Below are 224,350 nucleotides of genomic sequence, written 5' to 3'. Positions count from 1 at the left end.
CGCGTTGCGAAGTTGCCTGCGCCGACAGCCTTGCCGATCACAATCGGTTACCGGCGCGTTACGCGCCGATGGCTTCAAGGCCTTCCTCCAGCCAGTCGGCAAGCATCGGCAGGCCAAGCAGGTATTTGGCCGTGCGCTTCCTGGGGCGCTCCCTGGCGGCGGCCACCGCATCGGCCCATTCGGATGCGTCATAGTCGCCGCGCCCGACCCAGGCGAGCGCGATCAGCTCGGCCGCTTCGTCGATGTTGAGATCGTTGATCAGCTCGCGGAATTCCTCCTCGGTGAGATCTTCCGAGGCTTCCTCGACAAGGCCGTCATGATGGTGGCTGTCATGCGTGTCGCCGTCGAACTCGACCTCGTGCTCAGCGCCGTCGTCATAGTCCTCGTTGACGGCAGCACTCAGCGCCTTCGCCTTGAGGATGAACAGGCGCACCGTGTCCGGATCGATCGAAAGTTCCCACTCCTTCTCGAGGCGCTGCTGCACGGTCCTTCTCCACGTGATGCGCTTGGCCCGATGATAGCGGAATTAAAGCGCGCGTCACGTCCGCAGCTATCGGCTTCTGTCCGGCCCGTTCAAAATAGTTCGGTAGTCGCCCGCATTTCGGGATGAAACCCCGCCAAGTCGGCGTTAATCTGGCATTGTCACACTCACGGAGGCTTCGATGCGCAGACGTTTGCTTGTTCAGGTCATGGCTATTGCGGCGCTGCCGCTGTTCGTTGCGCCGGCTTTTGCGGCTGGTGAAGGCGGCAGTAGCGGTGGCCAGACGACCACCACCTGCAAGAAGGGCGAGGTCTGGGACAAGAAGAAGAACAAATGCGTAAAGCCGCAATATGGCATGCTGGACGACGACAGCATCTACGAGGCCGGTCACGATCTGGCGATGGCCGGACGCTATGACGAAGCGATCTCGGTGCTGACGCTCGCCGCCAACAAGCAGGATCCGCGCATCCTCAACTATCTCGGCTATTCGCATCGCCATTCGGGCCGCGTCACGGTCGGCCTCGGCTATTACGAGGAAGCGCTGCGGATCGACCCGAATTACACGCTGGTGCGCGAATATCTCGGCGAGGCGCATCTGCAGATCGGCGATCTCGCCGGCGCGCAGCAGCAGCTCCAGGAAATCGAAAAGCGGACCGGCAAGGGCTCGCGCGAATATGGCATGCTGTCCGAGCAGATCGATCATTTCCTGAGGAGCTGAACAGGGCTCCAAGCCTCTCGAGCCGGCTGCGGGCAATCGCAGCCGGTTTTTTATTGCTCGCCGTCAGCCCGGACCCGCGAAAGCGGTGATCATTTTGCCGAACTTCAATTTTTGGGCGTGAAAATCGCGCAAAGATCGCTATATTCAGGGAAATTGTGGTGAGACGGTTCCGTTAGCCCGAGGCTGCCGGACCGTTTTCTTTTTGTACCTATTGACAAGGTCCCTCCCGAAAACGGGGGTGGCGGCAGAAAGGTCAGGCTATGATCAAGGTCCCGATGACAGGCGAGGGGTTCGCGTCATTGAAGGAAGAACTTCGCTGGCGCCAGCAGGAGGAGCGTCCTCGCATCATCGAGGCGATTTCCGAAGCGCGCTCGCATGGCGACCTGTCCGAAAATGCCGAGTATCACGCGGCGAAAGAGTCGCAGAGCCTCAATGAAGGCCGCATCAACGAGCTCGAGGATCTGATCGCGCGCGCCGAGGTCATCGACGTCTCCAAGCTCAGCGGCGACAAGGTCAAGTTCGGCGCGACCGTCGTGCTCGTCGACGAGGACACCGAGGAAAAGAAGACCTATCAGATCGTCGGCGACCAGGAAGCGGACGTGAAGTCCGGCCGCATCTCGATTTCATCGCCGATCGCGCGTGCGCTGATCGGCAAGGAAGTCGGCGACGCCATCGAGGTCAATGCTCCGGGCGGCGCCCGAGGGTACGAGATCGTCCAGGTGCAGTTTATCTGAGGACCTTCTGATAATTCTACTCTGGCGGCCGACTAGCGTAGTTTTCTGCGCTTCCGGTGCTCACGTACTTTAAGTACGCTCCGCTCCGGTTCTCGAAAACTACGCCATTCGACTCGCCAGAGCGAATTCTGAAAAGGTCCTCACGCTGGCGCCTTTGAACTGAGCGCCAGCAGCCGCTCAGCCTCCATCATCACCTCAGCCGGCGTGACCCTGCCGCCCGCAGGCGCAAGCAAGGTCGATGCGAAAGGCCCGCGCGGGCCGGTGAGACCGGGTTCCGTCGCCAGGAAGACGGCGACCGTCGGCCGGCCGAAGGCGCTGGCGAGGTGGGTGAGGCCGGTATCGGCGCCGATGACGAGCGTCGAATGGCCCAGGATCGCGGCGATCTCGGCGAGCGGCGATTTCGCAACCACCACCGTCCCTGGCACCGCAGTGGCAACGGCTTCCGCCACATTCTTTTCCGCCTCATTCGACCAAGTGACCACTGGTGTGAACTGCCGGTCGGCCAGTCGGCGCGCGGTTTCGATCCAGTCCTCGACCGGCCATTTCTTGTCCTCGCGGCTGGTGCCGTGCAGCAGGAAGGCGGTCTGCCCGTCGATGCCAGGCAGGTTGCCCGCCGGCGGCACGATACCTGAGCGAAGCGTCGACAGGTCGGGCTGATAGCCAAGCGCCAGCCCGAACAGCCGTCTGGTGCGCTCGATGGCGTGCAGGTCGCGCGGCACGGCGTATCGGTGTCGATAAAACAGCGTCGCCGACGGCTCGCGGGCGCTCGCCCGATCGAAGCCGGCAATCGGCGCGCCGGCCTGGATCGCGACCAGGGCCGATTTCAATAAGCCCTGCGCATCGATGACCAGATCGTAGCGGGAGGCGCGGAGCGCTCCGCGCAGTCCGGCCATCTCGCGCCACGTGGCTCCGTCGAGAAGCCGCTTGCGCCAGCGCCGGACCGCCACCTTGTGAATGGTGCCGATCGCCGGATGCAGAGCCACGATGCCGGCAAACGGCTCCTCCACGCACCAATCGAAATCTATATCGGGGCGATTGCGCACCGCGTCCTCGAGCGCGGGAAACGTGTGGATGACATCGCCCATCGACGATGTCTTGACGATCAGCACCTTCATGCCGCTGCCGGAACCTTCAGCAAGCGGTCGGCCGCGGCGGTGACGCGCGCGACGTCGAGCGTGTTCAGGCAGTTGAGATGGCCAAGCGGGCAGACCTTCTTGTGGCAGGGCGAGCAGGACAGATGCAGCCAGATCAGCTCGGAGCGCTCGCTGAGAGGCGGCGTGTTATCCGGCGAGGTCGAACCGTAGACGGCAACGATCGGCGTGCCGACGGCGGCGGCGACATGCATCAGCCCGCTGTCGTTCGAGACCGCAAGCTTCGCCGCGGCGATCAGGTCGATGGCGTCCTCGAGGCGTGTCTTGCCGGCAAGGTCGACGGCGCCCGGCGCAAGGGCTGCAATCTCGCCGGTCACGTCGGCATCGTTCTTCGAGCCGAGCAGCGCGACGCCCAAGCCCTTGGCCATCATGTCTCGGGCCAGCCCGGCATAGCGATCGCTCGGCCAGCGTTTTGCCGGGCCGAATTCGGCGCCGGGCATGAGCGCCACAAATTTCTTCCCGGTCAGCCCGAAGCGCACCAGCAGATCGGCCTGGTTGGCCTTGTCGACGGTAAGACGCGGCGCGCGAAAAGTGCCGCCGCGCGCGAGGCCGAAATAGGCGCGTGCGGTGCGCCGTTTCAGCGCTTCGGGCAGGGGTACGACATCCGTCAGCAGGCCGTAGCGCATCTCACGCAGATTGCCGACGCGATGTGGGATGCGGGCGAAGAACGGGATCAGCGCCGATTTCCAGCTCCCCGGCAGCACATAGGCCATGTCGTAGCGGCCGCGCAGCAGGCGGCCGAAGCGCCTGCGGCTGCGGAACTCGAGCGCTCCCGGCATCAACGGAAAGTCGATCTGGCTGCGTATCTCGGGCATGCGCTTGACCAGCGGGGCCGCCCATGCCGGCGCCAGCACGTCGATGGCCGCGTTCGGATGTTTTTCCTTCAGCGCCGCAAACAGGCACTGCGCCATGACCATGTCGCCCACCCAGCGTGGGCCGATCACTAGGATCGTTGGGCCTTCAGCCATTCGACATAGTCCCTGACGCCGGTTTCGACTGTGCGGAATTGGCCATTGTAGCCGGCCGCGCGCAAGCGGGACATATCAGCCTGCGTGAAACTCTGGTAGCTGCCCTTGAGATGGTCGGGGAAGGGGATGAATTCAATCTCGCCCTTGCCCAGGGTGTCGATCACCGTCTCGGCAATCGCCCGGAACGGCTGGGCGCGGCCGGTGCCGCAATTGAAGATGCCGCTCGCGGCGCGCTTCCACAGCCACAGATTGACGTCGGCCACATCGCCGACATGAATGAAGTCGCGGCTCTGCTCGCCGGGTCCGAAGTCGCCATAGGCGCCGAACAGCTTCGGGTTTTCGCCACGCTCGACCTGGTTGAACAGATGGAAGGCGACCGAGGCCATGGCGCCCTTATGCGCCTCGCGCGGCCCATAGACATTGAAATAGCGCAGGCCCGCCACTTGCGAATGATCGGTATCGAAGACGTTGCGGCGGACGTAGTCGTCGAACAACTTCTTCGAATAGGCATAGACGTTGAGGGGACGCTCGAACTCGGGCTCCTCGCGAAACTCGCTGCCGCCGCCATAGACCGAAGCCGACGAGGCGTAGAGGAAGGGCACGCGCAGCTTCAGGCAGGCATGCAGCAGCCGTTTCGAATAGGCGTAGTTCACCTCCATCATGAACTTGCCGTTCCACTCTGTGGTGGTCGAGCAGGCGCCTTGATGGAAGACGGCTTCGATGCGACCGAGCGCGCCGTCCTCGAGCCGGGCGAGAAAATCGTCCTTGTCGAAATAGTCGGCGATGCGAAGGTCGGCAAGGTTGGCGATCTTGTGGCCGTCGGTGAGATCGTCGACGACGACGATGTCGTCATGGCCCTCGGCATTGAGAGCGGCGACGATGTTGGAGCCGATCATGCCGGCGCCGCCCGTGACGATGATCATGATGGCCTCTGCTGCTTGCGATTCCGGCTCTTATAGGGGAGGCCAGTCGGGCTGTCGACAAAGCAGGCATCGTCCCGTCTTAGGTCGTTGAGCTTGTCTATTTCGTCTGTTTTGCCTATTTTGTACAAGATGGAGGACTTCATGAAGCAATACCCGTCTACTGATCTGAAACAAAATCTCGGTGATGTGCTTGCGGCCGCGAGCCAGCAGCCTGTCTCCATTACCCGTCACAACAAGCCGAGATATGTCCTAATGAGCATCGAGGCCTACGAGGCTCGCTTTGCCAACGACAGCCGTCGCGCTTACGCTGCCAAGGATGCTCCGTCAGACCATGTCGAGATGCTTGAGGAGTACGCTGCGGAGTTGGATCGTGATTAAGCCGGTTGCCGCCGACGTCTGGCGATATCCATATCTTTGGTATCGGCAGCATGGAGACGGCGAGACCGAAGGCCGCAAGAGACGGCCCGTTGCCTTCGTGGCCGTCCTTCCCGGGAAAGCCGGCGGCACGAACCTCTTCATCCTCGCAATCACCTCTACGCAACCGGGTCGCGATCGTGTTGCCGTTTCCGTTCCGGAAATCGAACGCCGCCGCGCCGGCCTTGACCCTATTCCTCTTTGGGTCATAGTCGACGAATACAATCACGATATCCTGGAATCGTCAGCCTATTTCGAGCCGGGCGCGCGCATCGGCGCGTTCAGTCCGTCATTCCACAAGAAAGTCATGGCTGCTTTCATTGCGGTTGTCCGCAAAGGTCAATCCAAAGCCATCCCGCGTGCGGACTGAACAGGCTGCGACCGGATCATGAGGGACAAGATGCCGTCGACCGAACTGCTCATCGCTTTTTTCGCCACCACCGCGGTCTTCGCCTATATCCCTGGCCCCGCCATGCTCTACGCCGCTGCGCAGACAATGGCGCGCGGGCGCTGGTCTGGGCTGACGGCGGCACTCGGCATCCATCTCGGCGGCTATGTGCATGTCTTCGCGGCCGCTGCCGGCCTGTCCGTCCTGTTTCACGCCGTGCCGCCGCTGTACCTGGCGGTCAAGCTGATCGGCGCGCTTTATCTGGTCTGGCTCGGCGTTGCCATGTTCCGCAAACGGACGGACGGCGATATGGCTCTGCCCGCCATCGAGCGGAAATCGGCCCGGCGCGCCTTTTTCGAAAGCATCACCGTCGAGGTGCTCAATCCGAAGACGGCGATCTTCTTCATGGCGTTCCTGCCGCAATTCATCGATGCTTCGGCGGCGTTTCCGGTCTGGCTGCAGTTCGTCGTGCTTGGAACCATCGTCAACCTGATGTTCTCCTCCGCCGACGTCATGTGCGTATTCCTTGCCGGCGCGATGATAGCGCGGCTGCGGCGTTCGGGACGCGCGCAGCGCCTGATGCAGCGAGCGGGCGGCGCCGTGCTGGTCGGCCTCGGCGTCCACGTCGCCCTGCAGAGGAGCTGATTGCCAACCCGGCTCCGGCTAAGGTCCGCGCCGGGCTGCCGTTGCGCTCGCCCGAATTGCGGTATATCGGCATCGCTTTGAACAGCCCGCGCCACAATTCCGGCGCTGAAACCTAATCAAGTCCGGCCGTCTTCAGGCATAGCTCGAGCGAGATGATCAAGCACCATCTGCCTTCTCCGGAACCTTTGCATCGCACCATCGCCCGGTTCGGCGACGTCACCGTACTGGTGGTGGGCGATTTCATCCTGGACCGTTTCGTCAGCGGGGTGATCGAGCGCATCTCGCCGGAAGCTCCCATTCCCGTGCTGCATGGAAAGGGCGAGGCGTTGAACATCGGCGGCGCCGGCAATGTCGTCTCCAACATCGTTTCGTTGGGCGCGGCCGCCATTCCCGTCTCGGTGATCGGTGCCGACCAGGCCGGCGACAATCTGATGCGCATGCTCAGCGAGATCGGCGTCGATACCGACGGGCTCCTGCAGCGCCAGGACCGCATGACCTCGTCGAAAAGCCGCTTCAGCGCGCTCAACCAGCAGGTGCTGCGGTTCGACGAGGAAGAGATCAAGCCGCTCACCGGGGCCGAGCGGGCGAAGCTCATCGATCATTTCCAGGCGGCGCTTGGCCGCGCCGACATCGTCATCCTCTCCGATTACGGCAAGGGCATCCTGCTCGACGGCGTCGCCGGCGAGCTGATCGCGATCTGCCGAGATGCCGGCAAGCCGGTGCTGGTCGATCCGAAGGGACGCGACTATGCGCGCTACGCCGGCGCCACGGCTGTGACGCCGAACCGCAAGGAGCTTGGCGAGGCGGTCGGGCGCAAGGTCTTCGGCAATGACGAGATCGTGGCGGCGGCGCGCGACCTGATCGCCACGCATGATTTCGAGTTCATCGTCGCCACGCGCAGCGAGAAGGGCATGAGCGTGGTCTCCGCCGAGGACGCCCGCCACATTTCCACCCAGGCGCGCGAAGTCTTCGACGTCTCCGGTGCCGGCGATACAGTCATCGCGAGTTTCGCGCTGTCGCTCGCCGCCGGCGCCGACCGGGTGCATGCCGCGGTCATCGCCAACGCGGCCGGCGGCGTGGTGGTCGGCAAGCGCGGCACGGCGCGGCTCAACGTCGAGGAGCTATCCGGCGCGCTGTTCCGCTCGCACGGGCCGACCGGCCATCAGGACGCCATCCTCGATTTCAATGCCGCGGCCAGGATGGTCGCTGCCTGGAAGGAAGAGGGGCTGACCGTGGGCTTCACCAATGGCTGCTTCGACATCCTGCATGCCGGCCATGTCAGCCTGCTGCATGCCGCGCGCAGCCAGTGCGACCGGCTGGTGCTCGGTCTCAACAGCGACGCCTCGGTGCACCGGCTGAAAGGGCCGGGGCGCCCGGTCAACAACCAGCATGACCGCGCCTGCGTGCTGGCAGCACTTGCCTCTGTCGATGCGGTCGTCGTCTTCGAGGAGGACACGCCGCTGAAGCTGATCGAGGCGCTTCTGCCGGACATTCTGGTCAAGGGCGCGGATTACACGGTCGAGACCGTGGTCGGCGCCGATGTCGTGCAGAAGGCGGGCGGGCGCGTGGTGCTGGTCGATCTCGTCGCCGGCAAGAGCACGACGAACACGATCGGCAAGCTGCGTGCCGCAAACTGAGGATCTCATGTCCGATTTGAACGACTACCTGGTCCGCTCCGCGGCGGCTATCTCGGCGATGGTCGAGCGCGACCTCACCGATGAGATGGAGCGCGCGGTGAGCACCGTGGTGACGGCGCTGTCGCAAGGCAAGGCGCTGCTGATCTGCGGCAATGGCGGCTCGGCGAGCGACGCCATCCACATCGCCGGCGAACTGGTCGGCCGCTTCCTGAAGGAGCGCAAGGCCTACAACGTCATCGCGCTGCCGGCCAACGCCGCGGTGCTGACCGCCTGGGGCAATGATTACGGCTTCGACACCGTGTTCTCGCGCCAGGTCGAGGCGCATGGATCGGAAGGCGCGGTGCTGCTCGCCATTTCCACCAGCGGCAATTCGCCAAGCATCCTTGCCGCCGCCGAGCAGGCGCGGGCGATGGGCATGACGGTGATCAGCCTGACCGGCGAGACCGGCGGCAAGCTCAAGCCGCTGACCGATATCCTGCTCAACGTGCCGTCGACCTCGACGCCGATCATCCAACAGGGGCATTTGTGCCTCTATCACCATCTGTGCGAGGCTGTCGAAGCGCGTCTCAGCAATGGCTGAGAGCGAAGGCTTTCCGCTGGCCGAGCCGGGCCTTTGGGTCGAGCGGCTCGGTGACAGGACGTTTCCGGCCGGCCGGCCGGCGCTGTTCCTCGATCGTGACGGCACCATCAATGTCGATACCGGCTATCCAGACGATCCGGCGACCATGGTGCTGCGCGATGGCATCGCGCCAGTCATCGAGGCCGCGAACGTGCACGGTATTCCGGCCATTGTCGTCAGCAACCAGTCCGGCATCGCGCGCGGCTATTTCGGCTGGGACGCGTTCGCGCGGGTCAATGGGCGCGTGCTCGAGCTGCTGGCCGAGCAAAACGCGTTTGTCGACATGGTGCTGGCTTGCGCCTATCACGAAGCCGGTTCAGGTCCTCTCGCCATTACCGATCACCCGATGCGCAAGCCCAATCCGGGCATGCTGCTGGAGGCGGGCCGCCGCCTCGGCCTCGACCTAAAGCGATCGCTGATCGTCGGCGACAAGCCGGCCGACATGGAAGCTGGTCGGCGCGCCGGCCTCATACGTGGCTGGCTCGTCGACGGCGAAGCCTCGATGATAAGCGGGCTTTCGGTTTCGCGGTTCGCCACGGACCTTGAGGGACTGCTTGCCGCGATACGGTCGCTCTGATCGCGGATTGATTCAAAACCCGGTGCTAAGGCCTAGTTCGCGCGGGCGAATTTCTGGAAGCCGGCACATTAAGTTGGAAAAGCGACAAGCCCTTCGTCTTTGACCCGGCGGATCGTCAAAGCGGTGCGTACCGTGTCCACATTCGGGGCCGAGGCCAGTTCCTCGATGACGAAGGTCTGGAAGGTGCCGAGGTCGCTCGCCACGCAGTGCAGCAGGAAATCGGATTCGCCCGAAACCATCCAGGCATCGCGCACGATCGGCCAGCCGCGCGTGCGTTCGGCGAAGGTCTTCAGCTCGGCATCGGCCTGATGATGCAGGCCGATCAGGCAGAAGGCGACGACATCCATGCCGAGCGCCGGCGCGTTCAGCAGCGCGCGGTAACCGCGGATGATGCCGGCCTCTTCCAGCCGCCTGACACGGCGCAGGCAGGGCGGCGCCGAAATGCCGACCCGGTTGGACAATTCGACATTGGTCATGCGGCCGTCGCCCTGCAGTTCGCGCAGGATCTTCCAGTCGATGGCATCGAGGTCGGCTTTGAGCGGCATGGACGGCTTTCGCGCAAGAATCTTTCGCGATTTTGTAATTTGGTTTCGCCTGGGAGGCCATCCCTTTACGATGATTTTCTCCTTCTTTTGATGCATGCGGTGATGCCAGAGCCGCGCGTACCTCCGGACGACATGCATCGGTGAGGGGCGGCGATATGCCCGATATGCGAGGAACGAAGCTTTCCGGGGACGAAAGCCAACTTGCCTTGCTGGTCTCACGGGCAACACTTACATTACCCGCGACAAACCACGGCTTCGCGCCGCAGGGGACTTTTTCATGAACACCAAACACGCGCCCGTTCTTATCATCGGTTCCGGCCCGGCCGGCTACACGGCGGCGGTCTATGCCGCGCGCGCCATGCTGAAGCCGATGCTGGTCGCCGGCCTGCAGCAGGGCGGCCAATTGATGATCACCACCGACGTGGAAAACTATCCGGGCTTCGCCGATCCGATCCAGGGTCCGTGGCTGATGGAGCAGATGCTCAAGCAGGCCGAGCATGTCGGCACCGACATCATCAACGACATCATCACCGAGGTCGATCTCAATGTGCGGCCATTCCGCGCCACAGGCGATTCCGGCACCGTCTACACCGCGGACGCGCTGATCATTGCCACGGGCGCGCAGGCGAAGTGGCTGGGCATCCCGTCGGAGCAGACCTTCATGGGGTTCGGCGTTTCGGCCTGCGCGACCTGCGACGGCTTCTTCTATCGCGGCAAGGACGTCGCGGTGGTGGGCGGCGGCAATTCGGCGGTCGAGGAGGCGCTCTATCTGTCGAACCTCGCCAAGAGCGTCACCGTCATCCACCGGCGCGGCGATTTCCGCGCCGAGCGCATCCTGCGCGAGCGACTGCTCAAGAGGGACAATGTCCGCGTCATCTGGGACACGGTCGTCGACGAGATCACCGGACGGCCGGGCAAGGCGCCGCTGCCGCCCTCGGTCGAGGGCCTGACGCTGCGCAATGTCGTGACCGGCCAGGAATCGAAGCTGCCGGTCGACGGCGTGTTCGTCGCCATCGGCCATGCGCCGGCGGTCGAGCTCTTCGCGGGCAAGCTGAAGCAGAAGCCGAACGGCTATCTGTGGACGGCGCCCGATTCCACCCGCACCGACGTGCCCGGCGTGTTCGCCGCCGGCGACGTCACCGACGACGTCTACCGCCAGGCGGTGACGGCGGCCGGGCTTGGCTGCATGGCGGCGCTCGAGGCGGAAAAATATCTGGCGGGCATCGAGGTTCACCGCGAAGCGGCGGAATGACAATCGGCTGAAAAGAGCCGTTTAAAAGCCTGATTTTTCATTCAGACGCCAAAGGCAACGCGAGGGGAATCATGGCGCTGGACTGGGACAAGCTACGCGTATTTCACGCAGCGGCGGAGGCTGGGTCGTTCACCCATGCCGCCGAGACGCTGCATCTGTCGCAATCGGCCATTTCGCGGCAGGTCAGCGCGCTTGAGCACGACGTCGGCGTTGCACTGTTCCACCGCCATGCGCGCGGCCTGGTGCTGACCGAGCAAGGCGAGATGCTGTTCCGCACGGCGCATGACGTGCTGATGAAGCTGGAAACCATCAAGACGCGGCTGACCGAAACCAAGGATCGGCCGTCGGGCGTGCTCAGGGTGACGACCACGGTCGGCCTGGGCGCCGGCTGGCTGACCGAGCGCGTGCAGGAATTCATTGAGCTCTATCCCGAGATCAGCCTGCAGCTGATCCTGGCCAATGAGGAGCTCGATCTCACCATGCGCCAGGCCGATTGCGCGATCCGGCTGCGCCAGCCACAGCAGCCCGACCTTATCCAGCGCCGGCTGTTCACGGTGCATTTCCACCTCTATGCGGCGCCGTCCTATATCGCCAAGTTCGGCAGGCCGGCCTCGATCGCCGAGCTCAGGAACCACCGCATCGTCACTTTCGGCCTGCCGGTGCCCTCGCATCTGTCGGAGCTGAACTGGCTGGAGACGGTCGGCGATTTCGAGGGCGGGCAGCGGGTGCCGACGCTGCAGATCAACGACATCCTGTCGATCAAGCGGGCAGTGCAGGGCGGCGCCGGCATCGCCATGCTGCCGGACTACGTGATCAACAAGGACACGAATCTGGTGCAGCTGCTGCCGGAGACCGAGGTGCCGTCCTTCGACACCTATTTCGCCTATCCCGACGCGATGAAGAACCAGGCGAAGCTGCATGTGTTTCGCGACTTTATCATCGCCAAGGCGCGCAGCTGGTCTTACTGAATATTCAGGTGAGGCCGGCCTGCGAACGGCAGGCTCCTGCGCTTCCGGTACTCACGTACTGAAGTACGCTCCGTTCCGGTTCTCGGAGCCTACCGTTCTCGACTCGGCCTGACCTGAATATCGGCACCCCTCTCGGAAAGGGCGGCTTATCCGCGCCAGGGTTTCAGGCGCGGCAGCCAGCCGGGCACGGCGCGGCGGTAGACCTCGTATTCTTCGCCATAGCGGTTGGCGAGCGTCGGCTCTTCATAGAGCTTGACGAAGGAGATCATCGCCGCCGCGGCGATGAGGCCGTAGACCAGCACCGCCCAACTCGAAAAGATCAGCGCCTGGCCGAGGATGATCGACAACACCGCCACATACATGGGATTGCGCACATAGCGGTAGACGCCGCCGACGACCAGTTTCTCGGTCGGCGCCACGGGAGCGGGCGTGCCCAGGCCCTCGAGGGCAAAGCGGGCGAAGGCATGAAGGAGGATGGCGGCCGCTCCGATCACAAGAATCGAGCCCACAGCCACGAAGCCAGGCAGGGCCGACAGAGGTTTGCGATAATGGTCGGTCAGCAGCCACGGCGCCAAGCCGGCGACGACGCCCGGCGCTGCGACCAGGAACAGCGCGCTGCCGGCGATTGCTGAAAAAGTTCGCATCATCGGTCTCCTGCCGTAAAAATAAACTCGGCCTGCCGAAATCGACATCATTTCGCCGACTCGCATATTTCTGAGCAAAATCGGCTCGGTTTGCTTTTAAGCAGTCGCTTTAGCGCCGGAAACGCGTCGGAATCGGCGACTTTTCTGGTCCTATGGCTTCGAGGAACAGGTTGGACCACAGCCTGCGTCTTTTTGCATGCGTGTGTTGCAAAATAGATGCTTGTTTCTTGGGCATGATGAGCACATATATAGTCGCATCTCCGGGGCGCGTTCTCCTCCCATTAGCGCCCTCGAGTGTTCCCCTCTGGAGGTTAGCCTTAATCGGCACTTCCAATCAAACTCAGCCGGATCTTTATTGATCCGGCTTTTTTGTTGCCCGCATGCCTTCGAGCCGGCAAGAAAACGACTGAATCCACCGCGTAACAGTGACATGTAACATCGGGTAACATGTCGCAGACCCACTCTATCGTTTAAGTAGACGATAGGACGCGGTTGGTCGGTTCGGGAGATGGGGGCATCACTCGAAAGACCGGGCTCAGGCAAGCACCGCGTCCGAACCTTTTTACGGATGCGGCGGACCAGCCGTTGCCTCCCAGGAACGGTCCGCAATAGGAACGGCGTCCGGATCATCCGGACGCCGCTTTCATATCTCCAGCTTTCATATCTCCAACAGAAGCCTGCCAGCAGGCCGACCTGCTCGTGCGTTTCACCGTTTCACGGAAACGGCGAACCGCACTATCTCCTTGTTCTTTCGCAATTCCGGACGGAAAACCGCTCACACTTTTCCCGGAATTGCTCTAGGCCGCTTTGCCGTTGGCGTTCATCGCTTCGTCGGCCAGCCGGCCGGTGAGCTCGGCCATGTGATCGAAAGTGGCCTTGTAGCTGGCGACGCCGGCGGTCGCCGAGCGCAGCTCGATGATCAGATCGCCGATTTCGGCCTGCGGCATGGTCGCCTCGACGACGTCCCAGCCGGGCCAGTCGGGCCTTGCGTCATAGCCGAGGATCTGGCCGCGCCGCTGCGGGATCAGCGCGATGATCTTGGAGGTCGCGTCGGAGGGCGTGACGATCTCGACCTTCATGATCGGCTCAAGCAAGACCGGCGAACAGGCGGCCATGCCTTCCTTCATCGCGAGCTTCGCCGCCATCTGGAAGGCCATGTCGGAGGAATCGACCGCGTGGTAGGAACCATCCGACAGATTGACGGCGACATCGACGACCGGAAAGCCGAGCGGGCCTGTCTTCAGATAGTCGCGAATGCCGGTCTCCACCGATTGGATATAGGTTTTCGGCACCACGCCGCCGGTGATGGTGTCGGAGAACTGGAAGCCGGACCCGCGCGGCAGCGGCTTGATCTCGATCACCACGTCGCCGAACTGGCCGTGGCCGCCGGACTGCTTCTTGTGGCGGCCACGCTGTTGCGCCGATTTGCGGATCGTCTCCCGGTAAGGCACCGCCGGGGTATGGCCCTCGATCGGGATCTGGTTCTTGCCTTCGAGGCGCTCGCGCACCACGCGCAGATGCATCTCGCCGTGCCCAGACAGGACGGTCTCGGCGGAATCCTGGTTGTGGCGCAGGCTGAGCGATGGATCTTCCTCGGCAAGCCGCTGGATCGCCGCCGACATCTTGACCTCGTCCTTGCGCTCCTTGGGGCGAAGCGCGAAGGCAAAGACCGGCTGCGGCGGCTCCAGCGTGACCAATGGCCGGATGCCGCCCTTGGCCGAGCTCAGCGTCTGGCCGGTCTTGACGTTGTCGAGCTTGCCGAGCGCAACCGTGTCGCCCGCCTTGGCGGATGTCAGCTTCGACTGGTCCTTGCCGAGCATCCTGTAGATGCCGGAAACCTTCGCCGTGTCGCCGTTGGAAAGGAAGAGCTCGGCTGCGTCAGCCAATTGGCCCGAGAGCACACGCGAGACCGAAAGCTTGCCGCCATGCGCGGTGTGAATGGTCTTCATCACCTGCACCACCGTCTGGCCGTCCGGCGCGCCAAGGCGCTTCCTCGTCGCCTCGACATCCGGCGCGTCATGGCGGATGGCTTTCAACAGGCGCAGCACGCCGTTGCCCTTCTCGGCCGTGCCGATCAGCACCGGCGTCACCGCGCCGGCGCGCAGGTCGGCCGAGAGATCGTCGAAGATCGCGTCCTTCGGCGGCTCGATCTCCTCCAGCAACTGCTCCATCAGGTGATCGTCATGGTCGGCGAGCGTCTCCAGCATGGAGAAACGGGCTTCCAGCTCGCGCGCCTTGTCGTCGTTCGGGATCTCGGCAACCTGGCTCTCGGCATATTCGCGATAGATGTAGGCGCGTTCCAGCGCCAGATCGATCGAGCCGATGACGATGCCGTCCTTGCGCACCGGAATCTGGCGCAGCAGCAGCGGCACCGAGCTTGCCGGCTGCAGCATCTTCAGCGTCTCGCGCACGCCCGCGACCGCCTTGTCGACCTTGTTGAGGAACAGGATGCGCGGAATGGCGAGATCGTCGAGCTTGCGCATGATGAGCTGCAGCGCCGGGATCTTCTTCTCATCGGCCTCGGCGACGACGACCGCGAGGTCGCAAGCGGCAAGCACGGGTTCGGCCTCGAAGGCGAATTCGATGGAGCCGGGACAGTCGACGAAAGTGATCTGCTCGCCCATGAAATCGGTGGTGGCGAAGGTCGCCTCGACGCTCATGGCGTGGGCGCGTGCCTCCGGCGAATGGTCGGAAACGGTGTTGCCCGATGAAACTGGTGACTGGCGGGGAATGGCGCCCGTGCGGGCGAGGATGGCTTCGAGAAGTGTCGTTTTACCGCTTGCGAAGGGACCGACTATGGCAATGCATTTCGGTCCCGTGCGTCGTCCTCCGGCGCGAGTACCCATGGCTGAACCTCCACTCAGGCGTTTCCCAAGGAGCGATCAGCAAAAGTGGAAACCGGTTTGCGTCCGATCGCACCCTGTGCAGAGCGGCGGCCGGCCTGTTCGGCCGTCGCGGGCGGGTTTTCACCTCTTCCCAAAGCCATCGTCACACGGGTTCGACGGGAGGGCAAGGAAAATAGAATGTTCGCCGGCTTGGTTTAGGCAGGCTGCCATCTCCTGTTCGTCAGGCCGTGAGGGCAAGACCGCAGCCGCTAAAAGCCAAGCCGGCACCTGCCAATTGGGCCGTCCGCGAGAAGCCGGAATCGGAAGATGTCAATAAAGGCTCAGCCGGCCTCGGTTCGGCGCACCGGCATGGCTGCGCTCTGCTTCACTACCCTCTCCGCAAAGCGTGACAGCAGCGGATTGAACAGGTCCGGCTTTTCCCAGAAAGGTGCATGGCCGGCGCCGGATATGACATGGCACCGTTCCCACAGCGAGGCGTAGGCCACTGTCTCGAAGTAGCTCAGCCGCACAAGCGGGTCATGCTCTCCATTGATCACCGCGACCGGGAAGGGGGCATTCTCGACCACCTGCTTCTGGTCGGCGCCCTTGCCGGCAAACATGCCGAACGCCACGCCCGAGCGCAGCCTGCCGTCGGTGCGCCTTATGGCCTCGCGGAAAGACGGACTTGCGCTGCCGCCGAAGCAAAACGCCTCAAAGCGCTCGATGTCGCGTTCGGAGTAAACTTTCTTGGAGGTGAGCAGCATGTCCCAGTTGGCATGAAAGCCACGCAGCATGCCGAGCGGCCCCCTCGACACCGGCGGCGCCCCGGTCAACACCAGACCGTTCACCGCGTGATGGAAGCTGGCAAGTTCAATCGCTACATGGCCGCCAAGCGACCAGCCGAAGATGATGGCGTGGCCGATGTTGAGGGCATCGAGAAGGCGGGCTGTGATCTGGGCGAGGCCGGTGATCGTATAGGTTGCGGCCGGGTCGCGAGCATCGGAGGAGTCGCCATGGCCGGGAAGGTCGAAAGCGATCAGCCGGTGGGCATCGGCGAGCGGACTGTCAAACTGACGCGCAAAGACGGCGCGCGAACTGCCCGAGCCGTGGATCATGACGATGGGCATGCCGGAACCAGACGACTGGCTGAGGCGCAAATCAGCCTGCGGCGTACGGATTGTGCGGTCAGTGACGCTCATGCTGGATTAGATCCTCGGATGTGGCTGGTGGCCAACATCGCATCCGGGGCTCTATATCTTCTTTAAGCATGTGGTTAAGAGAGGGTTCCTGGAAATAAGCGGCCGGCGTAGCTACCGGCTGGATGGCAGCACCGGCGGAAACCCCCACGATGGAACCACTCCTCGATCTTCTTGTCTCGGTTTGCAGCATCGCGACCATTGGCCAATATGTCTGGTCGATGCGGGCGCATTTCCAATTGCAGGCCATGTTTCCAGGCGCCATGGTGATTTCGGCAGCGGTGATTGCCACGACTTTTTTCTTTCTCGCCATCCTGTGGATCCAATCGCAGCCGGTTCCGGCAAAGCTCGCCGGGCTCGCCGTCGAACTGGCAAGCTCTGCCCTCTTCTGGTGGGCGATCGTCACCTCGCGGAAGGCGCGGCTGCACTTCGCCTTCGCGCCCGATAATCCGCACAGCCTGCTGACCGGTGGCCCCTATCGCTACATCCGCCACCCTTTCTACTCGTCATACATCATCTTCTGGATTGGATGGGGGATCGCGACCTGGTCGATCTGGGCGGTGGTGCCGGTCGCCGGGATCGCCGTACTCTATGTGGTTGCGGCGCTGGGCGAAGAAAAGAAATTTTCGCGGACGCCATTGGCGGGCGATTACCAGGCCTATCGCGGTCGAGCCGGCCTGTTCTGGCCGCGGCTGGGGTGGTAGCCGACAAGTGATGCCGGAGACCGGCGGGTATTTCGTCTCGCCGCGGCGGATCGCCTCGATCGCCGCGTTCTTGATGTTGTCGGGCGTATCGAAGTCCGGCTCGCCGGCGCCGAGGCCGATCGCGTCACGACCGGCATTTTTCAGGGTTTCACCTCTTCCCAAAACCATCGTCACACAGGTTTGTCGGAGGGCAAGAAAAATAGGACGTTCGCCGGCTTGGGTTCAGCAGGCCGCCATTTTTGCTTGTCAGGCTGTGAGGGCGAGCGGTTCGCGGGCGGCGGCACATGACGCGCTTGCCTTGTCGCGCGGCGCCGGCCTGCCGAAGAAGTAGCCCTGGAAGCGGCTGCAGCCGGCCGTCCGGGCAAGCGCGAATTCCTCCGCGGTTTCGACGCCTTCCGCGACGATGGCGATGTCCTGGATGCGGGCGATCTGCGCAAGCGCAGACACGAAGATCTGCGCCACCTGGTCGTGGGCGAGGCTGCGGATGTAGGAGCGATCGATCTTGACGCTGTCGATGGGCAGCGACTTCAGGTAGTTGAAGCCGCAATGGCCGGTGCCGAAGTCGTCGAGGGCGATGTGGAAGCCGAGGCCGCGCAGTGCCTCGAGGCGCCTGAGAACCTCGGGCGTCGCGGCCGTCGCCACCGTCTCGGTGATCTCGATGATGAACTGCGACGCGGACCGGCCGGTCTCGCGCAGGACCCGGTCGCACATCGTCACGATCTCGTCGCGCTTCAGCTGCTCGCCGGAGACGTTGATCGAGATGCGCCGTCCGGGAAAATGCCCGATATCTGCGCAGGCGCGCTTGAAGACCCATTCGCCGATCATGTCGATCAGCGTCGAGCGCTCGGCGATCGGGATGAATTCCGACGGCGAGATCAAGCTGCGCACGGGATGACGCCAGCGGATCAATCCTTCCAGCGCGTCGACCGAGCCGTCGGGATCGACGATCGGCTGGTAGTGCAGTTCCAATTCGCCGAGATAGATCGCAGCGCGCAGCTCGCGTTCGACCAGCCGGCGATAGCGTTTGTCAGACAGCATCTCCTCGTCGAAAACGGTGACGCGGCCGCGGCCGCCCGCCTTGCTCTCGTAGAGCGCGAGATCGGCCAGCAGCATCAATTCAGTGCCGTTCGAAGCGTGCAACGGCGCGAGCGCGACGCCCACCGAGATCGACAGGGGAATGATCTTGCCTTCATGTCTCTTGCCGGCCCGCATCGCATGCAGCAGCCGGCGGGCGTCGTTGCCGATACTGGCGACGTCGCCATGCGGAACCATGATGCCGAACTCGTCGCCGCCGAGCCGGCCGATGACGCCGTCCTCGAAGATGCGCTGCGCTTCCGCGACCAGATGCGCCAGCGCCAGATCGCCGAACTGATGGCCGAACGTGTCGTTGAGCTGCTTGAAATGATCGAGGTCGATCAAAAGCAGGCTTGCCTGGCGGCGATTGCGCGAGCCGCTCAGCCAATCGCCCAACGCTTCGATGAAATAGCGCCGGGTCATCGCGCCTGTCATGGCATCGACAGTGAGAAAGCGATGCTTCTCGGCCTCGGCGTCCGCCGCCGATTGCAGGCGCTGGACGACGTTCGAGCGCATATACATCAACACCAAAAGCGCCATTAAGGTCGAAGTCACCGACACCGCGAGCGCGCCGGCGCGGGAGGCGTTCTCCGTCAGCGCGAAAGCCGCAAGCCCGGTGGCGGCGATGCTCATCACGAGCAACGCCTGGATGCCGCGATAGATACGGCCGCTGTGATCTTTGATTGTCGCCAAGATACTCATGTCCGCGCCCCCACAGCACGCGACATGGCTAGGACCTTAGCCGTTAAGAAACGCTGAGCTTGGCCGCTGCCTGGATCTATTCCTTTGCCGCTGAGTGGAGATCGCGATTTTATGGTTAAAAAGCAACTATTTGTGACAGTTCTCTGACATTCTAATGCTGCAATCCGCCCGCTGCGCGAATGAGAAATCGAGGTTGCCGCCCGGCAACGGCTCAAAGCCAGTTGCAACGGTCTCCCGACGAGGTGAAACTACCGCGTGAGACGCCGGGCGGGGCGCTTTGTTCGAGAGGATCTGAACGATGAAGCTCATTGCGTGCGGCAGCGTGCCGACGATCATCGCGCCGGAGACATATTTCACCGGGCGGGTGCTGCAGACGCCGATCATCGAGAAAGAGGTGCCGGCGCGGCTCAGGGCGACGCTGGTCAGCTTCGAGCCCGGCGCGCGCACCCATTGGCACACGCATCCGCTTGGACAGACGCTCTATGTCACCGCCGGCGCCGGCCTGGCGCAAAGCTGGGGCGGCCCCGTGCAGGAGATCAGGGCAGGGGATGTCGTTTCCTTCGCGCCGGGCGAAAAACACTGGCATGGCGCCGGCCGGAAAACCGCCATGACACACATCGCCATGCAGGAGGCGCTGGACGGCGTCCACGCCGACTGGCTCGAGCAGGTTTCCGACGAGCAATATGGCAGCTGAGCGGCGTCCAAGAAAAACCCGGCGCGGCGCCAGGTTTTTCTTGCTGGCCGGCCGGATGGCCGATCAGGCCAGCGACGCGGTGAAGCGCTGGATGCGCGTGCAGGCTTCTTCCAGCAAGGCGTCCGACGTGGCGTAGGAGATGCGGAAGTTTGGTCCGAGGCCGAAGGCCGAGCCGAACACCACCGCGACACCTTCGGCCTCCAGCAGTTCGGAGCAGAAGGCCTCGTCATTGTCGATCACCTTGCCCGTCTTGGTCTTCTTGCCGATCAGCTGGGCGCAGGACGGATAGACATAGAAGGCGCCTTCCGGCGACGGGCAGGAGATGCCCCGCGCCTGGTTGAGCATCGAGACCACGAGGTCTCGCCGGCCCTGGAAGATCGCCTTGTTCCTGGCGATGAAATCCTGCGGCCCGTTCAGCGCCTCGACCGAAGCCCATTGCGCGATGGTGCAGGCGCCCGAGGTCTGCTGGCCCTGGATCATGTCCATCGCCTTGATCAGCGGCACCGGGCCGGCTGCATAGCCGATGCGCCAGCCGGTCATGGCATAGGCTTTCGACACGCCGTTCATGGTCAGCGTGCGCTCATAGAGGTTCGGCTCGACCTCGGCGATGGTCTTGAAGACGAAATCGCCATAGGTCAGGTGCTCATACATGTCGTCGGTCAAGGTCCAGACATGCGGATGCTTGAGCAGCACGTCGGCCAGCGCCCGCAGCTCGGCCTCCGTGTAGGCGGCGCCCGACGGGTTCGACGGCGAGTTCATCAGCAGCCATTTGGTCTTCGGCGTGATCGCCTTTTCCAGCACTTGCGGCGTGAGCTTGAAGCCGTTGTCAATCGAGGTGTCGGCGAACACCGACGTGCCGCCGCAGATCGCCACCATTTCGGGATAGCTCACCCAATAGGGGCGCGGGATGACGACTTCGTCGCCCGGGTTCAGCGTCGCCATGAAGGCGTTGAACAGGATCTGCTTGCCGCCGGTGCCGACGATGGTCTGCTCCGGCCGGTAGTCGAGATTGTTCTCGCGCTTGAATTTTTTCGCGATCGCCTCGCGCAGCGGCACGATGCCGGAAACCGGCGGATATTTGGTCTCGCCGCGGCGGATCGCCTCGATCGCCGCATTCTTGATGTTGTCGGGCGTATCGAAGTCCGGCTCGCCGGCGCCGAGGCCGATCACGTCACGGCCGGCATTTTTCAGCTCGCGCGCTTTCTGCGTCACCGCGATGGTCGCGGAAGGCTTAACGCGGGAAAGGGCGTCGGCGAGAAAGGCCATGACGAAATGTCTCCTAGGAAAAGCGGCCAGGACCAGCCGCGGCGCCTCTCATGTCGCATCATGGCGCGGAGCGCAAGCATTGTGCGATGAGCCAGAGGTCAAGGAGGCGTGACCAAAGTCAGCCTGCGTGAGCGGCAACGCTAAATTCATCAACGGCCGGTAAACCCTTGGCTGGCAGGATCGCAGATCGGATTGCGACTATTCGCGGAGCGAGAAACCTTGTCGCGCAGCATCGGGCTCGCCCACATCATCCGTCATGATGACGGCACCTCGACCGGTGTCTGGGGCATCTATACGTTGCAGAGCGCGTTCCAGCCGATCTTCGCCTTCAAGGAGGGCAAGCTTTCGGTCGTCGCTTTCGAAGGGCTGATCCGGCCGTTCCGCGATGGCGAGCCGCAGTCGCCGGGGACATTTTTCGGCACCTGCCCGGCAGCCGACCGGTTGCATATCGAGGCGCTGACGCGCACGCTGCATCTTCTGAACGCCGGCGCCTGCCTACCGCAAGAGGCCTACATCTTCGTCAATTTCGACCCGTCGGTCTTCACCGATCGTCACATCGCCGACAAGGCCCTGCGCGACATGCGGCTGGTGCTGCACGAAGCCGGCATCGATCCGCGCCGCATCGTCTGCGAGGTCACCGAGCAGAAATCGGCTTCGCAGGAAGCGCTCTACGGTTTTGTCGAGGCGCTGAGGGCCAATGGCTTCAGCATCGCGGTGGACGACTATGGCGCCGATGATTCCGACATCAATCGGATCAAGGAACTCAAGCCAGACATCGTCAAATTCGATGCGAATTGGATCACCCATCTGATGGAGTCCGGCGCCGGCTTCGCCTTGCTGACGGCGATGGTGCAAAGTTTCGAGAACCAGGGCATCCGCACCGTCTTCGAAGGTATCGAGGAAGGCTGGCAGTTGGAACTCGCCGAGAGGTCCGGCGCCTCCATGGTACAGGGCTACGTGCTTGCCCGGCCGGAACTTGCCCCCACCAGCTTTCGCGTTTTCGGCAAGGGCGCGCAGCAGCCTTCGAGCGAAGACAGCAAGGCACCGGCCGCCGCAAGCCCGGCGGCCCCAACGCTGCACGGACGGCCGGCAAGAGTGTTCGGGCGCAAGGTCGCGCCATGAGCGGACAACCAGACAGGCGGCGCAACGTCGCCGAGGCGATCTTCACTGACGAGATCGGCCTCCAGTTCGGCGTCTATGGCGAGTACCGGCTGTGGAGCGCCTATCAGCCGATCTTCGCGCCGGAGGGCAGGGTGCTCAGAGCCGTCGCCGTCGAGGGGCTGATCGAGCCGCGCCGCGTCGCGCAGCCGGTAGCCGCTTCGGTCTTCTTCGGCAGCATTCCCGCGCCCGACCTTCTGTTTGTCGAAACGATGTGCCGGATGCTGCATCTCGGCAATTACCGCAACATCGGCGTCGAGGGATTGACGCTGTTCTTTAACTATAATCCGACCATTAACGATCATCTCGGACGTGCGCTCGCCGAGATCCGGCTGATGACCAGGCATCTCGGCGATCTGGAGCTCGAGCCCAGCCTGCTGGTCTGCGAGATCACCGAACAGGCAGCCGACGACCAGGTTCTTGCCAGCCTGGTGCGCGAAATGCGGCGCGACGGCATCCGCATCGCCATCGACGACTTCGGCACGGGGCATTCGACCGAAGCGCGCATCGATCTGCTTGCACCCGACATCGTCAAGATCGATGGCGCCTGGTTTGGCGAGCTCTGCCGCCATGCCGCCGCCGAACGCTTCTTCCGGCCGTTGGTGGCGATGCTGCACGAGCGCGGCGCCAAAGTGCTGGTCGAGGGCATCGAGAATGCACAGCACTTGCGCGTCGCGCTTGAGGGCGGCGTCGACCTGCTGCAAGGCTTCCATCTCGCCCGCCCGGCGCTCGCCGGCACGGTCTTCAAGGAAGAACCGCTTTCCATCGACGCTCTCATCGACGCCGGCAACAAAGTCGTGCCCCTGCATCAGCATCGCTGATGCTCGATCCAAAAGACGCATCAGCATCGCTGATGCTCGATCCAAAAGGCGCATCAGCATCGCTGATGAAGCGAAAAAATATCAGCGCCGCTGATGGTTCTTCTTGAAAACAAATCACTGGATGGTCTCGCCTGGGCGCGTTAGAGCCGTGCTGAAATGGGCTTCAGGCGACGCGCGAGGTATGTGCGATGATCCTTTACGACATGGCCGACAGTGGCAATTGCTACAAGCCGCGGCTGTTGATGGCCAAGCTCGGCATTCCTTTCACCCGGGTCGAGGTGAGCTCGCATACCGGCGAGACGCGCAAACCAAATTACGTCGCCAAGAATCCGAACGCGATGGTGCCGATGCTCGAGCTCGACGACGGCAGGCGCATCACCGAGAGCAACGCCATCCTGCTCTATCTTGCCGAAGGCGCGCGCTTCCTGCCGACTGACAAGTATGAACGCGCGCTGGCTTACCAATGGCTGTTCTTCGAGCAATACAGCCACGAGCCCTATATCGCGGTGCGCAAGGCGCTTTTGACTTTTCCGGAACGGGCGAAGGACGCCACGCCGGAACGGCTGGCGCAGACGCTGGAGCGCGGCAACAAGGCGCTCGGCGTGATGAACCAGCATCTGGAGCGGAACGAATTTTTCGCCGGCAACGCCTATAGCGTCGCCGACATCGCCTTATATGCCTACACCCACACCGCCGGGATGGGCGGCTTCCAGCTCGACGCCTATCCGGCGGTCGCCGCCTGGCTGAAGCGCGTCGAGGCGGACAAGGGACATGTGCCGATCGAGTGGGTACCTTAAGGCAGCGCCGGCGATTGGCGAAAGGCTGGGGACAGCCTCCTTCTCCCGTTCACGGGGAGAAGATGGCGGCAGCCAGATGAGGGGCTGCGCCGGCCTTACTAAGTCAGCCAAAATGACAGCCCTGAAACGTTGGCGCTGCCCCCTCATCGCCCTGCCGAGCACTTCTCCCCGTGAACGGGGAGAAGGAGGCAACTCGCCAAAATCCAGACAACAAAAAAGGCGGGCAATGCCCGCCTTCCTCTGCCGGTAGCCTGATCGGGAGCGTCTGGTCCGGGCCGGCAGCTATCTGCTGTTCCAGCTTGTCGGGTCTTTTCGCTCCGGCGCGCTTCTCGCGCGACCGTCAGTACATCCGTGACTTGCCGCGCGCCCCGAACCTTCGCCCGGTGCGCGCCTTACTTAGTCGCATTTTGCGCCGCTGGCCGTAAAGCCTGCCGCAAAATGCTTAAGCCAAATCAGGCTGCCTTGCTAAGAGAGCCAGCAGCGGACTTGCCGGTGCGGCGGTCCTGCTCGATCTCGAAGTTGATTTTCTGGCCTTCAGCCAGGCTCGTCATGCCAGCGCGCTCGACAGCGGAGATGTGGACGAAAACGTCCGCGCCGCCATTGTCAGGCTGGATGAAGCCGTAGCCCTTGGTGGCGTTGAACCACTTGACCGTACCAGTTGCCATATAGAATGCCCTTCACATTTGCTTTTGTTTGACCGGACCAACGTCCGGCCGGCGGTATCGAAATTTTGGAGATAGACGTCAGCAAACGCGAAGATCGCGGCCCGATCGATCGGCCAAATTCAATGCTGCGGATATAGGATAGTTTGAGCAAGAAAACAAGACGGGTTGCCTGGACGCTGCCCCGGATCCCGGATCGAGCGGAAGACAAGCATGGAAGTTTTGACAGCGGTGCCGCGTTGTGAAGGGATGGGATGCTTGCCCTTCCGAGGAGAGAAGCCATGAAGACCATTCTGCTTGCCGCCTGCTTCCTGCTGCTGGCCGCGGAAGCGCAGGCGGTGACGCGCTACGATCCGACGCGCATGAGCTGCGACCGGGTGCAGGCGACGATCGCCAGACAGGGCGCCGTCATCCTGCGCTACCAGTCGACGCGCGTGCCGGGGCTGCCGCTCTACGACCGCTATGTGCGCGACGAGCGTTTCTGCAACGCGGGCGAAGTGAGGGCACGCGCCTACGTGCCGAGCGCCGACACCCGGTCCTGCATGGTCTATGTCTGCAAGCGTCCGGATTTCGAGCGGCGTTTCCGCCGCCGGTTCCTGCAGGACTGATACGCAGCGCCTTAGAACCCGAACGAAGCCTGCGCCGCCGGCGGCGGGCCGACGCGAACGCCTTCCATGGCCAGCATCCTTTCCTTGGTGGCCGAGCCGCCGGGCGCGGAGAAGCCGCCGATCTTGCCGCCGGCCGCCAGGATGCGATGGCACGGAATGACCAGCGGCACCGGATTGGCGCCTAGCGCCGCGCCCGTTTCGCGCGGAAGGCCCGCATGGCCGGCGCGCTTGGCCAGTTCGCCATAGGTGGTGGTCTCGCCGAAGCCGAGCTTGCGAGCCGCGTCGTAGATGGCGAGGCGGAAATCGTCGACGCCGTCGAGATCGACCGGCACGCTCGAGAAGTCGACGTCCTCGCCGGCCGCATAGGCCTTGATCTTGGCGATCAGATCGACCACCCAGGACGGCTGGTCTGTCGAGGCTGAGACGCCGGGGTGGCGAAGCAGCCGGCGCTCGACCGCTTCGCGGCTGCGCTCCGGCAGGCAAAGCCGGATCAGGCCCTTCTCGCTCCAGGCAATGCCCATGAAGCCGATCACTGTTTCTAACACTGCGTGGCCGGCCGTGATCTGGGATGTGGGTTTCATGGCGTATTCCTTCGGCAAAACAGCGAAAAACGAGTACATATCCAGAACAATATGGCACTTCGGCCCTGTTGTCGCCACCCGAAAACCGCCGGGTGGCCCCGATTGCCGGGTGTGAATCGCTGGTGTAAGGACTCCTTAACAACCGACAAACCGGACCCGCACGGCTTGCCAGCTAAAATCATATTCACCGCGCTCAGCGTGCTCGTAGCCGCTGCTGGTCTCAGCGGCTGTACCTCGACCTCGCAGATGAAGGCCGCGCCCGCGCTCGCGGAAGCCTCGACGCCGGCCGTCGCGGATGATACGCCGACGCTCGCGCTGCCCGAAACGGTGGCCGTGCTGCCGGAGCCTTCTGGCCTCGCGCAGGTGCAGACTGCCGCGCTGGCTGGCGATGCCGTCGCCATGGCGACCACGCCAGGGGCGCCCGCGACGCAAAGCGCATTGGCGATGCAAGGCGCGCCCGCGACGCAAGGCGCGCCTGCGACGCAAAGCGCGCTGTTGCCGCCGCCTGTCCAACCTGGCGCGCCCGCCGCGGCGTTGGCTCAGCCTGCGGCTTTCGCGGGAGCGACGCCGATGGCCGGCCAGTTTCCGCCGCCGCCGGTGCTGACGGCCGGCGGCTCGCCGACCGGCCCTGGATCCATCAGCCGAGCGGCATCCATCAAGCAGGCAGTCTATACAACCGCAGGCGTTGCCATGCCGGTCACCGGCCAGTCGGCCAAAGTCGCCCCGATGCCCGGCGTCCAACAGGTCGCTTATGTGGCGCCGGACAACCCGGCGCTGCTTGCGGCACCCGGCCAACCCGAGCAGCACGCCAGCGGCCCGCGCGGCGAGATCGAACGGCTGATCGAGAAATATTCGGCGATCTATGAAGTGCCGGTCGAGCTGGTGCGCCATGTCGTCAACCGCGAGAGCACCTTCAACCCGAAAGCCTACAATCATGGCCATTGGGGGCTTATGCAGATCAAGCACGCGACGGCGCGCGGCATGGGCTATGACGGACCGGCGACCGGCCTGTTCGACGCCGAGACCAACCTCAAATACGCGGTGAAATATCTGCGCGGCGCCTGGCTGGTTTCGGGCGGCAACGCTAAGCGGGCCGACACGCTCTACCAGACCGGTTACTACTACGACGCCAAGCGCAAGGGCCTGCTCGAGGCGACGGGGCTTGGCTCCGACCGCAAGCGGCACCGCCTGCCACCCGACGCCTGAGCGGACGGTCCCGCGCGGCGTTTCGAGACAGCGCCATGCATGAAAACACAATTCCCCGTCCGCCGGCTGCCAACGACATCCGCCTGCGCAAGCTGCTCGACGACACGCTCACCGCGCCGCACTGGCCGCAGGGCTTCGTCATGCGCGCGTTCGAGCACCGGGACGCGCCAGCCTTGCACGCGCTGCTGGAAGAGGTGTTCGATGACGGCGCCGACGGGCCGTTCGACGAGTGGTGGCCGCGCATTGCCGGCGATGCGGAGTTCAATCCCGCTCTCTGTTTCCTGGCGATCGACGGCAAGGGGCTGCTGGCGGGCGCGGCGCTCTGCTGGACATCCGGTTTCGTCAAGGATCTCGCCGTCCATCCGGAATCGAGACGGCAGGGCCTCGGCGAGGCGCTGATGCGGCAGGTGTTCCTGACCTTTCGCGAGCGCGGGGCGACCCATGTCGATCTCAAGACCAATATTGTGAAGAACACCGCGGCCTTCAGGCTCTACGAGCGGCTCGGCATGATCCCGGTCGACTGGGAAGGCTGACGCCCAAAGCGCGGCGGGCCGGATCGGAGGCTCCCGGCGCGGCGTTGCAATCGCCTGCGCCCGGACATTGTGAACTCCTTCACATAGGCTGACGTTAGGGCATGCTAATTCGTCGTCGTGCCGGGCGGCCGATCGGCGGATCGACGCGGGCAAGGCGTCGGAGGAGGCTGTGCCGGCATGCGTCAGCCACTCCCAGGCGGGCTCCGGGGCGGGGGTTTCGGAGCCCGTCCGCTTTGCGTGAAGCGAGGCGGACGGAACGGGCCGCCGACGCGGCGAGCCACCGAGATCGGCTTCACCGACCTGCTGGCCCGGTCGGCCACGCACAACGCGGGAACCCTAAGCGGCGTCGCGCATTCAACGCAGGGGCCTTGATGAGCCGCGACCTATGCGTCGCCGGTCGCGCAGGGAGGTCCGCAATCCCGTGAAGTTCGTTTCAGCATTCCTGGCCGCCGGCATCCTGCTCGGCGCTGTTCAAGCGCGAGCCGTGGAACTGTCGATCGTGTCGGGCGATACCGGCAACGGCATCAAGGTGCTGCGCGAGATACTCGATCGTTACGAGAAGAAGAGCGGCAACAAGGTCGATATCGTCGTCATTCCGCCTTCGACCACCGACCAGTTCGGCCAGTACCGGCTCTGGCTCGCCGCCGGCAGCAGCGATATCGACATCTACCAGACCGACGTGATCTGGGCGCCGCAGCTTGCCAGCCAGCTGGTCGACCTGACCAAGGCGACAAGGGATGTGGTGGGAGAGCATTTCCCGTCGATCATTCAATCGCAGACGGTCAACGGCAGGCTGGTCGCGCTGCCGATCTTCACCGACGCGCCGGCGCTCTATTACCGCAAGGATCTGCTCGACAAATATGGCGCCAAGGTGCCGGCCACCTGGAAGGAACTGGCCGATACCGCGAAGCTCGTGATGAACAAGGAGCGACAGGCCGGCAACAAGGACATCTGGGGCTTCGTCTTCCAGGGCAACGCCTATGAGGGTCTGACCTGCAATGCGCTCGAATGGGTGATGTCGAATGGCGGCGGTCGGATCATCGAACCGGACGGTGAAATCTCCATCGACAATCCAAAGGCGGCCGCGGCGCTCGACATGGTCAAGGGCTGGATCGGCACGATAGCGCCGCCGGGCGTGCTCGCCTATCAGGAGGAAGAAACGCGCGGCGTCTGGCAGACCGGCAATGCCGTCTTCATGCGCAACTGGCCATACGCCTATGCGCTGGGCAACAGCGAGAATTCGCCGATCAAGGGCAAGTTCGACGTGGCGCCGCTGCCGGCCGGCGAAGGCGGGCGGCCGGTCGCCACGCTGGGCGGCTGGAACCTTGCGGTGTCCAGATATTCGAAACATCCAGACGAGGCGATCGAGCTGGTAAAGTTCATCGCGTCGCGCGAGATGCAGAAATACCGGACGCTGAGAACGTCCAACCTGCCGACCATCCCGGCGCTCTATGACGACCCCGACATCGCCCGGCAGCAGCCGATCGTGCCGCGCTGGAAAGAGATTTTTCTCAACGCGCAGCCAAGGCCGTCGGCAACCGCCAGGATCAAGTACAACGAGGCATCCAGCCAGTTCTGGACTGCCGTGCACGACACGATCTCCGGCCAGGGCGCCGCCGCCGAGAATCTGGCCGATCTCGGCGCGAGGCTGACCAGGCTGAAAGGCAAGGGCTGGTGAGCGCGGCAAGGCGATCGCCGCTGATGCGCCGACGCGTGCGCACGGCCTGGCTGTTCCTCGCGCCGATGCTTCTCGTGCTCGCCGCCGTCGCCGGCTGGCCGTTCCTGCGCACGGTCTATTACGGTTTCACCGATGCTTCGCTGGCGGACCTCGACGCAAGGCAATGGGTGGGCTTCGACAATTACTTCTCGGTGTTGCGCCTGCCGAGCGGCCGCCTGCTCTATGACGGGTTGCTCGTCGATCCGGTCTGGTGGCGCGCGGTGTGGAACACGGTGCGCTTTGCCGTGGTTTCGGTGGCCTGCGAGACGGTGCTGGGCATGATCGTGGCGCTTGCGCTCAACACGGAATTCCCCGGACGCGGCATCGTGCGGGCCGCCATCCTCATTCCCTGGGCGATCCCGACCATCGTCTCGGCCAAGATGTGGCAGTGGATGCTCAACGACCAGTTCGGCATCATCAATGTCGCGCTTCTCAATCTCGGCCTGATCGACACCAAGATCGCCTGGACCGCCAATGCCGACACCGCAATGATCGCCGTGCTGATCGTCGACATCTGGAAGACGACGCCGTTCATGGCGCTGCTGATCCTGGCGGCCCTGCAGATGCTGCCGCGCGAGATCCTCGAGGTGGCGAAGCTCGACGGCGCCAACCCGTGGCAGATCTTCTGGCGGGTGACCTTGCCGCTGATCCGTCCGGCGGTAATGGTGGCGGTGATCTTCCGCGCGCTCGATGCGCTACGCATCTTCGACCTGATCTATGTGCTGACGCCCAACAACGTGCAGACCAAGTCGATGTCGATCTTCGCGCGCGAGAACCTGTTCGAGTTCGACAAGTTCGCCTATGGCTCGGCCGCCTCGACGCTGCTTTTCCTGATCATCGGCCTGCTCACCATCGCCTATATCCGCATCGGCCGGCTGAGTTTCGAGGGAGGGCGCTGACATGAAAATGCTGAAGCGCGCCGGCTTCTACCTGCTGCTCCTGGCGATCGTTTTCGTCGCGGTGTTTCCGTTCTACTACGCCATCGTCACCAGCCTGAAATCGGGAACAGAGCTGTTCCAGGCAGGCCTCTGGCCGCAATCGTTCAGCCTTGCCAATTACCGCAACGTGCTGACCGAAGGTCCCTTCCTGCGCAATCTCGTCAATTCGCTGATCGTCTCCGGCGCGGTCGTCGCGGTCTCGCTGCTGCTCGGCGTCACCGCGGCCTATGCGCTGGCGCGCATTCGTTTCCGCGGGCGCTCGGCGCTGATGCTGGCCATCCTGTCGGTGTCGATGTTTCCGCAGGTCGCGGCACTTGCCGGGCTGTTCGAGATCATCCGGGCGCTGCATCTCTACAATTCGCTCTTGGCGCTGATCCTGTCCTACATGATCTTCACGCTGCCGTTCACGGTCTGGGTGCTCACCACTTTCGTGCGCGACCTGCCGGTCGAGATCGAGGAGGCGGCGATCATCGACGGCGCCGGGCCCTGGACCATCCTCACGCGCATCTTCCTGCCGTTGATGTGGCCGGCGCTCGCCACCACCGGGCTGCTTGCCTTCATCAGCGCCTGGAACGAGTTCCTCTTCGCGCTCACCTTCACCTCCACCAACACGCAGCGCACCGTGCCGGTGGCGATCGCGCTTCTGTCAGGCAATTCGCAGTTCGAGATCCCGTGGGGCAACATCATGGCCGCCTCGGTGATCGTCACCGTGCCGCTGGTGGTGCTGGTGCTCGTCTTCCAGCGCAGGATCGTGTCGGGTCTCACGGCTGGCGGCGTCAAAGGCTAGATGCGACGCGAAAAATGAAGGGAAAGCGTGTGCCGAAATGTCGGATCAGGTCGCGGCGAGCCGTCCTTGGATCGTAGAGCAACCCGCGCCGGGACGCCGGCGCCAGGAGACGATCATGATCACCTTTCCCAATGAATCCGCCAAATATCGCACCGCGCGCGAAAAATTGCTGCGCAAGGAAATCGAGCTGCGCCGCGCCATGGAAGCGGTGGCGGAGGCAAGGCGCGCTTTGCCGCCGGGTGGTTTGGTACCGCAGGACTATGTGTTCGACGCCCTGGACGACCAGGGCCAGCCGGCGAAGGTGCGGCTGTCGGACCTGTTCGCGCCGGGCAAGGATACGCTGATCCTCTATCAGATGATGTTCCCGCGCCACCCGCAGGAGACGCGCGAGGTGGCGAAAGGCGGCGAGACGGCGAAGCTTGCCCGGCAGGACCAGCCATGCCCCTCCTGCACGGCGCTGCTCGACCAGTTCGACGGCGCGATCGGCCATCTCGAAGCGGCGGGCTTCAACTTCGCCGTGGTGGCGAAGACCGCGCTCGACAATCTGACGGCGCTCGGCCGCGACCGCGGCTGGAAAAACATGCGGCTCGTCTCGTCGGCCGGCAACGCTTTCAAGCGCGACTACAACTCCGAAACGGCCGAGGGCGCGCAGATACCGCTGCTTTCGGTGTTCCACCGTAATAGTGACGGCATCCGGCATTTCTGGTCGTCGGAGCTAGACTTCGCGCCATCAGACCCGGGACAGGACCCGCGCGGCATCGGCACCTGCGAGATCCTGTGGAACCTGATGGATTTCACGCCCGAAGGCCGGCCGAACTGGCATGAGCAGCTGCAATATGCCGGGCACGCCCCCGGCGCGCACTGCCATTGATGGCGACGCGGGCCCCCGGCCCGTGCGCTTCCTTTCGAGGCAACCTCTTAGGCAACCCTGGGGCCGGTGCCGCGTTGGGGAAGGCGGAGGGGCTGTTTCGGATCGGAGATCGAGATGAAAACGCTGCTGCCCCTGGTCGCCGTCGCGCTTCTTGCCGGCGCGCCCGCCGCGTTCGCCCAGTCGGACAATTCAGACGCCGTGGGACCGATGGTGACCGAGAACAAGGTCGACACCCAGACCTTCGTCACGACGGTGCCGAATGCCAACATGTTCGAGATCGAGTCGAGCAAGCTGGCGCAAGAGAAGTCGGCGTCGGCCGACGTCAAGGCCTTCGCCGCGCAGATGATCAAGGATCACAGCAAGGCGGCCGAGGATTTCAAGACGGCGCTCAGCCAGGGCCAGACCACGGCGTCGATCAAGCCGGCCGGCCCGGCGCTGCAGCCGAAGGAGCAGCAGCTGATCGACGACTTGAAGGCTACGAGCGGCAAGGAATTCGACGCCAAATACATCAAGATGCAGGCCGACGCGCATAAGGATGCGGTGGCGCTGTTTTCCACCTATGCCAATTCAGGCGACGACCCGGCGATGAAGGAATTTGCCAAGAAGACGCTGCCGGTGCTGAAGATGCACGAGAAGCATGTGAAGGAACTGGCGGTGGCGCATCAGTGAGGGGGCGCCCTTGCTTTCTCCCCCTGTGGGAAAAGGTGGCCGCGAAGCGGCCGGATGAGGGGTGCTCCAGGGAATGCCGACGCCTCATTTCGCTGGAACACCCCTCATCCGTCTCGGCGCTGTCGCGCCGATCCACCTTCCCCCACAAGGGGGGAAGGGAGAACCAGCGCTGGCGTTCCCCCGCTGCCCCGATAAGCTCCCGCCAAAACAAAGGGAGGACCGCCATGGACAAGGAAGTCATCGAAGTACCCGTGATGTCGGCGAAGGTGCGCTCGCTTGGCCTGCCGTGCTCGACGGCGGTGCGGGCCAACGGCTTCGTCTTCATCTCGGCGACGCCGCCGGTCGACATGGCGACCGGCGAGATGGTGCGCGGCGACATCGAGACCCAGACCGAGGCGTCGCTGAAGGCGCTGAAACACTGCCTGGAAGCGGGCGGCAGCTTTAGCGTGAACCCGCCGGCGCGCAGTTTCGTGCCTGGCCGATGGAGTTCGATATTGAGATCGAGTGCGTGGTGGCGTGATTGCGATAACGATCGGGCACCATGCGTCAGATTTACGGCCTCCATCACTGGATTTCTGACAAGCATCTCGGCAACTATCTTTCCGAGATGACGTGGCGCTACAATCGCTGTGATCTCAAAGACGGAACGCGCATGAACGCACTACTCGCGCAGAGTGAAGGCCGCCTCACCTACAGGGAGCTAATTGCATGAGCAAAAAGCTGAAACGCGCCGTGGGATTGAAGGGTATGCCTTTTGGTAAGGCCCTTGAGAGATTGTTCCGTGTTGACCCGAAGGAAATAGAGTCGGAGATTGAAAAGACAAAGCGTAAAGAGGGGGAAAACGAGCGCTATGTCGAAGAACGTCATGAAAGTATCCGACGAGGGGCAAGGCGAGCACCACGAAAATTTCGTCCTTGATTTCCTCTATAATGACGCTCGCCGGATTGGATCATTCCTCGCGCAATTCGAGGACTCTGGAACTCTACAGCAAGTAACCCAGCATGAGAGCGTAGCGAAAGGTAACAAGCGGGGCTGGCGGATTGGGCTTGGCGGCGGGGCTAATATTGCTGGCACAGGCGGCACAGGTGAAATCAGTTTCGAGCGTAGTCCGGCCGAAGTTGGTTCTGAGGCATCGGAACTCGTATTTGACCCCTTGTGGGCTAATGCACTGACGCTCCTCGACTATCTCGCTGGTCGCGATCTGATCGAGCCAAACATTGCCAAAGCAGGCATCGGCCAGTTTGTAAAAGTGACGGGAAATCTGCGGATACACGATTTAGGAATATTGAAGCTGCTTTGGGATATCCCAGCCGTTCGGCGGCAGATGGGCGGCGTCGGCTCCATGAGCAAAAACCAGGCGAAGCGGCTCGATCCCGCAACCAAAGCCGCCGCCGACGGTTTGGAGCTAGGAATAGAAGTTATGAAAGTGTTGCCGCACGGAATTAGCGCACGATTGACGGCAAGCGGCGGCGTAGAAGTTTGGGCGTCTCTCCATTCGGATTCTATCACCGGATCGACAGCGGACTTGTTTCTAAAGCATGGTGATCAGATCGCTGGACAGTGGAGCATGCTGGGAGTGCTCGACGCGGAACCGACTGACATTCAGCCAACCAACTTCACCAACGAGGAATCCGGCCTGCGAATATTCACAAATGGGTTCAGCCATATCCTTGATGTCTTAGGGCCGCTTACGCGGATGTTCCTGGGGCGTCCATCTGGTGCTTATGGAATGACGCCCTTGGTGATTTACCGCGAGGTAGCGCGCCGTTAATGACCTCACCGGGTCAGATCCGTTTTGTATGAGGTCCGAGTATGCAACCCAGACGTTCGCATCCCTCGCTACGATATCGAGTTGGTGAACTCGCGGTAGCTCGAACAAGCTCTTGCGCAAGGGTGATGCGCCATAATTCGAGGTATGGAAGGCGGCAATCTCCGCCTCGTATCCTGGTCATATGACGACGGATTGCGTGGTATGCCTAAAGATTTCTATTGAATTTGTCCGATTCTGGTCCAAGTTATGGTCATTGTTGGCATCGAGCATTGTTTCGTTGTGTAAAAGCACAATAGACGCACAACTGAGGCGCGGGAGGGTGATCGAGAGTGCTGGGTACGGCATCATTCGGTCCTTCATGGGGGGAATGTCATGATAAGTGACTTGATACAATTTGTTGTTGAATCCATAAATAGAGATCGGCGACTGAGAATTATACTCGGAACAATAATACTAGCTGTATCAGTAATTTTTATTTACTCCATATATATCTATAAACTTAGACCTACTGACTTTCTTGATACAATAGGCCCGGCGCTGGTTGCGATATTGTTTTCTTTTGTTGGCATTAGTCTGGCAGTAACCGATCAGAAAGTTAGAAGAAATAAGGCGAATGGCAAGCCGGGTGGCAAGAAGGACTTCGGTGACGATAGCTTAACAAAAAATAAATCTACAGAGCTCACTGACGTTTTTCATGAATTTCGAGTTCGCATGATCTACGATTCCGACAGGTTGAAATTCAATAGCTTCAAGAATTTGGCTATAGGTATCATATTTTCATTTTCCGCTCTGTCCTTGCTCGCTTTTTTTGTGTTGTGGCAGGATATAGACAGATTAAATTACGACTATGTCAAATATTTTATGCAATGGCTGGTTCCAAGGATAGCAATAGTCCTTCTTCTGCAATTTGTCGGTTTCTTTTTCTTGCGGCTATACGTTGCGAGCGAGCTTGATATAAAGCATAATAAGAATGAGATTACCAATATAGAGGCGCAAGTCATGGCGTATGCCATGTCAAAAGAATTTGGGGCTGACTTGGTTAAGTTTGTTATTGAAAAGCTTGCTATGACAGAAAGAAATTTTATTATAAAGCAAGGAGAAAAGACAATATCTATCGAGAATGAGTCGCAATTTAACGACCTAAAAGATATTATTGGCAAGTTGGTAGATAGGATACCTACGGAAGTGAAATAATTTACGTCAATATATAATCGACACTGCTTCTTATCCGCGTTGGATCAAGTTATCCAAAATACTCCTGCAGCGGCCTCACCTCCAGGTTCCCCGCCCGCAGCGCCGCAATCGCCTCGGCCACCGCTGCCGCACCCGACAACGTCGTGTAATACGGCACTTTCTGCATCAGCGTTGCCCGCCGCAGCGACTTCGAGTCCGACACCGCTTTCTGGCCATCCGTCGTGTTGAACACGATCTGGACCTGGCGGTTGCGGATGGCGTCCTCGATGTGGGGGCGGCCTTCGAGCACCTTGTTGATCTTTTCGGCCGTCACGCCGTTCTCGGCAAGGAAGCGGGCAGTGCCGGAGGTGGCGAGCACTTTAAAACCCTGGCCGGCGAGGCGCTTGACGGCCGGCAGGATGCCCTTCTTGTCCTCGTCGCGCACGGAGACGAACAGCGTGCCGGAGCGTGGCAGGTCGACACCCGCTCCGAGCTGGCTCTTGGCGAAGGCCAGCGCAAAGTCGCGGTCGAGGCCCATGACCTCGCCGGTCGAGCGCATCTCCGGGCCGAGCAGGATGTCGACGCCGGGGAAGCGGGCGAAGGGGAAGACGGCCTCCTTGACCGCGATGTGACCCGGGTTGCGCGCATCGGGCATGGCGCCGTAATGGGCGAAGGCGTTTTCAAGCGTCTCGCCGGCCATGATGCGGGCGGCGATCTTGGCGATCGGACGCCCGATGGTCTTGGCGACGAAGGGCACGGTGCGCGAGGCGCGGGGGTTCACCTCCAGCACATAGACCGTGCCGTCCTTGATCGCATATTGCACGTTCATCAGGCCGCCGACATTGAGCGCGCGGGCCAAGGCCGCCGTCTGCCGCTCCAGCTCGTCGACAAGGTCGGAGGGCAGCGAGTGAACGGGGAGCGAGCAGGCGCTATCGCCCGAATGGATACCGGCTTCCTCGATATGCTCCAGAATGCCGGAGACGAAGGTATCCTTGCCGTCGCACAGGCAATCGACATCGACTTCGATGGCGCCTGAGAGATAGGTGTCGAACAGCAGCGGGTTCTTGCCTAGCAGCGTGTTGATCTGGCCGGTCTTGTCGTTGGGGTATTTCTGCTTGATGTCCTCCGGCACAAGGCCGGGCACGGTGTCGAGCAGATAGGTCTGCAGCATGCCTTCGTCATGGATGATCTGCATGGCGCGGCCGCCGAGCACATAGGACGGGCGCACCACCAGCGGGAAGCCGAGCTCGCCGGCGACGAGGCGCGCCTGCTCGACCGAATAGGCGATGCCGTTCTTCGGCTGGCTGAGGTTCAGCTTGTGCAAGAGCTTCTGGAAGCGGTCGCGGTCCTCCGCCAGGTCGATCATGTCGGGCGAGGTGCCGAGGATCGGAATGCCAGCCTTCTCCAGCGCGTCGGCCAGCTTCAGCGGCGTCTGGCCGCCGAACTGGACGATGACGCCGACCAGCTCGCCCGAGGCCTGCTCGGCGCGCAGGATCTCCAGCACGTCCTCCGCCGTTAGCGGATCGAAATAAAGGCGGTCCGACGTGTCATAGTCGGTCGAGACCGTCTCCGGGTTGCAGTTGACCATGATCGCTTCATAGCCGGCGTCGCGCAGGGCGAAGGCTGCATGGCAGCAGCAATAGTCGAACTCGATGCCCTGGCCGATGCGGTTCGGGCCGCCGCCGAGGATGACGACCTTCTTGCGGGACGAGACGCGCGCCTCGTTGGCGGCCTCGCCGACGAAGGGCACTTCATAGGTCGAGTACATATAGGCGGTCGGCGAGGCGAACTCGGCGGCGCAGGTGTCGATGCGCTTGTAAACCGGATGGACATCGAGCTTTTCGCGAAGCTTTTGAACGACTTCGGCATCGGTCCTCGTCAGCGAGGCGAGGCGGGCGTCGGAAAAGCCCATCGCCTTCAGCATGCGCAGATTGACGGCGTCCTGCGGCAGGCCATGCTCGCGGACGCGTTCCTCCATGGCGATGATGCCGGCGATCTGCTCGAGGAACCACGGGTCGATCTTGCACATGGCGTGCACGTCTTCCAGCGAGGTGCCCATACGGATCGCCTGCGCCACCATGCGCAGCCGGTCCGGCGTCGGCGTGCCGAGTGCGGCGCGGATGGCGTTGCGGTCGTCGGTGTGGCTGGCGGCGGTGCTCCCGTGGCCAAGGCCCGGAATCTCGATCTCATCCAATCCGGTGAGACCGGTTTCCAGTCCGCGCAAAGCCTTCTGCAGCGATTCCTGAAAAGTGCGGCCGATGGCCATCACTTCGCCCACCGACTTCATGGCGGTGGTCAGCACCGGCTCGGCGCCGGGGAATTTTTCGAAGGCGAAGCGCGGGATCTTCGTCACCACGTAATCGATGGTGGGCTCGAACGAGGCCGGCGTCGCGCCGCCGGTGATATCGTTCTCCAGCTCGTCCAGCGTGTAGCCGACGGCAAGCTTGGCCGCGACCTTGGCGATCGGGAAGCCGGTGGCCTTCGAGGCAAGCGCCGACGAGCGCGAGACGCGCGGGTTCATCTCGATGACCACCAGGCGGCCGTCGGCCGGGTTGACGGCGAACTGCACGTTGGAGCCGCCGGTCTCGACGCCGATCTCGCGCAGCACCGCGATCGAGGCGTTGCGCATCATCTGGTATTCCTTGTCGGTCAAGGTCAGCGCCGGCGCGACGGTGATGGAATCGCCGGTGTGCACGCCCATCGGATCGAGGTTCTCGATCGAGCAGATGATGATGCAATTGTCCGCCTTGTCGCGGACGACCTCCATCTCATACTCCTTCCAGCCGAGCACGCTCTCCTCGATCAGCACCTCGGTGGTGGGCGAGGCATCGAGGCCGGACTGGACGATGTCGTAGAATTCGGCGCGGTTGTAGGCGATGCCGCCGCCGGTGCCGCCCATGGTGAAGGAGGGGCGGATGATGGCCGGCAGGCCGACATGGTCGAGCGCCTGGGCGGCGATCGCCATGGCGTGGCTGATATAGCGCTGCTTGCGGTCGCCTTCGCCGAGGTTCCAGCGGGTTTCCAGCGCATCGAGGGCGGCGTCGAGGTTTTCGGGATGTTCGGCCTTCAGCGCGGCGCGCTCGGCCTCATGCGTCTTGCGGTCGGCGTTCTTGACGTCGGTGGCGTTGGCCAGCATCGATTTCGGCGTCTCCAGCCCGATCTTGCTCATCGCCTCGCGGAACAGCGCGCGGTCCTCGGCCTTGTCGATGGCTGCCGCATCGGCGCCGATCATCTCTACCTGATAGCGCTCGAGCACGCCCATGCGACGCAGCGACAACGCGGTGTTGAGCGCGGTCTGGCCGCCCATGGTCGGCAGCAGCGCGTCCGGCCGCTCCTTGGCGATGATCTTGGCCACCACTTCGGGCGTGATCGGCTCGATATAGGTGGCGTCGGCCAGCTCCGGATCGGTCATGATGGTGGCCGGATTGGAGTTGACCAGGATGACGCGGAAGCCCTCTTCCTTCAGCGCCTTGCAGGCCTGGGTGCCGGAATAGTCGAACTCGCAAGCCTGGCCGATGACGATGGGGCCGGCCCCGATGATCAGGATCGACTTGATGTCGGTGCGTCTTGGCATGTCTACGGGTTCCGTTCGGCGAGCAGCTTGCACGAAAAACCGGGCGGGAAGGACCCGGCCGGTTGTGCTTGCGATTCTGGTATCAGGCTAGGAGGGCCTTATAGGGAAGAGTTTTGGCGGATGTAACCCCGAAAATGAGGGGAGTAGGGGAGTAGGGCAATAGGCAGTAGGGAGTAGGGAGTAGGGAGTAGGGAAAAGGTTCGCAACATGCAGAACCAGTTGGGGAATGCTCCCTGCGGCTGCAGCCTACCCCTACTGCGCTACTGCCCTACTGCCTTACTCCCTTACTCCCTTACTCCCTTACTCCCCTACTGCCACCTGATCCGTGATCTCGAAGCGTTCGGAGACGCCGATGCGGATCATGTTGAGGCTGCCTTCGCGGGTGAAGCGGAATTCGTCGGAGGAGTCGGAGCCGGCGGGCTTGCCGTCGTGGAAATTGATGAGGCGCGTGCCGCCGTCCGGCCAGGTCACGGTCACGACGCTGTCGCCGCCCTCATGCGCGACACTGATTTCGCAGCGGGTCATCGGCTGGCCGACATGGCGGGCGCAGGGGATGCCGGCGTCCGGGGTGTCGGACCCGGCGCTGGCCGAGGCCGCGAAGGCGAGAGCATACGCGTCCTGCATCGCGGTCCTGCCGATCTCGGCCGCAGATGGCGGCTCGGCCGGCTCCCCGCCGCCCAGGCGCGCCGCTATATCAGGCTGCGGCTCCTCGGAAGGTTGAGGCGCAATTGCCGCGGCCGCCGGCGCGGCGGCATCTTCAGGCGCCGGGGCAGGGTTGTTGGGGCTGAGATAGCGGGCGGGCGCCCAACCGACGATATGCGCATCCTGCGTATCCTCGACCTTGCACCATGGATAGCCATTGACCACGTTGCAGCCGAAATTCTTGACGGCCGTGCCGTTCGGCAGCCGCGCCGCCACCTTTCCACTCGGCGAAGCGGTGACGCGGATATTGAGGAGATCGTCCGGCGCCAGGCCGCCGATAATCGAAACGATCGGTCCCGGCGCATCCTGGGCCATGGCCGGCAGGGCCGCCGCCAGCAATGGAGCGACGAAGAACAGCGTCGATGGGAGCCTAACCTTGCGCTTCATGCATAGGCTCCGCTCGATCGGGATATGAACTCCGCTCAATCCTCATAAATCCGGTCCGCAGCGCGTGTGCCCATTCCGGCCGTCCCGCCTGTTCGGCCTGCTTTGCGGCGGCTTCATGGTCGTAGTCCACAGCGATCGCCGCGAAGCGGTCGGCGCGGCCGGGCCCGTCCAGCTCGACGATGCCGTAGCGGGCGTGCGGCGAGCCTTGCTCGGAGACATGCGCCGGCGGCGTGTCATCGTCATAGGCGGGGCAGCCGACGCTGCCGGGGTTGAAGATGACCGGACCGTCGGGGGTGCGGATCAGCTCGTTGCGATGGCTGTGGCCGCACAGCACCAGGCGGCAGGCCGGATCGAGCGACTTCAGCCGGCGCCTGATCGCGGCGAGCGGCGCGCGCACCAACTGGCCGTCGACAATGGCGTCGGAAAGATATTTTTCGTCATGGTCCGGCCGGGCGTGGAAGGCTATGACGCCGGGCACGATCTCCAATGTGAGCGGCAGGGCGAGCAACGCCTCGCGCTGCGGCGCGGTCAACCGCTCCTGGGCGTAGCGGTCGGACGGCCACATGGCTTCACCGGCCACGTCCTGGGCGACGCGCCGGTCGTGATTGCCGCGCACCGTCGGCAGATTGAGCGCCTGCAGCCGTTCCATCGTCTGGCGCGGCCAGAGCGGGCCAGACACGCAGTCGCCGAGATTGACGATGATGTCGGCGCCGCCTCGCTGGTTCAGATCGTCGAGCACAGCGTCCAAGGCGAGCACGTTGCCGTGGATGTCGGCCACTACGGCGATGCGCATGAGAGCTCCATGACAGGCAATTTCGTCAGCGCCGCAATCAGGCCTCGAGTTCCATCTCGGAGGTGCCGACCGCCGGCAGATCCTTGTCGCCGTCAGCCGCGGCGATCACGCTGTCGAGCAGGCCGGGAAAGCGCTTGTCGAGGTCGTCGCGGCGCAGCGTGATAAGCCGGCTGGTGCCGGCAGCCTCGCTGCGGGTGACGCCCGCCTCGCGCAGCTTGGCGAGGTGGTAGCTGAGATTGGTCTTGGAGGCGAGGTCGAGGAACTTGCTGCAGTTCATCGGCACGCCTTCCTTGCGAGCCAGATAGCGGACAATGGCAAGCCGGGTCGGGTCGCCGAGCACGGCGAGCACGATCGGCAGGCTGATCTGGTCGGCGGTTGGATGGGGCAGGCTCATGGCCCAGAATTAAGCACAAACGGCACGAACTTCAACGCGGCTTCCTTTTTTGCCGACAGACATAGCCTCTTCCTTTCGGCCCCGTCCTGACACAGGGCTGTCAGCAGGGTTCAGCTATTTTCTCCCGGCTCGGTTGACATCATGCCCCGCTATGTCCAATTGTTCAATAACCTTTGAACTAAGGACAGTTTCCATGGACAAGCGGATCTTCTGGCTTGCGCTCGGATCGTTCGCGATCTCGACCGAAGGCTTCGTCATCTCCAGCCTTCTTCCCGACATCGCCACTGACGCTGGCATCTCCGTGCCGCTCGCCGGCTCGCTGATCACCGCCTTCGCGCTCGCCTATGCGTTCGGCGCGCCGGTGCTGGCGACGCTGACGGGGGAATGGGACCGGCGGCGCGTCATCTTGTGGACGCTGGTGTTCTTCGTCCTTGGCAATGTTGCTGCCGCGCTCAGTTCGTCCTTCGAGGTGCTTTTGATCGCCCGCATCGTCATGGCGCTGTCGTCCGGCCTGTTCGCGGCGACCGCGCAAGGTACCGCCGTTGCGCTGGTCGACGACCACCACCGGGCGCGCGCCATCGCCGTCGTCGTCGGCGGCACCACTGTGGCGGTTGCCGTCGGCGCGCCGCTCGGCGCGCTGGTCGCGGCGATTGCCGGCTGGCGCGGCACTTTCTTCGCCATTGCCGGGCTCGGCGCGCTGGCCGGTGCGATCCTCTGGTACCGGTTGCCGCGCGGCATCGTCGGCACCAAGCTGCCGCTGAGGGCGCGGCTGGCGGCGGCAGTGCGGCCCGGCGTGATGCCGATCCTGCTGACCACGGTGCTGGCGCTGATCGGAGCCTTCACGGTCTTTGCCTTCATCGCGCCCTTGGCCATAGAAGGCGGCGGGCTCTCTCCGATCGCGCTGCCGGGCATGCTGCTCGCCTTCGGCGTCGGCGCCGTCATCGGCAACATCGCCGGCGGGCAGGCCGCCGACCGCTTCGGCGCCACCCGAACCGTCGCCTGGTCGTTGGCGCTCTCCGCGGCGATGCTCGCCACCTTCTCGGTGATCCCGACCTTCTTGCCGCATCATATCGCCGGGCCGGCCTTGATGGCCATGATGGTGCCTTGGGGCATTGTCGGCTGGGCTTTTCCGCCGGCGCAGGCGAGCCGCATCATCAAGCTGGCGCCGGATGCCGCGCCCATCGTGCTGTCGCTCAACGCCTCGGCGCTCTATCTGGGCGTCGCGCTGGGCGCGGTGGTTGGCGCCGCAGTGCTGCGCTTCGGCGCGCCGGCCGATCTCGGCCTGATTGCGGCGGTGTTCCCGATCGTCGGGCTGGGCGTCGTGCTTGCCGGCCGGATGTTGGCCCGCCCCGTGGCGATGCCGGCCGAGTAACTGTTCAAAGCCTGATCGGCGGCTGCTTCTTCAGAGCGAAGGAGCGACCGTCGGCATTTCCAGATCGAGATCGGCCACCGCGTCCAGCGCCGCGCGCAGCTTTGCCGCCTGCTCCGCGCCAACCTTTTTCTCGAAGTGCCGCTGCGCGACGCTCCACAGCTTGAGCGCCTCGTCGAGCTTGGCCTGTCCTGGCGGCGTCAGCCGCACGCGCTTGACGCGGCGGTCGTCCTTGTCGGGGAAGGTCTGGACATAGCCGTCGCGGATCAGCGGCTTCAGCGTATGGCCGAGCGCGGACAGATCCATGATCAGCGCTTCGGCGATGGTGCCCATCGCCGGCTCGTCGCTGATGTGGATCTGAAAGAGCAGCCCGAACTGCGTGCTCTTCAGGCCCGAAGGCGCCAGCGCGTGGTCGTAGAAGCGGCCGAGACTGCGCGCGGCACGGCGCAGCGTGGCGTTGTTGCAGTTGCTGAATCCTGGCTTGTGAGCTTCGGTCATGATCACTCCTCGCCGGCGCGTCGACGCGCCAGCCTGCCGCAGAAATAGTTTTCACCGCCGCCGTTGACAAGATAGTGGCATATACCTACTTCGCCGAAAGTGGCATATGCCACTAAGTTGGATCAGAAGCCCGGCAGATGATCGGATGGTCGGCGCTGGGCCAAGCGAAGCGAACAAAGGAACAGGACAATGAGCACGGACAATAAAGGCACAGCCGTCATCACTGGCGCCTCGTCGGGCATAGGCGCGGTCTATGCAGACCGGCTGGCAGGGCAGGGATACGATCTGGTGCTGGTGGCGCGGCGCGCCGACCGGCTGCGGGAGTTGGCGGACAAGCTGGCCTATGCCTATGGCCGCAAGGTCGAGACGATCATCGCCGACCTTGCGGTCGATGCCGATTTGCGCCGCGTCGAGCAGGCGGTGGCGGCGGATGACAGCGTGACGCTGTTGGTCAACAATGCCGGCGTGGGTGGCCTGGAGACGATCGCCGACGCCGACGCCGACGCGGCCGAGCGCATGATCAAGGTCAATGTCGTGGCGCTGACCCGGCTGACCCGCGCGGTGCTGCCCGGCCTGCTTGCGCGCAATCGCGGCGGGATCATCAACATCGCCTCGGTCGTTGCCTATGGCATCGCCGTCGGCGGTATCTACAGCGGCACCAAGGCCTATGTCGCCAACTTCACGGAAGCGCTGCAGAAGGAAGTCGCCGGCACCAATGTGAAAGTCCAGTCCGTCGTGCCCGGACCGGTCCGCACCGAGTTGTGGGACGTCTCCGGAATCAGCCTTGACGGGATCAATCCGGACTGGATCATGAGCGCCGACGATCTGGTCGACGCCGCGCTTGCCGGGTTCGCTCAGGGCGAGACCGTCACCGCGCCCGGCCTTGCCGATGCGGCTGGGCTGGCCACCTATCTCGGTGCCCGGGACCAGTTCTTCGGGAGTCTGTTCTCCGGCAAGCCGGCGGCGCGCTACGCCGTCTGAGGCTGGTTCCTCGCCCCCCGGGAGGGGGGGAGAGGTGGCCGCGACGCGGCCGGAGAGGGGGCTTTCATAGGGCGAGTTCGTCGCCGGATCCTTGGTCAGGGCGGCGCCAGTCCCCCTCTCCGTCTCGGCTTCGCCGAGCCACCTCTCCCCCACCTTCGTGGGGGCGAGGAACAGCACTACACCGGCCGCCACATCTGCAGGATCGAGGCGGCCAGCAACAGGCCGAGCACAATATTGAGCGCGCGCCACTGGCGCTCTGTCTTGAGCAGACGGGCAAGCAGGGTTCCCGCCACGCACCACAGCGACAGCGAAAAGGCTGCGGTCAACCCGAACACGGCGCCCAGCAGCAGCGCAAGCTGCAACGGACCATCCGCCAGTGCCGCGAAGGATGCGGCGGCGCCGAGCCCCATCGCCCAGCCTTTCGGATTCATCCACTGGATGCCGGCGCCGCCGAAAAAGCTGTTCGGCCTGGCCATGCTGATGTCGAGGTTGGGCGGGCCGCTGCGGCCGATCTTGATCGCCAGCCAGATCAGATAGAGAGAGCCTGCAATTTTCATGGCAAGCTGCAGGGATGGAATGGCGGCCAGAAGTCCAGCCATGCCTGCCGCGCCCGCGGCGGCCACGGTAGCCAGCCCCGCGGCGCTGCCGGCCATCAGCGGCACCGAACGGCGGAAGCCGAATTGTGCGCCCGACGCGGTCGACAACGTCGTGGCGATGCCGGGCGTCGAGGTCGAGATCAGCGCGAACAGGACCAGGGGGATGATGGTGTCTGACATGCGGGCCTCCCAATCGGGGAGCAGACATACTTAGGCGCTTGGCAGCATCAGTAAATGCAATGTTTGGTATGGTTTGCATTAGCGATTATAATACCGGGCATGATCCGCGATCTCGACACGACCCTTATCCGCACCTTCGTCACCACCGCCGACAAGGCCAGCATGACGGCGGCCGCCAATGCGCTTCACCTGACGCAAGGCGCCGTCAGCCAGCAGGTCAAGCGGCTGGAGGAGGTGCTCGGCCAGAGCCTGTTCGAGCGCGACCGCCGCGGCCTGAGGCTGACGCGGGTGGGCGAGCGGCTGCTCGACAAAGCCCGCCACCTGCTGCAGCTCAATGACGAGATCCTTGCCGAGATCAGGGGAAGGGCGGTTGCCGGACAGGTGCGGATCGGCGTACCTTACGACCTTGTCGGCACGCTGCTCGCGCCCGTGCTGAAGGCCTATGCGGAAGCCTATCCGCAGGTGGAGATTTCGCTGATCTGCGCGTCCTCGCCGGAACTCGCGGCGGCCCTGGCGGCGGGCACCATCGACCTTGCCGTCATCGAGGAGCGTGTCGGCCCGACCCTTGGCGAATGCCTGCTCGTCGACCGGCTGGTCTGGGTCGGCGCCAGAGGCGGGACGGCACGCCTGAAGCGGCCGCTGCCGGTTTCGATCGTCGCCGACACCTGCGCCTTCCGACCGGCGGTGCTGGCCGCACTTGGCGAACACGGGCTCGACTGGCGCACAGTATTCGAGAACGGCAACATCGATGCGACCACCGCGACAGTGCGCTCGGACCTTGCCGTGACCGCATGGCTTGCCTCGACGGTTCCGGCCGATCTCGACATATTGTCAGACGCCGGCCTTCCGGCGCTGCCGAATTTCTCCGTCAACCTGCATCTGCCGAAACATGCCGCCGCGCCGGCCGCAAAGGCTTTTGCCAGCCATATCCGCGAAGGTCTTTCCCGCTATCGGCAGGCGGCGTGACGCGGCGTCAGCCTTTCGCTGCCATGGCGACCGCCAATTGCGCGTCGAAAGCGCGCTTGAAGGCCGGCCGCGCCTCGCCGCGGGCGACATAGGCGGCAACGTTCGGGAATTCGTTCAGCAGTCCCGATCTTTGCAGCCGGCGCAGCACGCCCACCATGACAAGGTCACCGACGCTGAAGGCGCCATCGAGCCAGTCGCTGTCGCCGAGATGGTGGGAGAGCTGGGCCAGCCGCTTGCGGATGCGGTCGTCGACCAGGGGCAGACGCTCGTCGTGCCACCTCGCGTCGCGCTCCATGATCACGGCCGTCGCGCGGTCGAGGATCGGCGGCTCCACTGTGCTGTACGCGGCGAATATCCAGGCGACCGCGCGCGCCCGGGCGTTCGCATCATCGGGCAACAGGCCTGCGTGACGCACCGCGATGTGAAGGACGATCGCGCCTGACTCGAACAGGGTGAGATCGCCTTCTTCATAGGTCGGGATACTGCCGAAGGGATTGATCGCAAGGTGCGCGGGTTGCTTCATCGCATCGAACGAAACGAGGCGAATATCATAGGGCTGGCCGACTTCCTCGAGCGCCCAGCGCACGTGCATGTCGCGCGCGAGCCCCCTGCCGCCATCGGGTGATCGTTCAAAGGCGGTGATCGTGGGCATCATTGGCGGCTCCTGACCGTTCAATCGTCGTTCAAAAGAGAGGCAATGCGCGGCGGGTCCGCCCGCCGCGCGACAGCCTTGTGCTACTTCCAATTTTTGCGCCGTTCGAGCTCGGCTTCCGAAGGCTCCTGCTGGGCAAACGAGCCCGTACGGATTTCGCCTCCGCGCTCATAGGTCGCCATGATGACGCCGGTGGTGGAAGCCTGCGATTTGACGAGCTTGAAGGCCGCCGGCATCGCGTCGTCGCCGAACAGCCGCTTGCCCTTGCCCAGCAGCAGCGGGAAGGTCATCAGCCGGATCTCGTCGATCAGCCCGTTGGCGAGCAGGGTCTGGATCAGATTGCCCGATCCCTGGATGAGCAGGTCGGGTCCATCTTCCTGCTTGAGCTCCTTGAGCCTTGCAACGACATCCGGTCCGAGCGACTGCGTGTTCTGCCAGGTCAGCGTATCCGGCCGGTGCGTCGCCACATATTTGACCGCGGGGTTGAAGACAGCCGCGATCGGATCGTTCTGATACGGCCAGTATGCGGCGAAGATATCGTAGGTTCTGCGGCCGAGCAGCAGGTCGAACGGCTTGGAGAACATCTCCTCCATGGCGGCGCCTGCCACCTCGTCAAAATAGTGGAAGGTCCAGCCGCCGAATTTGAAGCCGCCGACCGGATCCTCTTCCGGCCCGCCCGGTGCCTGCATGACGCCGTCGAGGCTAACGAATGTGGCGGCGATGATCTTGCGCATCTGTCTTCTCCCTTTCACGATCCGCGCCGTCGCGGCCGGATTTCTGCCTAAAGCATTCGACGCAATTCCTGACGGAAAACCGCTTCGCACTTTTCCTGGAATTGCTCCAAGGACGAACGGCAAGGCTGCTCTCCGACACGGCCCCGCGAATTTCTAGCGCGTGTCGTCGACGCGAATGGCGCGTGACGAGAACCAGACCTCGCCGAAGACGGCGGTGGCAGTGCGGTCGGGCGCCTTGTCTTTCCTCAGCCAGATCGAGCGCGTGCGCGCGGCGCGCTCACGTGTCGGTATTTTCGCGCCCGGCTCGGCAGTGGAGGCGCCGACGCAAGGGATGAACCAGGAGCCCATGAAGGGCCGACAGGCAAAGCCGTTTTCCAGGCGCATTACGAGCACCGCGAGGCCGACGGTTTCGGAGGGACGCCACGGAAAGATCATGCGCCCGCCGGGCTTCAGCGCTTTCAGCCAGGCGGCGGGCGGCGCGACGACGCCGGCATTGACATAGACGATGTCGGAGGGCGGCAAAGGGTTGGCAACGGCGTCGCCGTGGATCACCTCGATGTTGCGGTACCGGGCGAGGTTCGCCTTGGCGCGCGCGGCAAGATCGGTCTCGATCTCGAAGGCGGTGACGCCGCCCCCCGGCTCGACCAGCCTCGCCAGCAGCGCCGTGTAATAGCCTGGGCCGGCGCCGATATGGGTGACGTGCTCGCCAGGCTTCGGCTCGACCTTGCCGAGCCACATCGCGTGCAGCATCGGCTCGCCATTGTTGATGCCCTTGTCGGCATCGAGCACGACGAGGACATTCTGGTAAATGTAACCAGGATCGGCGCTCGGCGTCTGGAACCGGCCTTCGCCGGCAAAAACAGTCCATGGTCCAGGACCCAGGAAGGCCTCGCGCGGCACTGCGGCGAACGCCTCCTCGATGCGTGGATCGGCCGACCGGGCGTGCGCAGCCATCAGCCTGGCGTAGAATCTGCGGGCTTCGTCCGGTTTGGCCATGGCGCGAAGATAGCGCGGCCGGCGCCAATGTCGCGGTCAGCCGGCGAAGGTGTCGTAGAGGAGCTTGAAGTTGAGAACGAGGATCACGGCGGCAACCACCCAGGCCAAAGCCGCAACGCCGCGCGGTATGGCGAAATTGCCCATCTTCTTCTTGTCCGACACGAACTGCACCAGCGGCACCACCGCGAAAGGCAGCTGCATCGACAGGATCACCTGGCTGAAGACGAGCAGCTGGCCGGTTCCCTTCTCGCCATAGAGTGCCGTGACGACCACCACGGGGACGATGGCAATGCCGCGCGTTACCAGGCGCCGCGCCCATTGCGGGATGCGCAGGCGCAGGAAGCCTTCCATCACGATCTGGCCGGCGAGCGTCGCGGTGACAGTCGAGTTGAGGCCGGAGGCAAGCAGCGCGACGGCGAACAGGATCGAGGCGATGCCCAGGCCGAGCAGCGGCGAGAGCAGCTCGAAGGCCTGGCCGATCTCGGCGACGTGGTGATGGCCGGTATCGTGGAAGGCGACCGCCGCGACGATCAGGATCGACGCATTGACGAACAGCGCCAGGATCAGCGCGATGGTCGAATCCGTCGTCGCCCATTTGATGGCGTCGCGCTTGCCGGCATCGGTTCGCTCATAGGCGCGGGTCTGCACGATCGAGGAATGCAGATAGAGATTATGCGGCATGACTGTCGCGCCGATGATGCCGATGGCGATATAGAGCATCGCCGGATTGGTGACGATCTCCGGCGATGGCACGAACATCGAATGCAGGATCGTGCCGGCCGGCGGCGCGGCGACGAAGATCTGGATGGCAAAGCAGCCGAAGATGATGATCAGCAGCGCGACGACGAAGGCCTCGAGATAGCGGAAGCCCTTGTTCATCAGCAGCAGCACAAGGAAAGCATCGAGCGCGGTCAGCATGGCGCCGCCGATCAGCGGGATGCCGAACAGAAGCTGCAGCGCGATCGCCGTGCCGATCACCTCGGCGAGGTCGCAGGCGATGATGGCCAGCTCGCAGGCGATCCAGAGCAGCAGATTGACCGGGCGCGGATAATAGGCGCGGCAGGCCTGGGCGAGGTCGCGGCCGGTGGCGATGCCGAGACGCGCGGCAAGCGCCTGCAGCAGGATCGCCATCAGATTCGACAGCATGATGATGAAAAGCAGCGTGTAGCCGAACTGGGCGCCGCCGGCGAGGTCTGTCGCCCAGTTGCCGGGGTCCATGTAGCCGACCGAGACCATGTAGCCCGGCCCCATGAAGGCGAACAGGCGGCGGAACCAGACGCCGGTCCGCGGCACCGCGATCGAGGCGTTCACCTCGCGCAGGCTCGGCTGCTCTTCGTCGGGCCTGTCGAATCGCCATGCGGGTCGGGCTACGGTTGCTGCATCGGCATCGGACATGGGATTTCCGCTGGAATTGTCGAACGTGCCTCTTATCTACGCCATGGCTCAACATTATGCAATATGCTATATTTCATTGATCATGCTTTCGTGATGAGCCGAGACAAGGCTGGCGGCGGGCTGCCGCAAACGCCGGTTGCGCATGAGCGGGAATGCAAATAAACGGCCGGACCATCAGGGGTTCGTGCTATGGATGCGGTCCCGATTCAAGGAGGAGCGCGGATTGGCGCTGAGGAACAAACCGGTTCGACGCGAAGAGCCGCTTCCCGATGCCGAAATCCATTCGGCGGGTTTCCGGCAGACGCGCGAGGCGCGCCGTAGCGCGCTGGTCGAGGACTATGTCGAGCTGATCGCCGACCTGATCGAGGACGGCAATGAAGCGCGGCAGGTGGATATCGCGGCAAGGCTCGGCGTCGCGCAGCCGACGGTGGCAAAGATGCTGACCAGGCTGTGCGCCGACGGGCTGGTGTCGCGAAAGCCCTATCGGGGCGTGTTCCTGACCGAGGCCGGCCGCAGGGTCGCCGAGGAAAGCCGCATCCGCCACCAGACGGTCGAGGCGTTCCTGCGCTCTCTCGGCGTCAGCGCCGAGACGGCGCGCATCGACGCCGAGGGCATCGAGCACCATGTCAGCGCCGAAACGCTGGAAGCTTTCCGCCGGGCGATGACCTCCGCTCGTTGAGCTCGGGCTCGACACGAGAATAGCGCTGCAGGACGCAAAGTGTCGGTACCGACCTCGCGAAAAATACTGACTTGACGTATTCGTTGCGATAATTGTCTGCAGGGGGCGGCGGCATGCCGGTCCCTCCAGGACGTTCGTGTCGCGAGGAGTTGCCATGCTTTGGAGAGGCCGTCGTCAGAGCGACAACATCGAAGACGAACGCAGCGACAGCGGCGGCGGGCCTGGCGGCGGATTGGGCGGCGGTGGCCAGTTCCGCATCCCCATCGGCGGCCGTACCGGTGGCGGCGGCAGCATCATCCTGGTTATCCTTGTCGTGCTCGCAGGATGGTATTTCGGCTTCGATCCATCGCAGATCCTGGGTGACGGCAGCGGGGGCCTGGTGCCGGGAGACGGCGGCCAGATCTCCGACACACAGGACAATGGCAACGCCCCCGCCAATGACGAGATGAAGCAGTTCGTCGCGACCGTGCTTGCCGATACCGAGGACACCTGGACCGGCATTTTCAAGTCCGAAGGGCTGACCTACCAGGATCCCAAGCTGGTGCTGTTCAGTGGCCAGGTCCGTTCGGCCTGCGGCTTCGCCTCGGCGGCGGCCGGGCCGTTCTACTGCCCGGGCGATCGCAAGGTCTATCTCGACATGACCTTCTTCCAGCAGCTCGATCAGCAGTTCGGCGCGTCCGGCGAATTCGCCCGTGCCTATGTGGTGGCGCATGAGGTCGGCCACCATGTGCAGAACCTCACCGGCATCATGGGCAAGTTCAACCAGATGCGGCAAGGCATGAGCGAGGCCGACGCCAACCAGCTGTCGGTGCGCATCGAGCTTCAGGCCGATTGCTTTGCTGGTGTCTGGGCACATTACACGCAGCAGAAGGGCATCCTGGAGCAGGGCGATATCGAAAGCGCGCTGAACGCGGCCAAGCAGATCGGCGACGACACGCTGCAGAAGAAGATGCAGGGCTATGTCGTGCCGGAAAGCTTCAACCACGGCACCTCGCAGCAGCGGCAGACGTGGCTGGCGCGCGGCATCAAGAGCGGCAAGCTGTCCGACTGCAACACGATGGGCGGTCCGATCTGACGCGGCCCTGCCGCTTCTTTGGCGGCGAGGATCGGCGATCAACGCGGCTGGCAAGTGATGTCAGGATGAGGCAATTGCCTTCGTTCGCGTATTGTTCCTGTCGGCGACGTCGCCTATAAGGTGCGTCCCGTCTTTGCCCCGGGCGGCCTGAGGAGATTATCATCATGATCGACCCCAAAACCGCCAGGCGGGGCCTTGCGCTCGTTTTCACCACGCTGCTGCTCGACATCATCGGCTTCGGCATCATCATGCCGGTGCTGCCGGCCTATCTGGAGGAACTGAGCGGCGTCAGCGTCAGCCAGGCCGCGATCGAGGGCGGCTGGCTGTTCTTCGTCTATGCGGCGATGCAGTTCGTCTTCGCGCCGATCATGGGCGGCTTGAGCGACCGCTTCGGCCGGCGGCCGATCCTGCTTGCCTCGGTGCTAACCTTTTCCATCGACAACCTGATCTGCGCCATCGCCTGGTCCTATCCGATGCTGTTCATCGGCCGCGTGCTCGCCGGTGTTTCCGGCGCCAGCTATTCGACGACATCCGCCTTCATCGCCGACATCTCGAACGACGAGAACCGGGCGAAGAATTTCGGCCTGCTCGGCATCGCCTTCGGCGTCGGCTTCGTCATCGGCCCGGTGCTGGGCGGTCTGCTCGGCACGTTCGGGCCGCGCGTGCCGTTCTATTTCGCCGCAGCACTTGCCTTCGTGAATTTCCTGATCGCGATGTTCCTGCTGCCGGAGACGCTGGACGAGAAGCATCGTCGCCGTTTCGAATGGAAGCGCGCCAATCCGGTCGGCACGCTCATGCAGATGCGCAATTACCCCGGCATCGGCTGGATCGGGCTGGTGTTCTTCCTGATGACGCTCGGCCATATGATGTATCCGGCGGTGTGGGCGTTCGTCTCCAACTACCGCTATGGCTGGAACCAGCAGCAGATCGGCTTCTCGCTCGGCGCCTTCGGCCTGTGCGGGGCGATCATCATGGCGACGGTGCTGCCGCGGATCATTCCCAAGCTCGGCGAGTGGAGGACGGCGGCGATCGGCCTGACCTTCACCGCGCTCAGCGCCTTCGGCTATGCGTTTTCGACGCAAGGCTGGATGATCTATGCGGTGATCGTGGCCGGCTGCCTGGAGGCGCTGGCCGACCCGCCGCTCAGAAGCCTCGCCGCCGCCAAGGTGCCGCCCTCGGCGCAGGGCGAATTGCAGGGCGCGATGACTTCGATCTTCTCGATCACCTCGATCATCACGCCGCTGCTCTACACCGCGATATTTTCCTGGTTCACGGGCCCGGCGGCGCCGGTCGTGTTCGGCGGCGCTCCCTATGTGCTCGGCGCAATTTTCCTGACGCTGGCGGTGATCGTCTTCGTGACGAAAGTTGCCAAGCCGACGCCGAAGGAAGTCGAGCGCATGCACACGCAGGAGCCGGTGACGGACACCGCCTGAGGACGACTAGCGTTCGATCCATGCTCCGGGGGATGTCGAGCGCCTTCGCCAGCATTGCGCTGGTCTGCTCAGACGGCTTACGGCGATTGGATTCGAGGTCCGACAGGAAACCCTCGCCGGTTGAGGTTTTGATGATTTGCGGGGCATTCGGAATGTGTCAACGTTCGGCCAGCGCTTCCTCGCCGCGGCGTTCGCGAATCAGATTGACGAAGCGCCGGAACAGGTAATGCGAATCCTGCGGGCCGGGCGAGGCCTCGGGATGATGCTGAACCGAGAACACTGGACGGCCGGTCAGGGCGATGCCGCAATTCGAGCCGTCGAAGAGCGAGACATGGGTTTCCTCGACGCCTTCGGGCAGAGAGTCCGCGTCGACGGCGAAACCGTGGTTCATCGAGACGATCTCGACCTTCCCGGTGGTGTGGTCCTTGACCGGATGGTTGGCGCCGTGATGGCCCTGGTGCATCTTCTCGGTCCTGCCGCCGAGCGCCAGCGCCAGCATCTGATGGCCGAGGCAGATGCCGAACACCGGGATGTCGGTCTTCAAGAGATCCTGGATCATCGGCACGGCATATTCGCCGGTCGCTTCAGGATCGCCGGGGCCGTTCGACAGGAAGATGCCGTCCGGCTGCATGGCCATGATCTCCTCGGCACCGGTCTTGGCCGGCACGACGGTGACCTTGGCGCCGAGGCCCGCAAGCAGGCGCAGGATGTTGCGCTTGACGCCATAGTCGACGGCCACGACGTGCATGGAAGGTTCGCTCCGCTCACCATAGCCTTCGTTCCAGATCCAGGGCGTCTCGCGCCAGACCGAAGACTGGCCCGACGTGACCTCCTTGGCGAGATCGAGGCCGATCAGACCCGACCAGGCCGCGGCCTGCCGCTTCAGGTCCTCGATGTCGAAGACGCCGTCGGGCGCATGCGCGATGACGGCATTGGGCATGCCCTTCTCGCGGATCAGCACAGTCAGCGCGCGGGTGTCGATGCCGGACAGCGCGACGATGCCGCGCCGCTTCAGCCACTGGTCGAGATGGCCGGCGGCGCGATAGTTGGACGGGTCGGTGACGTTGGCCTTGAAGATGGCGCCGACAGCGCCCGCGCGGGCGGCTGGATGCAAATCCTCGATGTCCTCGTCATTGGTGCCGACATTGCCGATATGCGGGAAGGTGAAGGTGACGATCTGGCCGGCGTAAGACGGATCGGTGAGGATTTCTTCATAACCGGTCAACGCGGTGTTGAAGCACACTTCCGCAACCGCCGATCCCGTGGCGCCAAGGCCGCGGCCTTCGATCACCGTGCCGTCGGCGAGCACCAGAAGGGCGGTCGGCTTTTCGGTTGCCCACGGGGCGGTGGTCGTGGCCATGGCGGCACTCCTGTCAGGCGCGGCAATCGGTCGGGAGGACCATTTGCGCAGCAAGGCGCGAAGCTGGATTGCCCGGCTCCCACGCGTCAACTCATTGTCTCATGCAGGACCGAGTACATAGGCGAACGCGCCGGAGCGGTCAATGCGGCGCCCCCGGACCACGGCCGATTTGCTTTCGTCCAGCAATATCAGTGGCTTGGCGGGATTTGCGTTGGCCGTTCGGCAAAGCTATTGTCCGCCGCATTCGAAGGAGAAGCACGATGCGCGAGAAAATCGCCGAATCCATGAAGAGCGCGATGAAGGCGCAGGACAAGCACCGCCTGCCGACGCTGCGGCTGATCCAGGCCGCTATCCACGACCGCGACATCGCCAATCGCGGCGCCGGAAAGCCGCCGGCGAGCGAGGAGGAGATCCTGCAGGTCCTCGCCAAGATGGTGAAGCAGCGCGAGGAATCGGCCAAGGCCTTCGAGGACGGCAAGCGGCCGGAGCTGGCGGCGCAGGAGCGCGGCGAGATGGCGATCATCCGCGAGTTCCTGCCGACGCAGCTCGACGACGCCGCGATCCAGGCTGCGGCGCGCGAGGCGATCGCGGCGACGGGCGCGGCCAGCCAGAAGGACATGGGCAAGGTGATCGGAGCGCTGAAGCAGAAATATGCCGGCCAGATGGACTTCGCCAAGGCGAGCGCCATCATCAAGGGGTTGCTGCAATAGACGACGGTGTCAGTCCTTGCAGATCGGCACCGGCTGCGGCGGTGGCGCCGGATGATCCTTCTTGTACTGGGCGATGATCGGCTCCAGCATCTTCTTCGGCCAGAATTTGGGAGTGCCGATCTCCTTCAGGCAGGAGGCGTTCCAATAGGTGCCCGCGCTTGAGAGCGCCTGGCCGGCAGCCTTGGCCCGGGCGACAGCGGCGATGTCGCGTGATTCCGGATAGATGTAGAGCGTCGTCGGGTTGTTCTTCACGAGGGGGATGATCTGCTCGGCGTCGGCGGGCGACCAGCTGGTGCAGCCATTGCTGCGGCCGCCGGCATAGTTCACCAGCTTGCCGAACGGAACGAGGCCGTCATGGTCGGCATAGGAGCTTTGCGGGCTCTTGCGCATGCACAGGCCCTTCAAGATCGCGGCCGGATGGCCGCCGATCACGCGCTGCCTGGCGTTCGCCGCCTCGCCTTCGCCGTCGAACTGGATGAAGCTGCGCATGAACACCGCGTTCTGCGCGCCGATACGATAGTAGCCCTTGAAGGACGTCTTGGTCTCGGCCGTCATATAGGCGCCGCCGGCCGTCAGCGCCGAGTCCATGGCGTTGCCGAAATTCTTGGCGCAGCGCCTGCCGTTGGAGAAATCGGCAACGCCTTTCAGGTTGCGTCCGCCGCCATGGCCCGAGGAAACCGCGCGGAAGAGCTGCTTGCTTTCACAAATGATGTAGTAGCGCTGGCCAGGCACGCTGTTGCCCAAATCCGCGGGACGCGTGGCATCCATGGCGAAGTAGCAGGGGTTGCTGACCGAACCTTCGCTGACCTTCTTCTGGTAGAGCGCGCGCGCCCGCTCCAGCACGACCTGCGAGATCTGGCCTTCGCCGTCGCCGACATGGCGCTGCAGCCAGTCGGGAACGGACGACGGCCGCAAGGCCGCGAATGAGCTGACCGATGCCGTCAGGGCGGCCAGGATCGCGACAAGGCAGAAGATGGCCGCGCCCCGCGGAACAGATCTCAACCGCACCCTCTTGCCCCTCCCGTCGAAATGTCTCGTACCCGTGAATCAGCATGGACGATTATAGAAGGTCTCGCACGCATCGGCGAAACACTTCTAGTTTAGCGACGCCTTTTGGAGGTCGGATTTTCGGCACGCCTCGATTGGGCTATGATCTGATTCCGGCGCGCCCACGCCTCCTCCCTCCGTCGGGAAGCATCGTTCATGCAGGGCAGTTTATCACCGAACCAACTGTTCGAGCGCCAGGCATAAGGAGGGGTTGTCAAGATTGCTCGCGGCAGGAGGTTTTTCGATGCGGTTTTCCGCACCCGTCTATCATCTGAAGCGCCAGGCGAGGCTTCTGTCCCGCAGCGAAAATGTGCCCCTCCACCAGGCGCTCGACCGCGTTGCCGCCAAGCAAGGCTTCGGCAGTTGGAGCCTGCTTGCGGCCAAGGCCGCCGAGGCTGCGCCAGCCGGCGCCCTGTTGGCGCGGCTGATCCCCGGCGACATGGTCCTCGTGGCGGCGCGGCCGGGGCAGGGCAAGACGCTGATGAGCCTCGAACTTGCCGTGGCAGCCATGAAGCAAGGCAGTCGCGCCGTATTCTTCACCCTGGAATACATGCATGCCGATATCCTCGATCGGTTCCGTGACATCGGCGTCGACCCGGCCGATTTCAACCACCTCTTCGAGTTCGACAATTCCGACGCCATCAGCGCTACCTACATCATCGAGGCGTTGCGGGCGGCGCCGCGCGGCACGCTGGCGGTCATCGACTATCTGCAACTGCTCGACCAGAAGCGGGAGAATCCGGAACTCATGGTTCAGATCCGCGCCTTGAAATCGTTTGCCCGGGAACGCGGACTGGTGCTCATCTTCATCTCGCAGGTCGACAGGTCATATGATTGCGCCCGGAAAGCGTTCCCGGATATCGGCGATATCCGGCTGCCGAACCCGCTCGACCTGTCGCTGTTCGACAAAGCCTGTTTCCTGAACAAGGGCGAAATCCGGTTTCAGGCGACTTGAGAGCGATCCGTGTCGCTTTAGGCCGGTCTCGACAGGGAAGCCAAGCATGATCGAAATCGTCAAACCCGCGCTCCAACATTTGCCATCCTACAAGGCGGCGCTCGAGCGCGGCTGGTCACCCGACAATGTGCGGCTCCTCGAAGCGACGCGCGAGCAACTCGAGGCGATCGAGAAGGATCCCGTTGAATTTCTCGCCGGCCTTGACGACCCCGAAGCGAAGGGGCCGCCCATCGTCTTGCCCGACGGCACCGAGGTCGCGCGGCTGCCTGGATTCCGGCGCTGGATCTGGGATGGCGAGGCCGCCGGCTCGATCGGCTTTCGCTGGCAGAAGGGCACGTCGGAGCTGCCCTCGCATGTGCTTGGCCATATCGGCTATGCGGTGGTGCCGTGGAAGCGCAACCGCGGCTACGCCACCGAAGCGCTGCGGCTGATGCTGGACGAGGCGAGAGCGGTCGGGCTCGACCATGTCGAGATCACCAGTGATCTCGACAATCCTGCCTCGCACAAAGTGGTGCTTGCCAATGGCGGCAGGCTGGTCGGGCGGTTTGCCAAACTTGCAGCCTATGGCGGCGCAGAGAGCCTGAGGTTCCGGATCGATCTTTAAAGCGCGTCGCGCTGAAACGGATTCAGGCGACGCGCTTTAAATCTTTGTTCTGATGCATGTCGTTGTCCCAGAACCGCTGCACACTTCTGGGCGACATGCATTAAATTATTCCGCGGCCGCCGGCAGCGGCGGCGTCGCGCGGCTGCGCCATTCCCAGGTCTGCGAGGCAAAAGCCACCACGACCGCCACCAGCATGGCGAGCACGCCGGCCAGCGGCAGGCTGCGATAGCCCAGGCCGGCATTGAGCATCGCCGCGCCCAGCGAGGCAGCCAGCGCGATGCCGACATTGAAGCCGGACGGGATCAGCGAGGAGGCGAGGTTGGAGGCATCGGCCGTCCAGGCGAGGATGCGCGTCTGGATCGGTGCGCCGATGGCGAAATTGAGACCGCCCCAGATGACGATTGCCGCGACCATCGGCACCGGATAGCGGCTGACGAGGTAGATGACGCCAAGCGTCATCGCCTGCAGGGCAAGCATGACGATCAGCGACGGCATCAGCTTCCAGTCGGCGAGCTTGCCGCCGACCAGGACGCCGATCGTGGCGCCGACGCCGTTGAGCAAAAGCACAAAGGGGATCAGGCTCTCGTCGAGGCCCGTGACCTCGAGCAGCATCGGCGTGATGTAGGTGAACAGCGCAAACTGGCCGATCATCAGCATCAGCATCAGGATCAGCGAGGTCCAGACCTGCTGGCGGCCGAGCACGCGAACTTCGCGCGCCAGCCCTGCTGGCCGGTTGGCGGCGCCCGCCGTGCGCGGCAGCAGCGCCAGCATGGCGAGGATCGCGACGAGGCCCAGCGCGCCCATCACCCAGAAGGTCGCGCGCCAGCCCCACAGGCTGCCGATCGCGGTGCCGGCGGGCACGCCAATGATATTGGAAACCGTCAGCCCCGAGAGAATGACCGCGACTGCCCGGCCGCGCTGGTCCTCGCGCACCAGGCTGACCGCAACCACCATGGCGACACCGAAATAACAGCCATGCGCCACGGCAGTCGCGACACGCAGCAGAAGCATCGAGGTGAAATCGGGCGCGAGCGCGCAAGCCGCCTGGCCAAGGGTGAAAGCGATCGTGAGCCCAATCAGCAGCGTCTTGCGCGAAACCTTGCCGGTGGCCAAAGCCAGCAGCGGGCCGCCGATGGCAATGCCGCAGGCATAGCCGGAGACGAGATAGCCGGCGGTCGGCACCGAAACGCCGAGGCCCTGCGCCACCTCCGGCAGCACGCCGGCGATGACGAATTCGGTGGTGCCGAAGGCGAAGGCGGCAAGGAAAAGGGCAATCAGCGGCAGCATGTTCAAAACATAGGCGAGGAATGCACGTCTCAAACCACGCCTGCGCGGGCGCGGCAATGCAGAAATTGGCGATGGCGCTTTAGCTTTTCTTGACGGGACGGATCAAAGCCGGCCTGTCGCTTGCTGCTACGCTGCCGTTTTGCGCCCGTAAGGGATCTTCAGCCAGGCCCGTTCGTGCAGGTAGTAAAGCAGCGACTTGGTGACGACCTCGGTGAGCCCGATCGTGGCGGCGAGCTTGATGCTGCCGGTGACCACCAGGGAGATGATCATCGTGTCGATCGTGCCGGTGGCGCGCCATGAAAGCGCCTTGGCGAAGCTGCGCGAATGCGTGTCCATCGACGGATCGTCCTCCCAACAGGTCCACTGGCGTTCCTTAGCCGACGGAAGCGAGGATGAGCAAAGACTAATTTTTTGGCAGGTCCCGATCGCCTCAGCTGGCCTTCAGCCGCGAACCGCCGAGCAGGCCGCGCTCCTCGAGCACCGGATAGGCGATCGAGGCGAGCAGCGAGTTGATCTGCTTCAAGTCGCGGATGGTGTCGAGGTGGATCGAGCTCGTCTCGACGCTCTTGGCGGTGCCTTCGCGCAGGCGCTGAAAATGGCTGGCGCTGGTTTCCTTCTCGCGTTCGCGCAAGAGATCCTTTTCCAGCACCAGCTGGCGCGCGGTTTCCGGATCGCGCGAGACCAGCACGTTGAAGGCGAGCCGCGCATTGGCGAGCACCGAGGAATGGAAGGCGCAGAGCTCCTGCCAGCCTTCCGGTGTGAATTCCAGGCCGCGCTCCAGCTTTTTCCTGACATGCACCAGCATGTTTCGCACGATGATGTCGCCGACCTGCTCCAGCTTGACGCAGGCGCCGATCAGCTCCTGACACCGCAATGCCTCATCCTCGGTCAGCGGGTTCCTGGTGATCTTGGCGAGATAGAGTTTTATCGCCGCGTGCTTCCTGTCGACGCGGTCGTCGAGCGCGGCCAGCGCCTTGATCTTGTCGGTGTCGGCGTTCTCATAAAGCTCGATGATGCGCTTCAACATGATCTCGACCGTCTCGCAGACCCGCACCACCTCGCGCGTCGCATTGGCCAGCGCCTGGCTCGGCGTGTCCAACGCGCTTTCATTGAGCGCCGACAGTTCGACGACATCCAGCGTGGCGATCGGCTCCGGCACGGCTCCGAGCGCAACGATCTTCTCCGAGACGCGGTAGACGAGGCCCGCGAGTGGCAGTCCGGCGAGCAGGATGATCACATTGAACAGGATGTGGGCGTTGACGATCTGGTCCGGAACAGTGGCGCCGAGGAAGCCGATAGGCGGCTTCAGCGTCATGAACAGGATCAGCATCACCAGCGAGCCCATGCCGCGCATCAAAAGGTTCCCGATCGGCACGACGCGGACGCCCGGATCGGCATTGCGGGTAAGCAGGGGTGCGATGATCGAGGAGCCGAGATTGACGCCGAGCACCAGCACGATGCCGAGCTCGGGAGGGATAAAGCCGCGCCCGGCCAGCGTCACCAGGAGCAGCACGGCGGCGATCGAGGAATGGAACAGCCAGGTAACCAGCGCGGCGAGCAGGTAAGCGGTGACATAGTCGCCGGAGAAATAGTTGACGATCAGCGGCATCAACTGACTGTTGCGCAGCGGTTCCGACGCCTGACCGATCATCTCCAGCGACAGGATCAGCAGGCCGACGCCAATCAGGATGCGGCCTATCTGCCGCCAATCGCGCCGCTCGGTGGCCATGAACATGACCGTGCCGGCGATCAGGCAGAGCGGCACCAGAAGCGTCAGGTCGAAGGTGAGCAGCTTGGCCACCAGCGCCGAACCGATCTCGGCGCCGCGCACTGCCAATTGCCCGGCGGCGCCCGAAACGATGCCGGCGCCGGCGAAGGAGCCGACCAGCAGCGTCACTGCGGTCGAGCTCTGCAATGCGATCGCCAGCCCGCAGCCGGCCAGCACCGCCATGACCGGATTGCGCATGGTGGCGCGCAGCCGGTGGCGCAGCACGTCGCCATAGGCGCGCTCGACGCCCGTCTTCACCATGCGGGTGGCGAACAGCATCAGCGCCACCGCGCCGGCAAGGTGCAGGAGGACGACAGAGCCGCTCACAGCCAAACTCGCGAGCTGGCATCAGGGGTGCGGAGAGGGGTACGAATCTTAGTCATTTCAACAAGTCGAAATATACCAGTTAAAATTAGCCGAATAATAGATTTTTCTGATGCGATGATCGTCTCGGCTCGACGGCGCATGTCGGAAATGACTGCAGGAAGCATTGGTTGCATGCGCCTGGCGGCAGCGCTTCGCCTCATACCGCCCGACGCTCGGCCACGTGATCCGAAGCGTTGTCGAAGCGGCCGGTGCAAGTCCTGGAAAACATTGCAGAATTGTAATTCTGGCGTTCAGTTTCGGTTCATCCATTGGCGACTATTCCCCTGCCTATCGACAACAAGGAATACCGACCATGAAGCGTCTCATACTTTGCGCCGTCACCGCCTCGATGCTGGCCGCCTCGGCCTTCTCCGGCCAGGCCGCGCCGCTCGCCCAGCCGGGCACGCCGCAGTCGAGCTACACCCAGGTCGACTGGCAGAAGCCCGGCAGGCATGTCGACAAGCGGGTCATCGTCAAGAAGAAGGTGGTAAGGCGCAGCCATTGGCGCAACGGCCAAAGATATTCCAACTGGAAGCGTCACCAGCCAGTCCGCGACTGGAACCGCTACGACCTGCGCCGCCCTGGTCCCGGCCAGGAATGGATCCGCGTCGGCAACGACTATTTGCTGGTCAGCATCCTCTCCGGCATCGTCTTTGGCGCGATCGCCGCGCGGTAATCCGCGACAATCGCGAAATTCGGAAGGCTGCCACCCGGCCGCGTTCTTTTCGTCTGTGAAAAGCGGGTACGATGAGCCGGATGGGGTCGCCGTGCCCGGGCGGGTTGATTATATGGAGGGCAAACGAGTTCCCCGATGCGCTTTCCGCCCGCCTTCCTCGACGAGATACGCGACCGCGTGCCGATTTCGCAGGTCATCGGCACGCGCGTCGCATGGGACAGGAAGAAGACCAACGCGTCGCGCGGCGACTACTGGGCCTGCTGTCCCTTCCACGGCGAGAAGAGCCCGTCCTTCCATTGCGAGGACAAGAAGGGCCGCTATCACTGCTTCGGCTGCTCGGTTTCGGGTGACCATTTCAAGTTCCTCACCGAGCTAGACGGCATGAGCTTCCCCGAAGCCGTCGAGAAGATCGCCGAGATGGCCGGCGTGCCGATGCCGGTGCGCGACGAACAGGAAGAGCGGCGCGAGAAGGAACGCGCCAGCCTGACCGACGTCATGGAAATGGCGACCGCCTTCTTCCAGGAGCGGCTGCAGAGCGCCGACGGCGCCAAAGCCCGCGCGTATCTGCGCGACCGCGGGCTGACGCCGGCGACGCAACAATCCTTCCGTCTGGGCTATGCGCCCGACAGCCGCAACGCGCTCAAGGAACATCTTGCCGCCAAGGGCGTGCCGAAGGCCGATATCGAGGCCTGCGGCCTGGTGCGGCACGGCGACGACATCCCGGTCTCCTATGACTGGTTCCGCGACCGCATCATGTTTCCAATCCCGGATTCGCGCGGCAAGATCATCGCCTTCGGCGGGCGCGCGCTGGCGCCCGATGCCTTGGCCAAATACATGAACTCGCCGGAGACCGAGCTCTTCCACAAGGGCAATGTGCTCTACAATTTCGCCCGCGCCCGCAGGGCGATCGCGAAAGGCGGCACGGTGATCGCGGTCGAAGGCTATATGGACGTGATCGCGCTGGCGCAGGCCGGCTTCGAGAATGCCGTGGCGCCGCTCGGCACCGCGCTCACCGAAAACCAGCTCGAACTTCTGTGGCGCATGGCGCCCGAGCCGGTGCTTTGCTTCGACGGCGACCCGGCCGGGCTGAAGGCGGCATGGCGGGCGGCCGATCTCGCGCTCCCCTCCGTGCAGGCCGGGCGCTCGGCACGTTTTGCGCTGCTGCCGGAAGGCAAGGACCCCGACGACCTGGTCAAGGCCGAGGGACCGGACGCGTTCCGCGTGGTGCTGGCGGAGGCGCGACCGCTTGTCGACCTTCTGTGGATGCGGGAGACCGCCGGCGGTGTCTTCGAGACGCCAGAGCGACGCGCCGAGCTGGGAAAAAGGCTGAGTGAACTCGCCAGCCGTATCCGCGACGAGAGTGTTCGCTACGAATATCAACAGGTGATGCGCGAACGGGTGCGGAGCTTCTTTGGCGCCCAGCGGAATGTTCGGCAAGGCCGTCAGGATTGGAAGCCGGGGCAGGGCAAGACGCCCGTGCCCGGTGGGCAGTTCGCGAAAGGTGGGGCGGCCGGCGGGCGCGCCGCGATCACCGAGAGCCTGGGTCGCTCGGCGCTGGTCAAGCGGGCCGGCGAGGGGATGTCGGTGCGCGAGGCGACGATTATCGTGGCGCTGGTCAATCATCCGGCGCTGATCGACGAGAATTTCGCCCATGTCGAATTCCTCGACCTCGCCAATTCGGATTTGCGCAAGCTGCACGCGGCCATTCTCGACGCCATGGCGCATGAAGCGGCCGACGAGCGCGGCGCGGTCATCGCCACCATCGAGCGCGCCGGCTGCGGCGGCATCTGGGAGCGGGCTGTCGAGTTGATCAAGCGCGCGCGGCAATGGCCGGCGCTGGAAACGGCGGCGCTTGACGATGCCCGCGACGCCTTCAACCAGGCGCTGCACTTGCAGCGCAGCGCCCGCACATTACATAGAGAGCTGAAACAGGCGCAGGCGGCGCTCGATGCAGACCCTTCGGACGAAAACTTCCGGCATCTCGTCGAGATTCAAGCGCAATTCAACGATGTGCAGGCAACGGAAGCGCTGATCGAAGGATTCGGCGTCTCGTCGGGCAGGGTTGGCCGCGTTTAGGCCGAACACCACCCATTGGAAGTGAAGTGGAAATGCGCGGCGCGTCGAATCGACGCCTCTAAGTCGGGTAATTGATTCGCTTTTTTCATGCGAATCATGCCAGAGGCGCTTGACCTTCTGGCAGATTGGCGGAATCAGGACGATTCGAAACGTTAACCGTGCCACGGCATCGGCGGGAATTCGAGCGATGTGAGGCACCGGTGGCGACTGGACAGGCAAAGTGCCCGCTCCAGATATCAGGGTTAATCTGGACTTAATGCATGTTGCCCAAAAGTGGAAACCGGTTTGGGACAGAGACATGCACAAAACAAAAGAGATGACACGGTTGCTGGGCCGGTGAAAAGCGTTCCGGCGCGAGCGCGTCCAGCATAACCGGTACGGCAGTTTACGCGGCCTCGATATTCGGCCGCTTGGAGACGACAAAGAATGGCGACAAAGGAAAAGGAAGAGGTCGAGACCGAACGCGAAGGCGCCACTGATGGCCCCCTGCTCGACCTTTCCGACGATGCTGTCAAGAAGATGATCAAGGCCGCGAAGAAACGCGGCTATGTCACGCTCGACGAGCTCAACGCGGTGCTTCCCTCGGAAGAGACGGATCCGGATCGCATCGAAGATATCAATGCGATGCTCAGTGACATGGGCATCAACGTCGTCGAGGACGACGAGGTGGGCGAGGAGGCGGAAGCCGAGCCGGCCGCCGACGCCGAGGAAGACGCCAACGAGCTCGCCGAGCAGACCGGCACCGCTGTCGCCGCCACGACTACCAAGAAAGAGCCGACCGATCGCACCGACGACCCGGTGCGCATGTATCTGCGCGAGATGGGCTCGGTCGAGCTTCTGTCGCGCGAGGGCGAAATTGCGATCGCCAAGCGCATCGAGGCCGGCCGCGAAACGATGATCGCGGGGCTGTGCGAAAGCCCGCTGACGTTCCAGGCCATCATCATCTGGCGCGACGAGCTCAACGAATCGAAGATCCTGCTGCGCGAGATCATCGACCTCGAGGCGACCTATGCCGGCCCCGAAGCCAAGCAGGCGCCCGTCGTCGAACGCATCGAGGAAGCGCCCAAGCCCGAGGAGAAGCCGCGCGGCCGTTCGGCGGCACGCGAGGAAGAAGACGACATCACCAATGTCGGCGGCGACACGCGCGGGCTGGAGGAAGAGGAAGACGACGAGGACGAGGCGAGCCTGTCGCTGGCCGCGATGGAAGCGGAACTGCGCCCGCAGGTGATGGAGACGCTCGACGTCATCGCCGACACCTACAAGAAGCTGCGCAAGCTGCAGGACCAGCAGGTCGAGAACCGCCTGGCCGCGGCCGGCACACTGTCGCCCAGCCAGGACCGCCGCCTGAAGGAGCTGAAGGACCAGCTGATCAAGGCGGTGAAGTCGCTGTCGCTCAACGCCGCGCGCATCGAGGCGCTGGTGGAGCAGCTCTACGACATCAACAAGCGCCTGGTGCAGAACGAGGGTAAGCTTTTGCGCCTCGCCGAAAGCTATGGCGTGCGCCGCGAGGAGTTCCTGCGGGAGTATCAGGGCTCGGAGCTCGATCCGAACTGGACGCGCTCGATCGCCAACCTGACGTCGCGCGGCTGGAAGGAGTTCACCAAGAACGAGAAGGATGCGATCAAGGAGCTGCGCGCCGAGATCCAGAACCTCGCCACCGAAACGGCGATCTCGATCCTGGAATTCCGCAAGATCGTCAACCAGGTGCAGAAGGGCGAGCGCGAGGCCGCGATCGCCAAGAAGGAAATGGTCGAGGCGAATCTTCGCCTGGTCATCTCCATCGCCAAGAAATACACCAACCGCGGCCTGCAGTTCCTGGATCTCATCCAGGAAGGCAATATCGGCCTCATGAAGGCGGTCGACAAGTTCGAGTACCGTCGTGGCTACAAGTTCTCGACCTACGCCACCTGGTGGATCCGGCAGGCCATCACCCGCTCGATCGCCGACCAGGCGCGCACCATCCGCATTCCGGTGCACATGATCGAGACGATCAACAAGATCGTGCGCACCTCGCGCCAGATGCTGCATGAGATCGGCCGCGAGCCGACGCCGGAGGAACTGGCGGAAAAGCTCGCCATGCCGCTGGAAAAAGTGCGCAAGGTGCTGAAGATCGCCAAAGAGCCGATCTCGCTCGAAACGCCTGTCGGCGACGAGGAGGATTCGCATCTCGGCGACTTCATCGAGGACAAGATGGCGATCCTGCCGATCGACGCGGCGATCCAGGCCAACCTGCGCGAGACGACGACGCGCGTGCTTGCCTCGCTGACGCCGCGCGAGGAGCGCGTGCTCAGAATGCGCTTCGGCATCGGCATGAATACCGATCATACGCTGGAAGAAGTCGGCCAGCAGTTCTCGGTAACGCGCGAGCGCATCCGACAGATCGAGGCCAAGGCGCTGCGCAAGCTCAAGCATCCGAGCAGGTCGCGCAAGCTCAGAAGCTTCCTCGACAGCTGAGCGGGAATACAATCACACGAAATCGAAAGGGCGCCTCGGGCGCCCTTTTGCTTTTCCGGCTACCCTTCATGCCGCCTTGTCGGGTTTGCCCGACAGGAGGATAATCGGGCGTCGGATGCATTTATGGGCGACAAGCCGGATGCCCGCCCCGGCGCCGGTCGCAGCGGCCAGGCGTCGCGCTCCGTGGCTCCCGGTGGGAGGTGTGCCATGACAACCTACATCGTGCTTATCAACTGGACTGAGCTCGGCGCCAAGAATGTGCGGGAATCGCCGAAACGGCTCGATGCGGCCAAGAAGCTGCTGGGGGAAATGGGCGGATCGTTCAAGTCGTTCTATCTGACCATGGGCGAATGCGACATGGTAGCCGTCGTCGAAGCGCCGGACGATGCGGTGCTTGCCCGCTTCGCGCTGATGTTGGCGTCAGGCGGCAATGTCAAGACGCGGACGATGAAGGCGTTTCCGGAATTCGCCTACCGCGAGATCATCAGCTCGCTCGGGTAGCTGGCTGAAGGGAGCGGCGTGGCTGTTGCGAAGCCGCGCCGCATTCCCGATAGTCGCGCCATGCCCGAGCCGTTGCTGATCGTCTGGTACAACACACGCTGTCCGGTGTGCGACGCCGGCATCAACCGGCAGAAGCGGCGGCTCACCGAGGCGGTCAAAGCGGGCCGCGTCGAATTCCGCGACATCAATTTCGAACCTGAGGCGCTCTCCGCCTTCGGCGCCTCGCTGGAGGATATCCGCCGGGGTCTGCATGCGACCGATGCCGAAGGACGGCTGCTGGTCGGCGCCGATGTGGCGATCGCGGTCTGGCGGCTCACGCCGGGCGAGGAATGGCTGGCGAGCTTGTTCGGCAACCCCATCGCGCTGCCCCTGACGCGCTTTGCCTATGACCGCTTCGCCGACCTTCTCTATGCCTGGAACCGCCGCAAGGGCCATTGGTAGGCAGCTTGCTCCGACCCGCTCCGTGCCTGACGGCAGCTCTTCGCTAAGGCTGCGATACATCTTAAGATATATCTTGACTCCAAACGTGGTCAGCCTTACGTAAGATGTATCGTAAGATATAATTCAAAGGAGCAATCCATGCACAAACACGGTCACTTCGGGCACAGCCATTTCGGCGAGCGCATGTTCATGCATATGGCCGGCAAATTTGGTGGGAGAGGGGGCGGCGGTTTCGGCCCGTTCGGCCATGGCGGCAGGGGCGGCGGACGCGGCGGCCCGGGCGACATGTTCCGCGCCGGGCGCATGCTGGCCGACGGCGATCTCAAGCTGATCACGCTGTCGCTGCTGGCCGACGCGCCGCGCCACGGCTACGACATCATCAAGGCTCTGGAAGAGCGCACCAGCGGCATCTACAGCCCAAGCCCGGGCGTGGTTTATCCGACGCTGACCTTCCTGGAGGAGGCGGGCTACGCGGTATCCTCGAGCGAAGGCAACAAGAAAGTGTTTTCGATCACCGAGGCCGGCAAGGCGCATCTGGACGAGAACCGCGAGATGATCGACAGCGTGCTCGACCATCTCGAGCGTTTCGGCCGCAAGATGGCCGCGGCGCGCGAATGGTTCGGCTGGGGCGACGACAAGGACGAGGGGCGCCGCGGCCGTTCGGAAACGCGTGACCGGTTCCGCTCGCTGCGACACCGGCTGCGCGCCGCGCTCGGCGACATCGCCGACGCGCCGGAGGACAAGCAGGCCGAGGCGATCAGCATCCTGGAAGACGCCGCCGAGGCGATCGAAGCCTTGGCTCGCCGCTAAGACATTCTCGTAGGGAAGCCCAAAAGCCCGGATCGCTCCGGGCTTTTGTATTCAGTTCGCGATCGGCAAGGGCAGGGGATTATTCCTTGCCGACATATTCGCTGATCAGCTTCTCGTTGCGCGCCTTCTCGATCTTGGCAGTGGTCTCGGCCGCAATCCGCTCGTCGGTGCGGTACTTGACCAGGTTCACCAAGCTGCCGGTGAGCAGCAGCACGCCCATCGCCCAGTAACCTTTGGTCGAGAGGTCGACGGGCGCCAGCCACAGCGACAGGCCGAGCATGAAATAGGCAGCGCCCACCGATATGGTGTTGAACAGGATATAAGTCTGATTGCCATTCATCGTCGTATTCCTTGGATTTGATCTGTCACGGGAAATTGCGGGCTCAGTTCAGGGATTTGAGGCGGGCCAGAACATCCTCTGCACGCACCTTGGTGGCCGGTCCATGGCCTGCTTCGGCGAGACGTTCGCGGATCGCCTCGTGACGCAGCTCGCCGTCGATCTCGTCGAGGATGCCGGCCTCCTCGAACGGGTCGGAGCTGTCCTTGATGCGGGCCAGCAATTCCTCCGCTTCGTTAATGCTTGCGGTACGGCCGATCGAGCGGTTGAGGCGCGACTGCGCCTTGCGTTCGGCATCGATCGCCCGGGCTGAGATCATGCCTTGGTTGAGATCGATGATGCGGCGATGCGCCTGTTCCACGGACAGACGCATCCGCAAGGTCTTCTCGCCCAGGCTCTTGACCGTGGCGCGGCGGACCTCGCGCTCGTTCTCGAGTTCGGCGATTGCGGAAGCGCCGCCTTCGGCAAGCGCCTGGTTGTTGGCGGAAAGCGCGCTGAGCGTGCGGGTTTCCAGATCGGCGATGCGGCGGTCGAGCTGGTCGAGGCTGGTCTGCTCTGCGCGCTGGCGCACGATCAGCGAGGCGAGCGTCTGCTTGGCGGCGGCGAGGCCCGCCTCCGCGTCTCGGATGCGCTGGGCCAGAAGGTCGATCGCAAAACGATCCTTCAGATTGTCCTCGGCCCGCGCGCTGGCGCCGTCCAGCAATGTCTTGATCAGGCTAAGCATGGTCTTCTTCTCCCTGTTTTCGTGACCATTGTTCACAAGCTCAACATAACAGGAAATGAACATTGTTCAAGAGTTATTTTGAACGCTGTTCATGAAGCGCCGGACATGGTAAATGCAAGCAACGGAATGAATCCCGGGCCGGGCTTGCCGACTTCGGACATAAGGACAAGAAAGAAGCATGGCGCTGGACAAGGAAGAGATGAGTGAGAAGGTGCTCGCCATTGCCGAGGCGCTGCTCAACGAGGGCGGCGCCGACAACCTGAAAGCGCGCACCATTGCCGAGCAGGCCGGCATCTCCGTCGGATCCGTCTATAACCTCTTTGCCGATCTCGACGAGGTGCACCGCGCCGTCAACATGCGGCTGCTCGACCGGCTCGGCGCGACAGGTCTGGCGGCGATGGCCGATCTCGAAAGGCAAGGGGTGACGGATGTCCAGCACCGCATCTTGGCGATGGCGGCGGCCTATGTGCGCTTCGTCGAGGCCCATCCCGGTAGTTGGCCGGCGGTGCTTGCCTTCAACCGCCGCCGCGCGACGCGGCCCGGCCCCGACGCCTATGACGCGCTGCTCGACGCACTCTTCGACATCGTCGCCGGCGTGCTCAAGGCAGGCGATTTCGGCCTCGACGACGACCGCCGCGCGCTTGCGGCCCGGACCTTGTGGTCAAGCGTGCATGGCATTGTGACCAGCGGCTATGTGGCGAATTCGGACAGCAGGCAAGCCGAGGAGATCTGGCATCAGATCGAGCTTCTGGTCGGCGTTTTCGTCAAGGGGCTGGAACACGGCGGCGCATTCGCGCATGCTGACGCAAAGCCTGCGTAACCAGGGGCGCCGCGAATCCTTGGTGCCCGCGTGAATAGGAGTTTTGAAAAAATGTCTTTTCTGAAGAAGCTTTTCGGCGGCGGCGGTGAGGCAACGGAGGCCGGCACCGCCAAGCCGGCAAAGCAGGTCGAGCACAAGGGATTTCTGATCAGCGCCACGCCCTACAAGGCCGAGGGCCAATACCAGACCTGCGGCGTCGTCTCGAAGGAAGTGGACGGTGTGATGAAAGAGCACCGCTTCATCCGCGCCGACCGTTTCGCCGGGCTGGACGACGCCGTCGACATCTCGATCAAGAAGGGCATCCAGTTGGTCGACGAGCAGGGCGAGCGGATGTTCGGCTGACGATCATCAAAGTCTAGGATCGATCGGCTCGCTCTCGAGCGCCAATACAGCGAAGACACATTCGTGGAATCGCCGCAGCGGCTGTCTCGCGACAAACCGCTTCAACGCCTCGTGACCGAGCGCGAACTCGCTGAGCGCCAGGTTTCGTTTGCCGCCCAGATGCCGTTCCCGCAGCCGGACAAGGTTATCCGGGGCGTCATATTCGGGACCGTAGATCATGCGCAGATATTCGCGGCCGCGCACCTTGAGCGCTGGCTGGATAAGGCCCTTCTTGCCGCGGCTGACGAAGTCACGCGGCTTGACCACCATGCCTTCGCCGCCTGAAGCGATCAGCATCTCCCACCAGGCGACGGCCTCCGTGCAGGCGCCGGCATCGGCCAGATCGACGCTGCGCCATCTGGTGTGCACCACGACGCCTTCCGTGGCGAGGCGATCGGCCAGCGACATATGCCAGATGTGGTCATGGTCGAACCAGACGCGGCCCTCGCTGGCCAGCAGATGAAAAGGCGCCACCCTGAGATCATCGACACTCGAAACCGGCCAGACATAGGGCGACCAGGCGCTGGCGTATTTGCCGGCGCGCACGTCCCGATCGGCGAACCGTGCGTTCAGATCCACCACGTCGACGCCTCGCGCCTTCGCTCTCTCCAAGGCATCGCGGCCGAGCCGCAGGCCGGCTGCGGACGACGTCGCCACCGGTTCGTACTGACTTTCGACGAGGCCGCTTGCCTTGGCCGACCAGGGCATGATTTCGGCGTCGAGCAGCAGCCAGTCGGTTTTCAGTTCCTCCCAGAGGCCAGCGGCATCGGCGCTTGCGCTAAGCCGGGCGAGCAGCCCCTCCGTCATGGTGTCGTCACCGAAGAAGGAACGCCCTGTCCGGGTCCATATCGCGCCGGTTTCATCGCCTGAAATGCCGAAGCGGCTGCGCGCCGCCTGCGCGGTCCGGCACAGTGCGACGATCGCCCGCGAACCCATGTGCTTTTGCTCGCACACGACCTCGGCTACGCCGCGCTCGCGAAAATAGGAAAAAGCCTCTTCCGGGCGTTCGAGCCAGTCGGCGTGACCGCTTGTCTCGGACGGCGACATCGTCGGCGGTAGGTACACCAGCCACTGGGGCGCTATGGCGAAACGGCTCATGGCCTCCAGGGCGGCCGCGGCATTTTCCTCAGCCACGACGATCCGGCCTTTCAGCTCGGTCTCGATCCAGCGGCGGCCGGAAACATCTTGGATATCGAGCACGCCATCGGCATCGGCCTGTGCCGATTTCTCCACATTTGATGCGCCAAGCGGGCGTACGGGCTCCGACCATGTTCGGATTGCCGGCACCTCAACCAGCTCGCGTTCCGGCCAGCGCAGGGCCGTCAACTTGCCGCCGAACACACAGCCTGTATCGATGCACAGGGTGTTGTTGACCCATTGAGCCGACCGCATCGGCGTGTGACCGTAGACAACGGCAGTCTTGCCCCGATAAGCCGTGGCCCAGTCGGCGCGCACCGGCAGTCCGAATTCGTCGATCTCGCCGGTCGTTTCGCCGTAGAGCGCGAATTCGCGCACGACGCCCGAGCCTCGCCCGATCATCTCTTCCTTGAGCCCGGCATGGGCAACGGCCAGGCGTCCGCCGTCCAACCAGACATGGCTGCGCAGGTCGTCGAGAAAGGCCGGCAGCGCTTCGCGCAGCCCGCGATCCTGCGTGTCCAACTGGTCGATGGTCTGTTGAAGGCCGTGGGCGATCGTGACTTTGCGGCCCTCCAGCCAGCGGCTGAGCTTGCGTTCGTGATTGCCTTGAACGCAGTAAGCGGTTCCGGCCGCCACCATGCTCATGGCGATGCGCAGCACATCGGGCGTGTTGGGACCGCGGTCGACGAGATCGCCGACAAAAACAAGCTTGCGGCCATTTGGGGGAGTGACGGCCACGGTTCGCTCGCCGCGATCCTGCGACCAGACGACCTCATACCCGAGTTGACCAAGCAGGGCTTGCAACTCGTCGGCGCAGCCATGCACGTCGCTGATGATGTCGAAGGGGCCGGTATCGTGACGCTTGTCGGTCCAGAGCGGCTGGCGCGAGATTTTGGCGGCCTCGATGCTGGCTTCGCTGGTGAGCTTCCAGACCTGGCGAAAGCCCTCCCGCTGCAATCCGCCCAGACCCTTGCGAATCTCCATTGTCATGCGCTGAGCCACCCCAGCGCCAAAGGAGCGGTCCGGTCGGCTTGCATTGCGCGCCACGCAGATGTCGACACCGGGGTCGAGGACGATGGCGACCGGCAAAGCGTGCCATTTACGGGCCAGTTCGATCCATGCCTTCCGATCCGCTGGCCTCACATTGGTAGCGTCCACCACAGCCAGCTTGCGATGCTTTAGCCGTTTGCCGATGATGTCGCGCATCAATTCGAAGGCGTCGGCCGAAACATCCTGATTGGTTTCGTCATCGGAGACGAGTCCACGGCATCGGTCAGACGAGATGATCTCGGTCGGCAGGAAATGCCTGGCGGCGAAAGTCGACTTCCCGGACCCGGTCGAGCCGATCAGCACGACCAGTGCGAAATCCGGAATTTCCAGATTGGTCTTGTCGACTTCTCTCATCGCGTGAACACCGCCATCTGTGTAGGCGCGCCCAGCTTGGCATCCTCAACCCCTATGCCACTAATTTCAGCGGCGTAGCCGTATGTCTCGCGTATTTTAACTGTCCAGGTTTTGAACTCGGTGCGGCTCCACTCGAAGCGATGATCCGGATGACGGAAAGTGCCCGGGGGCAGACTGCTGAAAAGCGCATTGTAATCCGCATTGGGCGTGGTCACGATAACGGTCTTTGGAGCGGTTTCGCCAAAGACAATCCGCTCGACTAAAGGCAGCCTGTCTTGGTCGAGATGTTCGACGACCTCGACCAAGACAGCGACGTCTGCTTCGGCCCAACGACTGTCCCGGTAAGTCAACGAACCATGCAGCAGCGTGACGCGCCCTTCCGGCGGGCCGCCCGCTTCATTCAGTCTCAGCCGCCTTGCCGCCCATTCGAGCTCGCGGACCGCGGGGTCCAAGCCGAACATTTTTTGGACCCATCGCTCGCGCATCAGTCGGTCGAGCAGCTTACCTTCGCCGCAGCCCAGATCCGCGACAACTTTACCGCCACTCGCGCGGATGGCTTCGACGACCGCATCCAGGCGCCGGTCGTGCAGCCGGACGGGCGCCTCGAGCGTTTCCTCGGGCGAGCTGCAGGTTTCGACTGGCGTCTCCGGAGCCGCGGTTTCAGGGACCAGTCGCGCCAGGGCCGCGCGGGTCAAAACCGATCGGTTGCGCAAATAGCGGCGCGCGATCAGCTCCTTGGCGGGATGGTGCTCCAGCCATCCCGCGCCCTTGGCCAGCAGCTTGTCGACCTCGTCGTCGCCAACCCAGTAATGTTTGGTGTCGTCCATCACCGGGATTAGGACGTAGAGGTGGTTGAGCAGATTGCTCAGCCGGCCGAGGCCGGACAATTTCAGATGGCCGTAGCGGAGCCCTCCCGAACTGGCACCCATGGCTTCGATTGGGGTCAGCTCGACGGTCCAGCCCAGCGGTTCGAACAGCTGCCGCACTATCGCCTCGCCGCCGCGCATCGGCAAGGGCGCCACGACAGCTTCCAGCGGCAGGTCGCTTTCGGCGAGTTGCGGGCGTTCCTTGGAGATACCGCTCATTGCCGTCCGGAACATCTTGTTGAGCGCCACGGACAGAAAGGAAGACGCCGCGTAAGGCCTGTCGTTCACATATTGATCCAGCAATCCGCCCGCCCGACCCTTGCCCCTCACCAATCCAACGGGGTCGACGTCGAGCAGAAGTGCGGCCTCGCAGCGCGCCTCGCTGGCCTCGGGATAGAACAGCCATGCCTTGCCGAAAGAGAGGTCGGTCTCATGCAGACGCTCGGGGTGCTTGTGCAGCAGGAAGCCGAGATCGGTAGCCGGATGATGGGTGGTGGCGATTGAAAGGAACATTGGCGAGCGATAACGCAGCCCTATGGAATAACCAATGGTGCCACCAAGTTATTTCCACTTCCTTCCGGGAAGTGCAAAGAAACCGGTTGGTACCTGTGAGCGGCAGTATTTCCAAACAAAAAGCCAGGCGGCGAAACTATGGAATTTGGATCAGCGGTCAGAACGAGACCTTGTCGCCGCCCTTGAGCTGGAGGATCTGCCGCGCTTCGTCGGGTGTGGCGATCGAGGCGCCGAGGCCTTCGATGATCTGGCGCACCTTGGTCACCTGTTCGGCGCTGGAGCGGGCGAGCTTGCCCTTGCCGATCCATAGCGAGTCCTCCAGGCCGACCCGCACATTGCCGCCCAACGCAATCGCCTGCGTGGCGATCGGTAGTTGGTGGCGGCCGGCGCCGAGCACCGACCAGTGATAGTCGTTGCCGAACAGGCGGTCGGCGGTGCGCTTCATATGGGCGACGTCTTCCGGGTGGGTGCCGATGCCGCCGAGGATGCCGAACACGCTCTGGACGAAGAACGGCGCCTTGACCAGGCCGCGCTCGACGAAATGCGCCAGCGTGTAGAGGTGGCCGATGTCGTAGCATTCGATCTCGAAGCGCGTGCCGTTGTCGGCGCAGGTGCGCAAGATGTGCTCGATGTCGCCAAAGGTGTTGCGGAAGATGCGGTCGCGCGAGGATTCCAGATAGGGCCGCTCCCAGTCATGCTCGAATGTCTTGAAGCGCTCCAGCATCGGGAACAGCGCGAAATTCATCGAGCCCATGTTGAGCGACGCGACTTCGGGCGCGAACATCTTGGCCGGCCTGACGCGCTCCTCCACGCTCATCGTCGCCGCACCCCCGGTGGTGATGTTGACCACGCAGTTGGAGCGCTGCTTGATGATCTGCAGGAACGGGGCGAAGGCCTCGGTCGACTGGTCTGGGCGCCCGTCGACCGGGTTGCGGGCGTGGAGGTGGACGATCGCCGCGCCTGCCTCGGCCGCCTCGATGGCCGCGGTCGCGATCTCTTGCGCCGTCACCGGCAGATGCGGCGACATTGACGGCGTATGGATCGAGCCTGTGACCGCGCAGGTGATGATGATCTTGTTCTGGTTCGCCACTTTTGGTGTCCTGACTTCGTTGTTGGACTGCGCCTATTTGACTGCGCCTATTTAACCGCGCCTTGCGTGATGCCGGAAATGAACTGCTTCGACAGCACGATGTACAGCAAGGTAGTCGGCAGGTGCCGCCAGTGTCAGCCCGGTGAACAGCACCCCCCAGTCGGTGGTGAATTCGCCGACGAACACGGTCAGCCCTTGCGGCAGTGTCTTCAAATTGTCGGAGGTGGTCAGGACCAGGGGGAAGAAAAAGTCGTTCCAGCTGTTTGCGCTGGCGGCGGGCGGATCGCTGTCGGCAGAGCAGGATATCGGATCGCGCTCGGCGCCGTGAGGCTGGTCCTGCGCGAGGACCGCCATCCAGCCGTGGTGCTGCCGCCGCCGTAGGGGGCGAAAATGCAAAAAAGAGGCGGGCGCTGGCGGGCGCCTGCCTCTTTTATTTCCGGCATGGGCGGTCAGGCCGCGGCGGCGACCTGGTCAGCCGTGGCGGCGGCGATCGCGTCGACCTTGGCGGTAGCCTTGGCAAGCGCGGCGGTGACGGCGTCGGCGCCCATACCGACACCCTCGACGCGGATGATTTCGACATCGGTCATGCCGAGGAAGCCGAGCACGCTGCGCAGATAGGGAACCGCATGGTCCATCTGCACTGCGGCGCCTTCGGAGTAGATGCCGCCGGAAGCGAGCACGATATAGACCTTCTTGCCGTTGACGAGGCCCTTCGGGCCGCCTTCGACATAGGCAAAGGTCTTGCCGGAGCGGGCGACGTGGTCGACCCAGGACTTCAACGTCGAGGAGATGTTGAAGTTGATGAAGCCTGTCGCGAGGATCACGGTGTCGGCAGCGAAAAGCTCGTCGAGCACGGCGTCGGAGACGCCGACGACCTCGGCCTGGCGCGGCGTGCGTGCTTCGGCCGGCGTGTAGATGCCGGTGGCGTAGTCGGGATCGATATGCGGCAGCGGATTGGCGACGAGATCGCGCACGACGAGCGTATTGGACGGATCGGCGGCAAGCAGCTTCTGAGCAAGATCCGTGGCGACGCGGGTCGAGTGCGAAGCGGCGCCGCGCGGGCTGGAGGTGACGAGAAGAATAGACATGGCGGTGTCCCCTTGGGGTTGGATTGAACTTTCCGCCCAAATATGGGATTGCTGTCCCATCAGGATAACTGGCATAATATGTATACAATCCATCAAAAAAATGGATGGCATGGCCGTGCAACCAAACCCAACCCTAGATCAACTCCAAATCCTGGTGGCAGTGGCCGATACCGGCAGCTTCTCGGCCGCGGGGCGCAAGCTCAATCGGGCGCAGTCGGTGGTGAGCTACGGCATCGCCAATCTCGAAGCGCAGCTCGGCCTGAAACTGTTCGAACGCGAAGGCGTGCGCGAGCCGCAACTGACCGATGTCGGCAAGGCGATGCTCGAAGATGCGCGGCGCATGATCGGCGTGCTGCATCGCATCCGTTCGCGCGCCGACGGCTACCGGCAAGGGCTGGAGGCGGAAGTGGCGATATCGGTCGACGTGGCGCTGCCTTCGCCGGCGCTGGTGCGCGTGCTCAAGGCCTTCGAGGCGCAATTCCCGGCGGTCATGCTCCGGCTTTATATTGGCTCTCTCGGCCTGATTGTCGATCAGGTCGTCAACGGCCAGGCGGATCTTGGCTTCGGCGGCTTGCAAGGCGATGCCGATGTCAATCTGCTGCGCATCGGCTTCATCTCGCTGGTGCCGGCTGCCGCACCCGATCATCCGCTCGCGAAGCTGCCGAAGCCGGTCGGGATCGAGGATCTGCGCGAGCACATCCAGCTTGTCGTCACCGACCAGTCGGAGCGGACGCGCGGCCGCGACTATGGCGTGTTTGCCTATCGCACTTGGCGGCTGACGGATTTGCGCACCAAGCACGCGCTGATGCGCGAGGGGCTTGGCTGGGGCGGCCTGCCGCGCTGGCTGATCGCCGACGACCTCGCCAGCGGACGGCTGGTCGAGCTCGATCTCGAGCCTTACCGCGAAGTCCGTTCGCCGATGTACGCCATGCACCGCAACGACCGCAGCCCCAAGCCGGCAGCGACTTGGCTGATCGATGAGTTCAAGCGGCAGCTTGGCTGCTTCAACGAGACGGAGCCGGGCGTGTGGACGGAGGAGGGGCCGCAGACAAGCCGTCCATGAGCGCGATCAGCGCCGCGCGGTAATCCGCGGCGGATCCACCGGCCTCGATAGCCAGAGCCGCCCGATCGAAGGCGGCCGCCAGCAAAGCGGTCAGCGCCTCGACCGGCAATCTGATCATTGCTTGCGCACGCATCGCGGCGACCAGGCCTTCGCGCAGCGAGCGGTTGCCGTGGCGGTTGTCGATCTCGTCCATGGCCGCGCGCCCGAGCACGGCCGGCCCGTCGAGCAGCAGAAGCCGCGTGCGGCCGGGCGCCTGCATTGCCTCGAGATAGGCGTCCGAGCCTGCGATCAGCGCGTCGCGCGCGGACAGCGAAGGCGGCGAGGCATGGTCGATCTCGGCCGCAACGGCCGCTGCTTCCTGCTCGACCACTGCCGCGAACAGCGCCTGCTTGTCGGCGAAGTGATGGTAGAGCGCGCCGCGCGTCACGCCGGCCTCGGCGACGATCTCCGGCGTGCCAGTCTCAGCATAGGACTTTTCCGTAAACAGCTTTCGCGCCGCCCGGATCAGATCGGCGCGCGTCGCCTCGGTGCGGTCGCGATTGGAGCGGCGTCCGGACTCTTGTTGCATACATGCAGCCTGTATGTTATTTGCATTTACATGCAGACTGTATGTTGGATGAGAGGAGAAGGAAAGATGAGGACGACAAGCTATTATCCGGTGCTGATGACGGATGATGTCGCAGGCACTGCGGATTTTTATGTCGAGCATTTCCGCTTCGAGCCGCTCTTTGAGAGCGACTGGTATGTGCATCTGCGCTCCAGTGAGGACAGGCGCGTCAACCTTGGCATCGTCCAGGGCGACCATGAGACGATCCCGCAAGAGGGGCGGGGGCGCACGTCGGGGCTGCTGATCAATTTCGAGGTCCGCGATCCCGACGCGGTCTATGAGCGGATTGTCGCCGCTGGCCTGCCGATCCTGCGCAGCTTGCGCGACGAGCCCTTCGGCCAGCGCCATTTCATCACCAGGGACCCCAACGGCGTGCTGATCGACGTCATCAAGCCGATCCCGCCAAGCGAGGAGTTCCTGGCGCAATATGCCGAAGGCGCAGCCGGGAGTTAGACCGGCTGGGCGATCTCAGCTCGTCCGCGCTACCGGCGTCACCGTCACCTGGCTGACGCCGGTGCGGCGCACGACCGTGCAGAGCGTCTCGCGGCCGATGCGCTCGGCGTCGAGCATACGCACGAGGTCGTCGACGCCGGTGACCGGCCGTCCGTCGATAGCGGCGATGATGTCGCCTTCCTTCAGGCCGGCCTTGGCGGCGGGACCGTTCTTCTCGACGCTGCGCAGGCGCACCGCTGTGTTCGTGGTCACCTGCGACAGAAGTGCCGCCCGGCGCGGCAGGTTGGTCGTGTCGGCGGAAACGCCGATGAAGGCGCGACGCACGCGGCCGAAGCGGATGATTTCCGAGATGACGAAATTGGCGGTGTTGGAGGCGACCGCGAAGGCGATGCCCTGCGCGCCGTGGATCATGGCGGTGTTGACGCCGATCACCTCGCCCGCCGACGACACTAGCGGTCCACCCGAATTGCCGGGATTGAGCGCGGCATCGGTCTGGATGACGTCGTCGATCAGCCGCCCGGTCGAGGCGCGCATCGAGCGGCCGAGCGCCGAGACGACGCCGGCGGTGACGGTCCATTCGAAACCGAGCGGATTGCCGATCGCAATCGCGATCTGGCCGCGGCGCAGGCGCTTGGAATCGCCGAGCGGTGCGATGTCGGCGAAGCTGCCGTCGGCGCGCACCAGCGCGATGTCGGTGTCGGGATCGCGGCCAAGCACATGACCTTCGCGCGAAGCGCCGTCCGGCATGGTCACCCGCACGGCGCGCGCATCGCCGACGACATGGAAGTTGGTGACGACCAGCCCGTCCTGCGCGATGACGAAGCCGGAGCCGTGGCCGCCGGCGCCAATGCGCTCGATGCGGCAGACGGCTGGACCGATGCGGTCGACGGCGTCGGCAACGGATGCCGAATAGGCATCGAGCAGACTGTCGTCGGATGGAAGTATTTCGGCTGCGAAAGCCATCGGCGTGTTCCCTCGTAGAATGATGACTATATGTGCGGAGCAGCCGCAATTGCCGCGACCTGACCAGATGGCCAGTCCCGCCGGCGACTAGCCGTCAGGCGAGTACCCGCGGCGGTGTTACCGAGCGATATCTGGGTCACCGAACCCAGGAGACAGTCTTATGAGCGACTTCAACCTCAGTGCCTTTTCCGACGCGATCGCCGATGTCGCGGCCACCGCCGCCGCCGCGCTGGCGAGTTTCGTCACGCACCATCACCGCACCGCGAGCGCCTTCCATTGGCGCGACGGCTATTTCGTCACCGCCGAGGAAGCGGTCGAAGCCGGCGAGGAGATCGAATTGACGCTGGCTTCCGGCGAAACCGTCAAGGCCGAGCTCGTCGGACGCGATCCTTCGACGGGCGTTGCCCTGTTGAAGCCTGCTTCCGGCGCTGCCGGGTTGCCGCAACTGGCTCAGGCCGGCGCCGTGCGGCCCGGCCATATCGCGATTGCGGTCGGCAACAGCGACGGCGCCGCGCTTGCGGTGCTCGGCACAGTCGGCGAGGTCGGGCCGGCCTGGCGCTCGATGCGCGGCGGCACGATCGACCGGCGCATCAACCTTGCCATCAACACCGGCGGGCGCTTCGAGGGCGGGCCGGTGCTCGACGCCAAGGGCGGCGTGATCGGCATGCTCTTGTTCGGGCCGCGCCGGCGGGCGCTGGTGATGCCCTTCGAGGCGATCGAGCGCGCGGTCGCGACGCTGCGCGAGAAGGGTCATGTCGCGCGCGGCTATCTCGGCGCCGGATTGCATCCGATCCGCAATGGCGACACGAAAGGCGCCATGGTGATGAGCCTCGACGATAACGGCCCGGCCAAGGCCGCCGGCCTGCATGTCGGCGACATCATCGTCGCCTGGAACGGCGAGGCGGTGCATGGTCCGCGCGAGCTTATCCGCAAGCTCGGGCCGGACAGCGCCGGCACCACCGTTACGCTCGGTGTTTCAAGCGGCGGCGCTGAGCGCGATGTCTCGATCACCATCGGCGAGAAGCCGCTGAGCTGAGAGGGTCTATGGCAAACAGCGCAGCACAAGCAGTCGCGAGACCGGAGCCGGCAATTCACCGGCTGACGGTGCTGGTCGCGCTCGCCGATGCCCAGCGCGCCGAGCAACTTGCCGATGCGCTGGCCGCGAGCGACGATCTGGCGCCGGCCTTGGCTGGAAGCGGCGTCGGCCAAATGGCGGATGTCGCCATCGCCGATGAGGCCGGCCTGGAAGGCTGGGTCGTCAGTTCGGCCACCCCAATCGTCCTGCTTTCGCGGCGTGCGGGCAGCGAGCAGGTGGCAGACAATGTGCTGGCCGTGCTGCCTGCCTCCGCAGATGGCCTGCTGATCGCCGCCGCAGCGCGGTTGGCGGCCTCAGGCTACCGCGTCGGCAGGGCGGCGCCGTCGGAGGCGCATGGCGATTTCCACGATGACGAGCCTACCGAGGAAGAGACGCCTGACGACAACCAGCCCCGCCCGGCTTTGTCGCCGCGCGAGGCGGAGGTGCTGGCTCTGCTGGCCGAAGGCGCGCCGAACAAGGTCATCGCCCGGCGGCTCAACATTTCCGTCCACACGGCGAAGTTCCATGTGGCCGCCATCCTGATCAAGCTCGGCGCCGCCAACCGCACCGACGCGATTGCGATCGCGATGCGGCAGGGGCTGGTGCTGGTTTGACGCCTCAAACAGCGGGTTCGATATCGGTGAGCCGAAAATCGTCGCCCTTGAACAGCAGCGGCATCGCTTCGAGCCGGGCGGTGGCGTAAGCGATGCAGTCGCCAAAGTTCAACGCTGCGGGATGACGGCCCTTGCCGTAGCGCAGGAAAGCGTGGCGCGCGACGGCGGCGTGGTCGGCGGTGAAGGCGATCGTCTCGATCGAAGCCGTGCGCAGGAAGGCGTCGAATGGCTCCAGGATTTCATTCTGCCACCCGCCGGCGAGCACCATGCTCGTTTCGAGAAGGGTGGGCGCTGCGATCAATCGTCTTGTGGCATCCGCAATCGCCCGCACGAAACGATCATGACCCGGCTCAGCGCGGAGGATCGCGACCAGGGCCGATGAATCGATGATCATCGCGTCGGGATTCCAAGATCGTCGTAACCGAGGATCTCATCCTCGGTCATCGCATTTTCCCGCCTCGGGATCTGCGCGCCGCTGTCCGAAATCGCCATCAGACGTCGAAAAAGGTCGCTGCTTTCGTCGCGAGGCACAAGCCGCTCGCGCGCAACTTCGCGCTCGAGGGATTGGCGGATAGCCTCCGTCACGGACACGCGACGGCGGCGGGCTAGCTCGCGCGCCAATTGCTCGACTTCCAAATTCTTGATCGATAGCGCCATTATACATTCTACCTCTTTGTATAGAATATATATCTCTCGACAAAGCTCGGCAAGACGGCAAGGCTCCGCAACGTCATCACGAACCGCATGCGCGCGCCCTTGTGTCCGCGGATCGGTGCGGGCAAGGATCGCAGCAACGAATGACGGGAGGCAAAAAATGTCGCTCAACGGAAAGACGCTGTTCATCTCGGGCGGATCGCGCGGCATCGGGTTGGCGATCGCGCTGCGCGCGGCGCGCGAGGGCGCCAATGTGACGATCGCGGCCAAGACCGCCGAGCCGCATCCGAAGCTGCCGGGCACCATCTACACGGCAGCCGAGCAGATCGAGCAGGCCGGCGGCAAGGCGCTGCCGGTGCTTTGCGACATTCGCGACGAGGCGCAGGTCGCCGATGCGGTGGCTAGAACCGTCGAACGGTTCGGCGGCATCGATATCTGCGTCAACAATGCCAGCGCCATCCAGCTCACCGGCACGCTGGAGACCGACATGAAGCGCTACGATCTGATGCACCAGATCAATACGCGCGGCACCTTCCTCGTCTCCAAAATGTGCATTCCCCACCTTAAGTTGGCAAAGAATCCTCACATCCTGAATCTGGCGCCGCCGCTCGACATGAAGGCCAAATGGTTCAAGAACCATGTCGCCTACACAATGGCCAAGTTCGGCATGTCGATGTGCACGCTGGGCATGAGCGCCGAATTCGCCAAGGACGGAATCGCGGTCAATTCGCTATGGCCGATCTCCACCATCGATACCGCGGCCGTGCGCAATCTTCTGGGCGGTGCAACAGTGGCCGCGATGAGCCGCTCGCCCGACATCATGGCCGACGCGGCGCATGCGATCTTCATGCGCCCGTCGCGCGACGCGACTGGCAATTTCTACATCGACGAAGAGGTGCTGCGCGCCGAAGGCGTGACGGACTTTTCGATCTATGCGCCAGGCGCGGCCGATCAGCTGGCGGGCGACTTCTTCGTTCCCGACGAGGTGTTCGCGAACTCGCAGACGAAGGTAAAAAGGATCTACTGACGGACTGGGTCCGCCTCAATCCTCTCGGCCTTCTTGCCCTTGGCGAGCGCCATGACGCGGTCGATATAGGCCAGCATCAGCGCCGAGATGACGAAGGCGAGGTGGATGATGGTCAGCCACATCAGCTGGTCGGTCGTGTAGGACACCGAATTCAAGAACACCTGCAAAAGGTGGATGGAGGAGATGGCGACGATGGTCGAGGCGACCTTGACCTTCAGCGAGCCGACATCGATCGTTCCCAGCCAATGGACCTCGCCATCCTGCTCGTCGAAGCGGCTGACGAAATTCTCGTAGCCCGAGATGATAACCATCACCACGAGCGAGGCGACAAGCGCCGCGTCGATCAGGCCGAGCATCTTCAGGATCGTGTCGGTATCGCCGAGCGTGAAGGCGCTCATGACGAACTCATAGAGCTTCTTGCCGAAGGACAGCGCGTAGATCGCCAGCGCGACGCCGAGCCCGAGATAGAAGGCGACCAGCAGCCAGCGCGAGGCCAGGATGACGGATTCGATGGCGAGTTCGAGACGCTTCATGAAGGCTCCGGTCAATTGCGATAGAACGTTTCACCGTTCACGAAAACGGCGAACCGCTCTATCTTTTGTTTTGACGCAAGTCCGGACGGAAGGCTACGGCGAAGGCGCCGAGCCTAACCGCTCACACTGTTCCTGGAATTGCTCTGGACGTATTTCGGCCAGGTGACACAGGTTTTCAAGGCAAAAAACCCCGCCGGGGAGGGGGCCCGGCGGGGCTCAACGTGTCCCGCTGGAGTCGGGACAGGGCAGGGAACGCCCTGTCTGGAATCTGGGTGCCGCAATGCGGCGATTCAATGAGCAGGCCGGTCAGGCAGGACAATTCTTCTTGAGTCGGTAAGGAAAAAAGGCCCGTCCGAAGCGGACGGGCCCGTCTTGCGCGCTGATTCTGCAGATCCGGGCAGGATCTTGAAATCAAACGCTCATTGTTGCTCGCTGTTGCTCGCCACCGGCGCCACCAGCGAGGTGATGCGGCGGATGGCGACACGCCGGTTCTCGCGGTTCGGACCGGGCGTGTTCACCTTGAGATACTCCTCGCCATAGCCCTGCGTGGTGAGGTTCTCGGCCGGGATGCCAAAGGCGTTGGTGAGCGCCTCGGCCACCGCCTCGGCGCGGCGGTCCGACAGAGCGAGGTTCGCGTCCGGCGTGCCGACGGCGTCGGTGTGGCCTTCGATCAGGAAGGTCTCGGCCGGGTTCTTCTTCAGAAGCTTTTCCATGGCGGTGGCCACGCCTTCGAGCTTCTGCACCTCGGTGTCGGAGATGGTGGCCGAGCCGAAGTCGAAGTTCAGCGTGTCGAGGTCGATACGCCGGGCGATGTCGCGAACGCGGGCCGAGCGCTTGACCTCGTCAATCGAGTAGAGACGCTGCACCCTTTCCACAGGTGGCTGCTCGAGGAAGGTATAATATTCGTCCGGATCCTCGACTTCCTCCGAATCCAGGATGTAGTCCCGGCGCGGGATGTCGAGGCGCATCGGTGGCAGGTCGTCGCCGGGATCGCGCCACTCGTCGACGTCGTTATAGTAGCGCTCGTCGACATAGCTCAGCACGTATTCGCGGCCATCCGATGTAACGCGCGATCGCCGGATGACGTCGCCATTACGGTTGCGGATGGTGATGATCCTGACGCCGTTGTCGCGCTCCACGATTTCGCGGGTGCGGCCGCCCGAAAGATCCTCGTAGTAAACATCCCTGGCGCCGCGGGTGATGCGAGGAGCTTCGTTGCTTTCCACGAATGTCTGGTTGTTGAACTGAAGGATCACCCGGTCGCCGAACTGCTTCACCACGTCGGCACCCTGCGGCCGGCGGCGCTCACGGACAACCTGCTCGGGCGTAAGCTCGATCCGCTTGCCTTTCTCCTGGTCCACTGGGACGATCTTTTCGGGCTTGATCGCCTGCTGCGCCGACTTGTCGTCGGTGGGCGGCGGCCCCTGATCGACCGGAGCCGGCCTCTGCGCCTGCTCGCCACCTTGCTGCTGTCCGGCCTGATTGGCGTTCTGGCCGTTGCCGGCCTGGCCATTTTCGATTTGAGCGCCACCGGTCTGGGCCCCGCCGTTCTGGCCGTTGTCGTTGCGGCCCCGGTGCTTGCGCATGGCATCTTTCTGGCTGTCCAGGACGGGCGCCTCGTTCGGATTGGCGGTTTCGCCCTGCGCGGCGTTGCCATTGGCAGGCTGGTTGTTGTTCGCCGGCTGATTGCCATTGGCCGGCTGCTCGCCGGTTGCGGGTTGCTGCTCGCCGGTGAGGGGCTTGCGGCCGGTCTTTGTCTGCTCTCCGGTCTGTGGCTGTTCGCCGGTCGCGGGTTGTTCACCTGTCGCGGGCTGTTCCGCGTTCGGCTTCTTGCCACGCTTCTTGTTGTCCTGGGCCTGTTCGCCCTGGGCTGGCTGCTCGCCATTCTGCAGCGGCTCGGCCTGCGGCACGGGCTCACCGGCCGGCGCCCGCTTCTTGGCCGGCTCGTTGGTCTGCGTCTGCTCGGTCGGGGCGGTCTCACCCTGCTGGTTCTGCTTAAGCTTCTTCCTGAGCTGATTGCCGCCTTGCTGGTTGTCGTTGGCGGGAGCAGTCTGTTCGGTCGGGGCAACCTGCTCGCCGGCCTGGCCGGCGGGCGCACCTTCCGTCTGCTGCTGATCGTGCTTGCGCTTCTTGCGACCCTGGTTGCCTTGCTGCTGGTCGCCGGCGGCAGGCGCGACCTGTTCCGCGGGCTGCTGGTCGGCTGGCGCCGCTTCGATCTGCTGCTGGTTGCGCTTCTTCTTGCGCGGCTGCAGCTCCTCGGCCGCGGGCTGGCCGCCCTGGTCGGCGGGTGCTGCCTCGATCTGCTGCTGCTGGTCACGCTTCTTGCGCGGCTTGAATTGCTGCTCGTCGGCCGCAGGCTGGCCGCCCTGGTCGGCGGGTGCTGCCTGGATCTGCTGCTGTTGATCGCGCTTCTTACGCGGCTTGAATTGCTGCTCGTCGGTCGCAGGCTGGCCGCCCTGGTCGGCGGGTGCCGCCTCGATCTGCTGCTGTTGGTCGCGCTTCTTGCGTGGCTTGAATTGCTGCTCGGCCGGTGCAGCTTCCCCGGACTGGGCGCCCTCCGTCTGCTGCTGCTCGTGCCGCTTCTTGCGCGGCTGTTGCTCGGATTCGGCGGGCGCGGCCTGTTCGGCCGGCGCCGATTCGCTTTGCTGCTGCTGTTCGCGCTTCTTTCTACGCGGCTGTTCAGCTCCGCCTTGCGCGCATTCTTCGGCCGACTGGCCTTCGGCGCAGGCGGCCTGAGCCAGCACGAGCGGCGCTCCGTGCAGGCCGCCGGAAGCGACACCCCCCTGCAGCGGGTACGCGCCCAACGGCGCGGATGCCATAAGCAGGCCGATTGCCGTGCCCGCCAGAATCCGTGGTTGGCGTTTCATATCGATTTCTCCTAATGGGGTCCCATCCCTGCCCAAACTTTCATCAACCATAATTGGTTCCGTCAGGCATTGGCGCCAACCAAGGATGCCTGGCCGGCCTTTTGAAGGCAATTTCGTGTTTTTCTAATGTTGATACTGGGTCGCCGCCACACAGCGCTTGACCGGAAGACCGCGGAGGTCCAAATCCAGCCAAATGACCGCGCCATTCTGGAAAACCAAGACGCTTGAGGCGATGACCCCGGCCGAATGGGAATCGCTTTGCGACGGCTGCGGCAAATGCTGCCTGTCCAAGCTCGAGGATGAGGATACGGGCGAGATCTTCTGGACAAGCGTGGGCTGCAGGCTGTTCGACGCCGAGAACTGCCGCTGCTCCGACTATGCAAACCGCATGGCGCGGGTGCCCGATTGCGTCGGCCTGACGCCACAGAATGTGCGCACCATCACCTGGCTGCCAAAAACCTGTGCCTACCGGCTTATCGCCGAGGGCCATGATCTCTACTGGTGGCACAGACTTGTTTCGGGAAGCGCTGAGACCGTGCACGAGGCCGGCATCTCGATCCGGGGCCGAGTGAAGGCCAAGGAAACCGATCTGGCCGACCCGGACGATTATTTTGACTACATATTGGACGACGAACCTTAGCAGTTCGCGTCTGGACGACGAACCCTGACGGGTTCGCGTCTAGATGATGACGAACCCTGACGGGTTCGCGTCTGGATGATGACGAACCCTGACGGGTTCGCACTTGGATGACGAACGCTGACGCGGCGCTTTTGACGAGGAACGACGAACCCTGCGGGTTCGCATTTAGAATCCTGAAGGGCCTCGCTTTTAAGCACTTACGAGCGACGAACCGTGGCGGGTTCGCGCCTAAGGGGTTCGCGGTTTTGGCACGAGCGACGAACCCTGGCGGGTTGGCGCTTATATGAACCGGACATGAATGGCCGGTTCGCGGAAGGTTCAGACGCAAAAGGGCATTTTCCAATCATCGGTTCTACGGGCGACAGCCCACAATAAGGAGAGAAGACGATGTTCAACACGATCAGGACGGCAGCCCTTTCGGCCCTTGTCGGGCTTGGCACTTTGACCGCCATTCCGGCGCATGCGGACAGCCTCTATCTCGGTTTCGGGGACAGGCACGACCCGCGTTTCGGCATCTACACCGGCGACGATGACGGTTATCGCCGCGACTGGCGCCGCGACCGCGACTGGCGCGGCTGTTCGCCGGACCGCGCCCTTGACAAGGCCGAGCGCATGGGTCTGCACCGCGCCCGCATCGTCGACATCAGCCGCCGTACCGTGAAGGTGGCAGGTCGCCAGTATGGCGACCGTGTTGTGGTGGTGTTCGCCAACGAGCGCGGCTGCCCGATCATCTACCGCTGAGGCTGAAAGGGCGATCCCGTTCGAGAATCGCTTATGCGGACGATCCTCTGCGAGGATCGCCTATGAGTAGCTGAGCCCCTCAAGATGAGGCGCGGCTCGAAAACGCCCCGCAGGATGATCCTGCGGGGCGTTTTGCTAGAGCGTTTCACCGTTTCACGGAAACGGCGAACCGCTCTATCTCTTTGTTTTGACGCAATTCCGGACGGAAAACCGCTCACACTTTTCCTGGAATTGCTCTAACGGCATGTCCGCGGCTGGGACGGATGTCACCTCAGCTCGAAGGTGACCGTGACCTGGACGTTGTAGGAATTCTCGCCGGCCTGCACGGGGACGGCCGAACGGGCCGCATCGAACGACTTGGCCGCCATCGGCATCGGCACCGGCGCGACATTCTGGTCGGCGATCTCGAGCACCTTGCCCAGACTGACGCCCGCCGCTTCGGCGAGGGTCTTTGCCTTGGCCATCGCGTCGGCGACGGCCTTCTTGCGCGCCTCGGTGATCGTGGCCTTCGGATTATCGTTGGTAAAAGCAATGCCGCCGCCCTGGTTGACGCCGAGCGACACCGCCTTGTCCAGAATCTCGCCGGTCTTGTCGACGTCGCGCACGCGCACCGACAGCGTGTTGGTCACCTGATAGGCGACGAGCTCGGCTTCCTGGCTGCCGTCGGCCTTGTTGGTGTAGTTGTAGCGCGGGTTGATCTGGATGCCGGCGGTCTGCAGGTCGCGTTCTGCAATGCCGGCGGATTTCATCGCCGCGATCACCGCCGCCATGGCGTCGTTGTTGGCGTCGAGCGCTTCGCGCGCGCTCTTGGCCTCGCGCATCACGCTGAGCGAAAGGATCGCCATGTCCGGCGCCACGGTCGCTTCGCCTTCGCCGGACACGATGATGCGTGGCGGAGGCTGGATGTCGGCGGCGCTCGCCAGCGCCGGGAACGCGACCGCGGCAGCGAGCGCGATGGGCAAAAGTTGTCTGGTCATGAAACTCCTCGAAGTCTGCGGTCCGCCTCCCCCGGGCCGCATCTGCCTCGACCCGCAAAGGGCGCCGATTCCTGCAGTGCGGTGCAAGGGCTGGACCTTTCTCGCGCCATATGGGCGCAGGCCGCTCTACGGCGCGAATATGGGCTGATTTTGGCGTTTTGCGCCAGAGCTTTCGAAAGCCTTGTGCGACGACAAGAAAAACACTAAGCCAGCCCGCGTGGGGCCTGTAGCTCAATGGTTAGAGCCGGCGGCTCATAACCGCTTGGTTGGGGGTTCGAGTCCCTCCGGGCCCACCAAATCACCAACTTGGTGTGGCTTGGCATCGTCAAATCGAAACGATCAGTGATTGTCGGTATCGGTGGTTGCGTGTCCCCGCAACCAACCTACTTGCGATGCTATATGCTCTGCCTCGTGATGCGGCCGACGTCTTAATCCAAGTGCCTAAAATGAGGTTCGCCGGACCACACAAAATCATACGAAGGACATGAATTGGCGAACCACCCCGCAAGCTATTGATCTTCATTGGTAAAGGCCGTCCCTCAGCGACTAGCAAGATCGTTATTCGCCAATGGGTTGCGAAGCAGTTCGCCAAAGTCGATTCAAGAAGCTGATCCAGCCACTCGACGACCTTATTATCTTCTCTGAATGGCAGCTTTGCGCTGATATCGGCCGCCGCGTAGGCTCTGGCGTTTCCCAAAAACGGTCATTGCTAGTGGCCTGGGGACGCCAATCGCAATCGATTCGCTTCGTCAGGCTGCGCGGGCGAAGCGGTCGATCCTGAAATCGTCGAGCGGCGTTTCGCAGCGGCCGGTCATCATAAGCTCGGCCATGGCGTCGCCCACGCCCGGGCCTAGCTGGAAGCCATGTCCGCTGAAGCCGAAGGCGTGGAAAAGGCCCGGCGTCGTTGCCGATTGTCCCATGACCGGCAGCATGTCGCGCACATAGCCCTCGCAACCGGACCAGGTGCGGATGACAGCCACCTTTGCGATTGCCGGCAGGAGCCGCGCGACGGCGCGCAATTGCATCGGAAGGCGCATGGGGTCGGCGGCCGCATGGCCTGGATCGAGGTCGACCGACACCCTTTCGGCCGCTCCGCCGAAGACGATGTTGCCACGCTCGACCTGGCGCAGATAGGCGCCATGCTCCTTGTCGCGCGTCCAGATGCCGACCACCGGCAGGATACGGTGCGGCAGCGGCTCGGTCACGCCCATCTGCGGGCCGCGGGCGTCGAGCGGGACCTCTTCGCCGAACCGCGCTGCGATGCCTGCGCCCCAAGCGCCCGCGGCGTTGAGCAGGCATTCGGCGGCAAATGAATCTTTCGAGGTAGTGACAAGAAAACCGGAGTCGGTCCGCTCGACCTTTTCGACCCGGGCTCCCTCGATGATTTCCGCGCCCAGCTTACGGGCGGCTTCGGCGAAGGCCGGCGCGATCAGCCGCGGATTGCCGCTGCCATCCTGCGGCGAGAACGAGGCCGCGATCGCGTCGGGACCGAGGCCGGGAAAACGTGCGCGAATCTCGCGCGAGCCAAGTTCTTCCAGCTCGAGCCCCCAAGGCCGCGCTGCCTCGGCATAGGCCCGCATGTCGGCGAGACCATCTTCATCGAAGATCAGCCGGATATGGCCGGTGGCGCGGAATTCCACGTCTTGGCCAAGCATTTTTTCGGCCTCACCCCATAGGCTGAGCGAGCGATGGGCCAGCGGCAGCTGGGTGAGATGACGCCCCGTGCGCCGGATGTTGCCGAAAGAGGCGACCGTCGCCCCGGTGCCGACCTGGTTGCGCTCGATCAGCGTCACGCGCGCGCCGCGCCTGGCGAGAAAATAGGCCGAAGCCGTCCCCATCAGTCCGCCGCCCAGCACGATCACATCCATAGTCATTCCTTAGCGAAGAGCAGCTGATCCTTGGATGCATCCATCTTGTCGGCGTCGCGGCATTGCGTCAAAGATGGGTTTGGACGGAAGTCATAAGCTCGACCTATGGAGTTGGGATTTGCGGGCCCGGCAGCTCGAAGTGTTCATCGCCGTCATGCGCGCAAGCACCGTGACCGCCGCGGCGCGGATGCTGAACATCTCGCAGCCCGCGCTCAGCCAGATACTGCTTCATACCGAGGACGAGCTTGGCTTCACCCTGTTCGAACGGGTCAAAGGCCGGCTGCGGCCGACGCCTGAGGCGCTCGAGATCTTCGCCGATGCCGAGCGGCTGTCGGCGGGGCTGGAAGGTTTGCGCCGCAAGACTACCGACCTGCGTCTCGGGCGGACCGGGCTGGTGCGGGTCGCGGCTTCGCCGCCACCGGCCATGGCGATATTGCCGCGCGCCTTCACCGCATTCCGGACGCAGCATCCGGACATTTTGCTGCGTTCCAACAGCGCGCCGATCGCCGCGATCGTCGACATGCTGCGCGCCGGCGATGCCAGCCTCGGTGTGGCCATGGACGATCGCTTGCCTCCCGACATTGAGGCGGAGGTGATCGGGAGCATAGGCTTCGCATGCCTGCTCCCTGCCGGGCATTCACTGCAGAAGAAAACCGAGCTGACGCTGGCCGATCTCGCCGGGGAAGAGCTGATATCCTATCGCGGCAATACCCGCCCCGCTGACGAACTGGCCCACGCTGCCCGCGCGCAAGGCGTGGCGCTTTCACCATCACTAGAGATCGACGTCTCTATTTCCGCGATCGGTTTCGTCCAGGCCGGCCTGGGTATCGGCCTGGTCGACGCGCTGCTGCCCTGGCACCAGTTCGCCGGCCTTGCTGTCAGGCCATTGGCGGCCGGACCGGAATTTCCGATCGCGCTGCTCACGTCGCGTGCCCGGGCCCTGTCGCGCGCCGACGAGATGATGCGCGACGAAATCCGTACGGCCTGTTCCGCCGTTCTCGGTGAGCATCGCGCCAAGGCATAAGCAGGACTTATATCCTTCCCCCTCATCCATCTTGGACGTTGATCGTCCGCTCGTGCGAGTTTTGGTCGGCAGACAGGAAGGGACGCATCATGGACGGTGCCATCGCGGCGGACGAGGCGCAGAACGAAGCCGACTGGAAGGTCGGCGTCGATATCGGCGGAACATTCATTGACTTCTGCGCGCTGGAGACCCGTTCCGGCCGGGTCGCCTCGCTGAAGGTGCTGACGACGCCGGACGATCCGGGCGCCGAGCTGATGGCGGGCCTCGCCCTCCTGGCGGAACGTGAAGGCTTCGATCCCACCCATACGACGCGCTTCGTGCACGGCACGACCGTCGGCATCAATACCATCATCCAGCGCAAGGGCGCCCCGCTCGCGCTGTTCACCAATGCCGGCTTCGAGGACGTGATCGAGCTCGCGCGGCTGCGAATGCCGGACATGTATTCGCTGTTCTGCGCGCGGCCGGACCCGCTGATCTCGCGCGACATGGTGTTCGGCATTCCGGCCCGCATGCGTGCCGATGGCAGTGAAACTCAGGCACCCGACATCGCCGTCGTCGAACGGGCGGTTGCGGCTGCGAAAGCAGGCGGAGCGCAAGGGATTATCGTGTCCTTCCTCCATGCCTGGCGCAACGCCGCGCAGGAAGCCTCGGTCAAGGCCGCGATCGCCCGTCTGGCACCGGACGTCTTCGTCTTCACCTCTGCCGAAGTGTGGCCGGTCATCCGCGAGTATGAACGCAGCTCGACTGCCATTCTCAATGGCTATGTCCATCCGCGCGTCTCGGGCTATCTGACAGCGCTGGAAGAGCGGCTGAGGAGCTGCGGTGTGCCGGCGCGCCCGATGCTAACGAAATCGAATGGCGGGCTGATGAACGCCGCCGAAGGCAAGCGCGCATGCGTGAACATGCTTTTGTCGGGAACGGCTTCCGGCGTCATCGGCGCCTCGTGGCTGGCGCGTCAGGCCGGCGAAGACAAGATCCTTACCCTCGACATCGGTGGGACGTCGGCCGACTTCGCGCTGATCATAGACGGCGAGGCGCAGTTCGGCACCGGCGAGCTGATCGGCGAATTCCCGCTCCACATTCCATCCGTGTCGGTGAGCTCGATCGGAGTGGGCGGCGGCTCGATCGCCAGTGTCGATGCGCAAGGCGTGCTGCGAGTCGGGCCGGAATCGGCTGGCTCGGCACCGGGACCGGCATGCTACGGCCGCGGCGGCGAACGGGCGACGGTGACTGACGCCATGGTGGTGTGCGGATGGCTCGGCCACAGCGAGATGGCCTATGGCCAGCTCCGGATCGATACTGGATTGGCGCATCGCGCGGTCGGCGAGCTTGCCGCCCGGCTCGGCCGCACGATCGAGCAGACCGCGCAGGCAATCCTCGATATCGCGGTGTCGGAAATGTTCGTCGAGGTCGAGAAACTCGCCTCGCGCGCTGGTGTCGACCTGCGCGATTTCACGCTGATGCCATTCGGCGGCGGCGGCCCGATGCTCGGCTCTTTCCTTGCCCGCGAACTCGGCATGAAACGAGTTATGGCGCCGCGCCGCCCCGGCGTGGTCTCGGCACTCGGCGGGTTGGTGGCGGATCTGCGCGGCGATTTTATCCGCACGATCTTCAGCCCGCTGTCCTCAGCGTCGCTTCCCGCCATCCGCGAGGCCTTCGAAGCGCTTGCGGGTGAGGGGCGTCATTGGCTCGCAGAGCAGGGGCATGACGCGGCCGCGGAACTCAACCTCTTCTGCGACATGCGCTATGTCGGGCAGAGCTATGAGATCGAAGTCGTCCTTTTGCCGCAATGGCTGGCGGATGGCGATATGGCCGCCATCGTACGGGCTTTTCACCTCACCCATCAGCAGCTCTACGATTTTCACGATCCGGACGGCGATATTGAGCTTGTGAACATCCGGCTGTCCGCCATAGGCGCAGGGCCGAAACTTTCCTTCCCGCAAATCGATGAGGTCGACGCCCCTGTCAATCCGGCGCGCCGGCTCCCGGTCTATACGGGCCTCGGCGTCGAGACCGTCGACCTTCACGACCGACAGACCCTCATGCCTGGCAACACGTTCCATGGGCCTGCCGTGGTCGTTCAGGAAGACACCACATTTGCGATCCCCGCGGGGACGCAGGCACGGGTCGACCGCCATCTAAACCTTCTGCTGACCTTCCCGGAGTGACGCCATGTTTGACCGGACAAACCTGCAGGTTCTGGCGAACCATGCCCGCGCGGCGGCCGAGAATATGGCCCACACGCTGCACCGCACCGCGCACTCCGCCTTCGTCAAGGAGACGCAGGATTTCACGGTGATGCTGATGGATAGTGGGGGCGCGACTTTCGCCGTGCCGATGGAACTCGGCGCCACCTGGTATCCGGGGCTTTCGTATCACCGCGCGATCGCGATGGTCAGCGACTACCGGCCGGGCGATGTTGCGTTCACCAACGATCCCTATTCCGGCCACGTCGCCACGCATGCGCCCGACACGCATCTGTGGAAGCCGGTTTTCGTCGACGACGAGATCGTCGCCTGGACCGGCGGGCACATCCACAACACCGACATGGGCGGGGCGGTGCCGGCTTCGCTCAGCCGGGCGCTGACCGAAATCCATCAGGAAGGCATCCGCTTCCCTCCAATGAAGCTGGTGAGGGAGGGCGTCTTCGACGAGACCATCCTGCGGATCATGAGCACCAATGTGCGCAAGCCAGACCTCAACATCGGCGACATCAAGGCGCTGGTCGGCGCACTCAACACCGGCGAGCGCAAGATCCAGGCGATGGTGCGGAAGTTCGGCAAGGCCGGCTTCGTCGAAGGCGTTTCCGCGCTTCTCGACCATGCGGAGGCGCAGGCGCGGGACGTGCTGCGCGCCATGCCCGACGGCACATGGGAATTCGCCGACTATGCCGACGAGGATTCGGTCGAAGCCAATCCCTGCCGGCTGAAGCTGAGGCTGACGATCAAGGGCGACGAGGCGGTGCTCGACTTCACCGGCTCCGACCCGCAGCTCGGCTCATCTCTCAACGTACCCTCGGGCGGCGACCCGCGTCACACCATGCTGCTGGTGGGCGTCTATTACGTGCTCTATACGCTCAACCCGAAGATCCTGCTCAACACGGGCCTCACCCGGCCGTTTACCTGCATCACGCCGCAAGGTTCGGTGCTGAACCCGGTCCATCCCGCGGCCGTCGGCATGCGCTCGCTCACCTGCGCCCGGCTGCGCTCTGTCATTTTCGGCGCCTTCTCGCAGGCGGTGCCGGAGCGCCTGCCCGCGGCGCCGGCCGGCAACAATTCCATCGTCAACGTCATGACGGTCGATGAGCGCACCAGCCGGAGTGTAATCGCGGCGGTGAACCCCGTGGTGGGCGGCGGCGGGGCGATGCCGCATCGCGATGGGACAAATGGATCGGGCGCGGATGCCGCCTATCTGAAGAACACGCCGATCGAGATCACCGAGACCGAGACGCCGGTCGAATTCGTCAGATATGGCCTCGCCAGGGACAGCGGCGGCGCCGGGCGGTGGCGGGGCGGGCTGGCGACGGAGATGGCCTTCCGCGTCTTCGCGCCCGACTCCCGGATCACGGCACGCAATCGCGACCGCAGCTTCTTCCGACCCTGGGGCGTGCTGGGCGGCAAGGCGGCCGGTCTCTCGGACATGGTCGTCAATCCAGGGACAGAGCACGAGCGGCGGCTGGGCAACATCGACACGGCGGTTCTGCAGCCAGGTGACGTGCTGGAAATCCGCTCGGCCGGGGGCGGCGGGCGCGGCGATCCGCATCAGCGCGAGCCCTGGCGGGTGGCGCTGGATGTCCGGCGCGGCTACATCTCGCAGGCTGCGGCCGAGCGTGATTATGGCGTCGTCTTTCGCGGCACCGCGGTCGACGAGCAAGCGACGGAGCAGCTGCGCGCGCAAAGGGCGCCCGCCATCGGCCATTTCCATTTCGGCCCCGAGCGCGACGGCTACGAAGCGCAGTGGACGCCCGCCGCCTATGACCGGCTCCATGCTCTGCTTGAAGCCTTGCCGATCCACTGGCGATTCTTCGCCAAGACCGAGATCTTCCGCCGCATGAAGGGATGCTCCGGGCCGGAAGGCGTTCAGGCGGCCTTCGATGCGGTCTGCGAGCGGTTCCCCGAACTGCCGCGTCCTCGTCCGATACGGGAGGCTGCGGAATGATCACGGGCGGCCGCATCGTCCGGCTGGCGGAGCGGGACCGGGCAGAGGTGCATTTCCTTCTCGACAATGAGAGGCGCGGCGCGCTCGCGGGCGACACCGTGCTGACCGCCATGCTGGCGTCAGGACACGCCTTGCGGAATTCCGAGTTCGGATCGGAGCCACGCGCAGGCTTCTGCCTTATGGGTGCCTGCCAGGATTGCTGGGTCTGGCAAGAGGAGGGACCGCGCCTGCGCGCGTGCACAACCCTGATAGCCGAGGGTATGCGACTGCGCACGACGCCGTCGGAGAAGTGGCCGTGAGCGATGTTGCCTCGCCGCGCATCGTGATCGTGGGTGCCGGCCCTGCCGGTATCAGGGCTGCGGCGACGCTAGTCGATGCTGGCTTCCATCCGATTGTGATCGACGAGGGGCAGCGCGCAGGCGGCCAGATCTATCGCCGCCCGCCAGCCGGGTTTACCCGCACGCCGCAGCAGCTCTATGGATCGGAGGCGGCCAAGGCCCGCGCCCTGCATTCGCTTTTCGACCGGCTGGTCGAAGAGCGGCGGCTCACCCATCGCGCAAGCAGTTCGGTCATCGCCGCGCATCAGGGGATGCTGCACGTATTGGCAGAGCACGGCGTGCAGATGATCGGCTATGACCGCCTGATCCTGGCCACCGGCGCGTCCGACCGTATCGCTCCCGTTCCGGGCTGGCAGAACGCTGGCGTCTACAGCCTGGGTGCTGCGCAGATCGCGCTCAAGGCGCAGGGCGTGGCGCTCGGGCGACGGATCGTCCTTATGGGATCCGGGCCTTTGCTGACCCTGGTTGGGGCCCAACTCGTCAAGGCTGGCGCGGATGTGGTGGCGGTGCTCGACACCTCCCCCTGGCGCCAGCAACTGCGAGGCCTGTGGGATCTTGCCGCTCGGCCAGCCGTCGCGTTGCGCGGTTTGGTTATGCGGGCGCGGCTTGGTGGCCGCTACCATGCGGGCGTGACGCTCGAACGGATCGAGGCCAACGGGTCGGGGGTGGTGGCGGTGCGCTGGCGCGACGCTGGCGAAAGGCAGCACCTCACGTCATGCGACATGGTGGGCATGGGCTGGCACTTACGGGCCGAGACGCATCTCGCCGATCTGGCGGGATGCACCTTCGCCTATGACGAACAGTGGCGGCAATGGCTGCCGAAGGCCGACCAGGTGGGGCGGGCCGGCAACGGCGTTTATCTTGCAGGCGACGGGGTTCGCCTGCTCGGGGCTGATGGGGCCGAGATCGCGGGGCGCCTCGCGGCGGCAGCCTGCCTTGCCGATCTGGGACATCCGATGCCTTCCGTCGGCGCCGAGCTGCTCAAGCTTAAGCGGCTCAAGCGCTTTGCACGCGGCCTGGCCATCGCCTTTCCGTGGCCGGAGGCGATGGCCCGGGCACTCCCCGGCGATGCGATCGTCTGCCGCTGCGAGAACGTGACCGCAGGAAGCATACGTGAGAGCGTGGAGCGTGGCGGCGGCGACGCCAACAGGGTGAAATCGCTTTCGCGCGTCGGCATGGGGCGCTGCCAAGGGCGCTACTGCCAATTGGCCGCCGTCGAACTCGTCGCGGCGAAGGCTGGTTGCAACCCCGGCGCCGTCGGCCGGTTTCGCGGACAGGCGCCTGTGCGGCCCGCGCCTGTCGGCGCTTTTCTCCAGGAGGGCTGATGCGAGTGCGAAAGTCGTGGCGAGCCTTAGAAATCGGCGACCTTACCCCAGGACGAAGCATCGAAGCGCCGCGGATCGTAGGATTTCGGGTCGACAATCGGCTCCGAGCCGGTGACGAGATCGGCCACCAGGTGTCCGGCGCCGGATCCTATGCCGAAGCCGTGTCCCGAAAATCCGGCAGCCAGGAAGAAACCTGGAACGGCATCAATCTCGCCGATCGCGGGCACGCCGTCCGGCGTGCTGTCGATATAGCCGGCCCAGGCCGCGCTGATCCTTGTCTGGCGCAGCGCCGGCAACAGCTCGAGCGCGCGGGCGTGGGTCAGGCGGATGGTCGCCCGGTCCGGGACCGGATCGAGAATGCGCATGCGCTCCATCGGCGTCGGTTGGTCGAGCCGCCAAAGCTTGAGCGTTTCGTGCCCAGAACGAACACCCTGCAGGCCGCCGGGCGCAAGGCTGCGCCACCGCTTCAGGAACATCGGCACGAAGTGCGACGAGAAGCGCAGCTGCTGCGGCGTCACGTCGACGCGGCCGCGTCCGCTGATTGCGAGTGTGTAGCCGCCATTGCCACGATGCGTGACGGAAATCTTTGCCGTGTGCAGCGCGTCCGGCAGGCCTTCGGCGCCGGGCGAGACGGAGAGGATCGAAGAGCGGATCGACGCCTGCGGAAAGCGGAAGCCGAATTGCCGGCAAAAGGAGGACGCCCAGGCGCCGCCAGCCAGGACCGCCACCTTGGTCCGGATCGTTCCGTTTTCCGTGACAACGGCGCTCAGGCGTCCACCCTCGGTTTCGATACCGCGCGCGGCGCAATTTTGCAGCACCGTGCCGCCCAGCTTCAGGATGGCGCGGGCGACCGCTGGCGCGGCTCGCGATGGATCAGCGGTGCCGTCGCTCGGCGAGAAGACGCCGCCCTTCCATGGTCGGCCTGTTGCGCGGCCCCGCTCACTGGCCTCGGCGCCGTCGAGCATAAGCGTGGTGACGCCGGCCGTTCTGGCGAAGTCGCGCCAGCGCGCCCACCTGGCCAGTTCCGCCTCGTCATTGCTGAGGTAGAGCAGGCCGCAGCGGCGAAAGCCGGTGTCCTCCCCGCTGTCCGCCACGAAACGCTCCCACAGATCGAGGCTGCGTGTCGCCATCGGCAGTTCACGGGCGTCACGGTTCTGCTGGCGGCACCAGCCCCAGTTGCGGCAGGACTGCTCGGCGCCGATGCGCCCCTTTTCGACGAGCACGACCTTCATGCCGCGCCGCGCCAGGTAATAGGCCGCAAAGACGCCGACGATGCCGCCGCCGATGACCACCGCGTCCGCGGATTGCGGCAGTTCGCGCGAAGTCTGAATTTGCTGCAGCGGTGCGCGCATGATTATCTCCGCCATGGGGCTTCAATCTACCGCGCTGCGCAGGCAGGCGCTGCTGCAGTTGAGAGCGAGGCAGAATTTTATTCCGGCAATCCGGTTGAATTCGGAAGCCGATGCGCTTCAAAGCGGTGTCCGATCCGATGGACAGGCCGTTGGGCTGTGCTAGTGTCGCTGGGTATTGGCAGCACGGCATTTTGTGCTGTGGCATGCGTTCCGTGGAGACGGCCATGAAGCTGGATCGGATCGACATCAAGATCCTGCACGAACTGCAGAAGAACGGCCGCATCACCAATGTCGAACTGGCCGAGCTGGTGCATCTGTCGCCGAGCCCATGCCTGATGCGGGTGAAAAAGCTCCAGTCGGAAGGCTACATCGAGGGCTATTCCGCACAGGTCAATATCGGCAAGCTCGGCCAGACGCTGACGGTGTTCACTGAGATCACATTGAAGAACCACCGCCAGGTCGACTTCGCCCGCTTTCTCGCCGTGGTGGAGAAGATCGACCAGGTCATAGAATGCCACCTTGTCTCAGGCGGCTACGACTATCTGATGAAATTCATGACCGCCGGCATCAGCGAGTATCAGACGATCATGGAACGGCTGACCGACATGGACATCGGCATCGACAAGTATTTCAGTTTCGTGGTGCTGAAGTCGCCGATCGTCAAGGCGCACATGCCGCTGCCCAGCCTGTTTCCGATGTAGGCTCCGCGCTTCGTCGCTCTACGCGTTCGTTTCAAGCATTCCGGATGCAAAAAGCGTTGCAGGCTTCCAACATCAGGATGACGTTTGGTTGAATCGCCATCCTGATCTGATCTAACTTTTTATTGGAGCATGATCTTCTCCGAACCGGTTCCACCTTTCGGGATCATGCTCTAGAATTTGCTCTTAGCGGTGGCCGTACTGACTGACCAGCTCGGGGTCTCGGACGAGCCCGTCGAGCCAGGTCGGATCGAGCTTCGGCACGGAGGAGAACAGAAGCTTCGAATAGGGGTGGGTGGGCGCCTTCAGCTTGTCGGGCGTGATCTGCTCCACCCGCTCGCCATTGTACATCACCATGATCTCGTCGCAGATTGCCTCGACGACGGAGAGGTCGTGGCTGATGAAGATATAGGAAAGGCCAAGCTCGCGCTGCAGCTCCTTGAGCAGTTCGATCACCGCCGCTGCCACGACCGTGTCGAGCGCCGAGGTGATTTCATCGCAGATGATGAGCTTGGGTCCGGCCGCCAAGGCACGCGCAAAGTTCACCCGCTGCTTCTGGCCGCCCGAAAGTTCCGACGGACGACGATAGCGCAGTGCTCTCGGTAGGCGGACCATGTCGAGCAGTTCGTCGACGCGCTTCGAGCGCGCCTGCCGGTTCAGCCGGTGATAGAAGGCCAGCGGGCGGGAGATGATGTCCTCCACCGGCTTGGCCGGATTGAGCGCGGTATCGGCATACTGGAAAACGATCTGCATCTCGCGCAACTGGTCCTGGCTGCGTTTGCTTGCGGCGCGCTCCAGTTGCTTGCCTTCGAAGACGATGTCGCCGGCCGCCGCCGGATGGATGCCGGCGATGACGCGCGCGAGCGTCGATTTTCCGCAGCCGGATTCTCCGATGACGCCGAGATTGCGCCCTTTCTCGACGACCAGGCTGACGGTATCGACGGCCCGGATAAGCGGCAGTCCATCGTCCCGCAAAGCGCCATAGCCGGCCGTCACATTGTCGATGCGCAGCAACGGCTTCGCGCCGGCATCTGCGTCCGCATGCGCTTGCCGCGGCTTCGGCTCGAAGGCAGCCAGCAGTTCACGCGTGTAAGGATGCTGCGCGGCCGAAAGAATCTGAGGCGTGCTGCCGGTCTCCTGCACTTCGCCGCCCTTCAGCACCACGATGTGGTCGGCGATCTGGGCGACGACGGCGAGATCGTGGGAAACATACACGCCTGCTATCCCGCCAGCCCGCATCACCGACTTGAACGCCTTCAGCACGTCGATCTGCGTCGTCACATCGAGGGCCGTCGTCGGCTCGTCGAAGATGACCAGCTTGGGATCGCCGATAAGCGCCATGGCCGCCGATAGCCGCTGCAACTGGCCGCCGGAAACCTGGTGCGGATAGCGGGCGCCGATCCCTTCCGGATCCGGCAACGACAAGGCCCTGAACAGCTCGACAGCGCGCTTTCGCGCCTTCTCGAGAGGCATCAGCCTGTGGATGCGCGTAACCTCGATCACCTGCTCCATGATGGTCGCCGAGGGATTGAACGAGGCCGCGGCACTTTGTGGAACATAGGCAATGTCGGTGCCCCGCAGCTTGGCTCGCTGCTTTTCGGAAAGTGCGGCCATGTTCTTGCCGTTCACATTGATCTCGCCGCCGGTTATCCGGCAGCCGGGGCGTGTGTGCCCCATGAGCGAGAGCGCCACCGTCGTCTTGCCGGAGCCGCTCTCGCCGATCAGCGCGACGATCTCGCCGTCGGCAATGTCGAGGCTGATGCCCTTGATGATTTCGACGATCCGTCCGGAATCGGTCTTCGCCTCGATCCTCAGGTTCCTCACCTCGACGAGATTGGTCATGCGTCCCTGTCCCTGATCTTCTGCGGCAGGTTGTCGATCAGCAGGTTGACGCTGATGGTGAGGCTGGCGATCGCCAGCGAAGGTACGATGACTGCCGGCGCCGCGAACGGCAGGCCGCCGATGTTCTCACGCACCAGCGCGCCCCAGTCGGCCAGAGGCGGTTGCAGCCCGAGCCCGAGAAAGGACAGGCCGGAAAGCAGGAGCACGATGAAGACGAAGCGCAGGCCGAAATCGGCGAGCACCGGGCGGATAATGTTGGGAAGGACCTCCGAGCCGATGAGGTAGGCGGTGCTTTCGCCGCGCACGCGGGCGACGGTCATGAAGTCCATGGTGTTGATGTTGACGGCAAGCGCGCGGGCAAAACGGTAGGCGCCAGGGATATAGATCACCGCGAGCGTCAGGATCAGCACCGGGATCGACGAGCCGACCGCGGCAACGACGACGAGCCCGAATAGCTTGCTGGGGATGGAGTTCATGGCGTCGAGGAAGCGGCTGAGGCAGGTGTCGAACCACCCGCCGGTGACGGCCGCGACCATGCCGAGCACGACACCTGAAAAGCAGGCGATGAAGACGGCGGCAAGCGATATGCCCACGGTGTAGCGCGCGCCCATCAGCACCCGCGAGAGCATGTCGCGGCCGAGATAGTCCGAGCCCAGCCACAGGCCTTGGCGCATCGGGCCGAAATAGTCGTCATCGACGATGTCGCCGATCGGATGCGGGATGATGTAGGGCGCGAAGATGGCGATCAGCGTCCACGCCAGGATAACCAGCGAAGCCACGACGCCGACAAGATTGTAGCTGTGGCCGAGCAGAGATCGTCGGGAGGCTGCAGCGCGGGCCATCGTCATCTCAGCCTCGGATTGGACATGATGGCCACGATGTCCGCGGCCGTGATGAGCAGCAGATAGCCGAGGCAGAAGATCATCGCGCAGCTCTGGATCAGCGGCAGGTCGCGCGTCGCGACGGCATCGACCATCAGCTTGGCGATGCCGGGATAGTTGAAGATTGTCTCAACGATGATGACGCCGCCAACCAGATAGGACAGCGACAACGCAACCGCGTTGACGATCGGGCCGAGCGCATTGGGAAGCGCGTGCCTCAGCACCATGCGGCCGCGCGAAGCGCCCTTGAGAAGCGCCATCTCGGCGTAGGGCGTGGAGAGCGTTTCGATCACCGCGGCCCGCGTCATGCGTACCATCTGGGCGGAGATGACGAAGGTGAGCGTGATCACCGGCATCGCATAGATGCGCACCAAGTCGGTCAGCGAATGCGCCTCGTTGACGGAAGACAACGCCGGCAGCCATTTGAGATAGACCGCGAAGAGCAGGACCGCCAGCGTCGCGACCATGAACTCCGGCACCGAGATCACGCCGATCGAAAGCACGGTAACGGCGCGGTCATAGAGCGAGCCGCGCAGCATCGCGGCGGTGATGCCGAGCGTCAGCGCCAGCGGCACGGACAAGAGCGTTGTGATGGCGGCGAGCTTCATGGTGTTGACCAGACGGCCGCCGATCAGCACTGCCACCGGCATGTTGTTGGCATAGGACGTGCCGAGGTCGCCATGCAGCAGGCCGAGAAGCCAGCGCAGGAAGCGCAGGATCGCCGGATCGTTGAGGTGCATGGCCTCGCGCAGGCCGGCGACCGCTTCCGGTGTCGCCGCCTGGCCGAGCAGCATGGACGCGGTGTCGCCAGGCAGCATGCTGGTGGCGAAAAACACGGCGAACAGCACGATCAGAAGGGTGACGACCGCGATCCCCAGCCGCTTCACCACGAGGTTCAAAACCCCAGACGTCATGGAAGCGCTCCTGCGGTTGCGTTCGGCCGAAATATTGCTCGACGCGGTGCCGGAGGCCGGCTGACCGGCCCCCGGCAGGCGCCTCTCAGGCTTCGAGCCAGAGATACTCGGCCATTGCGTAGCCCATCATGCCACCAAGCGGGTTCGCTTCCAAACCCTTCACCTTGCTGGAGAGGGCATCGACGTTCGAGATATAGGCCGGGATGATGGTTCCCGCCTCCTCGGACACCATGGTCTGCATCTGGTCGTAGATCTCCTTGCGCTTGGCCTGGTCGAGGGAGCCGCGCGCCTCGACAAGCATCTTGTCGAACTTCTCCGACTTGTACTGGCTTTCGTTCCAGGGCGCATTCGATGCGTATAGCAGCGAAAACAGGATGTCCGGGGTCGGGCGCGGATTGATATTGCCGAAATGGACCGGCGCCTTGAGCCAGTAATTGTCCCAGTACCCGTCGGAGGGGACGCGCTGGACATCGAGCTTCATGCCGATATCCGCCCCGGCCGCCTGGATGATCACGGCCATGTCGATCGAGGAGGTGGCAGCGTCGGAGGCAATCACCGGGATGGACTGGCCGAGCACGCCTGCCTTCTGGAAGTGGAACTTCGCCTTGTCCGGATCGAAAGCCTTCGGCTTGAGGTCGGCATTGTGGAAGATGTTGGCCGGCGAGACCGGCTGGTCGTTGCCGATCTCTCCAAGGCCGCGCAATGCCGATTTGACGATCTGCTCGCGGTTGACGAGATATTTCATGCCGGCCACGAAGTCGGCCTTGCTGCCGGGGTCCATATCGAGCCGAATGTTGAGGTCGGTGTAGTTGCCCGAGGTCGTCTTCGACAATTCGAAACCCTGCTGGCCGCTGATGAGCTTCATCGCGCGCGGATTGATCGAGGCGGCGAAGCCGACATCGCCCGACAGAAGCGCGTTGACGCGCGCGCTGTCGTCGCTGATGGCGATGAACTCGAAGGAATCGAGATAAGGCTTGCCCGACTTCCAGTAGTTCTTGTTCTTGGTGACCACCGAGCGCACGCCCGGCTCGAAGGTCTCCAGCACGAAAGCGCCCGTGCCGTTGCCTTTGGAAAAGTCGGTGGTGCCGTCCCTTACGATCATGAAGTGATGGAGCGCCAGGATGGTCGGGAGGTCGGCGTTCGGGTCGGCGAGCGTGATTTCGACGGTCGACTTGTCGACAGACTTGAAGCCCGTCATCTGCGCGGCGATCTTGGCGACCTTGGAGCCGACTGCCTTGTCGAGGTGACGCTTCAGCGAGAAGACGACGTCGTCGGCGGTGAGGTCCTTGCCGTCATGGAACGTGACGCCCTTGCGCAGCTTCACCGTCCAGGTCTTGGCGTCCTTGCTGTCGATGCTTTCGGCCAGCTCCATCTGCGTCTTGCCATCCTTGTCGAGGAAGGTCAGGCGGTTATAGAGCGAGCAGCAGCGGACATAGTCGGTGGAGAGCGACGCCTTGGCCGGATCGAGCGTATCGGCCGTCGAGGACGACCAGCCGGCAGCCTTGAGGTGGCCGCCCGAGACTGGCGTGGCGGCGACGGCATTGGTGGCTCGGCCGAGCACAGCGCTTCCCGCGGCAAAGGCGGCGCCGCCTGCCAGCAGCATTTTGAGGAGTTCGCGGCGGCTCGCGCCTCGCCGGATGGCGTTTTCGACCATCGCATCGTCTGCTCCGGTCCAGTTGGTGATCTTGTCGCTCATGTCATTCCCCTTTCTGTTGTTTGGCCGGGATGCGCGTCTTGATGCGGCTTTCCGGGTCTTGAGCTCAGGTTCGTTCCTTCAGGCTTTCCCGCACGGCCGCCGCAAAGTCGGCCATTGAGGTGAAGTGGTAGTCGGGCACGGTGAAGTGCTTGGGCTCTATCGTGCCGCCATAGCCCTTCTGGGCGTGGCGGCGCTCGACCCAGCAGTTGGTCATGCCGAGCGCCCGGGATATGCCGATGTCGTGATACTGGCTTTGCGCGACATGCAGGATGTCGTCCTTGCTGTCGCCGCGGGACGCCACGAAATCGAAGACCTTGTGGAAGAAGGCCGGATCGGGTTTCTCGGTGCCTGTATCATCGGCGGTGAAAGTGGCGAAGAAAGGCGATCCGAGCTGCCTCTCGAAATGGTCGAGAGCCCAGCGCCGGGCATTGGTCATGGCAATCAGCTTGTGGGACTTCGCAAGATCGGCCAGTGCCGCCCTGCTGTCGGAAAAGCCTTGCCAGCCGCTCGCCGAATCCCGGAGGCGGGCGCCGTATTTCTCCTCGGCCGGCAGGCCGAGCCGCCGCGGTGCGACGACCATGTAGACACGCGCGAGATCGTCGGGGAAAAGCTTCGCATCGGGCATGTAGCGGGCCTGCCGGTAGAGGGCGAGCGCTTCTTCGCCGTCGACGGAAGCACCGGCCTCCGCGGCGATCTCGGCCAGGCAGGTCGTGATGCCGCCTTCGAAGTCGATCAGCGTACCGACCACATCGAAGGTCATGTATTTGAACTCGTTAAAGCCCCTGGCCAAGACTGGCTCTCCTCTGCGCGCGGCCGAATTACTCATGCTGAACAGAACAAAATTCCGTGCTGTCCGGGGCGTCGGCCTTTTTCAAAAGCCCGGAAATGCGGGCTTTCTGGCCTTGTCTTAAAAAGCAGTCTGGCACTTCCCCTGCGCTGGATTCGCCGAAAAGGCGCGAGGTAGCGGCACAAAATTGCGAAATCGTCCACCCCAGCGATATTTCGAGATACGAAAAATGCGTCGCCTTCATGCAAGGGCTCGGCGGACATCGACATCATCCAGCGTCTGGTCCAGCGTTCGGCGCGTGCGCTCGACAATGGCATCAATGTCGCTGTCGGTGCAGCAGAGCGGAGGGGCATAGCCGAGAACACCGTGCGCGAAGGCGCGGATGATGAGGCCATTGTCCCAGGCCCTGTCGAAGACGCGTCGCGCCGGCATGGCCGAGGCTGGAAGCGGCGTTTTCTTCTTTTTGTCGACCACCAGCTCAATCGCGGCAAGCATGCCGCGACCGCGAACCTCGCCGACCAATGGATGGTCGCTCAACCCTGATAGCCCCGCCATCAGACGGGCGCCCGCCCTGGCGCCGTTCTCCAGAAGGCCTTCCTCATAGAGCTTCAACACCTCGAGCGCGACGGCGGCGCTGACCGGATGGGCGGAATAGGTGTAGCCGTGGCCGACCGCAGAAGCACCCGCGCCATCGGCGATGACGTTGTAGACATGATCAGCCATGAACACGGCGCCCATTGGGACATAGCCCGAGGTCAGGCCCTTCGCGGTCGTCATGAAGTCGGGGACGATATCCTCCTCCGTGCAGGCAAACAGGGGGCCGGTGCGGCCGAAACCGGTGATCACCTCGTCGGCGATGAACAGGATGCCGTGCTCACGGCAGAGCTCGCGCATAGCCTTGATCCAGCCCTTCGGCGGGACGATGACGCCGCCCGAGCCCTGAATCGGCTCGGCATAGAAGGCGGCGACCCGCTCCGGCCCGATCTCCTCGATCTTGGCCTGCAGCGCCGCAAGCGATGCAGCGATGATCGCGCTACCATCCTCGCCTACCGGATTGCGATAGGGATAGGGCGAGGGGATCTTGTGCTGCCATTCGAACGGAATGCCGAAACCGGCATGAAACGCGGGCAGGGCGGTCAGGCCTGCGCCGACCACCGACGATCCGTGATAACCCTGCTCAATGGAAATGAACTGGTCGCGTTGAGGCTCGCCTCTGGCATTCCAGTAATAGCGGACGAACCGGATTGTGCTGTCGACCGCGTCCGATCCCCCGAGCGTGAAATAGACGTGGTTGAGATCGCCGGGCGCGCGTTCGGCCAATTCCGAGGCGAGCCGGATGGCGGGCTCCGAGCCGAGATCGAAATAGGCGGTGGCGTAGGGCAACTCCCGCATCTGCCGGGCCGCCGCCTCGACGATGCTGTCGTGACCGTAGCCGGCATTCACGCACCACAGCCCGGCGAAGCCATCGACGAGTTGCTTGCCGGACGCGTCGGTCACGGTAGCGCCCTTCGCCGATTTCAGCACCCGCACGCCGAGCGCCTCGTGGCCGCGATAGGAGGAGACCGGGTGGATGAGGTGGGCGCGGTCGAGTTCGATCAGGGAATTGGCGAGCATTGTTGTCCTCCGGACTATCCGAGCGCCTGGTTGGCGAGGGCGTAAACTTTCGGCCTGACCGTTGCCGCATCCGCCCTGGCAGGACGGTCCATGGCGACTCCGCCGCCGACATGGGCGAGGCCGATTTCGGTCAGCCAGCCCGCAAGGCCGGTGCGGCTGTCGGTATCCACGCGCAGGAAGGCGCCGGGCCGCGACGCGGCGAAGTAGCTGATCAGCACTTTGGCGTCCGCGGCGCTGCCCGCAATGACCGGGCCGATCACCTCGCCGCGTCCGAACGGGCGGATCACGGCATAGGCCTTGATAGCGCCATCGCGGCGGATGACGGCGAATTGGCCGCGCTCGGCGAGCGCGTCGATCAAAGCTTGGCGATCAGCTCTGTAGGCGTCACGGTCCATCGTCTTGATCTCAGGCTGGTCACTGGCGCTTGCTGCTTCCACGCCATCGGGTGCGCCAAGCTTGGCGACGTTGCCCTGATGCTGCAGGATCGTGCCCGAGGGCGCGAAGCCGAGCTTCCGATAGAGCGGCATCCCGTCGGTTGTCGCGACAAGTCGCAGTGGACGGTCGCCTGCAAGGGCAAAGGCCTGTTCCATGAGCCGGCGCCCGAGCCCTTTGCCCCGCGCGTTCCTGTCGACGATAACCATGTTGATCATCGCGCAATCGGCGCCGTATGGCGTTACCAGGATTGTCCCGGTGACCCGGCCCTGGTCGTCGAGCGCGACCGCGCCGCTGGAGAGCTGCAGCGCCATCTGCCAGTCTTGCGGGCGATGCGGCCAGTTCTCCTGGCGAGAAAGCGCGACTGCACCCTCGATATGATCTGGCCCAAAGTCCTGGAGTTCGATCTCGCCTTGCTGCATGAGGCACCTTTCCATCTGGCCCCAAGTCTCGGCCATCGGCGGGCTGCAGATCGTCTGAAGGTTTCGACTTCGGCAGTATCATTCGCCTTTGCGCAGGGGGTGCGCCGCATCTTGTGCTGGCGCGGGCCGCGGGCGGAAACTCGGGAAGCCGCGGACGACCCTCTCGACCGACCGCAAGATGCTACAGCGTGCCAAACCAGCGGGCGGATACGCAACTTTCTGCTTTCGCGGGGCCGATTTCGGTCAAGTGACCGGCCGCCCGCCCGCATATGATGACGAAATCCCAAAGCGGGGTGCGTTTCCACCGGAGATCGACGGACATGGCTTCCTTCAGGCCCAAATACATCACCTTCGACTGCTACGGCACGTTGACTTTTTTCCAGATGGCGGAGGCGGCACGCGATCTTTATGGCAGCCGGCTTGACGAGCCGCGCATGCAGGAGTTCATCAAGAACTTCGCGGCGTACCGGCTGGATGAGATCCTGGGCGACTGGAAGCCCTATGCCGAGGTCATCCACAATGCGCTGGAACGCGCCTGCAAACGCAATGGCGTCGGCTTCAGCCCCGATGACGCCAAAATGGTCTATGAGCGCGTGCCGACCTGGGGGCCGCACGCCGACGTTCCGGCCGGCCTTGCCAAGGTCGCCAAGGAAATTCCGCTGGTCATCCTCTCCAACGCCATGAACGCGCAGATCATGTCCAACGTCGAAAAGCTCGGCGCACCGTTCCATGCCGTCTACACGGCCGAGCAGGCACAGGCCTACAAGCCACGCTTCAAGGCATTCGAATACATGTTCGACAGGCTTGGCTGCGGTCCGGAAGACATCCTTCACTGTTCGTCTTCCTTCCGCTACGACCTGATGTCGGCCCATGATCTCGGCATCAAGAACAAGGTTTGGGTCAACCGCGGCCACGAGCCGGCCAATCCCTTTTACGGCTACGTGGAGATATCCGATATTTCCGGGCTGCCGGGTGTGGTCGGGCTCTGAAACAGGCGGGTTACCGATGAAGTTCGTCTCCTACTGGCACGACACCGCCCCGGTCTTTCCCGGCGGGGCGGAAGGCCCGGTCGAGGGGCACTATGATGCGGCGATCGTCGGCGGCGGCTTCACCGGTCTCGCCGCCGCGCGCCAGCTGGCGAAGGCCGGGGCGAAGGTGATTGTGCTGGAGGCGGAGCGGGTTGGCTGGGGCGCGTCGGGGCGCAATGGCGGTCACCTGAACAACGGTCTCGCCCACAGCTATCTTTCGGCCAAGGCGGAGCTTGGCAAGGAACGCGCGATAGCCCTCTACCGGGCGCTAGACGAGTCCGTCGACACCATCGAGGCGCTGGTCGCCGAGGAAGGCATCGATTGCAACTTCCGCCGCGCCGGCAAGCTCAAGCTCGCCTCCAAGCCGCAGCATTTCGAAGCGATCGCCCGCAACTTCGAAGCCGTCCATGCCGAAGTGGATCCGGATACGGCGCTGCTTTCAGCAGTCGACCTCAAATCCGAGATCGGCTCGCCCTTCCATGGCGCAATGCTGTCGAAGAAAAGCGCCATGATGCATATGGGCCGCTATGTGGCTGGGCTGGCGACAGCCGCGGTTCGACATGGCGCCGTTATCCACGAGAATGCGGCGGTGACGGATCACAGGCAGTCCGGTACGCGGCATCAGCTGACCACCTCCCGCGGCCGCATCAGCGCCGACAATGTGCTGCTGGCGACGGGCGCCTACACCACGCCGAATTTCAGCTATTTCCGCCGCAGGCTTATCTCCGTCGCCAGCTTCATCATCGCCACGCGGCCGCTGAGCGACGCCGAGATCGCCGTGACCATGCCGGGCAACCGGACATGCGTGACCTCGATGAACATCGGCAACTACTTCCGGCTTTCGCCGGACAAGCGCCTGATCTTTGGCGGCCGCGCCCGCTTCTCGGCAACATCGGACCAGCGCTCCGATGCCAGGAGCGGACAGATATTGCGGGCAAGCCTCGCGGCGATCTTCCCGCGGCTCGCGAACGTCGAGATCGACTATTGCTGGGGCGGGCTCGTCGACATGACCAAGGACCGGTTCCCGCGGGCCGGCTACCATGACGGGGTCTGGTACGCGATGGGCTATTCCGGCCACGGCGCGCAGCTCTCCACCCATCTCGGCATGATCATGGCCGATGCCATGCTCGGCCGCGAGGACCGCAATCCGGTGAAGGGGGTCGAGTGGCCTGCCATTCCCGGCTATTCCGGCAAGCCCTGGTTCCTGCCCATGGTCGGTCTCTACTACAAGGCGCTCGACCGGATCCAGTGATCGGGGCTGGGGTTTAGCCCAGCCCGCCTATGTGGAAGCTCTTCATCTCCAGATATTCCTCGATGCCGGCCTGCGCGCCCTCGCGCCCGAGGCCGGACTGCTTGACGCCGCCGAAGGGAGCGACCTCCATCGAGACGGAGCCGGTGTTGAGCCCAACCATGCCGAACTCCAGCGCCTCGCCGACGCGCCAGGCGCGCTTCAGGTTCTCGGTGTAGAAGTAGGAGGCAAGCCCGTAAGGCGTGCCGTTGGCAAGCGCGATCGCCTCCTCTTCCGTCTCGAAACGGAAAAGCGGTGCGACCGGACCGAACGTTTCCTCGCTGGCGAGTTCCATTTCATTCGTCGCCCCGGCCAGCACCAGCGGCGCGACATACTGAGGGCCCTCCGGCAGCACCGGCTTCTCGGTGACGATCGTCGCGCCCTTGGCGAGCGCGTCTTCGACGTGCCGATTGATTTTCTCGACCGCCGCCATGTTGATCATCGGTCCGATCGCGACGCCGGGCTGCGTGCCCGGTCCCACCGTCAACGCATTGACGCGGGCGCTGAGCTTGGCGGCGAAGTCTTCATAGACTGCGGCCTGAACGAGGATGCGGTTGGCGCAGACACAGGTCTGGCCGCCATTGCGGAATTTCGACGCGAGCGCGCCTTCGACGGCGAGGTCGAGATCGGCGTCATCGAAGACGATGAAGGGCGCGTTGCCGCCGAGCTCAAGGCTGAGCCGCTTCACGCTGTCGGCCGCGCCGCGCATCAGCAGTGAGCCGACCCTGGTCGAACCGGTGAAGGAAATCTTGCGCACGGTCTCGCTCGCCATGATTTCGTTGCCGATCTCGGCCGGCATGCCCGTGACGATGTTGACGACGCCGGCCGGAATGCCCGCCCGTTCGGCGAGCACGCCCAGCGCCAGTGCCGAATAGGGCGTGAACTCGGACGGCTTGATGACCACGGTGCAGCCGGCGGCCAACGCCGGCGCGACTTTGCGGGTGATCATTGCATTGGGAAAATTCCACGGCGTGATGATGCCGCAAACGCCAACCGGCTCTTTCAGCACGATGATGCGACGGTCGGCCGTGGGCGCGGGGATGGTGTGGCCGTTGATGCGGCGTGCCTCCTCGGCGAACCATTTGACGAAGGAGGCGCCGTAGCGGATCTCGCCTTTGGCCTCGTCCAGTGGCTTGCCCTGTTCCGTCGTCAGGATCAGTGCGAGATCGTCCAGATGCGTGAGCATCAGGCCATGCCAGGCCTCCAGCAGGACGGCGCGTTCGGCGTGGGTCTTCTTTTTCCAATCCTGATAGGCGGAAGCCGCGGCCTGTATGGCCGTGCGGGTCTCCGGACCAGCCATGTCGGGCACTGTGCCGACCGATAGCTGTGTTGCAGGATCAATCACATCGACCGTCCTGCCGGAACCTGCCGCGACCCATCTCCCGCCGATCAGGCCGGCCTCGCGGAAGAGACTGTTGTCATTCAGGCTTTTCATCAAAACGACCTCGCAAATCAGGTGAGCGCCGCGACGACGGCGGCGGTGATGGCTTCCGTGCTGTCCTTGCCGGGGGCGGTGCCAATGCCTTGCGCTGTTGTCGCCTCGAGCGCCTTCATGACGCGGCCGGCCGCATCCTTCTCGCCGAGGTGATCGAGCATCATGGCGCCGGACCAGATGGTGGCGATCGGATTGGCGATGCCGAGATGGGCGATGTCGGGCGCGGAGCCGTGCACCGGCTCGAACATCGACGGCGCCGAGCGGTCGGGGTTGATGTTGGCGGAAGCCGCGTAGCCGAGCCCGCCCTGGATGGCCGCGCCGATATCCGTCAGGATGTCGCCGAAGAGATTGGAAGCGACGACCACGTCGAGACTTTCCGGCGCCATGATCATCCGCGCGGCGAGCGCGTCGACATGATAGCTGGTGACGGCGACATCAGGATAGTCCGCCGCCAGCTTGCGGGTGATCTCGTCCCAGAACACCATCGAGTATTTCTGCGCATTGGACTTGGTGACGGAGGCGAGCTTGCCGTGCCGCAACCGCGCCTGCTCGAAGCCGAAGCGCAGGATGCGCTCGACGCCGGCCCGGGTGAAGATCGAGGTCTCCACAGCGACCTCGTCCAGTGTGCCCTGATGCACGCGCCCGCCGGCGCCGGAATATTCGCCTTCGGTGTTTTCGCGGATGCAGAGGATGTCGAAGCTCTCGGCCCGCAGCGGACCTCTGACGCCCGGCAGCAGGCGGTGCGGCCGGATATTGGCATATTGCACGAAGGCCTTGCGGATCGGCAGCAGCAACCCGTGCAACGAAACGGAATCCGGCACTTCCGCCGGCCATCCGACCGCGCCGAGAAGAATGGCGTCGAAGCGGCGCAAGGTCTCGATGCCGTCCTCGGGCATCATGCGGCCGGTCTCCTTGAAGAAGCGGCAGGACCAGGGGAATTCGGTTCCCCTGAGAGTAAAACCGGAGTGCTTGGCCACCGTTTCCAGCACCGTCCAGGCCGCGGCCGTCACGTTGGGGCCGATGCCATCACCGGGGATCAGGGCGATAGAGTAGGTTTTCATCGACATCTCTTCACAGGCTGATCAGGACGCTCTTGGTCCTGCGATTGGCGAGATAGACTTCGCGGCCAAGGTCCTTGCCGATGCCGGAGCGCTTGTAGCCGCCAGTCGGCAGGATGTGGTCGCGCGAGCGGCTGTAGCGGTTGACCCAGACGGTGCCCGCCTCGAGCCTGCGCGCGAAACGGATCGTGCGCGACAGGTCGGCGGTGAACAGGCCGGAGGCCAGCCCGTAGGTCGGATGGCTGGACAGCGCCAGCGCCTCCTCCTCGCTGTCGAAGGTCTGGATGGTCAGGACCGGGCCGAAGATCTCCTCGACGATCGCCGGATTGCCCTGACTGACATTGGCAATCAGCGTCGGTTCGTAAAAATAGCCGGGAGCTTCCATGGCCCCGCCACCGATCAGGCATTCGCCGCCGGCGGAGACAGCGGCTCGCACGATGCCATCAACGCGCGCCCGCTGCCCGTGCGAGATGATCGGCGAATATTGCGTCGTCTCCTCCCAGGTGGGACCGGGCCGCACGGCCTTCATCTTTTCCAGGATCGAGGCCGTCAGCCGGTCGGCCACGCTCTTCTCGACGATCAGGCGCGTGCCGGCCACGCAGGCCTGGCCGGCATTGAAGGTGACGCTGCCGGCGATTGCAGTCGCCGCTTTGTCGAGATCGGCATCGGCAAAGACGATCTGCGGGCTCTTGCCGCCGAGCTCCAGCGTCATCGGCTTGACACCGGTGCGGGCGACGTTCTCCATGATGGCTGAGCCGGCGCGGGTCGAACCGGTGAAGCTGACCTTGGCGATCTCGGGATGACCGGTGAGCGCCGTGCCGGTCGTCGGGCCGTCGCCGAGCACCACGTTGATCAGCCCCGCCGGCAGGCCGGCCCTGACCGCAAGCTCTGCCATGAAGATAGCCGAGAAGGGCGTCATTTCCGACGGCTTCAGCACGACTGCATTGCCCGCGGCCAGCGCCGGGCCGAGTTTCCATCCGGCCATCGAGATCGGAAAATTCCACGGCGTGATCGCACCGACCACGCCATAGGGCTCGCTCATGATCATGCCGAGACTGGCGTCGTCGGTCGGCACCAGCTCGCTGCCTTCCTTGTCGGCGAACTCGGCAAAGAAGCGGATCTGCTCGGCGGTGACGGCGATGTCGCCGGCGACGAGCTGGCCCACGGGCCGGGTCGAGCTCAGGGCCTCGATCCGGGCGAGCGTTTGGGCCTCCGCCTCCATCAGATCGGCCCAGGCGTGGAGCGCCTTGGTGCGCTCGCGCGGCCGGACGCCGCCCCAGTTGCTGGCTTTCAGCGCGGCCTTCGCGCTTTCCACCGCCCGGTCGACCAAATCCACACCGGCCACGGGGCAGGCGGCATAGGATTTGCCATCGGACGGACGGCGCATCTCCATCGCTCCCTTGGCCGAAACCAGCTCCCCACCGATGAAGTGGCCGACGGGAGGGGCGATTGTATCGGGATTGAAGCTCAGGCTCATGGGCAACCCACTTGGCAGGATTGGCCTGAGCCTAGCCCGTGCCGGCACGCAGCATGCGCTGTTCGATGATCCGCCGCCGACAAATGTTGCGTGCTGGCGACAGGAGACGGCAAAATCTTCCGCGGAGATCGTGGCCTGCGCAGACGCTCGCTAGCCCACCGTGACGTAGATCTTGCGCACGGTCTCGATGGTCTTCCAAACACCGGTGAAGCCCGGCTTCATGACGAAGCTGTCGCCGGCCCGGTAGGTCACCTTTTCGCCGGCGTCGGGCGTGATTTCGACCACGCCGGCGAGGATATGGCAGAACTCGAAAGTCTCCCCCTTGATCGAGCGCGTTTCGCCCGGTGTCGCCTCCCAGACGCCGGTGTGGACGAGGTCGCCCTTGGCGACATCCTGCGCCCAGGTCTTGAAGGCTGGGTCGCCGGCAATCAGCCGCTCGGGCAGCGCCTTGGATTCGCGCGGCGGGAAAACCGGGTTGGTATCGACGGTCTTGAGCAGGGACAAAGGATGGCCTTTCCAGTTGAATTTCAATAACCGCGCGACCGGTCGACGAGCCCGATGGGATCGAGACCGGCGCGGTGGCGCCTGATGTTGTCGATTACGGCGCGCGCGGCGCTCGCGGGTTGGGTGACGCTGGCTATGTGCGGAGTCAGGATGATCTTCGGATGCGACCAGAACGGATGTCCCGCGGGCAGCGGTTCGGGCTGGGTCACGTCGATCATCGCCGACGACAGATGGCCGCTATCGAGCGCGGCGACAAGCGCTTCTTGGTCGAGCTGCGGGCCGCGCCCAGTGTGGATGAGAGCCGCGCCCTCGGGCAATTTCGCGAACAGACCAGCATTGAGGAACCCACGCGTTTCCTCGGTCAGCGGCAGCAGGCAGACCAGTATGTCGCTGGTTGCCACCATTTGCTCCAATCCGAGCTCGCCATGATGACAGGCCACGCCCTCGATCTGCCGCGGCGAGCGGCTCCAGCCGGCGAGCGGAAAGCCGAAAGGCTTCAGCCGGTCGAGGACGGCCTGGCCGAGCTGTCCGAGACCGAGCACGCCGATCCTGCGCGATGCTGCCTGGGGTTGCGGGATGTCGCGCCACTGTCCGGCGCGCTGCTGTGACAGATAGGTTGGCAGATTGCGGTGGAGAGCGAGCACGGCGAGCGTCACATATTCCTGCATCATGCGCACGATGCCTTCCTCGATCATGCGCACGATTTTCAACTTCGCAGGCACTGCATCGAAGCGGAACTGGTCGACGCCGGCGCCGATGGAAAACAGGATCTCTAGATTCCTGTAGCGGGAGAGGTCCTGCGGAACGGTCCAGGTGATCAGATAGCGCACGGCGTCGGGATCGACCGTCGCCGGGTCCATCGCGAAGGGCAGCTCGGGGAATTGCCTGGCGAAGACATCGGCGAAAATCGCACCGCGCTGCGCATCGGAGTTGAACAGGAAGGTCATTCCGGCTGCTCCTTCAGCCCACGCAACGCGCGCCCAGCGCGTCGATCAGCTGCCGGCAGGCGGTGAGTTCGCTGGCGAAGATGTATTCATCCGGCTTGTGGGCGCGGCCGATGTCGCCGGGGCCGCAGATGATCGCGTCCAGCCCCGCGGCCTGGTACAGCCCGGCCTCGGTACCGTAGCTGACGGCGGCGAGCGGCGTCTGGCCGGTCAGCTCTTGCAACAGCGCCGCCAGCGGCGCGTCCTGCGGCAGCGACAGCGCCGGATAGGCGCTGACCGGCGTCCACTCGACACGATAGCCTTTGGCGGCAATGGCCCCGGTCCTCGCCTTGACGGGCGCGAGCAGGCCGGCCGGATCAATGCCGGGTACGGCGCGCGCCTCCAGATCCAGCGTGCAGGTATCGGGGATGATGTTGACCGACTGGCCGCCGGCGATCACGCCGGCTTGCAGCGAGGAATAGGGCGGCTCAAAGGCCGCATCGAACGGGCCGCGCGTCAGCCCTCCGGCTTCGCTCACGACCGTGCCCAGGACATCGGCCATGGCATGGATGGCATTGAGGCCTAGATCGGGGCGAGAGGAATGGCCTGAGCGCCCCCTTATGGTCACGCGGGCGGCCGCCTTGCCCTTGTGGCCGCGCACGGCGCGCATGCCGCTCGGCTCGCCGACGATGACGCCGAGCGGCTTGGCGCAAAACTCGGAAAGGCGGGCGATCAGGTGCGGCACGCCGCGGCACCCGATCTCCTCGTCATAGGAGAAGGCGAGATGGATCGGCCGGGCGAGGCGCAGCCCCGCGAGCATGGGCGCGGCCGCAAGCGCGGCGGCCAAGAATCCCTTCATGTCAGTCGTGCCGCGTCCGTAGAGCCGGTCACCGTCCCGACGCAGTGCGAAAGGGGACGAGCTCCATTGCGGCTCGCAAGCGGGGACGACGTCCATATGGCCGGATAGGATATAGCCCGGAACATCGGCGGGACCGATCGTGGCGAAAAGATTGGAGCGGTCGCCTTCCGGCCCGGGGAGCACGGCGACCTTCGCGCCCTGTTCTGCGAGATAAGCCTCTATCCAGCCTGCAATATCGCCGTTCGCCTTGCCGGCGACCGATGGAAAGGCGACGAGACGGTCGAGGATGTCGAAGACGTCCATTTCAGCCCTCAAGGCGTTTTGGGTTCGCCGGGTTCAGGGCCGCCGGCCATACCTCCAGAATTGCCGCAGAGGATGGGCGCTTTCCTTCGCGATTGCGTGCCGAAAGCGGAAGTGTTTCAGTTGAATCTTGCGTTGGCACGCGTCATTCGAGCAAATCGTATCGGTCTGGTTGTTTAGCGTTGGCAGGGCAGGGACGTTGTATGTCGCCCGTTACGCAATCTTTCAGAGGCAAGGAATTGAAGCCGTCCGAAAGCTTGAAAATCGATGCCTTCTCGGTGCGGATCGCCGACATCAAAGGGGTTGAACTGGACCGATTGCATGCGCTCTCGCTGTCTGTGGGCTGGCCGCATCGGGCAGAAGACTGGCAATTCCTGCGCGAAACGGGACAAGGCTTGGTGGCTCTCGATGAGATCGGCCGGGTTCTGGGATCCGCGATGTGGTTTGGGCATGGCGCCAGCTTCGCGACCGTCGGCATGGTCATCACCTCGCCACGGCTTCAGACGCTCGGGGCCGCGCAGTGGCTGATGAAGCGGGTTTTCGACAACATTCCCGGGCGCGACCTTCGCCTCAATGCAACCCGCGCCGCACGGCGGCTCTATCTCTCGCTCGACTTCCATCCGGAGAAGACTGTCTATCAATGCCAGGGCAGCGCCCGCGTCCCAACGGCAGGTAGCCCCACGGAGGAGCGCGGCGACGTCCGGACTTTGGACGCAAGCGATATTCCGGCAGCGGTCGCCCTCGACGCGGCGGCGTTTGGCGTGAGGCGGACAGCGCTTATTGAAAAGCTCTTCGCGCATTCGCTCGGTTACGGGCTTTTCGACGGAAACAAGCTGACCGCTTTCGCGCTTTGCCGGCCGTTCGGGCGGGGCCATGTCGTGGGGCCGGTCGTGGCCGAAAGCGACGCCGACGCTGTGGCGATCGTCCGGCCGCACGTGGCCGACCATTCGGGGACTTTCCTTCGGGTCGACACCCACATGGACAGTGGCGAGTTCGCCGCCTTTCTGTCGCACGCTGGAATGCCAGTTTTCGATACGGTGCTCACTATGTCGATGGGCAAACGCATCAGCGATTTTGCTGCAGGTGGCCCGGTTATGCCGAAGACCTATGCTCTGGCGAGCCAAACTCTCGGGTAGGTTGATGTTCGACTTGGAAGGTTTTAGCTTTTGCAATCTGAACGTCCAAACATGGACAACGCCATAACCCGCCAGCCCGCTTGCGGCCCCTTTCGGCCATTGACCAGGAGAATTCTTGGCTCTCCGCTAATCGATATCCCTAGCCAGCATTAATCTCCTTCATCGTCTAAGGTTCGCCAGACCATACGAGAGAATACGAAGGAAATGGGGTGGCGAACCAGCCGCTAACGTATTGATTTCCTGTAGGAAACGACGGCCTCGGCGACTAACAAAATCGTTATTCGCCAAGGGGCTAGGAAGCAGTTCGCCAAAGTTGATTCAAGAAGCTGATCTGCCACTCGCCGACCGCATTTATCTTCTACGGAACGGCAGCTTTGCGCCTGTTCTGACGTACACGGGCATCTCAGCCCTGCCCAAAAGCAGGCCGAACGATTGACGCACCTGGAAAACGTCGGGCTTTTGCGAATGCCGCGGTTGAGTGTTGGCATTTACTTATTGTCACGGTGCTTAGGGAAAGGCATGCCGGGACTATGGGCGGCTGCGCCGCCATCGACCGGGATGATGGCGCCGGAAATGTAAGACGCTTCCGGCGAGACCAGGAACACGATCAGGTTCGCCACTTGCTCCGGGCGGGCCATGCGTTGCTGCGGTAATTGCAGTTGCTGGTTGGTCGATAAGGCCTCCATGACGCCGGACATCATTTCCGCGGCGGTCGGCCCCGGGCAGATGCAGTTTGCCCGGATGCCGAAACGCCATAGTCGACCGACCACAAGCGCGTGAGCGCCACCAGCGCGGCCTTGGAGGCCGTGTAGGCATCGGCGAGTGGCATCAAGAGCACGATCGCGCCGCCATCGCGCATTGTCGGGCGGAAGGCGCGCACGCTGAGCATCACGCTGGTCAGGTTGACGGCGATGGTTTTGTTCCAGGCCTCCAGCGTCAGCAGGGGATATCTTGTTGAACAGATGACCGGCAAAAAATACATTGCTGCTCGAAAAGCCTGCGTCGGCGTCTCAAGGGAATCAATCGGCATCTCAAGACCCGCGACGCTTGGAAAGTCGCTGATCCATCTCAAAAGCTTCCAGTCATGATGTCGGCCTGTCGGCCAGGCTCCTTCGCTGCTTCGCTTTACAAGTGAGCCAAGATCGCCGCTGCTTCGGTTTCGGCGAAGCAAAGGACAGAAAAAGACTTCTTTTGGCGATCCGGCCCGGATGCTCTTTTGCAGGTCTAGAACACATAAGGCGCGCCCGGGAGGCGACGCATAACAAGAGAGCGGCCGCAAAACGCCGCCTGGCATAGGCCGCTTGAAAGGGGCCGATGCCGGCAACAGCCATGGGGAACCACGACAATGAAGACATTCCGCAATTGCCTGATGACGGCGGTCAGCGCAGGCCTGCTCAGCCTGGGGCTTGCCGCTCCCGCCAATGCCGGCGCCATTCGCCTCGGCATGACCACCTGGGTGGGTTATGGGCCACTGTTTCTCGCCCGCGACCTCGGCTATTTCAAGGAGGCCGGCGTCGATGTCGACCTGAAGGTCATCGAAGAATCGGCGCTTTACATGGCGGCGGTTGCCGGCGGCGATCTCGACGGCGCTGCCTCCACCGTCGACGAGCTCATGAAATACCGCTCCGACGAGCTCTGCTTCAAATATGTCGTGGCGCTCGACGACAGCCATGGCGGCGACGGCGTCGTCACGCAGACCGACGTCAAGTCGCTCAAGGATCTGAAGGGCCAGCCCGTCGCCCTGAACGAGGGCTCCGTTTCCGAATTCTGGTTCAATGTGCTCCTGAAAAAGGAAGGCATGACCGAGGACGATGTCAGCGTCACCAACATGACCGCCGATGACGCCGCGACGGCCTTCATCGCCGGACAGGTTCCCGCCGCCGTGACCTGGGAGCCGCACCTCACCGAAGTCCGCAAGGGCGGCAAGGGCAAGGTGCTGATCGACTCCACGACCACGCCCGGCCTGATCGTCGATGTGATCGCGCTCAAATGCGACCTGATCGAGAAGCACCCCGAGGACGTGAAGGCCCTCGTCAAGGGCTATTACGAGGCGGTCGAATACATCAAGACCAACCCGGACAAGGCCTATGAGATCATGGCCAAGGGCATTGGCGGCTATCTCGAGAAGCCTGAGGATTTCGCGGCCGGCGCCAAGGGCGTGCGCTACTACGACCGCGCCCGCAACCTGGAATTCTTCGGCACGCCGCAGAAGAGCGAAGCGGCCGACCTGGTGAACTTCGCGCAGGACGTCTGGGGCAAGGCCGGCAAGCTCAAGATGACGATCGACTCGAAAACCATCCTCGACACCGATTTCATCAAGGAACAGTAGGCCGCCGAGATGGCCGGGATCGGCTCGTCCGGACCGATCCTGTTTCTCGAACGCCCGAGGTTCACGCCTGAAATCAACGGAGGCCATCTATGGCACAAAGGCGGACGGCGTGGACGCGCCTGACGACTCCATTCGCCAATATCCCCGCCAGCACGGCAACCACGCTCGCTTTGGCGATGTGGGTCGTCGTGATCGGCGGCTGGGCCTTGCTGTCCTATGGCCGCCTCGTGCCGAACATGTTCCTGCCGACGCCCGGAACCGTGCTCGAGACGGCCTACCGCATGTCGCTCGACGGCAGCCTCTTCTACCACACGCTGACCAGCGCCAAGGTGGTCATCCTGGGCTTCATCGTGTCGTCACTGATCGCGGTGCCGCTGGGACTGTGGATGGGCACCTACCGGGCGGTGCAGGCGCCGCTGGAGCCGCTGGTCAACTTCATCCGCTACCTGCCGGTGACCTCCTTCGTGCCGCTGTTCATCCTTTGGATCGGCATCGGCATCGAACAGCGCATAGCGGTCATCTTCTTCGGCACGTTTTTCCAGCAGCTGGTGATGATCTCCGACTGCGCGCGCAGCGTCTCCAGGGACCTGGTCAACGCCTCCTACACTTTGGGCACCAAGCGCTCAGAAGCGGTGTGGCACGTCATTTTCCCCGCAGCGCTTCCGGCGATCCTCGACACGCTTCGCGTCACCATGGGTTGGGCCTGGACCTATCTAGTCGTTGCCGAGCTCGTCGCCGCGTCGAGCGGCCTCGGCTATATCAGCCTCAAGGCAATGCGCGGCTTCCAGGTCGATGTGATCTTCATGGCGATCGCCGCAATCGGGCTTCTGGGCCTGATCACCGACACGGCATTCCGCATTCTCCGGGCAAGGGTCGCGCCATGGGCACCTTGATCTTGAACGCATCCTCGCAAAACGCAGCCGGATCAAGGGTAGTGATGACCGAAACCGTCAAGGCGAACAATTTGGCCGGCACGGCCCATGCGGCCGGCGATCCGCGTTCGGCCGGCACCACGATGGCCATCGAGGACGTGACATTGCGCTATGGCGATGCCAATGGCGTGCTGGCGCTGGACGATGTGTCGCTGAAGGTGGCCAAGAACGAATTCTGCGTCATCGTCGGCCCTTCGGGATGCGGCAAATCCAGCCTGCTCTACCTCGCCGCCGGCCTCAATGACGCGACCTCGGGCAGCATCAAGGTCGACGGCCGGGAAGTGATCGAGCCCGGCGCCGACAGGGGCATGGTCTTCCAGAGCTACACCTTGTTCCCGTGGCTCACGGTGCGCGCCAACATCGAATACGGGCCGAAGCGCAAGGGGCTGCCTGCGGAGCAGCGCAAGCAGATCGTCGACCAGTATCTCAACGAGGTCGGCCTCGCGTCCTTTGCGGACCACTACCCCGCCCAGTTGTCGGGCGGCATGAAGCAGCGCGTGGCGATCGCGCGCGCCCTGGCCAACGACCCGGCTGTCCTGTTGATGGACGAGCCGTTCGGCGCGCTCGACAGCCAGACGCGCGGCACCATGCAGAAGCTGCTTCTGCGCGTCTGGGAGCGGCAGCAGAAGACGGTGCTCTTCGTCACTCATGATATCGACGAGGCGCTGGTGCTCGGCGACCGCGTTCTGGTGATGACGGCAAGGCCCGGCAAGATCAAGGCCGAGATCAAAGTCGACATCCCACGGCCGCGTTCGATGGACGTCATCCTCGAACCCGACTTCATCGCGCTCAAGCGCCGTATCCTTGGCCTTCTGCACGACGAGATCGACGAGGATCACTGAGCGCAATTTCCAAGAGCAAAAGTCGAGGCAGTCCAGCAGTGCTGAACGCCGATCTGCCCCAATGTTGAAGGGTGAGACGGCCTCTACCTTTCGCCGTTGCGCGCCGGGCCGAGGATCATCTCCGAAGCCTTTTGCCCGATCATCATGCTTGGCGCGTTGGTGTTGCCGCCGATCAGCTTCGGCATGACGGAGGCATCGGCGACCCGGAGTCCGTCCACGCCTCGCACCTTGAGTGTCGCCGGATCGACGACGGCCATGTCGTCCGTTCCCATCTTGCAGGTTCCGACCGGGTGATAGACGGTCAGCGCCTCGGCGCGCAGATAGGCCAGGATCTCGTCGTCGGTTCGGACATCCTTGCCCGGCAGCATCTCCTGGCCGCGCACCGCGTCGAACTCGGACGAGGCAAAAATCCGGCGCGCGATCTTGATGCCCTCCACCAGCACCATGGCGTCGTCTTCATGCGTGAAAAAGCGGTGGTCGATCAGGACGTCGCGGCGAGAATTGTCGCGCGACAACCTGATCTCGCCCACGCTTTTCGGTCTGAGCACGCAAGTGTGAATGGCGTAGCCGTGGCCGTATTCGATCAGCCTGCCGCGATGGCTGCGATAGCCCGGCACGAAATGGAACTGAATGTCGGGCAGGCCGTTCGCGTGCTTGGTCTTCGCAAAGCCACCGGCTTCGACGTAGTTGGTGGTGAGCATGCCCTTGCGGCGGGCGAAATACTGGAAGGGCGCCGCTGCCATGCGCGGCAGGTTGGCGAGTGAGAGGCCGAGCGTCCTGGTGCTTCTGGACCGCACGGTGATCATGCCATCGACATGGTCCTGCAGGTTCTTGCCGACGCCCGGCAGGTCGAGGATCGGCGCGATGCCGATCTGCTTGAGCTCGGCTGCCGACCCGATGCCGGATGCCATCAGGATCTTGGGCGAGTTGATGGCGCCGGCCGACAGCACGATCTCGCGGTTGGCCGAGAGCTGCTTCTGCTGGCCCTCGTGCCGCACGCGCATTCCCGTGGCGCGGCCCTCGGCGATGACGAGGTCGATCACCTCGCATTGGCTGAGCAGCGTCAGGTTCTTGCGGTCGAGCACCGGGCGCATGAAGGCGCTGAAGCTGCTGAAGCGCTGTCCACGATCCTGCGTGACGTTGTATATCCCAAGGCCGAACTGGCTTGCGGCATTGAAGTCGGTGTTGGCAGGCAGACCGGCGCTTGCGCCTGCTTTTACGAACATGGCGGAAAGCTCGTTCGGATCACGGGGATTGTCGACCAAAAGCTCGCCGTCGCTGCCGTGATAGCGCGGGTCCTGGGCAAGCAGGTTGCGCTCCAATTTCTTGAATACCGGCAGCACATCGTCATAAGCCCAGCCGGCGCAGCCGAGTTCGGCCCACTCGTCATAGTCCTGGGCGGCGCCGCGAATATAGACCATCGAATTGATCGAGCTCGATCCGCCCAGCGCCTTGCCGCGATTGACCGGAATGCTGCGGTTGTTGAGGTGGGGCTGCGGCACGCCGACGAAACAATAGTCGTAGTTCGGGTTGCCGTAGAGCGAGAGGATGCCCGCCGGCACCTTGACGCGCAGACTGTTGTCGCTGCCGCCGGCCTCGATCAGGCACACTGTGGCCGACGGATCGGCGCTCAGCCGATTGGCGACCACGCAACCGGCCGAGCCGGCGCCGACGACGATGTAGTCAAAGCTTTCGGTTTTCATGCCCAGCCCCTCGAGAATGCCGGCGCTCGAGGCATGGCAGAACCGGCCGCCGCGAAGGCGTATCCTTGTTCCGGAACCAGTTCCGCGCGGACGCATGTCCGGCTTCGCCCGCCACCTCATGCAGCGCTGTCGATCCGACCGCCGGGACTCTAGGTGCGTCTATCGGTGCGAGAAATTCGGAAATGGTTACGCGTGACTTCGGAGATTCGTTATGGGCGCCCGCCGGCACGTGCTGCTACTTGTGAGCGCCAGCAGAGAAGCGGTCGGATGAAGCAGCCTGGCTGCATCCACCAACTGCCCGAGATCGTTTTCATCCCGCGCGGCGGAAGCTGTCGGATGGTCAGAAGAGGACCGAGCATGTCGGTTGAGAAGGTAGACACGCTCGTCGTCGGCGGCGGCCAGGCCGGGGTGGCGATGAGCGAGCATCTGAGCAAATGCGGGGTGCCTCATCTTGTGCTTGAGCGCGGCCGGATCGCCGAGCGCTGGCGCTCGCAGCGATGGGACTCCCTGGTCGCCAATGGCCCGGCCTGGCATGATCGGTTTCCGGGCATGGAGTTTCCCGTGACGAGTCCCGACGGCTTTCCTTCCAAGCAGGAGGTCGCCGACTATTTCGTCGCCTATGCAAAGCAGATCAATGCGCCGATCCGCTGCGGCGTGGAGGTCAAGCTCGTGCAAAGGAATGTCGGCCGTCCGGGATTTCGCGTCGAGACCTCGCATGGCGTTATCGAAGCCAACAGCGTCGTGGCCGCGACCGGGCCTTTCCAGGTCCCGGTCATCCCGCCTCTCGTTCCTGCCGATGCCGGCATCCTGCAAATCCACTCCAGCGCCTACCGCAACCCGGCGCAATTGCCGAAGGGCGCGGTGCTGGTGGTCGGGGCGGGATCCTCGGGCGTGCAGATTGCCGATGAGCTGCAGCGCTCAGGCAGGCGCGTCTATCTCTCGGTCGGCCCGCACGATCGGCCGCCGCGCGCCTATCGCGGGCGCGACTTCTGCTGGTGGCTGGGCGTGCTCGGCAAATGGGATCTCGAAACCCCGGGACCCGGCACGGAGCATGTCACGATCGCGGTGAGCGGCGCGCGCGGCGGCGAAACGATCGACTTCCGCCGCCTGGCTGCGCAGGGGCTCACGCTCGTCGGCATGACGAAGGCATACCAGGACGGCGTGATGAGTTTCGCGCCGGATCTTGCGAAGAACATTGCCCGGGGCGATGCCAGCCTGATGTCGCTGCTGGACGAGGCCGACGCCTATGTCGAGCGCAATGGCCTCGACCTTCCGGAAGAACCTGATCTTCGCGAAATCGATCCCGACCCGGAATGCGTGACCAATCCGATCCTCAAGCTCGATCTTGCCGAAGCCGGGGTAGCGACGATCATTTGGGCGACGGGCTTCGCCGTCGATTACAGCTGGCTGAAGGTCGACGCTTTCGACGAGAGGGGCCGACCAAGGCATCAGCGCGGCGTCTCGACAGAGCCCGGAATCTATTTCCTGGGTCTGCCCTGGCAGTCGCGCAGAGGCTCGAGCTTCATCTGGGGCGTCTGGCACGATGCCAAACACGTGGCCGACCGTATTTCGACGCAGCGCAAATATCTCGCCTACCACGCCGCCGCGACGCGCGAGACCGTGGACGCCTGATCAAAGCTGCGAGCCCGATCCCTGATGGAGACCAAGATGGCGCATACGCGAATTCGCAAATTCAACACCAGGGACACCTATCCCGAGCAGAAGCTCGACAACGATCTCTGCCAGGCGGTCGTCACGCGCGGCGGCCGCACCGTTTATCTGCGCGGCCAGTGCCCGCAGGATCTCGACACCGCCAAGAACATCGACAGCCACGATCCGGTCGAGCAGACCCATAAGGTCATGCAGAACATCAAGCAGCTCATCGAGGAGTGCGGCGGCACGATGGAGCATCTGGTGAAGGTGGTGGTCTACATCACCGACGTCCGCCACCGCGAAGCCGTCTACCGGACGATGGGCGAATACATCAAGGGCGTACATCCGGTTTCGACCGGGCTGGTCGTGTCGGCGCTGGCGCGGCCGGAATGGCTGGTCGAGATCGACGGCACCGCCGTCATTCCGGACTAAAGCGCCATGACTTTTTCTATCGTCGCGCGCTGCAGGCGCACGGGCATGTTCGGCGTGGCGGTGTCGTCGTCGTCTCCCGCGGTCGCGGCGCGTTGCGCCTATGCGCAGGCGGGCGTCGGCGCGGTCGCCAGCCAGAACGTCACTGACCCGACACTCGGGCCGCGGGCATTGGAATTGATGGCGCGCGGCGCCTCCGCCGCGGAGGCTGTCGCGATCCTGAAGCGCACGGCCGCCTTCAGTGAATACCGTCAGGTGCTGGCGGTCGACGCCGCAGGCGTCAGCGCGATCCACTCCGGGCCGAAAGCGCTCGGCATCTGGGCCGAGGCGCACGGCGAGGACGTTGCCTGCGGAGGCAACCTGCTCGCGAATGACGGCATCCCGCGTGCCATGGTCGACGCCTTCCTTGCCTCCGAAGGCCATCTCGGCGACCGACTGATCGTCACGATGCGCGCCGCGCTTCATGCCGGCGGCGAGGCGGGGCCTGTCCGCTCCGCCGGCATGAAGCTGGTCCGCGATGTGTCCTGGCCCGTCGCCGACCTGCGCTGCGACTGGACGGAAGCGTGTCCGATCGAGCAGCTGGCAACGCTGTGGGAGATCTATAAGCCCCAGCTCGATGCCTATGTCACCCGCGCCCTCAATCCGTCCGACGCGCCGAGCTACGGCGTCCCCGGTGACGAATAGTCCGACCAGTTCTGGAGCGAGCATGAGCGAACTCAGCCACAAGGAGTGGGTCGGCAAGGCGTCCGCGATTCGCTTCCGCGACAAGGCGTTCATCGACGGCAAGCCGGTGCCGGCGCGCTCCGGCCGGACCTTCGCCAGCGTCAATCCGGCCACGGGAGCGACGCTCGCCGAAGTCGCCTCCTGCGGGGAGGAGGATATCGATTTCGCCGTCGCGGCGGCCCGGCGCAGTTTTGAGGCCGGCGTCTGGTCGCGAACGAGTCCCCAGCATCGCAAGCAGGTGCTGCTGCGGCTGGCGGAGTTGCTGCGCGAGAACCTGCAGGAGCTCGCGCTGCTGGAATCGCTGGATATGGGCAAGCTGGTCAAGGATGCCGCCACCATCGACGTGCCGGGCTCGGCGGCGATCTTCCAGTGGTATGCCGAAGCGATCGACAAGGTCTATGACGAGGTGGCGCCGACGGGCCAGGGTGACCTAGCTCTGGTGCGGCGCGAGCCGCTTGGCGTCGTGGGCGCCGTCGTGCCTTGGAATTTCCCGCTCGACATGGCCACCTGGAAATGCGCGCCTGCGCTGGCGGCGGGCAATTCGGTGGTGCTGAAGCCGGCCGAGCAATCACCTTTCTCGGCACTCAGGCTGGCCGAACTCGCTATGGAGGCGGGCCTGCCCGCCGGCGTGCTCAATGTTGTGCCCGGCCTGGGTGAGACCGCCGGCCAGGCGCTTGGGCGGCATATGGATGTGGATTGCCTCGCCTTCACCGGGTCGACCGCGGTCGGCAAGCTGTTCCTGCAATATTCCGGCCAGTCGAATATGAAGCAGGTCTGGCTGGAGACCGGCGGCAAGAGCCCCAATCTGGTGTTCGCGGATTGCGGCGACCTGGACGCGGCTGCCGACATGGCCGCCTTCGGCATCTTCTTCAACCAGGGTCAGGTCTGCTCAGCCAATTCCCGGCTTCTGGTGGAGCGCGGCATCAAGGACGCGCTGGTCGAGAAACTGGCCGAGCGCGTGGCGGCGACGCAACCCGGCGATCCCCTCGACCCGGCATCCAGGATGGGTGCGATGGTGGATGCGCGGCATGCGGCGACGGTCATGCGTTTTATCGATGGCGGCAGGAAGTCAGCCCGACTGGTCGCCGGAGGCCGCCGGGTGGCCGTCGACGGGCGCGGCAGCTTCGTGCAGCCGACGATCTTCGACAATGTCTCGCCCGAGGATCCGCTCGCCCGCGACGAGATATTCGGTCCGGTGCTGTCGGTCATCGCCTTCGATAGCGAAGAGGAGGCGCTGCGGATTGCCAATGACAGCGTCTACGGCCTTGCGGCATCGCTTTGGACCGACAGCCTGTCGCGGGCACACCGTATCGCGGAAAGACTGCGGGTGGGCACGGTTTCGGTGAACACCGTCGACGCGCGGAGCCCGATGACGCCCTTCGGCGGCTTCAAGCAGTCCGGCTTCGGGCGCGATCTGTCGCTGCACGCGCTCGACAAATACACCGCGCTGAAGACCACCTGGATCAAGTACTGAGGAGCGGCCGCGACTTGATTGCAGCGACCAAACGGGCATCATAGAAGCCCATGCCGCTTCGTTTCACGCTCAGACAACTCGAGTACTTCGTCGCCGTCGGCGAGGCGGGGTCTATCGCCAAGGCGGCCGAGCAGGTGAACGTCTCGCCGCCGTCGATCTCGGCTTCGATCGCCCAGCTCGAAGCGGAGTTCGGTGTCCAGCTCTTCGTGCGCAAGCACTCGCACGCGCTTGCCCTGACGGCGGGCGGGCGCCTGTTCCTCAAAGAAGCTGCGCGGCTGCTCAACGATGCCGATGCGCTGCACGACATTGCCGGCGATATCGCCGAAAAGGTGCGCGGACCGCTGGCGATCGGCTGCCTTTTGACTTTCGCGCAGATCGTGCTGCCGGCGCTGCGCCGGAAATTCGAGGACGCCTATCCGGACGTGCGCGTCCGGCAGTTCGAGCGCAACCAGGGTCAATTGTTCGAGATGCTGCAGCGTGGTGAAATAGACGCAGCACTGACCTACGATCTCGAACTGTCGCAGGACATGACATTCGAGCCGCTGATGCAACTGCCCGCCTATGTGATGCTGCCGGCCGCGCATCGCCTGGCGGGGAGGACGGGCATCACCCCCGAGGAACTGGTCGATGAGCCGATGGTGCTGCTCGATCTGCCCTACAGCCGCGAATATTTCCTGTCGGCTTTCCAGCCCAAGGGACTTCGGCCAAAAATCGCCGAGCGCACCGGCGACATCGCCGTGATGCGCTCGATGGTCGCCAATGGCTTCGGCTACGGCATCGCCAACATGCGGCCGCTCAACACCATGTCGCCCGACGGCAAGCTGCTGGTCTTCGTGCCCTTGCTGGGAGACATCAGGCCGCTGACCATGGGAATTGCGCTGCCGAACGCCGAGCATCGCACGCTGACGGTGCAAGCCTTCATCGACCACTGTCGCCGCTTCGTCGTCGAGCAGGGCGTCTTCGGCACCGAACGCATCGTCAAATGAGGAGGGTCACGGCCAGCCGTCGGCGAGCCGCGACAGCAGCCTCTCCAGCATCTCGTCGCAACGCCGCAATTGTTCGACGCTGACAAATTCGTCCGGCTTGTGCCCCTGCGCCATCGAGCCCGGTCCGCAGACGACGGCCGGCGTGCCGAGATCGCGGCTGAACAATCCGCCTTCCGTGCCGAACGCGACCTTCATGGTATCGTTGGCGCCGGTCAGCGATTTGACGAAGGCGACCGCTTCCGAAGCGACCGGCGTGTCGAGGCCCGGATAGGTGTTAGTGATCTCGATGTCGATCGCGGCTTCGGGCGCGATCGAAGCGGCGTCGGCGGCAATGCGCGCTGCGGCACCGCGAAGCCTGTCGAGAATGCCGGCGGCATCGTCGGCGGCGATGTTGCGTATCTCGAAATCGACCTGGCAGAGATTGGGCACGATGTTGAGCGCCACGCCGGCATTGATCTTGCCCACATGCACGGTGGTATAGGGAATGTCGTAGTCGCCGTCGGGGGCGCCTTCGCGAGCCAACCGGTCCTGCTCGTCGCGTAGCGCCCGCACGAAATCGCAACCGAGATGGATGGCGTTGAGTGCCAGCGGAGCAAGCGCCGAATGGCCTTCGCGTCCCTTGCAGATGGCGCGCGCCGCAAGCTTGCCCTTGTGCCCGGTCGCCACCTGCATGTTGGTCGGCTCGCCGACGATGCACAGCAGCGGGCGTTGGGGTGCCGCGCTTAGCATTTCGATCAGGTCGCGCACGCCGAGGCAGCCGACTTCTTCGTCGTAGGAGAGCGCCAGATGCAAGGGCGTGCGCAGCGTCATCTTCGAGGCCTTGAGACATGCCGCGAGAGCCGAGGCCACAAAGCCCTTCATGTCCGCCGCGCCGCGCCCATAAAGCTTGCCGTCACGCCCGATCATCGCGAATGGCGGCAGCGTCCAGTTCTGGCCATCGACGGGAACGACGTCCGTGTGACCGGAGAGCATGATGCCGGGCGTATCGGCCGGGCCGATCGTGGCGAAGAGGTTGGCCTTGCGCCCGTCGGCGCTGTGGATGAGCTGGCTGGCTACGCCGCTCGCTGCGAGTAGGTCCACCGTATAGCTGATGAGGTCGAGGTTCGAGTCGCGGCTCACCGTCGGGAAGGCGATCAGCTTTTCGAGGATTCTGATGCTGTCCATGTATGTCGTCCCGTTGCCCCAATCGGCTGTTTACATCGCGCCGCGGCGGTCCTGAAGTCGCATTTGTCTCAGCCTTACTTCACCTGAGACTGATCCATGCAAGGGCGATTAGGCGCGTCCTAATCCGCACAGAAGAAATCCGTAGTTTTCCCGCGCACTCGTCAACTTATGAGTAATTTCCAGAGCAGCCGGCATCAAGGAAGCTACTATGCGCGACCCACGCTACGACATTCTGTTCGAGCCGATGAAGATCGGTCCGGTGACCGCCAAGAACCGCTTCTACCAGGTTCCGCATTGCAATGGCGGCGGCTATCGCGATCCGTCGGCCGCGGCCGAGATGCGTCGCATGAAGTCCGAAGGCGGATGGGGGGTAATCTTCACCGAGCAGACGGAGATGCATCACACCTCCGAGATCACGCCCTTCATCGAGCTCAGGCTGTGGGATGACGCCGACATTCCGGCCCTGGCCAAAATGGCCAAGGCGATGCACGAACATGGCGCGCTCGCCGGCATCCAGCTTGCCTATTCCGGCATCAACGGTCCTAACCTCTACACCAAGGAGGTTCCGCGTGGGCCTTCGGCCTTGCCGATCCGCACCTTCACCAACGATCCGGTGCAGGCGCGCGCCATGGACAAGCAGGATATCCGCGATCTGCGCCGCTGGCACCGCAATGCGTTCAAGCGCGCGAAGCAGGCGGGTTTCGATCTGGTGTGCCTCTACGGTGCGCACGGCTTCGGCATCATCCAGCATTTCCTCTCGACCGCCACCAACCAGCGCAGCGACGAATATGGCGGCTCTCTGGAGAACCGCTCGCGGCTGATGCGCGAGCTGATCGAGGAAGGGCGCGACGCGATCGGCGACACGTGCGGGCTGACGCTCAGGCTGTCGCTGGACGAGATGATCGGCGAGCTTGGCTTCGCCAATTCGGAAGTCCGCGACATGATCGAGATGCATGCCGAGCTGCCCGATCTCTGGGACCTCGCCCACGGCGCCTGGGAGGACTGCTCCGGGCCGTCTCGGTTCAAGGACGAGGCGGCGCAGGAAAGCCTCGTTTCCGGCGTCAAGAAGCTGACGTCGAAGCCGGTCGTCGGCGTCGGCCGCTTCACCTCGCCGGACGTGATGGTGCGGATGATCAAGTCGGGCACGCTCGACTTCATCGGCTGCGCGCGCCCGTCGATCGCCGATCCTTTCCTGCCAAGGAAGGTCGAGGAGGGCCGCATCGAGGACATCCGCGAATGCATCGGCTGCAACATCTGCATCACCGGCGACATGACAATGTCGATCTCGCGCTGCACGCAGAACCCGACCTTCATGGAGGAATGGCGCAAGGGCTGGCATCCGGAGCGCATGCAAGCCAAGGGCGATAGCGACAGCGCGCTGATCGTCGGCGCCGGGCCTGCCGGACTGGAGGCCGCCCGCGCGCTCGGCCTGCGCGGCTATCAGGTCGCGATAGCGGAAGCCGGCACCGCGCTCGGCGGGCGCGTGGCGCGTGAATGCCTGCTTCCGGGCCTGTCGGCCTGGGGCAGGGTGCGCGACTATCGCCAGTATCAGCTCAGCCAGATGCCGAATGTCGACATCTATTTCGAAAGCCGGCTGTCGGCGGACGACGTCCTGTCCTTCGGCTTCCAGAACGTCGCCATCGCTACTGGATCGACTTGGCGGCGCGACGGCGTCGCGCGCGCCCATGTCGTGCCAATGCCGATCGACGCCGCCATGCCGGTCTACACGCCCGACGATCTGATGGGAGGCAAGGTGCCTTCCGGCAAGGTCGTGCTGTTCGACGACGATCACTACTACATGGGCGGCGTGCTGGCGGAGCTGATGGCGCGGCAGGGTGCGCAGGTGACGTTGGTAACGCCGTCTGCCTATGTCTCAGACTGGACCCGCAACACGCTAGAGCAGGGTGCCATCCACCGCCGCCTGGCGGCGCTGGGGACAGATATCGTCCTCAACAGGACTCTCACGACCATCGCGTCAGGTGGCGTCGTGACGGCCTGCGTCTATACCGGCGCGCGGCAGGAGGTGGCAGCCGATGCCGTGGTCCTGGTCACGTCGCGCAATCAGGACGATGCCGTTTGGCGCGCGCTGAAAGCCCGGGAAAACGAGTGGGCCGGCAACGGCATCCGTTCGATCAAGGTTATCGGCGATGCCGAAGCGCCGGGGCCGATCGCTTGGGCAACCTATGCCGGCCACCGCTTCGCCCGCGAGCTGGACGAGGCCGATATTGGTGACGCCCTGCCTTTCCGGCGGGAAGTGACGGCGCTGGCGGCGCAATAGGATAGAAGAGGGCAGCCGCAACTTCCCTTCCACTCTATTCTGCCCGCAAGCGGAGCGCGTATTTCCAGCAGGTATCATCCAATAGAATGCTGCCGACAACAGTCGGGGGAGCTTCGCGTTGAGGAGCTCGATTGCCTCTCCCGGTGGCGACCTCTTCCGTCGACGGTCGCTTCAGTCGAGCTGCAGGCATGCGGCCAGCGCGATCGGCCCGAGCGGACAGTGCGGCGCCACAGCCACGTCATAGGCTTCGGCCATCGCCGCGATCTTGCGGCTTTTGGTGATGCCGCCGGCGTGCGACAGATCCGGCCGACACCGCTTCCTCGAACACCGACTTGAAGTCCCACCCGCTGTAGAGCCGTTCGCCGAGCGCGATCGGCGTCGAGCCGAGCGCGGCGATCTCCTTCAGCGCCTCGCGGTTTTCGCTGAGCACCGGCTCTTCGATGAACATCAGCCGGTATGACTCCAGCTCCTTGACCAGGATGCGCGCCATCGGCCGGTGCACGCGGCCGTGGAAATCGACGGCCATGCCGATATTCGGCCCGACCGCCTCGCGCACCATGGCGACGCGCTCTATAGCCGTGTCTATCTTGTCGTGGCTGTCGACGATCTGCAGTTCCGAGGTGCCGTTCATCTTGAGCGCCTGGAAGCCGTGCGCCGCCACATTCCTAGCGCCGGCCGCCACTTCCGCCGGCCGGTCGCCGCCGATGTCTCGGCGGCATTGCGTGAACGACGCAGCCAACGCCGGAGATGTTCACCATAAATCGACGGTGTCGTTGTTCGCGGTCGTGTGTTGCCGTCAACACCCGCCTCGGCTTGACCGCCGTGCAACCCGCCCGGCGGTCGGTATTCATTGCCGATTGGCACTTTCAGCGTTCCACATACACGATGCGGCGCGTCGACGGCTCAACCAGCACCGGTCGGTTGTTCACATAGACATAGCGGTAGCGGTAGTTCGGGATCTTCTGTAGAGCCACCGTCTCAGGCAAGGTCGCGCCGGTTACAACCTTTCCTTGAAGGTAAACAGGCTTGACCCGATGCGCGCTGATGTACGTGCGCACCTGTTCGGGCGGATTGATCACGGTGCCGGCTGCGCCGCCGCCAACGACCCCCGCCGCGCCGCCCACAGCAGCGCCTACCGGTCCTCCGATGATAGCGCCGGCGATCGCTCCGGTGGCGCCACCAGCGACGGCTCCGGCATCAGCCTGATCGCGAGGAGGTTTCACGACCGCGATGCCGGAATTGGCCGGTCGCTCGGTTAAGACGACCCGATTGCCACCGAATTCTGCGGTAACGTAGTCGGAATAAACCCAGCCCTGACCACCAGCTTCGGCGATGGTGCACCATTTCGAGTTTTGCAGACAGCCGTTCAATGTGGCCGTCTGGCCTGCCCGCAGCACGCCGATGACCGGATATTGCGAGCCTGGACCGGCGCGAACATTAAGGTTTGTAGCGGCTGATACGGGAGTGTCGGCAAAAGCTGCGCCAGACAAGGCGACAAGCGCGCCTGTCACAACGGGTAACAAAAGCTTTCTCATCGTTCTGTCTCCGTTTCATGGTTCCCTTCAGAGCCAAAAACGAGGAAGAGCCACGTGCGTTCCGCTGGCAGGATCGCGGAACGGCTAGATTCCAAATGTCACCATCGGGTCGCTCTGCTGCTCCCGCTTGAGTCGAGATATGGTCGGGTTGCCATCATCGGAGCGGCCGATCTTGCCGCACCCTGCGCGGTCGGCCCTGGAGTCGCTGAGGTCTGATCGGTGGGACAGCCATCGTTGCGGGCGAAGCCGGACAGATATTGAAATGTCGGCATTACTGACGCTACCGGCTCGCGCCAGCCGATGCCATGCCGAAGGGCATGAAGCGGCCCGCCACGCAATGGGTTCGGCCGGGTCTAATAGGGCGAATGAAACACATGCGCGGCGAAGCTGTAGGCACGCGATAGCGTTGGACAACAGCCACGCTGCGTTGCCCGACGCCTTCGATATGCGTGTTGTTGCTGTGCGGATTAAACGGATCGACCGTTTGCAAAAGCGAATTGGTGTTGTTTGCGTCGCCGGACGCAAGCGTCATCGTGTCGTAATTGTTGAAATAGTCGGCAGCACAACCCGACAAAAGTGTTACGCTCGCCGCGGCAAAATACGATCGCAAATCCATTGAGGCATTCCCCGACACCGGCTGGCATAATGCTCCATTTGCATTTTGTTGTCGAATTCGAGTTTGACCGCTTGCCATCCGTGCCAAGCTAAGCAACGTTGGCAGCGGGTTTGAGATTTTGGGGGGGACTATAAAGCGGTTTGCTTTAACCGTTGCTACGATCGTTTGCGTTGCAGGCTGCGCTACACCACCGGACAAAATAGCAGGCGTGCCCAATGCTGGCCCCTGCACGCAAGCCGACAAAGAGCGCCTGGCGGTTCTGACAAACCAGCAGAACAAGGCGGCTACGGGTGACGCGCTTGGCGTCTTCCTCATTGGCGTGCCGGTCTCATCAATGTCCGGCGGCGACCATGAGACCGAGATCGCCGTGCTGAAAGGACGCTGCGGGCCGCCGAAGACGTGACAGGCTGAGTCGCAGTCAGCGTAAAGCCGCACGGACAACGACTGACGGTCCTAATCAACGTCATGCCCCAAGTCCCTATTGCGAAACTGCGCAAGGCGCATATTCTTTGGCATGGGGTCTTGATCGAGCAGTCCAAGGACCTGGACCCTGGACGCGGTGCTATTTGGTCGAGGATGGCCGAACTTTCAATAGAGCCATCCGTGGGACAGAGCCATGCAGCACGGAGCCGTGAGTGATCCGGGCATGGGCCGAGGCCAGCTTGAGGCGGCCGACGGCGATATTGTCCGCGAGCAGGCCGTCCTCTTTCGTCTCACCGACCGACTTTACCGTGCCAACGGCCTTGGCGAGATCTACGATGCGGCGCTGGATGCCATATGCGACGCCCTCGGTTCGTCACGCGCCTCGATCCTGAGATTTGACAGCCACGGCGTCATGAGCTTCGTCGCCTGGCGCTCACTCTCTAATGAATACCGCGAGGCAGTTAACGGTCACACGCCGTGGACGCGCGGGGAGCACGATGCCGAGCCTATCTTTGTCGAGGATATTCGTCTCAGCGGTGAATCTCAGCAGATCATCGACACGGTCCTTGGCGAGGGAATCGAAGCGCTGGCTTTCATCCCGCTTGCCACCTCCCGCGAGCTCATCGGCAAGTTCATGGTCTACTATCCGGCACGCCATCGCTTCGGGGATCGTGAACGCGAACTTGCGTTGACCATTGCCCGTCAGCTCGGGTTTGCGATCGAACGGGAGCGGGCGGAAACCAGTGCGATGCGACTGAGCGCGCTCGTCGAATCCTCGGATGATGCAATCATCGCGACCGATTTGGATGGCATCGTCACGGACTGGAACAGCGGCGCTGAGCGTCTCTACGGCTACGGCCGCAAGGAAATGGTCGGACGTCCGCTCATGTTGCTGATACCGCCCGATCGGCAGATCGAGGAGCGGCAGATCCTGGTGCGCATTCGCAATGGAGAGCATGTCGAGCACTTCGAGACCGTTCGCCTGCGCAAGGATGGCAGCAGCATTCCCATCTCTTTGACCGCTTCCCCCATCGCGGATGCGTCTGGCGCAATTGTCGGTGTCTCCAAGATCGGCCGTGACATTTCCGAGCGGCTGCGGGCGCAGGAGCAGCAGGAGTTGCTGCTTCGCGAGATGGACCACCGCGTGAAGAACCTCTTTACCATCGCAAGGACCATCGTCAATTTGAGCGCGCCAGCTGCTGAAACTCCGGCCGCGCTCGCCTCCACCGTTTCTGACCGCCTCGGCGCCCTCGCGCGGGCCCATGCGCTGACGATGCTCCCCTCGACTGGCCCGTCTGTTCATGGCGCGACGAGCCTACATGCATTGATCGCCGCAATCCTCGCGCCATACCGGCATGGAACTGACGAGCAGCCCCGCTTCGCGATCAGTGGCATCGATCTGCCGGTGCCTCCAGCGATGATCACGCCGCTTTCTCTCCTGCTACACGAATTCGCCACAAACGCTGCCAAACATGGCAGCCTCTCGGCGCCCGCCGGCTCGATCGAGATCGCTTGCTCCAATAGAGACGGTAAGGTGAGTGTCCAGTGGAGAGAGGTAGGAGGACCACCTCCGGTCGCAACCGAAGACGAAGGCTTCGGAAGCCGCCTGATCCGCGCCGCCGCGAATGAGCTCGGCGGAGTCGTGCGAGATTGGGACCCCGCCGGAATTGTCCTTGAGATCACGATCGATAGTGAAAGATTCTCGGTCTGATGCCCGAGCCGCTTGTCAGCGCAGCAGCCCGTCGCTCTCAAAATCCTCCCATCCGCGCAGTTTGGCCTCCGAGTTTTCGTCTCGGCCATTCCTGGCTGAATGGGCAACCTCGCGGCCCTTCTTTTGCGCACGCTTGACTGCCGCCTTGGCGGCAGCGCGTCGCCGGTTCTCGGTGCGGGTGGCGTCGTCTTCTTCGCGCCAGACGGTGACCAGATCGCAATCGAGCACATCCTCGATGTGGCGCGGGTCGAAGACGTGGAAGGTGATCTTTCTGGCGCGGCCGCGAAGCTTGACCGTTCTGGTCCCCGAGCTCTGCAACCGACCATCCTTCAGCCAGCGGTGCCGCTCGCCCGACGAGATCGTCAGGATGTCCTCGACTTCGCGAGGGATGACCGGAAGGTCCTCGATGTCGCGCATGGCTTTGGACACGATAGCCGCTGCCGCTTGCACATCGGCATCGACGCCCTCCGGCAGGCGCAAGGTGAGCACGCGGGATTCGATGTGAAGCAGCTTTCTCAATTGCGCAGGAAGGCGCGCGCGGATCTCGAGGAAAATGCCCCTGGCCCGCATGGACGATCCCAGAGTCGCCGCCGGTGAAAGCGGCCACTCAGCCATTAATTTGGCGGTCGGTTCGGTTTTTCGGCGCCCGGGCATGTCCCATAAATAGGCCGGGCTGGGCCTGGCACAACGCCGGTGCAAGAGGCAACCCGGTGTGACGCGGCGCCACCGATCTTAGACAGAGGATTCTTCCAAATATCCGCCATCTGAGAACCCTCAACGGAGCGAATTGTCGATCGGCGAGTTAGGCTGGCTAGACGGAAGAGACTGGATTGGACGGATGGCAGCATCGAAAAGCAACGGTCACTTCACGCCAACCAAGGCGGCGCCGGAAGGCCTTGCCCCTGCCCTGGCGCGAAACATTGAGGCGCTGATCGAGAGGCGTAAACGAGAAGCCACGGCCGCATCGCTGGAGGAGCGCGCGGCCGCAGCGATAAGCGGCTTCGCAGGAAGCATGGTCTTCGTCTACTTGCACATTGTCTTCTTCGGGATCTGGATCGCCCTCAATCTCGGCATCCTGAGCTTTGTCAGACCCTGGGACCCATCACTGGTCATCTTGGCTATGTTCGCCTCGGTCGAGGCCATCTTTCTCTCGACCTTCGTGCTGATCAATCAGAACCGAATGAGTGCGGAGGACAATTCCAGGGCAGACCTCGATCTGCAGGTCAGTCTGCTGAACGAGCACGAAACCACCAAGCTTATCAAGCTGGTGGAGGAGATTGCCAAGCGTCTGAACATAGATACCGATGCGGATCACGAGCTCAAGGAACTCAAGCGCGATGTGGCGCCGGAAGCGGTTCTGGACAAGATTGAAGAGGTGGATGACCGTCAGACGCCCAAGTGACAGCTCGCCAACAGAAGCGGCAATTTGAAACTGAGGCGCTACCAGGTTGAGTCAATCAGAGGATAGGAGCATGTTCGACCACATCGGCTTCAACGTCGGGAATTTAGAAAAATCGCTCGCTTTTTACAAAGCAGTGCTCGCTCCTCTCGATCTTGGCGTGCTCGAATCCGGAGAGGGCTGGGCAATGTTGGGTGGCCATGCCGGTCGTCTCTGGATAGGGGCATTCGGACCTCCTCCTGCACCTATCCACATAGCGTTCCGAGCCGGCTCCCGCGCAATGGTGCACTCGTTCTACAAGGCAGGCCTCGCCGCCGGAGGTCGCGACAATGGCGCGCCTGGCATTCGCGCCCAGTACGCACCGGATTATTATGCAGCTTTTGTGCTCGACCCGGACGGCCACAATGTCGAAGCCGTAGCCTTCGCCGCAGATGTCTGAAGCAGCGCACTCCACGTAAGGAAAACATTGTGACGCGGATCGCGACCTTCAACGTCAACGGTGTCAACGGCCGGCTGCCGGTGCTCCTGAAGTGGCTGGCCGAGACCGACTATGACGTGGTCTGTCTTCAGGAACTGAAAACATCCGACGAGAAATTTCCCATCGAAGCAATTCGGGACGCCGGTCTCGGCGCGATCTGGCATGGCCAGAAATCCTACAACGGAGTGGCGGTGCTGGCGCGAGGGAGGGATCCGGTCGAACGTCGCCGGGGCTTGCCTGGCGATCCCGACGACACGCACAGCCGATATCTGGAGGCTGAAATCGACGGCCTGATCGTCGGTTGCATCTACCTCCCGAACGGCAATCCGGCGCCGGGCCCGAAATTCGATTACAAGCTGCGCTGGTTCGAGCGTCTCGTCGACTACAGCCAGTCACTGCTCGGCGAGCGCACCGTGCTTTGTGGCGACTTCAACGTCGTCCCGACTGAGATCGACGCCGTAGTCCCTCGGCGGTGGTTGGGTGACGCCGTCTTCTTTCCGGAAAGCAGGGAGGCCTATGCCAGCATGCTGAGCCTGGGGTGGGTCGATGCCATGCGACTAATCCACCCGGGCAAGGGCATCTACACCTACTGGAACTTTTCCTATCGCGGCGGCTACGACCGAAGCTCCGGCTTGCGGATGGATCATCTGCTCGTAAGCCCGTCGCTCGCGGACAGCATTCTGGCCGCGGGTGTCGACGTCGAGACCCGTGGCTGGGAAAAGCCCAGCGATCACGCACCCGCCTGGATCGACCTCGGTTAAGACAGTTTGCTTGACCGCTCAAAAGACAAGGTGCTTGCGCTTTCGTCCGGTCTTTCTCGGATAGGCCTTCATGTCAACCGCGTTCCAGACGCCCCTCGCGGGTGGCGGGCTCAGCGCACCTTCACAAGCGGAACCTAATGTTCGCCTGCCGCTTATGCCGGAATGAGCACCAGAGGCATCAACTTCCTCGATAAATGGATGGCAGAGCACCTGCCGAACGCCATGACAGATGATCCCATGGCCGTCAGTGATCTCGCCGATGAGATGATGAAAGGGGCAGAGCGAGAAGGCATTCCGGCCAGCGAAATCCACGAGGAAGTTGATAGTGTGTTCGGGGTGATCTTCGAGGCGATGCATCATCGGGAAGGCAGCTTGCCCGAGGCTGAGAAAGCCGTGTTGGATCAGTTAGCGGCACGGCTGGCCAGGGAGGCCGGCATCTCAGATGACCAAGCTGGCGAACTGCTTAAGCGCATCGGCACGGACTGGGACTCGCTCCTTAACGAAGCGCATTTTCTGAAGGAGCTTGAAGGCAGGCTAGAGCAGGAATAAATACCTCTTCGGTGCGGTGACCCCTGCGCGAAGCACCAAATCGTCTGGACGGACGATCGGGGAACAGGGTGCGAAAATCCTCTACCTTTTCCAACAGCGTCTGTTGACCTCGACCTGCTTCGGACGAACTTGAAAAGGCAGGCTAGCCCCGGCTTGGTTCAGGCAGGCGGGTTCGCCGGTTCGTGAGGCCCCGGGTCAGACGGCCCAACGGAAGTCCAAACGGGGCTCCATTTTTCCGAGTGGTAAGCGCCTCATATCGAACTTCTTGACCGCGTCGCTTTCGCTAGAAGCGGACAATCAAAGCGTAGAATCGGCAGCTGGATGGGCCAGCACAAGCGGTCTATGAAAAAGACCAGCACGCCGTAGATAGACGACAAGCTAACTTTCACCAGCCGCGCCTGTGCCCTGTTGCTAGAAGTTCAAATTTGACCTTTCATGATCATGATTTGTCTAGAGTCTTTCCCATAGATTTTATAGCGTCTGCGCTATGAGTTTCGGCATTTGTGAATCGCCGCCGGCTTACTATGCCGACGATAGGAGAACGCAATGACCCGCACTCACGTTGAACGTCTTGGAGAGTTCAGGGAAATCCTGGTCGCGACTCGACGCGAAGGCGTCCGTAATGTGCACCATACGCGCGACGCAATGCGGGCAAGTGGCTTTCAGATCGGGGATAGCGAAGGCTCCAGCTATGGTGCTCAGCTGAAAGCGCTCCAAGAAGAAATTGAGGCAGTTGATCGCGCCATCGAAGACGAGAAGCGGCTGGCCTTGGCTCTCGAAGGACGAACTCAATCCCGCCGCCCGACCAAGCCAAGGATCGTGAAGGCAACATAGAGTTAGCGCAATCGTTGGAGCTGGTTCGCGGCCCAACTCGGCTACTCTAAAAATTATGCTGATATTTGCCCCTCGACCAGGCTTTACACCGTCAGCGAGTATTCCGCATCGTTGCTGAGATCTCGCCATAGGGCGTGAGCCCGCACCGGCCCACCGACATAGCCTTGGCGCACGCCTTGCTACCCCAGCCGAACGCCTGCGCATCCTCCTCGGCGACGCCGCCGTCGACCATTAGCTGCTTGAGCCCAGCTGGCGTCCAGCGGTAGTAGTCATGCTGGCGCGCATGCACGTAGAACGGGAAGGGTGTGGCCACCAGCGTCCAGCCGCGGCTTGCTCATGACGTGGATGTTCGCTTCGGCCGCTTGCGGGCCCTGCACATGTTCCAGCGGGCTGACGGTCGGTTCGGCAAAAGGGCCGAGAGCCATGACCGTGAGCCTTGCGGACAAGTCGCGGCTTATCGAAAATCCGCGGCATGCGCCCGTTCTGATCAATCTGGCAAAGGCGTGGACGATGGCGAAGCCCGCGCCGACAGCAACCCCGTAATGGAGGCTTACCATGGCGCGGGCTCTCCGCTTCTGAACCCGGGATACCTGAAACTGTCAGTTCAGCGTCGGTTCGCCCATCGTCTCGGCAAGAAAGGACGCGGCGATCAAATCGTCCGCGTCGATGCGTAAGGAGCCTTCGCCGCGTCCCATGATGGCCGCGACCTTCTGGAAGGTCTTGATCTCATGCTCGGTGATCCTGGCGTCCCGCATCCTGGTTCTCAGATCGGCGACACGCATCCCGAGCGACCGGGATGTTCCGATTTCTCTATTCGACATTGGTCAGTCCTCCTCCCCCCGCTCGTGTCTGTTTCGCCGCCGCCCGAATTCGCAGCCTGCCCACAGTGAGGAGCATCAGCATGCAAGCTCGTGAGAATCTTCTGATATTATGAATTAATGATGAATTCGCGCGACTGTAGTTCAGCCCTGGATCGACCATCGTGATCACCGCGCCGCGCTCGGAGTATTCGAACGTGTCCAGAATCTTGTGAATGACGAAATCAGCTACATTGGGCGCCGAGCCGGCGTGATCTTCCCTCCATCCCGAAATCAGCGCGTCATCCCTTGGCAGCAGTCGTGTGCCTATTAAGTCTCCGACAACTGCACGACCGTTAAATATGTAGCGACTTGTATTAGCGTCCAGAATTATTAACGCTCCGCAGCATCGGTTGCGTCCTTGGAGCGGGCAGCCTCTCGGCAGAAGCCAGGCCGGGAACCGGATCTTTGACTGGCTGCTTTCCAAATGGGGTCTGGTCAGGTCGCGGTGTCGTGCAAGCGAGTGGCAAACGACTAGAAAATAGCGGCGTCATCGAGTTGCCGGATTTGTGGGCCCAGCACCGGCGAACGCCTTCCAGCATCAACCCTTGCGGCTACTGGCCAAGTGAATTGCCCAGCGCGTTGGAACCTCTTGCGAAACCGGGTGTTAAGCTGCGTTCAGGGGAATTCAACCTTTCATGGAACGACGAGTCTTGCCCTCCAGCATTTCTGGCGCGAAATCCCTGGCCCATGGCGAGCAGGTCGAAGGGCCCCGTGCGGTCCTGCTCCTCGGCAACGAGATGGAAGATTTCCTCGAGAATGCAGCCGTGGCTCTCCACCTGGTGGCCAATGACGGCACCATTTTGCGCGCCAATCGAGCCGAACTGGACTTGCTCGGCTATTCCGCGGAGGAATACGTCGGCCGCAATATCCGGGAATTTCACGCCGATGCCGCCGCAATCGACGACATTTTGAACCGCCTTTCTCGGCATGAGCAGCTTCAACACTATCGCGCGAGGTTGCGCGCCAAAGACGGCTCCATCCGTTGGGTGGAGATAACATCAAATGTTCGTTCGGCTGGTGGTCGGTTCCTCAACACGCGCTGCGTCACCCTCGACGTAACTAACAAGGTCGAAGCGGAAGAGTTGTTGCGCGAACAGGAGCAGAGACTTGCCCTGACCTATCACAGCGCTGGTGTGGGAATCGTGGAAGCTGACGCCGAAGGCCGGCTGCTGCGGGTGAACGGACATTTGTGCCGTCTTTTGGGCTATACGCAGGAGGAGCTTGTCGGCCGATCGATTTTCGATCAGACCTTTCCTTCCGACGTCGAGGCGGATCGAACGAAATATCGCCGACAGGTCGCCGGCGAGATCAAAAGCTACACGATCGAGAAGCGGTTCGTCCGCAAGGACGGGTCGCTTTTCTGGGCTGTCGTAACCTCTTCCAGCGTCCACGACAACAGCGGACGCTTTCGTTACGCGGTACGGGTGCAGCACGATATCACCGAGCGCAAAGAGATCGAGGCGACACTCGCCCAAAGGGCCGAGGAGCAGGCTGCGCTGCATCAATTGACGGAAATGCTGCAGCACGCCCATAGCCGCGAAGACGTCTACGAGGCTGCACTCGATGCGATCCAGCGCGGGCTTAGATGTCAGCGCGCTTCTATTCTGCTTTTGGAATGCGGAGTCATGAAGTTTGCCGCCTGGCGGGGCTTGTCGAACGCGTATCGAAGCGCCGTGGAAGGCCATTCGCCCTGGTCCGCGGCAGATCACGATCCGCAGCCAATTTGCTTGCGCGATGTGGAACAGGCCGAGCTCCCCAGCAACTTAAGAGACGCAATCCGAACAGAAGGCATCGGCGCGGTCTGTTTCATTCCGATAATCGAAGGCGGGCGTCTGCTGGGCAAGTTCATTGCCTATTTCGACGAGCCGCACGAATGCTCGGCAGAAGAGATTGAAGTCGCCCGGACAATCGCGCGCCAGCTCGGGTTCGGCATTGAACGTGTCAGAGCACAGAATGCGACCCGGCGACTGGCGGCAATCGTGGAATCGTCCCACGACGCCATCGTAAGCAAGGATCTCAACGGCATCGTCTCGACTTGGAACCGCGGCGCCGAGCGCCTCTTCGGCTATACGGCCGCGGAGATGGTAGGCAAGCCCATCACCACCATCATTCCTGAGGATCGGCAGCACGAGGAGCCGCTGATATTAGGCCGCATCCGCAACGGCGAACTCGTGGATCATTTCGAAACGGTTCGCCGCCGCAAAGACGGAACGCTGATAGATATCTCTCTCACAATATCGCCGGTGCGGGATGCCTCAGGCCGTATCGTCGGAGCTTCCAAAATCGCCCGAGACATAACTGACAAAAGGATAGCGGAAGCGAAGATACAAGACAGCGAGCGCCAGCTTAAAGACCTGCTCGCTGCCATTCCTGCCGCGATCTACACCACCGATCGCGACGGCAAGATCACCTATTTCAATGAAGCGGCGATGCAACTCGCCGGCCGAACGCCCGTGATTGGCACCGACGAATGGTGCGTGACATGGAAGCTCTACTGGCCGGACGGAACACCGCTTCCCCACGATCAATGTCCCATGGCCATCTCGCTGCGCGAAGGGCGGCCCGTCCGAGGATATGAAGCGGTGGCCGAGCGGCCGGATGGAACCCGGGTTCCATTCATTCCCTATCCGACCCCGATACGCGATGCCGCTGGAAACATCACCGGCGCCATAAATATGCTGGTCGATGTGAGCGAGCGTAAGCAGGCCGAAACCCAGCAACGGATCTTGCTCGACGAGCTCAATCATCGCGTGAAGAACAACATGATGATGCTGAAGTCCCTGCTTTCGGTTGCGGCGAGGACCAGCAAGAGTTCAGAGGCCCGGACCGTTCTGGATGAGGCCAGCAAGCGGGTGGCCGCCATGGCTGCCGCTCAGCGAGTCCTCTATGACACGCCCGACGCCATCAACTTCGGTGCCGGACCTTTCTTGGGAGCTGTTTGCGAGACCGCAAGACAGATGTTCCCCCCGGCTGTTCAGTTGTTCTGCGAGGCAGATCCGATCCAACTGCCAAACGACATTGCGATGCCGCTGGCGCTCACTATCAACGAGCTTTTGATCAATGCCGTGAAGTACGGCTTGCCGGGAAATGGGCCTGGAACCATCCGTGTTTCCATCAGACAGAACGGCCGAGCCATTAGCCTTGTGGTCGAGGATGAGGGCCCGGGCTTCGAACTGAGTTCGGTGCGCTCGTCGTCGTCAGGCCTGCGACTTGTCGAAGGCCTAGTGCGACAGATCGGCGGGACTTTTGAAGTTAGCCGGCACCCGTCCAGATGCACCGTGACCTTTTGTCTGATGCCCCAGGAGATTGGCCTTGCGACCGAAAGCAGCGATACCTGAGTTGAGCCGTGCGGGGGATATTAATCGATCGTTCGGGCCGCAGGTCGTCTTCTCCCGAGATGATGTGAGCGGAGGACACGCTGAAACCACTCTGAACCAGTCGATCTTGGTCGTCGAAGACGACTACCTGATCGCGCTGGATATAGAGGCCGGACTGCTGGCCGAAGGCTTCTCGCTAGCGGGCGTCGCGACCAGCGCCGATGAGGCGATAAGTATGGCGCTCTCGACCAAGCCGGTGATTGCCCTGATGGATATCCGCTTGCTTGGCAAGCGGGACGGCATCGACGCGGCCGTGGAATTGTACCGCGAGCTTGGCATACGATGTATCTTTACGACGGCGCACGGTGATCGCGACTTGAGGCTTCGAGCCGAGGCGGCCAGACCGCTGGGCTGGGTGCAGAAACCCTATTCTATAGCGACGCTAGTCGCAGCCATTCGAGATGCCTTTCAGGAGCTCAAGAAGGAGAGCTGAACGCGCGGGGAGGGCCAATTAAGCAGTTGGATCCGCCGAGCGCGCCACATCAGTGCTTGATTTTGGGTGCCAAGGTGCTCTGCTCTCTTCGCCTTGAGGCAGGTTCATCTCGGTCGCGGCCTTGCTTGTACATGATCACGGCTTTTTATGTTTAGGGCTGTCGCGCCCCATCCTCGGAAGAAGATTGTGATTTGCAAGGCCGTCCGGATCTGTCGTGACCCTGCCTCCTCGACATGCGTGACAGCGCTCACGCGCTCGATCTGGTGGGCGCAGGATATGGAAGGGCCGGCGAACGCTGCGGGATTGCTTGCGCTCCGGATGATTCTGGACGCCAACAACAGGTTGATGTACGAGCCGCTGCTGGGGAGATCGAGCCATCGCGCGGCGAATTCGCGCGAGCGCATGATTGGGGCTTTGCATGCGTGGCCGCAATCTGTTGGCTGATGATCACACGGTCCGCAATCGAGCGGTTCTGAAGAGTTCGCGAACCCTGCGCAACCGAAACGCAACGACAACGTCTGGCGACCAACGCTGACTAACGTCTCGCACCCAAGGTGCTCGAAACATCAAGCGAAAAGTGCAGACAGGTGCGGGAGACGATTCCGCCTCTCCGCTCTTGCAGGCTCGTCTACCCGTCAGGACGGTGACGGGTAGACGAAACCGAGCCTCGTCAGGTCGGCAGGTTCAATCAGCCCGAATCTTATTTTTTCTTGCGAGCGGCGGCTTCGGCGCGCACAGGCGCCTCGTTGATATTGGCCGCGCCGCCCATGTCGCCATTCTTGGTTCGTCCGGCCCCCGGCCCGGCGCCTATATCCGCGCCTGTGGTCGGATCGGAGGAGGGATCCGAAAGCGTCCGCTCTCCCATTTTTGTAACCACTTTCATGTCTTTGGCCGCCAGCTTGACTGTTGCTGTCCCATCGCCATCGTCCGCTGGCATGACTTCCTCAAGATCGTCCACGCGGTCCCATTCGTCTCCCGAATTCCATGGCCCATTCGTGTCCCCTTCACCCTGCGACGTGTTGACGTACATACTCGCATATTTCTCAATGCCGGGGAGCTTGCCCGTCGGAAAGTTGTTCTCGATCGCGTAGAGTGCTTTCTCGAAAGATTTTTGATGCGCGATTTCGCGCGTCATGAGGAATCCGAGGGCGTCTTTGACGCCGGGATCTTCGGTGATGTTGATCAGTCGCTCATAGACGATCTTGGCACGCGCCTCGGCGGCAATGTTAGATCGCAGATCGACGGTAGGCTCGCCGCGGGAATCGACATAGGCGGCAGTCCACGGGACTCCGGCCGAGTCGCACAACGCAGGTGCGCCGCCAAATAAGATGGACTCTTTGGCTGTCGTGCCGCTTGCGCCGACCATCAAGTACAGTTCGGCTTCTTTCATCTGCCCTTCGGCCAGCTGCGCCTTCAGGCCTTTGTTGAGCATGGTGACGATCGAGCCGACGACCTCGAGATGGCTGAGCTCCTCGGTCGCTATGTCGAGCAACATGTCCTTTCGGCCGACATCGTCTTCGCCTAGCCCTTGGGTGAAATAGCGCATTGCGGCGGCAAGCTCCCCATCGGCGCCGCCGAACTGCTCCATGATCATGCACGCCAGCCTCGGATTCGGCTCGGAAACACGAACGGTGTATTGCAGTCGTTTATTGTGCATGAACATGAGGCTTCCTCCAAGGGTTGGCGTTCCGTAACCTCCCAACACCTGGAATGTTCCTGCGTTTAAGACAGAATGACTTAAAACGTGCGTTTTCTGAATCCGCGGAGCCGCGTTGACGTCGCGTGCTCACCCGGATCCGACTTTGCACGAGAATTCCTGCAAGCTAACCTTTTGCAACACTTGAGTGGGAGGACCGAGACGATCAGAGCGCGTTGAGGCGCCGCCGTGTCAGTCGGGCCTGAAGGAGAACTACCACCAGGAGGAACAGTCCTCGGATCACTGATTGCCAGTAGGCTGAAAGCGAGATCCATCCCATCCCGTTCTCGAAATTCAGAACATTGAAAAGGATGCCGAGCAGGAGCACGCCGGCGAGCGTGGTCACAACCGAACCCGAGCCGCCGGTGAGCAGCGTCCCGCCGACCACAACGGCTGCGATGGCGAACAATTCCCACCCCACTCCTTCAATGGGCTGTCCCGCCCCAAACTGCGATGCCAGGATAACGCCGGCGAGCCCTGCCAATCCCCCGCTCGCGACATAGACCAAAAACTTTACGCGATCGGTCCGCAGGCCCATGAGACGCGAAGCATCCTCGCCGCCGCCGATTGCCAGCACCGCCCGTCCGGTACCGGTGTAATTCAAGACAAGGGAACCAATGAGATATGCCACGACGGCGATCGCCGCCGGGATCGGAAACGTCCAGAAATTGCCTTGGCCGATGGCAGTGAAGCCCGATTCATAGGAGACCGAAACGGTCTGGTTGCCCGCAAGCAGGAGGGCCGAGCCACTGGCGGCCTGCATCGTGGCGAGAGTGGCTATGAACGGCATCAGATTGGCGCGTGTGACAAGGGTCGCATTGATGAGCCCGGCGGCCAGCCCAGCGCCTATACCCACCGCGAGACCAGGAACGATTCCATAAGGGCTTGCCAATGCCGAAGCCACGCTGCCCAAGGCAGCGACGGAGCCCACGGAAAGATCGATTCCCCCTGTCATGATGACGAAGCACATACCAAGCGCCACCAGCGCGAACATGGAATTGTAACGCAGGAGACTCATGACATTGTAGAAGCTGAGGAACCGATCATAACGCAGGAAACCGAACAGAATGAGCGCAGCCAGGGCGATCAATACGCCGTAGGTGCCAATAATGCGGACGAGGCGGGCGCGATTCATAAGGCTACCCGCGATGCTGCTGCTGCAGCCACACGGCGAGTGCGATGATTCCTGCCTTGACCACCAGGGCAGCGGCGTCAGGCACCCCGTTCGCCAGAAGGGTGTAGCGCACCAGTTGAATGGTAAGCGCGCCCAGCAGGCTACCGATGATGGTGGCCTTGCCGCCGCTGAGCAGAGTGCCGCCCACGGCAACAGCCGCGATGGCATCGAGCTCCATACCAAGGCCAACCAGGTTGGCGTCGCTGGAGGAGTTGATTGCAATCACGATTAGCCCGGCCAGCCCGGCGCAAAGGCCGCTTATGCCATAGACAGCAAGCTTGATCTTGGAGACTGCAATACCAGCGAGTTCGGAAGCCTTTTCATTGCCGCCGACCGCCAATATGCATCGCCCGAACAGCGTTTTTTTCAACGCCCATGCAGCTGCCGCGACAATGACAGCCATGATGATGACTTGGGCCGGGATGTCCAAGGGTCGGGCAAGGCCGATCCATTGAAATTCCGGTACGCGGAAGGTCTGCAGGTTCCCGTTCGTCATCACCTGAGCGATGCCGCGGCCCGCGATGAACAGAACCAGTGTCGCAACAATGGGCTGGATTCGGAAGCGGGCGACCAACCAGCCATTGAAGAGCCCCAACAGCCCGGCCACGAGTACTGAGACGATCATCGCGGCCGCCACGCCCAGGTAGATGCTTCCGATCGGAAGGATCTTGCCCATGAAGATCATCGGCGCCAGCGCACCCGAAATAGCCATTAGCGATCCGACGGAGAGATCGATGCCGCCCGTGGCAATGACGAGCGTCATTCCGACGGCTACGATGACGATCGTGCAGACCTGGGTGAGGTTGACGTTCAGCGTCTGCATTGTCGCGAAATTGCGTGTGAAGGCGAGGTTGAACGCAACCAGCAAGACAAGTGCGATCAAGGTCCCGTAGCGTGACAGAAAGCCGAAGAGGTCGAAGCTCCGCGCGACGGCATCCCGCTCCGCATATGACCTCGGCAGCTCGGTCATGTCGTGGCCCCCGAGGAAGCGCTTGTCCCGTGCGCCATCGCGGTCAGCACTTTTTCTTCGTTAGCGGCTTCAGCTTCCAACTCGGTCACGCTGACACCATCGCGCAAAACGAATATGCGATCCGCACCTTCGATCACTTCCTCCAGCTCTGACGAGATCATGAGCACGCCGAGGCCCTGATCTGCAAGTCTCCGGATCAGACGCTGGATCTCGCCCTTGGCACCCACATCTATTCCCCTTGTCGGCTCGTCGAGTATGAGCAGCTTCGGATTCATCGCCAGCCAGCGGGCAAGCAGCACTTTCTGCTGGTTCCCACCCGAAAGCTCCCGCACCTTCTGATTGGGTCCGGAGCATTTAATGCCGAGCTCGCGGATGAACCGCTCGACGATTTCGCGCTGACGCGAGTCGTCCAGCACGCCGTTGCGGCTGATTTTCGGAAGCAAGGCAAGAGTGAGGTTTTCTGCCACCGTCATCTCCGGCACGATACCTTCTCCCTTGCGGTCCTCGGTGCAGAAGCCCATGCCGGCGGCGATCGCGTCGGCGGGACGGTCGGGGTGGTACGCGGCACCCTCCATCGTCATCTGGCCGGCGCTTGGGCGATCGGCACCGAACACGAGCCTTGCAGTTTCGGTGCGACCCGCGCCGAGGAGGCCCGCAAACCCCGCGATCTCGCCGCGCCGGAGATCGAAGTTCACATTGCGGACAGCCTGCCCGGCCCCAAGCCCTCGGGCCGAAAACATCACATCCCCTATTCTAGAGCGGTCGCGCTCGCCGAAGGCTGTGGCGTGACCCTCGACAGCCGCGACATCGCGGCCAAGCATAGCTGCAACAAGTTCCAGCTTGCCGATCTCTTTCATCGCGGCGCTGCGCACGGTGCGGCCGTCACGCATGATCGTGACCTGGTCGCAGACCTCATACAACTCGTCGAGCTTGTGGCTTACAAAAATGACGGACACCCCTTCAGCCTTCAACTGATGAATGACGCTGAACAGCACTCCAACTTCGCGTTCGTCGAGGGACGAGGTCGGTTCGTCCATAATGACAAGGCGCGCGGAGAACCCTATAGCCCGGGCGATCGCCACCATCTGCTGTGTTGCAGTGTTGAACTCGCCAAGCGGACGGCGAACATCGATGCCAATTGCGAAGCGGCTCAGCAGGCGCTCGGCTTCCGCGTGCATGGCATTCCAGTCGAGCAGACCGTAACGGCGCTGTTCCCGACCCAGGCAAATGTTCTCCGTCACTGACCGTAGCGGGACCAGATTGATCTCCTGATAGATCGTGCTGATGCCGTTGACTTGTGCCTGGTGGGGCGAGTGGACCTCAAAGGGCTCGCCTTCGAACAGCACTTGCCCGGCATCCTTGCGGTGGTATCCGGTCAAGACCTTGATCAGCGTTGATTTGCCGGCGCCGTTCTGGCCTATCAGGGCATGGACCTCGCCTGAGCGCACGCAAAGCGACACGTTCGCCAGCGCCGGTATGCCGGCGAAACGCTTTTGGATGTCGTGCATGTCGAGAAGCAGCGGGGAAGGTCCGTCGGGCGGCCGCGTCATCGGCAAAGCTCCGAAAAAGCCTCCCCGCCGAGGCGGGGGAGGCGCCATAAACTAGATAGCTTCAGAACGCCGTACTGATCTTGTCCTTTGCGTTCGTGCCGTCGTAGAAGTCATCGTCGTTCTTGATGAAGGGCGGGATTTGCTTTCCGGCGGCATAGTCGGCCATCGTGGCGAAAGCCTTCGGTCCGAAAAGCGGGCTGCAGCCGCAGATGGCGCCGATCTTGCCGTCGACGATTGCTTGCACGCCGTCCTTTTCGCCGTCTATCGAGACAATCAGCACATCTTTTCCGGGCGTCTTGCCGGCCGCCTCGAGAGCTGCGATCGCGCCGAGCGCCATCTCGTCATTATGGGCATAGATGATATCGGCTTCAGGATGGGCCTGCAGCAACGTCTCGGCCACCTGGCGGCCCTTGTCGCGAGCGAAGTCGCCCGACTGTGAGGCGACAATCTTGAATTCCGAGTGCTTGGCGATGATGTCGTCAAACCCCTTCTTGCGGTCGTTGGCTGGCGAGGAACCGGTGGTGCCTTCCAGTTCGATGATCTTCGATTTTCCATTGGCGTTCTTCACCACCCATTCGGCGATGCGATTACCCTCATTGATGAAGTCGGAGCCGATGAAGGTGACGTAATCCTGGCCAGGCTTGGCCATGGTATGGTCCACATCGCGGTCAATGAGAAAGACCGGGATGCCGGCATCACGCGCGGCCAGGATGACCGGCACCAACGGCTTGTCCTCGCGGGGAGGCAGGAAAATCGCGTCGACGCCCTGCGCGATCATGGAGTTTACGTCGGAGGCCTGCTTGGCCGAGGATCCGGCGGCATCAGTATAAACGAGCTGATGGCCGAGCTTTGCAGCCTCATCCTGCATGCTTTTGGTTTCCGCTAGCCGCCATGGATTGTTGCTCTCGGTCTGGGCGAAGCCAACTTTATACTTGTTTTTCTTGGCAAGTGGCGGGAGCGCGGCGAAGGCGCGTGGAGCGAGGGTAAGAGCGGCCACGCCGACGGCGGAGCCTACCAACAATTTCCGACGGGTAATGATCATGCTTTCCTCCTTGGTTGTCGCGTTTTGACGCCGTTGAATATTCCTCGCCTATGGCGGGCTAGGTCAGCTCGCTTGCAGACTCCGCCCTCGATTGAGTCACTGTGCCCGCTTCCAAAATGAAATCGGCGCAGCGGTCGCCCAGCATCATGGCGGGTGCAGCCGTGTTGCCGGCGTTGATGTTAGGGCACACCGACATGTCGGCAACGCGCAGGTTCTCTATCCCGCGCACCCGCATGGCCGCGTCCAGAACGGCCATTCGATCGCTGTCCGGGCCCATGCGGCAGGTGCCGGCCGGATGGTAATTCGTTTTGACGAAGCGCTTGCAGTGCCTTTCGAGCGCCGCGTCGCTGAGGTCGTCTTCCCGCGGGACGGCTACAGCCTTGACGCGGTCCGCCAGTGGCTTCGCGTGGAATGCCTTCAGGAAATAGCGCTGGCCGGCAATCATCTGCTTCATGTCGTCTTGATGTTTGAGCAGGTGCGGAGAGACGACCGGCATGTCGTTCGGATCTGCCGAACGCAGCTTCACGAAGCCACGGGACTTCGGCTTGACGACCACAGTCGTCACAGTGAGGCCGTAGGTATTCTCGACCAGGGTCAGGATATCGCGGTCCAGGTACACATGGGGCACGCAAAAAGCCTGGATCGTCGGTTCGCCGTCCGGGTCGGTCGGATTGACAAAAGCCCCGGCCTCGACCCCAGCCGAAAGGATGGTGCCGGCGCCGAAAAGCTTGAAGTGCAGGCCGTTCTTGATCATCCGCCAACCCTGGCCCTGCTTAAAGTAGCCATACGGGCCGTTTGCTGTGGCAATGATGGGCACTTCCGGATGGTCGATCAGGTTCTGGCCGACGCCTGGAAGGTCGACGACGCAGGCAATGTCATGTCTGGAAAGTTCCTCGGCCGGGCCAATACCTGACAGCATAAGGAGTTGCGGCGATACCAGCGCGCCCGACGAGACGATCACGTCGCCGTCCGCATGGGCCTCGTGCTCGGTTCCCGATTGGTCAGTGTAGATTACACCCTTTGCGCGCTCGTTCTGGATCAGCAACTGCCTCGCGGCAGAATTCAGCCTCAGCGTCAGCCTGGGATCCTTAGCCAATGGCTCGATAAACGCATAGGCAGCGCTGCTACGCTTCCCGCGCCGGTTCATGAACTGATAGAAGCCCACTCCGCGTTGCGACGGCCCGTTGAAGTCATGATTGTAGGGCAGTCCGAGCCGTTGGACCGCCTGTACAAACCAACGCGAAACGTCGTCAATGTGACCGGGGTCGGAGACAAGCAACGGTCCTTCGCTGCCATGCAACTCGCCGCCGAGGCGGTTGTTGCCTTCCATGCCCGTGAAGTGGGGCAGCACCGCCTGCCAGTTCCAGCGGATGCCGGCATTGTTGCCGCGCAGCAACTCATCCCATTCGTCATAGTCCGAGGCACGGCCGCGCATATAGACCTGGGCGTTGACCGAGGTGCCGCCGCCCAGCACGTTGCCTTGCGAGATTTCGTGTTGACGTCCATCCAGATGCTGCTGCGGCTCGGTGCGGTAATAGCGCATGAACTTCGAGCCATTGATCATCTTGAAGATCCCCGGCGGCATATCGAGCAGCGGGTGGTGATGCGAATGCCCAGCTTCGAGAAGCAGGACCCGCCGTCCTGCCCTCACCAGCCGCGCCGCGACCACGCAACCCGCTGCTCCGCCGCCCACCACGATATGATCGTAAGTCTGCGTCATTCTCGCCGGTCCTCCCTCCGGCCCTCACGACATTTCAAATGTGCCACGGACATACTCCCAAGCCGCGGAAAGATGATTGAGCAGCGCCCGCTCGGCGCCATCCGGATCTCGCTCGATGATCGCCATGCAGATTTCGCGGTGGCTCAGGAAATTGATGCGGTTGCGCTCGGGCGATCGGGGCATGCGCATCCAATGCGGCGACAGCCACGCGGTGAAGGCCTTGTGCACTGCGGGCATCACCGGGTTGCGCGTGATCTGGTAGAGCACGGCGTGAAATCCTACGTCGGTGGCATAGAATTTTTCCGAATCCGGTATCGCCGCCTCGTTCATCTCGAGCGCTGATCTGAGCGTGGCCACGTCGTCCTTGCGCGCATGGATGGCGGCGTTGCGCGCAAGAGCGGCTTCAAGAAAGACCCGGGTATCGTAGAGGTTTTTCACTCCCGCCTGAGCGCTTAGCAGGTGGCCGACAACACCTTCCAAAGCGCCGAGCGCCGCGTCCAGCCCCGGCCGGCGGACCACTGGGCGAAAGCGTGGACGCGCTTCGATAAGACCGCGGCTTGCCAGGCGAGCGACCGCTTCACGCACCACGCCGCGGCCAACCCCGTACTCGGCCATCAACTCGCGCTCGGCCGGCAGGAAGCTGCCATCACCGAGCTTGCCGGAGACGATATCCGCTTCGATTCCAATCACCATGGCGTCTGCCGCGCGAGCAGCTCCGCTCGTGGCCCGCGTTCCAAGATGCTGTGGTGTACTTAACAAGCCGTCCTCCACTTCACGCAGTCATTAATGCGCAGATCGGACCAAAGCACAAGGTCCAGCGAGTTATCATCGGACTAAAATCGCGGTGGATCACCGATCTGGTTGCGATCAGCCCGATAGAGTGCAATTATGGTATGACGAAAATAGGCCAGACGATGAGAGCCTCGCAATGGGCGATACAATAATCACGGACGTAGAGGTCCGGCTTTTCCGGGTGCCGCTGCGTGAAGTAATGACCGACGCCAAGCATGGTGCTCACACGCATTTTGAGCTGGTGACAGCGACCCTGAGGCTGGCGGACGGCAGCGAAGGGACTGGTTACACCTACACTGGAGGTAAAGGTGGGCATGCGATCGGAGCCATGATCGTGCACGATCTGGCGCCGTTCCTGAAAGGACGGGACGCGACCGACATCGAGGCGCTCCATGATGGGATGCTATGGCACATCCATTATGTTGGACGCGGCGGCATCGCGTCCTTTGCGATTTCTGCGCTCGACATAGCGCTCTGGGATCTGCAGGGCCGGCGCATCGGCCGGCCACTCTGGGAAATGGCAGGCAGGGCCGGCAAGACAGCCAAGGCATATCGCGGCGGCATCGACCTGAACTTCTCCCTCGATCAGTTGCTGGCGAGCATCGACTCCTATCTCGCCGCCGGGTTCAATGCTGTGAAGATCAAGGTCGGCAAAGACGACCTCGCGGAGGATGTCGCCCGAGTTAAGGCGATCCGCGAGCGCATCGGGCCGCACACCCCGTTCATGGTGGACGCCAATTACGCGCTCGACATTCATCGGGCGATCGAAGCGGCGAAAGCATTCGCGCCTTACGAGCTGCTCTGGTTCGAGGAGCCCATCATACCTGACGATTACCAGGGCTACGCTGCCATTGCCGAGGCGACGGGCATGCCGCTGGCCATGGGCGAGAACCTGCATGTGATCGAGGAGTTCGAGCATGCCTTCGCGTGGTCGAAGCTATCCTACATCCAACCAGACGCGTCGAACTGTGGCGGCATCACAGGCTGGTTGCGGGTCGCCGAGCTTGCGCGCAAGGCTGGAATTCCGGTGTGCAGCCACGGCATGCAGGAACTACATGTCAGTTTGGTCGCAGGCCAATCAAACGCTGGTTGGGTGGAGGCGCACAGTTTCGACATCGACCTGTACACCACTCGTCCGCTCAGGCTGCAGGATGGGCTGGCAGTCGCCCCAGACGAGCCAGGCATTGGTGTCAGCTTTGACTGGCGTAAGCTGGATGGCTTTGAGGAGAGGGTCTAAGCCAGATCGGTAACGGACCGACCTGGCCCGAAAGAGCCAGCTTGCCGAGCGGACCAGCCACGGTCGCTTCGAAGCGTCGAGAGGCTATCGCGCTGGAAAAGGAGCGCGCCGCGAATAAGCAGCACCCGCCGAACGGCGAGTGGGGGTCCACGGCGGCCGGTCAAGTGCTCCCGGCAGAAGCGAATGACATATCGCTATTGGGCTGTCGCAGGCGAAGCGGAGCACCTGGCCAATGAAGCAAATGTCCGACTGCTACTACGCGCAAGGTATCAACTTTTTTGCGAGACCTCGTCCCTCTGCCCATTGCGATCACTCAAAGTTAAATGCGCTGGCATCCGAAGTGCTCACAATGGCTGAATGCCACGGTACGTTTTCGAAGTTACAAGAAACGGCCAGCGATTTGCCGATGCGTGGGTTGAACTGGACAGCCTGCGCGACATGCGACGAGAAGCGCTTAAGACGCTGCACGACATCGCCGTCGACGAAATGGCTGAGAGCGACGTCGATGAGACCCTGGCGATCTCGGTCCATGATGAAACCGGCAGGGCGATATATTCAGCAACTCTCACGGTCTCACAATCGTTGCCGCTCTTGCACCTGGTTGGCCGGTGAGAAGCGTCATAGGACGTTGCGTCGAAGTGGTCCGCCGCCGAACATTCTTGGGTGGGCCGTCATCGGGGGCCATGATCAGTGCGCGCGTCACGTGGGGTTGTGGCGCCGATCCGCCGGAAAATGAAGCTTTCATTTCCCTCCGGCGCTGCCTGCGCGGCGTCGGTCAGCATCGCCATTCGCTTGTGGATCGGCGACTTGATGCAGGCCGGATCCGTTGCCGCCGCATCGCCGGCGATCGCCATCGCCTGACACCTGCAGCCGCCCCAATCGATCTCACGCCGCTCGCAGCTTCGGCACGGCTCCTGCATCCAGTCGGTGCCGCGGAAGGCGCTGAATGCCGGTGAGTCGGCCCAGATTTCGGCGAGCCTGCGGTCTCCGAAGCGCTCGAAGCGCAGCGAGGGAATGGTCTGGGCGGCATGGCACGGCAACACGGTGCCGTCGGGCGCGACCATGAAGGCGTCGCGCGCCCAGCCCCCCATGCATGGCTTGGGATACACGGCAAAATAATCCGGCGTGACAAAATCGATGTTCATGATTCCGGCGAGCCTTTCGCGTGCCGCCGTGACGATGTCCGCCTGCCGGTTGACCGCCGCCAGGTCGGGCATCAGCCTGTCGCGATTGGCGAGCGCCCAACCGGCATATTGGACGTTCGCGATCTCCAGCCGCTCCGCATCCAAGGAGAGGGCGAGATCGATGAATTCCGGCACTTCCTCGATGTTGTGGCGATGGACCGGCGCATTGATGGTGAGGGGCAGCCCGGCCGCGCGGGCGCGGCGTGCCGTCTCCAGCTTCTTCTCGTGGCTGCCCCGGTGGTTGCCGATACGGTCGGTGGTCGCCGGACGGGCGCCCTGGAAGCTTAGTTGCAGGTGGTCGAGACCGGCTTCGGCAAAGGCCTCGATGCGGCCCTCGGCAATGCCGACGCCGGCGGTGATGAGGTTGGTGTAGACGCTGCGCGCCGAAAGCCCGGCGATCAATTGCTCGAGGTCGCGACGCAGCGTCGGCTCGCCGCCGGAAAGATGCACCTGCAGGACACCGAGATCGGCGGCCTGCGAGAACAGATCGAGCCAGGTCTGCGTGTCGAGCTCGTGGTTGGCCTTCAGCAGCTCGAGCGGATTGGAGCAATAAGGGCACTGCAGCGGGCAGCGATGCGTCAGTTCCGCCAGCATGCCGATCGGGGGCAGGAGGGGCGCGTTCATAGCTTCACCAAAAGCTTGTCCGACCATTCCTGCAGGAAGGCGATGACGTCGGCCGCCACGTCCTCCGGATCCGCGTCATAGTCGGCCGCAAGATCGGCGATGATGCGCTCGACCGTGGACCGGCCGTCACAGCGGCGCAGTATGTCGAGACTGATCTCGTTCGGCCAGAATACCTTCTCCGGCGAAAGCACGGCGAACGCCTGCCGCACGGGATCGTACTGGATGCGCACATGCCTGGGCAGCGATGGCGCCGACCGCAACGACACGATGGCTCTTTCCCGTAGTGCCGTCATGAGGCCGCCGGGCGGAAGGCGCCGGGCGGTATGTTTCCCGGCGCGCCGTAAGCATGCTGGAGCGCATCGAGCATGGCCCAGAGTATGTCGCATTTGAACACCAGCGCATCGATCGCCTGCTGCTGGCGTTCGGCCGTGTCGGCATGGGCCAGCACATAGGCGAGGGCGAAATCGGCGTCGCGCGATGCCTGTTCGGGCCGCCGGCTGAAATAGGCCAGCGTATCCTCGGTGATGTAGTCGTATCTGGCCAGCATCGCCGGCACCCGCTCGCCAATGATCGTCGGCGAGAACATCTCGGTCAGCGATGACGCGACCGCCTCGAGCAGCGTATGGTTCGTGCAGAAGGAAAGATAGGCGCCGACGGCGAAACGGGTCGCCGGCAGGGCCAGCTTTTCGCCCTTGACGGCTTCGGCATCGAGCCCAAGAGAGCTCGCCAGGTGCAGCCAGCGCGCGATGCCGCCGCTCCAGCCGTCATCACCGTCATGGTCTTCGATGCGCTTGCGCCAGGCGGCGCGAAACGCCGGATCCTCGGCACGCGCCAGGATCATGGCGTCCTTGCGCGGAATGACGGCCTGATAGCAATAACGGTTCAGCGCCCAGGCCTGCATTTCGACCTTCGACAAGGCGCCGCCGGTCATCCTGTGATGGAAAGGATGGCGGTTATGATAGCGCTCGTCGCCGACCTGCCGCAGCACGGCCTCGAGCTCGTTCTTGGACAGTCCGCCTCGGGCCGCGTCGTGGAAATCGCTCACAATTCAAGCTCCATGCCATCGCTGGCGACTTCCCAGCCAGCCGCCTTGACCGCCGCGTGTTCGGCGGAATTCTCGTCCAGAACAGGATTGGTGTTGTTGATATGGATGAAGATACGGCGACCGATCTTCACATCGGCCAGGCCGGCGATAGAACCTGCTTCTCCGGACATTGCGATGTGCCCCATGCGCGCGCCGGTTTTCTGGCCGACGCCGGCCGTGATCATCTCGTCGTCCGTGTAGACGGTGCCGTCGAACAGAAGGCAGGCAGCACCGGCCAGGCGCGCGCGCAGCGCGGCATCGATGCGCGCGCAGCCCGGAATGTAAAAAACCGCGCCGCGACCGCCGGTCTCGCTGATGCGGACGCCGATCGTGTCGCCGGTGTCCGAGCTGAAATCGGCGGCGGGATCGCCTCTTTGCTCGAGGTAGAGCGCTATCTTGCCCGGCACCGGAAAGCTGCGGACGATCACGCCGGTCGGGTGGCCGTCCGCGCCGCAGATAGCCATCTCCTGTGTCGGCGCCAAGAGACGCCGTGGCACGATCGCCGGATCAAGGACATTGAAGATCGAATTGGCCGCCAGTGTCGCGAGCACCTGCGCGGTCGCATAGATCGCGAAAGGCTGCCGCTCACGCAGGCTGAGCAGGCCGGCGATATGGTCCACGTCGGCATTGGTCAGCACCACCGCGCGGATAGGCGTCGAGCGCAGCGGTGCATCGGCCGCGGGCTGCAGCTCGGACGCTTGCGCAATCTGCTGGCGGATGTCGGGCGACGCGTTGAAGAGGACCCAACCTGTCCCATCCGCCGATACGGCGATGGATGATTGGGTTCGCGAACGCACGCCGGGCATGCCCCTGCGAGCCGCGCGGCTCAGGCGGCAATTGCAATTCCACTGCGGAAAGCCGCCTCCCGCCGCCGATCCGACGATCTTCACGCGCATGGCAATGCATGCCCAGCGGGCCAACTGACCGGCGCCACTTTTACGGCTGCGGTCGATTTGCGTCCGCGTCTTCTGATATCGCAAAGAATTGCATGCCCCGTCGAGCAGGGCATGCAAATTCACGGGCTACTTTTTCGGCCGGATTTCAGCAGGCAGATATCGCGATATCTCGAAGCCCGCCGCCACCTGACACATGGTTGGTTTCTTCCAGGTCTTCTTCATCGAGTTCTCCTTCTGCAACCATAAGATCGACGGCCGTTAGGGCCAAGTGGTCCACTTTGCTAGGCCGCCTGCAAAGCACGTTGATTGGCGTCGCTCTCGCCAAGAGCGTTGAGCGCCTCGTCGGTTGCCGATTCTTCCTTCAACGTTTGTCGGAGCAGCGGAAGAGCATCCTTGAGACCGAGCTGTTCGGCCCATGCGATCAGCGTGCCGTAGCGCGCGATTTCATAGTGCTCGACCGCTTGCGCGGCGCCAACCAGCCCTGCGTCAAGCGCCGGCTCGTCCTTGTACTCTTCGAGGATTTCCGAGCCCTCCTCGATGATGCCGTCGATAGCAGGGCAGGTCTTGCCCCTGGCCGGCTTGCCGAGCATGTCGAAGACTTGTTCCAGGCGGTCCACCTGGTCTTCAGTTTCCTTGAGGTGCTTTTCGAAAGCGGCGCTTATCTTTTCGGACTGTGCTGCTTTCGCCAGCTTTGGCAAAGCCTTCAGGATCTTTTTTTCAGCGTAATAAATGTCTTTTAGTCCGTCCAGGAACAGGCTTTCCAAGCCGTTCGAGGTCGCGGACGAAGCTTTTTTCGGCATCTTAGGTCCTCCTTGGGTGTAGGGATGCGCCTGCGGCACTCTTCCTAATCCGCCCGGAGACCCGAAGTTCCGACAAGAGTGTCATCATCGCTGGCGCCGTGCTCACAACGACTTAGCTCCGAAGGCAGTCCGGTTGAGGAGACGTCAACTTCCGCCTCGTCCGACATCGCGCATCCGCTCGATTTCCTCCGGCTCTTTGTCGTCCATTCCGGCGATCTCGTTGCGAGCCTTGGCGTTCGCCTTGATCAGCTCATCGAGTTTCGCCTGCAATGCTTGGGTGTCGCGATGCTCGGCCCTTTGAATAAACAGCGTCATTGCCCAGGTGATCAGCGTCGCGGCGCCGTGCCAGTCAAGTGTCTCCCGCTCGAAGACGTACCAAGCAAGAGTGTAGCCGCCCAAAATCAAAAAGGCCGCCGGTCGGGACGTCAGTGTGCCGACTTTGGTCAGCGCTTCTCGAAGCTGCAATGTTGCCATGCCTGCGAACGGCTGAGCGCAATCCGGGTTCCCGCTGGATACGTTGGGCTGGAACCTAGCTCGAGGCGGGAACGTCCCCCTCGTGTCAAGCGCTCTCGCCGTGGAAAGCCATCGAGTGTCTCCTCAGAGTGTTCAAGCTCCCCACCGTGCAGCGATCCGTCCATTCCCCGCCGTTTCGGATTTGCGGAACATCGGCGTCCCCGTCCAGTTATCTCGCGTCGAGGAGGAGGTGCTCCATGAACGCGACAAAGGAATTCCTGCGAAGCTGGCTGGCAGAGAATGTCGGCAACTTGCCGACCGACACCGAGATCAGCGTTGCGATGCTGGCGCAGCAATTCGAGCAAGACGCCGATGCCGCCGGCTACGGTCGCGAGGTGCGCGAGCAGGAGGTGGGCAACATTGAGGACGCCATCCAACGTGCACTAGACAAAGCCGGCGAGGAAAACAGAGGGTCGGAATTCAGTGCTGATCACGAGAATTCGCTGGCGCCTGTCATCGATGCCCTGGAAGATGTCGAGCCTGAACAGGATGATGCCGAGGGCTCCGGGAAGCCGGCTGTCTAGTCTAGCGGTTCTCCTTGGTCAGCGTCGAAATTACCGCGTCCAGAACCGTCTTTGGGCAAGTCTCTCCTTCGCGCAGCGCTTCGAACAGGGAGGTCACCAAGCTTTCCAGCGTTCCGCCGTGATCCTTCGACAGTTTCGAAGCTGCCTGCGTTAGCGCCTCGAATTCCAAAAGACTGAGTTGAGAGTGGCGCGTCATGGTTCCTTCCTCGCGAGGCGGACGCAGGACGCAACCGGACGCTTGCCGCACTCGTAGAAGTGCAGCAGTTCAGCCTCAACCACATTTGTTGCAAGAGGCTGTTGCTTCTCCCGGCTGCGGAGCAGTAACGAGGTCGATCCCGCTGCCCACGGAACAAAGGCCGGCCACAGAGGTTTGGCCGGCTTCCAACTTGCCCGGAAGTCAGCAGACATCCGATGAAAGCGGAGAAGGTGCTCAATGACGAAGCCCCGGCAAAACGACGATCCCGCGCGATCAACCCCAAGCAGCGATCGGACCGGCCAGCAAACAGGAGCGGACAGGGATTCGCCGCAGGAAGATCCGGTTGAAGGCTCGCGCAAGATTGTGGATCGCGAGCTCGCCCGGCAAAAGCCGTCGGCGGGGGCTGATAAGAAGGAGGCCGAGCAGAGCCTGCGCGACCAAGTCGAGGAAGAGACCGAGCTGCCTCAGAAAGGGTCGGCCTGATAGCGAGCAGGGCGGCTGTAAAGTGGCCTGCTCCGCCACACCGCCTGATTTCCAACGATGACGGCAAAGTTCAGGAAGAACCTGCTTCTGTTGCTTGCGGCGGCAGCGGTTGGCTTGTCCCTGTACAATGGCCAGCTTGCGCGACGGGCGTTGGCCGCACGTCCGCTCGGGCGCTTCATCCATCTCCGGGGAACGAAGCTGCATTTCCTGGAGGCGGGCAATGGGCAACCGCTTCTGCTGTTGCACGGCAATGGCGCCTCGGCGGAAGACTTCACGACAAGCGGCATCTTCGGCAGAGCCGCCGCCAGATATCGCGTACTTGCCTTCGACAGGCCCGGCTTCGGCATGAGTCCACGCCCGGCCGGCAGACCTTGGACCGCAGCTGCCCAGGCCGACGTCATCGATGCCGCGGTCGCGAAACTCGGCATCGGGCGCTACATGGTTGTCGGCCATTCCTGGGGTGCAGCGGTGGCGCTCGAGATGGCGCGCCGGCATCGCCGGTCGGTAGCTGGCGTCGTTGTCGTCGCCGGCTATCATTACCCGTCGCCGAGACTGGCCCTTGCCATTTCTGCGCTGCCGGCGGTTCCACTGCTCGGGACGGTGCTGCGCCACGCTTTGCTGCCTTCGCTGGTCAGGCTGAACTGGCATTGGGCGATGAAGCAGATTTTTCATCCGGCAACGGTCGCGATGCCTTTTGCGGCGATGACAAGAGGATTGGCGAGCCGGCCCTCGCAGCTGCGCTCCACATCCGCTGAATCCTTTCTGATGCTGGCATCGGCACTCTTCCCAAATCGCCGATATGCTGACATCGCCGTCCCTGTCGGGATAATTGCCGGCGCGGGCGACCAGCTGTTCGATGCCAAGGCCGAGGCGCTGCGGCTGCAATCAGAGATAAGCCACTCGCTCGTAGAAATCGTTTTGGATGCGGGACATATGGTGCATCAAAGCAATCCGCAGGTGATCCTAGCGATGATCGACAAGGTTGCGGCTCTTGCCAACATTGGTGACATGGCGAAGCAACCGGCTCGCACGACATGATTAGGTGCGCGGTCCGCGGAACAGAGTAATACGGCCGAGATTCGGCTGGCCTCCAACGGAGAACCAGCCACGTATTTTACCGACAAAGAAATTGCAATTCCCGGTCAGGGTGGAAAAGCCGAACCCGATCTTCGCGCGCGCCCTGCAACAGGCAATCGGCGGCGCAAAACCCGAACACGGAGGAACTTTCGCGTGGCTGCGGCTTGATCTTCGGGATTTGATGCGATTGCAGCGAGGGGAAGATGTCGCGCACCGTTGCCCGGCCGAGCCGGGCTTTCCTGCCCCTGCTGGCGCTTGCCTCTTGCTCCTCGTCTAAAACGATTGACCAGCAAGCGAAGCGTGCGGCCTCGACGGCGCAGGCGGAAGTGCTGTTGAGCGACGCCTGGCTCTCCGGCGCCGCGCCGTCCCATTATGCGTCCTCTGCATTGCAAACCTTCGCCGAGACACTCGCCGCCGGCCGGCAAGTGGAATCGGCGTCTCCCTCCGACCGGGGAAAGCGAGATTCGTTGGTAGCGGCTGTTACCCGGCTGTCGAATGCGCAAGGCGGGCCAAGGACGCGGTCGAGGCCGAACAGGATGCCCAGGTCGGTCAGGCGCAACAGGAGCTTCGGGCCGCGCAAGGCGATCTCGCTGTGGCCTGTCGCCAGTATTTTGCGCAGCAGCAATGAAGAAGCTGCTTGAAATTTCACTCGGTGTCGTGACCAGCGTCGGCGGCTTCGTGGAGGTCGGCTCGATGGCGACGGCGGCGCAGGCCGGTGCATTGTTCGGCTACCAGCTCATCTGGGCGAGGATGGCGACTGTGAATCTCGAGCATCTTGCCGGCAGGCCCGTATTCTCCGAGCGCGGCAGGAGCATCGGCTATATCGAAGAGATCGTCGCAGAGCAGGATGGTGACGATCTCGTCGTCACCGAATTCCATATCGGCATCTTCGCGGCGTTCGAGCGACTGTCCGCGTCGACTGTCGGCACCGCATTGCTCGACTTCTTCGCGCTGAGGCGCCGCGAGGGCCTTTATCGCATTCCCTGGGGCAAGATCGATATCTCCGATCCGACACGCCCCAGGCTGCTTTGCCCAGACGAGAAGCTTGCCGCTTTGAAGGCAAAGCCCATGGGCAAATGAGAACTCGCTAAAAAGCTGCTCGTCCAGGGGAACATCGTAGCCGGCCGGAAGTTCGGATTGCATCGAGGAGGCTGCACCATGAACAGTGTCATCTATCTCATCGGACTGATCGTTGTTGTGCTCGCAGTGCTTTCCTTCCTCGGCTTTCACTAGGAGGCACCATGCAGCGCGAGGATGATCGAGGCCCCGAGTCCGACTTCGCCAAGGCGAAGGACGAAGTTTCCGACCGGATCCAGCAAGAAACCCAAAGCGCCGGCGAAGCTCTCCACGATGCCCGCGACGAGGTCGCCCGCAGGGCTGGAGCGTATGCCGCCGAAGCCCAGCAGGCCGTCTCCGAAAAGGCCGAGCAGACGCAGCGCGATATCGGATCGAGCCTGGCCGCTTTCGGCGGCGCCCTGCGCGCCGCGAGCGATCACTTGGCTAACAGCGACCAGAGTGCGGCCTCGAAGTTCATGCAGGAGGCCGCAAGCGGGCTGGAGCGGCTGTCCTCCTCGTTGAAGGAGAAGCCGTTCGGACAAGTGCTCGAAGACGTTCAGTCCTTTGGCCGCGAGAATCCTGGAGCGCTTCTTGCCGGTTCGGTTCTGGCGGGATTGGCACTTGGCCGCTTCATGAAGGCTTCGCCGCCCGGCACGCGCCGCCCGACGCAGGCCGCGGCCAAGCCTGAACGTTCCGGACAAACCGGCCTGGGAAGGAGTGCACGACGGGATAGCGCTCCCTCAAATTGGGGTTCCGACGGCGGCATACCCGGCAAGGCAGCGGAGCTGAAGAAATGAGCACTCACGATAATCCAAGTCTCGGCACATTGGTCGCCGATCTGGCGCAACAGGTGAGCACGCTCGTGCAAACGGAGGCGAGGCTCCTAAGAGCGGAGATCTCGGAGAACGCGACCAAGGCTGGCGCAGGCGCCGTCGAGGTGCTGGGCGGCGCGATATGCCTGCTCGCTGCGCTGCTGGTTTTGTTGCAGGCGCTCGTGATCGCTCTGGCCCGCCTTGGTCTGGGCGCCGGGTGGTCCGCTTTGCTCGTTGGCGTGGTCGTTGCCGTGCTTGGCGTGATCCTGTTGCGGACCGGCATGGCGAGCATGGCGCCTTCCGAGCTCGCGCCGGACCGTACACAGGAACAGCTCAAGCGTGACGTGAACGTGATCAAGGAACAAGCGAGATGACCGAGAGATCCGCAGCAGAGCTCGAACGCGAAGCGGAAGCCACGCGCGCAAGAGTGGTGGCGACCGCAGACTCCATTCGCGACAAGATGACCCCAGGGCAGCTCTTTGACGAATTCACCGGGCATTTCAGAGGCGGTGCGGGCTCCGAAATGCTTCACAACCTGAAGGCCCAGGTTCGGGACAATCCATTGCCGCTGACGGTGATCGGCGCGGGCCTGGCCTGGCTGATGTTGGGCAGTGGCGCCTCCGCCACCCCGGCTGGTACCGATGGTGTGACGCGGCGCGGTCCTGGCCTCGATCATGGAGCGTTCGGCGCTGGAATAGGTTCGACCGCCTCGGATGCGGCAGGCGCTGTCGCCGAAGGGGCCAGCGGGGCGGCCGGAACTGTCTCGGGAATGGCTAACGAAGCTGCCGGCACAGTGTCGAACGTGGCAAGCAGCGCAGCCGACACACTGGCGAGCTCGGCGGCGGCTGCGGCCGATATGGCAACGAGTGCCGGCCGCTCGGCACAAAGTCTGCTTGAGGACCAGCCTCTCGCGGTGGCTGCCGTCGGCCTCGCCATCGGAGCTGCCATCGGCGCCATGCTGCCCCACACAGAGGTCGAGGACGAGCGATTGGGCACCTATCGCGAGAGGCTTCGGGATAGTGCCGAAGACACTTTGAAAGAAGGCCTCGACACCGCAACGCAAGTCGCGGCGGAAGCCTACCAGTCGGCAAGCGACGAAGCCGGACGGCAGGCGTCGAGCGAGGGCACGCTGGCCGACAAGGTCGGCGGGGTCGTCAAAGCCGCGGCCGACAAGGCCGACGAATCAGTGCGCGAGAAACTTTCCGATTCCGACGCGTCCTCGTCCGGGAAATCGTAGCCGCTTTTTCAACACTCAAGGAACAATGCGCGCCTCCCTCGGTTCGGGCGGCGTCAGATAGATGGAGACACCGCAATGGCTGAATCGCGCGAATGGCTTGTCCAATGGCTGAGGGACGCTCACGCCATGGAGGAACAGGCAGAGACGATGCTGTCGGGGCAATTGAGCCGGATTGAGAGCTACCCTGAACTCAGCGAGCGAATTCGCAGCCATCTGGAAGAGACGAAAGAGCAGGCGAGGCGGCTGAAGACCTGCCTAGATCGCCTCGATGAAGGTTCCTCCATGTTGAAAGACGCAGGCGGCAAGCTGACCGCTACAGCGCAGTCGATCAGCGGCGTCTTCGCCGGCGACGAAGTCATGAAAGGCTCTCTGGCGAGCTACACGTTCGAGCACATGGAAATCGCGTCCTATACGATCCTCATCGCCGCGGCCAACGCCGCGGGCGAGGCTGAGATTGCCCGTGTTTGCGAACAGAACCTGCGCGAAGAAGAAGCCATGGCCGAGTGGCTGAAGAGCAACCTGCCGCAAGTCACGCAAAAGTTCCTGACGCGGGCGGACGCCGACAGCGACAGCGCGAAACGCTGACTTGGAAAGACCACCGCCAGGAACAATCCGCATTTCCAGCTGTTAGGGTCGCGGTCGGTCCTCCCTCTACCGGTCGAAGGCTGGGCCCGCCCCGATGGTTGAATAGGGCGGGCCCGGTTGGCATGAATCCAGGAACATTCCTTCTTTCAAAACATTAGGGTCGCTCCCATCCTGGAGTGCCCATGCCGATATTGAACATCCGACTTGGCTTGTCCGACCTGAGCCGGAAGCGGCTGGCGCTGACGTTTCTCATGCTGCTCGCCATGGCCCTGCCCGGTCTGGCCGAGCCGCAGACGTTGGTGATCGGCTATCTCGGCGAACAGCGCAAACCACCTCTGCCCCTCGGGCCGCTGGACGAGGTCGTCACCGACGACGGCCTGCAAGGTGCCCGGCTCGGCATCGCCGACGATGCCAGCACCGGCCGCTTTCTCGGCCAGCAATTCCGGTTGCAGCAAGTCATCCTCAAGCCCGGCGAGACGCCAGCCGAAGCGATCAAGGAATTCGCCGCCGCCGGCCTCAGCTTTGTGGTTGCCGATCTGGATGCCCCCCAATTGCTGCAGGCGAGCGCAGCTCCTGGCGCCGAGCGGATGACGCTGTTCAACAGCCGCGCACCCGATGATCGCCTGCGTCAGGAGGATTGCCGAAAGAACGTGCTGCACACAATTCCGAGCCACGCCATGCTCGCCGACGCCCTGGCGCAATATCTGATCTGGAAACGCTGGCAGCACTGGTTCCTGCTGGTCGGCCCGCATCCGCAGGATAAGGCGATGGCGGCTGCCTTAAGGCGCGCCGCGACGCGCTTCGGAGCGGAAATCACTGTCGACCAGCCCTGGACGTTCCGGCCCGCCAATGGCCGCGCGGACACGGGGCACGTCACGCTGCAGACCGAGATCCCGGCCGCCACGCAAGTCAGCGACTATGATGTTCTGGTTGCTGCCGATGAAGCGGATGAATTCGGCGCCTATCTCGAGGGGCGCACCGCTCTTCCGAGGCCGGTGGCCGGGACGCAAGGGCTGGTCGCAACCGGCTGGAGTGCGGTCAACGAGGAGTGGGGCGCCACGCAGCTCCAGGATCGCTTCCACAAGCTCGCCGGGCGCTGGATGCTGCCCAGCGACTACGCCGCCTGGCTTGCCGTCAGAAGCATTGGCGAGGCGGCAACGCGGCTGCACAGTCTCGATCCGACCGCGATCGGAAACTATCTGCGCAGCGACGATTTCCTTCTCGCCGGCTTCAAGGGACAGGGGCTGAGTTTCCGTCAGTGGGACGGGCAGATGCGCCAGCCCATCCTTATCGCTGGTCCTCGCCTGATCGTCTCGAGCTCGCCACAGCCGGGCTTCCTGCACCAGCGTACGACGCTCGACACTCTGGGCATCGATCTGGAGGAGAGCACGTGCAAGTTCTGATCGCGCTCGTCCTTTCGATGTTGGTCCTCGCTCCTTCCGCCAGGGCAGAGACGATTTACGTTTCCAACGAGCAGGACAACACCGTCGCGGTCGTCGACGGGGCGACCATGACCCTTCAGGACACGATCGAAGTCGGCCGGCGTCCGCGCGGAATGGCGCTTTCGATCGACAAGAAGACGCTGTTCGTTGCCGAAGGCGACGATAACCGCATCGATATGGTCGATCTCGCCAAGCGGCAGGTGGTCGGTCGATTGCCTTCCGGCGCCGATCCGGAATTCTTCATCGCCCACCCGGATGGCAAACGGCTCTTTGTGGCCAATGAGAACGACAATCTGGTTTCGGTCGTGGATATCGCGGCGGCCAAGGTTATCGGCACCGTCGATGTCGGGGTCGAGCCGGAAGGTATGGCGGTTAGTGCCGACGGCCGAACGGTCGCCTGCACCTCCGAGACCACGAGCATGGTTCATCTTATCGATGCCGCCACGCTCGAGCTCATCGACAATCTGCTCATCGACACGCGGCCGCGCGCGGCCGCGTTTTCGCCGGACGGCAAGCAATTGTGGGTGTCGTCCGAAATCCGCGGCACCGCCACGGTGTTCGACGCCGCGACGCGCGCTCAAACGGGCAAGATCGAGTTCGAGGTGCCGGGTATTCGGCGCGAGGGCGTGCAGGCGGTCGGTATCCTAATTTCGCGCGACGGCGATAACGCCTATGTAGCGCTCGGTCCGGCCAACAGGATTGCCGAGGTCGATACCAAGACACTGACGGTCCGGCGCCTCTACCTTGTCGGCCAGCGGCCATGGCATGTTGCGCTCTCGGACGACCAGAAGCGCCTGATCAGCGCCAACGGCAACTCCGGCGATATCTCCTTCATCGACCTGGAGAATCAGGAAGTGGTGAAATCGCTGCCGGTGGGGCGCGGCCCATGGAGCGTCGTGATCGGCCCATGAACGCCTTGTCGGTCGAGGATCTGGGCCACAGTTTCGGAAGCCGGCGGGTTCTCCAGGGGGTCTCGTTCGCTGTGGCTGAAGGGAGGATGTGCGTCCTGCTTGGACGCAACGGGGCCGGCAAGACGACTTTGTTCTCGCTGATCACTGGTCTCTATCACGCGCGGGCAGGAGCTGTGCATGTCTTTGGCCAGGCGATGGAGGCGAACCCATCCGCCACGCTCGCGCAAATGGGCATCGTTTTCCAACTGCCGACGCTCGATCTCGACCTGACGGTGGGGGAGAACCTGCGCTACCACGCGGCCCTGCACGGGCTTCCTACAGACCTGAGCAAGGAGCGCTCCAGGGAGGAACTCAGCCGCCTGGGAGTGCTGGACAGGATCGATCATCCCGCCCGCGCGCTGTCCGGCGGTCAGCGCCGACGCGTGGAGATCGCAAGGGCGCTGATGCATGGTCCGCGCCTGCTGCTGCTCGACGAGCCGACCGCCGGGCTCGACGTGCCGGGACGGCGCGCGCTCGAGCGGCATGTGAGAGAGCTTTGCCGCGAGCGCGGCATTGCCGTTGTGTGGGCGACGCATTTCCTCGAAGAAGTGGGAGCCGATGACGACATCGTCGTGCTGGATCAGGGCAGGGTGCGCTGGGCCGGTCGCGCTGATCGCATCTCTCCCGAGCTTGGGGTCGAAAGCATCGCGGAGGCATTCGCCTCGCTGACGGGGTCGCCATGAAGACGCATCACGCATTGCGGGCGCTCCACGGCATCTTGCAGCGGGAAATGCTGCGCACGCTGCGGCAGCGCGCGCGCCTGTTCTCCGCGATGGTCCGCCCGCTTGTCTGGCTGGCGATCTTCGCCGCCGGCTTCCGCTCGGTACTCGGCCTGTCGATCACGCCGCCTTACCAGACTTATGTCCTCTACGAGACCTATGTTGTGCCCGGGCTGGTGGCCATGATGCTGCTGTTTCATGCCATGGCAAGCTCGCTGGCCATGGTCTACGACCGCGAGATGGGCAGCATGCGCCTGCTGCTGACGGCACCTTTGCCGCGCTGGTACCTGCTTGCCGCGCGCCTGCTGGCCAGCGTGATCGTCGGCCTGCCGCTGGTCTACCTGTTCCTCTTCGTGGCGCGCTTCTGGGACGTGCGGCCGCCGATCCTGGGCTATGTTGCCGTGTTTCCGGCGCTCGTGCTGTCGGGTCTGATGCTCGGTGCATTCGGCCTATTGGTGTCCTCGATCTCGACCCAGATGGAGAACTTCGCCGGCGTGATGAACTTCGTCATTTTCCCGATGTTCTTTGCCTCGACGGCGCTCTATCCGATCTGGCGGCTCGCCGAAGCCGGCCCGGTGCTGGCGACGATCGCCGCCTGGAACCCATTCAGCTCGGCGGTCGAGCTGATCCGCTTCGCGCTCTACCTGCGGTTCGATTTGGTTTCCATGCTCGTCGTTGTCGCCTGCCTTGGGGCATTCTTCCTGGCGGCGGTGGTCGGCTACGAACCAGGCCGCGGCTTGTGGTCCCGGCGCGGCGGCGAAGGCTGATTATCTGAGGGCATAGAGATAGGCCGCGATATCGCGCGCCTGCTGCTCGGTGATCCTTGTCGACGGCATGGCGGTATGCGGGTTGATTTCCCTTGCCGACCGGATCCAGCGGATCAGGTTCTCCGGATTGTTTGCCAGAACGCCGCCGATATAGACACGGCCGGCTAGGCTGCCGTCGAGGCGCGGCCCGACCTGGCCTTGCGCTCCCGGCACGCCGGGAATCGTATGGCAGCCGGAACAGCCATTCGCGGTCATGATCGGAATGGCGCGTGCGCCCACGCCGCCGGTCGCCACATCCGACTCGTGCCGGACGCGCTCGCGCCGGTCGGTCCATAAGGCCGCCGCGCCGACTGCCGCGGCCAGCAGGAGGATCGCGGCAAGGGCGCCGCCGATCAGCCTAGCCAGGTCGGAGCGCATGCGTTGCCTCCCTGGTTCCACTGTTGCTTATCCAAAGGCCGGCGAGCAGCAAGGCCGCTCCGCCATAGATCAAACCGGCCGGAACCCACATTACTAGCCCGGCGAGCTGCTGGTCCTCGATCGGGCTCAGGCCCCAGATCGCCGCGCCGGAGGCATTCGCCGGATACCAGAGTTTTGGCGATAACAGCAACAGGACGCCGAGCAGGCCGGTATGCAGCGAGGTGAAGAAAAGATGCATGACGGAGCTGCCACAGGTTTGCCGTCGGCCGTAACGTGGCAGAAGCGCCCACCAGAACAGAAAGGCAGTGCCGAGGAAACTCGCATGCTGCGCATAATGCAGCACCCCCTGCTGCAGCGCTGCCTTGAACAGCGCCGGAATGTGCCAGGTCCAGATTGCTATCCCATGAAGGACCGTCGCGCTGAGCGGGCGCGCGGCGAGGGCCCAGAGCGCCTGCAGCACCTTGCCGTGGGTGAGCTTTCCTGTCCCTCGGCGAAGTTTGGCCGGCAATGCCCACATCAAGGCCGCGCCGGGGCAGGCGGCGACAAGGAGCGGCGCCGCTACGGCCATCAGCAACTCGTGCTCGATCATGTGGGCTGAGAACACGCGCTCGCCGAGCGCGTGTATCGGGCTGACCAGCGCTCCCGTCAACACGCCCCAACCGGCCGCGAACAACAGAGCCTGTCGTAGCCGCTCCGGTCGGCCCCGGCCGCTGCGGCGCCATAGCCGGCTTGCGCCGAGCGCATAAATAAGCGCGAGCACTGCCAAGGGAAGCGTGATGGGAAACGCCAACGTCCATCCGGCCTCGGGCGCGCCGGCGCCATAGCAGATCGAGGTCGAAAAGAAGGCCTCGAGGCTCATCGCAGGCACTCGTCGAGGATAAGCGCGGCGCTGCCCTGCATGAGGATGACGAGGGCGAACAGCAGCGCCGCGAGCATGCCGAGATCGGCGACGAAACGCTCGGTGCTGCGCATGCGCTCAGGCTTGAAGGCGGCGCCGCCTTGCCGCTTCGCCCGCCAAGATAGCGCGCCGCCCAGCAGAGAAAATACGGCCAGCAACAGCGCCACCGGGAGCACGACCTGCACCTGGCGATTGCACTGCCAGTGCACGAGCGAATAGTTCAACTGCGTCGAGATTGCCCAGGCCAAAGGCCCCGACAACAAACCACCCCAGGACGTGCCCAGTCGCAGCGCGCGCATTTCAGCCCAGCCTCGGTACCCAGTAGATGAGCAGGTAGATCGGGATCCAGGTGAGGACCACGAAATCCCAGTAGAAGACATTGTCGCCGACGTCGCCGAAGCGCCGTCCGCTGTAGCCATGGTGCGTGAACATCAGCACCGTCAGAACGATTGTGTCGCCGACGTCGGTGATCAGATGCGTCGTGTGAAGGCCGAGCAGCACCCACAGCATCGAGCCGTAGGCGTTCGTGTCCCAGTAGATGTTCAGCGCGGGAAATTCGAACCAGCGCACGACGAGCGGCGCGATGCCGAGCAGCGACATCACCACCATGCCGATCCGCACCGGTCCTATAGCGCATTGCTTGGCGTAGCCGTTCAGTATGTGGTTGGGAACCAGGCTGGCGATGAGAAGCAGCGTCACGATCGTTCCCGGCCAATGGTTGGGCTGCGGAGCGCTTAGCCGCCAGTTGGGCCACAAGGTCGCGAGATAGAGATAGGCGCCGGCGGCCAGCGCAAAGCCCGTGCCCTCCAACGCCATGAAGCCAAGCGTGCCCCACCAGGTCGGGCTGCGCGGGCCGTGTCCAAAGGTCGGGAGGCCGGAAAGATCCATCGCGGGACGCTGGTTCATTCCTCGTCCTCCGGATCGCCCTTGGGCCAGAACCATCCGATCAAGGTGACGGCGATCGGCGCGGCGCCCCACACGATCGCCCAGGGCGTGAAGATCGAGTAGAGGAAGGTGCCGCCCACGGCGATGGCCGCCAGCAGCGGCCAGATCGACGGCGTCGCAGATTTCTCGCGGATGTCGGGATGGGCTTCCGCCACCGTCGAGACGACCAACTCGCGCACGTCGACGCGAAGCCCGGTCGCGACGGGGAGCGCCTCGCGTTGGGCCCAGAGCGGCTCGATATTCGTCACGATCGGAATGCGCGCGAAATTGTAGCTGGGCGGCGGCGAGGACGTCGCCCACTCGAGCGTGCCGGCGTCCCAGGGATTGTCGCCGGCAGGCGCACCCCTCAATGCGCTGTGGACGAGGTTGAAGGCAAACAGCACGAAGCTCAGGAAGAAGAGCACCGCGCCGGCGCTGATGAAGAAATTGATGTTCCCCCAGCCGAGCTCGGCCGGATAGGTGTAGACCCTGCGCGGCATGCCCCACAGGCCGACGATGTGCATGGGGAAGAAAGCCGCGTTGAAGCCGACCATCGCCAGCCAGAAGTGCCAACGCCCGAGGCGCTCGCTCATCATGCGCCCGGTGATTTTGGGAAACCAGAAATAGGCAGCTCCGAGCAGCGGAAAGACCGAGCCGCCGATCAGCACGTAATGGAAGTGAGCGACGACGAAATAGGTGTCGTGCACCTGCAGGTCGAGCGGCACGGAGGCAAGCATGACGCCGGTGAGGCCGCCGATGACGAAGGTGAAGAAGAAGCCGAAGACGAACAGCAGCGGCGTACGGATCACCGGTCTGCTGTCCCAGAGAGTCGCCAGCCAGCAGAAGATCTGAACGCCGTTGGGGATTGCGATCATCATGCTCGAGGCGGTGAAGAAGCTGGCCCCCAGTTTAGGCAGCCCGGTCGCGAACATGTGGTGGACCCAGAGGCCGAACGATAGGAAACCGACGGCGATGAGCGACAGAACCAGCCCGAGATGACCGAAGGCCGGGCGCCGTGCGAAGGCGGGGATGATGGCGGACACCATGCCGGTCGCCGGCAGGAAGATGATGTAGACTTCGGGATGTCCGAAGAACCAGAAAAGATGCTGGAACAGCAGCGCGTCGCCGCCTTCCGCCGGGTTGAAGATATGCGTGCCGACGAGCCGGTCGAGGATCAGGAAGGTCGAGGTGACCATTACCGCCGGCATGGCGAAGACGACGACGAAGGACGTGACCAGCAATGCCCAGACGTAGAGCGGGATCTTGTCGAGCGACATGCCGGGTGCCCGCTGCTTGAACACGGTGACGATTGTCGCGACGGCGACCGCCAGGGATGATACCTCTGTATAGGTGATCATCTGCGCCCAGACGTCTGCGCGCTTGCCTGGAGCGTATTCCGGCCCGGACAGCGGCACATAGGCGAACCAGCCGATATCCGGCGCCATCGAGAGGGCGAAGGACACCCACGCGAAGAGGCCTCCTGAGACATAGACCCAATAGCTGAAGGCATTGAGGCGCGGAAAGGCGATGTTGCGGGTGCCGACCATCAACGGCACCAGATAGATTCCTGTCGCCTGGACGATGGGCACAGCGAACAGGAACATCATGGTGACGCCGTGCATCGTAAACAGCTGGTTGTAGAGATCCGGCCCGATCAAGCCGCGCTGCGGGCCCGAGAGTTGGATGCGCATGACAACGGCGTTGAGGCCGCCCAAACACAGAAACAGAAAGGCGGTGATCAGGTATCGGCGGGCGATGACCTTATGGTCGACGCTCGACAGCGCGCCGATGATACCGGGAGGCGTGCGCCACGTCCGCGCCAGCCACCGGTGCAGGCTGGCATCGTCCAACCCGGTGTCGCGCGGTCCGTCGCGCTCGGGTGCAAGATCGCCTTGGGCGGACGCCTCGCGTTCGGGCGGCAGATCGCGTTCGCTGGTCAGATCCGCGCTGCTCATTTCAGCCCCTCGAGATAGGCGACGATGGCGTTGAGCTCGTCGCCGCTCAGATCGGCTACCGGCATGTGAGAACCCGGCTTGATGCCTTGCGGGTCCGCTATCCAGGCGGCGAGATTGCCGCGGCTCATCGTCAATGTTCCGGCCGCGAGCGTCTGCCGGCTGGCTATATGGGTGAGATCGGGCGCGACCGTTCCGCCTGCGGGGGTGCCGCCGATCTTGTGACACATCACGCAGGGGCGCTTCAGGAACAGGTTCTCGCCGGTCTTGGCCTCGTCGCTCATTGGCGCGGCGGCTGGTTGCAGCTGATCGTTCCACCAGGCGTCGAACTTTTCGCGCGGTTCGGCGATGATGAAGGTGCCCATGTTGGCGTGCTGCGCGCCGCAGAACTCGGCGCATTGGCCCCGATAGACGCCGGGCTTGTCCGCCTTGATATCGAGCACGTTCATGCGGCCGGGAATGAGGTCGAGCTTGCCGGAAAGGCTCGGGATCCAGAAGGAATGGATAACGTCGGTCGAGGTGATAAGAAGCCGCACCGGCTCGCCGGCTGGAATGTGGATCTCGTTCGCCGTGGTCAGGATGCGGCTCGGTGTGGCATCCTCGTAGCGGACCTCCCACCACCATTGATGACCTGTGACGCGAATGGTCAGCGCGGCGTCCGAACCGATCGCGGCAAGCGTCCTGTTGGCAAAGAAGCTGAGCAAGGTGAGCCCGACCAGGATCACCGCGGTCAGCGCTACGGCGGTCAACACCACGCGCAGCTTGCGGTTGTCGGCATCGGCGTCGATTACAAGCGGCTCGGCGCGCTCTCGTGGCCGCATCATCAATGGCAAGGCAAGGGCGATCATCACCAGCACCCACACCGCCGCGCAGAGGCCGGTGAAGAACCAGATCAGCCATGCGAGCTCGCTTGCCGCGGGACCTTTCGGGTCGAGCGCCGATTGCCAGCCTGCGCATCCCTGAAGAAACAGGGCGATTGTCGTGGCGAATGCAATCGGGGCGAAGCGTTTCACGGCGACTTCCCCAGCGTGGCGGCATTCGGCATACGGTTTTCCGATGGGTGCGCCATCATGTCGTCATTGCGGGATGGCGCGGCGGAGGAGGGCGCGTTGCCGCTCAACGAGCGAACGAAGGCCGCAAGCTCCCAGATCTGGTCGTCCGGGATCTTGTCGCGGAAGCTGGGCATGCCGTTCGGACGGCCATCGCGGATCGTGGCGTGAATGCTTTCCATCGAGCTGCCATAGATCCACTTTTCGTCCATCAGCGCCGGGCCCATGCCGCCGCCGCCATTGGCATGGCATCCTGAACAGTTGAACCAGCCGAACAGGCGCTTGCCTTCGCTCAGATGAAAGGCATTGGCCTCGAAGCTCGCCGCTTTGTTATCTGTGGGGGAGGGCCGCTGCCCGCCGGGTTCCAGAGTTGTCACCGGCGTCGGCTGCTCGCCCGAGCCAAGGGCTGATTGCGGGCGTGTGTCCCGCTCCTCGCGCTGGCAGGCGACGAGCATCAGCACCACAGGAAAGAGCACAGCGACAGCGCACCTCATCGCACCGTGCTCCCCGAGGCATCGAGGCGCGGCACGCCATACTGCGCCAACAATGCGTCGATCTCCGCCTTGTGCTTGGCCAAGGCATTGTTCACGTCGCCGCGCAACGCGTCGTCCTCGCGCCGAACGCCCATCGAAATATCGTAGATCATGGGTAATTGCGGTCCGTCGATGCCAGGCGCAACCGGCGTGATGCGCAGCGGGACGTTCTGCTTCTGGGCAAAATAGCCGGCAAGCGGGCCCCACACCACCGCGAGGTCGACCTCGCCGCTCGCCACCGCCTCGACGATGCGGGCCGGGGGATTGGGAGCTGAGTAATCGCCATAGACCGGATAGCCAACGAGGTGACCGACGATGCCGCGGCGGCCGAGCGCCTGGACCGGAGGCGAGTTGGCGCCGTCGTCGCCGATGAGTTGAACGCCGATGCGCATGTCGCGCAGCCGCGGGTCGTTAAAGGACGTTACGTCCGGACCGGCTTTCCGGGTCACGAAGACATAAGACGACCGGTAGTACGGGGTCGTGGTGCGCAGCATTTCGAAATTGGCCGGCGTGCCGGGCACGAGATCGCAGAGACCCGCCTTCAGCGTGTTGCGCACGAAGCCGCGGCGCTGCGCCCACCAGATGTAGGTCAGCTTCGCGCCGAGATCGGCGGCGATGATTTCGGCGATCCTGTTCTCGAATCCCTGTCCGGCTGCATTGGAAAAGGGCAGGTTGTTAGGGTCGGCGCAGACCCTGAGTTCACGAGCGCCGGCCGTCGCCGGAAAGAGCAGCAAGGCGAGCGCGGTGATGCCGAGCGCTATCGGCGGGAAAGCCTTCCGCGCCACGCTGTGGATCACACCGAACACATCAGGGCAGCCGGAACACATAGAGCGTGCCTCCCGCCGTGGTCGCGTTCTTCAGGTCCTTCATCGCATTGACGAAACCGAGCGCGGCGGTGGCATCACGCGGGTCGAGGTCGCCCGAAACGATGGCGCCTGCCCAACCGCCGACGCCGGACAAGATGGCGACGTATTGGTGGCCGTCCGGGCCGCGATAGGTGATGGGCTGGCCGATAATGCCGGACGAGGTCTTGAACTGCCAGAGCAGGTCGCCGGTCTTGGCGCTCACCGCCTTGAACCAGCCTTCCATCGTTCCATAAAAGACCACATCGCCGGCGGTGACAACCGCGCCGCTCCACACCGGGAAATTCTCCTTGAGGCTCCAGGCGGGTTTTTCGGCCGCGATATCCCACGCCGTGAAGGCGCCGCGATTGCCGCCCGGCCCCGGGATCATGCGGACGTTCATCCCGACGTAGGGCGTGCCGGCGATGTAGTTCACCTCGACGCCTTCTTCGTCCATGCACAGATTGTTGTGCGGGATGTAGAGCAGACCGGTCTTCGGCGAGAAGGCGGAAGGCTGCCAGTCCTTGAGGCCCGACGCGGTCGGGCAGATGTCGCGGACGACCTTGCCGGTGCCCGTCAGCTTGTCCGGGTTTTCGATCAGGCGGCCGGTCTTGAGATCGACGCCCTTGCTGGAATTGACGGGGCCGTAAGGTTTTGCGGACAGGACCTCGCCGGTGGTGCGATCAAGGACGTAGAGATAGCCGTTGCGTTCCGGCCGGACCAGCACCTTGCGCGGCTTGCCCTGCCAGTTCATGTCGAGCAGGATCTGCTCGTTGATGCCGTCATAGTCGTGCAGGTCGTGCGGGGTCCACTGGTAGAACCATTTCGCCGCTCCGGTATCGGGGTCGCGGGCGAAAATGCCCGATGTCCATTTGTTGTCGCCGGGCCGCAGATCGGGATTCCAGGGGCCGGGATTGCCGGTGCCGTGGAAGATGAGATTGAGATCCGGATCGTAGGAAATCCAGCCCCACATATTGCCGCCGCCGATCTTCCAGGCTTCCGGCGGCCATGTCGTGACGCCGAGGTCTTTGCCTTTGTCCATGTCGTAATGCGGCTTGAAGTCCGGGCCGATCAGCACCTCCTTGTCGGGGCCGGTGTTGTAAGCCGTCCAGACGACATGACCGTCGCCAGCGTCGAGCGCCTTGACCCAGCCGCGAACGCCCATCTCGCCGCCGGAATTGCCGACCAGCACTTTGCCTTTCACCACAAGCGGCGCCATGGTGATGGTTTCGCCGATATTGATGTTGCCGACATGGGCATTCCAGACCGGCTGGCCGGTGTTCGCATCGAGCGCGATGGTGTGGCCGTCGAGCGTGTTGAAGAAGATGCGCCCATCCGCGAAAGCCGCGCCGCGGTTGACGACGTCGCAGCAGGCAACCCCTTGCGCGGCGGGCTCAGGATTGGGTTCGTATTTCCATTTCATCGGCGCGCCGGGCTTGGAGAGATCGAGTGCGTAGATGATGTTGGGAAACGGGCTCACGATGTACATCGTGCTGCCGACCACCAAGGGCGCCGCTTCCTGGCCCTTGTTCACCCCGGTCGAGAAGGTGAAGGCGACCTGCAGATTCTTGACGTTGCCTTCATTGATCTCGGCGAGCTCGCTATAGCGGGTCGAGGCGTAGTTCTTGGCGGGCATCGTCCATTGCCCGTCATCGGGCGGCGCGGCCGCGGCAGGCGGTGAGATCGCGGGTGCCGGCGGCGATTCCGAAGCGGCTGTCAGCAAGGGGGCGCAGACCAACAGCATCGCTGCAAGGGCGCCCGGAGAATGTTTTCGGGGCGCCGACGAGCGCTTGGTCATCGGGGCTTCCCCGCAGGATCGTACCGGTTGCGCTGCTTGCTTCATTTCGGCGTCGAACCTCCGACGCCGGAACCGATTTCCGCCGCTATATCGGCCTCGTGCCCGGCACAAAGCGGGTGGCCCCAGCCCGAGGCGCTTTTCCCGCCGGGATCAAGATCGTAGATGATGGCATCCTTGCGGTTGGGATTGACGCCCGCCGGAACCTTATCGAGCCCCAGGGCGGCGCGAACGCGCCAGGCGACGTTGTGGTCAGCGCAGGAGGAATCGCCGCTGATCCCGAGGCCACCGACGATCGCCTTGCCGTCGTAGAGAGCCAGGCCCCCGCCGAACACGACGACGCCGCCGATCGGCTCGCCGATCAGCGGATCGTTGGCGCTGCCGAACGTCTTGGGGTCGCCTGTGTAAGCCGCTGCCTGGTTGACGGGATTGGTGGTCTGCAGACCGAACAGCGGTCCGCCTGGTTGCACCCCGGCATAGAGATTGGCTGTCGACAGCGCCATGTTCACTAGGCTGAGGCCATTGGCCGTGTTGGCCTTCTCGGCCGCGATCAGCCGGCTGCCCGGCCATTGCGCATCGGCGGTGGGTCCACTGAAGGCAACGGCGCAGACGGTGCCGTCGCGGGCAACGATTGCCGCCCATTCATTGGTCTCGAAGCCGCCATTCGCGGGGCCGCCGCTCGCCTTGACGTTGGCCTTCAAGGCCGAAAGCAGCTTGTCGTGATCGGCCGGGCAGGGCGCTTGCGCGTGAGCGGCGTTTTGCTGCGTCGAGCCAAACGCCAAGACCAGAAGGCCCAAAGCTAGCAACAAAAACCGACGATGAGCCATGATCCGGAACAATTTGTTGAATATTACCGAACTGACAGCCGGCTGCTTTGTTCCTCCTTCATGAAGAGGTTTGTAGCCGACCAAGACCGCTGGCCTGTAAGGACGCCGGGCAGCGGAACCAGTTTGGATCACTGGCCGCACCAATGCGTCGACGACAGGCCGAATTATGGCGTTGGACAGGCTTGGCCATTTGTTGCGACCGCGGCAGATAGCAAAGCTACCTGACCTGTCTGAAACGCGAATTCCCTGAACCGCTCAGTACGCCGATCGAGATCGAGTTAAGTGGTTACATGCGCTTTTGCCGATTATCCCAGCCTCGCCAGAAATGCCTGGCGCAAGCAGCTGTTCCGGCGAGGGAAGACGGCCACCACGCTCGAACGCGGACTTGCTTCGCTCAAATCAAATTTTGATCCAAGTACTCGGGCTCGCGCAACAGGCTGCCGTGACCTGTTCTGGCGTTAGAGCAGCCACCCAACGTCCCCACAGCTTGTTCCTGCCTCGAGCTGGAAGCTCAGAACTTTTTACATTTGCCGGCAAATCAGGAAGGTCATATGCCGCTCGCATTGTTGCCCCTTGGAACAACGATGTTGGCGCATCGTTTGGGGCAGATGGAACAACTTCGCTCAGATTTCGCCGCAATAGCGCAGCCGGGCTATTGGATCGCTCTCGGACTTCTCATCATCCCTTATGGAGTGGGCGTATTTTTCCTTATTAGGATTTGCCACTGTATGTAATTGCGCGTGTCGTGCGGTCCAGGGGACGCATTGGTAGCTTTAATGGCTAAATCGCCGTTCAAAGGTAGGGCCGAGCGATACGGAGCCATCCTGGAGAGCTTCTGATCTTTGCCCGCGATAAATCAAGAACTTCGACGCACCCACGTCTATGTTGCGATCAACAAGCGGAAAGCTGGGCATCAAGCATCGACTTCACGGAGGCGCGCGCCGGTGCTTGCCGTCAAAGCGATATGCGAGGCGCCAGAGGCGAGATCCCGTAGGCTGCACCCACAGTTGGAGTCCGCAACTGTCAGAGAGTTTCACAAGCTTAGTAGCGGGGCGAGCGTTTCGGCATTTCACATCAGAAAGGGCCATTCGTGAGACCTCCCTTTGGCTGTTTCGATACCAACAGGATGTCCAATACCAACGAAAATCCCATCCCCACCCTCCGTTGGACCAAATGCACTCGAAACGGCCCAACCGCGCTCAAATTCGCGAACTGACCCGAAAAAGCCAACAATTTAAGGCGTTTGCAGAGGCTGCGGCGTAGAAGCTTCGGCGATAGGGACTGTCGGGAGAAGAGGGGATGGTGCCAGAGGCGGATTCGAACCACTGACACGAGGATTTTCAGTGAGCGATAGGGCGGTGTTGCCCGGAATACCGACCTTAACAACGTCAGGTGAGACTATAGCGAGCCCAAGTGGTGAACCCGGCAGGAATCGAACCTTCGACCTACGATTAGCGAATAAGACGGTGGCTCATTTCGGGTTCTTATCCGGTTCGCCAGACCATACGAGACGATACGAAGGATATGGGTTGGCTAACCATCCTGTAAGCCATTGATTTTGCTTGACGACCTCACACCCTCCGGGCCCACCATGACCTTTGATTTCATTGCAAAAAAATGGCTTCGCCCACGGCTTTCCCGCGCTTTGCCCACGCCCTAGAAACTCGAGGCCGGACGCTTTCCTTCGTTAGTTCGAGATTCCGATCGGGCGGCCGAATAGTTTGGGGCAATCATTAGGGTAGTCCTTCGCCAGTCCCCACTTCGCCCGGTATTCGTCAGGCGTCATCCCGTGCCTGGTTGCCAGAGCGGCCCGGCAATCACTCGTCAGCCGGCCATCCAGCCGCCGTCAACCATCAGGTTTATCCCGGTGACGTAGCTGGCCATATCGCTGGCCAGGAACAGCGCCGCGCCCGCCACGTCGTTAGGATGCCCGAGCCGCGGCCACGGCGTGCGCCGGCGCGAATACTCGAGCGCACCAGGATCGTTGGCGACGCCCGGCTTGCCGGTGATGATCTTGCCCGGCGCGATGGCGTTGCAGACGATCAGGTCGTCGGCATGGTCGACGGCGATCTGGCGCGTCATCTGCACGATACCGCCCTTGCTCACCGAATAGGGAAAATCGCCGGGGCAGGCAACCATGCCGTGCTGCGAGGAGATGTTGATGATCCGGCCGCGCACCTCATTGACCGGCGCCTGGGTCAGCATCTGCGTGACGGCGCGCTTGTTGCAGTAGAAGAACCCGGTCAGGTTGACACCGATGACGCGGTTCCACTGTTCCGGCGTGGTCTCGATCAGGTTGGTGCTGGTGTAGATCGCGGCATTGTTGACCATCACGTCGAGGCGACCGAACCGCGCAACCGTTGCGCCCACCAGCGCATCGACGGCACTCCAGTCGGATATGTCGGTCTTGACGTAGATTGCAGCGCCGCCGGCCGAGCGGATCATGTCAGTGGTGCTCTCGCCGTCCTCGATCGGCTGCTCCACCATGTCGGCAACGACGACGCTCGCGCCCTCCGCCGCGAATTTCAGCGCGATGGCACGGCCGATGCCGGAGCTCGCTCCGGTGACGATGACGGTTTTACTTGCGAGCAAGGCCATGGTGTTCAGCTCTCCCGGGTGACGATCTTTCCCTGCGCCGGGCCGACCAGCCTGCCTGCGCGCACGATCTCGCGGCCGCGCAGGAAGACGTTGGTCAGGCGCGCTTTCACGGCCCAACCGTCGAAGGGCGTATAGCCGGCCCGAGACACCTGGTCGGCATTGGCGATCGTGCTGGGTTGGTGTGGATCGAGGATCAGCAGATCGGCGTCGTAGCCGGCGGCGATGCGGCCTTTGCGTCGGCCGAGGCCGAAGCGCTCGGCCGGATTGCGAGAGCACATGCGCACCAGATCGGGGAGGGCGATGAGCCCGTCATCGACCAGCTTCAGCATGGTGGGAAGCAGCGTCTGCAATCCCGGCATGCCGCCCGGAATGTCAGCGAAAGCCGCATAAGGCGCCGCCTTCTCGGCCGGTGCGTGCGGAGCATGGTCGGTGGCGACGATGTCGATCAGTCCCGCGCCGAGCGCAGCGTGCAGCGCATCGACGTCATGCGGCGACCGCAAGGGCGGCGAAGCCTTCAGATTGGCGCCCAGAGCTTCGTAATCTTGCGCTGTGAAGAACAGGTTCTGCGGCGTCGTCTCGACGCTGGCGTCGGCCATGCCGCGCAGCCGGCTCCAGGTCTCGACACCCAGTTCGGAATTGATCTGCCGGACGTGGATTTTTGCCTCCGCCGAGGCCGCGGCGACAAGGGCGCGGGCGATGCCGTTGGCTTCAGCCAGCGGCGGCCGGCTGTCCAGAAAGGCGGCGATGGCGCCCGAGCGGTCGCGCATAGCGCTGCCGTTCAGGATCGATTGATCGCCGGGTGAAATGCCGATCAGCGTATCGGCACCGGCAAAAGCTTTGAGCGCTTCGGCGACCGCGTCGAGCGAGGCAAAGAGGAAGGCGTCCGGCACGTCGGCGGTGAACAGCTCGAACGACACCGGCGCAAGGCTAAGCAGGCCAGGAATGAGCGACAGGTCGCGGCTGATCACGGCCTGCAGGCCGACGTCGACATGGATGCGGCCTTCGGCGATCGCCATCTTGTCGGCGAGTTGCGTTGGCGTGGCCGTCCACGGTTCATCGGTCGGCATGTCGAGCACTGTCGTCACGCCGCCGAGTGCGGCCGCATGCGTGCCGGAGGAGAAATCTTCCTTTTGAGTCAGGCCAGGGTCGCGCAGATGTGCATGCGCATCGACCAGACCTGGCAGCAAGAAACAGTCTGAGGCATCGACGACCATCCTGGCTTCGGCGGCTTCGCCGGGCGCTATGATTGCGGCGACCTTGCCCGCGGCGATTCCGATATCGCTGTGGCGGATGCCTTCGGCATTCACCACCGTTCCACCGCGGATCAGCGTTTCGAACATCGCTCAGCCGCGCTGTTCGATGCGGGTATGGTTCGCATGCCAGAAGCGGGCGATGTCCTCGCGGCGCATGAAGGCGGCGCCGTCGCTTTGTTGGACATGCTCGATCACCTCGCGTAGACCCGATGCGCGGTTGGGCTGGCCCGTCCAGCGGGCGTGGATGCCGATGGTCAGCATGCGGCCGCCGGTCTCGTCGGCTTCGGAGAGCATATAGTCGATGGCCGAGCGGCAGTCCTCGGCGAAGTCGCGGGGATTGCTATAGCCCGGAGCCACCAGATAGCGGCTGTCGTTGAGCGTCTTGGAGTAGGGGACGACCAGTATCTCCGTGCCCCGGTGATCGAGGAAATAAGGCAGGTCGTCATTGCAGGGATCGGAGTGGTAAAGGAAGCCGCCTTCCTTCACCAGAAGGTCGCGCGTGTTGACGCTGGGCAGCGAGCGGCAGTTCCAGCCGAGCGGCCGCTTGCCGAGCAGCTTCTCGTAAAGCGCGATGGCTTCGTGCAGGTGACGCTCTTCCTCGCCGCGCTCCATCATCGTGTAGTCGATCCAGCGCAGGCCATGGCCCATCAGGTCGTGGCGGCGGCTCTTCATCCACTCGACCAAAGGCGGGTTGCGCTCCAGCGCCACGGCGCAGGCGGAAAAGGTGACCGGAATGTCGTAGCGATCGAAGAGGCGCACCAGGCGCCAGACGCCGGCGCGGCTGCCATATTCAAAATGCGTCTCGGTGCCGAGATCGCGCACCGGCGGGCTGCTGGTCAGATTGTATTCGCCCCAATTGTCGTTGCGGCCATCATCCAGCCAGTTGTATTCCGAACCTTCCTCGTAGTTAAGCACGAGGTTGACAGCGAGCTTCACGCCGCCCGGCCAGGTGACGAAGGGCGGATGCGGGCCATAGCCGACAAAGTCGCGCGGCTGGGCATGCTGGAGATCGATCGGCATCGGTACTCTCCTCAGCTTTCGTTGGCGGCAATCCAGTCCATATAGGCGTGAAAGGCTTCCTTGCCGGGACGCGGCCGCCATGTGGTGTCGCGCAGGATGCGGGCGATGTCATAGGCGCCCCACATACCGCCTTTCAGCGCCACGTCCTGGACGATGTTGGCGTCTTCTCCTGATGCCACCTCGGCCTTCAGCCCCGGCACGCGTTCTTTTGCCCAACCGATGATCTCGCCGATGGTCTGGCTGGAGCCGGAGCCGATATTGTAATGACGGTAATTGAGGCGCGGCGCGTCGATCAGTGCGAGGATCGCTGCGGCAACGTCGGTCGAGGCGACATAGTCGCCGACAGGCTCCAGGCTGTTCGGCCTGATCGTCTCGCCGGCCAGAGCCATATGCGCGACACGGTTGGGGACATGGCGAAAGTTGCGGCTCTCGGTGGCGCGGTCCATCGGCCCGTAGACGGAAGCAAGCCGCACCGAGACCGCCGACAGGTTAAACAGGTCGGCATAGCGGTTGGTGACCATCTCGGAAGCGAATTTCGAGATGCCGTAGAGCGTCAGCGGCGCGACATAGCCGTCTTCCGGCAGCGGCTCGCTACTCCAGTCGGGCCCGTTGTGGCGGTAGACCGAACCGGAACTGACATAGACGAAGCGCTTGAGGCCGGGCCTCGCGCGCGCCCACTCCAGCATGCGCACGGTGCCCATCAGATTGACGTCGACGATGCGTGCCGGATCCTCGGCCTCCGGCTGGCGCTTGGCCTCCGAAGCGCTGCCGCGTGAGATCGGCGTGATCGTCGCGCCGTGGACGATTGCCGTGATGCCTTGCTGGTCGAGCGTCGCGGACCAGGCTTGCGGGTCGAGGATATCGGCGGCGATTATCGTCAGCCGGTCGCGCACCGGCGCGAAATGCTTCTCAGCGGCTGCGTCGAGGCCGGAGCGGTCGAGGATCACGGCGCGGGCCAGAGGGTCGCGATCCAGCCAAGCGCGCGCAACCACGCTCATGACGAAGCCGGTGCCGCCAGTGACGAGCAGGGTCATGGGAACTCCTTTGAAAATACGGGCTCAGCGCGTCGCATAGCCGCCGTCCACGAGCATGTCGGATCCGGTGACGAAGGATGCGTCCGAGGAAAGCAGGAAAGCCGCCGCCGCGGCGATCTCGTCAGGATCGGCGATGCGGCCGAGCAGATGGGAGGGACCAAGGCCGGCATTGGCGGCCTCGAAATCGGCGAACCGGCGCAGCAGGCGGGTCGTGGCCACCGCGCCGGGCGACAGGCTGTTGACGCGAACCTTGTCGGGCGCGTGGTCCACGGCCATCGCCTTGGCAAGGTGGATCAGCCCGGCCTTGGCAGCGCAATAGGCGACGGCCTTGGTCGTGGCGACGCGCCCGAATTGCGAGCCGATGAAGACGATCGAGCCGCCGCCGCTTGCGGCGATCAGCGGCACGGCGAACTTGCTCATCAGAAAGGCGCCGGTCAGGTCGATATCGATCTCGTGCCGCCACGCACCTTCATCGAGATCGACGACGGTGGCGTTGGTGGAGGGGGCCGCGGCATTGTGCACCAGCCCGTCGAGCCGGCCGAATTTTTGCCGGGCGAACGCGACGGCCGCTTCGGCGGACTCGATGTTCGTCACATCGCACTGGCAAGCGGCCGCGGCAGGGCCAAGCGCTTCGGCAAGCTTCGTCGCAGCCTCAAGATCGTAATCCGCGCAGACGACGCTTGCGCCTTCGGCAGCGCAGCGTCGTGCAATCGCCGCACCGATGCCGCTGGCAGCGCCGGCAATGAGAATGACGCTGCCCTTCATGCGGTTCATTGCATCCGTCATCAGACCTGCTCCTCGGCTGCCTGCATCGTCGGCGCGATGACCGGCCGGCGTAAAAGATTGTAGCAGGCAGCTATCGTCACCAGCACGGCGCCGCCGCCGAGCAAGAGGAACATGGCCGGCGCGCCCATGCGGTCCATCAGGCCGGCGGAAATGCCGGGCGTCGCGACATTGCCGATCGAATAGAGCAGGAGCAGCGTGCCGGAAGCGCCGACCATGTGCCGGCTGTGCAATTGCGAGGCGCCGAAGGCCATCGCCACGGGATAGACGGTGAGCGCCGTGCAGCCATAGAGGAAGAACAGCACGAAGAGCAGCGGCACCGAAAAATTGCCGAGCCAGGCGATCGCAGCGCAGAGCGTGACGGACAGGACGCCCTGGACAAGCAATATGATTCGCCGCTCAAACCTGTCCGACAGCCAGCCGACTGGCGTCTGCGCCAGCATGCCGGCGATGCTGATGGTCGTAACCAGCCCGACCGTCGTTGCCGCCGACAGCCCGATCTGCGTGCCGTAGATCGGCGTCAGCACGAAGATGTTCATGTTGGTGATGCCGCCCTGGAAGATCGCCACGACCGTCACCGGCGCCAGCCGAAAGAGCGCCAGCGGGCCGAGGCGCTTGACCGGTCTCGCCGAACTTGCGTGCTCCGGATCGCTGGCCGGCAGCGCCGGCCCGCGACCGCCGATGAATTTGGAGATCAACGCCAGAAGCACCGTCGCCGCCGCGACCGGGAACAGATGCGGCGATTGCGGACCGACCAGGCCGACAAGGAGTTGTCCGAGCAGCACGGCGATCGCCGTCGTCAGCATGTAGAGCGAAAACAACGCGCCGCGATTGTGGTGCTCGGCGTAGAGGTTGATCCAGCTTTCGCAGACCACGAACAACGACGCCATCGCCATGCCGCCGAGCAGGCGGAAGCAGATCCAGCTCGGCAGGAATTCGGTGAAGACAAAGCCTGAAGCGGCCAGCAGCGCCAGCACAAGGATCGCGACGAAGGTGCGCTCGTGGCCGTATTGGGCGACAGCCGGGCGCGTGACCAGGCATCCGACGAGGAAGCCCACGGGATAGGCGGTCAGCACGATCTGCACGACCTGGGGCGAAATGCCGGGCTTGCCGAGATGCAGCGACACGGCGGTGGTCAGCATGGCGCTGCCGATGCAAGCGAGGCAGACGCCGACCATGATCGGCAGCATGGCGCGGGAGCGCTCAGCATTTTGCCAAAGCCTCATCGCGGATTGAGCGATCGACCTCATGAATGCGGCTGCGGCGGCTCCCTGGCGGCACCGTTGACCGACGGCAGCCCGAGCTGAAGCTACACTTTATAGTGGCTGCCACAAACGAAGATTGACGCGGCTATGGCTTAAATTTTTTTGGCCATGCCGGCAAAGGAAAGCGGCGTCTCGGCGCGTCGCGGGCTTTACAGCGGTTTTGCACCCTCCTTACCATAGGCAAAAACCGGATCTGGAACCCAGCGGAAGGGAACATCATGACGATCGAACGCCTCGAAAACGGCCAGCGCTTCTGCCGGGTGCTCCGCTACAACGGCACCGTCTATGTGGCCGGCCTGACCGCGGATGATCTTTCCGGCGACACCACCAGCCAGACCAAGCAGATCCTGGCCAAGATCGATACGCTTCTGGCCAAGGCCGGCAGCGACAAGTCGAAGCTGCTCAGCGTCCAGATCTGGCTCCGCGACATCGCCGATTTCGAGATGATGAACACGGCCTGGGACGCCTGGATCGACAGGAGCGCCATGCCGGTGCGCGCCACGGTGGAAGCGCGGCTTGCCGGCGACCAGTACCGTGTCGAGATCATGGTGACGGCGGCCGTCGGATGAGCCGGCCGGCGAGGGGACGCCAATGCATGAGCTGGTGATCAAAGGCGGGCGCGTGGCGCTCGACGACGGTTGGGCCGAGTGCGACATCGGCATCGACGACGGCCGCATCGCCGCGATCGGCAAAGGCCTGACCGGGGGGAAATCGATCGACGCCGGCGGCAGCTGGGTGATGCCCGGTGGCATCGACGCGCATTGCCATCTCGACCAGCCGGTCTGGGGCGGCGCGGGCAATGCCGACGATTTCTATTCCGGCACGATCTCCGCGGCCTTTGGCGGCACCACCTGCATCGTCCCGTTCGGCATGCCCGGGCAGGACATGACCACCATCGGCGCCATTGACCGCGCGCTGGAGCGCGCGGCGGGGCGTTCCGTGATCGACTATGGGCTGCATGCCGTGGTCACCATCGGCACAGGCGCCGATGTTGAAGCCCAACTCGACCAGCTTGCCCAGCGCGGCATCGCTTCGGTCAAGCTGTTCATGACCTATCAGGGTTTTGCCGTCGACGACGACCTGTTCTTCCGAGTGCTCGATACGGCGAGACGACTAGGCTGGATCGTCATGGTCCATGCCGAAAATGACGCCGCGATCCGCCGCACGCGACAGCGGCTGATCGATCTCGGCCGCACCGATATCCGCTATCATGTCGTCGCCCACAGCGAGACGATGGAGCGCGAGGCGACGCATCGCGCTTTAGCCTTCGCCGAGATGACCGGCGCGCGCATGACCATCGTGCATGTCTCCTCCTGGCAATCGGCGGAGGAAGTGGCGCGGGCAAAGACGCGCGGCGTCGACGCCATTGCCGAGACCTGTCCGCAATATCTCTTTCTTGGGGCGGCTGACCTCGACCGCGACGCAGTCGACGCGGCCCGCTTCGTCTTTTCGCCGCCGCCGCGGTCGCCGCGCAGCCATGAGCATCTGTGGCAGGAGCTGATTAACGGCGGCATCGACCTCTGGTCGTCGGACCATTCGCCATATTATTTCGCCGACAAGATCGGCCGCTCCGAAACACCCGGTTTCACGACGACGCTGAGCGGCATTCCCGGCATCGAGACACGCCTGCCGCTGCTGTTTTCGGAGGGGCTGCTCACAGGCCGCCTGACGCTCGAGCGCTATCTCGACCTCACCTCGCGCAACGCCGCCTCGATCTACGGTTTCGCCGATCGCAAGGGCAGCATCGCCGTCGGGCTCGACGCGGACCTCGCGCTGTGGGATCCGGCTGCGCGCTGGACGCTCGGGCACAAGGCGCTGCATTCGCACGTCGATTTCACGCCCTATGAGGGCAAGGTCGTCACCGGCTGGCCGACTACCGTCCTGGTGCGCGGCGTGCCGGTGGTCGCCGACGGCAAGCTGCAGGCCGAACCGGGGTTCGGGCGCTTCGTGGCGCGCGCCGCAGCCGATCCGGCGCTTTTGGGAAAACCAGTCGAGGATTGGACACCATGGCTCGATGCCTGACCATCGCCGTTTGCCAGACCGGACCGATCCAGCGCAGCGCCACGCGCGCCGAGACGGTCGGGCGGCTGGTGCATCTGCTCGAAAAGGCAGCGGCTTCCGGCGCCGAGATCGCGGTGTTTCCGGAAATGGCGCTGACCACGTTCTTTCCGCGCTCGCGCATCGACGACCAGGCCGAGATCGATGCCTTCTTCGAAGTCTCGATGCCAGGACCCGAGACGCAGCGGCTCTACGATGCCGCCGCGCGGCTGAAGGTCGGGTTCGCGCTGGGTTATTGCGAACTGGCGCATGAAGAGGGTCGCAGGCGCCATTTCAACACGATGGATCTGGTCGGGCCGGAGGGCGCCTTCATCGGCCGCTATCGCAAGATGCATGTGCCGGGCTCGAGCGAGCCGGAAGCGGGCACGACCACGCATCTCGAACGGCGTTACTTCGAACCGGGCAATCTCGGCTTTCCGGTGTTCGACTATCGCGGCGTGCGCGTCGGGCTTGCCATCTGCAACGACCGCCGCTGGCCGGAGACCTATCGCATGCTCTGCCTCAACGGCGCCGAGGTGGCGTTGCTCGGCTACAACACGCCGCTGCTGCTCGACGAGGCGCCGGCGCTGGCGCATCTGAGAATGTTCCACAATCATCTGCCGATGCAGGCCGGCGCCTACCAGAACACGCTTTGGATAGGCGCCGCCGCCAAGGCGGGCCTGGAAGACGGGCAAGCGCTGATCGGCGGATCCTGCATCATCGCGCCGACCGGCGAGATCGCCGCGCAGGCGATGTCGCTCGACGACGAGGTCATTGTCCACCGCGCCGATCTCGATCTGATCGAGACCTGCCGGAAGGTGAATTTCAACTTCGAGCTCTATCGCCGCCCCGACCAGTACAAGCGCATCTCGGAGCCTGTCTGAGACCGCGATGGGCCTGATCGAAACCGGATACAGCCAGGACACCGCGGCGCTCGCAGCCGACCCGCTGTCGCTTAGCGACATCGTGGAGAACGGACTTTGCATCGGTTGCGGCCTTTGTGTCTCGATTGCCGGTGCTGGAGAAATCGAGATGGTGATGACGCCGGAAGGCCGAGAGCGGCCAGTGGCGAAGCAGGCGTTGGATAAGGCGACCTTGGCGAAGATCAACGCCGTCTGCCCAGGAACGAGGATCGCCGGTCCGCCTCCGGCGCAAAGGCGCGAGGCCAGGCTAGCGGATACTGTCTGGGGGCCTGTCGAACGACTTGTGCTCGGCTCCGGTGGAAATCCCACAGTGCGGTTTATCGGCTCCGGCGGCGGGACGCTGACGGCGCTCGGGCAGTTCCTGCTCGACTCGGGACGGGTCAAGTTCGTGCTGCACGCCGCGGCCTCGCGTTCCATGCCGATGCGCACGGAACGAAGGCTAAGCTTCGACAGCGCTTCGGTGCTCGAAGGCGCCGGCTCGCGCTATGGGCCGGCGGCGACGCTAGTGGATTTCAACGACATCCTCGACCGCGGTGAGCCGTTCGCCCTGATTGCCAAGCCCTGCGACATCACCGCGGTGCGAAACCTGGCGCGGCTCGATCTGCGTGTCGACGAATATATGCGCTATGCGCTCGCCTTCGTCTGCGGCGGGGCCTCTGACCTGACCAAGTCGGAACAGGTGCTGGAGCGTTTTGGCCTTCGTGAGGACGAGTTGTCTCTCTTCCGCTACCGGGGCCACGGCAATCCAGGCCTCAATCGCATCGAAACCAAAGACGGCCGCGCCTTCGAGATCAGTTACCGGCGGCTGTGGGAAGACGAGGACAAATGGATGATCCAGCCGCGCTGCAAGATCTGCCCCGACGCGATCGGCCAGGTGGCGGATATCGCGGTATCGGATTCCTGGCTGAATGGCGGACCGGCCGTCGAAGACGAGCCGCTCAACGGCATCATCATACGCACGAAGCGCGGACTGGAACTGTTGGATGCGGCCGTCGAGGCTGGCGTACTGCAGATCAAGCGGGAGAGCAGCATCGCCGAGATCAGCGAATTGCAGTCGCATCAGGTGCGCAAGCGGCGCGCCGTGTGGGCGCGGCTGACGGGCATGGCAATCGCAGGCAAGCCGGTGCCTTTTGTCAGCGACCTCGCTTTGCGGGATTGCGCCGTGCAGAACTCGCCGGCCGACAATCTGGCCGAAGGGCGGGGCGCCCGCGATCGCGCGCGCCGCGGTCGCCTGGGCGAGCCGCCAGCCGTGCCGCGCGGAACAGTTTTGGGGGATCCATGAACGAGCAGACGGACGTCATCATCATCGGCGGGGGCATGGCCGGCGCCGGCGCTGCCTTCGAGATTTCGCGCGACAAAAAGGTCGTGCTGCTCGAGCGCGAGAGCCATTGCGGCTATCACACCACGGGACGCTCGGCGGCGAGCTTCACGGAGAATTACGGCAACGGCGTCATCCGCCGCATCGTGCTCGCCAGCCGGGCGTTTCTCACCGAGCCGCCGACGGGTTTTTGTGATTATCCGCTGCTCAGCAAGCGCGGCATGATCACCGTGGCGCGCACCGACCAACTCGACCTTTTGCGTGAAGATCTGGCGGCCGCGCAGGCGCTCGTTCCCTCGATCGTCGCGATGACGCCGGCGGAGGCGATCGCGCGCGTGCCGGTGCTGCGCCGGGACTACCTCGCCGGCGCCTATATCGAACCGCATTCGATGGACATAGACGTCAACGGCCTGCACCAGGGTTTTTTGCGCGGCGCGCGAGCGCATGGCGCGCGCATCGTCACTAAGGCGGGTGTACGGACCATCGGCCGACAGGGCGGTCTATGGTGGGTCGAGACGGAGGCGGGAACATTCCTTGCGCCGCTGATCGTCAATGCGGCTGGCGCCTGGGGCGACGAGGTCGCTGCGATGGCTGGCGTGCGCCCGGTCGGCCTGCAGCCAAAGCGCCGCACCGCCTTCAACATTCCCGCACCTGCGGGTGTCGACATTAGCGACTGGCCGCTGGTCAACGATGTCGGCGCGGAATTCTATTTCAAGCCGGATGCCGGGCAATTGTTCGTGTCGCCGGCCGACGCCACGCCGTCGACGCCGATGGACGCATTTGCCGAAGACATCGATGTCGCGATCGGCGCCGAGCGTCTCGAACGGGCAACGACAATCGAGGTGCAGCGCGTGTCGCGCTCCTGGGCGGGCTTGCGGACATTTGTCGCCGACGGGTCGCCAGTGGTCGGGCCGGATGACGAATTTCCGGATTTCGTCTGGCTGGTCGGGCAGGGCGGCTACGGCATCAAGACCTCGCCGGCGTTGTCGCGCGTCTGCGCCAGCCTGATCGCCGGCGGCGGCCTGCCGGACAATGTCGCGAGGCAAGGCGTTTCCTCGGACGATCTGACGCCGCACCGGCTGCGCGGCGCCGAGGGCGAAGCTCGACGGGCCGTGCCATGAGCTCACTGACGGCCGGTGGGAAACTGGCGGGACGTATCCTGGACGCACTCGCCGAAGCCACAACGGACGCGCCGGGAATCACGCGCGTTGCTTACGGGCCGGGCGAGCGCTTCGCCCACGATCTCGTGCGCAACGAGGGGGAAGAACTCGGCGCCGTCGCGCGCGTCGATGCGGCCGGCAATCTCTATCTGACGCTCAGCGGCCGTAACCCGGAGCTGCAGGCGATCGTGATCGGCTCGCATCTGGACAGCGTGGCGCATGGCGGCAATTTCGATGGCGCCGCCGGCGTGGTAGCGGGCCTGGCGGTGATGGCCGAACTGGTCGGGCAGGGCATCCGCTTGCCACGCGACCTCATCGTGTTGGCAACGCGGGCGGAGGAGGCCGTCTGGTTTCCGCTGTCATACCCCGGCAGCCAGGCGGCGCTTGGCCTGCTGGATCCGCGGGCGCTCGAAGCCAGGCGGTCCGACAGCGGGCGCACACTGGCCGAGCACATGCGCGAGGAAGGCTTCGATCCCGACGCCGTGCGGCGCGGTGTGCCCGGCATCGATGCAGGCCGGATCGCGGCTTTTGTCGAGGTGCATATCGAGCAGGGGCCACGCTTGACCGCCGCCGAAGCGCCGGTCGGCATCGTCACCGGGATCGCCGGCGGCTTCCGCTATGTCGATGCGAAATGCCTTGGCGCCTACGCCCATTCCGGCGCTGAGCCGCGCTTCGCCCGGCATGACAGCGTGCTTGGCTTTGCCGATCTGGTCGCCGCGCTCGAAACCGAATGGGATGCGCTCGAACGCGAAGGGCGTGAGGCCACCATCACCTTCGGCCGCGTGCAGTCCGATCCGACGCAGCATGGCGGCAGCCGTGTTCTGGGTGAGCTCGGTTTCACACTCGATGTGCGAAGCGCCGAAGCTACCGTCCTGGATCGTATCGAAGCCAAGCTTCAGAACATTTTCGCCGAGATTGCCGGCAAACGCGGCGTCACCTTCGAGCCCGGGCCGCGCTTCACCTGGGATCCGGCGACTATGTCACTTGCGTTGACCGCGGGCCTGGATCGCGCCGCGACCGCATTGCAGATGAGGGCGCCGCATGTGCCGAGCGGAGCAGGGCACGATGCGGCGACCTTCGCCGGCGCGGGCATTCCTACTGCGATGCTCTTCGTGCGCAACGAGAATGGCAGCCACAATCCGCATGAAGCGATGGAGATCGCCGATCTCGATCAGGCGATACGTCTGCTTCTGCGCTTCGTCACCGACTTCGACAATGCCCTGGATCAGCCATGAACCTCGCCAAAACTGCCTTGCTCGTCATCGACCTGCAGAACGAATACCGCCCCGGCGCGGCATGGCCGGTCGTCGGCTACGACTCGGTGCTTGCCAACACAGCAGCATTGATCGAAGCCGCTCGGACGGCGGGCGTAGCCGTCATCCACGCGCAGGCCTGGGTGAAGCCGGAGGAACGCGACGGCTATGCGCGGCAGGAGGAGATCCTGACGGAGGAGTTCCGCTCCGCAGTCGCCGAAAGCGAAGGCGCCGCGATCTGCGCCGAGGTGGCGGCGTTGCCCGGCGACATCGTCATCCACAAGCATTGGCCGAGCGCCTTTCGGCGGACCGATCTTTCGCAAAAGCTCGCCGCGCTCGGTACGGAGAACCTGATCGTCGCCGGCGTGCTGACCGACAGCTGCGTGACCGAAAGCGTGTTCGACGCGGTCTACCAGGGTTTTCGCGTCTGGCTGGTCAAGGAAGCCTGCGGCAGCATGACGGAAGCGATGCATCGCACCGGCATGCTCGACATGGCGAATCGGCTCTATGGCGGCGGCATATTGCGTCTGCCGCAGGCACTGAAAGCGCTCTCCGGCCAGACTTTCGACGGTTGGCGCTGCATGCGGCCGGTTGAGTTCGCCTACACGCTGGAGACGGTCGACCGGATTTACGAGGCGCTGTGATCGGCGCCGCAGTTGCAAGCGCCCCTGACGATCGGCTTCGAGGCCAGAGGCCTGAGGACCGCGCCCGGCAGCGCTCCGGTGGCTCTGCCTTTTCGCCACACCGATACGCCATTCACAAAGACATGCTCAATACCGGCGGCGGGCCGGCGCGGCTCCTCAAAGGTCGCGCTGTCGATGATCGTCTCGGGATCGAAGATGACGAGATCGGCGAAGTTGCCTTCGGCCAGAAGCCCGCGTTGCGCGATGCCGAACTCCCGCGCGGGCAGGCCGGTCATTCGGAACACCGCTTCTTCCAGGCTGAACAGGCCGACATCGCGGGCATAGTGCCCAAGCACACGCGGAAATGTGCCCCACAGGCGCGGATGCGGATGGATGTCGTGCGGCAGGCCGTCCGAGCCGATCATGGTGCGCGGATGGGCGATGATGTTGCGCACGTCGTCCTCATCGAGCTGGAAGTAGACCGCGCCCGCCGGCAGCAGGCGCTCGCCCGCCTGGCGCTCGGTGCAGTTCCATTCGCGGGCAATGTCGGCGATCTCGCGCCTTGCCATCTCCGGATGCGGATCGGACCAGGTGATGAGGATCTTCAGGCCCGTGTCGCAGCGCTCCAGCCGAAGCACCGTCGAGCTCGCTGCATAGGGATAGACATCCATGCCGATGTCCATCGTCTCGCGCGCCCGGTCGATCCTTTCCAGCGAGGGCCGGCTCTTGCCGAAATTGGCGCGGCCGGTGCACTGGTGGTGCGAGATGAAAAGCTTGCCGCCGGCATGGTCGGCGATGTCGATCGCTTCCTCGATCGCCTCATCCATCGCCTCGAAATAATTGCGCGTGTGGGTGACATACGGACCGCCCAGGCCTGCCGCTGTGGCGGCCAGCGCCTTGACCTCCTCGGTCGACGAGTTGACGGCCGGCGGATAGTCGAGCCCGGTACTGAGGCCGAACGCACCCTCGGCCATCGCCTCGGCCACCGCTTCCTGCATTGCCGCCGTTTCCGCTGCGTTTGCGGGACGGTCGGTCACCGGCATGCAGCGCTGGCGCAAGGTGGTGTGGCCGACGAGCAGGGCCGCGTTGGTGGCGATGCCGCGCCGCTTCAGCTCCGCAACATAATCGGCGAAGCGGCCGAAGCGGAAGTTCTCGCGGCCGCCGACCAGCGTGAAGGGCGGCGGCGGTGTCTTGTCGAGCAGCAGAGGCGCCAGGCTGACACCGCAATTGCCGGCGATCACCGTCGTCACGCCCTGGCTGATCTTCGGGTCCATGCCGCGCGGCGAAAGCAGCGCGCCGTCATCATGGGTGTGCACGTCGATGAAGCCGGGCGCGACGACCTTGCCCAGAGCATCGATTTCCTCGATGCCGTGCTCATCGTCCAGCCGGCCGATCGCCGCGATTCTGTCGCCGGTAACGGCGATGTCGGCCTCGAACGGTGCCGAGCCGTCGCCGGCGATCAGCGTCGCGTGGCGGATAACGAGGTCGTAAGGCATCGTAGTGTCCTAAGCTTCCGGATTGGCGGCGATCTCCTCGCGGCGGCGCGCGACATAGGCGTCGAGCTCCTCGCGGATTGCGGGATCCATGACCGGCTCCTCATAGTCGTGCAGCGCCTGCTGCCAGAGCTCTGTCGCCCGCTCCAGCGCATCCTTGCCGCCGGCTTCCTGCCAGGCGCCGTAGTTCTGCCAGTTGGAGAGCATCGGCTGGTAGAAGGCGGTGGTGTAGCGCGACATGGTGTGCTCGGCGCCGAAGAAATGGCCGCCGGCCGGCACCGATTTGATGGCTTCGAAGCCGAGGTCGTCCTCCTGGAAGGGCAACGGCCGCAGGAACTCCATCATGTTCTGCAGGATCTCGACGTCGAGCACGAGCTTTTCGTAGGACGCCGTCAGCCCGCCCTCCAGCCAGCCGGCGGCGTGATAGATCAAATTGGCGCCGCCGAGCACCGCGCCCCATGTCGCCATTTCGGTCTCGTAGGCGGCCTGCAAATCGACCACGTTGGAGGCATTCGCATTTGAGGTGCGGTAGGGCAGGTTGTAGCGCCGCGCCAATTGGCCGGCGATGATGTTGGCCTTGGCGTTTTCCGGCGTGCCGAAGGCCGGCGCGCCCGACTTCATGTCGACATTGGAGGTGAAGGCGCCGTACATCACCGGCGTGCCGGGGTTGACCAACTGGGTCAGCGTCACGCCGAACAGCGCCTCGGCGTTCTGCTGGCAGAGCGCGGCGGCCAGCGTCACCGGCGTCATCGCGCCCATCAGCGTGAAGGGCGTCACCGTCACCGGTTGGCCGTGCTCGGCCATGGCGATCAGGCCTTCCGCCATCGCGTCATCGAACAGGCGCGGCGAGTTGATCGAGATGATCGTGGTGACGCCCGGCGAGGCGCGCATCTCCTCGACCGAGATGCCGCGCGCGATCGCCATCATGTTGACGCCGTCCATCGCCCTGGCGCGGCCGATCGCCGTGCAATGGAAGGAGAGATCGCTCAGTGTCAGATTGGCATGGTAGGTGTCGAGATGGCGGGAATTCGCCGGCAGCTCGATCGGCGCCACCACCTGGTTGCCGATGATGTGGATGGCGTTGAAGTGGTGCGCCAGCCGGATGAAGTTCTGGTAGTCGGGGAGGTTGCCCGGACGGCGGCCGTTGATGCGGTCATGCACATTGGGCGGACCGGCGACCAGGCCGAAAACCAGTGAATTGCCGCCGAAATGGATCTGCTTGTCCGGATTGCGGCTGGTCAGCGTGAAGGAGGAGGGCACGTTGCTCAGAGCTTCCGTCACGATGCTCTCGTCGATGCGGATGGTCCGCTCCTCGCGATCGACGATGGCGCCAGCCTTGGCGAACAGGTCCATAACCTTTTCGCTCATGACGCGGATCCCGAGCTCCGACAGGATGCGCATCGAGGTCTTGTGCAACTGCTCCATGCGCTCCTCGTCAAGGAGCTGCATAGGCGGGTAGGGGTTCTTGACGCTCTGCCACGGCAGCTGCGCGATGCCGCCGCCACCGCGCCCGAGCTTCGATCTGCGGCCACCGCCGCGCCTGTCCTGTGACATAGCATTCCCCTTCGATTCTTGTTCTCGCACGGAAAACCGCTGCACTTTTCCTGGAATTGCTTTCAGTAGCCGCGTTCCGGATTGACCACATTCTCCAGCGGCTCGCCGCGGCGGTAGCGCGCCAGATTGTCGGCGAACATGCGCACCGACTTGATCTCCCAGCCGTCATAAACCGCAGCGCAATGCGGCGTGACGGCAACGTTGTCGTAGCTCCAGAGCGGATGCTCCGCCGGGAGCGGTTCGGTCGCAAAGACGTCGAGCGCCGCGCCCTTGATCCGCCCCGCATCAAGCGCGGCGAGAAGGGCCTTTTCCTCGATGACGCCGCCGCGCGAAATGTCGATGAGAACGACGGACGGCTTCATCGCGGCGAAAGCGGCCTCGCCCAGCAGGCCGCGCGTGGTGGACAGCAGAGGCACGCAGCAGACGATGAAATCTGCACGGCCGGTCAGAGGCAGCAGCGCGTCGGGCCCATGCACCTCGTCGAGCGACGGCATCGGTTTCGGTCGCGCGCGGATGCCCAGGGTGCGCATGCCCATCGCCTGCGCGCGGCGCGCGACGGCCTCACCGGTCTTGCCGAGGCCGACGATGAGGACGGTCTTACCCTCGATCGGCTCGACGCGGCCGCCGCCCCATTGGCGGGCCTGTTGCCGGCGCTCGAAACCGCGCAGGTCGAGCGAGAAGGAGAGCATGGCGCCGAGCGCATATTCGGCCAGCATACCGGCGGCGACGCCGGCCGAGTTCGTCACCGTCACATGATTCGGATCCCAGCGACCGAGATGGTCGGTGCCGGAGCCGCCGATCGACACCCATTTCACCGTCTGGCTCTCGGTAAGTGCCTGGCGCGGATAGTGCGGCGTGCCGTCGAAGCGGATCGAATAGACTACTTCCGCGGCGGTCCGCTCGATCAAAGCGGGAAGGTCGGCATAGGTGTCGCAGGCATGAACATCCAGATCCGGATGTGTCTCGGCAAGCACCGCGAGCGCGCCGGCAGGCTTGTCGGTGTGCAGGATGATTGTTGGGCGCGCCGACATCGCGATCTCAATCGCGGCCGATATGATCGGCGGCGCTGCCGAGGATGGCAAGCAGCGCCCGGCCGTTCTCGAGCGTCGCATTCTCATGCGGCGCGCGCAGGTTCAGCCAGCGCCGGTCGCCGGACTTGACCGCAAGCACCGCCTTCATCGCAGGGATCAACCCGGCATCCTGGATGACCTTCCGGAACGTCTTGATAGCGCCATCGGCTTCGGCGACGTCCTCGCCCTGCCGGGCCGCGTCATAGAGGCGGCGAATGGCGGCGGCGTTCAAATTGACGGTGGCCGAAATGCAGCCGGCAGCGCCGCTCGCCAGACCCTTGGTGAGCTGCGCCTCTGAACTCGGAAAGACCGAGATATCGGGCGCGGCGGCGATGACGGCGGCTGTATTGTTCCAGTCGCCGGTGCTGTCCTTGTAGGCGACGACCGTGTCCGGGAAGGCTTTGCTCAGCCTCTCCGTCAGCGCTGGACTTACAGGCACGCCCGAGTTCTGCGGGATGTGATAGAGGATCACGCGCATCGAAGGTTTTGCCACCTTCTCGATCAGCTCGCTGTAGTAGCGCGCCTGCCCGTTGTCGCCGACGCCGGTGTAGAAGAAGGAGGGCAGCACCATGACGGCGGCGCAGCCGAGCCCGACGGCATGCGCCGACAGTTCGACCGTCTCAGGCAGCGCGGTGACGCCGGTGCCGGGCATAAGCCGGTCCGGCGCAATGCCGGCCTCGACCAGCCATTCCAGCGCCTGCATGCGCTCGCGCAAGGACACCGACAGCGCTTCGCCCGTCGTGCCGAAGGGCGAGAGGAAATGCGCGCCCTGGTCCAGCACCCATTTGGCGTGGGAGATCCAGAGATAGCGCGCGATGCGGCCATCGTCTTCGAACGGCGTCAGGATCGGGGCGATGGTTCCTTGCGGGCGGGTCATGAATATCCTCTATGCTGGTCTGTGTGGCCGGCCACCGCCGCGACGGCGCGGGCGAAGTAGGCCGAAGCGGTGATGTCGAAGAGTATGTCGAAACCCGCCGGCGAACGGAACGTCACGGCCTCGATATGGCCGACGCGTGTCTGCGCGATATCGTCGGCGCCGAATTTTTGCGGTCTCAGGTCCAGCGCGCAAAGCGCGCTCATCGCTTCGGCAAGGCGGGGACCGGAAAGGCGCATCCATGCCCAGCCTTCCTCGCGCCATGAGGAGTAGCCTTTTGGCGCCGTCGCGGCCTGCCAGGCCGCTTTGACTTCGGCGAGAGTCTCGCCGGCGTCTTCCGCGAGAAGCAGGATGTCCTCGTTGCCGAGGCGCAGAACCCGCATGCCACGGTGGTCGCCGATGCGGTTGACGGCCGGCAGCGTAACGGCCTGCGCGGCAAGCCAGGCGGCACTGCCGCCGCCTTTCAGACCAAAGCGCGGGCGGCCCGTGAGGTCGCTCAGCACGACCGCGTCGGAAATCAGCTTCGTGCTGCCGGCCGCGCCGCCGGGCATGAAGGGGTAGATGCGCATCGCGGTGCTGGCGGCCATCTAGATCTCCTGCCGCGCGTTGGTCGGGTCGAAGAAGGCATGGGCGACGACCGGCACTTCGACCAGTTCACCATTGCGGCACTTCACCGTCACGCGGCTGCCTTCCGCCTGGTCGTCGACATGGACATAGGCGAGCGCGATGTGTGTCCCTAGAGATGGTGAAAATCCCACCGAGGTGATCTGGCCGACAGGCGCGCCGCCGCGCAGCACCAGGCAGCTCTCGCCGGGGATGTTCCGCGCGCCGGCGGGGAATTGCAGCCCGACCAGCTTGCGGCTCTGCCCGAGCCTCGCGCGCATCTCGATGGAGCGCTTGCCGACGAAGAACGGCTTCTTCTTCGAGACCGCCCAGCCGAACCCCAATTCTTCAGGCGTGGTGATCGCATCCGTATCCTGGCCGATGAGGATGTGGCCTTTCTCCAGGCGCAAGATGCGCGACGCCTCCAGTCCATAGGGACGCAGGCCGTGCGGTCTGCCCGCCGCCATCACCGCATCCCAGAGGCTGGGCGCCAGGCTCGAAGCGCAATGCAATTCATAGCTGAGCTCGCCCGTGAAGCCGATGCGCATCACACGGACCGGCACACCGGCGAGGATGCCTTCGCGGCCACTGAGATAGGGGGATGCGTCGCGGCTGAAGTCGATGTCGCTCTCCAGCGTTTCGAGCACCTGGCGCGCCTTGGGTCCGGTGACGTTGAGGCCTGAAAACGCACCGGTGAGGTTGAGCACGTCGACCTTCAGGCGCCACTCGGCATTCCAGAACAGCATGTCGGCATAGACGCGCGCGACGGCACCGGTGGTTGCGGTCACATAGAACTGGTCCTGCGCCATCCTATAGGCGACGCCATCGTCGATCACCGAGCCCATCTCGTTCAGCATCAGGCAATAGCGGACACGACCCACCGGCTGATTGGCATGCGCCATTGTGTAGAGGCGGTCGAGAAATTCGCCGGCATCCGGCCCGCGGATCTCCAGCTTGCCGAGCGTCGAGACATCGAGCAGGCCGACGCCTTCGCGCACCGCGAGGATTTCCTCGCGGATCGCTTCCTCAGCGCTGCTTGCGTCACCATAGTAATAAGGCCGCCACCATGCGCCGACCGGCTTCATCGCGGCGTTCAGCGCGACGTGCCGCGCATGCAGCGCCGTGCGGCGCTCCAGTACCTCGTGGTGGCCGGCGAGCACGCCGAGCGTTTCCGGCCCGACAGGAGGCCGCGCCGTGGTGATGCCGATCTCGCCGACCGTCCTACCGGTTGCCTCGGCGACGATGCGGGCGGTCGCCAAGGCCGAATGGCGTCCCTGGCTCGGGCCCATGCCGACCGTGGTGAAGCGCTTTACCAGCTCGATCTCGCGATAGCCGTCCTTGGTCGCGTTCTGCAGATCCTTGACTTGCAGATCCTCGTCGAAGTCGACGAAGTCACGTCCCTTGGGGTCGGCGACAATCGGCTGCACGTAATGGGACCGGGCGCTCTTCGGCGTGACCGGAGATTCTGTAGCGACAGCTTGGCCGAGTCGCGAAAGCGCGGCTGCCGCCGCGCGCCGGCCGCTGGCGATCGCGTCCTCAAGATCATCCGATCCGGCAACGGCGCCGGCGAGATGGACGGGACCTTTCGGCAACGTGATCGTCATCGTTTGCATGCCGGCATCATAGCCGACCTTGCCGCCGGCCTGGCACGGCAGCTGCCATGCCGGCGCCTGGCCGATCGAAACCGTCAGCAGGTCGCAGGCGATCCAGCTTCCACCGACGCGGACGCGGGCGAGGTGGTGGTTGCCGGCCGTGCCTTCCGCCGCTTCGATGGTCGCGCCTTTGCGGATGGCGACGCCTTTGCCGCGGAGTTCGGCTTCCAGCGGACCTGCCTCGCCGGCGGGTCTCGGATCGATGAGCTCGACGACCGATACGCCGGCATCCAGCAGGTCGAGCGCCGTCCGGTAGCCGTCGTCATTGGCCGCCAGCACCATCGCGCCCTGGCCGGGCCGCACGCCATAGTGGCGGATCAGGCGCTGCGCGGCTCCGCCGAGCATGATCCCAGGCAGGTCGTTGTTGCGGAAGACGGCGGGCTGCTCGATGGCGCCGGTCGCCAGGATCACCTCGCGGGCGCGTGTGCGGTGAAGCCGATTGCCCTCGATCAACGGCAGCCAGTTGTCTTCGTACCAGCCATTGCAGACGGTGCCGGTCAGCACCTTGAGATTGGGCAGCGACTCGAGCCTTGACAACAGACCGGAGAGGATGGCCGGATCGTAGCGGCCATAGCTCAGCGCGCCGCCGATCTCCGGATTCTCGTCGCACAGCGCCACATCGACGCCGGCCTCCGCGGCGGCGATCGCGGCGCTTAATCCCGCCGGGCCGGCGCCGACCACCAGCACGTCGCAATGCAGATGCGTCTTGTCGAAATGCCGGTGCGGCGCCTTGGCGTCAACCACGCCAAGGCCCGCCTTGCGGCGGATCATCGGCTCCCAGAATTTCAGCCAGCTGTCGCGGCGCGGACCGATGAACGTGCGGTAGTAGAACCCGACCGGCAGGAAGCGGCCGAACCTGTCCATGATGGCATCGCGGTCGCGCTCAAGCGAGCCGTTGACGTTCTGCGCGCTGACCCGCAGCCCTTCTCTGATCGGCGTGCGCTCGGCTGCAGCGTTCGGTTCGAATGGCAATTGCACCAGCGCGTTGGCGTCGGTCCCGGTCATCGACAGGATGCCACGCGGTCGATGATATTTGAACGAGCGCGACAACACCCATTGGCCGGAAGCGGCGAGGGCGCTGGCGATGCTGTCGCCTTCATAGCCTTTAAAAGGCTTGCCTTCGAAGGTGAAGCGGATAGGCCGGCTTCGATCGATGCGGCTTCCGAAAGGGGCGAGCAGCCGGTTCATGCGCGGTCCCGCAGCTCGGACGCATCGAAGGTGCAGATGATCTCGTTGCTCACGAGATCGCGTTCGGCCAGGAAAAAATAGTTGCTCGGCACGTGTCGCCACCACTCGACCACGATGCCCTTGCGGTTCTCGGCGCGGAACAGATGGCGCGACCATTCGGTATCGGCGGTTGCGTCCGGATCGGGTCGCGCACGCACCGGGCCGAAGGACTGGAACTCGTCGATGTTGCGCAGGCCGTTCATGGGGCAGGTAAGCAGTTTCATGGATCAGTGGCTCGCCGCCGTTGCGCCCATTTCGTTGAGCAGCCGGAAGGTCTCGAAGCGCTCCAACGCAAAGGGTTTGAGGATATCGGGCACGCGGCCCTCGGCGATGGTCTGCGCCATGCGCTTGCCCGCGACGGGCGTCGCCTTGAAGCCCCAGGTGCCCCAGCCGCAATCGAGCCAGAGATTGGCGAGGGGGCTGGCACCCATGATCGGGCTGTAGTCCGGCGTCATGTCGGTGATGCCGGCCCATTGCCGGAGTAGGCGCACGCCCTGCAGGAAGGGGAAGAGGTGGATGGCGCCCTCGGCGAGGTGCTCCTTCATGTCGAGCGTCGAGCGCGTCGAATAGAGCTGGTAGGGATCGGAGCCGCCGCCGATGACGATTTCGCCGCGCGAGGATTGCACGAGATAGGTGTGCAGCGAAACGGACGAGACCAGCGTGTGCAGCCAGGGTTTCAAGGGCTGGGTCACCATTGCCTGCAGCGGATAGCAGCGGATGGGAAGCTCGACGCCGGCCTTCAGCGCGACGTCATAGTTCATGCCGCCGGTGGCGATCAGCACCTGGCCGCAAGCGACGCGGCCCCTGTTCGTCCTGACGGCCTGGACCCGGTCGCCGACGACCTCGAAGTCTTGCACCTCGGTGCGCTGGTGGATCTCGACGCCACGTCGCGACGCCTGGGCGGCGTAGCCCCAGGCGACGGCGTCATGGCGCGCCGTTCCGCCGTCGGCATGCCAGAGCCCGCCGAGGATTTCGAGCGGGCCGCCATAGTCCATATTCAAAAGCGGACAGAGCTCCTCGACGCCCTTCTGGTCGACGACCTCGGTGCGCGTGCCCATATGCTTGCCCATTTCGGCGCGCATGTGGAAGCTGCGCATCGTCGCCTCGCTATGCGCCAGCGTAAGTTGGCCGCGCTGCGAGAACATGACGTTGATATCGAGCTCATGCGAGAGCCGCTCGAACAGCTCGACGCCTTCCTTGTAGAAAGCGATGCCTTCCGGCGTGATGTAGTTGGAGCGGATGGTGGTGGTGTTGCGCGCCGTGTTGCCGCCGGCGAGATAGGCTTTCTCCAGTACCGCCACGCTGCTTATATCGTGATATTTGGCAAGGTGATGCGCGCAGGACAGTCCATGCCCGCCGCCGCCGATGATGACGACATCATAGGCCGGCTTCAGCTCGGGCGTGGCGGGGATGTCGCCGCTCACCGGATAGTCCCTGCTGAGACCGTATTTCAGGAGCCTGAGGGGCATTGCGCGCTCAGCTCGAAATCTTGGGAGGATCGTAGAGCAGCGCCGACAGATCGGAGAAGCGGCTGTTGCGGTCGTCGAGCGAAAGCACCGCGTCGCGGATCGCAGCGGCGCGGCTAGATCCGAGCACGGGCGCGGCGAACTCCATGTATTTGGCCTCGACGTCCTGCCTGGTCATCGGCGCTTCCGGGCCGCCGCGCGCATGCACGTCGCCGGACGCCAGCACACGTCCGTCCGTCGTCGTGATGACGACGTCGGCCCAGCGGCCGGCCGGGAAGCGGGCGCTGTGGCGCTCGGTTTCGGTCACCGTGATGCGCGTCAGCATGTCCGCGACCGCGGCGTCCACGAGCCCGGAGCCGGAAATATGCTCGAGCCCGATCCGCCCATGGAGGATGAAGGTCGCCACGGCGAAGCGCAGGCTGTATTGCGCCTTCGAGGTCGTGTCCGGCATGCCGTCGAAGAGCGTTGCGGCATAGTGGAAGCTGTTGACCTGGACATGGCCGATGTCGGACGGGGCAAGGTTGTGCGCCAGGCAAAGTCCACGCACGGCATCAATGGCCGCATGTGCCCAACGGCAGATCGGGTAGGGTTTAAGGTATTGATGGAGCGACTGCCAGAAGACGCCGAGGTCCTGCCAATGGGTCGCGACCTCCGGCGCCTCTACCGTGATCGCCGGCGCGCCGGTGAAGCCGCGCTCGGCCAGCACCGCCGCCGAGAGACCGACAAGGGCGCCGAGGCCGGAGCCGTCATGCAGCATGGTTGGCGTGGCGATCTCGCGCATCATCTGGCTGCGCGGGCCATGATACTCGGCAATGCCCAGCGCCTCGCGCAGTTGCGTTTCGTCGAGCCGCCGCTGCCGTGCCGCGATTGCCGCAACGCCCAGGGCGTTCCAGGCGCCGGAGGTATGATAGTCGCTCACCGTCGCATGCAAGGCGATGCCGGCCCGGCCGGCGATTTCGTAGCCGACGACCAGGGACGCCAGCGCCTCCGGCCCGGTGAGGTCGGGCCTCGCCTCCGCGAGTGCTGCAAGCGCCGGCACGACCGCCACGCCGATATGGCCTTTGGTGGGGCTGTAGCCGTCGTGGGCGTCGAGATTGTCGATCTGCGTGGCGACGGCATAGGCCGCGCCGGCAATGCTGGCGCGCCGTCCGTCGAACAGCATGCGGGCGGAATATTGCGGGTCGCCCGAGCCATAGAGCAGGACGGCGGCGTCGCGGGCGATGCGGCCTGCCTCCATCGGTCCTGCCGCAACGGCGATGCCCAGCGTGTCGAGCAGGAGGTAACGGGCCTGTTCGAGCACCGGCTGAGGGAAGACGGAAGCTGGACGCCGCAGCACGAAATCGGCCAGGCGTGTGAACGTATCGGAACTGACGACAGGCCCCTCACGCCGGTATGACGGCACAGCCACGCGCTTATCTCCCCTGTCTTCTCACAACATCATTAAATTGGGTTCATCGCCCAGGCACGCGATTAGTTTGGCGGCTTTGGCCAAAAATATTGATGCCATGTCGCCTGTTTGCGATTAAAGGGCCGATTGCCCATGCGATAGTTATGGCAACTGTGGAACAGGAGACCGGGATGAAGCCGCCACCCCCCTTGAACTATATCCGCTCGTTCGAGAGCTCGGCCAGGCATCTGAGCTTTACCACCGCTGCCAAGGAACTGGGCTACACGCAAGCCGCGGTCAGCACGCATGTGCGCGCGCTCGAACATTATATCGGCCGGCAGCTGTTCATCCGCTATCCGCGCAGCCTGAAGTTGACCGAGATGGGGGAGGCGTTCCTGCCGACTTTGCGCCAGGCGCTCGATCAGATCGACCAGGCGACTGAGGCGATCGTCGCGTCCTCTCGCAACCGGACAGTCGTGGTTTCGTGCCCGATGAGCCTTGCGGAAAACTGGCTGGCGGGCTGCATGGCCGCCTTCCGCAAGAAGCACCCTGAGATCGAGATCGTCCTGCACGGCACGATCTGGGAGGATCTGAACGAGCAGATCGCCGACATCACAATCTCCACGCGGCGTTTCGATGACAGGCCGCCGGCGGCGATCCCGCTCTGGAACGACGAACTGGTGCTGCTCTGCGCCCCTGCCTTGCTCGAGGGCGAGCATGCGCTGAAGACGCCGCAGGACATGCTAAAGGTGGACTGGATCTTCGTGCATGGCCGCCAGGAATACTGGCAGGCGGTGACCGAGGCGCTCGGCGTTGACATGGAGGACCATGACAAGGGCCTGTCGACCAACGCCTCCAACATCGCGCTCGAGCTCGCCGCGATGGGGGCGGGGCTCGTCGCCACGCAGCGCTCGCTGGCGCATGCCTATATGCGCCGCGGGCTTCTTGTCGAGCCGTTTCCGGTGCGGCCGCCAAGTCCCTGGAATTACTATCTCACCGAGAGCCAGCTTTCGAAGGGAAATATCGCCCGAACAGTGAGGGAATGGATTTTGTCCAGGGCCAGGGAAGACGCCGCCCGACCATAGGGCTATCCGCTCCTTCAAAAATTTAGCTAGCCAATGCCATTGTTTTTTTAGGCCTCAAGGGCCGGTTTTCTGCGGTTTGTGAAGGGTCGAGCCCTTCCGCGATTTTTGCATCACCCCTAACATGCTGAGCCGCAAGGGGAATGCAACGGGCGGAAAGCCCTGAACCGGAGAACAACGATGACAATGTTCAAGAGCAACGGTGACCGCGTGCCGGCGGTCATCGAAAGCTACGCAGCTGAAGTCAAAGGCGGGCGGATGGACCGCCGCGAATTCCTAGCCATGGCAAGCGTGATGGGTGCTTCAACGGCGCTTGCCTATGCGATGGCAGGGATGGAGCCGGCCAAGGCCTCGACAGCCGTGCCCGGCAAGAAGGGCGGCATCCTGAAGATGCAGATGATCATCAAGGACATGAAGGATCCGCGCGCCTGGGACTGGTCGGAAATCGCCAATGTCATGCGCCAGTGCAACGATTACATGATCCGCTACACCACCGACTTCACCTTCGAGGGCCATCTGGTCGAGAGCTGGGAGGTGAGCGACGACGCCACCGAATACACGCTGCATCTGCGCAAGGGCGTGAAATGGTCGAATGGCGACGACTTCAACGCCGACGACATCGTCTACAACATCGAGCGCTGGTGCGATAAGGCGGCCGAGGGCAACTCGATGGCCGGGCGCATGGGCTCGCTGATCGACGCCGCCACGAAAAAAGCTACCAAAGGCGCCATCACCAAGCTCGACGACCATACGGTGAAGCTGAAATGCAATCAGTCCGACGTCACCATCATCCCGGGCTTCTCCGACTATCCGGCGGTCATCGTCCATCGCGACTTCGACAAGAACGGCGCCAACATGCTGAAGACGCCCGGCACCGGCCCGTATGAGTTGATCTCCTATAAGGTCGGCGAGTCCGCCTCGGTGCGGCGGCGCAAGGATTTCACCTGGTTCGGCGGCGAGCCCTATCTCGACGGCGTCGACTGGATCGACTACGGATCGGACGCATCCAACCCCGCCATCGGCAGCGCCTTCGAGGCCGGTGAGATCGACTGCAACTACCAAACGGTCGGCGGCACGGTCGATCTCTATGACAGCATGGGCCTGGTCAAGGAGCAGGTTGTCACCGCCGGCACGATCGTGCTGCGCACCAACGTGACCAACAAGCCCTATGACGACAAGCGCGTGCGCAATGCCATCCAGCTTGCGGTCGATAACGAGACGGTGCTGAAACTCGGCTATAGCGGCTTGGGGCAAGTCGCCGAAAACCACCATGTCTGCCCGATCCATCCGGAATATTACGAACTGCCCAAAGTCCCGCGCGACCTGGCCAAGGCAAAGGCGCTGATGGCCGAGGCCGGCCTGACGGATCACGAGTTCGAGCTGATCTCCTACGACGCCGACTATGTGAAGGATCCGGCCGATGTCGTCGCCGCGCAGATGCGCGACGCCGGATTCAAGGTCAAGCGCACCATCATCCCGGGCTCCTCGTTCTGGAACGACTGGACGAAATATCCGTGGTCGACCACCGACTGGGGCATGCGGCCGCTCGGCGTCCAGGTGCTGGCGATCGCCTATCGCAGCGGTGAGGCGTGGAACGAGTCCGGCTATGCCAATCCGGAGTTCGACAAGAAGCTCAACGAAGCGATGGCCATCGCCGACCCGGCCAAGCGCAAGGAGCTGATGAAGGACGTGGAGTTCATCCTGCAGGACTCCGGCATCCTGGTCCAAGCGTTCTGGCGCTCGCTCTACCGCCACCACGCCACCTATGTGAAGAACCTCGGCATGCACCAGACGTTCGAACTGCAGCTCGACAAGGTCTGGTTGGATAGGGCCTAGACCGGCAGCTCAAACACCATTCAGGGGCGCGGTTTGCGCCCCTGAATTCGCTGGCGACTGCGACCGATCAGTCAGCTAATTGAAATGCCAAAGCGCTGCCAAAGAGCGCGAAGCAAAGTCGCCGAACAAAGGGAAGAAATCTCGATATGCGTACTCATGCACAAGCCGTTGTCATTGGCGGTGGTCTGATCGGCTGCTCGATCCTCTATCATCTCGCCAAGTTCGGCTGGACGGATGTCGTGCTTCTGGAACGCAGCGAGCTGACCTCCGGTTCGACCTGGCACGCGGCCGCCAACATCCACGGCCTGCATGATTCCACCAATATCAGCCGGCTGCAGCACTACACGATGGCGCTCTACAAGGAGCTGGAAGCGGAGACCGGCCAGGGCTGTGGTATCTTCCAGCCGGGTTCGCTCTATCTGGCCCAGACCGAGGCCCGCGAGCATCAGCTGCGGCTGCAGGAAGCCAAGGCGCGGCGCTACAAGATGAACTTCTACGAGGTCGGTCGCGACGAAGCGGAGCGACTGCATCCGCTGGTCGATTTCGACGGCATTCGTTGCATCATGTATGAGCCGGAGGGCGGCAATGTCGATCCGTCGGGCGTGACGGCGGCTTACGCCGCGGGGGCGCGGCAGCGCGGCGCGGAGATCCATCGCTTCACCCCGGTCACGGCGACCGAGGCGCAAGCGGACGGCAGCTGGATCGTGCGCACGCCAAAGGGCGATATCCGCACCCAATGGGTAGTCAACGCCGCCGGCCTGTGGGGCAGGGAGGTCGCCGCCATGGCCGGGCTGCAACTCCCGCTGATCCCGACCGAGCACCAGTATTTCGTCACCGAAACCATTCCGGAAATCGCCTCGATGGGCCGACGCCTGCCGTCGGTCGCCGACCGCGATGGCGAATATTATCTGCGCCAGGAAGGCCTCGGGCTGCTGATCGGCGCCTACGAGCGCAACATGAAATTCTGGGCCGAGGACGGCACGCCGATGGATTTCGGCCATGAGCTGTTTCCCGACGATCTCGACCGCATCGAGGAAAACATGATGCGCGCCATCCAGCGCGTGCCGGCGGTCGCGGCCGCCGGCGTCAAGAAGGTGATCAACGGTCCGATGATCTGGTCTCCCGACAGCGCGGTGCTGTTCGGACCGGCGCCGGAGCTCAGCAATTATTTCTGCTGCAACGGCATTATCCCCGGCTTCTCGCAATCAGGCGGCATGGGCAAGCTCGCCGCCGAGTGGATGATCGAGGGAGAGCCTTCGCTCGACATGTTCGGCTGGGATATGGCGCGCTTCGGCCATTGGGCCGGCAAGGCCTTCACCAAGGCGCGCGTGCAGGACCAGTACAGCCACCGTTTCAAGATCCATTTCCCGAACGAGGAGCGCGCCGCCGGCCGTCCGGTGCGGACACGGCCGGTTTACGAGATGCAGAAGGAGATGGGCGCCGTGTTCGGCCTCAATTTCGGCTGGGAGCATCCGCTTTGGTTCGCGGCCGAAGGCGAGCCGCGCGAGGAAACGATCGGCTTCACTCGGCAGAACTGGTGGGGGCCGGTCGGCCGCGAGGCGCGTATGCTGCGCGAGTATGCCGGCATCATCGACATCTCCAATTTTGCCAAATACGAGATAAAGGGGCCGGACGCGGAAGCCTGGCTGAACGCGCTCTTCGCCAATCGCATGCCGACTAAGGTCGGCAACTCTTGCCTGACGCCGCTGATCGGCAAGCGCGGCGGCATTGCCGGCGACTTCACCGTGACCAGGCTGGCGGAAGACGAGTTCATGGTGATCGGCTCGGGCATGGCCGAACGCTTCCACCAGCGCTTCTTCAAATCGGTGCCGCTGCCGGAAGGCACGACCTTCCGCTCGCGTACCGAGGATCTCGGCGGCTTCAACGTCGCCGGCCCGAAATCGCGCGAGCTCCTGCAGCGGCTCACCAATGATGATCTGTCGAACGAGGCCTTCCCGTTCATGCGCTCGCGGCAGATCACCGTCGCCGGCGTCGATGTCGTGGCGTTGAGGGTTTCCTTCACCGGCGATCTTGGCTGGGAGCTGCACTGCAAGTCGGCCGACCAGGTCGAGCTCTACCGCGCGCTGCTCAAGGCGGGCGCGGAAGTCGGCGCCGGGCCGGTCGGCTCACGGGCACTGATGTCGCTGCGCGTCGAAAAGGGCTATGGCAGCTGGAGCCGCGAATACTCGCCGGAATACTGGCCGCAGGAGGTCAAGCTCGATCGCCTGATCAAGACGGACAAGCAATTCCTCAACCGCGACGCCTATCTCGCCGTCGCCGACAAGCCGGCGCGGGATGAACTCATCATGCTTTCCGTGTCGGCCAAGGACGCGGACGCCACCGGCGGCGAGCCGATCTTCCTGCCGGACGGCACGCCGATCGGCCAGGTGTCATCGGGCGCCTATGGCTATTTCGTCGAGCAGTCGCTGGCGATGGGCTACGTCAAGGCTGGAACCGCCAAGGCCGGCGACAAGGTGACTGTCGCCATACTGGGCAGGCCGCATGATGCGGTGCTGCTCGCGCATCCGCCCTTCGACCCGGAAGGCAAGCGGCTGCGGTCGTAAGGCGCGAACAGCCGGCCACCGCGAGCACACCAGTTTAGAAGAGGACTTCAGACAACTAAAAACAAAGGGGAATCGCATGATCACGCGGTATTTGCTGGGCACGATGCTCGCCCTGGTCCTAACGTCCGCCGCACAGGCGGCCGACATCAAGGTCGTCAACGACGATGCCTGGTTCGCCGAAGGTCCTATCTGGTATCAGGACAAGCTGTTTTACGTCGAATATGGCCGCGGCACGGTCACTGTCTGGGACGGCAAGAAGAACGACATTTTCTGGAAGATGGATGGCTGCGGCCCCTCGGCCGTGCTGCCGACCACCACCGGCGAGTTCCTCGTCACCTGCTACGACAACAACACGATCGGCCGCATCTCGGCCGACGGCAAGACGCTGCCTGCCTATGACAAGGACACGGACGGCAAGCCGTTCAGCGGACCGAACGATTTCGCGCCGGATAAGGATGGTGGCGTCTATTTCACGGGCTCCGGCAAGGGCGGTCCGCTGATCGACGCTTCGGCCTATTACATCGGCAAGGACGGCAGCGTGAAGAAGGTCGCCGGCGACCTGCACAATGCCAACGGCCTTGTCATGTCGAATGACGGCAAGATCCTCTATCTGGTCGAGACCGAGGACAACCGGATCATCGAGTTCGACGTTTCGTCCGACCACACCTTGAGCAACCGCCGCGTGTTCCTGCGGCTCGACGATCTGTTCCCGAACCAGCCGCATATCTGGCCCGACGGCATCAAGATGGACAAAGAAGGCGAGATGTATATCGGCCAGAGCCCGCGCTCGCTCGACTCGCCAGGCAAGATCATCGTCGTGGACAAGGACGCCAAGCTCTTGCGCACGCTTTCGGTGCCGTCGCCGTCGATGCCGAACTTCGCCTTCGGACCGGACGAGAAGGTGCTTTATGTGATGGCGCTCGACCAGATCGATGCAGCACCCTGGCACGGCAAGGTCTATAAGGTGCCGAATAAATAGAGACTTCGCTGGTAACGGCTCGGTGGCTTAGCCGCCGAACCGGTCCAGCCAGTGGCGGGCGAGGTCGGAGCGGCGGCAGACCCAGATGTCGGGATTGGCGGTGATCTTGTCGAGGAAGCGATCCAGCCCGACCATTCGCCCCGGCCGCGCCGCCAGGCGGCAATGCAGCGACACCGTCATCATGCGCGGGGTCTTCTGGCCTTCCTTCAGCAGCCAGTCGACGCCGTCGCTGACATAGTCGAAGAACTGGCTACCGGTCTCCAAGCCTGAACCGCGCGAAAAGCGGCTGTCGTTGTTGTCGAAGCTGTGCGGCACGACGAGGTGCCGCTTGGCGCCGACATCGACGAAATAGGGCAGGTCGTCATTGTAGTCGTCGCAGTCGAACAGGAAGCCGCCATGCTCGACCACCAGCCTTCTCGTGTTGAGGCTTGGCCGGCCGGTGTACCACCCGAGGGGATCGATGCCGGTGATGTTTCGCACCGTGTCCACCGTCATGGCGATGTGCTGGCGCTCTTCCTCCTCGCTGAGCGGGGCGTAGTCGATCCAGCGCCAGCCGTGACAGACGATGTCGCTGCCAAGTGCTGCGATCACCTTGCCAGCCGCCGGGTTGATCTCAAGCGCGCGCCCGACAATGTAGAAGGTCGGGATGACGCCCTTGTCCCGGAACAGCGAGATGAGCCGCCAGACGCCGACACGCGAACCGTATTCATAAAGCGATTCCATGTTGCGGTTGCGCAGCCCCGGCACGGCGGGAGCGACGGCGAGATCGGACAGGATCGTTTCGGAGACGCCGTCGCCTTCGCCGATCGAGTATTCCGCACCTTCCTCGTAATTGACGACGATGTTGAGCGCCAACTTTGCGCCGCCGGGCCACTCGGCCGGCGGAGGCCGCTCGCCATAGCCGATGAAATCGCGAGCGGGCAGGTACGGTGCGTCTGACGTCATGAAATCCCCTCGGATGAAGCCCTTACCAGCATTGCCGGCCGCGCAGGGCGGTCAGGATACGCAGCGCGCGGTCCATGACTTCCTGCGGCCCGATGGTGATGCGCAGGCAGTCCGTCAGGCCGTAACCGGAGAGGCCGCGCACGATAATGTCGACGCCGCGCAGGGCACTGTCGGCGGCGGCCGCTGCCGCCGCGTCGGCAAAACGCGCCAGAACGAAATTGGTCCGGCTTTCGGGGACTTCGTATCCGGCCGCTCGCAAGCCTTGCGCGAAGCGGTCGCGAATGTCGGCGGTGTGGGTTACGATTGCGCTCGTATAGGCTTGGTCCTCTAGCGCCGCGACGGCCATGGCGAGGCTCACCGTCGAGACTTGGTTGGAGTTCTGCATCTTGCGCACCTCGGCGGCGATCCGCGGCGCGAACAAGCCCCAGCCGATGCGGGCGCCGGCCAGGCCGTAGGCCTTGGACAGACTGCGCAGGACGACGGTGTCGCCGCGTCCGGCCAGCGCGAAGACGGCTTGCGGATCCTGGTCGTCGAATTCGTCATAGGCCTGGTCGATCATCAGGAGAATGTCGCCTGGAAGCGCCACGCGCAGGCGCAGCAGCTCCGCGTTCCTGATGCGCGTGCCGGTCGGGTTGCCCGGATTGCAGACGAACACGATACGCGTCGCCGACGTCACCGCCGCCAGGACGGCGTCGATCGAGACCTCAAAGCCGCGCTCCTGCGCTTTGGCATAGGTCGCCCCGACGCGCGCGGCCGCCGAGGCGGCGAAATTATAGGCATAGTCCGTACCCAGCACGTCAGCGCCCGGTCCGGCGAAGGCCGCGATGGTGCAGGCAATTAGCTCCATCGAACCCGCGCCGCACAGGATGAGATCGCGCTCGATCCCATAGGTTCTTGCGATCGCGTCGCGCAGCAAGGTCCAGTCCGGGTCCGGGTAGAGATGGCTGCGTGCCACAGCGACCCGGCCGGCTTCGATTGCCTTCGGGCTAGGCGGGAAGGCGCTCTCGTTCTGGGCTAGCGTGGGCCGGTCGAAGCCACCGAAATTCGCCAAGGCAAAAGCGGACATGGCCTTGACATGGGTAGTTGCTTTCACAGGCACGGCATATCCATGCAGGTCTGGCGACCAAATTTGTCGGCAAGGTCTTCCGGAACGGAAGCTATGGCACCGCGACCAAGCCGCAAAGCAAAATTAGCCGGTGCAATGACTGCGGGAATCTGGCCCATGGGAGGGTGTCCAGGCTCTTTTCTTGGATCACATAGGCCGGCCTGAAGTCTCTGCTATCAGCGCCTCCGGGCTAATCATGTTATTTTTCAATGACTTAGCGGTTTCGCGGCCTTGTGGGCGTCAGATTCAGCTGACTTCGTCGGCCCTGCCGCTGACGCCCGCCTGGATCAGCCGGTCGGCGAGGATCGCCAGGAAGGCGATCGACAGGCCGGCGATCAGGCCCATGCCGGCATCGGCCTTGCCGAGCGCGACATAGACTGCCTGGCCAAGATCGCGCGTGCCGACGAGCGCGGCGATTGCCAGCATCGACAGCGCCGCCATGATGGTCTGGTTGAGGCCAAGCATGACGACCGGCAAAGCCAGCGGCAGCTTGGCCTGCAGCAAGGTCTGCATCGGCGTCGCGCCCATCTGCTCGACCGCCTCGACGACATCGGGACGGACATGCCGCAGCCCGTGCTCGACATAGCGGATCGGCGGCACGATGGCGTAGAGCATGATGGCGATCAGCGCCGTGAACTCGCCCACCTTGAAGAACATCAGCGCCGGGATGAGGAAGACGAATTGCGGCATGGTCTGCAACGCGTCGCAGATCGGTTTCAGGATATGCGAGACTCGATCGTTATGCGCCGCCCATGTGCCGAGCGCGCCGCCGATCAGAAGGCAGAGCAGGACCGCCAGCGTGCAGAGATAGAGCGACTGCACCAGTTGCGGCCACAGCCCGTTGACCAGGATCAGCCCGAAGCCGACAAGCGCGAAAAAACCGAGCCGCGGCCCGGCCACCTGGCCGGCAAGCAACGCGACGGCAAGGATGAAGGCAGGCCAGGGGAGATCGAGAAAGCCGGTATAGAGAACAAGGCCGGCGGCCAGCACGGCCAGCGCCCCGCGCCAACCGAAGCCGCGCAGCGCCAATACGGCCAAGGCCAACACCAGGACGAGATAGGCGGCGAGCACCGAAGATGGCAATGTGAAGCCCCACATTGCCGGCGTCGCCGAGCCGGCAATGCCGACGCGCATCGGCAGAAGCAGGCAGTAGAGCACCGCATTGCGCACGCCGTTGAAGAACCAGGCGTAGTCGCGCACGAGCGCCAGCAGCCATTGGTTGACGGCGCCCATCTGCATGCGCAGACCGGTTTCCGGCAGAAGCGCCGCATCTGGCGCGGCCAATCGGATGACCACGGCGAGAGCCAGCGCACCCGCCAGTGACAAGGCCAACCGGCGCGGCGTCATCCAGCGCATGGCGGGCGTCGGCCCGGTCTCCGGCGCCTTCGCGAAGCCGATGGTGAGGCGGTCGATGAGGATGGCGAGCAGCGCGATGACGAGGCCGGAGAGGATGCTCTGGCCGAACTCGGCCTTGCGCATCGAGGAGAGCACCTCCCAGCCAATATCCTCGAAGCCACCGATAATGGCGGCGACGATGACCATCGACAGCGCCGCCATGGTCGTCTGGTTGAAGCCGACGAGAAGCTGCGGCAGCGCAGTCGGCACCTCGACCTGCCAGAATTGCTGACGGCGTGTGCAGCCGCTCATCAAGCCGGCCTCGCTGATGGCCGCCGGCACACGGTCCAATCCGAGCATGGTGTTGCGGACCATCGGCGGCGTCGCATAGATCGCCGAGGCGATCAGCCCAACCACCGGACCGAAGCCGAACAGGAGCAGGAGCGGAATGAGATAGGCGAAGGCCGGCACCGTCTGCATCAGGTCGAGCGCGCCGAGCAGGACCGGACGCCAGCGCGGGCGGGCGTAACCCAGAAAGCCAAGCAGGAAGCCGAGCACGGTGGAGATCGGCACCGCCAGCAGCACCAGCGCCAGCGTGTTCATGCTCTGCGGCCAGTAGCCGGCGAGCAGGATATAGGCGAGCGTGGCGAGCGCGAAGATCGCCAACCGCTCACCGCCCGACTTCAGCGCAAGGGCGGCGATCGCCAGCATCACCGCCGGCCAGGGCAGCCAGGCGAGCGCCAGCCGCGCGCCGCGCATCGGCGCATCGAGCAAAGCGGACAGCGCCCGGAAGGCTGGTTGGATGACGGCGACGACAATGTCGGTCACGGCGTTGATGTAGGTAGCCAGCGGCAGCGTCCATTGCTTGGGGAAATTGACCAGCCAGGGAAGCTCGGTTTTGAGAAGCAGGCAAAGCGCCGTCAGGATGGCCAGGCCGCACCAAGGCAGAAGCGCCGGTTCCACCACGAACCGCGATGAGGGTCGAAATGCCGCCGCCGGCGCCGTCATGAGTTCTTGCGCCTTGCCTGCTCGCGTTCGAGCACCGCGAGCACGGCGCTGGCGTCGAGCACCGCCGGCGGGCTGTCACCCACCCCGGAAACGGTGAAGGCCGTGGCGCCCGCGGCGAGTTGCGGGATGAGCGCCTCGAGGCTGGTGTCGGCGACGACGCTTCGTTCCGGCAACAGCGCGCCATTGGCGGGCGTGGCGATGTCGCCGGCCGTGATGACGCGCAACAGCGGCATGTCCTCGGTGAACTGCGCGACATAGTCGTCGGCCGGGTTGAGCACGATGTCGGCGGGACGGCCGATTTGCACGATCTTGCCGGCCCGCATGATCGCCAGCCTGTCGGCAAGCCGGAAGGCCTCGGCGATATCGTGGGTGATGAAGATGATAGTCTTTTTCAGCATGCGCTGCAGGCGCAGGAACTCATCCTGCATCTGCTTGCGGATCAGCGGATCGAGCGCCGAGAACGGCTCGTCAAGAAACCAGAGCTCCGGCCCCACCGCAAGCGAACGGGCGATGCCGACGCGCTGCTGCTGGCCGCCGGAGAGCTGGTGCGGGAAGGATGCCTCGCGGCCTTCGAGTCCGACCAGCGCGATCATCTCGCGGGCGCGCGCCTCGCGTTCCTTCGCCGGCTTGCCCTGAATTTTCAGCGGGAAGGCGACATTGCCCAACACGTTCAGATGCGGCAGCAGGCCGAAATTCTGGAACACCATGCCCATGGCGTGGCGGCGCAGCTCGATCAGCTCCTTGCCGCTGGCGGCAAGCAGGTTCCTACCGTCGAGCAGTATCTCGCCGGCGCTCGGCTCGACCAGGCGCGACAGGCAGCGCACCAGGGTCGACTTACCGGAGCCGGACAGACCCATGATGACGAATATCTCGCCGGTCGCCACCTCGAAGCTGGCATCGACCACGGCCGGCAGATGCGCCTCGGCGCGCAGGCGCTCGGCCAGCGCATCGGGATCGATGATATAGCCGCGCGAGTCGAAGTAATAGGCCGGGCGCCGGCCATAGACCTTCCAGACATTTCGGCAGGCAAGCTTTATCGGACGCGCGGCCGTGTTCATCCTCAACCACCCGTGCCGATCGCCCGCCCGGCTCCGCGCAGTGCGGAAACCGGGCCTATGGTGCCCTCAGCCTTTGCCAGGCACATCGGCGAATTATCCCTTGGCGGCGTCGAGCCAAGGTTTCCACACCGTCTCGTTCTTGTCGATCCATTCCTTGACGACGGCGTCGAGATCCTTGCCTTGCTTGTCGACGGCCAGCATCATCTTCTGCTGCTCGGTCGCATCCATCTTGAAGGCCTTGAGGAAGGCGTAAGCCGCCGGCCATTTGGCGCCAAAGCCCGACCAGACGATCTTGTCGACGTCGGGGGGCGTGATGCAGTGCTCGTTGGTCTGCTCCTTGCAGGGCGGCATCGTCACCCAGCCGACGTCGTTCTCGGCCAGCGCGTAGTGCGGACCCCAGAACATCATGATGAGCGGCGTCTTGGCGGCTTCGGCGGCTTCCAACTCGGCCACCAGCGCGCCTTCGGAGCCCGACGGCACAGCGGTGTAGGGCATGTTGTTGTCGGCAAGGATGGTGGCCGCGCGCGAGCCCCAATCGGCCGGGTAATCGAGGAAGCGGCCATTGGGCGCGGTTTCGGGCGTCGCCAATGCCTGCACGCATTCGGGCTTGTTCAGCGCAGTCCAGTCCGGCAGGCCGGGGCAGACCTTTTCCATGAATTTCGGATAGATCCAGCCTTCCTGCGTCTTCAGATCGAGCTTGCCGATATCCTCGATCTGCTTGGCGGCCAGCACTTTCGGATAGATGTCGCCGACATTGTTCAACCAGATCTCGACCGATGCGCTGAGCGAGCCGTCGGCGAGGCCCGAAAATTGCGGGAAATTGCCGGCGGTGACGTATTCGACCTTATAGCCGAGCTTCTCCAGAAGCTGGCCTGCGATGTGCGTGGAGACGTGCGCGCCCGTCCATTCCAGCATGGCGAGCTTGATCGGCTCGTCCTTCGCGCCAAGATCGGCGCTTTGCCCGGCCGTCGTTGCGGCAAGCATCAGCGCGAGGCCAAGACCGGCCCCTTGCAAGGCATTTCTTATTTTCATGTCAGTTCCCCTGTCTGTTGATGGTCCTTCCGTCTATGCCGGTCTCCTCCCACGAGACCGGAATCCATCGCCCCCCACCGACGCTACCACAAGGCGCCGCCGGTGATCTGGATGTTTTCCATGGTGATCCCCCTGGCGAGGTCCGAGCAAAGGAAGACGGCGAGCGCCGCGATTTCCTCCGGCTGCATCATGCGCCCCTGGGGATTGCCTTTCCTGAACTCGTCCATCAGTTCCTCTGCGCTGCGACCCTTGCCTTCGCGCTCGACGACCTGCGCCACGTTGCGGCGCATCAGCTCGGTCTCGACCCAGGTCGGACTGATCATGACGCAGGTGACGCCGTGTGCCGCGCCTTCGAGCGCCACGCAACGCGTCAGCCCGAGCAGGCCGGCCTTGGATGCGCAGTAAGCAGGATTGTCCTTCCAGCCGACGGAAGCCGCGGTCGAGCCGATGTTGACGATGCGGCCCCAGCCGCGTTCGATCATGCCGGGCAGGACCGCGCGGGTCGTACGGAACGCCCCGGTGAGATTGGTGTCGACGATCTTATCCCAGAGCTCGTCGGAATGGCCGCAGACCGGTTGCTCGGCCGTGGTGCCGGCGGCGTTGACCAGGATGTCTGCCGGACCGACTGCCGCCTGGGCTTCGGCAAAGAAGAGATTGGTGAGCGCGCTGTCGCGCACGTCGAGATGGGCGGCGTGCGCCTTGGTGCCGTGGGCGGCCAGCGCTGACTTGATGCGCTCGATCTCGTCGGCGCCGGGATAGTAGGCGGCATCCGCCCTGTCCGCCTGCGGCGGCGCCACGTAGGAGCCGACGGCGACATTGGCGCCGGCCTTGGCGAGCGCCGTGGCGATGGCAAAACCCATGCCGGAAAAGCCGCCGGTAACGATGGCGCTGCGGCCGGTGAGGTTGGTCATCGCGAACGTGCTCCGTGTTCACACTGCAAGATAGCCTCCGTCGACGACCATTTCGGAGCCGGTGACGAATTTCGATTCGTCCGAGGCGAGGTAGAGGACCATGTAGGCGATGTCGTTGGGTTCGCCGAGGAAGCCGATCGGATGGCGCGACAGCGCCTTCGCCTTCTCCTGCTCGAGCGTGCCCAGATCGCGCAGATAATTCTCGGTCTGCGGCGTCCAGATATAGCCGGGGTGGATCGAATTGCAGCGGATGCCGTAGCGCTGCTCGGCACAGTGTACGGCCACCGCCTTGGTCAAGGTGCGCACGCCGCCCTTGGAGGCGCAGTAGGCGGCAAGATCCGCCTCGCCGATGACGCCGTCGATGGAAGAGAGATTGATGATCGATCCGCCGCCGGATTTCTTCATCAGCTTGATGCCTTCCTGGCAGCCGAGGAAGACGCCGTCGAGGTTGATCGCCATGGTGCGCCGCCATTCGGCTAAAGAGGTATCCTCGATGTTCCGAGCGATGGCGATGCCGGCATTGTTGACCAGCACGTCGAGCCGGCCGAAGCGCTGCTCGATCGCCGCCATGGCGGCAGACCAATCCTCGGGCTTCGAGACGTCATGGCGAAGCGCCAACGCCTCGCCGCCAACTTTGACAATCTGCGCCGCCGTATCGCCGGCGAGCCTCTCGTCTATGTCGCTGACGACGAGCCTGGCGCCTTCCGACGCCAGCAAAAGCGACGACGCCCGTCCGAGGCCGAGACCGGCCCCGGTAACGAGCGCCACCTTACCTGCGACGCGGCCCATTTGCGGCATCAGCCTCCTTTGTTCGACGGCTCCAGCGGCTTGCCAAGCCAATCGCGATAGAACCCTTCGAGATCGGGCTCGAAATCATGCACGATCGGATAGCCGGGCGCCGCCGCCTCGACTTCATGCAGCGTGCCACATTCAGGGCAGATGAATTCGCGGATCTCCATCCAGTCCGGATCCGGCAGATCGCTGTTGGGGTAGATCTCGCGCAGCGTCTCCTCGCTATCGCGCACGATGATCGCCGCCTTCAGCTTCCAGTTCTTGCGATAGTCGCCGAAGGAATGGCCGCATTCGCATTTCGTCACCCGCTCGTCACCGCTTTGGCAGATGAAGAGATGATCGCCGACCGGAAGCAGGATCGGATCGTTCCAGCCGACGCGGTCCTGCAGCACCGAGACATATTTGAAGAAGCGGTCGTCGTCCTTGTAGGCGCTCATGATGCGGCGCGTCTGCGGCCAGGGCAGCGTGCCGGCAACCAGGTCGGCGATGACTTCCTTGCTGTATGAGGTCATGGTCCCTTACTCCACGCCGAAGGTCGATTTGGCGTCGACATCCCAGAAGGTCGAAAAATCCTTGGTGAAGCGCGGCGAAAGCTTGATCGCGCTGACATACATCTTCCTCACCTCGGGCGCGAAATCGGCCGCCTTCACCCGCTCGCGCTCCCTGGCGATCCACTCCGAAACCGGCTTTGCACGAGCCAAACGTCGCGCCCGCATCTCGGCACGATGGCGGTTGGTGGCCTCCAGATTGGCGATCGGGAAGCCTTCCTCGTCCTCATCGAGCACGATGCCGAAGATGCCTTCGGCAGCCTCCTTGGTGAGGAAGCCGTTCTCGACATCCCAGGCGGTCTTGACCGGATCGCGCTCGAGCACATCGCCGTAACCGCCGCCGCCATTGTAGGAATGGGTGAAGACGTCGCCGGTCTTATGCGGCGCTGTGATATAAGGCCCTTCCAGCGTCACATGCTCGCCTTCCAGCCGGACCTCGAGTTCGGAGCGGTACGGGTTGGTGCCGGTGTGGTGGGCCAGCGGCGCGCCATTTTCGGCCAGCTCGAAGATGTTGCTCTCGCGCACGGCGCGGTGCTTCTGGCAGGTCGGCGCCGGATAGCCGCCGCAAAGCCCGCCATTGTCGAACACGCGCGAGGAATGTTCGGACGTGACCAGCCTGAGATGATCGGTCTTGCTCACCAGCCAGGTCGACAGGAAGGAGCAGCCGCCGCGATATTTGCCGGCGCCGCCGGAATTGGGAACGATGGACCTGCCGATATAGAGCATCGGCATGTTCTGTTCCCAGATCTCGATATTGCCCATGTCGGATTCCGGGTTCCAGCCGACATAGGCGGTGTCCAAGCCGTCCTTGATCGCGAGCGCGCCGGACCCGGCGGCGGCGCATTCGAAATGCGCCATGCCGAAGGGCGTGCCGTATTGGCTGGTGCCCCCCATCTCGATCATCGGGCTGTTGACCTGGCCGACAAAGGCCTCCTCGACGAAGCCGCGGGCGATGAAGGAGCGCGACAGGAGCCGCTGGAAGACGCCATAGGCGGGCAAAAGCAACGCCCAGGAAGTCGCCGTCGCCACCATCTCGTTGTCGGGGTTGGTCCAGGTGCCCTTGGGCAGCTTCAGTTCGGTCGCCATCCAGGCGCCGTCATTAACGAGACCTTCGAAATTCATGTGCTGCGTCAGCGTCACGAACATGCCGCCATCCATGCCGGCCGGCGTGCAGTTCATCGAATGGTAGCCCCAGGGCTGCGTGCCCTCGAAGTCCATGACGATCTTGCCGTCGGTGGTGATCTCCATCTCGATCGGCATGTTGTAGAGCCAGTCGGGATCGCCGAGCGGCTGGTAGCCGGGCTTGCCCTTGGTGACGTGCCCGTAAAAAGTGTGGCCGCGATAGATGCCAGGCACAGTGAGCTGGCGCGTGCGGGCGAGCTGGGCGCGGCGGCCCTCCTCAATGAATTCCTTCGACACCTGCATCCAGTAGGCGAGGCCGATCTCGTCGATCAGCGCCTTGACGCTTTCGCGCATGTCGATGCACGACGCCACCTTGGCCTTCTCGTCCAGCACCCAGTAGATCGGCATGCGGAGATTGCGCTCGCAGCGGATGACGTAGTCGCGCCGAAGCTCGTCGTTCTCGCCGACCTTCTCGGCGCAGACGAACAGGCCTTCGGTGAAACGTTCCTGCGCGAGCGCGACGTCGCCGCCGGGCGTGATGCCTCCGGCTTCGAGTTCATGGCAGACCGCACCGGCCCAGCCGACGAGCTTGCCGGAATGGAAGATCGGCACCACGTCCATCACGTCCGGCACCTGGACGGTGCCGATGAAGGCGTCATTGTTGGCGAAGATGTCGCCATCACGGATCTGCGGGTTTTCCTCGTAGCCGTTGCGGATCATCCATTTGATGAAACGGCTCATCGTGTGCACATGCACCATGATGCCGTTGGAAAGCGCGATGGCATCGCCTTCCGGCGTGTAGATGGCGACGACCATCTCGCCGACCTCGCGCACGCCGGGCGAGGCGGAGATGCGGCGCGCCATCTCGCGGGCCGATACGCAGTAGGCGCGCAATTTGGTGTGCAGCGTCTCGAATTTCAGCGGATCCTGGTTGCGCAGCTTGAGCTCGGTGATGCCGTCATAGCAGCCGGTCTCGTCCATCAGCCGTTCGGATTCGAGCAGCCTTTCGCGGATGCGCAGCGCAGAGGCGGGTTTGTCCAGCATGGCGTTCGCCCTTCTCAAGCGTGAGTGTAGTGCAGCAGCGTCCATTCATCGACATGGACGCGATCCTGCGGATGGACGACGAGCGTCGTCGCCGAATGTTCGATGATGGCGGGGCCGACAACTTCGTGGCCGGGTTGCAGCAAGTCCATCTCGTAGAGATTCGCCTTGTGCCAGCGGCCCCCGATATAGGCCTCGCGCACGCCCTTGTGGGCGGACGCCGGATCGGATTTGCCGAGCGGCCGCTTGACCAGCATCGGCTTGACCTTGTCGGCGGTGGCGATCAGCCCGAGCTCGGTGATCGAGAAGCCGGCCTCGCCATAGCGCGAGACGCGGTGGTTGACCTTGGCATAGACCGCCTCGAACTCGGCGATGACCTTGCGCATGTCGTCGGCCGAGCGAACCGCCGACAGCGGCGCCATGACCTCGACGTCCTCGAGCTGGCCGGTGTAGCGCATCATCAGGAACGGCACGGTCTTGATCTTGTCGTGGCTGTGGCCGTCGGCGATCATTTCGTCGACCGCAGCCTTGGTGAGATCGTCCCAGACATTGGTCACCTTCTTGCCAAAGGCCTGCAATTCGTCATCGCTGGCGCGGGCGCCGATGTCGATCTGCGTCGACACCGAATGGCGGCGCATGAAATCGGCCGTGGTGCAGCCGAAGGCCGAGAAGGCTGCGGCGAACTGGAAGGTGATGATGTCCTTGAAGCCGATGCCCCTGGAGCAGCCGGCGAG

At 63.6% G+C, this 224,350-nt stretch carries 220 protein-coding genes, 1 tRNA gene and 6 pseudogenes (1 of these 227 only partly in view); 107 read left to right on the top strand and 120 right to left on the bottom strand.

Features of this window, described 5'->3' with window-relative positions; all coding sequences use genetic code 11:
* Positions 1–58: 58 nt before the first annotated feature.
* The gene (locus LB525_RS01665; protein ID WP_224543143.1) at positions 59–484 is read right to left on the bottom strand and encodes a DUF3775 domain-containing protein; all 426 of its coding nucleotides are present in this window, start codon (positions 482–484) and stop codon (positions 59–61) included.
* A gap of 178 nt (positions 485–662) precedes the next feature.
* On the opposite strand from LB525_RS01665, the gene LB525_RS01660 reads away from it, so the two are divergent.
* Together LB525_RS01660 and greA are read left to right on the top strand one after the other, a co-directional pair.
* On the top strand, positions 663–1,199 hold the full coding sequence (locus tag LB525_RS01660; RefSeq protein ID WP_095766572.1) for a tetratricopeptide repeat protein: 537 nt from the start codon (positions 663–665) through the stop codon (positions 1,197–1,199).
* A 260-nt stretch (positions 1,200–1,459) separates the two neighbouring features.
* Positions 1,460–1,933, top strand: coding sequence for a transcription elongation factor GreA (greA, locus tag LB525_RS01655; protein ID WP_095766573.1), 474 nt, complete (start codon positions 1,460–1,462; stop codon positions 1,931–1,933).
* A gap of 140 nt (positions 1,934–2,073) precedes the next feature.
* Here the strand turns inward: greA and waaC are convergent, their stop codons facing one another.
* Genes waaC through rfaD form a run of 3 tightly spaced genes read right to left on the bottom strand, consistent with a single transcriptional unit; the run spans position 2,074 to position 4,975 of the window.
* Entirely contained in the window at positions 2,074–3,048 is a 975-nt protein-coding gene (gene waaC / locus LB525_RS01650; protein WP_224543142.1) for a lipopolysaccharide heptosyltransferase I, read from the bottom strand.
* Positions 3,045–4,052 carry a lipopolysaccharide heptosyltransferase II gene (gene waaF, locus LB525_RS01645; RefSeq protein ID WP_224543141.1) on the bottom strand — a complete coding sequence of 336 codons (1,008 nt, stop codon included), beginning with the start codon at positions 4,050–4,052 and terminating at the stop codon, positions 3,045–3,047. Before waaF ends, waaC begins: the two co-directional genes overlap by 4 nt.
* On the bottom strand, positions 4,028–4,975 hold the full coding sequence (gene rfaD, locus LB525_RS01640) for an ADP-glyceromanno-heptose 6-epimerase (RefSeq protein WP_224543140.1): 948 nt from the start codon (positions 4,973–4,975) through the stop codon (positions 4,028–4,030). Before rfaD ends, waaF begins: the two co-directional genes overlap by 25 nt.
* Before the next feature lie 141 nt (positions 4,976–5,116).
* Here rfaD and LB525_RS01635 point away from each other — a divergent pair, with 141 nt between their 5' ends.
* The 6 genes from LB525_RS01635 (at position 5,117) to LB525_RS01610 (ending at position 9,255) form a co-directional block, all read left to right on the top strand.
* Entirely contained in the window at positions 5,117–5,353 is a 237-nt protein-coding gene (locus LB525_RS01635) for a type II toxin-antitoxin system Phd/YefM family antitoxin (protein ID WP_217575619.1), read from the top strand.
* Positions 5,346–5,759 carry a hypothetical protein gene (locus LB525_RS01630; RefSeq protein WP_224543139.1) on the top strand — a complete coding sequence of 138 codons (414 nt, stop codon included), beginning with the start codon at positions 5,346–5,348 and terminating at the stop codon, positions 5,757–5,759. Before LB525_RS01635 ends, LB525_RS01630 begins: the two co-directional genes overlap by 8 nt.
* Positions 5,760–5,789: 30 nt before the next feature.
* Entirely contained in the window at positions 5,790–6,422 is a 633-nt protein-coding gene (locus LB525_RS01625) for a LysE family translocator (protein WP_224543522.1), read from the top strand.
* 152 nt (positions 6,423–6,574) lie between these two features.
* Positions 6,575–8,059 (top strand): D-glycero-beta-D-manno-heptose-7-phosphate kinase, encoded by a 1,485-nt coding sequence (rfaE1, locus tag LB525_RS01620; RefSeq protein ID WP_224543138.1) that lies wholly within the window; start codon positions 6,575–6,577, stop codon positions 8,057–8,059.
* A gap of 7 nt (positions 8,060–8,066) precedes the next feature.
* On the top strand, positions 8,067–8,639 hold the full coding sequence (locus tag LB525_RS01615; protein WP_224543137.1) for an SIS domain-containing protein: 573 nt from the start codon (positions 8,067–8,069) through the stop codon (positions 8,637–8,639).
* On the top strand, positions 8,632–9,255 hold the full coding sequence (locus LB525_RS01610; RefSeq protein ID WP_224543136.1) for an HAD family hydrolase: 624 nt from the start codon (positions 8,632–8,634) through the stop codon (positions 9,253–9,255). The genes LB525_RS01615 and LB525_RS01610 overlap by 8 nt, the downstream gene beginning before the upstream one ends.
* A 68-nt stretch (positions 9,256–9,323) precedes the next feature.
* Here LB525_RS01610 and LB525_RS01605 read toward each other — a convergent pair whose 3' ends face one another.
* The gene (locus LB525_RS01605; RefSeq protein WP_040989590.1) at positions 9,324–9,800 is read right to left on the bottom strand and encodes an Lrp/AsnC family transcriptional regulator; all 477 of its coding nucleotides are present in this window, start codon (positions 9,798–9,800) and stop codon (positions 9,324–9,326) included.
* A 277-nt stretch (positions 9,801–10,077) separates the two neighbouring features.
* Between LB525_RS01605 and trxB the strand changes: the two genes are divergently transcribed.
* Positions 10,078–11,052, top strand: coding sequence for a thioredoxin-disulfide reductase (trxB, locus tag LB525_RS01600; protein WP_095766581.1), 975 nt, complete (start codon positions 10,078–10,080; stop codon positions 11,050–11,052).
* A gap of 71 nt (positions 11,053–11,123) precedes the next feature.
* Entirely contained in the window at positions 11,124–12,020 is an 897-nt protein-coding gene (locus LB525_RS01595) for a LysR family transcriptional regulator (protein ID WP_095766582.1), read from the top strand.
* Positions 12,021–12,166: 146 nt separating this feature from the next.
* Here the strand turns inward: LB525_RS01595 and LB525_RS01590 are convergent, their stop codons facing one another.
* From LB525_RS01590 to LB525_RS01580, 3 genes are all read right to left on the bottom strand, one after another.
* Positions 12,167–12,664 (bottom strand): methyltransferase family protein, encoded by a 498-nt coding sequence (locus LB525_RS01590; protein WP_224543520.1) that lies wholly within the window; start codon positions 12,662–12,664, stop codon positions 12,167–12,169.
* Positions 12,665–13,461: 797 nt separating this feature from the next.
* Positions 13,462–15,510: an elongation factor G gene (locus LB525_RS01585; RefSeq protein ID WP_224543135.1), complete on the bottom strand. Its 2,049-nt coding sequence runs from the start codon at positions 15,508–15,510 to the stop codon at positions 13,462–13,464.
* Between the two features lie 320 nt (positions 15,511–15,830).
* Positions 15,831–16,688 carry an alpha/beta fold hydrolase gene (locus LB525_RS01580; protein ID WP_224543134.1) on the bottom strand — a complete coding sequence of 286 codons (858 nt, stop codon included), beginning with the start codon at positions 16,686–16,688 and terminating at the stop codon, positions 15,831–15,833.
* 122 nt (positions 16,689–16,810) lie between these two features.
* Between LB525_RS01580 and LB525_RS01575 the strand changes: the two genes are divergently transcribed.
* Positions 16,811–17,389: a methyltransferase family protein gene (locus LB525_RS01575; RefSeq protein WP_224543133.1), complete on the top strand. Its 579-nt coding sequence runs from the start codon at positions 16,811–16,813 to the stop codon at positions 17,387–17,389.
* A 9-nt stretch (positions 17,390–17,398) separates the two neighbouring features.
* On the opposite strand, the pseudogene LB525_RS01570 reads toward LB525_RS01575, so the two are convergent.
* Together LB525_RS01570 and LB525_RS01565 are read right to left on the bottom strand one after the other, a co-directional pair.
* Positions 17,399–17,536: pseudogene (locus tag LB525_RS01570) on the bottom strand (aspartate transaminase); the annotation flags it as partial.
* 99 nt (positions 17,537–17,635) lie between these two features.
* Positions 17,636–19,165: a putative bifunctional diguanylate cyclase/phosphodiesterase gene (locus tag LB525_RS01565; RefSeq protein WP_224543132.1), complete on the bottom strand. Its 1,530-nt coding sequence runs from the start codon at positions 19,163–19,165 to the stop codon at positions 17,636–17,638.
* Between the two features lie 298 nt (positions 19,166–19,463).
* On the opposite strand from LB525_RS01565, the gene LB525_RS01560 reads away from it, so the two are divergent.
* Complete coding sequence (locus LB525_RS01560; RefSeq protein ID WP_224543131.1) at positions 19,464–19,859, top strand: cupin domain-containing protein; 396 nt, start codon at positions 19,464–19,466, stop codon at positions 19,857–19,859.
* A gap of 63 nt (positions 19,860–19,922) precedes the next feature.
* Here the strand turns inward: LB525_RS01560 and LB525_RS01555 are convergent, their stop codons facing one another.
* Positions 19,923–21,125, bottom strand: coding sequence for a pyridoxal phosphate-dependent aminotransferase (locus LB525_RS01555; RefSeq protein ID WP_224543130.1), 1,203 nt, complete (start codon positions 21,123–21,125; stop codon positions 19,923–19,925).
* A gap of 219 nt (positions 21,126–21,344) precedes the next feature.
* Here LB525_RS01555 and LB525_RS01550 point away from each other — a divergent pair, with 219 nt between their 5' ends.
* The 3 genes from LB525_RS01550 (at position 21,345) to LB525_RS01540 (ending at position 23,901) form a co-directional block, all read left to right on the top strand.
* Positions 21,345–22,247 carry an EAL domain-containing protein gene (locus tag LB525_RS01550; RefSeq protein ID WP_224543129.1) on the top strand — a complete coding sequence of 301 codons (903 nt, stop codon included), beginning with the start codon at positions 21,345–21,347 and terminating at the stop codon, positions 22,245–22,247.
* Positions 22,244–23,104, top strand: coding sequence for an EAL domain-containing protein (locus tag LB525_RS01545; protein WP_224543128.1), 861 nt, complete (start codon positions 22,244–22,246; stop codon positions 23,102–23,104). Before LB525_RS01550 ends, LB525_RS01545 begins: the two co-directional genes overlap by 4 nt.
* 188 nt (positions 23,105–23,292) lie before the next feature.
* Positions 23,293–23,901, top strand: a complete 609-nt coding sequence (locus tag LB525_RS01540; RefSeq protein WP_224543127.1) for a glutathione S-transferase family protein — start codon at positions 23,293–23,295, stop codon at positions 23,899–23,901.
* 452 nt (positions 23,902–24,353) lie between these two features.
* Here LB525_RS01540 and LB525_RS01535 read toward each other — a convergent pair whose 3' ends face one another.
* Positions 24,354–24,566, bottom strand: a complete 213-nt coding sequence (locus LB525_RS01535; protein ID WP_027168154.1) for a cold-shock protein — start codon at positions 24,564–24,566, stop codon at positions 24,354–24,356.
* 278 nt (positions 24,567–24,844) lie between these two features.
* Between LB525_RS01535 and LB525_RS01530 the strand changes: the two genes are divergently transcribed.
* Positions 24,845–25,171 carry a hypothetical protein gene (locus LB525_RS01530; RefSeq protein ID WP_095766594.1) on the top strand — a complete coding sequence of 109 codons (327 nt, stop codon included), beginning with the start codon at positions 24,845–24,847 and terminating at the stop codon, positions 25,169–25,171.
* A gap of 11 nt (positions 25,172–25,182) precedes the next feature.
* On the opposite strand, the gene LB525_RS01525 is transcribed toward LB525_RS01530, so the two are convergent.
* A complete protein-coding gene (locus LB525_RS01525) occupies positions 25,183–25,752 on the bottom strand; it encodes a methylated-DNA--[protein]-cysteine S-methyltransferase (protein WP_224543126.1) in 570 nt (189 codons plus the stop codon).
* Positions 25,753–25,917: 165 nt separating this feature from the next.
* On the opposite strand from LB525_RS01525, the gene LB525_RS01520 reads away from it, so the two are divergent.
* The 12 genes and pseudogenes from LB525_RS01520 (at position 25,918) to LB525_RS01465 (ending at position 35,438) form a co-directional block, all read left to right on the top strand.
* Positions 25,918–26,958, top strand: a complete 1,041-nt coding sequence (locus LB525_RS01520) for a lytic transglycosylase domain-containing protein (protein ID WP_224543125.1) — start codon at positions 25,918–25,920, stop codon at positions 26,956–26,958.
* A 35-nt stretch (positions 26,959–26,993) separates the two neighbouring features.
* Positions 26,994–27,491 (top strand): GNAT family N-acetyltransferase, encoded by a 498-nt coding sequence (locus LB525_RS01515; protein WP_224543124.1) that lies wholly within the window; start codon positions 26,994–26,996, stop codon positions 27,489–27,491.
* 421 nt (positions 27,492–27,912) lie between these two features.
* The gene (locus LB525_RS01510) at positions 27,913–29,169 is read left to right on the top strand and encodes an ABC transporter substrate-binding protein (RefSeq protein ID WP_224543123.1); all 1,257 of its coding nucleotides are present in this window, start codon (positions 27,913–27,915) and stop codon (positions 29,167–29,169) included.
* Positions 29,170–29,192: 23 nt separating this feature from the next.
* Entirely contained in the window at positions 29,193–30,107 is a 915-nt protein-coding gene (locus LB525_RS01505) for a carbohydrate ABC transporter permease (protein WP_224543122.1), read from the top strand.
* Position 30,108: 1 nt separating this feature from the next.
* Complete coding sequence (locus LB525_RS01500; RefSeq protein ID WP_095766599.1) at positions 30,109–30,933, top strand: carbohydrate ABC transporter permease; 825 nt, start codon at positions 30,109–30,111, stop codon at positions 30,931–30,933.
* A gap of 115 nt (positions 30,934–31,048) precedes the next feature.
* Entirely contained in the window at positions 31,049–31,804 is a 756-nt protein-coding gene (locus tag LB525_RS01495; protein ID WP_224543121.1) for a DUF899 family protein, read from the top strand.
* 114 nt (positions 31,805–31,918) lie between these two features.
* Positions 31,919–32,473: a DUF4142 domain-containing protein gene (locus tag LB525_RS01490; protein WP_224543120.1), complete on the top strand. Its 555-nt coding sequence runs from the start codon at positions 31,919–31,921 to the stop codon at positions 32,471–32,473.
* A gap of 224 nt (positions 32,474–32,697) precedes the next feature.
* A pseudogene (locus LB525_RS01485) lies at positions 32,698–32,993 on the top strand (Rid family hydrolase).
* A 21-nt stretch (positions 32,994–33,014) separates the two neighbouring features.
* Positions 33,015–33,185, top strand: a complete 171-nt coding sequence (locus tag LB525_RS28660; RefSeq protein WP_224543118.1) for a transposase — start codon at positions 33,015–33,017, stop codon at positions 33,183–33,185.
* Positions 33,182–33,391 carry a hypothetical protein gene (locus tag LB525_RS01475; protein WP_224543117.1) on the top strand — a complete coding sequence of 70 codons (210 nt, stop codon included), beginning with the start codon at positions 33,182–33,184 and terminating at the stop codon, positions 33,389–33,391. The genes LB525_RS28660 and LB525_RS01475 overlap by 4 nt, the downstream gene beginning before the upstream one ends.
* Positions 33,339–34,244 carry a hypothetical protein gene (locus LB525_RS01470; RefSeq protein WP_224543116.1) on the top strand — a complete coding sequence of 302 codons (906 nt, stop codon included), beginning with the start codon at positions 33,339–33,341 and terminating at the stop codon, positions 34,242–34,244. The genes LB525_RS01475 and LB525_RS01470 overlap by 53 nt, the downstream gene beginning before the upstream one ends.
* Before the next feature lie 372 nt (positions 34,245–34,616).
* Complete coding sequence (locus tag LB525_RS01465; protein ID WP_224543115.1) at positions 34,617–35,438, top strand: hypothetical protein; 822 nt, start codon at positions 34,617–34,619, stop codon at positions 35,436–35,438.
* 49 nt (positions 35,439–35,487) lie between these two features.
* On the opposite strand, the gene carB is transcribed toward LB525_RS01465, so the two are convergent.
* The 4 genes from carB to LB525_RS01445 all read right to left on the bottom strand — a co-directional run bounded on the left by carB (position 35,488) and on the right by LB525_RS01445 (position 41,267).
* Positions 35,488–38,991 carry a carbamoyl-phosphate synthase large subunit gene (gene carB, locus LB525_RS01460; RefSeq protein WP_224543114.1) on the bottom strand — a complete coding sequence of 1,168 codons (3,504 nt, stop codon included), beginning with the start codon at positions 38,989–38,991 and terminating at the stop codon, positions 35,488–35,490.
* Between the two features lie 300 nt (positions 38,992–39,291).
* Complete coding sequence (locus LB525_RS01455) at positions 39,292–40,080, bottom strand: SH3 domain-containing protein (protein ID WP_224543113.1); 789 nt, start codon at positions 40,078–40,080, stop codon at positions 39,292–39,294.
* On the bottom strand, positions 40,064–40,873 hold the full coding sequence (locus tag LB525_RS01450; RefSeq protein WP_224543112.1) for a metallophosphoesterase family protein: 810 nt from the start codon (positions 40,871–40,873) through the stop codon (positions 40,064–40,066). Before LB525_RS01450 ends, LB525_RS01455 begins: the two co-directional genes overlap by 17 nt.
* A gap of 37 nt (positions 40,874–40,910) precedes the next feature.
* The gene (locus tag LB525_RS01445) at positions 40,911–41,267 is read right to left on the bottom strand and encodes an ArsR/SmtB family transcription factor (protein ID WP_140838528.1); all 357 of its coding nucleotides are present in this window, start codon (positions 41,265–41,267) and stop codon (positions 40,911–40,913) included.
* 193 nt (positions 41,268–41,460) lie between these two features.
* On the opposite strand from LB525_RS01445, the gene LB525_RS01440 reads away from it, so the two are divergent.
* A complete protein-coding gene (locus tag LB525_RS01440; RefSeq protein WP_224543111.1) occupies positions 41,461–42,639 on the top strand; it encodes an MFS transporter in 1,179 nt (392 codons plus the stop codon).
* A gap of 30 nt (positions 42,640–42,669) precedes the next feature.
* Here the strand turns inward: LB525_RS01440 and LB525_RS01435 are convergent, their stop codons facing one another.
* Positions 42,670–43,134, bottom strand: coding sequence for a MarR family winged helix-turn-helix transcriptional regulator (locus LB525_RS01435; RefSeq protein ID WP_224543110.1), 465 nt, complete (start codon positions 43,132–43,134; stop codon positions 42,670–42,672).
* A gap of 189 nt (positions 43,135–43,323) precedes the next feature.
* Between LB525_RS01435 and LB525_RS01430 the strand changes: the two genes are divergently transcribed.
* A complete protein-coding gene (locus LB525_RS01430; protein ID WP_224543109.1) occupies positions 43,324–44,115 on the top strand; it encodes an SDR family NAD(P)-dependent oxidoreductase in 792 nt (263 codons plus the stop codon).
* A 176-nt stretch (positions 44,116–44,291) separates the two neighbouring features.
* On the opposite strand, the gene LB525_RS01425 is transcribed toward LB525_RS01430, so the two are convergent.
* Entirely contained in the window at positions 44,292–44,891 is a 600-nt protein-coding gene (locus tag LB525_RS01425) for a LysE family translocator (protein WP_224543108.1), read from the bottom strand.
* A gap of 99 nt (positions 44,892–44,990) precedes the next feature.
* Here LB525_RS01425 and LB525_RS01420 point away from each other — a divergent pair, with 99 nt between their 5' ends.
* Positions 44,991–45,857: a LysR family transcriptional regulator gene (locus LB525_RS01420; protein WP_224543107.1), complete on the top strand. Its 867-nt coding sequence runs from the start codon at positions 44,991–44,993 to the stop codon at positions 45,855–45,857.
* A 7-nt stretch (positions 45,858–45,864) separates the two neighbouring features.
* Here the strand turns inward: LB525_RS01420 and LB525_RS01415 are convergent, their stop codons facing one another.
* From LB525_RS01415 to LB525_RS01400, 4 genes are all read right to left on the bottom strand, one after another.
* Entirely contained in the window at positions 45,865–46,512 is a 648-nt protein-coding gene (locus LB525_RS01415) for a glutathione S-transferase family protein (RefSeq protein WP_224543106.1), read from the bottom strand.
* Positions 46,513–46,592: 80 nt separating this feature from the next.
* Positions 46,593–47,243 carry a dihydrofolate reductase family protein gene (locus LB525_RS01410; RefSeq protein WP_140541451.1) on the bottom strand — a complete coding sequence of 217 codons (651 nt, stop codon included), beginning with the start codon at positions 47,241–47,243 and terminating at the stop codon, positions 46,593–46,595.
* Between the two features lie 153 nt (positions 47,244–47,396).
* Positions 47,397–48,197, bottom strand: a complete 801-nt coding sequence (locus tag LB525_RS01405) for a protein-L-isoaspartate O-methyltransferase family protein (protein WP_411970995.1) — start codon at positions 48,195–48,197, stop codon at positions 47,397–47,399.
* A gap of 78 nt (positions 48,198–48,275) precedes the next feature.
* On the bottom strand, positions 48,276–49,634 hold the full coding sequence (locus LB525_RS01400) for an Nramp family divalent metal transporter (RefSeq protein WP_224543104.1): 1,359 nt from the start codon (positions 49,632–49,634) through the stop codon (positions 48,276–48,278).
* A gap of 223 nt (positions 49,635–49,857) precedes the next feature.
* Here LB525_RS01400 and mntR point away from each other — a divergent pair, with 223 nt between their 5' ends.
* The 3 genes from mntR (at position 49,858) to LB525_RS01385 (ending at position 52,821) form a co-directional block, all read left to right on the top strand.
* The gene (mntR, locus tag LB525_RS01395) at positions 49,858–50,313 is read left to right on the top strand and encodes a manganese-binding transcriptional regulator MntR (protein ID WP_224543103.1); all 456 of its coding nucleotides are present in this window, start codon (positions 49,858–49,860) and stop codon (positions 50,311–50,313) included.
* Positions 50,314–50,467: 154 nt separating this feature from the next.
* The gene (locus tag LB525_RS01390) at positions 50,468–51,388 is read left to right on the top strand and encodes a neutral zinc metallopeptidase (protein WP_140838512.1); all 921 of its coding nucleotides are present in this window, start codon (positions 50,468–50,470) and stop codon (positions 51,386–51,388) included.
* 164 nt (positions 51,389–51,552) lie between these two features.
* Positions 51,553–52,821 carry a TCR/Tet family MFS transporter gene (locus LB525_RS01385; RefSeq protein ID WP_224543102.1) on the top strand — a complete coding sequence of 423 codons (1,269 nt, stop codon included), beginning with the start codon at positions 51,553–51,555 and terminating at the stop codon, positions 52,819–52,821.
* A 157-nt stretch (positions 52,822–52,978) separates the two neighbouring features.
* Here LB525_RS01385 and carA read toward each other — a convergent pair whose 3' ends face one another.
* Positions 52,979–54,181 (bottom strand): glutamine-hydrolyzing carbamoyl-phosphate synthase small subunit, encoded by a 1,203-nt coding sequence (gene carA, locus LB525_RS01380; RefSeq protein ID WP_224543101.1) that lies wholly within the window; start codon positions 54,179–54,181, stop codon positions 52,979–52,981.
* Positions 54,182–54,441: 260 nt separating this feature from the next.
* Here carA and LB525_RS01375 point away from each other — a divergent pair, with 260 nt between their 5' ends.
* A complete protein-coding gene (locus LB525_RS01375) occupies positions 54,442–54,891 on the top strand; it encodes a GatB/YqeY domain-containing protein (RefSeq protein ID WP_224543100.1) in 450 nt (149 codons plus the stop codon).
* Between the two features lie 9 nt (positions 54,892–54,900).
* On the opposite strand, the gene LB525_RS01370 is transcribed toward LB525_RS01375, so the two are convergent.
* Complete coding sequence (locus tag LB525_RS01370) at positions 54,901–55,899, bottom strand: murein L,D-transpeptidase catalytic domain family protein (RefSeq protein WP_224543099.1); 999 nt, start codon at positions 55,897–55,899, stop codon at positions 54,901–54,903.
* 283 nt (positions 55,900–56,182) lie between these two features.
* On the opposite strand from LB525_RS01370, the gene LB525_RS01365 reads away from it, so the two are divergent.
* Entirely contained in the window at positions 56,183–56,893 is a 711-nt protein-coding gene (locus tag LB525_RS01365; protein ID WP_224543098.1) for a DNA helicase, read from the top strand.
* Positions 56,894–56,939: 46 nt separating this feature from the next.
* On the top strand, positions 56,940–57,497 hold the full coding sequence (locus LB525_RS01360; RefSeq protein WP_224543097.1) for a GNAT family N-acetyltransferase: 558 nt from the start codon (positions 56,940–56,942) through the stop codon (positions 57,495–57,497).
* A gap of 105 nt (positions 57,498–57,602) precedes the next feature.
* On the opposite strand, the gene LB525_RS01355 is transcribed toward LB525_RS01360, so the two are convergent.
* The 3 genes from LB525_RS01355 to LB525_RS01345 all read right to left on the bottom strand — a co-directional run bounded on the left by LB525_RS01355 (position 57,603) and on the right by LB525_RS01345 (position 60,879).
* Positions 57,603–58,784, bottom strand: coding sequence for an MFS transporter (locus LB525_RS01355; protein WP_224543518.1), 1,182 nt, complete (start codon positions 58,782–58,784; stop codon positions 57,603–57,605).
* A 126-nt stretch (positions 58,785–58,910) separates the two neighbouring features.
* Positions 58,911–59,120 carry a DUF2061 domain-containing protein gene (locus tag LB525_RS01350; RefSeq protein WP_095766624.1) on the bottom strand — a complete coding sequence of 70 codons (210 nt, stop codon included), beginning with the start codon at positions 59,118–59,120 and terminating at the stop codon, positions 58,911–58,913.
* A gap of 94 nt (positions 59,121–59,214) precedes the next feature.
* Positions 59,215–60,879: a Na/Pi cotransporter family protein gene (locus tag LB525_RS01345; protein ID WP_224543096.1), complete on the bottom strand. Its 1,665-nt coding sequence runs from the start codon at positions 60,877–60,879 to the stop codon at positions 59,215–59,217.
* Positions 60,880–61,231: 352 nt separating this feature from the next.
* On the opposite strand from LB525_RS01345, the gene LB525_RS01340 reads away from it, so the two are divergent.
* The 6 genes from LB525_RS01340 to LB525_RS01315 all read left to right on the top strand — a co-directional run bounded on the left by LB525_RS01340 (position 61,232) and on the right by LB525_RS01315 (position 67,876).
* On the top strand, positions 61,232–61,594 hold the full coding sequence (locus tag LB525_RS01340) for an RcnB family protein (RefSeq protein WP_224543095.1): 363 nt from the start codon (positions 61,232–61,234) through the stop codon (positions 61,592–61,594).
* Positions 61,595–61,729: 135 nt separating this feature from the next.
* The gene (gene dnaG / locus LB525_RS01335) at positions 61,730–63,670 is read left to right on the top strand and encodes a DNA primase (protein WP_224543094.1); all 1,941 of its coding nucleotides are present in this window, start codon (positions 61,730–61,732) and stop codon (positions 63,668–63,670) included.
* 426 nt (positions 63,671–64,096) lie between these two features.
* Entirely contained in the window at positions 64,097–66,124 is a 2,028-nt protein-coding gene (gene rpoD, locus LB525_RS01330) for an RNA polymerase sigma factor RpoD (RefSeq protein WP_095766628.1), read from the top strand.
* Positions 66,125–66,331: 207 nt separating this feature from the next.
* Entirely contained in the window at positions 66,332–66,625 is a 294-nt protein-coding gene (locus LB525_RS01325; protein ID WP_224543093.1) for a GYD domain-containing protein, read from the top strand.
* A 60-nt stretch (positions 66,626–66,685) separates the two neighbouring features.
* Positions 66,686–67,066 (top strand): thiol-disulfide oxidoreductase DCC family protein, encoded by a 381-nt coding sequence (locus LB525_RS01320; protein ID WP_224543516.1) that lies wholly within the window; start codon positions 66,686–66,688, stop codon positions 67,064–67,066.
* Positions 67,067–67,204: 138 nt separating this feature from the next.
* Positions 67,205–67,876 carry a PadR family transcriptional regulator gene (locus tag LB525_RS01315; RefSeq protein WP_224543092.1) on the top strand — a complete coding sequence of 224 codons (672 nt, stop codon included), beginning with the start codon at positions 67,205–67,207 and terminating at the stop codon, positions 67,874–67,876.
* 79 nt (positions 67,877–67,955) lie between these two features.
* Here LB525_RS01315 and LB525_RS01310 read toward each other — a convergent pair whose 3' ends face one another.
* The gene (locus LB525_RS01310; RefSeq protein ID WP_095766630.1) at positions 67,956–68,216 is read right to left on the bottom strand and encodes a YiaA/YiaB family inner membrane protein; all 261 of its coding nucleotides are present in this window, start codon (positions 68,214–68,216) and stop codon (positions 67,956–67,958) included.
* 43 nt (positions 68,217–68,259) lie between these two features.
* Entirely contained in the window at positions 68,260–68,937 is a 678-nt protein-coding gene (locus tag LB525_RS01305; RefSeq protein ID WP_042646990.1) for a PspA/IM30 family protein, read from the bottom strand.
* Between the two features lie 178 nt (positions 68,938–69,115).
* Here LB525_RS01305 and LB525_RS01300 point away from each other — a divergent pair, with 178 nt between their 5' ends.
* The gene (locus tag LB525_RS01300) at positions 69,116–69,757 is read left to right on the top strand and encodes a TetR/AcrR family transcriptional regulator (RefSeq protein ID WP_140838490.1); all 642 of its coding nucleotides are present in this window, start codon (positions 69,116–69,118) and stop codon (positions 69,755–69,757) included.
* Between the two features lie 51 nt (positions 69,758–69,808).
* Positions 69,809–70,099 (top strand): HlyU family transcriptional regulator, encoded by a 291-nt coding sequence (locus LB525_RS01295; RefSeq protein WP_095766632.1) that lies wholly within the window; start codon positions 69,809–69,811, stop codon positions 70,097–70,099.
* A 6-nt stretch (positions 70,100–70,105) separates the two neighbouring features.
* Here the strand turns inward: LB525_RS01295 and LB525_RS01290 are convergent, their stop codons facing one another.
* The 5 genes from LB525_RS01290 to LB525_RS01270 form a co-directional block, all read right to left on the bottom strand.
* Positions 70,106–72,679, bottom strand: a complete 2,574-nt coding sequence (locus LB525_RS01290) for a polynucleotide kinase-phosphatase (protein WP_224543091.1) — start codon at positions 72,677–72,679, stop codon at positions 70,106–70,108.
* Positions 72,676–74,058, bottom strand: coding sequence for a 3' terminal RNA ribose 2'-O-methyltransferase Hen1 (locus LB525_RS01285; RefSeq protein ID WP_224543090.1), 1,383 nt, complete (start codon positions 74,056–74,058; stop codon positions 72,676–72,678). Before LB525_RS01285 ends, LB525_RS01290 begins: the two co-directional genes overlap by 4 nt.
* 157 nt (positions 74,059–74,215) lie before the next feature.
* Positions 74,216–75,148: a 3-keto-5-aminohexanoate cleavage protein gene (locus tag LB525_RS01280; RefSeq protein WP_224543089.1), complete on the bottom strand. Its 933-nt coding sequence runs from the start codon at positions 75,146–75,148 to the stop codon at positions 74,216–74,218.
* Positions 75,149–75,199: 51 nt separating this feature from the next.
* The gene (locus LB525_RS01275) at positions 75,200–75,502 is read right to left on the bottom strand and encodes a hypothetical protein (protein ID WP_224543088.1); all 303 of its coding nucleotides are present in this window, start codon (positions 75,500–75,502) and stop codon (positions 75,200–75,202) included.
* A gap of 95 nt (positions 75,503–75,597) precedes the next feature.
* Complete coding sequence (locus LB525_RS01270) at positions 75,598–76,236, bottom strand: FMN-dependent NADH-azoreductase (RefSeq protein ID WP_224543087.1); 639 nt, start codon at positions 76,234–76,236, stop codon at positions 75,598–75,600.
* A gap of 115 nt (positions 76,237–76,351) precedes the next feature.
* On the opposite strand from LB525_RS01270, the gene LB525_RS01265 reads away from it, so the two are divergent.
* A complete protein-coding gene (locus LB525_RS01265; protein WP_224543514.1) occupies positions 76,352–77,299 on the top strand; it encodes a LysR family transcriptional regulator in 948 nt (315 codons plus the stop codon).
* On the opposite strand, the gene LB525_RS01260 is transcribed toward LB525_RS01265, so the two are convergent.
* Entirely contained in the window at positions 77,241–77,867 is a 627-nt protein-coding gene (locus LB525_RS01260) for a TetR/AcrR family transcriptional regulator (protein WP_224543086.1), read from the bottom strand. The two genes, LB525_RS01265 and LB525_RS01260, sit on opposite strands and share 59 nt — an antisense overlap.
* Positions 77,868–77,933: 66 nt before the next feature.
* On the opposite strand from LB525_RS01260, the gene LB525_RS01255 reads away from it, so the two are divergent.
* The gene (locus tag LB525_RS01255) at positions 77,934–78,359 is read left to right on the top strand and encodes a VOC family protein (RefSeq protein ID WP_224543085.1); all 426 of its coding nucleotides are present in this window, start codon (positions 77,934–77,936) and stop codon (positions 78,357–78,359) included.
* Positions 78,360–78,374: 15 nt separating this feature from the next.
* Here the strand turns inward: LB525_RS01255 and LB525_RS01250 are convergent, their stop codons facing one another.
* Positions 78,375–79,322: a S1C family serine protease gene (locus tag LB525_RS01250; RefSeq protein ID WP_224543084.1), complete on the bottom strand. Its 948-nt coding sequence runs from the start codon at positions 79,320–79,322 to the stop codon at positions 78,375–78,377.
* 160 nt (positions 79,323–79,482) lie between these two features.
* Between LB525_RS01250 and LB525_RS01245 the strand changes: the two genes are divergently transcribed.
* Both LB525_RS01245 and LB525_RS01240 read left to right on the top strand, forming a co-directional pair.
* On the top strand, positions 79,483–80,358 hold the full coding sequence (locus LB525_RS01245) for a S1C family serine protease (RefSeq protein ID WP_224543083.1): 876 nt from the start codon (positions 79,483–79,485) through the stop codon (positions 80,356–80,358).
* 8 nt (positions 80,359–80,366) lie between these two features.
* Positions 80,367–81,011: a helix-turn-helix transcriptional regulator gene (locus LB525_RS01240; RefSeq protein WP_224543082.1), complete on the top strand. Its 645-nt coding sequence runs from the start codon at positions 80,367–80,369 to the stop codon at positions 81,009–81,011.
* 4 nt (positions 81,012–81,015) lie between these two features.
* Here LB525_RS01240 and LB525_RS01235 read toward each other — a convergent pair whose 3' ends face one another.
* Together LB525_RS01235 and LB525_RS01230 are read right to left on the bottom strand one after the other, a co-directional pair.
* Positions 81,016–81,405 (bottom strand): type II toxin-antitoxin system VapC family toxin, encoded by a 390-nt coding sequence (locus LB525_RS01235; protein WP_224543081.1) that lies wholly within the window; start codon positions 81,403–81,405, stop codon positions 81,016–81,018.
* The gene (locus tag LB525_RS01230; RefSeq protein ID WP_224543080.1) at positions 81,402–81,668 is read right to left on the bottom strand and encodes a type II toxin-antitoxin system VapB family antitoxin; all 267 of its coding nucleotides are present in this window, start codon (positions 81,666–81,668) and stop codon (positions 81,402–81,404) included. The genes LB525_RS01235 and LB525_RS01230 overlap by 4 nt, the downstream gene beginning before the upstream one ends.
* A 157-nt stretch (positions 81,669–81,825) precedes the next feature.
* On the opposite strand from LB525_RS01230, the gene LB525_RS01225 reads away from it, so the two are divergent.
* Positions 81,826–82,692, top strand: coding sequence for an SDR family oxidoreductase (locus LB525_RS01225; RefSeq protein ID WP_224543079.1), 867 nt, complete (start codon positions 81,826–81,828; stop codon positions 82,690–82,692).
* Here LB525_RS01225 and LB525_RS01220 read toward each other — a convergent pair.
* Both LB525_RS01220 and LB525_RS01215 read right to left on the bottom strand, forming a co-directional pair.
* Positions 82,686–83,225, bottom strand: a complete 540-nt coding sequence (locus LB525_RS01220) for a TIGR00645 family protein (RefSeq protein WP_224543078.1) — start codon at positions 83,223–83,225, stop codon at positions 82,686–82,688. The two genes, LB525_RS01225 and LB525_RS01220, sit on opposite strands and share 7 nt — an antisense overlap.
* A 419-nt stretch (positions 83,226–83,644) precedes the next feature.
* Positions 83,645–84,811, bottom strand: coding sequence for an OmpA family protein (locus tag LB525_RS01215; protein WP_224543077.1), 1,167 nt, complete (start codon positions 84,809–84,811; stop codon positions 83,645–83,647).
* Between LB525_RS01215 and LB525_RS01210 the strand changes: the two genes are divergently transcribed.
* The 3 genes from LB525_RS01210 to LB525_RS01200 all read left to right on the top strand — a co-directional run bounded on the left by LB525_RS01210 (position 84,800) and on the right by LB525_RS01200 (position 87,473).
* On the top strand, positions 84,800–86,107 hold the full coding sequence (locus tag LB525_RS01210) for a hypothetical protein (protein WP_224543076.1): 1,308 nt from the start codon (positions 84,800–84,802) through the stop codon (positions 86,105–86,107). The genes LB525_RS01215 and LB525_RS01210 overlap by 12 nt on opposite strands.
* 178 nt (positions 86,108–86,285) lie before the next feature.
* Positions 86,286–86,732 carry a YcgN family cysteine cluster protein gene (locus LB525_RS01205; protein ID WP_224543075.1) on the top strand — a complete coding sequence of 149 codons (447 nt, stop codon included), beginning with the start codon at positions 86,286–86,288 and terminating at the stop codon, positions 86,730–86,732.
* 387 nt (positions 86,733–87,119) lie between these two features.
* Complete coding sequence (locus LB525_RS01200) at positions 87,120–87,473, top strand: hypothetical protein (RefSeq protein ID WP_095766645.1); 354 nt, start codon at positions 87,120–87,122, stop codon at positions 87,471–87,473.
* Positions 87,474–87,739: 266 nt separating this feature from the next.
* Here the strand turns inward: LB525_RS01200 and LB525_RS01195 are convergent, their stop codons facing one another.
* On the bottom strand, positions 87,740–88,450 hold the full coding sequence (locus tag LB525_RS01195; RefSeq protein ID WP_095766646.1) for an SIMPL domain-containing protein: 711 nt from the start codon (positions 88,448–88,450) through the stop codon (positions 87,740–87,742).
* Between the two features lie 220 nt (positions 88,451–88,670).
* Here LB525_RS01195 and LB525_RS01190 point away from each other — a divergent pair.
* Positions 88,671–88,746 (top strand) — tRNA-Ile (locus tag LB525_RS01190).
* 453 nt (positions 88,747–89,199) lie between these two features.
* Here the strand turns inward: LB525_RS01190 and LB525_RS01185 are convergent.
* Positions 89,200–90,318 carry an NAD(P)/FAD-dependent oxidoreductase gene (locus tag LB525_RS01185; RefSeq protein WP_224543074.1) on the bottom strand — a complete coding sequence of 373 codons (1,119 nt, stop codon included), beginning with the start codon at positions 90,316–90,318 and terminating at the stop codon, positions 89,200–89,202.
* A 118-nt stretch (positions 90,319–90,436) separates the two neighbouring features.
* Here LB525_RS01185 and LB525_RS01180 point away from each other — a divergent pair, with 118 nt between their 5' ends.
* From LB525_RS01180 to LB525_RS01160, 5 genes are all read left to right on the top strand, one after another.
* Positions 90,437–91,342, top strand: a complete 906-nt coding sequence (locus tag LB525_RS01180; RefSeq protein WP_224543073.1) for a LysR family transcriptional regulator — start codon at positions 90,437–90,439, stop codon at positions 91,340–91,342.
* 89 nt (positions 91,343–91,431) lie between these two features.
* Positions 91,432–93,510 (top strand): hydantoinase/oxoprolinase family protein, encoded by a 2,079-nt coding sequence (locus LB525_RS01175; RefSeq protein ID WP_224543072.1) that lies wholly within the window; start codon positions 91,432–91,434, stop codon positions 93,508–93,510.
* A 4-nt stretch (positions 93,511–93,514) separates the two neighbouring features.
* Positions 93,515–95,500, top strand: coding sequence for a hydantoinase B/oxoprolinase family protein (locus tag LB525_RS01170; protein ID WP_224543071.1), 1,986 nt, complete (start codon positions 93,515–93,517; stop codon positions 95,498–95,500).
* A complete protein-coding gene (locus LB525_RS01165; RefSeq protein WP_224532832.1) occupies positions 95,497–95,799 on the top strand; it encodes a (2Fe-2S)-binding protein in 303 nt (100 codons plus the stop codon). Before LB525_RS01170 ends, LB525_RS01165 begins: the two co-directional genes overlap by 4 nt.
* On the top strand, positions 95,796–97,163 hold the full coding sequence (locus tag LB525_RS01160) for an NAD(P)/FAD-dependent oxidoreductase (protein ID WP_224532830.1): 1,368 nt from the start codon (positions 95,796–95,798) through the stop codon (positions 97,161–97,163). Before LB525_RS01165 ends, LB525_RS01160 begins: the two co-directional genes overlap by 4 nt.
* Before the next feature lie 26 nt (positions 97,164–97,189).
* Here LB525_RS01160 and LB525_RS01155 read toward each other — a convergent pair whose 3' ends face one another.
* Positions 97,190–98,515, bottom strand: coding sequence for an NAD(P)/FAD-dependent oxidoreductase (locus tag LB525_RS01155; RefSeq protein ID WP_224543070.1), 1,326 nt, complete (start codon positions 98,513–98,515; stop codon positions 97,190–97,192).
* Between the two features lie 224 nt (positions 98,516–98,739).
* Between LB525_RS01155 and LB525_RS01150 the strand changes: the two genes are divergently transcribed.
* Positions 98,740–99,216, top strand: coding sequence for an Lrp/AsnC family transcriptional regulator (locus LB525_RS01150; protein ID WP_140541160.1), 477 nt, complete (start codon positions 98,740–98,742; stop codon positions 99,214–99,216).
* A gap of 183 nt (positions 99,217–99,399) precedes the next feature.
* Here LB525_RS01150 and LB525_RS01145 read toward each other — a convergent pair whose 3' ends face one another.
* From LB525_RS01145 to LB525_RS01110, 8 genes are all read right to left on the bottom strand, one after another.
* On the bottom strand, positions 99,400–101,055 hold the full coding sequence (locus LB525_RS01145; RefSeq protein WP_224543069.1) for an ABC transporter ATP-binding protein: 1,656 nt from the start codon (positions 101,053–101,055) through the stop codon (positions 99,400–99,402).
* Positions 101,052–101,903 (bottom strand): ABC transporter permease, encoded by an 852-nt coding sequence (locus tag LB525_RS01140; protein ID WP_140841411.1) that lies wholly within the window; start codon positions 101,901–101,903, stop codon positions 101,052–101,054. Before LB525_RS01140 ends, LB525_RS01145 begins: the two co-directional genes overlap by 4 nt.
* Complete coding sequence (locus LB525_RS01135; protein WP_224543068.1) at positions 101,900–102,850, bottom strand: ABC transporter permease; 951 nt, start codon at positions 102,848–102,850, stop codon at positions 101,900–101,902. Before LB525_RS01135 ends, LB525_RS01140 begins: the two co-directional genes overlap by 4 nt.
* Positions 102,851–102,935: 85 nt before the next feature.
* The gene (locus LB525_RS01130) at positions 102,936–104,546 is read right to left on the bottom strand and encodes an ABC transporter substrate-binding protein (protein WP_224543067.1); all 1,611 of its coding nucleotides are present in this window, start codon (positions 104,544–104,546) and stop codon (positions 102,936–102,938) included.
* Positions 104,547–104,610: 64 nt separating this feature from the next.
* Entirely contained in the window at positions 104,611–105,372 is a 762-nt protein-coding gene (locus LB525_RS01125; protein WP_411970994.1) for an HAD-IA family hydrolase, read from the bottom strand.
* Positions 105,365–105,577 carry a hypothetical protein gene (locus LB525_RS01120; protein WP_224543065.1) on the bottom strand — a complete coding sequence of 71 codons (213 nt, stop codon included), beginning with the start codon at positions 105,575–105,577 and terminating at the stop codon, positions 105,365–105,367. Before LB525_RS01120 ends, LB525_RS01125 begins: the two co-directional genes overlap by 8 nt.
* Positions 105,574–106,947, bottom strand: a complete 1,374-nt coding sequence (locus LB525_RS01115) for an aspartate aminotransferase family protein (RefSeq protein WP_224543064.1) — start codon at positions 106,945–106,947, stop codon at positions 105,574–105,576. The genes LB525_RS01120 and LB525_RS01115 overlap by 4 nt, the downstream gene beginning before the upstream one ends.
* Before the next feature lie 14 nt (positions 106,948–106,961).
* Positions 106,962–107,801 (bottom strand): GNAT family N-acetyltransferase, encoded by an 840-nt coding sequence (locus tag LB525_RS01110; protein WP_224543063.1) that lies wholly within the window; start codon positions 107,799–107,801, stop codon positions 106,962–106,964.
* A 320-nt stretch (positions 107,802–108,121) separates the two neighbouring features.
* Between LB525_RS01110 and LB525_RS01105 the strand changes: the two genes are divergently transcribed.
* Positions 108,122–108,790, top strand: a complete 669-nt coding sequence (locus LB525_RS01105; protein ID WP_224543062.1) for a haloacid dehalogenase type II — start codon at positions 108,122–108,124, stop codon at positions 108,788–108,790.
* Between the two features lie 16 nt (positions 108,791–108,806).
* Entirely contained in the window at positions 108,807–110,081 is a 1,275-nt protein-coding gene (locus LB525_RS01100; protein WP_224543061.1) for an NAD(P)/FAD-dependent oxidoreductase, read from the top strand.
* A 13-nt stretch (positions 110,082–110,094) separates the two neighbouring features.
* Here the strand turns inward: LB525_RS01100 and LB525_RS01095 are convergent, their stop codons facing one another.
* The 6 genes from LB525_RS01095 to argE (LB525_RS01070) form a co-directional block, all read right to left on the bottom strand.
* On the bottom strand, positions 110,095–111,552 hold the full coding sequence (locus LB525_RS01095) for an NAD-dependent succinate-semialdehyde dehydrogenase (RefSeq protein ID WP_224543060.1): 1,458 nt from the start codon (positions 111,550–111,552) through the stop codon (positions 110,095–110,097).
* A gap of 17 nt (positions 111,553–111,569) precedes the next feature.
* Positions 111,570–112,613 carry a tartrate dehydrogenase gene (locus LB525_RS01090; RefSeq protein WP_224543059.1) on the bottom strand — a complete coding sequence of 348 codons (1,044 nt, stop codon included), beginning with the start codon at positions 112,611–112,613 and terminating at the stop codon, positions 111,570–111,572.
* Positions 112,614–112,623: 10 nt separating this feature from the next.
* A complete protein-coding gene (locus tag LB525_RS01085; protein ID WP_224543058.1) occupies positions 112,624–114,087 on the bottom strand; it encodes an aldehyde dehydrogenase family protein in 1,464 nt (487 codons plus the stop codon).
* A gap of 150 nt (positions 114,088–114,237) precedes the next feature.
* On the bottom strand, positions 114,238–114,591 hold the full coding sequence (locus tag LB525_RS01080) for a cupin domain-containing protein (RefSeq protein WP_224543057.1): 354 nt from the start codon (positions 114,589–114,591) through the stop codon (positions 114,238–114,240).
* A gap of 23 nt (positions 114,592–114,614) precedes the next feature.
* Positions 114,615–115,538 carry a 2-hydroxyacid dehydrogenase gene (locus tag LB525_RS01075; protein ID WP_224543056.1) on the bottom strand — a complete coding sequence of 308 codons (924 nt, stop codon included), beginning with the start codon at positions 115,536–115,538 and terminating at the stop codon, positions 114,615–114,617.
* 13 nt (positions 115,539–115,551) lie between these two features.
* Positions 115,552–116,676, bottom strand: a complete 1,125-nt coding sequence (argE, locus tag LB525_RS01070; protein ID WP_224543055.1) for an acetylornithine deacetylase — start codon at positions 116,674–116,676, stop codon at positions 115,552–115,554.
* A gap of 200 nt (positions 116,677–116,876) precedes the next feature.
* Here argE (LB525_RS01070) and LB525_RS01065 point away from each other — a divergent pair, with 200 nt between their 5' ends.
* Positions 116,877–117,809, top strand: a complete 933-nt coding sequence (locus LB525_RS01065) for a GNAT family N-acetyltransferase (RefSeq protein ID WP_224543054.1) — start codon at positions 116,877–116,879, stop codon at positions 117,807–117,809.
* A gap of 488 nt (positions 117,810–118,297) precedes the next feature.
* Here the strand turns inward: LB525_RS01065 and LB525_RS01060 are convergent.
* Positions 118,298–118,791: pseudogene (locus LB525_RS01060) on the bottom strand (SDR family oxidoreductase).
* Positions 118,792–119,154: 363 nt separating this feature from the next.
* Between LB525_RS01060 and LB525_RS01055 the strand changes: the two are divergent.
* The 3 genes from LB525_RS01055 to LB525_RS01045 all read left to right on the top strand — a co-directional run bounded on the left by LB525_RS01055 (position 119,155) and on the right by LB525_RS01045 (position 121,912).
* The gene (locus tag LB525_RS01055; protein ID WP_224543053.1) at positions 119,155–120,138 is read left to right on the top strand and encodes an ABC transporter substrate-binding protein; all 984 of its coding nucleotides are present in this window, start codon (positions 119,155–119,157) and stop codon (positions 120,136–120,138) included.
* Positions 120,139–120,227: 89 nt separating this feature from the next.
* Positions 120,228–121,031 carry an ABC transporter permease gene (locus LB525_RS01050; RefSeq protein WP_224543052.1) on the top strand — a complete coding sequence of 268 codons (804 nt, stop codon included), beginning with the start codon at positions 120,228–120,230 and terminating at the stop codon, positions 121,029–121,031.
* A 122-nt stretch (positions 121,032–121,153) separates the two neighbouring features.
* Positions 121,154–121,912 carry an ABC transporter ATP-binding protein gene (locus LB525_RS01045; RefSeq protein WP_210239545.1) on the top strand — a complete coding sequence of 253 codons (759 nt, stop codon included), beginning with the start codon at positions 121,154–121,156 and terminating at the stop codon, positions 121,910–121,912.
* Positions 121,913–121,995: 83 nt separating this feature from the next.
* On the opposite strand, the gene LB525_RS01040 is transcribed toward LB525_RS01045, so the two are convergent.
* The gene (locus LB525_RS01040; RefSeq protein ID WP_224543051.1) at positions 121,996–123,615 is read right to left on the bottom strand and encodes a GMC family oxidoreductase; all 1,620 of its coding nucleotides are present in this window, start codon (positions 123,613–123,615) and stop codon (positions 121,996–121,998) included.
* Between the two features lie 357 nt (positions 123,616–123,972).
* Between LB525_RS01040 and LB525_RS01035 the strand changes: the two genes are divergently transcribed.
* The 5 genes from LB525_RS01035 to LB525_RS01015 are packed head-to-tail and all read left to right on the top strand — an operon-like array spanning position 123,973 to position 128,880.
* Positions 123,973–125,247 (top strand): flavin-containing monooxygenase, encoded by a 1,275-nt coding sequence (locus LB525_RS01035; protein ID WP_224543050.1) that lies wholly within the window; start codon positions 123,973–123,975, stop codon positions 125,245–125,247.
* 36 nt (positions 125,248–125,283) lie between these two features.
* Entirely contained in the window at positions 125,284–125,700 is a 417-nt protein-coding gene (locus tag LB525_RS01030; RefSeq protein WP_224543049.1) for a RidA family protein, read from the top strand.
* Between the two features lie 6 nt (positions 125,701–125,706).
* Positions 125,707–126,381 carry a DUF1028 domain-containing protein gene (locus LB525_RS01025; protein ID WP_224523307.1) on the top strand — a complete coding sequence of 225 codons (675 nt, stop codon included), beginning with the start codon at positions 125,707–125,709 and terminating at the stop codon, positions 126,379–126,381.
* A gap of 22 nt (positions 126,382–126,403) precedes the next feature.
* Entirely contained in the window at positions 126,404–127,894 is a 1,491-nt protein-coding gene (locus LB525_RS01020; RefSeq protein WP_224543048.1) for an aldehyde dehydrogenase, read from the top strand.
* 50 nt (positions 127,895–127,944) lie between these two features.
* A complete protein-coding gene (locus LB525_RS01015; RefSeq protein WP_140839358.1) occupies positions 127,945–128,880 on the top strand; it encodes a LysR family transcriptional regulator in 936 nt (311 codons plus the stop codon).
* A gap of 6 nt (positions 128,881–128,886) precedes the next feature.
* Here LB525_RS01015 and argE (LB525_RS01010) read toward each other — a convergent pair whose 3' ends face one another.
* Positions 128,887–130,044, bottom strand: coding sequence for an acetylornithine deacetylase (gene argE, locus LB525_RS01010; protein WP_224543047.1), 1,158 nt, complete (start codon positions 130,042–130,044; stop codon positions 128,887–128,889).
* Positions 130,045–130,252: 208 nt separating this feature from the next.
* On the opposite strand from argE (LB525_RS01010), the gene LB525_RS01005 reads away from it, so the two are divergent.
* Positions 130,253–132,322 carry an NAD(P)-binding protein gene (locus tag LB525_RS01005; RefSeq protein ID WP_224543046.1) on the top strand — a complete coding sequence of 690 codons (2,070 nt, stop codon included), beginning with the start codon at positions 130,253–130,255 and terminating at the stop codon, positions 132,320–132,322.
* 174 nt (positions 132,323–132,496) lie between these two features.
* Here the strand turns inward: LB525_RS01005 and LB525_RS01000 are convergent.
* From LB525_RS01000 to LB525_RS00990, 3 genes and pseudogenes are all read right to left on the bottom strand, one after another.
* Positions 132,497–133,028: pseudogene (locus LB525_RS01000) on the bottom strand (enolase C-terminal domain-like protein); the annotation flags it as partial.
* A gap of 160 nt (positions 133,029–133,188) precedes the next feature.
* On the bottom strand, positions 133,189–133,857 hold the full coding sequence (locus LB525_RS00995; protein ID WP_140839352.1) for a DUF1236 domain-containing protein: 669 nt from the start codon (positions 133,855–133,857) through the stop codon (positions 133,189–133,191).
* A 280-nt stretch (positions 133,858–134,137) separates the two neighbouring features.
* Entirely contained in the window at positions 134,138–134,473 is a 336-nt protein-coding gene (locus tag LB525_RS00990; RefSeq protein ID WP_224543045.1) for a hypothetical protein, read from the bottom strand.
* A 208-nt stretch (positions 134,474–134,681) separates the two neighbouring features.
* Here LB525_RS00990 and LB525_RS00985 point away from each other — a divergent pair, with 208 nt between their 5' ends.
* On the top strand, positions 134,682–134,876 hold the full coding sequence (locus LB525_RS00985; RefSeq protein ID WP_095813132.1) for a hypothetical protein: 195 nt from the start codon (positions 134,682–134,684) through the stop codon (positions 134,874–134,876).
* A 213-nt stretch (positions 134,877–135,089) separates the two neighbouring features.
* Positions 135,090–136,607, top strand: coding sequence for a PAS domain S-box protein (locus LB525_RS00980; RefSeq protein WP_224523302.1), 1,518 nt, complete (start codon positions 135,090–135,092; stop codon positions 136,605–136,607).
* 15 nt (positions 136,608–136,622) lie between these two features.
* Here LB525_RS00980 and LB525_RS00975 read toward each other — a convergent pair whose 3' ends face one another.
* Positions 136,623–137,261 carry a hypothetical protein gene (locus tag LB525_RS00975; protein ID WP_224543044.1) on the bottom strand — a complete coding sequence of 213 codons (639 nt, stop codon included), beginning with the start codon at positions 137,259–137,261 and terminating at the stop codon, positions 136,623–136,625.
* Between the two features lie 184 nt (positions 137,262–137,445).
* On the opposite strand from LB525_RS00975, the gene LB525_RS00970 reads away from it, so the two are divergent.
* The 5 genes from LB525_RS00970 (at position 137,446) to LB525_RS00950 (ending at position 140,628) form a co-directional block, all read left to right on the top strand.
* Positions 137,446–138,009 (top strand): DUF1003 domain-containing protein, encoded by a 564-nt coding sequence (locus tag LB525_RS00970; protein WP_224543043.1) that lies wholly within the window; start codon positions 137,446–137,448, stop codon positions 138,007–138,009.
* 70 nt (positions 138,010–138,079) lie between these two features.
* Positions 138,080–138,445, top strand: coding sequence for a VOC family protein (locus tag LB525_RS00965; RefSeq protein WP_095770219.1), 366 nt, complete (start codon positions 138,080–138,082; stop codon positions 138,443–138,445).
* Positions 138,446–138,474: 29 nt separating this feature from the next.
* Positions 138,475–139,245, top strand: coding sequence for an exodeoxyribonuclease III (gene xth / locus LB525_RS00960; RefSeq protein ID WP_224543042.1), 771 nt, complete (start codon positions 138,475–138,477; stop codon positions 139,243–139,245).
* A 162-nt stretch (positions 139,246–139,407) separates the two neighbouring features.
* Complete coding sequence (locus tag LB525_RS00955) at positions 139,408–139,794, top strand: hypothetical protein (RefSeq protein ID WP_224543041.1); 387 nt, start codon at positions 139,408–139,410, stop codon at positions 139,792–139,794.
* Between the two features lie 546 nt (positions 139,795–140,340).
* Positions 140,341–140,628, top strand: coding sequence for a hypothetical protein (locus LB525_RS00950; RefSeq protein ID WP_095768510.1), 288 nt, complete (start codon positions 140,341–140,343; stop codon positions 140,626–140,628).
* Between the two features lie 91 nt (positions 140,629–140,719).
* On the opposite strand, the gene LB525_RS00945 is transcribed toward LB525_RS00950, so the two are convergent.
* Positions 140,720–140,941, bottom strand: coding sequence for a hypothetical protein (locus LB525_RS00945; RefSeq protein ID WP_318011932.1), 222 nt, complete (start codon positions 140,939–140,941; stop codon positions 140,720–140,722).
* A gap of 286 nt (positions 140,942–141,227) precedes the next feature.
* The gene (locus LB525_RS00940) at positions 141,228–141,449 is read right to left on the bottom strand and encodes a hypothetical protein (protein ID WP_095768511.1); all 222 of its coding nucleotides are present in this window, start codon (positions 141,447–141,449) and stop codon (positions 141,228–141,230) included.
* A gap of 674 nt (positions 141,450–142,123) precedes the next feature.
* On the opposite strand from LB525_RS00940, the gene LB525_RS00935 reads away from it, so the two are divergent.
* Positions 142,124–144,826, top strand: a complete 2,703-nt coding sequence (locus LB525_RS00935; protein WP_224543040.1) for a PAS domain S-box protein — start codon at positions 142,124–142,126, stop codon at positions 144,824–144,826.
* The gene (locus tag LB525_RS00930) at positions 144,801–145,298 is read left to right on the top strand and encodes a response regulator (protein ID WP_224543039.1); all 498 of its coding nucleotides are present in this window, start codon (positions 144,801–144,803) and stop codon (positions 145,296–145,298) included. Before LB525_RS00935 ends, LB525_RS00930 begins: the two co-directional genes overlap by 26 nt.
* A gap of 700 nt (positions 145,299–145,998) precedes the next feature.
* Here LB525_RS00930 and LB525_RS00925 read toward each other — a convergent pair.
* From LB525_RS00925 to LB525_RS00895, 7 genes are all read right to left on the bottom strand, one after another.
* Complete coding sequence (locus LB525_RS00925; RefSeq protein WP_095768513.1) at positions 145,999–146,961, bottom strand: manganese catalase family protein; 963 nt, start codon at positions 146,959–146,961, stop codon at positions 145,999–146,001.
* Between the two features lie 199 nt (positions 146,962–147,160).
* Positions 147,161–148,129 carry an ABC transporter permease gene (locus LB525_RS00920; protein ID WP_224543038.1) on the bottom strand — a complete coding sequence of 323 codons (969 nt, stop codon included), beginning with the start codon at positions 148,127–148,129 and terminating at the stop codon, positions 147,161–147,163.
* Between the two features lie 4 nt (positions 148,130–148,133).
* A complete protein-coding gene (locus tag LB525_RS00915) occupies positions 148,134–149,138 on the bottom strand; it encodes an ABC transporter permease (protein WP_140839330.1) in 1,005 nt (334 codons plus the stop codon).
* The gene (locus LB525_RS00910) at positions 149,135–150,688 is read right to left on the bottom strand and encodes a sugar ABC transporter ATP-binding protein (protein ID WP_224543037.1); all 1,554 of its coding nucleotides are present in this window, start codon (positions 150,686–150,688) and stop codon (positions 149,135–149,137) included. Before LB525_RS00910 ends, LB525_RS00915 begins: the two co-directional genes overlap by 4 nt.
* A gap of 61 nt (positions 150,689–150,749) precedes the next feature.
* Positions 150,750–151,730 carry an ABC transporter substrate-binding protein gene (locus tag LB525_RS00905; RefSeq protein WP_224543036.1) on the bottom strand — a complete coding sequence of 327 codons (981 nt, stop codon included), beginning with the start codon at positions 151,728–151,730 and terminating at the stop codon, positions 150,750–150,752.
* Positions 151,731–151,788: 58 nt separating this feature from the next.
* On the bottom strand, positions 151,789–153,450 hold the full coding sequence (locus tag LB525_RS00900) for a GMC family oxidoreductase (protein ID WP_224543035.1): 1,662 nt from the start codon (positions 153,448–153,450) through the stop codon (positions 151,789–151,791).
* Positions 153,451–153,474: 24 nt separating this feature from the next.
* Positions 153,475–154,143, bottom strand: coding sequence for an FCD domain-containing protein (locus tag LB525_RS00895; protein WP_224543034.1), 669 nt, complete (start codon positions 154,141–154,143; stop codon positions 153,475–153,477).
* Between the two features lie 235 nt (positions 154,144–154,378).
* Here LB525_RS00895 and LB525_RS00890 point away from each other — a divergent pair, with 235 nt between their 5' ends.
* Together LB525_RS00890 and LB525_RS28655 are read left to right on the top strand one after the other, a co-directional pair.
* A complete protein-coding gene (locus LB525_RS00890) occupies positions 154,379–155,479 on the top strand; it encodes a mandelate racemase/muconate lactonizing enzyme family protein (protein WP_224523267.1) in 1,101 nt (366 codons plus the stop codon).
* 357 nt (positions 155,480–155,836) lie between these two features.
* Positions 155,837–156,091, top strand: coding sequence for a DUF6894 family protein (locus LB525_RS28655; RefSeq protein ID WP_095768520.1), 255 nt, complete (start codon positions 155,837–155,839; stop codon positions 156,089–156,091).
* Positions 156,092–156,150: 59 nt separating this feature from the next.
* On the opposite strand, the gene pqqE is transcribed toward LB525_RS28655, so the two are convergent.
* From pqqE to LB525_RS00850, 7 genes are all read right to left on the bottom strand, one after another.
* Positions 156,151–157,287 carry a pyrroloquinoline quinone biosynthesis protein PqqE gene (gene pqqE, locus LB525_RS00880; protein WP_095768521.1) on the bottom strand — a complete coding sequence of 379 codons (1,137 nt, stop codon included), beginning with the start codon at positions 157,285–157,287 and terminating at the stop codon, positions 156,151–156,153.
* The gene (gene pqqD / locus LB525_RS00875) at positions 157,284–157,553 is read right to left on the bottom strand and encodes a pyrroloquinoline quinone biosynthesis peptide chaperone PqqD (protein ID WP_224523261.1); all 270 of its coding nucleotides are present in this window, start codon (positions 157,551–157,553) and stop codon (positions 157,284–157,286) included. Before pqqD ends, pqqE begins: the two co-directional genes overlap by 4 nt.
* Before the next feature lie 23 nt (positions 157,554–157,576).
* Entirely contained in the window at positions 157,577–158,332 is a 756-nt protein-coding gene (gene pqqC, locus LB525_RS00870; RefSeq protein WP_224523252.1) for a pyrroloquinoline-quinone synthase PqqC, read from the bottom strand.
* Complete coding sequence (gene pqqB / locus LB525_RS00865; RefSeq protein WP_224523355.1) at positions 158,329–159,267, bottom strand: pyrroloquinoline quinone biosynthesis protein PqqB; 939 nt, start codon at positions 159,265–159,267, stop codon at positions 158,329–158,331. Before pqqB ends, pqqC begins: the two co-directional genes overlap by 4 nt.
* A 126-nt stretch (positions 159,268–159,393) precedes the next feature.
* Positions 159,394–159,489, bottom strand: a complete 96-nt coding sequence (locus LB525_RS00860; protein WP_108702850.1) for a pyrroloquinoline quinone precursor peptide PqqA — start codon at positions 159,487–159,489, stop codon at positions 159,394–159,396.
* A 59-nt stretch (positions 159,490–159,548) separates the two neighbouring features.
* Entirely contained in the window at positions 159,549–160,067 is a 519-nt protein-coding gene (locus LB525_RS00855; RefSeq protein ID WP_095768525.1) for a ferritin-like domain-containing protein, read from the bottom strand.
* Positions 160,068–160,211: 144 nt separating this feature from the next.
* Complete coding sequence (locus tag LB525_RS00850) at positions 160,212–160,541, bottom strand: low affinity iron permease family protein (RefSeq protein WP_224523243.1); 330 nt, start codon at positions 160,539–160,541, stop codon at positions 160,212–160,214.
* Positions 160,542–160,777: 236 nt separating this feature from the next.
* Here LB525_RS00850 and LB525_RS00845 point away from each other — a divergent pair, with 236 nt between their 5' ends.
* A complete protein-coding gene (locus LB525_RS00845) occupies positions 160,778–161,104 on the top strand; it encodes a hypothetical protein (RefSeq protein WP_224543033.1) in 327 nt (108 codons plus the stop codon).
* Between the two features lies 1 nt (position 161,105).
* Here the strand turns inward: LB525_RS00845 and LB525_RS00840 are convergent, their stop codons facing one another.
* Positions 161,106–161,300 (bottom strand): hypothetical protein, encoded by a 195-nt coding sequence (locus LB525_RS00840; protein ID WP_140839317.1) that lies wholly within the window; start codon positions 161,298–161,300, stop codon positions 161,106–161,108.
* Between the two features lie 237 nt (positions 161,301–161,537).
* On the opposite strand from LB525_RS00840, the gene LB525_RS00835 reads away from it, so the two are divergent.
* The 12 genes from LB525_RS00835 (at position 161,538) to LB525_RS00775 (ending at position 170,428) form a co-directional block, all read left to right on the top strand.
* Positions 161,538–161,783: a hypothetical protein gene (locus LB525_RS00835; protein ID WP_095768528.1), complete on the top strand. Its 246-nt coding sequence runs from the start codon at positions 161,538–161,540 to the stop codon at positions 161,781–161,783.
* A 90-nt stretch (positions 161,784–161,873) separates the two neighbouring features.
* A complete protein-coding gene (locus tag LB525_RS00830) occupies positions 161,874–162,821 on the top strand; it encodes an alpha/beta fold hydrolase (RefSeq protein WP_224543032.1) in 948 nt (315 codons plus the stop codon).
* 242 nt (positions 162,822–163,063) lie between these two features.
* Positions 163,064–163,501 carry a hypothetical protein gene (locus LB525_RS00820; RefSeq protein WP_224543550.1) on the top strand — a complete coding sequence of 146 codons (438 nt, stop codon included), beginning with the start codon at positions 163,064–163,066 and terminating at the stop codon, positions 163,499–163,501.
* Positions 163,485–163,940 carry a hypothetical protein gene (locus LB525_RS28650; RefSeq protein WP_224543031.1) on the top strand — a complete coding sequence of 152 codons (456 nt, stop codon included), beginning with the start codon at positions 163,485–163,487 and terminating at the stop codon, positions 163,938–163,940. Before LB525_RS00820 ends, LB525_RS28650 begins: the two co-directional genes overlap by 17 nt.
* A 161-nt stretch (positions 163,941–164,101) precedes the next feature.
* Positions 164,102–164,713 (top strand): hypothetical protein, encoded by a 612-nt coding sequence (locus LB525_RS00810; RefSeq protein WP_224543030.1) that lies wholly within the window; start codon positions 164,102–164,104, stop codon positions 164,711–164,713.
* Entirely contained in the window at positions 164,710–165,102 is a 393-nt protein-coding gene (locus LB525_RS00805) for a phage holin family protein (protein ID WP_095768531.1), read from the top strand. The genes LB525_RS00810 and LB525_RS00805 overlap by 4 nt, the downstream gene beginning before the upstream one ends.
* Positions 165,099–165,965 (top strand): DUF3618 domain-containing protein, encoded by an 867-nt coding sequence (locus tag LB525_RS00800; protein ID WP_140839307.1) that lies wholly within the window; start codon positions 165,099–165,101, stop codon positions 165,963–165,965. The genes LB525_RS00805 and LB525_RS00800 overlap by 4 nt, the downstream gene beginning before the upstream one ends.
* A 75-nt stretch (positions 165,966–166,040) precedes the next feature.
* A complete protein-coding gene (locus tag LB525_RS00795; protein ID WP_224543029.1) occupies positions 166,041–166,550 on the top strand; it encodes a ferritin-like domain-containing protein in 510 nt (169 codons plus the stop codon).
* A 209-nt stretch (positions 166,551–166,759) separates the two neighbouring features.
* Positions 166,760–167,953 carry an ABC transporter substrate-binding protein gene (locus tag LB525_RS00790; protein ID WP_224543028.1) on the top strand — a complete coding sequence of 398 codons (1,194 nt, stop codon included), beginning with the start codon at positions 166,760–166,762 and terminating at the stop codon, positions 167,951–167,953.
* Positions 167,941–168,903, top strand: a complete 963-nt coding sequence (locus LB525_RS00785; protein ID WP_224523231.1) for a PQQ-dependent catabolism-associated beta-propeller protein — start codon at positions 167,941–167,943, stop codon at positions 168,901–168,903. The genes LB525_RS00790 and LB525_RS00785 overlap by 13 nt, the downstream gene beginning before the upstream one ends.
* Positions 168,900–169,625: an ABC transporter ATP-binding protein gene (locus tag LB525_RS00780; protein ID WP_224543027.1), complete on the top strand. Its 726-nt coding sequence runs from the start codon at positions 168,900–168,902 to the stop codon at positions 169,623–169,625. The genes LB525_RS00785 and LB525_RS00780 overlap by 4 nt, the downstream gene beginning before the upstream one ends.
* Positions 169,622–170,428: an ABC transporter permease gene (locus LB525_RS00775; protein WP_224543026.1), complete on the top strand. Its 807-nt coding sequence runs from the start codon at positions 169,622–169,624 to the stop codon at positions 170,426–170,428. Before LB525_RS00780 ends, LB525_RS00775 begins: the two co-directional genes overlap by 4 nt.
* Here LB525_RS00775 and LB525_RS00770 read toward each other — a convergent pair whose 3' ends face one another.
* The 18 genes and pseudogenes from LB525_RS00770 to LB525_RS00685 all read right to left on the bottom strand — a co-directional run bounded on the left by LB525_RS00770 (position 170,429) and on the right by LB525_RS00685 (position 187,543).
* On the bottom strand, positions 170,429–170,845 hold the full coding sequence (locus LB525_RS00770; protein WP_224510172.1) for a c-type cytochrome: 417 nt from the start codon (positions 170,843–170,845) through the stop codon (positions 170,429–170,431).
* The gene (locus LB525_RS00765) at positions 170,826–171,704 is read right to left on the bottom strand and encodes a cytochrome c oxidase assembly protein (protein WP_224543025.1); all 879 of its coding nucleotides are present in this window, start codon (positions 171,702–171,704) and stop codon (positions 170,826–170,828) included. The genes LB525_RS00770 and LB525_RS00765 overlap by 20 nt, the downstream gene beginning before the upstream one ends.
* Positions 171,701–172,042: a hypothetical protein gene (locus tag LB525_RS00760; RefSeq protein WP_224543024.1), complete on the bottom strand. Its 342-nt coding sequence runs from the start codon at positions 172,040–172,042 to the stop codon at positions 171,701–171,703. Before LB525_RS00760 ends, LB525_RS00765 begins: the two co-directional genes overlap by 4 nt.
* 1 nt (position 172,043) lies before the next feature.
* On the bottom strand, positions 172,044–172,649 hold the full coding sequence (locus tag LB525_RS00755; RefSeq protein WP_224543023.1) for a heme-copper oxidase subunit III: 606 nt from the start codon (positions 172,647–172,649) through the stop codon (positions 172,044–172,046).
* Positions 172,646–174,622: a cytochrome c oxidase subunit I gene (gene ctaD / locus LB525_RS00750; protein ID WP_224543022.1), complete on the bottom strand. Its 1,977-nt coding sequence runs from the start codon at positions 174,620–174,622 to the stop codon at positions 172,646–172,648. The genes LB525_RS00755 and ctaD overlap by 4 nt, the downstream gene beginning before the upstream one ends.
* Positions 174,619–175,632, bottom strand: coding sequence for a cytochrome c oxidase subunit II (gene coxB / locus LB525_RS00745; RefSeq protein WP_224543021.1), 1,014 nt, complete (start codon positions 175,630–175,632; stop codon positions 174,619–174,621). Before coxB ends, ctaD begins: the two co-directional genes overlap by 4 nt.
* Positions 175,629–176,162, bottom strand: coding sequence for a c-type cytochrome (locus tag LB525_RS00740; protein ID WP_095768543.1), 534 nt, complete (start codon positions 176,160–176,162; stop codon positions 175,629–175,631). The genes coxB and LB525_RS00740 overlap by 4 nt, the downstream gene beginning before the upstream one ends.
* Positions 176,159–177,028, bottom strand: a complete 870-nt coding sequence (locus tag LB525_RS00735) for a substrate-binding domain-containing protein (protein WP_224543020.1) — start codon at positions 177,026–177,028, stop codon at positions 176,159–176,161. Before LB525_RS00735 ends, LB525_RS00740 begins: the two co-directional genes overlap by 4 nt.
* Complete coding sequence (locus LB525_RS00730; protein ID WP_224543019.1) at positions 177,009–178,841, bottom strand: methanol/ethanol family PQQ-dependent dehydrogenase; 1,833 nt, start codon at positions 178,839–178,841, stop codon at positions 177,009–177,011. The genes LB525_RS00735 and LB525_RS00730 overlap by 20 nt, the downstream gene beginning before the upstream one ends.
* 41 nt (positions 178,842–178,882) lie before the next feature.
* The gene (locus LB525_RS00725) at positions 178,883–179,620 is read right to left on the bottom strand and encodes a heme-binding protein (RefSeq protein ID WP_224523221.1); all 738 of its coding nucleotides are present in this window, start codon (positions 179,618–179,620) and stop codon (positions 178,883–178,885) included.
* Positions 179,621–180,606: 986 nt separating this feature from the next.
* Positions 180,607–180,753, bottom strand: a pseudogene (locus LB525_RS00720) (Arm DNA-binding domain-containing protein); the annotation flags it as partial.
* A gap of 568 nt (positions 180,754–181,321) precedes the next feature.
* Positions 181,322–181,463 (bottom strand): annotated as a pseudogene (locus LB525_RS00715) (MucR family transcriptional regulator); the annotation flags it as partial.
* 26 nt (positions 181,464–181,489) lie between these two features.
* Positions 181,490–182,263: an SDR family NAD(P)-dependent oxidoreductase gene (locus LB525_RS00710; protein WP_224543018.1), complete on the bottom strand. Its 774-nt coding sequence runs from the start codon at positions 182,261–182,263 to the stop codon at positions 181,490–181,492.
* Positions 182,264–182,268: 5 nt separating this feature from the next.
* Positions 182,269–183,603, bottom strand: a complete 1,335-nt coding sequence (locus LB525_RS00705; protein WP_224543017.1) for a dihydroorotase — start codon at positions 183,601–183,603, stop codon at positions 182,269–182,271.
* A 3-nt stretch (positions 183,604–183,606) separates the two neighbouring features.
* Positions 183,607–184,536 (bottom strand): polysaccharide deacetylase family protein, encoded by a 930-nt coding sequence (locus tag LB525_RS00700; protein ID WP_224543016.1) that lies wholly within the window; start codon positions 184,534–184,536, stop codon positions 183,607–183,609.
* An 11-nt stretch (positions 184,537–184,547) separates the two neighbouring features.
* Entirely contained in the window at positions 184,548–185,570 is a 1,023-nt protein-coding gene (locus tag LB525_RS00695; RefSeq protein WP_224543015.1) for an NAD-dependent epimerase/dehydratase family protein, read from the bottom strand.
* Between the two features lie 24 nt (positions 185,571–185,594).
* Positions 185,595–186,356, bottom strand: a complete 762-nt coding sequence (locus LB525_RS00690; protein ID WP_224543014.1) for an SDR family NAD(P)-dependent oxidoreductase — start codon at positions 186,354–186,356, stop codon at positions 185,595–185,597.
* Entirely contained in the window at positions 186,356–187,543 is a 1,188-nt protein-coding gene (locus tag LB525_RS00685; protein WP_224543013.1) for an MFS transporter, read from the bottom strand. The genes LB525_RS00690 and LB525_RS00685 overlap by 1 nt, the downstream gene beginning before the upstream one ends.
* Positions 187,544–187,836: 293 nt before the next feature.
* Here LB525_RS00685 and LB525_RS00680 point away from each other — a divergent pair, with 293 nt between their 5' ends.
* The 7 genes from LB525_RS00680 to LB525_RS00650 are packed head-to-tail and all read left to right on the top strand — an operon-like array spanning position 187,837 to position 194,953.
* Entirely contained in the window at positions 187,837–188,187 is a 351-nt protein-coding gene (locus tag LB525_RS00680) for a RidA family protein (RefSeq protein WP_095768554.1), read from the top strand.
* A 22-nt stretch (positions 188,188–188,209) separates the two neighbouring features.
* Positions 188,210–189,640 (top strand): dihydropyrimidinase, encoded by a 1,431-nt coding sequence (gene hydA / locus LB525_RS00675; protein WP_224543012.1) that lies wholly within the window; start codon positions 188,210–188,212, stop codon positions 189,638–189,640.
* Positions 189,625–190,539, top strand: a complete 915-nt coding sequence (locus LB525_RS00670) for a nitrilase-related carbon-nitrogen hydrolase (RefSeq protein WP_224543011.1) — start codon at positions 189,625–189,627, stop codon at positions 190,537–190,539. The genes hydA and LB525_RS00670 overlap by 16 nt, the downstream gene beginning before the upstream one ends.
* 7 nt (positions 190,540–190,546) lie before the next feature.
* Positions 190,547–191,860: a Coenzyme F420 hydrogenase/dehydrogenase, beta subunit C-terminal domain gene (locus LB525_RS00665; RefSeq protein WP_224543010.1), complete on the top strand. Its 1,314-nt coding sequence runs from the start codon at positions 190,547–190,549 to the stop codon at positions 191,858–191,860.
* The gene (locus LB525_RS00660) at positions 191,857–193,017 is read left to right on the top strand and encodes an NAD(P)/FAD-dependent oxidoreductase (protein WP_224543009.1); all 1,161 of its coding nucleotides are present in this window, start codon (positions 191,857–191,859) and stop codon (positions 193,015–193,017) included. Before LB525_RS00665 ends, LB525_RS00660 begins: the two co-directional genes overlap by 4 nt.
* Positions 193,014–194,291, top strand: a complete 1,278-nt coding sequence (locus tag LB525_RS00655) for a Zn-dependent hydrolase (RefSeq protein WP_224543008.1) — start codon at positions 193,014–193,016, stop codon at positions 194,289–194,291. The genes LB525_RS00660 and LB525_RS00655 overlap by 4 nt, the downstream gene beginning before the upstream one ends.
* On the top strand, positions 194,288–194,953 hold the full coding sequence (locus LB525_RS00650; protein ID WP_224543007.1) for a cysteine hydrolase family protein: 666 nt from the start codon (positions 194,288–194,290) through the stop codon (positions 194,951–194,953). Before LB525_RS00655 ends, LB525_RS00650 begins: the two co-directional genes overlap by 4 nt.
* Here LB525_RS00650 and LB525_RS00645 read toward each other — a convergent pair.
* The 9 genes from LB525_RS00645 to LB525_RS00605 form a co-directional block, all read right to left on the bottom strand.
* Entirely contained in the window at positions 194,938–196,428 is a 1,491-nt protein-coding gene (locus LB525_RS00645; RefSeq protein ID WP_224543006.1) for an N-acyl-D-amino-acid deacylase family protein, read from the bottom strand. The genes LB525_RS00650 and LB525_RS00645 overlap by 16 nt on opposite strands.
* Before the next feature lie 9 nt (positions 196,429–196,437).
* Complete coding sequence (locus tag LB525_RS00640) at positions 196,438–197,979, bottom strand: trimethylamine methyltransferase family protein (protein ID WP_095768562.1); 1,542 nt, start codon at positions 197,977–197,979, stop codon at positions 196,438–196,440.
* Between the two features lie 62 nt (positions 197,980–198,041).
* Positions 198,042–199,010 (bottom strand): D-2-hydroxyacid dehydrogenase, encoded by a 969-nt coding sequence (locus tag LB525_RS00635; protein ID WP_224543005.1) that lies wholly within the window; start codon positions 199,008–199,010, stop codon positions 198,042–198,044.
* A gap of 7 nt (positions 199,011–199,017) precedes the next feature.
* The gene (locus LB525_RS00630) at positions 199,018–199,926 is read right to left on the bottom strand and encodes a dihydrodipicolinate synthase family protein (RefSeq protein ID WP_224543004.1); all 909 of its coding nucleotides are present in this window, start codon (positions 199,924–199,926) and stop codon (positions 199,018–199,020) included.
* Positions 199,923–200,510, bottom strand: coding sequence for a hypothetical protein (locus tag LB525_RS00625; RefSeq protein ID WP_224543003.1), 588 nt, complete (start codon positions 200,508–200,510; stop codon positions 199,923–199,925). Before LB525_RS00625 ends, LB525_RS00630 begins: the two co-directional genes overlap by 4 nt.
* Positions 200,511–203,366, bottom strand: coding sequence for a 2Fe-2S iron-sulfur cluster-binding protein (locus tag LB525_RS00620; RefSeq protein ID WP_224543002.1), 2,856 nt, complete (start codon positions 203,364–203,366; stop codon positions 200,511–200,513).
* Positions 203,363–203,629, bottom strand: coding sequence for a sarcosine oxidase subunit delta (locus LB525_RS00615; RefSeq protein WP_224543001.1), 267 nt, complete (start codon positions 203,627–203,629; stop codon positions 203,363–203,365). The genes LB525_RS00620 and LB525_RS00615 overlap by 4 nt, the downstream gene beginning before the upstream one ends.
* 3 nt (positions 203,630–203,632) lie before the next feature.
* A complete protein-coding gene (locus LB525_RS00610) occupies positions 203,633–204,874 on the bottom strand; it encodes an FAD-dependent oxidoreductase (RefSeq protein WP_224543000.1) in 1,242 nt (413 codons plus the stop codon).
* Between the two features lie 7 nt (positions 204,875–204,881).
* Positions 204,882–206,279, bottom strand: a complete 1,398-nt coding sequence (locus LB525_RS00605; RefSeq protein WP_224542999.1) for an MmgE/PrpD family protein — start codon at positions 206,277–206,279, stop codon at positions 204,882–204,884.
* A 170-nt stretch (positions 206,280–206,449) separates the two neighbouring features.
* On the opposite strand from LB525_RS00605, the gene LB525_RS00600 reads away from it, so the two are divergent.
* From LB525_RS00600 to LB525_RS00585, 4 genes are all read left to right on the top strand, one after another.
* Positions 206,450–207,343: a LysR substrate-binding domain-containing protein gene (locus LB525_RS00600; protein WP_224542998.1), complete on the top strand. Its 894-nt coding sequence runs from the start codon at positions 206,450–206,452 to the stop codon at positions 207,341–207,343.
* A gap of 177 nt (positions 207,344–207,520) precedes the next feature.
* On the top strand, positions 207,521–209,176 hold the full coding sequence (locus LB525_RS00595) for an ABC transporter substrate-binding protein (RefSeq protein WP_224542997.1): 1,656 nt from the start codon (positions 207,521–207,523) through the stop codon (positions 209,174–209,176).
* A gap of 146 nt (positions 209,177–209,322) precedes the next feature.
* Positions 209,323–211,740 carry an FAD-dependent oxidoreductase gene (locus tag LB525_RS00590; RefSeq protein WP_224542996.1) on the top strand — a complete coding sequence of 806 codons (2,418 nt, stop codon included), beginning with the start codon at positions 209,323–209,325 and terminating at the stop codon, positions 211,738–211,740.
* A 76-nt stretch (positions 211,741–211,816) separates the two neighbouring features.
* Positions 211,817–212,719 carry an SMP-30/gluconolactonase/LRE family protein gene (locus LB525_RS00585; protein ID WP_224542995.1) on the top strand — a complete coding sequence of 301 codons (903 nt, stop codon included), beginning with the start codon at positions 211,817–211,819 and terminating at the stop codon, positions 212,717–212,719.
* Positions 212,720–212,746: 27 nt separating this feature from the next.
* Here LB525_RS00585 and LB525_RS00580 read toward each other — a convergent pair whose 3' ends face one another.
* From LB525_RS00580 to LB525_RS00535, 11 genes are all read right to left on the bottom strand, one after another.
* The gene (locus LB525_RS00580; protein ID WP_224542994.1) at positions 212,747–213,664 is read right to left on the bottom strand and encodes an allantoinase PuuE; all 918 of its coding nucleotides are present in this window, start codon (positions 213,662–213,664) and stop codon (positions 212,747–212,749) included.
* A 22-nt stretch (positions 213,665–213,686) separates the two neighbouring features.
* A complete protein-coding gene (locus LB525_RS00575) occupies positions 213,687–214,763 on the bottom strand; it encodes a pyridoxal phosphate-dependent aminotransferase (protein ID WP_224542993.1) in 1,077 nt (358 codons plus the stop codon).
* The gene (locus LB525_RS28495) at positions 214,754–214,888 is read right to left on the bottom strand and encodes a hypothetical protein (protein ID WP_263490720.1); all 135 of its coding nucleotides are present in this window, start codon (positions 214,886–214,888) and stop codon (positions 214,754–214,756) included. Before LB525_RS28495 ends, LB525_RS00575 begins: the two co-directional genes overlap by 10 nt.
* 127 nt (positions 214,889–215,015) lie before the next feature.
* Positions 215,016–217,067 carry an ABC transporter permease gene (locus LB525_RS00570; RefSeq protein ID WP_224542992.1) on the bottom strand — a complete coding sequence of 684 codons (2,052 nt, stop codon included), beginning with the start codon at positions 217,065–217,067 and terminating at the stop codon, positions 215,016–215,018.
* A gap of 41 nt (positions 217,068–217,108) precedes the next feature.
* A complete protein-coding gene (locus tag LB525_RS00565; protein ID WP_140839232.1) occupies positions 217,109–218,170 on the bottom strand; it encodes a glycine betaine/L-proline ABC transporter ATP-binding protein in 1,062 nt (353 codons plus the stop codon).
* Between the two features lie 93 nt (positions 218,171–218,263).
* Complete coding sequence (locus LB525_RS00560) at positions 218,264–219,202, bottom strand: ABC transporter substrate-binding protein (RefSeq protein ID WP_224542991.1); 939 nt, start codon at positions 219,200–219,202, stop codon at positions 218,264–218,266.
* 83 nt (positions 219,203–219,285) lie between these two features.
* On the bottom strand, positions 219,286–220,113 hold the full coding sequence (locus tag LB525_RS00555; RefSeq protein WP_224542990.1) for an SDR family NAD(P)-dependent oxidoreductase: 828 nt from the start codon (positions 220,111–220,113) through the stop codon (positions 219,286–219,288).
* Positions 220,114–220,131: 18 nt separating this feature from the next.
* Positions 220,132–220,902 (bottom strand): glucose 1-dehydrogenase, encoded by a 771-nt coding sequence (locus tag LB525_RS00550; protein ID WP_224523148.1) that lies wholly within the window; start codon positions 220,900–220,902, stop codon positions 220,132–220,134.
* Between the two features lie 8 nt (positions 220,903–220,910).
* Positions 220,911–221,417 (bottom strand): acetone carboxylase subunit gamma, encoded by a 507-nt coding sequence (locus tag LB525_RS00545; RefSeq protein WP_224542989.1) that lies wholly within the window; start codon positions 221,415–221,417, stop codon positions 220,911–220,913.
* A 6-nt stretch (positions 221,418–221,423) separates the two neighbouring features.
* Positions 221,424–223,619: a hydantoinase B/oxoprolinase family protein gene (locus LB525_RS00540; RefSeq protein WP_224542988.1), complete on the bottom strand. Its 2,196-nt coding sequence runs from the start codon at positions 223,617–223,619 to the stop codon at positions 221,424–221,426.
* Positions 223,620–223,633: 14 nt separating this feature from the next.
* Positions 223,634–224,350: the 3' portion of a hydantoinase/oxoprolinase family protein gene (locus tag LB525_RS00535; RefSeq protein ID WP_224542987.1), read on the bottom strand. It continues 1,425 nt past the right edge of the window; 717 of the gene's 2,142 nt are visible here — the last part of the coding sequence; its start codon lies beyond the right edge, outside the window; the stop codon is at positions 223,634–223,636.

The sequence above is a fragment of the Mesorhizobium sp. CA16 genome, from assembly GCF_020165175.1.
GTDB lineage: Bacteria > Pseudomonadota > Alphaproteobacteria > Rhizobiales > Rhizobiaceae > Mesorhizobium.
The sequence above is the reverse complement of the archived record's forward strand: the minus strand, read 5'-3'. Positions and strand labels throughout refer to the sequence as shown.

Bases quoted from the DNA above. Each gene is read 5' to 3' on its own strand.
- LB525_RS01500 (WP_095766599.1), top strand. From the start codon at position 30,109: ATGAAAATGCTGAAGCGCGCCGGCTTCTACCTGCTGCTCCTGGCGATC.
- LB525_RS01220 (WP_224543078.1), bottom strand. From the start codon at position 83,225: ATGAAGCGTCTCGAACTCGCCATCGAATCCGTCATCCTGGCCTCGCGC.
- LB525_RS00920 (WP_224543038.1), bottom strand. From the start codon at position 148,129: ATGAATCGCGCCCGCCTCGTCCGCATTATTGGCACCTACGGCGTATTG.
- LB525_RS01020 (WP_224543048.1), top strand. From the start codon at position 126,404: ATGAGCGAACTCAGCCACAAGGAGTGGGTCGGCAAGGCGTCCGCGATT.
- LB525_RS01200 (WP_095766645.1), top strand. From the start codon at position 87,120: ATGTTCAACACGATCAGGACGGCAGCCCTTTCGGCCCTTGTCGGGCTT.
- LB525_RS01625 (WP_224543522.1), top strand. From the start codon at position 5,790: ATGCCGTCGACCGAACTGCTCATCGCTTTTTTCGCCACCACCGCGGTC.
- LB525_RS00700 (WP_224543016.1), bottom strand. From the start codon at position 184,536: ATGCCGATCGATCTCCAGCATGCCCAGCCGCGCGACTTTGTCGGCTAT.
- LB525_RS01230 (WP_224543080.1), bottom strand. From the start codon at position 81,668: ATGGCGCTATCGATCAAGAATTTGGAAGTCGAGCAATTGGCGCGCGAG.
- LB525_RS01100 (WP_224543061.1), top strand. From the start codon at position 108,807: ATGAAGTTCGTCTCCTACTGGCACGACACCGCCCCGGTCTTTCCCGGC.
- LB525_RS01555 (WP_224543130.1), bottom strand. From the start codon at position 21,125: ATGGCCTTTCTCGCCGACGCCCTTTCCCGCGTTAAGCCTTCCGCGACC.
- LB525_RS01410 (WP_140541451.1), bottom strand. From the start codon at position 47,243: ATGCGCAAGATCATCGCCGCCACATTCGTTAGCCTCGACGGCGTCATG.
- LB525_RS01390 (WP_140838512.1), top strand. From the start codon at position 50,468: ATGCTTTGGAGAGGCCGTCGTCAGAGCGACAACATCGAAGACGAACGC.
- LB525_RS01445 (WP_140838528.1), bottom strand. From the start codon at position 41,267: ATGAGCCTGCCCCATCCAACCGCCGACCAGATCAGCCTGCCGATCGTG.
- LB525_RS01120 (WP_224543065.1), bottom strand. From the start codon at position 105,577: ATGAAGGCGACGCATTTTTCGTATCTCGAAATATCGCTGGGGTGGACG.
- pqqE (WP_095768521.1), bottom strand. From the start codon at position 157,287: ATGAACGCGCCCCTCCTGCCCCCGATCGGCATGCTGGCGGAACTGACG.
- greA (WP_095766573.1), top strand. From the start codon at position 1,460: ATGATCAAGGTCCCGATGACAGGCGAGGGGTTCGCGTCATTGAAGGAA.
- LB525_RS00740 (WP_095768543.1), bottom strand. From the start codon at position 176,162: ATGAGGTGCGCTGTCGCTGTGCTCTTTCCTGTGGTGCTGATGCTCGTC.
- LB525_RS00990 (WP_224543045.1), bottom strand. From the start codon at position 134,473: ATGGATTTGCGATCGTATTTTGCCGCGGCGAGCGTAACACTTTTGTCG.
- LB525_RS01105 (WP_224543062.1), top strand. From the start codon at position 108,122: ATGGCTTCCTTCAGGCCCAAATACATCACCTTCGACTGCTACGGCACG.
- LB525_RS01185 (WP_224543074.1), bottom strand. From the start codon at position 90,318: ATGGATGTGATCGTGCTGGGCGGCGGACTGATGGGGACGGCTTCGGCC.
- LB525_RS01090 (WP_224543059.1), bottom strand. From the start codon at position 112,613: ATGAAAACCTACTCTATCGCCCTGATCCCCGGTGATGGCATCGGCCCC.
- hydA (WP_224543012.1), top strand. From the start codon at position 188,210: ATGCATGAGCTGGTGATCAAAGGCGGGCGCGTGGCGCTCGACGACGGT.
- LB525_RS01075 (WP_224543056.1), bottom strand. From the start codon at position 115,538: ATGACCTTCCTGTTCAACTCCGATGCGCAGCGCGGTGCGATTTTCGCC.
- LB525_RS00630 (WP_224543004.1), bottom strand. From the start codon at position 199,926: ATGACCCGCCCGCAAGGAACCATCGCCCCGATCCTGACGCCGTTCGAA.
- LB525_RS00625 (WP_224543003.1), bottom strand. From the start codon at position 200,510: ATGGCCGCCAGCACCGCGATGCGCATCTACCCCTTCATGCCCGGCGGC.
- LB525_RS01130 (WP_224543067.1), bottom strand. From the start codon at position 104,546: ATGAGCGACAAGATCACCAACTGGACCGGAGCAGACGATGCGATGGTC.
- LB525_RS00660 (WP_224543009.1), top strand. From the start codon at position 191,857: ATGAACGAGCAGACGGACGTCATCATCATCGGCGGGGGCATGGCCGGC.
- LB525_RS00670 (WP_224543011.1), top strand. From the start codon at position 189,625: ATGGCTCGATGCCTGACCATCGCCGTTTGCCAGACCGGACCGATCCAG.
- LB525_RS01305 (WP_042646990.1), bottom strand. From the start codon at position 68,937: ATGCTTAGCCTGATCAAGACATTGCTGGACGGCGCCAGCGCGCGGGCC.
- LB525_RS00640 (WP_095768562.1), bottom strand. From the start codon at position 197,979: ATGTCACAGGACAGGCGCGGCGGTGGCCGCAGATCGAAGCTCGGGCGC.
- LB525_RS01150 (WP_140541160.1), top strand. From the start codon at position 98,740: ATGAAGCTGGATCGGATCGACATCAAGATCCTGCACGAACTGCAGAAG.
- LB525_RS01325 (WP_224543093.1), top strand. From the start codon at position 66,332: ATGACAACCTACATCGTGCTTATCAACTGGACTGAGCTCGGCGCCAAG.
- LB525_RS00890 (WP_224523267.1), top strand. From the start codon at position 154,379: ATGGGCGATACAATAATCACGGACGTAGAGGTCCGGCTTTTCCGGGTG.
- LB525_RS01400 (WP_224543104.1), bottom strand. From the start codon at position 49,634: ATGTCCGATGCCGATGCAGCAACCGTAGCCCGACCCGCATGGCGATTC.
- LB525_RS01360 (WP_224543097.1), top strand. From the start codon at position 56,940: ATGATCGAAATCGTCAAACCCGCGCTCCAACATTTGCCATCCTACAAG.
- dnaG (WP_224543094.1), top strand. From the start codon at position 61,730: ATGCGCTTTCCGCCCGCCTTCCTCGACGAGATACGCGACCGCGTGCCG.
- LB525_RS00800 (WP_140839307.1), top strand. From the start codon at position 165,099: ATGACCGAGAGATCCGCAGCAGAGCTCGAACGCGAAGCGGAAGCCACG.
- LB525_RS01355 (WP_224543518.1), bottom strand. From the start codon at position 58,784: ATGCTGCCGCTGATTGCCCTTTTCCTTGCCGCCTTCGCCTTCGGCACC.
- LB525_RS01475 (WP_224543117.1), top strand. From the start codon at position 33,182: ATGAGCAAAAAGCTGAAACGCGCCGTGGGATTGAAGGGTATGCCTTTT.
- LB525_RS01590 (WP_224543520.1), bottom strand. From the start codon at position 12,664: ATGCGAACTTTTTCAGCAATCGCCGGCAGCGCGCTGTTCCTGGTCGCA.
- LB525_RS00760 (WP_224543024.1), bottom strand. From the start codon at position 172,042: ATGCGCGCGCTGCGACTGGGCACGTCCTGGGGTGGTTTGTTGTCGGGG.
- LB525_RS01050 (WP_224543052.1), top strand. From the start codon at position 120,228: ATGGCACAAAGGCGGACGGCGTGGACGCGCCTGACGACTCCATTCGCC.
- argE (WP_224543055.1), bottom strand. From the start codon at position 116,676: ATGGACGTCTTCGACATCCTCGACCGTCTCGTCGCCTTTCCATCGGTC.
- LB525_RS01040 (WP_224543051.1), bottom strand. From the start codon at position 123,615: ATGAAAACCGAAAGCTTTGACTACATCGTCGTCGGCGCCGGCTCGGCC.
- LB525_RS01455 (WP_224543113.1), bottom strand. From the start codon at position 40,080: ATGAAGCGCAAGGTTAGGCTCCCATCGACGCTGTTCTTCGTCGCTCCA.
- LB525_RS00905 (WP_224543036.1), bottom strand. From the start codon at position 151,730: ATGATCATTACCCGTCGGAAATTGTTGGTAGGCTCCGCCGTCGGCGTG.
- LB525_RS01495 (WP_224543121.1), top strand. From the start codon at position 31,049: ATGATCACCTTTCCCAATGAATCCGCCAAATATCGCACCGCGCGCGAA.
- LB525_RS01545 (WP_224543128.1), top strand. From the start codon at position 22,244: ATGAGCGGACAACCAGACAGGCGGCGCAACGTCGCCGAGGCGATCTTC.
- carB (WP_224543114.1), bottom strand. From the start codon at position 38,991: ATGCCAAGACGCACCGACATCAAGTCGATCCTGATCATCGGGGCCGGC.
- LB525_RS01580 (WP_224543134.1), bottom strand. From the start codon at position 16,688: ATGAGCGTCACTGACCGCACAATCCGTACGCCGCAGGCTGATTTGCGC.
- LB525_RS00770 (WP_224510172.1), bottom strand. From the start codon at position 170,845: ATGCGCTCCGACCTGGCTAGGCTGATCGGCGGCGCCCTTGCCGCGATC.
- LB525_RS00610 (WP_224543000.1), bottom strand. From the start codon at position 204,874: ATGCCCCTCAGGCTCCTGAAATACGGTCTCAGCAGGGACTATCCGGTG.
- LB525_RS00565 (WP_140839232.1), bottom strand. From the start codon at position 218,170: ATGAACACGGCCGCGCGTCCGATAAAGCTTGCCTGCCGAAATGTCTGG.
- LB525_RS01505 (WP_224543122.1), top strand. From the start codon at position 29,193: ATGCGCCGACGCGTGCGCACGGCCTGGCTGTTCCTCGCGCCGATGCTT.
- LB525_RS00695 (WP_224543015.1), bottom strand. From the start codon at position 185,570: ATGACCCTGCTCGTCACTGGCGGCACCGGCTTCGTCATGAGCGTGGTT.
- LB525_RS00635 (WP_224543005.1), bottom strand. From the start codon at position 199,010: ATGTCGGCGCGCCCAACAATCATCCTGCACACCGACAAGCCTGCCGGC.
- LB525_RS01430 (WP_224543109.1), top strand. From the start codon at position 43,324: ATGAGCACGGACAATAAAGGCACAGCCGTCATCACTGGCGCCTCGTCG.
- LB525_RS00810 (WP_224543030.1), top strand. From the start codon at position 164,102: ATGCAGCGCGAGGATGATCGAGGCCCCGAGTCCGACTTCGCCAAGGCG.
- LB525_RS01290 (WP_224543091.1), bottom strand. From the start codon at position 72,679: ATGAGAGAAGTCGACAAGACCAATCTGGAAATTCCGGATTTCGCACTG.
- LB525_RS01465 (WP_224543115.1), top strand. From the start codon at position 34,617: ATGATAAGTGACTTGATACAATTTGTTGTTGAATCCATAAATAGAGAT.
- LB525_RS01560 (WP_224543131.1), top strand. From the start codon at position 19,464: ATGAAGCTCATTGCGTGCGGCAGCGTGCCGACGATCATCGCGCCGGAG.
- ctaD (WP_224543022.1), bottom strand. From the start codon at position 174,622: ATGAGCAGCGCGGATCTGACCAGCGAACGCGATCTGCCGCCCGAACGC.
- LB525_RS01615 (WP_224543137.1), top strand. From the start codon at position 8,067: ATGTCCGATTTGAACGACTACCTGGTCCGCTCCGCGGCGGCTATCTCG.
- rpoD (WP_095766628.1), top strand. From the start codon at position 64,097: ATGGCGACAAAGGAAAAGGAAGAGGTCGAGACCGAACGCGAAGGCGCC.
- LB525_RS00765 (WP_224543025.1), bottom strand. From the start codon at position 171,704: ATGAGCCTCGAGGCCTTCTTTTCGACCTCGATCTGCTATGGCGCCGGC.
- LB525_RS01270 (WP_224543087.1), bottom strand. From the start codon at position 76,236: ATGTCTATTCTTCTCGTCACCTCCAGCCCGCGCGGCGCCGCTTCGCAC.
- LB525_RS01470 (WP_224543116.1), top strand. From the start codon at position 33,339: ATGAAAGTATCCGACGAGGGGCAAGGCGAGCACCACGAAAATTTCGTC.
- LB525_RS00680 (WP_095768554.1), top strand. From the start codon at position 187,837: ATGACGATCGAACGCCTCGAAAACGGCCAGCGCTTCTGCCGGGTGCTC.
- LB525_RS00650 (WP_224543007.1), top strand. From the start codon at position 194,288: ATGAACCTCGCCAAAACTGCCTTGCTCGTCATCGACCTGCAGAACGAA.
- LB525_RS00655 (WP_224543008.1), top strand. From the start codon at position 193,014: ATGAGCTCACTGACGGCCGGTGGGAAACTGGCGGGACGTATCCTGGAC.
- carA (WP_224543101.1), bottom strand. From the start codon at position 54,181: ATGGCCACGACCACCGCCCCGTGGGCAACCGAAAAGCCGACCGCCCTT.
- LB525_RS00925 (WP_095768513.1), bottom strand. From the start codon at position 146,961: ATGTTCATGCACAATAAACGACTGCAATACACCGTTCGTGTTTCCGAG.
- LB525_RS01025 (WP_224523307.1), top strand. From the start codon at position 125,707: ATGACTTTTTCTATCGTCGCGCGCTGCAGGCGCACGGGCATGTTCGGC.
- LB525_RS01255 (WP_224543085.1), top strand. From the start codon at position 77,934: ATGAGGACGACAAGCTATTATCCGGTGCTGATGACGGATGATGTCGCA.
- LB525_RS00850 (WP_224523243.1), bottom strand. From the start codon at position 160,541: ATGGCAACATTGCAGCTTCGAGAAGCGCTGACCAAAGTCGGCACACTG.
- LB525_RS28650 (WP_224543031.1), top strand. From the start codon at position 163,485: ATGAAGAAGCTGCTTGAAATTTCACTCGGTGTCGTGACCAGCGTCGGC.
- LB525_RS00600 (WP_224542998.1), top strand. From the start codon at position 206,450: ATGAAGCCGCCACCCCCCTTGAACTATATCCGCTCGTTCGAGAGCTCG.
- LB525_RS00835 (WP_095768528.1), top strand. From the start codon at position 161,538: ATGACGAAGCCCCGGCAAAACGACGATCCCGCGCGATCAACCCCAAGC.
- LB525_RS00860 (WP_108702850.1), bottom strand. From the start codon at position 159,489: ATGAAGAAGACCTGGAAGAAACCAACCATGTGTCAGGTGGCGGCGGGC.
- LB525_RS01250 (WP_224543084.1), bottom strand. From the start codon at position 79,322: ATGGCTTTCGCAGCCGAAATACTTCCATCCGACGACAGTCTGCTCGAT.
- LB525_RS01170 (WP_224543071.1), top strand. From the start codon at position 93,515: ATGTTTGACCGGACAAACCTGCAGGTTCTGGCGAACCATGCCCGCGCG.
- LB525_RS01195 (WP_095766646.1), bottom strand. From the start codon at position 88,450: ATGACCAGACAACTTTTGCCCATCGCGCTCGCTGCCGCGGTCGCGTTC.
- LB525_RS01540 (WP_224543127.1), top strand. From the start codon at position 23,293: ATGATCCTTTACGACATGGCCGACAGTGGCAATTGCTACAAGCCGCGG.
- LB525_RS00690 (WP_224543014.1), bottom strand. From the start codon at position 186,356: ATGACGGATGCAATGAACCGCATGAAGGGCAGCGTCATTCTCATTGCC.
- LB525_RS00795 (WP_224543029.1), top strand. From the start codon at position 166,041: ATGGCTGAATCGCGCGAATGGCTTGTCCAATGGCTGAGGGACGCTCAC.
- waaC (WP_224543142.1), bottom strand. From the start codon at position 3,048: ATGAAGGTGCTGATCGTCAAGACATCGTCGATGGGCGATGTCATCCAC.
- LB525_RS28655 (WP_095768520.1), top strand. From the start codon at position 155,837: ATGCCACGGTACGTTTTCGAAGTTACAAGAAACGGCCAGCGATTTGCC.
- LB525_RS00955 (WP_224543041.1), top strand. From the start codon at position 139,408: ATGAGCACCAGAGGCATCAACTTCCTCGATAAATGGATGGCAGAGCAC.
- LB525_RS01215 (WP_224543077.1), bottom strand. From the start codon at position 84,811: ATGCGCAAGCACCGGGGCCGCAACGACAACGGCCAGAACGGCGGGGCC.
- LB525_RS01175 (WP_224543072.1), top strand. From the start codon at position 91,432: ATGGACGGTGCCATCGCGGCGGACGAGGCGCAGAACGAAGCCGACTGG.
- LB525_RS00940 (WP_095768511.1), bottom strand. From the start codon at position 141,449: ATGTCGAATAGAGAAATCGGAACATCCCGGTCGCTCGGGATGCGTGTC.
- LB525_RS00965 (WP_095770219.1), top strand. From the start codon at position 138,080: ATGTTCGACCACATCGGCTTCAACGTCGGGAATTTAGAAAAATCGCTC.
- LB525_RS01165 (WP_224532832.1), top strand. From the start codon at position 95,497: ATGATCACGGGCGGCCGCATCGTCCGGCTGGCGGAGCGGGACCGGGCA.
- LB525_RS00970 (WP_224543043.1), top strand. From the start codon at position 137,446: ATGGCAGCATCGAAAAGCAACGGTCACTTCACGCCAACCAAGGCGGCG.
- LB525_RS00895 (WP_224543034.1), bottom strand. From the start codon at position 154,143: ATGGTGATTGGAATCGAAGCGGATATCGTCTCCGGCAAGCTCGGTGAT.
- LB525_RS00995 (WP_140839352.1), bottom strand. From the start codon at position 133,857: ATGAGAAAGCTTTTGTTACCCGTTGTGACAGGCGCGCTTGTCGCCTTG.
- LB525_RS00780 (WP_224543027.1), top strand. From the start codon at position 168,900: ATGAACGCCTTGTCGGTCGAGGATCTGGGCCACAGTTTCGGAAGCCGG.
- LB525_RS00735 (WP_224543020.1), bottom strand. From the start codon at position 177,028: ATGTGTTCCGGCTGCCCTGATGTGTTCGGTGTGATCCACAGCGTGGCG.
- LB525_RS00615 (WP_224543001.1), bottom strand. From the start codon at position 203,629: ATGAAACTGCTTACCTGCCCCATGAACGGCCTGCGCAACATCGACGAG.
- argE (WP_224543047.1), bottom strand. From the start codon at position 130,044: ATGGACAGCATCAGAATCCTCGAAAAGCTGATCGCCTTCCCGACGGTG.
- LB525_RS01205 (WP_224543075.1), top strand. From the start codon at position 86,286: ATGACCGCGCCATTCTGGAAAACCAAGACGCTTGAGGCGATGACCCCG.
- LB525_RS01610 (WP_224543136.1), top strand. From the start codon at position 8,632: ATGGCTGAGAGCGAAGGCTTTCCGCTGGCCGAGCCGGGCCTTTGGGTC.
- LB525_RS01310 (WP_095766630.1), bottom strand. From the start codon at position 68,216: ATGAATGGCAATCAGACTTATATCCTGTTCAACACCATATCGGTGGGC.
- LB525_RS01365 (WP_224543098.1), top strand. From the start codon at position 56,183: ATGCGGTTTTCCGCACCCGTCTATCATCTGAAGCGCCAGGCGAGGCTT.
- LB525_RS01440 (WP_224543111.1), top strand. From the start codon at position 41,461: ATGGACAAGCGGATCTTCTGGCTTGCGCTCGGATCGTTCGCGATCTCG.
- LB525_RS01515 (WP_224543124.1), top strand. From the start codon at position 26,994: ATGCATGAAAACACAATTCCCCGTCCGCCGGCTGCCAACGACATCCGC.
- LB525_RS01125 (WP_411970994.1), bottom strand. From the start codon at position 105,372: ATGAGTAATTCGGCCGCGCGCAGAGGAGAGCCAGTCTTGGCCAGGGGC.
- LB525_RS01115 (WP_224543064.1), bottom strand. From the start codon at position 106,947: ATGCTCGCCAATTCCCTGATCGAACTCGACCGCGCCCACCTCATCCAC.
- LB525_RS01245 (WP_224543083.1), top strand. From the start codon at position 79,483: ATGAGCGACTTCAACCTCAGTGCCTTTTCCGACGCGATCGCCGATGTC.
- LB525_RS01110 (WP_224543063.1), bottom strand. From the start codon at position 107,801: ATGCAGCAAGGCGAGATCGAACTCCAGGACTTTGGGCCAGATCATATC.
- LB525_RS01375 (WP_224543100.1), top strand. From the start codon at position 54,442: ATGCGCGAGAAAATCGCCGAATCCATGAAGAGCGCGATGAAGGCGCAG.
- LB525_RS00560 (WP_224542991.1), bottom strand. From the start codon at position 219,202: ATGAAAATAAGAAATGCCTTGCAAGGGGCCGGTCTTGGCCTCGCGCTG.
- LB525_RS01450 (WP_224543112.1), bottom strand. From the start codon at position 40,873: ATGCGCATCGCCGTAGTGGCCGACATCCACGGCAACGTGCTCGCCTTG.
- LB525_RS01405 (WP_411970995.1), bottom strand. From the start codon at position 48,197: ATGGCTGCGCACGCCCGGTCGGCCGATCCACGCATCGAGGAGGCGTTC.
- LB525_RS01565 (WP_224543132.1), bottom strand. From the start codon at position 19,165: ATGAGTATCTTGGCGACAATCAAAGATCACAGCGGCCGTATCTATCGC.
- LB525_RS01285 (WP_224543090.1), bottom strand. From the start codon at position 74,058: ATGTTCCTTTCAATCGCCACCACCCATCATCCGGCTACCGATCTCGGC.
- LB525_RS01035 (WP_224543050.1), top strand. From the start codon at position 123,973: ATGTCGGTTGAGAAGGTAGACACGCTCGTCGTCGGCGGCGGCCAGGCC.
- LB525_RS00540 (WP_224542988.1), bottom strand. From the start codon at position 223,619: ATGCTGGACAAACCCGCCTCTGCGCTGCGCATCCGCGAAAGGCTGCTC.
- LB525_RS00840 (WP_140839317.1), bottom strand. From the start codon at position 161,300: ATGACGCGCCACTCTCAACTCAGTCTTTTGGAATTCGAGGCGCTAACG.
- LB525_RS01595 (WP_095766582.1), top strand. From the start codon at position 11,124: ATGGCGCTGGACTGGGACAAGCTACGCGTATTTCACGCAGCGGCGGAG.
- LB525_RS01575 (WP_224543133.1), top strand. From the start codon at position 16,811: ATGGCAGCACCGGCGGAAACCCCCACGATGGAACCACTCCTCGATCTT.
- LB525_RS00685 (WP_224543013.1), bottom strand. From the start codon at position 187,543: ATGCTGCCGATCATGGTCGGCGTCTGCCTCGCTTGCATCGGCAGCGCC.
- LB525_RS00550 (WP_224523148.1), bottom strand. From the start codon at position 220,902: ATGGGCCGCGTCGCAGGTAAGGTGGCGCTCGTTACCGGGGCCGGTCTC.
- LB525_RS01140 (WP_140841411.1), bottom strand. From the start codon at position 101,903: ATGACGATGGCCCGCGCTGCAGCCTCCCGACGATCTCTGCTCGGCCAC.
- LB525_RS01055 (WP_224543053.1), top strand. From the start codon at position 119,155: ATGAAGACATTCCGCAATTGCCTGATGACGGCGGTCAGCGCAGGCCTG.
- LB525_RS00580 (WP_224542994.1), bottom strand. From the start codon at position 213,664: ATGACGTCAGACGCACCGTACCTGCCCGCTCGCGATTTCATCGGCTAT.
- LB525_RS01235 (WP_224543081.1), bottom strand. From the start codon at position 81,405: ATGATCATCGATTCATCGGCCCTGGTCGCGATCCTCCGCGCTGAGCCG.
- LB525_RS00845 (WP_224543033.1), top strand. From the start codon at position 160,778: ATGAACGCGACAAAGGAATTCCTGCGAAGCTGGCTGGCAGAGAATGTC.
- LB525_RS01530 (WP_095766594.1), top strand. From the start codon at position 24,845: ATGAAGACCATTCTGCTTGCCGCCTGCTTCCTGCTGCTGGCCGCGGAA.
- rfaD (WP_224543140.1), bottom strand. From the start codon at position 4,975: ATGATCATCGTCACGGGCGGCGCCGGCATGATCGGCTCCAACATCGTC.
- LB525_RS01525 (WP_224543126.1), bottom strand. From the start codon at position 25,752: ATGAAACCCACATCCCAGATCACGGCCGGCCACGCAGTGTTAGAAACA.
- LB525_RS01065 (WP_224543054.1), top strand. From the start codon at position 116,877: ATGTCGCCCGTTACGCAATCTTTCAGAGGCAAGGAATTGAAGCCGTCC.
- LB525_RS01085 (WP_224543058.1), bottom strand. From the start codon at position 114,087: ATGAGCCTGAGCTTCAATCCCGATACAATCGCCCCTCCCGTCGGCCAC.
- LB525_RS01005 (WP_224543046.1), top strand. From the start codon at position 130,253: ATGCGCGACCCACGCTACGACATTCTGTTCGAGCCGATGAAGATCGGT.
- LB525_RS01240 (WP_224543082.1), top strand. From the start codon at position 80,367: ATGGCAAACAGCGCAGCACAAGCAGTCGCGAGACCGGAGCCGGCAATT.
- LB525_RS00935 (WP_224543040.1), top strand. From the start codon at position 142,124: ATGGAACGACGAGTCTTGCCCTCCAGCATTTCTGGCGCGAAATCCCTG.
- LB525_RS00980 (WP_224523302.1), top strand. From the start codon at position 135,090: ATGCAGCACGGAGCCGTGAGTGATCCGGGCATGGGCCGAGGCCAGCTT.
- LB525_RS01145 (WP_224543069.1), bottom strand. From the start codon at position 101,055: ATGACCAATCTCGTCGAGGTGAGGAACCTGAGGATCGAGGCGAAGACC.
- LB525_RS28660 (WP_224543118.1), top strand. From the start codon at position 33,015: ATGCGTCAGATTTACGGCCTCCATCACTGGATTTCTGACAAGCATCTC.
- LB525_RS00645 (WP_224543006.1), bottom strand. From the start codon at position 196,428: ATGCCTTACGACCTCGTTATCCGCCACGCGACGCTGATCGCCGGCGAC.
- LB525_RS01585 (WP_224543135.1), bottom strand. From the start codon at position 15,510: ATGGGTACTCGCGCCGGAGGACGACGCACGGGACCGAAATGCATTGCC.
- LB525_RS00805 (WP_095768531.1), top strand. From the start codon at position 164,710: ATGAGCACTCACGATAATCCAAGTCTCGGCACATTGGTCGCCGATCTG.
- waaF (WP_224543141.1), bottom strand. From the start codon at position 4,052: ATGGCTGAAGGCCCAACGATCCTAGTGATCGGCCCACGCTGGGTGGGC.
- LB525_RS28495 (WP_263490720.1), bottom strand. From the start codon at position 214,888: ATGGGCCAGATTCCCGCAGTCATTGCACCGGCTAATTTTGCTTTGCGG.
- LB525_RS00915 (WP_140839330.1), bottom strand. From the start codon at position 149,138: ATGACCGAGCTGCCGAGGTCATATGCGGAGCGGGATGCCGTCGCGCGG.
- LB525_RS01435 (WP_224543110.1), bottom strand. From the start codon at position 43,134: ATGACCGAAGCTCACAAGCCAGGATTCAGCAACTGCAACAACGCCACG.
- LB525_RS00665 (WP_224543010.1), top strand. From the start codon at position 190,547: ATGGGCCTGATCGAAACCGGATACAGCCAGGACACCGCGGCGCTCGCA.
- LB525_RS01415 (WP_224543106.1), bottom strand. From the start codon at position 46,512: ATGATGCCCACGATCACCGCCTTTGAACGATCACCCGATGGCGGCAGG.
- LB525_RS00705 (WP_224543017.1), bottom strand. From the start codon at position 183,603: ATGTTCGAAACGCTGATCCGCGGTGGAACGGTGGTGAATGCCGAAGGC.
- LB525_RS01275 (WP_224543088.1), bottom strand. From the start codon at position 75,502: ATGGCGGTCCTCGCGCAGGACCAGCCTCACGGCGCCGAGCGCGATCCG.
- LB525_RS01300 (WP_140838490.1), top strand. From the start codon at position 69,116: ATGGCGCTGGACAAGGAAGAGATGAGTGAGAAGGTGCTCGCCATTGCC.
- LB525_RS00620 (WP_224543002.1), bottom strand. From the start codon at position 203,366: ATGAACCGGCTGCTCGCCCCTTTCGGAAGCCGCATCGATCGAAGCCGG.
- LB525_RS01320 (WP_224543516.1), top strand. From the start codon at position 66,686: ATGCCCGAGCCGTTGCTGATCGTCTGGTACAACACACGCTGTCCGGTG.
- LB525_RS01350 (WP_095766624.1), bottom strand. From the start codon at position 59,120: ATGGACACGCATTCGCGCAGCTTCGCCAAGGCGCTTTCATGGCGCGCC.
- trxB (WP_095766581.1), top strand. From the start codon at position 10,078: ATGAACACCAAACACGCGCCCGTTCTTATCATCGGTTCCGGCCCGGCC.
- LB525_RS00855 (WP_095768525.1), bottom strand. From the start codon at position 160,067: ATGCCGAAAAAAGCTTCGTCCGCGACCTCGAACGGCTTGGAAAGCCTG.
- LB525_RS01295 (WP_095766632.1), top strand. From the start codon at position 69,809: ATGTCTTTTCTGAAGAAGCTTTTCGGCGGCGGCGGTGAGGCAACGGAG.
- LB525_RS01095 (WP_224543060.1), bottom strand. From the start codon at position 111,552: ATGAAAAGCCTGAATGACAACAGTCTCTTCCGCGAGGCCGGCCTGATC.
- LB525_RS00755 (WP_224543023.1), bottom strand. From the start codon at position 172,649: ATGAACCAGCGTCCCGCGATGGATCTTTCCGGCCTCCCGACCTTTGGA.
- LB525_RS00555 (WP_224542990.1), bottom strand. From the start codon at position 220,113: ATGACCAACCTCACCGGCCGCAGCGCCATCGTTACCGGCGGCTTTTCC.
- LB525_RS00975 (WP_224543044.1), bottom strand. From the start codon at position 137,261: ATGCCCGGGCGCCGAAAAACCGAACCGACCGCCAAATTAATGGCTGAG.
- LB525_RS01135 (WP_224543068.1), bottom strand. From the start codon at position 102,850: ATGACGTCTGGGGTTTTGAACCTCGTGGTGAAGCGGCTGGGGATCGCG.
- LB525_RS00910 (WP_224543037.1), bottom strand. From the start codon at position 150,688: ATGACGCGGCCGCCCGACGGACCTTCCCCGCTGCTTCTCGACATGCAC.
- pqqB (WP_224523355.1), bottom strand. From the start codon at position 159,267: ATGCGCGTGAAGATCGTCGGATCGGCGGCGGGAGGCGGCTTTCCGCAG.
- LB525_RS00545 (WP_224542989.1), bottom strand. From the start codon at position 221,417: ATGACCTCATACAGCAAGGAAGTCATCGCCGACCTGGTTGCCGGCACG.
- LB525_RS00820 (WP_224543550.1), top strand. From the start codon at position 163,064: ATGTCGCGCACCGTTGCCCGGCCGAGCCGGGCTTTCCTGCCCCTGCTG.
- LB525_RS01260 (WP_224543086.1), bottom strand. From the start codon at position 77,867: ATGCAACAAGAGTCCGGACGCCGCTCCAATCGCGACCGCACCGAGGCG.
- LB525_RS00775 (WP_224543026.1), top strand. From the start codon at position 169,622: ATGAAGACGCATCACGCATTGCGGGCGCTCCACGGCATCTTGCAGCGG.
- LB525_RS00710 (WP_224543018.1), bottom strand. From the start codon at position 182,263: ATGGCCTTGCTCGCAAGTAAAACCGTCATCGTCACCGGAGCGAGCTCC.
- LB525_RS00590 (WP_224542996.1), top strand. From the start codon at position 209,323: ATGCGTACTCATGCACAAGCCGTTGTCATTGGCGGTGGTCTGATCGGC.
- LB525_RS01420 (WP_224543107.1), top strand. From the start codon at position 44,991: ATGATCCGCGATCTCGACACGACCCTTATCCGCACCTTCGTCACCACC.
- LB525_RS01635 (WP_217575619.1), top strand. From the start codon at position 5,117: ATGAAGCAATACCCGTCTACTGATCTGAAACAAAATCTCGGTGATGTG.
- LB525_RS01660 (WP_095766572.1), top strand. From the start codon at position 663: ATGCGCAGACGTTTGCTTGTTCAGGTCATGGCTATTGCGGCGCTGCCG.
- LB525_RS00730 (WP_224543019.1), bottom strand. From the start codon at position 178,841: ATGACCAAGCGCTCGTCGGCGCCCCGAAAACATTCTCCGGGCGCCCTT.
- rfaE1 (WP_224543138.1), top strand. From the start codon at position 6,575: ATGATCAAGCACCATCTGCCTTCTCCGGAACCTTTGCATCGCACCATC.
- LB525_RS00950 (WP_095768510.1), top strand. From the start codon at position 140,341: ATGACCCGCACTCACGTTGAACGTCTTGGAGAGTTCAGGGAAATCCTG.
- LB525_RS01605 (WP_040989590.1), bottom strand. From the start codon at position 9,800: ATGCCGCTCAAAGCCGACCTCGATGCCATCGACTGGAAGATCCTGCGC.
- LB525_RS00595 (WP_224542997.1), top strand. From the start codon at position 207,521: ATGACAATGTTCAAGAGCAACGGTGACCGCGTGCCGGCGGTCATCGAA.
- LB525_RS00900 (WP_224543035.1), bottom strand. From the start codon at position 153,450: ATGACGCAGACTTACGATCATATCGTGGTGGGCGGCGGAGCAGCGGGT.
- LB525_RS01045 (WP_210239545.1), top strand. From the start codon at position 121,154: ATGGCCATCGAGGACGTGACATTGCGCTATGGCGATGCCAATGGCGTG.
- LB525_RS01490 (WP_224543120.1), top strand. From the start codon at position 31,919: ATGAAAACGCTGCTGCCCCTGGTCGCCGTCGCGCTTCTTGCCGGCGCG.
- LB525_RS01535 (WP_027168154.1), bottom strand. From the start codon at position 24,566: ATGGCAACTGGTACGGTCAAGTGGTTCAACGCCACCAAGGGCTACGGC.
- LB525_RS01030 (WP_224543049.1), top strand. From the start codon at position 125,284: ATGGCGCATACGCGAATTCGCAAATTCAACACCAGGGACACCTATCCC.
- LB525_RS01315 (WP_224543092.1), top strand. From the start codon at position 67,205: ATGCACAAACACGGTCACTTCGGGCACAGCCATTTCGGCGAGCGCATG.
- LB525_RS01015 (WP_140839358.1), top strand. From the start codon at position 127,945: ATGCCGCTTCGTTTCACGCTCAGACAACTCGAGTACTTCGTCGCCGTC.
- LB525_RS01340 (WP_224543095.1), top strand. From the start codon at position 61,232: ATGAAGCGTCTCATACTTTGCGCCGTCACCGCCTCGATGCTGGCCGCC.
- LB525_RS01425 (WP_224543108.1), bottom strand. From the start codon at position 44,891: ATGTCAGACACCATCATCCCCCTGGTCCTGTTCGCGCTGATCTCGACC.
- LB525_RS01225 (WP_224543079.1), top strand. From the start codon at position 81,826: ATGTCGCTCAACGGAAAGACGCTGTTCATCTCGGGCGGATCGCGCGGC.
- LB525_RS00585 (WP_224542995.1), top strand. From the start codon at position 211,817: ATGATCACGCGGTATTTGCTGGGCACGATGCTCGCCCTGGTCCTAACG.
- LB525_RS01155 (WP_224543070.1), bottom strand. From the start codon at position 98,515: ATGCGCGCACCGCTGCAGCAAATTCAGACTTCGCGCGAACTGCCGCAA.
- LB525_RS01385 (WP_224543102.1), top strand. From the start codon at position 51,553: ATGATCGACCCCAAAACCGCCAGGCGGGGCCTTGCGCTCGTTTTCACC.